We start from the raw sequence: 227,941 nt of genomic DNA, 5'->3' as shown, positions 1-227,941 counted from the left end.
CGATGCAGCAGGTCCTCCATGCGCCGACGGCGCTGGCGCGGGATGAGGGTCACGACGCGACCCGAGCGACCGGCGCGACCGGTGCGGCCGGCGCGGTGCAGGTACGTCTTGTACTCGTCGGGCGCATCCGCCTGGACGACCAGGTCGATGTCATCGACGTGGATGCCGCGGGCGGCCACGTCGGTGGCGACCAGCACCTGCACCCGGCCAGCGGTGAGCTTCTGCAGGTTGCGCGTGCGCTTGGCCTGATTCAGGTCGCCGTGCAGCGAGACGGCGGAGATGCCGGCATCCTCGAACTGCTCGGCGAGCATCTCGGCGTAGGCGCGCGTGCGCGCGAAGACCAGCGTCTGCCCGTCGCGGTCGACGAGCGAGGTGAGCAGTTCGGCCTTGTCGCGGTGCTCGATCACGAGCACGCGGTGCTCGATCCTGCTGGACTCCTGGTCCTCGCCGGCGACCTCGTACACGGCGGGTTCGACGAGGAACTCATCGACGAGCGACGCGACCTCGCGGTCGAGGGTCGCCGAGAACAGCAGCTTCTGGCTCGCGTCCCGGTCGTCCAGCGCGGTGCCGGTGGCACGCAGGATGCGCTGCACCGGCTCCACGAAACCGAGCTCGGTCATGTGGTCGGCCTCGTCCAGCACGGCGATGCGCACCTCGGAGAGGTCGAGCTTGCGCTGGTTCATGAGGTCCTCGACGCGGCCGGGGGTGCCGATCACGATGTCGACCCCCTTCATCAGCGCACCGACCTGGCGGCCCTGCGGCACGCCGCCGTAGATCTGCGTGGTGAACAGGCCGACGCTGCGCGCGATCGGCTGAACGGTGCGGTCGATCTGCAGCGCGAGCTCACGGGTCGGGGCGAGGATGATCGCACGCGGCTTGCGCCCGAACTCACGGCGCTTGCCCTTCTGCGAGCTCAGGACGCTCTCGACCAGCGGAGCGCCGAACGCGATGGTCTTTCCCGACCCGGTGCGACCCCGCCCCAGAACGTCGCGCCCCTCGAGGATGGTCGGGATCGTCGCCGCCTGGATCGGGAACGGCGTCTCGGCGCCCAGGTTCTTCAGGATCTCGACGATGTTCGCGCCCAGCCCGAGATCGCCGAACGTGACGTCGGCCACCTCGGTCGCCTGCACGGCCTTCGCCTCGAGACGCTCGTGGACGACGTCGACATGATCGTCGTGGGTCTTCACGGTCGCCGTGCGGTTCCAGTCGCTGCGGCTGGGACGATCGTCCCGCTCGCGCCGCGCCGGACGCTCCGTGCGGTCCTGACGCGGACGCTCCGTGCGGGCGTCGCGGTCGAAACGCGGACGATCGGTGCGGTCGAAACGAGGGCGCTCGGTGCGGCCGTAGCCACCCTGGCCTCCGACGCGGTCATCACGACGTGGGCGGTCGTCGCGCTGCGGACGGTCGTCACGGCGAGGGCGGTCATCGCTCTGGAACGGACGACGCTCGGTGCGGTCCGCACCGGTGCGACCATCATTGCGCTCGTACCCACCGCGCCCACCACGGATATCAGGGTTGAAGCGCGGACGCTCCTCACGGTTGTATCCACCGCGGCCGCCACGGTCGTCGCGGTCGAAACGCGGACGCTCGTCGCGGCGCTCGTACCCGCCTGCACGGTCATCCCGACGCGGACGGTCATCGCGCGGGGCGCCCTGGTATCCGCCGCGTGCGCCGCGGTCGCCCTTCGAGAAGCTCTGGGACCCCCGGCGCTCACCGAATCCGCGGTCGTCGCGACGGTCGTCGCGGTGGTGGGGTGCCTCGCGGCGACCCGACTCCGCGCGGTTGCGGATGCCGCGCGCCTCGTCGCGGCCTGCGCGCTCCGAATCGTTCCAGCGGCGCTTGGGCGCACCGGTTCCGGCCTCGGCGGGGCGGTAGCCGCGGTGCTTGGGGCTGACGCTGCCGGGACGGCGGTCGTACGACCGCGCGTCGCTCGACGGGGCGCGGCGGTCGCCGGCTTCGGGTCGCTCCTCGCGTGCCGGGCGTGCGCCGGCGTGGCGGTCGTGGAACGACGTCTTCTTCGCGAAGCGCGGTTCGAAGTTGCGGGACGGGCGTCCGCCCTTGGGCTTGCCATTCTTGGGCATGGTGTTTCCTGACTGTCTCTGACACGAGAACAGCGTCTGCGGTCGGCGCACAGAGATCAGCGCACGGCAGACATACCCGGGCATTCGTCGGCCGGGGCCATTCATGTGATGGTTGATGAACCATCGGCCCCTGGGCTCACAAAGAGCATTGCTGCTCAGAACCACCCGCGTTGCGCGGACTGCCCGAAGCCGACCGCACGAGCCTACCCGACATGGCTGGGAAACGACCCGGTGGGCCACCCTACGATGAACGCATGCCCCACGACGACACGATCCCCTCCCCCACCGGCATCCAGATCCGGCTTCGCCGCGGCGACGTGACAGCCCGGATCGCGCAGGTCGGCGCATCCCTGCGGCACCTGACGGTGGGCGGCGTCGACATCGTGCCGCCCTACCCCGACGACGCGCCGGCGCCGGGCGCATCCGGCGTCGTCCTCGCCCCCTGGCCGAATCGCATCCGCGACGGGATCTGGCAGGACGGTGAGACCACCCGCGCGCTGGCGATCACCGAGCCCAAGTTCCACAACGCCAGCCATGGCCTGCTGCGCTTCACCGCGTATGACGTCGTCGAGCAGAGCGAGGATGCGGTGACGCTGACGGCGGCCATCGTCCCGCAGACCGGTTACCCCTATCTGGTCGGGACGACGGTGCGGTACGCGCTGACGGAGTCGGGGATCGAGGTCACCCACACCCTCATCAACCATTCGGTCGACGCGGCCCCGGTCGCCCTCGGCATCCATCCGTACCTGATGCTCGGCGGCGTCGACCCGCGGGAGCTCGTGCTCCGTCTGCCCGCGGAGACGTACTTCGAGACCGACGAACGGATGCTGCCCGTCGGCGAGTCTCCTGTCTCCGACGGCACCGACCTGCGCGAGGGGCGACGTCTGGGTGATCTGCAGCTGGACACCGGGTTCGCCAATCTTCGCCGCGATCCCGACGGCCTGGTGCGCACCACGCTCTCCGCCCCGGACGGACGGACGGTGACCCTGCACCAGGGAGCCGGCTTGGACTACGTGCAGGCGTACACCAACGACCGCTACCCCGGTCAGCCCCTGGTCGTCGCCATCGAACCGATGTCCGCACCCGCCGACGCGTTCAACACCGGGCGCGGACTTCGCCGCCTGGCCCAGGACGAATCGTGGACGCTGGAGTGGGGCATCCGCTTCGCCTGAGCCGGATGCGAGCGCAGGCGCTTTCCGCAGACTCTCAGCCGGACTGAGCCCCCGCGCGGGCGATGCGGGAATCCACCGATGGGGCACCGAGGACCGATTCCAGCGCGAGGAGGCCCGCGCCACGGATACCCGCATCTTCGGCGTTGCGAGATGGCTCGATAGAGACCCCGAGTGTCGCGATCGGCAGCGCTCGGTCGTAGAGAGTCGCCAGCAGGCTGGTGTACAGCCTCTCGATCGTGGACAGACCGCCACCGATGACGATGACCGCTGGGTTGAAGAAGTTGGTGATGATCGCGAGCGCCTCGCCGATCGCTGATCCGGCGATGCGCGCGATCTCCACGGCCTCGGGGTTCCCCTCCTGCGCCACACGTGCGAAGTCGGCGAGAGTCGAGACCTCCACGCCCCGCGCCCGCAACTCGTTGATGAGCGCAACTCCGCCGACCGATGACTCCAGGCAATCCGTGCGCCCGCAGCGGCATGCTCGAGCGAACGGCACGTCCACCGAGACATGACCGATGTCGCCGGCGCCTCCCGACTCGCCGCGGTACACCTCGCCGCCGACGATCACTCCGCAGCCGATACCGCTGCCGAGTTTGACGAAGAGCATGTTGCTCTGAGTCTCGTGATGCCATCGGTGCTCGGCCAGTGCCATCAGAGTCGCGTCGTTGTCCATCAGTACATCGATACCGAGCACGTCTGACAGCATTCCGGCGAGTGGTACGTCGTGCCACTCGGGCACACGTGTGGGTCCCACTACCGTGCCGGCAGCGACGTTGACGGGGGCGGGCACTGAGAGACCCACACAGAGAAGGACGTCCGGTGCCATTTCGCGCCCGCGCAGATCGGCATGCAACCGGAGGATTTGTTCAGACAGCCATCTCACGAACGTCTCCGGCGCGCGGTCGGGAACTACCAGCTCCTCGACCTCGATGATGTCACCGCTCATATCGATGATCGCCAGGCGGGCGTGACGGGATCCGATGTCCACCGCTGCGACGCACCCGAAGCCGTCGTTCACCGAGAGGAGCCGCGGATTGCGTCCGCCACGGTCATTCTCCGCCTGCGAGACGAGACCGAGCGCGACGAGCTGCTCCACCCGGGCTGCCACTGTGCTCGCCGCCAGCCCGCTGTGCTCGACCAGTCGAGCCCGTGACGGCCGCAGCCGTCCATTTAATAGCGATGAGGGACGGAATGTGAGCGCACGCGCGCTCTGCACCACTCCGGAACGAGGACGTACGGGGTCGCAATCGGTCCCCGGACCCGCGGTCTCACGGCGCTCCAGGTCGCAATCGATGCCGTCAAATCGCCGATCAGACGGCACAAACTGCGACCCGGAGGCGTGGTACAGGGGCTGAACGGCACGAACTGCGACCTGGGCTGCAGTTCGGGAACGATGCGGCGGCGGGGGCGCCCCGCTCAGTCGACGTGGTTCGCGGCGGGGATGCCGCGGGCCCGCAGTTCACGTCGGGTGAGCGTGCGGCCCTCCACCAGGTCGGTGCCGCCGCCGGGAGCGGTCGGACGTGACGGAGCCGAGGAATCGGCATCCGTTTCTCCCCCGCCATGCCGCGCCCGGCGTCGCTCCTTGGCACCCTCGACCAGGTTGTACAGGGTCGGCAGCACGATCAGCGTCAGCACGGTCGAGGACACCAGTCCGCCGATCACGACGATCGCCAGCGGCTGTGAGATGAACCCGCCGTGCCCGGTGATGCCCAGTGCCATCGGCGTGAGCGCGAAGATGGTCGCCAGCGCGGTCATGAGGATCGGCCGCAGGCGCTTCTCGCCTCCTGCCATGACCGCCTCGGGCGTGGACAGCCCCTTCTCGCGATACTGGTTCACGAGGTCGACGAGCACGATCGCGTTCGTCACCACGATGCCGATCAGCATCAGCACGCCGATCAGCGAGGCCACGCCGAGGGGCACGCCGGTGGCGATCTGCAGCAGGATCGCTCCGGTGGCCGCGAACGGCACGGAGACCAGCAGCAGCAGCGGCTGACGCAGCGACTTGAACGTCGCCACCATCACCACGTAGACGATGAGGATCGCGGCGAGCATCGCCAGCCCGAGCTGCGAGAACGAGTCCGCCTGCTGCTGGGCGACACCGCCGATCTCGGCACGCGCGCCCTCGGGCAGCGTGACGCTGTCGAGCGAGGCGGTGACCGATCGGGTCGCGACGGCGAGGTCGTCGGATGCCGGCGGCACGGTGATCGTCGCCGTGCGGCGACCCTGCTCGGTCGAGATCGCCGTCGGCCCGTTGCGCTGCTCGACGGTCGCGATGTCCTGCAGCTGCACGATGCCCGTCGGCGTCGGGATCGCGAGCTCCTTGAGCGCCGCGACGGATGCCGGCGGTTCGGGCGTGACGAGGTACACCGTCAGGGCGGTGTCATTGACCTCGATCGATCCGATCTGCTGGGGACGCATCGTGTTGGACACGATCGAACCGACCGCGACCTCCGACAGCCCGCGACCGGCTGCGGCCTCGCGGTCGACGGCGACAGCGATGTACGGCAGCGACGCGGCCAGGTTGCTGGTCACCTCGCCCACGCCGTCGCGACCCTCGAGGTCCTTCATCAGCACGTCCGCGGCCTTCTGCAGCGTGTCGCCGGTGGGCGCGGTGATGGTGACCTCGATGTCGCTGGAGCCGAAGCCGCCGGAGGTCGCGCTGACCGCGACCTCACCGGCGTCCTTCAGCCCGTCGATCTTCTTCTGCACGTCGGCGCGCAGCTTCTCCTGGTCGGCCGAGTCGCTGGTCTGGATCGAGTAGGTGATGCCCGCGCCGCCGGAGAACGCGTCGCGCAGCGCCGATCCGCTCGAGCCGATCGACGCCTGCACGTGCGTGACGCCGTCGATGCCGCTCAGCACCTTCTCGACCTTCTCGGCCGCATCCGACTTCGTCTGCAGGCTCGCTGTCGCGCCGACGTCCTGCGTGACGGTCATGGTGTTCTGACCGGAGTCGCTGAGGAAGTTGATCTTCATCAACGGGGCCGCAGCCAGCGTGCCGCCCAGCACGACGAGCGCGATGATCACCGTGGTCGCGGAGTGCTTCAGCGTCCAGCCCAGAATCGGCCGGTACGCCCTCTGCAGCCTGGTCGGAGGCGCGTCCGGGTGCTCAGGGTCGATGGGGGTCCCGTCCTCGGCGTGCAGAGGCTTGCCCGGCCGGAGGAACCAGTAGGCCAGCACGGGCACGATGGTGAGCGCGACCAGGAGGGACGCGACCATGGCGATCGTCACCGTGATCGCGAACGGCCGGAACAACTCACCCACGATGTCGCCGACGAACACGATGGGCAGGAACACCGCGACCGTGGTGATCGTCGAGGCGGTGATGGCGGCCGCCACCTCCTTGACCGCCAGGCGGATGGCATCGCCCTTGTCCGCTCCCTCGACGTAGTGCCGCTTGATGTTCTCGATCACGACGATGGAGTCGTCGACCACGCGGCCGATGGCGATGGTCAGGGCGCCGAGGGTGAGCACGTTCAGCGAGTACCCGAACGCCTGCAGCCCGATGAAGGTGATCAGCACGCTCGTCGGGATGGAGATCGCCGTCACCAGGGTGGAGCGGATCGAGAGCAGGAAGACGAGGATCACCAGCACGGCGAACACGAGGCCGAGCATGCCCTCGGTGGCGAGCGTTTCGATGGACTGCTCGATGAACGGCGCCTGATCGAAGACGACGGTGAACTCCGCGTCCGGGAACGTGTCGCTCAGTTCGTCGAGCGCAGCGAGCACGCCCTGGGAGACCTCGACGGTGTTGGCCGAGGGCAGCTTGGTGACCGCGATCGAGAGGGCGTCCTCCCCGTCCACCCGCGAGATGGAGGTGACCGGATCCGTCGTCTGCGCGACCTTCGCGACGTCGCCGACAGTCAGGTCGGTGCCGGTCAGCGGCAGGGCCGCGAGTTCCTCGGCGGACGCGATCTTCGAACCGCTCTGGACGGTGAGGGTCTGACCGCCCTCGGTGATCTCGCCGCCCGGCAGCAGCACGCCGTTCTGCTGCAGTGCCTGGCTGATGGCCTGCGTTCCCTGGCGTGCGGCGGCGAGCTTCGCGGCATCCGGAGTGATCGTGATGCGCTGCCCGACGCCCCCGACGATGTCAGCGGCGTTGACGCCCTGGACATCCTCCAGCTCGGGGATGACCGTGCTCTCCAGGTCGGTCTGGGCGGACTCGGAATCCTCGAAGCCGGTGACCGCGATCTGGATCACCGGGAAGTCGTCGATGGAGACGCTCAGTACCTGGGGGGCGACGTCCTTCGGCAGCCCCTGCGAGATGCGGTTGATCGCCTGCTGCATCTTCTGCTCGGCGGTCGCCAGGTTGGTGCCGTAGGTGAAGGTGGCCTGCACGATCGAGGCGTTCGTCGTGCTGGTCGCACTCGTCGATTCGAGCCCCGGCACGCCCTGCACCGCGTTCTCGATCGGCGTCGACACATCGTTCTCGACCACTTCCGGCGAGGCGCCCGGGTAGTTCGTCATGACGATCAGCGCCGGCAGTTCGAGCGAGGGGATGAGCTCCTGCTTGAGGTTGGTCAGCGCGAGCCCGCCGAACACGGCGGCCACGATCGTGATGAGGGCGATCAGCGCGCGGTTGCGCAGGCTCAGGACGGAGAGGTTCGACACGGTGCTCGTTTCAGTCGATCGAGGACGAGGGACGGATGCTGACGCCGAGGACGCCGGCGAATGCAAGCATTCTGCCGCCTCTACATCAGTACATCACGGCGTGAGCAGTGGGCTGAGAGCCGTCAGGTCTCCGTCGAGCAGGAGTCGGCGTCAGAGGGCGGAGCCGAGCGCCAGGCCGGCGGCTGCGGCCGCGACGGATGCCAGCAGCATCCCGACCGCGTTGAGGACGGATGCTCTGCGGGCGCCGTCGCGCCACAGCACCACGGTGTCGATCATGGCGGTGCTGAAGGTGGTGTACCCGCCGAGGAAGCCAGCCCCGATCACGAAGGCGGCGTCCGGCAGCATCCCGACCACGAGTCCCAGAGCCAGCGAGCCCGAGATGTTGATCACCATCACACCCCACGGGAAGCGGGTGCCGGCGAGCCGCGCGATACCGAGGTCGAGGAGGTAGCGCGCCGCGGCGCCGACCCCGCCGCACGCGGCGGCGAGTGTGACGATCAGCGCGCTCATGCGTCGGTCCGCTTCCGCCCCAGACGCAGACCGAGCCCGGCCGCCGCGATCCCGACGCCCAGACTCACCACGACGTAGCCGACCGACAGCAGCGGTGCGGATGCCCAGAGCTGGACGCTGTCGACGGCGAACGCGCTGTAGGTGGTGAAGCCGCCCAGCACGCCCGTGCCCAGGAAGATCCGCAGGTCGGATGCCGGCAGACGTGCGGTGAGCATCCCCAGCAGCAGTGCCCCGACGATGTTCGCCGTCAGCACGCCCGCCGCGGCATCCGGGATCAGCATCCCGAGCCCGAGCCGTGCCGTCGTGCCCAGCGTGCCGCCCAGTGCGACCAGCGCCGCCCGGCGCAGGACGGTGCGCGCCGACGGGGAAGAGTTCACCTGCGTCACTCTAGCCAGTGCCCGACGACCCGCCGGTCCGTTCGCGTCGCGATGACGTTACGTAGACTCGTAAAACGGCTGACCGCTCCACCCCGAACGAGCGCCCAGCGCCAGGAGGACGACGCCCGCGTGCTGACCAGAAGGAACTTCGGATGGCTGCGGCTGCTCGCCGCAGCCGTCTGCGTCGTGTCCCTCACGCACCGGATGCTGTGGGGCATGGGCTCGCAGACCCTGGCCAGCCAGAACTTCTTCGCCTATCTGACCATCCAGTCGAACGTGGCCTTCGCGGCCCTGACGGTCGTGGCGGGCATCACCGCGCTGCGACAGCCCGAGGATCCGGCATGGCTGACCTCCGCCCGCGCTCTCGTGCTCAGCTGGACGATCACCGCCGGTCTCGCCTTCTCGATCATCGTCTGGCAGGCGGGCGTGCGCGGCATCCCGATCACCGTCCCGTGGTCGGACGTGGTGCTGCACTATGTGCTGCCCGCCTTCGCGGTGATCACCTGGCTGGTCGGTCCGGGGCGCACGAGCGCACCGTGGCGCGTGGTGCCCTATGTTCTGCTGTACCCGGCCCTCTGGGGGATCTTCACCATCTGGCGCGGCCGGATCATCGGCTGGTACCCGTACTACTTCCTCGACCCGCGGCAGGTGTCGGGAGTGCCGGAGATGGCCGTCTCGTGTCTGCTGGCGCTGTCGATCTTCGCCGTCGTGGCCTCGACGCTCGTGCTGCTGAGCCGCGTGCCGGTGACTCTGCCGCCGTGGGGACCGGTCAGCTCTCGTCCGCCGACGCCGGCGCGAAGAAGGCGAGCGCCTGCCTGGCGGCGACCTGCGCGTCGCGGTCGCTGAGCCCGGCGAACTGCTCCGCATCGATGCCGCCGACCAGGCCCACCAGCACGGGTTCCCCGGTCTCCGGCAGCAGGTTGATCCACGTGCGGATCGGGCCGTCGCCGCCGACGACGTGCCAGATGGGCTGCTCGGCGTCCCAGAACGGCTCGTCGAAGCGCATCCAGACCGTCTCCAGGGAACCGGATGCCAGCGAGGCGATCGCCCCGCGATGCGCGAACGGCAGGGCAGGGGCGAACTCGATGCCCTGCTGCTGCAGAACGCCCAGGGGTGCGGTCACGACGACGCGATCGAACGAGAGCGCCTCGCCCGTGCCCAGTCGCAGACTGACGCCGCTGTCGTCGTACGCGACGCGGACGACCGGAGACGCGAGCGTGACCTCGAGGTCTTCGAGATGGTGGTCGAAGAACTCGCCGAGGTCCTCGGTCATCCCGGTGAGCACGTCCTCGGCGAAGGCGGGCGGATACCAGCTGGACGCCTTCGCCGGGTCGACGCCGGTGGTGGCGGAGAGCCACGCGAGCGCCGCGGCGAGCGCGGGGTCCTGCGGGTCGGCGCCGTTCTGCTCGAGCGCCGAGGAGAGGGAGACGTCGGCGGGCAGCTCCTTCGCCTTCTCGACGGCCTGTGCGATGGCGTCGCCGTTGACCGTGTCGGTGGCGCCGTCCTTCGACCAGCCCGTCGCGGGCTCGAAGGTCAGCTGCTGGTCGCCGAGGGCTGTCAGCCTGTCGCGCAGCCCGCTCAGCTGCGCGGGGTCGATCAGCCAGGCGCCGAGCTGCGCGGGGATCGGCCATTCGTCGGCGCTCTGGCTGAACACGCGGCCACCCGTGCGATCGCGCGCTTCGAAGATCGTGACGTGGAGCCCGGCGTCGGCCAGCATCCGCGCGGCCACGACCCCGGCCGCCCCTGCGCCGATCACCGCGACCCGGTCCTCCTCGGTGGCCGCCGTGATCAGGGCCAGTGCTGCCGCGTGGCCCGAGTCGACGGCGCCGAGCACCGTGCCGGGATGGGTGGCATCCGTCGCCTCGCCGGCGAAGAAGAGGCGGTCCATGATCGGCTCGGTGAGGAGGTCGCGCTGCTGCGGGTTCGCCCCCGCGGGAAGGTAGCTGACCGAACCGAACGAGTAGGGATCGGTGGTCCAGGCGCTGCGCGCCCAGGATGCCGGTGCGGGAACCCGCGAGGGCGCCGTCGGCTTGGGCGCGGGCGTGGTGGTGCGCGTCGGCTGCGGTTTCGGCTCGGGGGTGCACGACGCGAGAAGCATCGCGACGGCACCGGCCCCGGCGCCGAGCAGCAGAGTGCGGCGAGTGATGCTCATCGTCCAGCCAGACTACCCGGGCGGTGCCGCGTTCACGCCCTGCGCGCGTCACTCGGTCGGGAGGAGAACTCGCCGATGGGAGGAGCCTCAGACCAGCATCCTCCTCCCCAGGCTGAGAACTCCTCCCGACCACGGGCGCGGTACGGCGGGCACGGCTCAGAGGTGCGTGTCCGCGTAGACGCGCAGAGCGTCACGGACGAACTCCGCGCCTGCGGTTCCGCCGGCGCTCGTGGTGTAGTTCGCCGCGAAGCGGGGGTCGGCGACGTACATCTCGCCGAGTCCGACGACGTAGGCCCTGACGTCTCCAACCGGCGTGGCCGCCGGGGTGCCGGGGATGCCGGTCAGCCAGTCCACATGACGGCGGGCGATGTCCTGCGCCTGGTCGGATGCCGGGTCGATGCCGCTCTCCGCTGCCGCGATCCAGTCGCGCCCGAGATCGGCGACCCGCTGCTGCCAGGCAGCGCGGTCGTCGTCGCTCATCCCCCGCCACCAGCGGTCGCTGTCGGCGTAGGCCTTCTTCCCCCACCGCTGCTCGACCTCGTCCTTGTACTGCGTGTGATCGAAGCCGTCGAACATGTTCTCGGCCATGAGTTCCTTCCTCTCTTTCAATGCGGTGATGGTGCTCTCGACGGAGACGATCTGCCGCGCGAGTCGCTGCTGCTCCTGACGGAGCCAGTCGAGGTGCGTCTGCAGGGCTGCTGCCTCGGATGCCGCCGACGCCTGGGGTCCTGAGCCTGTCGCAGGGTCGAGCACCGCGGCGATCTGCGGCAGACCGAGTCCCAGCTCGCGCAGCAGCAGGATGCGCTGCAGCCGCACGAGAGCGGCCTCGTCATAATGGCGGTAGCCGTTGCCGGCGATGCGCGAGGGCGCCAGCAGTCCGATGTCGGCGTAGTGCCGCAGCGTCCTGCTCGTCGTCCCCGCGAGCCGCGCGATCTGCTGGATGGACCAGTCCATGGCATCCGCTCCTCTGTCCCTCGACGACCTCCGCCGATACATCCACCGTAGAAGTTGACGTGACGTCAAGGTCAAGCCGCCGTTCCTGGCAATTCGCCCGGATGCCTTGACGAAGTCGAGATATATCGTGTTACGCTCGCCACACGCGATATATCTCGATGTCGCGATCAACAGGAAGAGAACGACAATGACCGAGAAGTGGCTCATCGCCCCGGGTGAGGAACGCGTCATCGACATCGCCTCCGCGACCCGGCTCAAGGTCGGGCTGGTCGGCGGGCAGGTCGACGTGATCGCGCACGACGAACCCGGCATCCGCATCGAAGTGCACGGCGTCACCATCAAGGACCTGCGCGTCGAGTCCGACGGCACCCAGGTCGAGATCGACCACCCCCAGATCGGCTGGGACAACTTCCTCGAGGTGTTCCGCAACTTCGGTGCCGGTGGCCCCAAGGCCGAGATCAGCATCGCCGTGCCGCGGGACATCGCCCTCACGCTGGGCGTGGTCAGCGCCGGCGCACTGATCTCCGGCATCCGCAACGACGCCAAGCTCAACACCGTCTCCGGTGACGTCATCGCCGACGGCATCAGCGGAGATCTGACGGCCAACTCCGTCTCAGGCGACGTGCAGATCCGCGGACTGGTCGGCTCCGTCGTCGCCAACAGTGTCTCCGGGGACGTGGCCGTGACCGGCACGCTGCGCAAGGCGACCATCGACACCGTCTCGGGCTCCGTGCTCATCGACGCCGTCGGCGACGCGAACACCGTCAACCTCAACACCGTCTCGGGCGCCGTCACCGTGCGCCTGGACGAGACCCTGCCGGCGAACTACGTGCTGCGCAGCATCAGTGGCAAGCTGCTCGTAGACGGGATCCAGCGCTCCAGCGGAGGACCCAGCAACTACAGCGGTCAGATGGGCGAACTCGCCGGCAGCTTCGTCGACGTGCGCGCCAACACCGTCTCCGGCGGCATCACCGTGCTGCGGCGCCCGCAGATCTCGGTCGCCGACGACGCGGAATGGGAGGAATCATGACCCCCGCGGTCTTCTCGCACGGCGATCTGCGACTGTACCTGCTGTCGCTGCTGAACGAGGCTCCGCAGCACGGCTACGGCATCATCCAGGCGCTGACCGATCGCACCGGGGGCACGTACACCCCCAGTGCGGGCACGATCTATCCACGTCTGGCGAAGCTCGAGGAGGAGGGCCTGGTCTCGAAGACCGTCGAGGGCCGCACCACCATCTACGCCATCACGGACGCGGGCCGCGCCGAGCTCGCGTCTCGCGAGGACGATCTCGTCGGCATCGAGGCGGACCTGTCCGACTCGGTTCGCCTGATAGCGAGCGAGGTGCGTCAGAGCGTGCAGGACGCGATGCGCAGCCTGCGAGCCGACCTCGCCACGGCGGCTCAGGAGGAGAAGCGCTCCGCCAAGGCGCGTGCGCGCGCCGAGGGGATGAGCGACGAGCGCGTCACCAGTCGCGAGCACCTGCAGCGCGCGGATGCCGCCGTCAACGCCTTCCGTGCGCAGATCCGCACCGACCTGCGCACGCACGTCGCGAAGGGCGGCACCCTGCCGGCCTCCCTCGTCACCGACCTGGAGCGCGCCCTCGACGACGCGGCCCACGCGGTGACGCGCGGACTGGCGGCGCTCGGCGAGTAGGCGCTACTCCGTCCAGATGTCCTTCTGGTCGTCCGGAACCGGCTCCCCCTGCGGGATCACCAGCACGGGGCGGTGCTGGCGGTGAGCGAGGCGTGCGGCGACCGATCCGGTGAAGAACTCCCGGATCGACTCACCCAGGCCTCGCTTGCGCGTGCCGATCACGATCAGCTGCGCGTCGAGCTTCTCGGCGAGCTGCTTGATGGCGAGAGCAGGGTCGCCGACGAGCTGTCGCGCCGTCCAGGTGATGTCCTCGTTGTCCAGCATCGCGGAGGCACCGCGCTGCACCTCCTCGAACTCGGCGACTCCGGCGTCGATGTTGAGGTCGATCGGCGCGGAGTGCACGTAGCCGTCCGGGTCCTCGAAGGTGACGAAGCGGGTGACATCGACATGGACGACGACCAGCGGCACCTGCAGCAGCTTCGCGTAGCGCACGGCCTCGGTGAGGACGTGGGGCGGCTGTCCGGGCTGCACCCCCACGACGACAGCCTTCTGGAGAGCGGCGTTCTGCGCGGCTTCATCGGATGCTGTGGGCGTGGAATCTGACATGAAGATCGTTCCCCTCACCGGCCGCAGGCGGCCTCAGGCTCTGGCGTGCGTGCTATCCTGAATGCTACTCTTACCGGCCTCACGCCGGTGCCGTGAAAATCATCGGGCGTCGCACAGCCCGCTGCTGAACTCGTAAAAGGGGGTCTCGCGCATGGGCCGTGGCCGTCAGAAGGCGAAGCACACCAAGATCGCTCGCGAACTCAAGGCATACAGTCCTGAGGTGAACTATTCGGCACTCGAGCGTGAACTCGCGCACCCGACCGCCGAGGGTGATCAGTACGTCGACAAGTGGGCTGACGAGTACGAAGACGAGGATGAGGACGAGCTCGAACGAGCCTGATCCGCACCTCCCCGGTCCCTGAGGGGATCGAACGGCAGAGACCCTGGCGACGAGCATCCGCTCCGTCGACCAGGGTTTCGTCGTGTTCTGACGCGGTGATCCGCACCGGCGGCGGGCCCGACCCCACGGCGCGCCTGGGAGAATGGTCGCATGCCCCGCGTCGCCGCCCTGTACCGCTATCCCATCAAGGGGTTCACACCCGAACGGCACGAGGAGCTGACCGTGCAACCCGATGGGCGCATCGCCGGCGACCGGGTGCTCGCGTTCCGGTTCGCGGACGCCGCCGAGCCTGAGCAGCGCGACGGCCTGGACTACTGGCCGAAGTCGAAGGGCCTGGCCCTGGAGGCGTTCCCGTCACTGGCCGCGCTGCGCGTGACGTACGATCACGACGCTCGGCGGGTGCGGATCACGCATGACGAGGCACTGCTGGTCGATGTGGTGCTGGATGCCGACGGGCGCACCGAGCTCACTGAGATCGTCACCGCCTTCGTGATGGACTCCCCGGAGTGGAAGCAGCTGCAGCGCCCGGGCCGCCTGCCCCTCGTGCTGGTCGGCGACGGTGAGCGCGCCCGGTTCCAGGATCGCGCGCAGGGCTTCGTGACCGTGCACAGCGAAGCCAGCGTCGAAGCCGTCGACGACGCCCTGCCGAACAAGACGCCGGGCCTGGTGCTCGACGACAGGCGGTTCCGCTCCAACGTCGTCATCGACGGCGTGGATGCCTGGGACGAGCTGTCCTGGACCGGCGAGGTGCGCATCGGCGAGGTGCGCTTCACCGCCGAGGGTCCGATCGTACGATGCCTGGCCACGCACGCGAACCCCGACACCGGCATCCGGGATGCCCGGGTGCTGACGACCCTCACCCGCGAGATCGGCCTGTCCGAGCCGTCACTCGGCCGGCTGCTGCTGCTGCAGGGCGTGAGCGGGGCGGTCTCCGACACCGGCGGGATCGGCGGTGTGATCCGCGTCGGCGACGAGGTCAGCATCGGCTGATCATCGGTTCAGCGGCTTCGCGCGCGGGAAGGCGCGGCGAAACCGGTCACCACGCCCCGTGCCTGCTCTCCCATTCGTCCTCGATCGTGCGACGGCGTCCGGCGATCATGCCCGCCGGGATCACCGCGATCAGCACGGCTCCGAGCATGAGCAGCGACCACGTCCAGGAACCGCTCACCGCATGCAGCACCCCGAATAACACCGGGAAGACCGACGCGAGGGTGTAGCCGACGCTCTGCACGAAGCTCGAGAGCACCACGGCGGTCTCGGGGGTGCGCGCACGGATGCTGATCAGCACCAGCGCGAGCGGGAACAGCACTCCGTTCAGGCCGAACAGCACTGTCCACAGCACGAGCAGACCGGGCACGGGCGCCAGGATCAACCCGGCGAGGCCGACCACTCCGCCGATCGCGCCCACGAGCACCAGCGGACGCGTGGCCTGCATCCGCACCACCAGCACCGGCACCAGCAGCGACGAAGGCAGCGCGACCGTGCCGAACACCGACAGCAGAAGGCCGGCGGTCGCGGCATCCACTCCACCGATGTCGATGAACACCGCCGGCAGCCACGCGAACGACACGTACGCCATGGTCGACGAGGTCGCGAAAGTCGCCGACAGCGCCCATACCAGCGGGATGCGCACGAGGCGCCCGAAGAGCCGACGATTGGCCGGCGTGGTGGGGATCGGACCCGTCATCGGCTCCCGCGCCGATGCCGACGAATCGTCGCCGGCGGGTCGCCGCCGCACGACGTCGTCCGACCGCGGGTCCTCCGGCTGCGGGTCCTCCGGCCGCGGGTCGGCCTGCGACACGGTGAACCCGGATGCGGATCCTCTCAGCAGCATGAGGACCCAGGGGATCACGCCGGCGAGCGCGAACACGCCCCACAGGGCGATGGAGAAGCGCCAGCCGGCGGCATCCGCCACCGGTACGGCGATCAGCGGCGGCACGAACGTCGACACCGCCATCGCGGACGTGTAGAGGGTCATCATCAGCCCGAGCCTGTCGGGGAAGAACTTCTTCACCAACGGCGGCATGAGGATGTTGCCCATGCCGACGCCCGCGAAGATCACGGCGGTCGTCAGCATCAGCCCCGTCGCATCGCCCACCGCCCCGCGCAGGAACAGCCCCACGGTGATGGTCGCGAGGGCCAGGACGGTCAGCCGCTCCAACCCCAGCCAGCGCTCGAGGATCGGGGTCACCAATCCGAACACGGCGAAGCACACCGGCGGCGCCGCCCCGATCAGACCCACCACGGCCGGCGAGAGCGGGAAGTCCCGCTCGATCAGGTCGAGCATCGGTGACAAGGAGGCCACCGCGGAGCGCAGCGAGAACGCGCACAGCAGGATGCCGAGCACCGCGAGCGCGCGGCCCTGCCACAGCGGCCGTGCACCCATGGCCGTCACGACGACTGCGACTTCTCGACCCACTCCAGGTACTCGGGGGTCACAGTGCCGGTGATATAGCGCCCGTCGAAGCAGCTCATGTCGAGGTCGGTCAGCCCGGATCCCTCGATGACCGCGGCCTTCAGGTCTTCGACCTCCTGGTACACGATCCGGTCGCAGCCGAGCGCTTCGGCGATCTCGGGGATGGTCCGCCCGTGCGCGACCAGCTCGGCCCGGGAGGGCATGTTGATGCCGTACACGTGCGGGTGCCGCACGGGCGGGGCAGCCGAGGCGAAGATGACGGACTTGGCGCCCGCATCCCGAGCCATCTGGATGATCTGAGTGCTGGTGGTGCCGCGCACGATCGAGTCGTCGATGAGCAGCACGTTCTTGCCGCGGAACTCCGTCGACATGGCGTTCAGCTTCTGCCGCACGCTCTTCTTGCGCACGGCCTGCCCCGGCATGATGAACGTGCGCCCGACATAACGGTTCTTGTAGAAGCCCTCGCGATACTCCTTGCCGAGTTTGCGGGCGACCTCCATGGCCGAGGGCCGCGAGGAATCCGGGATCGGCATGACCACGTCGATCTCGTCCAGGGGCACGTGCTTGGCGATCGTGTCGGCCAGCTTCTCGCCCATGCGCAGGCGCGACTCGTACACCGAGACGCCGTTCATGACCGAGTCCGGTCGCGCCAGGTACACGTACTCGAACGCGCACGGGATCAGCTGCGGGTCCTCGGCGCACTGGCGCGTGGACAGCTCGCCGTCGTTGCTGATGAACACCGCCTCGCCGGGCTCCACCTCGCGCACGATGTCGTAGTCCGCGTTCTCGAGCACGAGCGACTCGCTGGTGACGACCCACTCGTCGGCGTCGCCCGGCGCGGCGCCCTTGCGCCTGCCCAGGATGAGGGGACGGATGCCGAACGGGTCGCGGAACGCCAGCAGGCCGTAGCCGGCGATGATCGCGATCACGGCGTACGCGCCCTCGATGCGCTTGTGCGTGCGGGCGACGGCTTCGAAGATCCGCTCCGTATCGAGATCGACGGACGAGGTCGAGGTCTGCAGCTCGTGCGCCAGCACGTTCAGCAGCAGCTCGGTGTCGCTCGAGGAGTTCAGGTGCCGACGGTCACGATGGGCCATCTCGGCGGTGAGCTCGCGGGTGTTGGTGAGGTTGCCGTTGTGGATGAGCACGATGCCGTACGGCGCGTTCACGTAGAACGGCTGCATCTCCTCCTCGTTGGAGGCGGTGCCCTTCGTGGCGTAGCGGACGTGCCCGAGACCCACGCTGCCCAGCAGCGAGCGCATGTCGCGGGTGCGGAACGCCTCGCGCACCATGCCCTCGGCCTTGGCCATGTGCATGATGCCGGTCGGCTCCGCGGTGGCGATGCCGGTGGCGTCCTGCCCGCGGTGCTGCAGAAGCAGGAGCGCGTCGTAGATGTCCTGGTTGACGGGGCCGCTGCCGACCATTCCGACGATGCCGCACATGGAGTGTTACTTCGTTCCGTTCGCATAGGCGCCGACGAGGCGCACGGCTCCACCATCGACGCCCTTGGCGCCCTCTTCGAATTCGCCGTCGGGGCGCGCGCCGGTGCGCACCGTCGCGACCTGCCAGGCACTGATGCCCTGCGAGCCGATCGCCGCGACCACGGCATCCTTGTGCGCGTCGGCGACGACCGCGAGAAAGCCGATGCCGAGGTTCCACGTTCCCTCGGTGTCCACGATCCGCGTGTCGGCGATGTCCGCCAGCACCTCGAACACCGGACTGGGTGCCCAGGTCGCGCGGTCGACCTCGGCCCAGCTGCCCTGGGGCAGGACGCGGGCGAGGTTCGCGGCGATGCCGCCGCCGGTGACATGGCTCAGTGCGTGCACGGCACCGGGCACGGCGTCGAGCAGATTCAGCAGCGGCGTCGTGTACAGACGCGTCGGCTCGAGCAGCACCTCGCCCCAGGTGCGGCCGAAGTCGGCGGCGTTGTCGCCGTATCCGATGCCGGCGTTCGCGACGATGTGACGGACGAGCGAGTAGCCGTTGGAGTGCAGACCGCTCGATCCGAGGGCGATGACGGCATCACCGTCCTGAACGAGGTGCGCGCCCAGCAGGGCATCCGCCTCGACGACTCCGGTGGCGGCGCCGGCCACGTCGTAGTCGCGCGGACCGAGCAGGCCCGGATGCTCGGCGGTCTCGCCGCCCACCAGGGCGGTGCCGGTGGCCGAGCACGCCTCGGCGATGCCGCGCACGATGTCGGCGATGCGCTGCGGGACGACCTTGCCGCACGCGATGTAGTCGGTCATGAACAGGGGCTTCGCCCCCACGACGACGATGTCGTCGACGACCATCCCGACCAGATCCTGTCCGATGGTGTCGTGCTTGTCGATGGCCTGCGCGATGGCGACCTTGGTGCCCACGCCGTCGGTGCTGCTGGCCAGCAGCGGACGCGAGTAGCCGAGCAGCGCGCTGGCGTCGAACATGCCGGCGAATCCGCCGACTCCGCCGAGCACTTCCGGCCCGTGCGTCGCACGCACCGAGGCCTTCATGAGTTCGACGGCGAGGTCACCGGCGGCGGTGTCGACACCGGCCTGAGCGTAGGGATTGGTGGGAGAGGCTGCCACCCTCACAGCCTACCGGCCCACGCGAGTCGCGGACGTCGCGGTTTCCGCTCCGTTCAGCACAGCGGCGGATGCGTGCTCGTGCGCTCTGCTATAGTTGGTGGTTGCGCTCATGCACGCCGTTCTCACCGGCTCAGCGCACACCCACCGGGCCGCTAAGGCCGGATCCGCACCGATGCGGATCCCCCGCCCGGTCAAACGCAGAGGCGGCAGCGTGCCGCCCGCACACGACTCGAGAATCATGAGCAGTACCGACACCTCCGCGCGCTCCGCCGCGCCCAGCCAGATCCACCCGAACACCGACCCGACCGTCGACACGGACCGTACGGACCTCGACCCCGCGAGCACGCCCGTGCTGGCCTGGCGTCAGGCCGACGAGGACGTCTTCGTCGCAACCAACGCCGGCGAGTTCGCCGGCTTCGTCACCGTGGACCGCAACGCGCACATCGCGCACGACAGTCTCAGCCGATGCATCGGCACCTACCCGACCCTGGCCGCCGCTCGCCAGGCGCTGACGGATGCGACGCGCCCGCCATCCCGCCGCCGCGAGAGGCTGCGCCACCGCATCCTCTCCCGTCGTCGCTGAACGCGACCCCGGGTCGCGAGAACCGGATGCGGTGAATCGAGCGCCGCGCGTCGAAGGACCCTACGATGGGGGCCATGGTCGACAAGCCGCAGTGGCTCATCCGCGAGGACGCCGGCACAGCCGTGCTGGTGGCCCTCGGGCTGCGCCAGCTTCTCGGCATCCGCGCCCCCGAGGATCTGCCCACGCTGCGCGGTCTCGATGTGCGCCGACCGGACGCGGTCGACCCCGATGACGCGCTGGAGACTCAGTGGCGCGAGTACTGGGACATGACGGTCGAGCCGCGTGCGCACCGCTCCGACGTCCCGCTCGATCTCGTCGACGGCTTCGACACCCTGGTCGCCCTGCCGACCAGCGGCGCAGAGGACCTGCGCGACGCGATCGTGCCGCATGCGCCGACCGTTCTGCGGTACGCGCAGGACGTGCACAATCGCTACGTCGACTCGGTCAGCTCCTCCGGCGGGGCGTACCGCGCCTACGCGAGCGCGATCGCCGAGTTCGAGCGCGAGGTCGGCCGCCGAGCGCACTCCTTCGAATTGAACGTGCAGGTGCTGCCGTTCTCGCAGCGCGGCATCTGGTGGATCGGCGCCCTCAGCGTCGCCGTCACCGACGGGCTGCGCCGGGACGTGGTGGCCTTCGATGCCGCCATGCGTCCGGTGATCGCCGAGCTGGCCTAGCGGCGACTCCGACTACTGCTGATCCGGGTCGAACTGCTGACCCGGGTCGGCGATGTGCTCGTGCTCGACGCGCACGACGCGCGTGTGCCTGCGCGCCACCCGTTCGAGGATCAGCGCGACCGCGCCGCCGAGCGCGATGCAGATCGGCACCGTCCACAGCAGGGCGAAGCCGAAGACCTGCCCGGGGGGATAGATGACGTCGACCACGGCGGACTTCTCATAGCTTCCGACGGCGGTCAGGATGCCGGCGACGATCACGCCGAGCGCGGCGCCGAGCCCCAGGAACACGCCGAAGCGCGGGACCGGACGGATCCGGGCCTCCACGGTGTGGGTCTCTGCGTTGCGCGACATGCCTTCATTCTCCCACGCCGCATCTGTGTCCGCCCCCTCCCCTCCGTTCTGTCCTCTCCCTTCTCGTCCCGTATCCCGTTCTCCTCTTTCGGACCACGACGAGGGAGCGAGGGAGGTCAGGGGCGGAGGGGAAGCAGGTCCGACAGGTCGGCGCGCACTCCGGATGCCGTGACGCGGCCGGCGGCGACGGCATCCGCCCACCGCTCGCCTCCGGTGGCCAGTGCGATCCAGGTCGCGGCATCCATCTCCACGACGTTCGGCGGAGTGCCGCGGGTGTGCCGGGGCCCTTGGACCACCTGCACGGCACCAAACGGCGGCACGCGCACCTCGACGCTGTTGCCCGGCGCCTTCTCGTCGAGCAGCTGCAGCAGATACCGCACAGCCGTGGCGATCGCCTGCCGGGGCGCGTCTCCGGCAGCGACCACTCCGAGCGCAGCGCGCCCGTCGCTGACGTCGATCTTCCGCCCGGCCATGCTGACAGGCTACGCTCCCGCTCTCGCCCCTATGTCGACGCGGCGGGCATAGAGTCGATGGGGATGACTGCGACGGATGAGAACACGGAGACGCTGCGCGGCGCACGCGCCGAACTGATCGAGGCCGCCCGTTCGGGCGGCGAGTGGATCCCGCAGCTCCCGATGTCGGCGGACGTCCTGATTCCGGCATCCGTGCTCATCCTGTTCGGCCGGCTGGACAGCGTCCCCGCCCGCACCGACGATCTGACCGTCGCCGCCGACCTCGACGTGCTGCTGCAGAGGCGCGCGGCGACGCTGTCGTCGCATCCGGGCCAGGTGTCGTTCCCCGGCGGTGGGCGCGAGACGGCGGATGCGGATGCGGTTGCCACGGCCCTGCGCGAAGCGCAGGAGGAGACCGGCCTCGAGCCCGACGGCGTGGAGGTGCTGGCAGCCCTGCCGGAGATTCCCCTGGCGGTGAGCAATTTCCTCGTCACCCCCGTGCTCGGCTGGTGGCGCAAGCCGTCGCGCGTGGCGGCGGTGGATCACGCCGAGACGGTCGAGGTGTTCCGCGTTCCGGTCGCGCAGCTGATCGACCCGGCCAACCGGTTCACGTCGACGCTGCACCGCGACGGCGTGACGTACAAGGGGCCCGCATTCGACATCGACGGCACCATCGTGTGGGGCTTCACCGCGGGCATCCTCGATGCGCTCTTCGACGCCACCGGCTGGGCACGGCCCTGGGACGCATCCCTGGAACGCCCCGTCACCGTCTGACGCCGACCGGGCCCGCGTCACCGGGCCACCGGAACAGCATGAGAGCCAGGGGCCCGGAACGGTAACCGTCATCGGGCCGCCGGTAGGCTTGCGGGCATGAAGATCCTGGTCCTCGGCTCCGGCGCGCGCGAGCACGCGATCATCCTGTCCCTGCGGTCGGAGGAGTCCGAACACGAGATCTTCGCGGCCCCGGGCAACGCCGGAATCGCACACGATGCCACGATCGTCGAGGTCGACCCGCTCGACGGCGCCGCCGTGGCCTCCTTCGCGAACGAGCGCGGTGTCGACCTGGTCGTCATCGGTCCGGAGGCTCCTCTCGTGGGGGGTGTCGCGGACGCGCTGCGCGAGCGCGGCATCCCGGTGTTCGGTCCGGGGAGGGCCGCGGCCCAGCTGGAGGGTTCCAAGGCGTTCGCGAAGCGGATCATGGATGCCGCCGGCGTGCCGACCGGACGGGCGGTGCGCGCGGCGTCCGTCGCCGACGTCGAAGCCGCCTTCGACGACTTCGGCGCCCCGCACGTGGTGAAGGCCGACGGTCTCGCCGCAGGCAAGGGCGTGATCGTCACCACCGATCGCGCCGAAGCGCTCGCGCACGCCGAGCACTATCTGTCCGCAGGACCCGTGCTGGTCGAGGAGTTCCTGACCGGACCGGAAGTCTCCCTGTTCTTCCTCAGCGACGGCGACACCGTCCGCGCTCTCAGCCCCGCCCAGGACTTCAAGCGCGCGCTCGACGGCGACGGCGGCCCCAACACCGGCGGGATGGGCGCCTACTCCCCCCTCCCCTGGCTGGCCGATGACTTCGGCAGCGTCGAGGCGTTCGTCACCGAGGTGACCGACACCGTCGCGCTGCCCGTGATCCGCCGGCTCGACGCCGAGGGCACCCCGTTCATCGGTCTGCTCTACGCCGGCCTGATCCTCACCCCGGCCGGCGTGCGCGTGATCGAGTTCAACGCCCGCTTCGGCGACCCCGAGACCCAGGTCGTGCTGCCGCGCCTGCGCACCCCGCTGTCACGGCTGCTGCTGTCGGCGGCGTCCGGGCACCTCGAGGACGAACCGCAGCCGGAGTTCTCCGACGAGGTCGCGGTCACGGTCGTGCTCGCGAGCGAGGGCTACCCCGAGGCACCGCAGACGGGACGCATGATCGAGGGCCTCGCCGAGGCGGCATCCGTCGACGGGGTCTCGATCGTGCACGCCGCGACCGCCGGACCCGACGCGCCCGGCGGCGCGCTCATCGCCACCGGAGGCCGGGTGCTGAACGTCGTCGCGACGGGAGCGGACTTCACGGATGCCAGGGCCCGCGCCTACGAGGCGCTCGGCCGCATCTCCCTGGAGGGCGCGCACTTCCGCCACGACATCGCGGCGCGCGTCGCGGAGTAGTCCGCTCCACTCCATCCGTCCTCGTCAGCCCCACACGTGCCGCGCGACGGCATCCGTTCGCCAGGTCGCAACGGATGCCGCGCCGCGGCGCCTTGAGCGGCATCCGTTGCGACCTGAACGGAGGTCGTCAGGTCCACCGGTCACGGCATCCCGGCGCGCCGATCCGTCAGAGGCTGACCCAGTACTGGCGGACGCGCGGGCGGCCGGGCTCGGCGGCATCGATCGTGGCCTGCAGGACGCCTCCGGCGCCCTCGATCGTTCGGTACGAGCCGGTGTTGTCCTCGTCGCAGGTCAGCATGACCCGGTCGTAGCCCTGCTCCCGCGCGCGGTCGAGCACGAGCTTCAGCGCGCCGCGGGCGATCCCCTGACGACGACGCGACGGACGCACGGAGTAGCCGATGTGGCCGCCGTAGCTGCTCAGCCAGTCGTTCAGTTCGCGGCGGAACGCGATGAAGCCGACCACCTCGCCGTCGTCGGTGATCCAGAAGTAGTCGCACGGCACGTGACCGTCGGGCAGCTCGGCGCCCGGACGGCCGTACAGCTCGGACCTGGCGACGATCTCCTCGCACGCGGCGCGGTCGGGCACGACCCCGAGCTCCAGTCCGGCGCCGTCGATGTGCACACCGCCGAACTCGGTCACCGTGGCGGCCCAGGAGGCGAAGAATTCCGTGGACGGGGCGGCGAGGGCGAGGTGCATGCGTCCATCCCATCACGGATGGCGGATGCTCTCAGCCGCGGCGGACGAAGAACCAGTTGGCCAGGATCCACCCGACCACCAGCGCCAGGAACGTGCCCAGCGCGAAGAAGCGGGGCAGCGCGTCGACCTGCACGATCGCGAAGACGACCAGCTGCGCCGCGCCCAGCACCAGCGCCAGCACTCCGACGACGGCGAGACCCCGCACAGCCGCGGCGCGGTCGCGCTCGTCGGCGTACTCGAGTGCGTTCACGCGCTCGAGGTCGCCCGAGCCGGCGCAAGCGCATGTTCGATCGCTTCGGCGTTCCCGGTGTCAGCCTGCTCGGTCAGACCGTGCTGCCCAGTCAGATCACGTCGGGGATGATGGTTTCGTTCGGCGCCAGCCGCAACGCCGTGATCTTCTGGCAGGTCATCTCGATCATCCTCTGGGCGCTGCTCTTCGCCCTCATCGGCATGGGCGGCGTCGCCCTCTTGCGCTGAGGGCCGGCATCCCGACACGACCGACGCCGGTGCGGTGGACGGATGCCGGGGACGGATGCCGCCGGCTCGCCCCGCTCGGCCCGACGGTTCAGCTGCTCAGCGCGAAGCTCTGCGGCAGCACGTCGGGCGAGAGGGCGTGCTCGACCGCCAGGACAGCCGCACCCAGCACCGCCGCACGGCCGGCGGTCACCGACTGCGCGATGGTGAGGTGCTCGCTGGACAGCGGCGTGGTGCGCGTGTAGACGACCTCGCGGACCCCGGCGATGAGATGCTCGCCGACGCGGGCCATCGCACCGCCGATCACGATGAGCGAAGGATTGAGCAGGCTGACCGAGGTGGTGAGCACCTCCCCGAGATCGCGACCCGCCTGGCGCACCGCCTGGATCGCCTCGAGGTTGCCCTGTTTGACCAGCTCGACCACGTCGCTGCCGTTCGAGGCAGGGAAGCCGCGGCTGGCCAGGTCCCGGGCGATCGCCGGACCGGAGGCGAGTGCCTCCAGGCAGCCGCGGTTGCCGCACGGGCAGGGCACATCAGCACTGCGGGCGACGCGCACGTGACCGATGTCGCCGGCCGTGCCCTGGGCGCCTCGCAGCAGCCGACCATGCGAGATGATGCCCGCTCCGATGCCGGTGGCGACCTTGACGAACATCATGTGGTCGATGTTGGTCCACGCGAAGGCCCGTTCGCCGAGAGCCGAGATGTTCACGTCGTTGTCGACGAGCACCGGCACCTCGAGGTGCTGCTGCACCCATCCGGGCACGTCGAACCGGTCCCAGCCCGGCATGATGGGCGGGTTCACCGGCCGACCGGTGGGATGCTCCACCGGCCCCGGTACGCCGACGCCGACCGCCGCGACGCGATCACGGCCCAGGTCGAGGGAGCGCACCAGTCCCGCGGCCGTCTCGACGGCCCAGCTGAGCACCTCCTCCGGGCCCCGGGCGACTTCGAGCTCGCCGGTCTTCTCGGCGAGGATCGTGCCGGCCAGGTCCGCGACGGCGACAGTGGTGTGCGAGGCTCCGATGTCGACCCCGATGACCACCTTCGCCTCGGGGTTCAGCGCGAACTGCGACGGAGGCCGTCCCCCGGTGGACGCGGCGTCGGCCACCGGACGGATGAGGCCCCGGTGCATGAGCTCCTCGACGCGCGCAGCCACCGTCGACCGCGCGAGGCCGGAAGCCTTGGCGAGCTCGGCGCGGGTGCGCGGAACTCCGTCGCGGAGCAGCTGGAACAGCTCCCCGACACCTCCGTTGCTCGCATTGGTCGGCATTCGTCTCCTGTCAGTGTTCAGGGCCGCGCAGAGACTTCTGCCTTACCGGGGCAGTCTACGCGTGCGACTCGGCAGAAGTCGGGCGGCCGCCCTTCCGCACGCGCTGCACCGCGAACCGCTGCTGCAGCAGCACGGCGACGACGATGATCACGCCCTTCGCGATCGCCTGCAGCGACGAGGACATGTTGTTCTGCACGAAGACGTTCTGCAGCACCGCGAAGATGAGGACGCCGAACACCGTGCCGGTGATCGTGCCGCGTCCGCCGATCAGCAGGGTGCCGCCGACGACCACGGCGGCGATCGCATCGAGCTCGTAGAGGTTGCCGTGGGTGGAGGTTCCGGCGTTCGTCCTGCCGAGGATCATCACCGCGGCGATGCCCGCAGTGAGACCGGCCAGCGCGTAGAGCCACATGATGTGACGGTTGACCTTGATGCCGGCCAGGCGGGCGGCCTCGAGGTTCCCGCCGATCGCGACCGTGCGCCGTCCGAAGGTCGTCCGGTTCAGCAGCAGCCAGCCCGCGACGGCGACGAGCGCGAAGATCCAGATGAGGATGTCCACCCCCAGCAGATCGATGTTCATCGCCTTGAGGAACTCGCGGTCCGAGACCACCAGGGTGCGGTTGTTCGCCAGCACCTCGGCGAGCCCGCGCGCGCCGACCAGCATGGCCAGGGTCGCCATGAAGGCCGCCACCTTCCCGTACGCGATGACGACACCGTTGATCAGGCCCGCCCCGGTGCCCACGAGCAGCGCGACGATGACCGTGACGATCCAGTGCGACGACGTGGCGATGTCCTGGATGGCGGCGAGGGAGCCGACGACGGACGCGAGGGCGAGTACGGCGCCCACGGAGAGATCGATGCCGCCGGCGATGATCACGAAGGTCATGCCGATGCTGATCACCCCGGTGATCGACGCCTGACGCAGGATGACCAGCGCGTTGCCGAAGTTGAAGAAGTTGTCGAATGCCGTCAGCATCCCGACGGCGACGATGGCCAGGAGCGCGAGCACCAGGCCGAAGTTGCGGCCGGCTGCGCCGGAGAACAGCGACCGGCGCGGCGGAGCCGCCGCGCTGTCGGCCACGGGGGTTCGGGTCTGCTCGCTCACGCGGGGGTTCCTTTCATGACGAGATCGAGCACGCCGTGCTCGTCTATCTCAGAAGCAGGGAGAGAGGTGAGAACGCGACCGTCTCCGATGACCAGTACACGGTCGGCGAGACCGAGCACTTCCTCGATCTCGCTGGAGATGATGACGATGGCGTGACCGTCGGCGGCCAGCTTGCGGATGAGGCCGTAGATCTCAGACCGAGCACCGACGTCCACGCCGCGGGTGGGCTCGTCGAGCAGCAGCACGCGGCTGCCGTGCGCCATCCAGCGCGAGAGCAGGATCTTCTGCTGATTTCCGCCGGAGAGCGTGCCTGCGGGCAGGTCGGGGTCGGCGGGGCGCAGCTCCATCGCCTCGATCTGCTGGCGGGCGATCCGACGCTCGGCGCGCTCGTCGAGCCACCCGCCGGTGGCGAGCTTGCCGAAGGTGGGCAGCATGATGTTGCGGAAGATCGCCTCGCCCAGGACGAGACCCTGCGATTTGCGCTCCTCAGGACTCAGCCCCATCCCGGCGCGCACCGCGGCGGGAACCGACCCGCGGGGCAGCGGCTCCCCGTCCACGAGCACCCGTCCGGAGGACGCGGAACGGGCGCCGTAGACGGTCTCGACGATCTCGGATCGGCCCGAGCCGACGAGCCCGGCCAGTCCCACGACCTCGCCCGCGCGCACCGAGAACGAGACGTCCTCGAACACTCCGTCCAGCGTGAGACCCTCGACCTCGAGCAGCACCGGCGCATCAGCGGGGATGGGAACGGCGGGAGGGAACACGTTCTCCACCAGGCGGCCCGTCATGTGCTTGATCAGCGCCTGGGTGGGGGTATCCGCCACGAGAAGGTTGCTCGCCGTGCTGGCGCCGTCCTTGAGGACCGTGATCCTGTCGCCGATCGTGCGGATCTCCTCCAGGCGATGCGTGATGTAGATGACCGCGATCCCCTGCGCGGTGAGCTCCTTGACCACTTCGAAGAGCTTGCGCACCTCCTCGGAGCCGAGCGCCGCGGAGGGCTCGTCCATCACGATGAGCTTGATGTCGTGGGAGAGCGCGCGAGCCATGCTCACGATCTGCTTCTCCGCGGAGCTCAGCGAACCCACCTCGGCGTAGGGCGAGAGACGTTCATGGCCGAGTCGCCTCAGCAGTGCTCGCGCCTGTGCCGCGGTGTCCCGGCGGCGGGTGAATCCACCGCGCGCGATCTCGTGACCGAGGAAGATGTTCTCGGCCACGGTCAGATCGTCGACGACGTCGAGCTCCTGGTACATGGTGGCGATGCCGAGGTCGATCGCCGCCTGCGGGTCGCCGATCGTGACGACTTCGCCGTTCCAGAGCATCTCTCCGGCATCCGGCTGATGCACCCCTGCGAGTGTTTTGATCAGGGTGGACTTGCCGGCCCCGTTCTGGCCGAGCAGGCAGTGGACCTCGCCGGCGCGGATCTCGAGATCCACCCCGCGCAGGGCGCGCACCGCGCCGAAGGTCTTCTCGACCCCGCGCATCTCCAGTAATGCCGGAGTCTGGTCATCTTTGATCACACGAGGAACATAACATGTCGTCTCATCCACCGCGAGCACTCCGGGGGAACGCGGTCCGGCGAGCGCGTTCCGCCGGACGCGAGCGCGAGCCCGCCCACGATCCGCGTGATTCTGAGGGTCAACATACTTTTGCCGAGGATTGGCCAAAAGCTGTACATATGATTCGGTCTTCTGTTACCGTCTCCCTGAGAGTGCTTCGCGAATTCTCGGTTCGCACCGCACGCACCTGCATCATCTTTCAAGGAGGAAACGACATGCTCAGCATGCGCAAGCGCGGGCTCCGCCCGCTGATGGCAGGCGCGGCAGCGCTGTTCGCCATCACCCTGGTGGCCGGCTGCACCAGCACCGCCGACGACAGCACGCCCGACCGTCAGGGCACCACCAGCGACGAGAACAAGGCATCCGGCGACACCGTCGTCATCGGCTGGTCCGGCCCGGAGGCGGACCACGGCTGGCTCGGTGCCATCAACACCGGCGCGATCAATGCGGCCGAGAGCTTCGACGACGTCGAGCTGCGCCAGGCCGAAGGCACCAACGACGCCAACGCGCAGATCGCCGCCGTCGAGAAGTTCATCAACGACGGCGTCGACGCCATCGTGCTGCTGCCGACCGACGGCGCCGCCCTCACGCAGGCGGCGCAGAAGGCGATGGATGCCGGCATCCCCGTCATCAACGTCGACCGTGAGTTCTCGAGCACCTTCGCCTCGCGAGCCACCATCCTCGGCGACAACTACGGCATGGGCGTCAGCGCCGGCACGTACATCTGCGAGCAGCTCGACGGCAAGTCCGACGCGGTGGTCGCGGAGATCGCCGGCATCGATTCCCTGCCGCTGACCCAGGACCGCTCTCAGGGCTTCAAGGACGCCCTGGACGCCTGCGGTCTCGAGGTCGGGCCCCGCGTCGCGGCGGACTTCACCGTCGCCGGCGGCGAGTCCGCGGCGTCGCAGCTGCTGTCCGCGAACCCGAAGATCGACGCCATCTGGAACCATGACGACGACCAGGGCGTCGGCGTCATGGCGGCGATCGAGTCCGCGGGCCGCAGTGAGTTCTTCATGGTCGGCGGCGCCGGAAGCGTCAACATGATGGATCGCATCAAGGCCGACGACAGCGTCGTCAAGGCGACGGTCATCTACCCGTCGACGCAGGCCGCCGACGGCATCGCGCTCGCGCGCCTCATCGCCCAGGACAAGACCCTCAGCGACCTGGTCACGCCCAGCGTGCCGTACCGCATCGTGCTCGATGCGCCGGTGGTGACCAAGGAGAACGTCGACGAGTTCATCAAGCTCGCCTTCAAGTCCTGACCCTTCGTCGGGGGGGCGCCCTCGCCGGCCCCCCCCCGACGCATTCCTGGAGAGAACGATGACGAAATCACTGCGCGTGGCGATGATCGGCCACGGATTCATGGGAGCGGCGCACTCCGTGGGCTGGCGGCAGGCGCCCGCCGCGTACCCCCTGCCCCTCACCCCGACGATGGCCGTGCTGGTGGGTCGCGATGCGGAGAGGACGGCGAGCGCCGCGGCCCGCTGGGGCTGGGGCGAGACGGCCGCCGACTGGCGGGCGGTCGTCGAGCGCGACGACATCGACGTCATCGACATCGTCACCCCCGGCGACTCGCACGCCGAGATCGCCATCGCCGCGCTCGAGGCCGGCAAGCACGTGCTGTGCGAGAAGCCGCTGGCCAACTCGGTCGCCGACGCGCAGCGGATGGCCGATGCGGCAGCATCCGCACTCGGCGTGTCCATGGTCGGATTCACCTACCGTCGCGTGCCCGCCGTCACCCTCATGCGCGATCTGATCGCCGACGGGCGCATCGGGACGGTGCGACAGGTGCGTGCGAGTTACCGTCAGGACTGGCTCGCCGATCCGCAGGCCCCCATGACCTGGCGGCTCGAGAAGGACAGGGCGGGCTCCGGCTCTCTCGGCGACATCGGCGCGCATGCGATCGACATGACCCAGTTCGTGACCGGGCAGACCGTCGACCGCGTCTCCGGCGTGCTCGAGACACTCGTCTCCGAACGCCCGCTGATGGGAGAGTCCGTGGGACTGGGCGGCCGTGCCGGAGCCGGCACCGGCACGGTGACCGTCGACGACCTCGCGCTGTTCACCGGACGCCTGTCCTCGGGCGCGCTGGCATCGTTCGAGGCCACCCGCTTCGCCACCGGTCGCAAGAACGCCCTCGAGATCGAGATCTCCGGCGACCGCGGTGCGCTGTACTGGAACCTCGAGGACCTGAACACCCTGCATCACTACGACGCGACGAGCGCAGCGGGCATGCAGGGCTTCACTCGCATCCTGGTCACCGAACCCGAGCATCCGTACCTGTCCGGCTGGTGGCCGAGCGGTCATATGCTCGGGTATGAGCACGGGTTCTCGCATCAGGTGAAGGATCTCGTCGAGGCGATCGCCGCGGGCACGGCCCCGCTGCCGAGCTTCGACGACGGACTGCGCGTGCAGCGCGTGCTGGACGCCGTCGAGCGCAGCGCGACCGACGGGTCCGCCTGGACCGACGTCTGACCCGATCCACCACCACGATCCGACACCCGCACGGGTGCCCTGACAGAGAGAAGGACGACGATGTCACGACCGATCACGCTGTTCACCGGCCAGTGGGCCGACCTGCCGTTCGAAGAGGTGTGCCGGCTGGCCGGCGAATGGGGCTACGACGGACTCGAGATCGCCTGCTGGGGCGACCACCTCGACCCCTGGCGCTGGGAGGACGACGCCTACGTGCAGGGCCGCCTCGACATCCTCAAGCGCAACGGACTGAAGGTGTGGGCGATCTCCAACCACCTCAAGGGTCAGGCCGTCTGCGACGACCCGATCGACGAGCGCCACCGCAACATGCTCTCCGATCAGGTGTGGGGCGACGGAGATCCCGAAGGGGTGCGGCAGCGTGCCGCCGAGGAGATGAAGCACACCGCACGGCTGGCGGCCAAGCTGGGGGTGAAGACCGTGACCGGCTTCACCGGCTCGTCGATCTGGAAGTACGTCGCCATGTTCCCGCCCGCCACCGACGAGATGGTGGAGGCCGGGTACCAGGACTTCGCCGACCGCTGGAACCCCATCCTCGACGTCTTCGACGAGGTCGGGGTGCGCTTCGCGCACGAGGTGCATCCGTCGGAGATCGCGTACGACTACTGGACCACCAAGCGCACCCTGGAGGCGATCGGACACCGCAAGGCGTTCGGCCTGAACTGGGACCCGTCGCACATGGTGTGGCAGGACATCGACCCGGTGGCGTTCCTGTGGGACTTCCAGGACATCATCTACAACGTGCACTGCAAGGACACCAAGAAGCGTCTGTCCAACGGACGCAACGGACGCCTCTCGTCGCACCTTCCGTGGGCCGACCCGCGACGCGGCTGGGACTTCATCTCCACCGGTCACGGAGACGTGCCGTGGGAGGACGCGTTCCGGATGCTCAACGCGATCGGCTACGAGGGCCCGTTGTCGGTGGAGTGGGAGGACGCCGGGATGGATCGTCTCGTCGGCGCCCCGGAAGCTCTCGAGTTCGTCACGAGGCTGTCGTCCTACCGACCGTCCGACGCCGCCTTCGACGCGGCGTTCTCGACCCGCTGAGAAGGCGGGCACCCGGGGGGGGGAAGGATGAGGGCCGCTCGGCACACCGGGCGGCCCTCATCGCGTCATCCTGTCAGCGCAGCTCGTCGGCGGTCTTGCCCTTGTAGCGGCCGATGAACACGGCGGCGATCAGTGCCACGACCATGACACCCGCCGGCAGCAGCATCGACTGCGCCATTCCCGCCGAGAAGCCCTCCACCACGGCCTCGGGCATCTTGCCGCCGCCGAAGCCGGTCGGCGCCTGATCGAGTCCGGGCAGGTTCGCTTCGAGGCGGGCCTGCATGAACGCGGCGATGGCGGAGGAGCCGACCACCGACCCGATCGTGCGGGTGGTGTTGTAGATGCCCGCTCCCGCGCCCGCCTGACGCGGGGGCAGGTTCCTGGTGGCCTCGGTGGCCAGCGGGCCCCACATGCCCGCGTTGCCGATGCCGAGCAGCGCGGACGGCAGCAGGAACATCCAGGTCGGGGTGTCGACGTTCATCAGCGCGGCGTTCCACAGCACGCCCCCGGCCACGCACAGCAGACCGGGGATGAGGATGAATCGCGGGTCGACCCTGTCGAGCAGGGCGCCGGCGAACGGTGCCAGCACGCCTGAGATGACCGCCATCGGGATCATCAGCAGCGCCGACTCGGTCGGGGTGAGCCCGCGGGCCAGCTGCAGGAAGAACATGAACGGCAGGGACATGCTCGTCACGGTGAAGCCGACCGCCGCGATCCCGAGGTTGGATGCCGCGAAGTTGCGGTCGCGGAAGAGCACGAGCGGCACGAGCGCCTCACTCCTGGTCTTCCACTGCTGCAGGACGAACACGATCAGCAGCACGAGGCCGGCGCCGATCAGCCCCCAGACCGAGATCGGGCCGGAGATCGTGCCCCAGTCGTACTTCTCGCCCTCCTGCAGCCCGAACACGATGAGGAACAGGGCGGCCGCGCTGAGCACCACACCCACGTAGTCGAAGCGGTGCTCATGCGTCTGCAGCCTCGGCACGTAGATCCACGCCAGCACGAAGGCGGCGATGCCCACGGGCACGTTGATGTAGAAGATCCACTCCCAGCCGAACGCGTCCACGAGCAGACCGCCCATCAGCGGACCGACCAGGGTCGCGACACCGGCGGTGGCACCCCACAGGCCCATCGCCGCGCCGCGCCGCTCGGGCGGGAAGGTGCGGGTGATCACCGCCATGGTCTGCGGCGTCATGAACGCGGCGCCCAGCCCCTGAGCGGCCCGCGCGACGATCAGGCCCTCGAGAGAGCTGGACAGGCCGCACCACAGCGAGGCCGCAGTGAAGAGGACAAGTCCGATCAGGTAGATGTTCTTCGGTCCGAACCGGTCGCCGAGCCGGCCGGTGATCAGCAGCGGCACGGCGTACGCCAGCAGGTACGCACTGGTCACCCACACCACGTTGTCGAGGTTGTTCGTGTCGGGGTCCAGTGCGGCCTTGATGGCGGGGTTCGCGACGGAGACGATCGTCGTGTCGACCAGGATCATGAAGAAGCCGATCACCAGCGCCCACAGCGCCGGCCACGGACTCTGCGGCCTGTGCCCGGCCGCATAGGTGCCGGTCGACGGCCCGGAGGGGGCTGATGTGCGGTTCGAAGCGGCGTCAGTCACGGCGCAACGCTACTCCAGATCACGGACATTCGAACTCGGCATCCGCTCTGGTGCCCCGATCCGCGGAGGTCGTCCCGATCTGCGGAGGAGCCCGGCAGGAAGGTCCGCAGATCGGGACAAGGTCGGCGGATCGGGCCCGGTGCGGGCTGCCGGTCACGTTCTGCAGGCGCCGCCCGTCGGATGCGATGATGGACGGGTGAGCTCACCACTTCAGATCCCCGGCTGGCGGCACCTCTACTCGGGCAAGGTCCGCGATCTGTACGCCTCGGAGGATCCCGCCGACACCCGGATCCTCGTCGTGGCATCCGACCGGGTGAGCGCCTTCGACTTCGTGCTCTCCCCCGGCATCCCGAGCAAGGGCGAGCTGCTCACCACCCTGAGCACGTGGTGGTTCGACCAACTCGACGACGTGCCGAACCACATCGTCGAGGGGGAGATCCCGGATGCCGTTGCCGGCCGGGCCATGCTCGCGATGGCGCTGGAGATGCTGCCGATCGAGTGCGTGGTGCGCGGATACATCACCGGCTCCGGCTGGGCGGAGTACGTGCACAGCGGTACGGTGTGCGGCATCCCGCTTCCCGCCGGACTCAAGAACGGCGACCGGCTGCCGCAACCGCTCTTCACGCCCGCCTACAAGGCGCCGATGGGCGAGCACGACGAGAACATCAGCTTCGAGAAGGTGGTCGAACTGGTCGGCTCCGAGCGGGCTGCCCAGCTGCGCGACACGTCCCTGTCTCTGTACGCGCGCGCCGCCGCGATCGCCGAGGAGAAGGGCCTGATCCTCGCCGACACGAAGTTCGAGTTCGGCACGGACGCCGACGGCGTCCTGCGCCTGGCCGACGAGGTGCTCACGAGCGACTCCTCGCGGTACTGGGATGCCGAGACCTGGAAGGGCGGCGCGACGCCGGAGCAGCGGATGGCCAGCTTCGACAAGCAGATCGTGCGCGACTGGCTCGCCGCCCACTGGGACAAGCAGGGCGAGCCTCCCGTGCTGCCGGAGGAGATCGTCGAGAAGACCGCCGCGCGCTACCGTGAACTGATCGAGCGCCTGGCCGGTTGAGCATCCCCCGCTGAGCTCTCCTCGCGGGCGCCCGTCGGCCGAGAAGGGGTGCATCGGCCGTGATCACGGCGGCCCGAGAGAACCGATAGTGTTTCCTCGGTCGGGATCCCGGCCTCATCCCGACTCCCGAGGAGCACCCATGCCGGTGTGGAAGATCCACGGCGACGGCCGCAACGTCGCCCCCGACACAGTCGTCCGTCCCGAAGAGCGACTGAACTGGCCCGCCACCTTCGCGATCGGCGCGCAACACGTCGTCGCCATGTTCGGCGCGACCTTCCTCGTGCCGATCATCACGGGTTTCCCCGTGTCGACGACGTTGCTGTTCTCGGGCATCGGCACCCTGTTGTTCCTGCTGCTGACGCGCAACCGCCTGCCCAGCTACCTGGGCTCGTCCTTCGCGTTCCTCGCTCCCATCACCGCGATCAATGCCGGGCAGGCGCTCGAGACGCCTCAGCAGATCACGCAGGCGCTCGTGGGTGTCGTCGTGGTCGGCGTGCTGCTGGCCGGCATCGGCTTCCTCGTGCAGGCCGTCGGCGTGCAGTGGATCGACAGGTTCATGCCGCCCGTTGTCGCCGGGTCCATCGTGGCGCTGATCGGCTTCAACCTCGCGCCCGCCGCCTGGAACAACTTCACGCTGCAGCCCGAGCTCGCGTCGGTGACCCTCGTGTCGGTCGTCCTGTTCAGCGTGCTGTTCCGCGGATTCCTGGGCCGCATCTCGATCTTCCTCGGCGTGGTGGTCGGGTACATCGTGGCGATCGTGACCGGCCAGGTGACGTTCGCCGGCATCGAGGACGCCGCGTGGATCGGCCTGCCCGAGTTCCACCTCGCCGCACTCGCCGACCCGGCCGCCTGGCTGTATGTCCCGATGTTCCTGCCGGTGGTGCTCGTGCTCATCGCCGAGAACGTCGGCCACGTCCGCGGGGTCGCGACCATGACCAACGACCCGTCGATCAACCAGCACACCGGCCGCGCACTCGTCGCGGACGGTCTCGCCACCACACTCGCCGGCGGGTTCGGCGGTTCCGCGACGACCACCTACGGCGAGAACATCGGCGTGATGGCCGCCACTCGCGTCTACTCGACCGCCGCGTACTGGGTGGCGGGCTCAGCGGCCATCCTGCTCGCCTTCTCCCCGAAGATCGGTGTGATCTTCAACTCGATCCCGCCGGGCGTGCTGGGTGGCGTGACCACGGCCCTGTACGGACTCATCGGCGTCATCGGCATCAAGATCTGGGTCGACAACCGCGTGGACTTCTCCCGGCCCGTGAACCAGTACACGGTCGCCGTGTCCTTCGTGATCGCCGTCGGCGGCTACGCGATGAGCTGGGGTGCGTTCCAGCTCGGCGCCATCGTGCTCGGCACGGTCGCCGCCCTGCTCATCTACCACCTGGGCAACGCGATCGCTCGCTGGCGCCGCTCCGGCGCGGATGACGGCGGACCCATCCCCGCCGTCGGGCCCCTGGGCGGCGACCCCGAACCCGCCGACGCCTGAGCCCAGGCGCTGAGCCCGCCCGTGCGGGAGGAGTTCGCACGATCGGGAGGATGGCTCCTGCGCGCGGACTCCTTCCGTTCGGGATTCGTCCTCCGGTGCGAGTGGGCGCTCCCGCCGCTGTCAACCCCGAGGCTCCGGCGCGGCACTCGCGCTAGTTTCGTCGCATGGATGATGTGGCACAGCTCAGCGACACCGTCCGCGCGCGTGGACTGCGGGTCGCCGTCGCGGAATCATTGACTTCCGGGACACTGGCCGGCACCGTCGGCCAGGGCGAGAAGGCGAGCGAATGGTTCGCCGGCGGGATCGTCGCGTACATGATCGACACGAAGGAGCGCCTGCTCGGGCTCGAACCGGGCACGGACCCCTGCTCGGCCGAGTGCGCAGAGCAGCTGGCGCGGGGGGCGCGGAAGCTGTTCGACGTCGACCTCGCCGTATCGACGACCGGTGTCGGCGGCCCGGAGCCAGACGGCGGACACCCGCCGGGCACGGTCTTCCTGGGCTGGGCAACGCGCTCGGACGTCGGGCACCGGCAGCTGAACATCGACGCCGACCCTGAGCAGGTGCTTGCGGAGACCATCGACGCCGCCCTCGGCATGCTCGTGCGCCACGCTGCCGACCTCTGAGCCCTCGCACCGAGCGGATGCCGGTCACGGCGCCTCCGCATCGGGCCGGGTCGCCGTGCTCTGCACCCACCATTACTGGGACACGCTCCGCGCGGGGGCTCAGCAATGGCGGGTCCGTCGCAGCAGCACCCACCATTACTGGGACATGCCACACGAACACCCACCCTTACTGGGACACGCTCCGCGCGGGGGCTCAGTAATGGCGGGTCCCCGACAGCTGCACCCGCCATTGCTGGCCCATGCGATCCAGGTCGGCGCATGTCCCCACGGGCGTCAAGACGGACGTCAGGACCGACGTCAGGACCGACATCAGCGGATGCGGTCAGCCGATGCGCCCGAGCACGGCATCCGCCGCGATCATCTCGCTTACCGACGCCTGCTGATCCAGCACGCCCGCACGGTGCGCGGCGACCGGGGTCTCCATTTTCATGGCGTCCAGCACGGCGACGGCGTCGCCCTCCGCCACCGTCGCACCGTCGTCGACCAGCCACCGCACCAGCGTGCCCGGTGCCGGCGCGCGCAGCTCGGCGGGGTCGGCAACGGGGGCCGCATCGGAACGGGATGCACCGGATGCCGCAGCACCGGCGAAACCGGCGAGCAGCGCCGTCGGCAGTCCGAGCATCACGCGACGGCCGTCGATCTCGACCGGGAAACGCTGCAGGCCCGCCTCCGACACGGGAGCGGGACGCAGCTGCGGCTCGAGCCTCGGAAGGAGGGAGCTCTCGATCCACTGCGTGTGCACGGCGAATCCCGTCGTGGCGAACTCGGGCTGCTCGATGGCGAGCCGGTCGAAGCCGATCACTGTCGCGGGACCCTCGACGACCAGTTCGCGCAGTGCGCGGCCCGCGCGCACGAGGGCGGCGTCGCGCGAGTCGGCGAAGACGATGAGCTTGGCGATCATGGAGTCGAACGCCGGCTGCACGGCATCCCCCGCCTCGATGCCGCTGTCCCAGCGCACGCCGGGGCCACCGGGCACGCGCAGCAGGTCGACCGTGCCTGGGCTGGGCAGGAACCCCCGACCGGGATCCTCGGCGTTGATGCGGAACTCGAACGCGTGGCCGCGCGGCTCGGGCGTCTCGGTGAGCGAGATTCCCTCGCCGAACGCGATGCGGAACTGCTCAAGGACCAGGTCGACGCCGGTGACCTCTTCGGTGACCGGATGCTCCACCTGCAGGCGCGTGTTGACCTCGAGGAACGAGAGCGTGCCGTCGGCCGCGAGCAGGAACTCGACGGTGCCGGCGCTGCGGTAGTCGACCTCCGCGCAGATCAGGCGGGCCGCCTCGTGCAGGCGCTCGCGCTGTTCGCCGGTGAGACCGGGTGCGGGCGCCTCTTCGATGAGCTTCTGGTTGCGGCGCTGCATCGAGCAGTCGCGGTCGCCCACGACGATGACCCCGCCGCGGCCGTCGCCGAGCACCTGCACCTCGATGTGCCGCGGGCTCTCCAGGAACCGCTCCACGAAGCACTCGCCACGTCCGAACGCGACGATGGCCTCTCGCGTGGCGGCGTCGAACGCGTCGGCCACCTCCGACAGCTCGCGCACGACCTTGATCCCTCGCCCGCCGCCGCCGAACGCGGCCTTGATCGCGATCGGCACACCGTGCTCCTCTGCGAAGGCCACGGCCTCGGCCGGGCCCTCCAGCGGATGGTCGGTACCGGGGGCCAGCGGCGCCCCGACGTGCTGGGCGATGCGCCGGGCGGTCATCTTGTCACCGAGCTGCTCGATGCTCTCCGGCGACGGGCCGATCCAGATGAGTCCGGCGTCCTCCACGGCGCGCGCGAAGTCTGCGCTTTCGGAGAGGAATCCGTAGCCGGGGTGCACGGCATCCGCACCGCTGCGGCGCGCGGCGTCGAGCACGGCGGCGATCGACAGGTAGGTCTCGGGGGCGGTCGATCCGCCCAGGCCGACGGCCTCGTCCGCCAGGCGCACGTGCAGAGCATCCGCATCCTGATCGGCGTATACCGCGACGGACATATATCCGGCCTCGGCGCAGGCGCGGACCACGCGAACGGCGATCTCGCCGCGATTGGCGATCAGGATCTTGGTCATGAGGTGCTCTTCTTGTCGGTGGATTCGGTGGCAGCGTTCGGTCGCCCGGAGCCCGCGGGTGCCGGATGGCGTGTCGCCTCGCGGCGCGCCGCCTCGGGGCCGGTTGCTCCGGACGACGGAACCCGAGCGGTGGGCGCGGAAGGGTCGACGACCCGGAAGCGAATGCGCGCGCCCGGGGGCAGCTGACCGGCGAGGTCCAGGCAGCGGTCGGTGAGCGCCGCGATGATCGGGTAGCCACCGGTGAGCGGGTGATCAGGCAGGAACAGCACGGGCTGCCCGTTCGGCGGCACCTGGATCGCCCCGGTGACCGCGCCCTCGCTGGGCAGCTCGCCCGAGACCGCGCGCTCCAGGGCCGTGTCGCCGTGCAAGCGGATGCCGACCCGGTCGGAGCGGCCGGTGACCGTCCAGTCCTGCCCGGTCAGCGTCTGCAGCGCGGCAGGCGTGAACCAGTCGTCGCGGGGCCCGAGTGTGATGTCCAGGGTGACGAGATCGCCGGATGCCGGCAGCGCGCGCGCCGGCGGATGCGGGTCGACCGCGTGCGGGGCATCCGGACCGATCCCGACCACATCGCCCGCGGCGAGTGGGGCCGGGCCGACTCCGGCCAGGGTGTCGGATGCCGTGCTGCCGAGGGCCGGCACGGCACGGATGCCACCGCGGACGGCCAGCACATACCGCAGACCGTTCACGGGGTGGCCGAGCACCAGCTCGTCCCCGTCGACGACGGCGAACGGCGCACCGTGCGGGATCGGGCGGCTGATGCCGACGGCATCCGTCAGCGTCAGCTCGCCGACGGCCCCGGCGACAGCGGCGACCCCATCGCCGCGGAACCGCAGCGCCGCACCGCCGACGCTCTCCAGCACGGCCGCGCCTGGATCGTTCCCGACGGCGCGGTTCGCGTCCCTCAGCGCGGTACGATCGGCGGCTCCGGATGCCGAGACGCCCAGCGCCGCGTGCCCGAAGCGCCCGAGGTCCTGCACCAGCAGCTGCAGGGAGGGACGGACGACCTCGACCTGGGCTGAGGCCGCTCCGGTCTGCGACCCGTCTCGCTGGGCTCGCTGGACCACCGGCGAGGAGACGACTGTCTCCCGCCCGGCCCGCTCGAACGTGACCAGCGTTCCCGGTGACAGCAGGGCGGGCGGGTCGCGGTCGATGTCCCACATCGTGGCATCCGTGCGTCCGATCAGCTGCCATCCGCCCGGGCTCTCCCGCGGGTACACCCCCGTGAACTGGCCGGCGAGCGCGACGGATCCGGCGGGCACGCGCGTGCGCGGAGACGAGCGACGCGGCACGTCGAACAGCGGATCGCTGCTGACGGTGTAGCCGAAGCCCGGAGCGAATCCCGAGAACGCCACCTGCCAGTCGGCCGCGAGATGCCGGTTCACGACCTCGTCGGCGGACACCCCGAGCAGCCGGGCGACCTGGTCGAGATCCTCGCCGTCGTAGCGCACCGGAACGGTGACCTCGCCCGTGTGCGGCGCATGCTCGGCATCCACGTCGGTCGCCTCGAGCACCGACGCCAGTTCCTCGGTCGAGACCCGCAGGGGGTCGAAGCGCACCAGCACCGTACGCGCTCCCGGAATGCGTTCGAGCACGCCCGGCACGCCGTCCCACGCGAGGTTCAGCCTCATGGCCTCGTCGAGGTCCGCCGCCTCCACGAGCAGCGCGCGGTCGGAGGCCGTGAGGATGCGCATCAGAGCACGTACTCCGCGTCGGGCACATCGGTGATGAACATGTGGCCGGGGGAATGCGTCACGGCGAACGGAGGCCGCGATGCCATGATCGCCGCCTGCGGGGTGACCCCGCAGGCCCAGAACACGGGGATCTCACCGTCGCGCACCTCGGAGGGATCTCCGAAATCGGGCTTGTCGAGGTCGATGATGCCCAGCGATGCGGGGTCGCCGATGTGCACCGGTGCTCCGTGCACGGCCGGGGTGCGGCCGGAGATCTGCACGGCGTCTGCCACGCGGGAGGCCGGGATGGGCCGCATCGAGACGACCATCTCGCCGCGCAGCCTGCCCGCCGGGACGCAGCCGATGTTCGTGCGGTACATGGGCACGTTGCGGCCGAGCTGCTGGTGGCGGATCGGGATGCCGGCATCCGCCAGCCCGTTCTCGAACGTGAAGCTGCAGCCGATGAGGAAGGCGACGAGGTCCGGGTGCTCCGCCCAGGCGCCCGTGGCATCGGCGACCTCTTCCGCGAGCTCGCCGTCGCGCCAGATGCGGTACCGGCCGATGTCGGTGCGGAGGTCGCTGCCCGGCGCGAGCGCGGATTCGACCTGCCCCTGCTCGATGACCTCGAGCACCGGGCAGGGCTTCGGGTTGCGCTGGGCGTACAGCAGGGTCTCGAAGGCCCAGTCGGCGGGAACGGCGATGAGATTCGCCTGGGTGAGTCCGGCGGCGACTCCGCTGGTCGGCTCGGCCAGTCCGTCGCGGTACGCCTGTCGCGCGGCGCGCGAGGCCGCGAGCTGATCGGGGGTGGCGAGGACGGTCATGTCAGGCTCCGGCGGTCGCGAAAGGCGCGATGGTGACACCGGCCTCCTGCAGCATCCGCTTGGTCTGCGTCGCCATGGCGATCGCACCGGCGCTGTCGCCGTGCACGCAGATCGACTGCGCTTCCACGCGCACGTCGGTGCCGTCGATCGCTCGGATCAGACCGGACTCGGCGAAGCGCACCATGCGCTCGGCGACGGCCCGCGCGTCGTGCAGCACCGCCCCCTCCTGCGTGCGAGAGACGAGCCCGCCGTCGGGCAGGTAGGCGCGGTCGGCGAAGGCTTCGGCGGCGACCTGCAGACCCGCCTTCGCCGCGACGTCGAGGACCACCCCGCCGGCGAGACCGAGCAGCACGAGGCTCGGATCGATCGCCCTGATCGCGGCAACCACGTCGGCCGCCTGGCGCTCATCGCGGGCGATGGTGTTGTACAGGGCTCCATGCGGCTTCACATAGGCCACCGAGCCGCCCACCGCGCCGGCCAGCCCCGCCAGTGCGCCGAGCTGGTACTCGACGTGCGCCTGCAGGGTCGCCGAGTCGATCTCGACATTCGTGCGCCCGAAGTTCTCGTAGTCGCGATAGCCGGGGTGCGCTCCGATCACGACGCCGTTGCCGACGGCCGCAGCGAGGGTCCCGCGGATCCCCTCAGGGCTGCCGGCGTGGAATCCGCACGCCACGTTCGCGCTCGTGACGATCTCCAGCATCGCCGCGTCGTCGCCGACCACGCGGTCGGGCGTGTTCTCGCCGAGGTCCGAGTTCAGATCGATGGATGCCATCTCATTCTCCGTTCCGTACTGCTGATGCCAGCCTGCCAGGTGGCCGGCGGTCAGGCCCCGACGCCGAGGAAGGCGAAGATCGGGCCGACCGAGACGATGCCCATGTACCAGGTGAGCAGGGTCACGAGCGTGCCGGCGATGAGCAGCACCAGCGGGTACTTGCGCGTGCCGAGGAGGTCGCGGCGGAACCAGCCGATGTACATGAACACCGTCAGGCCGATCGGCAGGATGAGTCCGTTGAAGCCGCCGACGAACACCAGGATCGCCGCCGGTGCGGTGCCGATCGAGAGATAGACGATGAGCGAGACGACGATGAAGCCGACGGTCGCCCACTGCAGCGACCAGCCGCCCAGGAAGCGCTGGTTGAAGCTGGAGAGGAAGGATGCCGACGTGTACGCGGCGCCGATCACGGAGCTGAGCGCGGCGGCCCAGAAGATCGCGCCGAAGATGCGCAGTCCGGCATCGCCGAGAACGGCGCCGAACGCCTGGCCGGCGGGGTTGGCCGCCTGACCGGAGAGGTCGAGGGTGACGCCGGACGCCACCACGCCGAGGATGGCGAGGAAGAGCACGTACCGCATGATGCCGGTGACGAAGACGCCGTTGGCCGCGGCACGCATGACGGGTCCGGCATACGCGGGTCCGGTCTGGCCGGAGTCGAGGTAGCGGTGCGCACCCGAGTAGGTGATGTAGCCGCCCACCGTGCCGCCGACGATCGTCGTGATCGTGGCGAAGTTGATGCTGTCGGGGAGGATCGTCTGACGCAGCGCATCGCCGACCGGCGGGTTGGAGACCACCGCCACGATCACGGTCATCAGGATCATGCCCACGCCGAGGATGACGAGCACGATGTCCATCACGCGGCCGGCCCGCTTGATGAGGAAGATGATGATCGCCAGTGCGGCCGTGAGCAGCCCGCCGATCTTCGGGTCGACGCCCAGCAGGGCGTTCAGCCCCAGGCCGCCACCGGCGATGTTGCCGATGTTGAACGCCAGCCCGCCGATGATGACGAGCACGGCGATGACGTGGCCCGAGAAGGGGATGGCGCTGTTGGCCAGCTCACCGGCGCGCTTGCCGGACGAGGTGATCATGCGCCAGATGTTCAGCTGCACCGCGATGTCGATGATCACCGAGATGAGGATCGCGAAGGCGAAGGAGGCGCCCATCGTCTGGGTGAAGGTGGCGGTCTGGGTGATGAAGCCCGGGCCGATGGCGCTGGTGGCCATCAGGAAGATCGCGCCGATGACGGCGCCCCGGCCGACGCGCTTCTTGACGGATGCCAGGCGCGCCTGGTCCTCGGCAGAGAGCGCTGCGGGTGTCTGCTCGGACATGGGAATCCCATCGTCGTTGGTGGGTGACGGATGACACGGGCGTGTCGGGTGCCATCGAGTGTAGAACACATCCCCAAGAATTGTTCAACAATTTCTCGTTCGCGCGCGGACGGACCGTACGCTGTTCCCATGACGACCCACGTGCCGCTCGCCGACCTCCTGCGCGAGCGGATCATCGACGGCGACTTCGCCCCGGGGTCGCGCCTGTCGGAATCCGCACTGGCGGAGCAGCTCGCGGTGTCGCGCAACACCCTGCGGGAGGCGTTCCGGGTGCTCGCCGAGCAGGGGCTCATCGAGCATGTCCCGCATCGCGGAGTGTCCGTCGCCTCGCCCGGCATCGCCGACGTCATCGACATCTACCGCGCCCGTCGCGTCATCGAGTGCACGGCTCTGCGCCAGTCCGAACCGGAGCATCCGGCCGTGCAGCTCATGCGGGACTCGCTGGCGGATGCCGAGGAGCACCTTCCCGCCGAGGACTGGCGACGTGTCGGCAGCGCCAACATGGCGTTCCACGATGCGATCGTCGCGCTGGCCGACAGTCCCCGGCTCGCGCGCACGTATCGGGACGTGGCGGCCGAGCTGCGTCTCGTCTTTCTCGAGATCGACGACCCGCGCGCCCTGCACGAGCCGTTCGTGCGCAAGAACCGCATGGTGCTGACAGCGCTGCTCGAGCGGGGGCCGGAGGCGGCGGCCGACGAGCTGGAGCGCTACCTCATGGCATCCGAGCGCACGGTGCTCGGCGCCTTCACCCGGATGGGCAAGGGCTAGGCGTCAGGGCGCCGGAGCCGACCCGCGCACGATCAGCTCGGTCGGAAGGATCGTCAGCGCCGCGGGATGCTTGCCGGCGAGCTCGTCGATGATGAGCCCCGCGAGGATCTCGCCCTGCTGGAACATGGGCTGACGGACGCTGGTCAGATCCGACGCCGCTGCGAGCGCCGAGTCGTCGAAGCCGATCACGGCGATGTCCTCGGGCACGCGCATCCCCGCGGAGCGCAGCACGTCCATCGCGCCGCGCGCCATGAGGTCGCTGGCGACGAAGACCGCGTCCGGTCGCTCCGGCTGCGCGAGCAGCCGATGGGCGGCATCCGCTCCGCCGCGCTCGCTGAAGTCGCCGTCGATGACCCCGGCGGGTTCCAGCCCGGCATCGGCGAGAGCCGACAGGAATCCGTCCCGGCGATCCACGCTCACCGCCATCGACAGCGTGCCGGTGATGGTCGCGATGCGCCGTCGGCCGAGCGCGATCAGGTGACCGGCGGCGTCCTTCGCGGCCTGCACGTTGTCGACGTCGACGATGAGGTCGCGCTCACGCACGCGAACGGGGCGCCCTCCGAAGACGACGGGGACGGCGTCGGCGATGCGCTCCACGAAAGAATCGCTGGCGTGGTGCGAGACGATGATCGCGGCATCCACACCGCCGTTGCGCACGAAGCTCGTCATCTTGTCGCCCGGGTCATCGCTTGCGATGAGCAGGTTGAGGATGTAGTCCGACGGGGCCAGGCGGCTGCTGATCCCGGCGACAACGGATGCGAGGAACGGGTCGCCGAAGAATCGGGTGGTGTCCTCGGGGACCACCAGTCCGATCGCGTGGGTCTGCCTGCTCGCCAGCGAGCGCGCAGCGCGGTTCGGCGCGTAGTGCAGGTCCGCGATCGCCTTCTGCACCGCGGCGAGCGCCTCCGGACTCACCGCGGTCGACCCGTTCACGACGCGCGAGACGGTCGAGCGGGAGACGCCGGCTGCGGCGGCGACCTCCTCGATCGTGGAACGGGGCATCGGTGCTCGATTCGTACGGGGCCCTTCGACAGGCTCAGGGACCTCTGGGGATGGGCCCTTCGACAGGCTCAGGGACCGGTGGGTCAGATCGCGCGGGCCGCGATGATGCGAGCGTACTCGCGGCCGCTCTGCTTGATCGTGCGCTGTTGCGTCTCGTAATCGACGCGGACGATGCCGAAGCGCTTGGCGTACCCCCAGGCCCACTCGTAGTTGTCCAGCAGCGACCAGTAGAAGTAGCCGCGCACGTCGGCGCCCTGCTCGACGGCATCGAGCGTCGCCGCGATGTGATCGCGCAGGAACACGGCGCGGTCGGCATCCGCCACCTCGCCGTCCTCGCCCACCTCGTCGTCGTACGCGACGCCGTTCTCTGTGACGTACAGCGCGACGTCGGGCGCGTACTCCTCGGCGACGCGGACGAGCAGTCGGGTCAGCCCTTCGGGCTGCACCTCCCAGCCCATGTCGGTGCGCGGCAGGCCGCGCTCGACCCAGTGGATGCCCTCGTGCGACGGGAACGGCGAGCCGGTGGGGCGCTGCTGCCCTTCGGTCTCGTGCGGGTTGCCCTCGGCCTGGGGCTGCGGATGCCCGGAGAGCAGCTCGCCGTGGTAGTAGTTGATCCCCAGTGCGTCGAGCGGCGTGGAGATGGCGTCGAGGTCCTCGGGCCGCACGGCATCCTGCCAGTCCGCGACAGCCGACGGGTCGACCTCGCGGATGTCGCGCACGATGTCCGCCGGGTAGGTGCCGCGGAAGATCGGGTCGAGGAACCACCGGTTGAACTGCCCGTCGATGCGGCGGGCGGCATCGACGTCGAGCGGGTCCGCCGGGTCGGCGGCATCCGCCACCGTCAGGTTCAGGGTGATGCCGAGATCGAGCCCGGGGGCTCGCTCGCGCAGCGCCTGCACGGCCCGGCCGTGCGACAGCAGAAGATGGTGCGATGCGAGAAGTCCGTCGCGGATGCTGGTCCGCCCCGGAGCGTGCACACCGGCCGTGTAGGAGAGGAACGACGAGCACCACGGCTCGTTCATCGTGGTCCAGTGCTGAACGCGGTCGCCGAGGGCGTCGTGCACGCTCAGGGTGTAGTCGACGAAGCGGTCGGCCACGTCGCGGTTGGTCCAGCCGCCCGCTTCTTCGAGCGCCTGCGGCATGTCCCAATGGTGCAGCGTCAGCCACGGCACGATGTCGGCATCCAGCAGCTCGTCCACCAGCCGCTTGTAGAAGTCCAGGCCCTGCGCGTTGACAGCACCGCCGTCCGGACGCACCCGTGACCAGGAGGTCGAGAAGCGGTACGTCTGCAGACCGAGTTCCTTCATGAGCGCGACGTCGTCGGCGTAGCGGTGATAGTGATCGCAGGCGACATCGCCGTTGTCCGCGTTCACGACGGCACCCGGCACGCGGGAGAAGGCATCCCAGATGGATGCCGTACGGCCGTCTTCGAAGGCGGCGCCCTCGATCTGATACGCAGCGGTGGCGGCACCGAACAGGAAGCCCTCGGGCAGAGATCGCGTCATGATGCCATCATGCCATGACTGCCTGGGAGCGCTCCCACGATGTGTCACCGGTCCGGAAGGGCAGACGAATCACGTCCGGTAGCCTGGGCGAGTGAACCCCGAACTGGCCCGTGCCGAGTCCTTGATCCGCTCGATCCCCGACTACCCGGCACCCGGCATCCTGTTCCGCGACATCACCCCACTGCTGGCTGATGCCGCCGCGCTGAACACCACCACCCGGGCGCTCATCGAACCGTTCGCGGGAACCTTCGACGTCGTGGCGGGTGTCGAGGCACGCGGCTTCATCCTCGCCGGCGCTGCCGCGATCACGGCGAACACGGGCTTCGTGCCGATCCGCAAGGCCGGGAAGCTGCCCCAGCCGGCGGCATCCGTCGACTACGCACTCGAGTACGGCATCGCCACCGTCGAGATGCACGACGACCTGCCCGCGGGAACCCGCATCCTGCTCATCGATGATGTGCTCGCCACCGGCGGCACCCTCGCCGCCGGTCGGCGGATCATCGAGCAGCTCGGCTACGCCGTCGCCGGGGTCAGCGTGCTCTTCGAGATCGCCGGGCTCGGCGGTCGCGACGTGATCGGCGACGTGCACACGGTCTTCCGCTCGGCCTGAGCCCGATCAGCGAACCGCCGGCGGTCTGGCGATGTCGGCGGGGGCGTCTCCCCGCTCGATCGCCGCACGGATGGAGGCCGCCGCATGGGCGAGGCTGCTGACCGCGACCAGTTGGCGCGCGCGGGCGTTCACGGCGAGCAGCATCCGCCTCGCCACCTCGTCCGGCGATGTCGTCGAGCCGAGCGCGGCCACGTTGCGGCCGGCCAGGGGCTCCAGCGCGTCGGCGTACTCCATCAGCTCGTCGACGTCGTAATCCAAGCCGACCTCCGCGGCCTGAGCGAGCGCGTAGGCGAGGCCGCGCTCCGCGGCTCCGGGGTAGCCGCGCCAATCCCGCTGCCGCATGAGCTCGAACGTGCGCTCCCGGTACTCGGCGAGATCCGGGTCGTCGGCGACGGCGTCGGGGACGCGCAGCACGAACGCCTGGCAGGCGTCCATCACGACCAGGATCGACGAGTCCTCGGCATCGATCACCTCGGTCAGCGACCGGATCTCCGCGATGGACGCCCGGTACACGTCGCGCAGCGTGAGGATCAGACGCACCCGGTCGACATGACGCTCGTCGTAGACGGCGGTGGTGCGATTGCGCAGTCGACCGGCGGGCAGGATCCCCACCCGCATCCAGTGCTTGAGCGTGGTCGTGCTGATTCCACTGCGCTTCGCGAGCTGCCCGAGCTTCACGTCCGCTCCCTCCATCGGGACGTCCTGCAGCCGCACCGAATTGGAGAGCGATTCTCCCTCCCGCTCTCCACGATGCGTCCCCTCTTCGAAGACTCTAGCCTGCTGGCGTGGGGACTGCTCTCGGCGCGGGGGGCCATGCCGAGCGCTCGAGGACTGGGGACGCCTCGACGGGCCGGGGTGGGAACTCGAGGGGTGCGTGATCCACCCGGCCCGTTCACCCGCCCGGTGTCGTCCGCCCGGTAACCGGTCAGAGGTTGCGCTCGGACTGCCGCTCGCGCGGGCCGCCCACCTCCTCGGGCAGACGGTCGATCGGCACGACGACGATGTCCTGCACCTTCCAGTCCACATCTATGCACGCGTCGCGCGCCGCGGTCAGCTGCTCCAAGGTGGGCATCCGCCCGTCCACGGGCACGACGAACGACTCCACGTGGAAGACGTGGCCCTGGTCGCGGATGCGAGATCCGGCCTGGTCGACCCACGGAAGCCCTCGCAGCAACTGGTCGATCTGCTCCGCGACCGGGTGCGGCTCACCGTCGTCGAAGGTGGTCGCCGTCGTGTCCATCAGGTCCGTGATGGCGGCACGCATGTTCTTGACGCCATCCCAGAGGATGCTTCCCGCGATGAGGATGGCAGCGGCGGCATCCGTCCACCACAGGCCGACCCCGATGCCCAGCACCCCGACGATCGAGCCGACCGCGGTCATCCAGTCGGCCTTGTTCATGTCGGCGTCCGCGTAGAGCACCTTGTCGTGCAGTTGCTCCGCGAGCCGCATCTTGACGCGTCCGAAGTAGATCGGCAGCGGGATGGTGAGCGCCAGCGCACCGACCATGAGCCAGCCCAGCCAGACCGGCTGACCGAACAGGACGACGGTGCCGATGGGCGGATGCTCGGCGGCGATCAGTCCGCTCGCGGAGTCGATGATGAGGAATGCACCCATCGCGAAGAGTGCCACCCCGGCGACGAGGTGAGCGACTCCGACCGCGCGATGGTAGCCGTACGGGTATCTGCCGTTCGGCGCCCGGTTGACGATGCGCACGGCGAGCAGGAAGGCCACCGGCGGCGCCAGGGAGAGCAGGTCCTCGACCCACGCCGCCTTCATCGCCTGCGAGTTGCCCATCACCAGGTAGATCATCGTGATGGCCACCGCCAGGAACGCCAGCGTGAACCACTCGATGCGCACCGCGGCGCGCAGCGCCTTCTCCTGCTGTTCCGGCAGTTCGGTCCTGCCGAAGCGCGTGGTCATGATCCGGCCTCCTCATGCAGGAACGTCTCCAGCTCGGTGAGCAGGGCGTTCTCGCCCATCCGGACGATCATGACGTGCTTGCGGACGCCGTGCGGCGTCGGCCGCTCGGCATAGGGGCGCGTCACCGCTCCACGATCCGCCCAGGGCGTGTCATCCAGGAACCCGCCCACGACCAGATCGAGCTCCCCGCGCTCCAGCGCGGCGACCAGGTCGGCTTCGCTGCCGGTGGTCCACCGCACGTCGGCATCGAAGCGCTCGGCGAACTGCAGGATGAGATCGGGCTCCAGCCCACCGGGCGCGTCGTCCTGGTCCACCTCCACCCAGGGAGGATTCTCGGTGGCACCGGCGCGGAGCGTGCCCTCCTGCACCCGCTGCAGCGTTCCATGCGGGTCGGCGGGGATCTGCATCCCGCAGCCGGTGAGCGCGACAGCGATCAGCGCGAGACCCATGAGCGCGAGCCGTTGTCTTCTCATGGCCCGAACCTAGCCAAAGCATCCCGCGGCGGCATCTCGGAGCCGCACCCTTGACAAATACGCGTCGACCTGGCCGTCGCGTCCCACGACGCGGTGCACGGCGGGAGGGGCGATAGACTGGGGCCATCCCGCCCGCGACTCCCAGGAGCCCGCCATGCCCACAATCGTCGTCGACGTCATGCCCAAGGCCGAACTGCTCGACCCGCAGGGCAAGGCCGTCTCCGGAGCCTTCGCCCGTCTGGGCGTCGAAGGCTTCAGCCAGGTCCGCATCGGCAAGCGCTTCGAGCTCACCGTCGACGGGGAGGTCACCGACGAGGTGCTCGCCGAAGCCCGCCGCCTGGCCGAGGACGTGCTGTCCAACTCCGTGATCGAGGACGTCGTCGGCGTCGAGGTCGCCCCGTGACCATCCGCATCGGGGTCATCACCTTCCCCGGTTCGCTGGACGACCGCGACGCCCAGCGCGCCGTGCGCATCGCCGGCGCGGAGCCGGTCGCGCTCTGGCACGGTTCGCACGACCTCGAGGGCGTGGACGCCCTGGTGCTGCCCGGGGGGTTCAGCTACGGCGACTACCTGCGCTCGGGAGCGATCGCGGCGCTGTCGCCGATCATGGCCGAGGTCAAGGATGCCGCGGCATCCGGCATGCCCGTGCTGGGCATCTGCAACGGCTTCCAGATGCTCGTCGAGGCGCACCTGCTTCCCGGTGGACTGATCCGCAATGACCACCAGCACTTCGTGCGCCGCGACCAGAAGCTCACCGTCGAGAACAGCGACACGGCCTGGACCAGCGCGTTCGAGCAGGGCCAGGAGATCGTCATCCCGTTGAAGAACGGCGAGGGCGGCTACATCGCCGCCGATGACACGCTCGACCGGCTCGAGGGCGAGGGCCTGGTCGCGTTCCGCTACGCCGGCGTGAACCCGAACGGGTCACTGCGCGACATCGCCGGTCTCACCAACGAGCGCGGCAACGTGGTGGGCCTCATGCCGCATCCCGAGCACGCCACCGAGCCCGGCTTCGGACCCGACACACACCACGCGATGCGCTCGGGCGTCGACGGGCTGGGCTTCTTCACCAGCGCGATCGCCGCCGTCGCGGCCGCCGCCGCCTGATCCCCGGGCCGCTTTCCGCCTCCCCCGGGCCGCTTTCCGCCTCCCCCGCGCCGCTTCCCGCCTCCCCCGCTTCCCGTCGGGGTGTGGCGAGACGCGGCGGTCAGATCCCGGCGGGCGGCCAGACCCCGATGATCACGGCCATCACCAGGATGGTGACGAGCTCGTGCGCGATGTTCAGCGTCGTCAGCTTCGTGGACCTGCCCTCGAAGGCGTCGTGCGTGATCAGACGCGCGGCGGTGAAGCCCGCCCAGAGCGTGACCGCCGTGACGACAGCGGCCCAGAAGTACGCCCCCTCGTAGAAGTGCCAGGCGATCGACGAGGCCCCCGCCAGGACCCAGGCGGTGATGAAGCTCACGATCACCGTGGTGATGATCGGCCACACCACCCCGCGGGATGACCCGTCGATGTCGATGTTCGCGAGCTTGGCCCAGCGGGCGCCGAACACGCTGCGCGAGTACCAGATCGCGCCGACGATCATGCTCGACGCGGTGGCGATCAGCACAGCCCAGTAGTTGATCTCAGGAATCGTCATGGGAGCCTCCTTGCTCTGCCGCTCAGGCTACTCGGGTGCTCGTCAGGGTGACCACCCCGCGCGCCGAGTCCCACTAGTGTCGAGGTGTGAGCCTTCTCGTCACCGTCCCCACCGATCGTGTCGCCGCCGGCGTCGGCGCCCTCCCCGCGGACGTCGATCTTCGCGTCTGGGATATGAAGACGCCCCCGCCCGCTGAGCGCATCGACATCGTGGTCCCGCCGTATATGGGATCCACCGGATCCCTCGACGCGCTCGCGGGCCTCAGCATCGGGCTCGTGCAGAGCCAGTCGATCGGCTACGACGGCGTCGCCGACATCCTTCCGCCTGGCATGCCCTTCGCGAACGCCGCGAGCGTGCACGAGCCGTCGACGGCCGAGCTCGCCGTGGGCATGATGATCGCAGCCCAGCGGCAGCTCCCCCGATTCGTGCGCGCCCAGGACCGCGGCGAATGGGCACCGGTCTTCGCCGACAGCCTGGCCGACCGACGCGTGCTGCTGGTCGGCTTCGGCGGAGTCGGCAAGGCCATCGCCCGCCGACTGGAGCCCTTCGAGGTGACCATGACCGCCGTCGCCCGCAGCGCGCGCACCGAGCAGGTCGACGGCATCGGCGAGATGCACGTGCGCGGCATCGATGAGCTGCCGGCGCTGCTGGCGGAGGCCGAGATCGTCGTACTGAGCCTGCCGGGCACCGACGAGACCCGGCACCTCTTCGACGCCGACATGATCGGCCGCATGGCTCCCGATGCGCTGCTGGTCAATGTCGGCCGCGGCCCCCTCATCGACACCGACGCTCTTCTCGACGCACTGAACGACGGTCGGATCCGCGCCGCGCTCGACGTGTTCGAGCAGGAGCCCGTGCCGGCCGGGCATCCGCTGTGGTCCGCCCCCAACCTGCTGATGACCCCCCACGGCGGCGGGGCCTCCACCGCGATGAACCCGCGCATCGCCCGGCTCATCCGCACCCAGATCGAGCGGATGCGGGCGGGCGAGCCGCCCCTGAACGTGGTCATCCCCGCCTGAGCGCCCCTTCATCCTCGCCTGCGGCACCCTCCGCCCGTACGCGCCTGTCACCGTCGCCACGCCCGATCGAACCGATTCGATCGTCCGGCGCCCCGTACTGCAAGCGCTTGCAGTAGCCTGGTCGCATGGCACAGCTCGAACAGGTCGCGTCCCCCGGCACCGAATGGTGGCGCAGCGCCGTCATCTACCAGATCTACCCCCGCTCCTTCGCGGACGCCTCCGGCGACGGGATCGGCGACCTCCCCGGCATCACCAGCCGTCTGGACGACCTGAAGAGTCTCGGCATCGACGCGATCTGGCTGAGCCCGTTCATGACCAGCCCGCAGAAGGACGCCGGCTACGACGTCGCCGACTACCGTGACGTCGACCCGCTGTTCGGCACGCTCGCCGACTTCGACGAGATGCTGAACGCCGCCCACACCCGCGGCATCCGCGTGATCGTCGATCTGGTCCCGAACCACTCCTCCGACCAGCATGTCTGGTTCCAGCAGGCCCTGAAGGCCGCCCCCGGCAGCCCCGAGCGCGCCCGCTACATCTTCCGCGACGGCCGCGGCGAGAACGGCGAACTGCCCCCGAACAACTGGCAGAGCGTCTTCGGCGGCGGGCAGTGGACGCGCGTCACCGAGCCGGACGGCACGCCCGGCCAGTGGTACCTGCACATCTTCGACGTCTCCCAGCCCGACTTCGACTGGACCAACGAGGAAGTGCGCGAGGAGTTCCGCAGCATCCTGCGCTTCTGGCTCGATCGCGGCGTCGACGGCTTCCGCGTCGATGTGGCGCACGGCATGATCAAGGCCGACGGGCTCCCCGACTACGCCCCCGACGCCGATGCCGACTCGATGGGCGGCGGCGAGGAGAACGTGCCCTACTGGGGTCAGGACGGTGTGCACGACATCTACCGCGACTGGCACCGGCTCATGGCCGAGTACGACGGCGAGCGCGCGCTGTGCGGCGAGGCTTGGTTGCCGACTCTGGAGAAGACCGCGCTGTGGGTGCGTCCCGACGAGATGCACCAGACCTTCAACTTCCCGTACCTGATGACGCCGTGGGATGCCGACGCGCTGCGCCACGTCATCCGCCAGTCGCTCGACGAGTTCGGCAAGGTCGGAGCCCCGAGCACCTGGGTGCTCTCCAACCACGACGTGATCCGGCACGCCTCGCGCCTCGCCCTCACCGCGGACAGCCCGCAGGGCGACGGCGTCGGTCCCACCTCGGCCGGCAAGCCCGACCCGGTGATCGGCCTGTCCCGCGGCCGCGCGGCGACCACGCTGATGCTGGCCCTTCCCGGTTCGGCGTACCTCTACCAGGGCGAGGAGCTCGGCCTGCCCGAGGCGATGGAGATCCCCGACGAGTTCCGCCAGGATCCGACCTGGTTCCGCACCGGCGGCGAGCGCTACGGCCGGGACGGATGCCGCGTTCCGCTGCCCTGGACGGTGTCCGGCGCCGCGTTCGGATTCAACGAGACCGGCGCCTCCTGGCTGCCGCAGCCGGCGGAATGGGCGGACTTCGCCCGCGACGTCGAGGAGAGCCGGCCCGACTCGACCCTGAACCTGTACACGGCGCTGCTGGCCGAGCGCCGCGCCCGGTCACTGGGTTCCGGCTCCTTGGTCTGGGACGATGCGGATGCCGATGCCGTCGCCTTCCACCGCGGCGACCTGCATGTGATCGCGAACCTCGGCACCGAGCCGATCGAGCTGGGCGACGACGTGACCTTCGTCATCCAGAGCGAGCCGTTTGCGGGCACCGCCCTGCCGCCGAACACCGCCGCCTGGTTCACCCGGGCCTGACCCAGACCGTCTGTGGGGCGCGAATGTCAGGATCACAGGCCTGGAAGCCGACGTCTGCGCCCCACAGACGGTTCTGCACAGAGGGACTGACATGGTGAGCATCGACGAGGTCGCGAAGCTCGCCGGGGTGTCCACGGCGACGGTGTCACGCGCGCTGAGCGGTCGCGGACAGGTGTCGGCGGCATCCCGCGAGCGCGTGAACCGCGCGGCCGAGAGCCTCGGCTACGTCGTCTCCTCGCAGGCGTCGGGCCTCGCAACCGGCCGCACCCGGAACGTCGGCGTGATCGTGCCGCTGCTGGACCGCTGGTTCTTCAGCACCGTGCTCTCGGGGGTGACCAGCACGCTCATGCGCGCCGGCTATGACATCACCCTGTACAACATCACCGCCGACGCCGCCATGCGGCGCGAGGTCTTCCGGACGTTCCTGCGTCGGCAGCGGGTGGATGCCGTGGTCGCCGTGTCGATGAAGCTCGATGAGGACGAGACCGATCGTCTGCTGGCCCTCGGACTGCCGGTGATCGCGCTCGGCGGCCCTCAGCCGCGCCTGCCCACGCTCGCCGTGGACGACACGTCCGTCGCCCGGCTGGCCACGGAGCACCTGCTCGCGCTCGGTCACCGCGACATCGCGCACATCGGCGCGCAGCCGGAGTACGACACGGACCACCGCGTCCCCACCCAGCGGCGGATCGGTTTCGAGCAGGCGCTGACGGACGCCGGGGTCGCGCCGGATCCGGCGTTCGTCGAGGCGGCGGATTTCACCGTCGACGGCGGATTCCGCGCCGCGATGCGGCTACTCGCACGGCAGGGGCGCCGGCCGACGGCGATCTTCGCCGCGTCGGATGAGATGGCGGTCGGCGCCGTCCTGGCCGCTCGCGACCTGGGTCTCCGGGTGCCGCAGGACCTCTCGATCGTGGGCGTGGACGGCCACGAGCTGGGCGCGTTCTTCCGGCTGACCACCGTCGACCAGTTCCCGCTGGCGCAGGGCGAACGCGCCGCCGCGGCGATTCTCGCCCAGCTCGAGGGCACGGATGCCGCGACGAGCGGCGACCTGCCCTACGAGCTCATCGTGCGCGGGACGACTGCGCGCCTGCAGCAGCCGTAGCGACGCCGTTCCGATCCGCGAGAATTGCCTTCCCACCTGAGAAGGACGCTGGCACACCCATTCTCATGCGGGGAGGCAATTCTCGGGGCAGGGCGGGGCGGGCGCAGCCGCGACGCCGCCCCCCCCCCTGTCAGAGCACGGTGAAGCCGGCGGCCAGCAGATCCTCCTCGCGCGAGCTCGGCCCGACCAGCAGCATGAACTCGCCGGGCTCGACGACCCTGTTCCCGGCGGCATCCACGATCGTGCACGCGCGCACCGGCAGCTCCACCTCCACCTGCGCGGACTCGCCGGGCTGCACGGTCACCTGCCTGTAGGCCTTCAGCTCGCGCACCGCCCAGCTGACCGAGGTCACCTCGTCGCGCACGTACACCTGCACGGTCTCGGTCGCCGGTCGCGCCCCGGTGTTGGTGACGGTGACGGACGCCGAGATCACGTCGTCCACGCCCAGCGAAGAGGACTGCAGAGTCAGCTCGGAGTACACGACGCTCGTGTACGACAGCCCCTGCCCGAACGCCCAGGCGGGCGACTGGGTGAGGTCGGCGTAGCGGTCACCGTGCTGTCCGCGGATCTGGTTGTAGTACGTCGGCTGCTGGCCGGCGTGGCGGGCGAATGAGATCGGCAGCCGCCCGGACGGCTCGACGGCCCCGGTGATGAGCTCGGCGATCGCGCGCCCGCCCTGCATGCCGGGGTTCGCGGTCCAGATCACGGCGGCGGCCCGGCGGACGGATGCCGGCAGCACCAGCGGCTTGGACGCCATCAGCACCACGATCACCGGCGTTCCCGTCTCGACCAGCGCGTCCAGCAGCGTCACCTGTCCGCCGATGAGTTCGAGCGTCGCCGTCGAGCGGCCCTCACCGTAGAGCCCGCGCGCGTCTCCGACGACCGCGACGACGGCATCCGCTTCGCGGGCGGCCGCGACGGCATCGGCGATCCGCGCCTCGTCGGCGGGAACGGGCCGCACCACCGGCGGACGCGGTTGTCCGTCCGGCCAGGTCGCGCCGGCGGGGTCGGGTTCGAGGGTGAGGATGTCGGCGCCGCGCGCGTGCACGACGTCGAACGGGCCGATCTCCCGCATCCCGTCGAGAACGGTCGTGATCATCTCGCGAGGCTGACCGTCCAGCCAGCCCGCCTGCCCGGAGCCGCCCGCCCAGTCGCCGAGCTGCTCCTGCGCATCGTCCGCGAGCGGACCGACCACGGCGACGCGTCGCGCGGCAGCGGGCCGCAGCGGCAGCGTCCCATCGTTCTCCAGGAGCACCAGCGAGCGGCGAGCGACCTCCAGGTTCAGCTCGGCATGCGCGGGCTGCCCGACCACGTCCGCGAGCCCGGGCACCGGCAGACGCGGATCCTCGAAGAGACCGAGTTCGAACTTCAGCGTGAGGATGCGGCCGACAGCCGCATCGAAGTCGGCGGATGCCAGCATCCCGCGCTCCACGGCCTCGAGCGCGCCCTCGAAGAACTGCGGAGTCGTCATGACCATGTCGTTGCCGGCCCTCACCGCGGCCGCGGCGGCGTGCGCGTAGTCGGGTTGCACGTGCTGCTCCCAGACCATCCGGCCGACGTTGTCCCAGTCGGTGATCAGGGTGCCCGTGTAGCCCCACTCGCCCCGCAGCACATCGCTGAGCAGCCAGTCGTTCACCGTGATCGGCACGCCGTCGGTGCTCTGGTATCCGAGCATGAAGGTGCGGCACCCCTCGCGCGCGACCCGCTCGAACGGCGGCAGGAACCAGGAGCGCAGCTTGCGGCGCGAGATGTCCGCCTCGCTGGCATCGCGCCCGCCCTGCGTCTCGGAGTATCCGGCGAAGTGCTTCGCCGTGGCGAGGATCGCCGTGGGATCGTCGAGCCCGCTCCCCTGGTAGCCGCGCACCATCGCCGAGGCGAGCTCACCGATCAGATGCGGGTCCTCGCCGAAGGTCTCGTTCACGCGGCCCCAACGCAGGTCGCGGGCGATGCACAGCACCGGTGAGAAGGTCCAGTGGATGCCGGTGGCAGCGACCTCCACGGCGGTGGCGCGGGCGACCTTCTCGATCAGCGAGGCGTCCCACGACGCCGCCATGCCGAGCTGCGTCGGGTAGATGGTCGCGCCGGGCCAGAACGAGTGCCCGTGGATGCAGTCCTCGCCCACCAGCAGCGGGATCCGCAGCCGCGTCCGCGCTGTGAGCTCGTTCGCCTGCAGGATGCGCTCCGGCGACGTGTGCAGGATCGATCCGACGTGGCGGCGCAGCACGTGGTCGGCGAGATCGTCGCGGGCGTCGAGCTGCAGCATCTGCCCGATCTTCTCCGCCACGGTCATGCGTGAGAGCAGGTCGGAGACGCGGTCGGGGATGGGGAGGGCGGCGTCCTGATAGGGCGCGCGGGTCAGAGAGGTGAGGGTGCTCAACGTGCAGGTTCCTTCGGGTCGTACTCGGGGACGTGCGATACGCCGGGGACGCGCGCAGGCGATGCGCCGGGGACGCGCGCCGCGGATGCCGGGTCGGGGCGCACGACAGTGACGGCGTCGTTCACGTCGAGCCCCTTCTTCCTCATCGCGCGCGCCCGCTCACCGGCCGACCGCAGACGCGGGTTCACGTACTCGTCGATGCCGAAGTTGATCAGCGCGAGTGCGACGCCGATGAAGGCGATGCACAGTCCTGGCGGCAGGTACCACCACCACTGGTTCTGCCTGAACGCGCCCTGTGCCGAGGCCCAGTTCAGGATCGTTCCCCAGTTGTAGGTGGTCACGGGGATGACGCCGATGTACGACAGCGTCGTGAGTGTCAGAATGGCCGCGGTCACCGTGCCGACGAAGCTCGCGGCGATCAGCGCCATCAGGTTCGGCAGCATCTCCACGGTGATGATGCGCCTCAGCGGCTCGCCGTTGGCGCGGGCGGCCTGGATGAAATCCCTGTTGCGCAGCGACATGGTCTGCGCGCGCAGCACGCGCCCTCCCCACGCCCAGCCCGTTATGCCGAGCACGGCGGCCACCAGCCACAGCGGGGGGTCCTCGAACATCGAGGCGACGATGATGATCAGGGGCAGCCCCGGGATGACGAGGAACACGTTGGTCAGCGCCGAGAGCGATTCGCTGCGCCAGCCGGTCAGGTAGCCGGCGATGACGCCGACGGTGATGGCGATGACGGTGGCGATGATCGCCGCCAGGAAGCCGACGACGATGATGCCGCGCGTGCCGTGGATCACCTGGCTGAGCACGTCCTCGCCGATGTGAGTGGTGCCCAGCAGGTGCGCGGCCGAGGGCGGCTGGAAGCGCGCGGTGTTGTCGACCTTGGTGGGCGGATACGGGGCGATCAGGTCGGCGAAGATCGCCAGGAGCACGAAGAAGCCGAGGATCGCGAGCCCGGTGATCGACTTGCCGTTGCGGAACATGGCGAACGCCGACGCCAGCCGGGTCCAGAACGACGCCTGACGCGGTTCGTCCATCGGCCGGGCGGTGCGTACGGCGAGAGTGGTGCTCTCAGCGCGACGAGTGATGGTCATGTCTCAGGCCTCCGTCTGACGGGTGCGCGGGTCGAGGAACGCGTACGCGAGGTCGGCGAGCAGATTCGCGACCAGCACCGACAGGGTGATCACGAGGAAGACCCCCTGCATCAGCGCGTAGTCCTTGGCGTTGGTGGCATCGAGCAGCAGCTTGCCGACGCCGGGGTAGCTGAAGACCATCTCCATCACGATGGTGCCGCCGACGATGAAGCCGATGGACAACGCGAAGCTCTGGATCTGCGGCAGCACCGCATTGCGTGCGGCGTAGCCCCACAGCACCCGCCGATCGGGCATCCCCTTCGCCTGCGCGACCATGATGTAGTCCTCGTCGAGCACGGTGAGCATCATGTTGCGCATGCCCAGCATCCAGCCGCCGAGCGAGGCGATGACGATCGTGATCGCCGGCAGCGCGCCGTGGTGGATCACCTGGCCGACGAACTCGAGCGTCCACTCCGGTCGCACGCCGACGCCGTACGCCTTGCCGATCGGGAACCACTTGAGGTTCACCGAGAAGGCGGCGATGGCGAGCAGTCCCAGCCAGAAGTACGGGATGGTGCTCAGGAACGTGGTGACGGGCACGAGCGCGTCGAGCCGGCTGCCTCGACGCCAGCCGACGAACGCGCCGCCGATGGTGCCGATCGCGAACGAGACGATCGTGGCGAAGCCGACCAGTCCGATCGTCCACGGCAGCGCCTGGCTGATCACCTCGGTGACCGGGCGCATGCCGTGCAGCAGCGAGATGCCGAGATCGCCCCGCAGCATCAGAGCCCAGTAGTCGAAGTACTGCTGGATCAGGGTCTTGTCGGTGTCCAGCCCGAGCAGCGCGCGCAGCGCGTCGGCCGCCTCCGGCGAGACGTTGCGGTTGCGGGCGAGGTACTGGTCGACCGCGTCGCCCTTCATCATCCGGGGCAGGAAGAAGTTGATCGTGATGGCCGCCCACAGGGTGAACAGGTAGAACGCCGCACGGTTGGCGAGGAAGCGCCACGGCACCCGCGAGCGCCCCTGCACGCCGGTCGCGGTGGTGCCGACCTCGAGCGCGTCGGTGCGCACCGCGTCCGTGTCGGCGAGCTGCGGTTCGACGGCGGTCATCGGACGCCTCCCGTGGTGGGTGCGAAGAACTTCTCCGGGTCGGGGGATGCCGCCCTGAGCTCGCGCGTGTACGGGTTCTGCGGGTTCAGGATGACGTCGTCGGCCGGGCCCTGCTCGACGATGCGACCCTGGTTGAGCACGATGATCTCGTCGCTGAAATGACGGGCGGTGGCCAGGTCGTGGGTGATGTACAGCACGCCCAGACCCTCCTCGCGCTGCAGGTCGGCGAGCAGGTTCAGCACGCCGAGGCGGATCGAGACGTCCAGCATCGAGACGGGTTCGTCGGCGACGAGCAGGCGGGGACGGGATGCCAGGGCACGGGCGATCGCGACGCGCTGGCGCTGACCGCCGGAGAGTTCGTGCGGCCGGCGGTCGATGACGGCGTCCGGGACGAGCCGCACCCGCTCCAGCAGTCGGCGCACCTCGCGCTCGGTCTCCTGCTTCGGCACGACGCCGTCCAGGCGCAGCGGGCGCTCGATGTGGTACCGGATCGAATGGTACGGGTTCAGCGAGGCGAACGGATCCTGGAACACCATCCGCAGCTGCTGACGGTAGCTGCGCAGTCCGCGGCCGCGGCGCGGGATCGGGGTGCCGTCGAGGCGGATCTCGCCGCTGGTGGGCGTCTCGAGCTGGGTGAGGATCTTCGCGATGGTCGATTTCCCGCTGCCGGACTGCCCGACCAGGCCGATGGTGCGACCGGACTCGAGGGTGAACGAGACATCGTCCAGCGCCTTCATGCGGCCGGCGCCGCGGACGTTGTAGATCTTGCTGACGCGGTGGAATTCGAGCGTGCTCATCGGACCACCACTCCTCTCTCGCCCGTGAGGCGGGGGAAGGACTCCAGGAGCCTGCGGGTGTATTCGTGCTGCGGATCGTTCCAGATGCGCTCGGCGCTCTGCAGCTCGACGATCTCGCCCTCGCGCATGATGGCGATGCGGTCGCTGATCTCCAGCAGCAGCGGCAGATCGTGCGTGATGAAGATCACCGAGAAGCCGAACTCGTGACGCAGCTGCGAGATCTGGCGAAGGATCTCGCGCTGCACCAGCACGTCCAGTGCCGTGGTCGGCTCGTCCATGACCATCAGCTGGGGGCGCAGGGCCAGTGCCATGGCGATCATCACCCGCTGCCGCATGCCGCCGGAGAGTTCGTGAGGGAACGAGCGGATGCGGTCGCGCCCGACCTTCACGATCTCCAGCAGCTCCTCGACCTCGGCGCGGCGCTGCCGACGGGTCATCTCCGGGCGATGCACCTCGAACACGTCGGCGAGCTGCGAGCCGATCGTGGCGACCGGATTGAGTGCGTTCATGGCGCCTTGGAACACCATGGAGACCTTGTCCCAGCGGAAGCGGCGCATGCGCTCGGCATCCAGTGCGTTCACGTCGATCGTGTCGCCGGACGCGTCGTGGAACACGACGCTGCCGCCGGTGATGACGGCCGGCGCTTTGAGCAGGCGCTGCACGCCGTAGGCGAGCGTGGTCTTGCCGCATCCGCTCTCACCGGCGAGGCCGAGGATCTCCCCGCGCCGCAGCTCGAGGGTGACGTCCTTGACAGCCGCGACCGGAGGGTCGACGTCGTACACGACCGAGAAGTCCCGCACGGAGAGCAGGGGTTCGGTCAGCAGGGGTTCGAGCATGGGTTTCGCTTTCAGGCCGGGACGGATGCCGAGGGCAGTGCCGGTGGTGCTCTGCGGACGCCGTCACGCAGAGCACCACCGTGTCATCAGCTCGCCGGCTTCAGCTTCGCCAGGATCTGCACGATGCCGGGCTGCGTCGGGTCACCGGACGCGTACTGGTCGTCCTCGGACGGCCAGCCCACATAATTGCGCGTGTTGAACTCGCCCAGCAGCGGGTGCGCACCCAGCGGGATGGCGGGGACGTTCTCGACGAACGCCTTCTGCATCACGGCGACCGCGGCCTGACGGTCCTCGTCCGAGGACGCATTGGCGTAGGTGTTCAGCGCCTCGGTCACGGCGGGGTCGTCGAAGCGGCCGAAGTTGAACTGGGCCTTGTCGTCGACGATCCACTTCGGATCCATCGTCGAGGTATACAGGCCGTACGCGTTGCCGGTGTCCTCGAGCCAGTGGATGATCGCCTGGAACGTGCCCTCCTGGCGTGCGGCATCCCATCCGCCCCAGTCGGGCTGGTCGACCTTGACCTCGATGCCGAGCTGCTCGTTCAGCTCCTCGGCGATCAGCGCCTGTTCGGTGTTCCAGTCGCTCCAGCCGGCAGGAACCGAGATGGAGAACGACACGGCCTCTCCATCGGGGTCGACGAGCTTCTTGTCCTTCCAGGTGTAGCCGGCGTCGGTGAGGATCTGCTTGGCCTTGTCGACGTCGACCTTGTAGTTCGCGTCCTTGTACTCGGGGATGATCTCGTCGGAGAGCAGGTCACCGAGGCCGGTCACGTTCCAGACCTCCTCACTCGCCCCCTCGCGGGCGATGTCGACGTACGCGGTGCGGTCGATCGTCCACGCCAGCGCCTGGCGAAGCGCCACATCGTCGAAGGGCTTGGTCTGCAGGTTCATGAACAGTGTGCCCGCCCCCGCGGTCGGCGAGACGAGGAACTGGTTGTGCTCGTCCGCGGCGAGGTAGCTGTCCTCGATCTGCGGGATGAAGGCCTGTGCCCAGTCCGCCTCGCCCGAGACCAGCGCGGTGGTGAGTGCGGCGTTGTCGCCGTAGGACACGTAGTGCAGCTCGGGCACGGTCGGCTCGCCGCCCCAGTAGTCCTTGTTGGCCGTGAGGGTGACGGATTCGGTGGACCAGTTGTCGAGCACGTAGGGCCCGGTGCCGACCGCGAGGCCCTCGCCGGTCAGGGGGTCGGTGTTCGGGTCGTCGATGTTCTCCCAGATGTGCTTCGGCACGATCGGGGTGTGCAGGACGCGGGACTGGGCGGTGTACTTCGAGTCGGCGAAGCTCAGCGTGATGCTGTCGCCGTCGACGGTGGCGCCCTGATACTTCAGGCCCGAGGTGTCGCTGAGTCTGCCGCTCTTGAACTGATCGAAGGTGAAGACGATGTCGTCGGCGGTGAAGTCCTCACCATCGCTCCACTTCACGCCGGAGCGCGGCACCACGGTGAGCTCGGTGTAGTCGTCGTTCCACTCCACGGATTCGGCCAGCCACGGTGTGGTGCCGAGGTCGCCTGTCGGGTTGACGAGCGCAAGCGGCTCGAAGATGACCTTCGCGTAGCCGTACTTCGACGCCGAGGAGTCGCCCAGGTACGGGTTGTGCGATTCGGTGGTGATGGCGCCGTCGGGTTTGGCGATGGTGAGCGCCGCCCCCGAACCGGCCGGATCGGCGTCGGCGTCATCACTGGACGCGGGGGCGCATCCGGCGAGGGCGCCGACCCCGAGGGCGGCGATCGCGGTGAACGCGAGTACTGATCTGCTGAGCTTCATTGCTTCTCCTTGGGCACTGGTCTTCGTGTCGGGGACTGAGCGGCTTCGCTCGGGCGTCGCATTCACTTACTGGTGGGAAAGTGAATTGGGAGTAGGTTACCTACTTGTCAGTAAGCTTGCAAGCAGGCATTATCCGACCGTTACACTCGCCCGAGGAGGACATCGTGGCCAACGACACGCCCCGCACACGTGCGGCGCAGCACAAGCGCATCGAGATCCTGAAAGCCGCGGTCGAGATCTTCGGCAGCAAGGGATCCACGAACGGCACCCTCGCCGATGTCGCCGAGCAGGTGGGGCTCACCCACGCCGGCGTGCTGCACCACTTCGGCTCCAAGCAGAAGCTGCTGCTCGAAGTGCTCGCCTACCGCGACCAGGCCGACGTCGAGGACCTCGCGGAGAAGCACATCCCCGGCGGCCTCGAGCTGTTCCTCCACCTCATCCGCACGGCGTACGCCAACGCCCACCGCCCCGGCATCGTGCAGGCGTACACCGTACTGTCCTCGGAGTCGGTCACGGACGGGCATCCGGGCCGGGAGTATTTCGAGGATCGCTACACGACGCTGCGGCGCGAGGTGACGGAGGCGTTCGAGGAGCTGTGCGCCCGCGAGGGTGTGGCCGACAGGCAGGCCGTCGCCACCGCATCCGCCGCCGTCCTCGCTGTCATGGACGGCCTGCAGCTGCAATGGCTGCTGCATCCGGAACTCATCGATCTCGGGGAGGCCAGCGAGTTCGCCATCCGCGCGATCGTCAACGGCGTGCTGCATCCCGGGCCGACGCTGGAGTCGTACCGGCACTGATCCGGGTCACGCGGCGAGCACCGGCGAGCGCGGCTTCATCCGCGCGACCGCGAGGTGCAGGATCATCGTCGCGCCGAGCACTACCGCGGACGCCGGCAGCAGCCCGTCGGCCGGCAGCCCGGACGCCAGCAGCGCCCCGCCCAGAATGCCGCCCAGCGCCGAGCCCAGCTGCATGCCGCTGCCGTTCAACGCGAGCACGAGCGACATGGACTCCGGAGCGAGGTCACCCAGACGCGACTGCAGCGCCACACCGGAGCCGCCGTTGAAGAACGCGCAGCAGAAGAACCACAGGAACGCGGCGATCGCACCGGCCAGCCCCGGCAGCAGCAGGCCCGCCGTGCCCAGCAGCGCGACGGCGATGAGGACGCCGACGATCACCGTGATGATGCGCACGGGGTCGAAGCGGTCGTTCGCGCGCCCCGAGACGATGTTGCCGATCAGGCTGACCAGGCCGTAGCCGAACATGGCGGCGATGATCGGCGCGCCTCCGCCGATGCGGGGCCCGAAGATCAGGGTGGCGTATGTGAAGCACAGGTAGCTGGCGCACATGATGCCCGTCGCGACCAGGATCGATCCGATCACCGCCGGTCGGGTGAGGGGGCGCAGCGTCTCGCGCAGCGACAGCGCGGGCAGGTGCAGCCGCGGGACGTTGATCAGGATGCCGACCAGCGCCACGGCTCCCACGGCGCTGACCAGGAACAGCGGCAGGCGCCAGTCGTCCAGCCCGATGACGAGTCCCACCGGCACGCCGAGCGCGGTGGCTGCGAGAAAGCCGCCGAGCACGAACGACAGCGCGCGGCCGCGTCGCTCCGGTGCGGTCTTGGCGAGCACATACGCGCTGACCACGGCGCTGAGCAGCGCCCCGCCGACGGCGGACACGACGCGCCCTGTCATGGCGAGCGCGTAGTTCGGCGCGAGCGCGACCAGCAGGTTCCCGCCGACGAAGACGGCGAGGGAGGCAGCGATCACGCCCTTGCGCTCCCAGCCGCCGGTCAGGGCGCTCAGCACGGGCCCGGCGACAGCGGCGGTCAGCGCGAAGATCGCCACCAGCTGTCCGGCCGCCGCGTCGGAGACGTCGAGGTCGTCGGCGATCTGCGGCAGCAGACCCGCCAGCACGTAGCCGTCGATGCCCATGGAGAACGTCGCCGTCGCCAGCCACAGCAGCGCGCCGAATCCGGCGGGGCGCGTCTCATCCTTCAGCACTGACCCATCCAATCAGAGGCGACCCCTCCCGACCGCATCCGCTCACGCAGAACCGGCCCGGACTGTGCAGTCCGGGCCGGTTCGATTCGCTTGTGTCAGAGCGAGCGGATGTTCATCGCCTGCATGCCCTTGGGGCCGCGCTCGGCGTCGAACTCCACCTTCTGGTTCTCGGTGAGCTCCTTGAATCCGGACGATGCGATCGCCGAGAAGTGAGCGAAGAGATCGGCAGAGCCGTCATCGGGAGCGATGAAGCCGAAGCCCTTCTCCGAGTTGAACCATTTCACAGTGCCAGTGGCCATGTGTTTTCTTCTTCCTGTTGTTATGGCCGTCGAGACGGCCGTAGGCGCCGCACCGGAACGTCCGGCGGGCACGATTCCCGTGAGACGGGTACGTACGGGGCGATCGCGGGTGCCGGATGCCGGCGGGCGAAGCGCGTGGGGGCGATGGTGACTGTCGCCCGAGGGTGAGAGAGATTCACCGGGCCTCCGGAGTGGAGGACATGTCACCGTATCACGTCCACCTGCGAGTGCGGTCCTCGGAGCGCCTCGATGTCATGTCGGGTCCTGGACACCCGCGACCGCCAATCGATCCGAGATATGTCGCAGCGAATGCGCAGCGACGCGCATCAGCGCACCCCGTGCGTGACGATAGCGTTCGTCGAGACGGGGTGAGAGGGGATTGACGAGCCGCCTCGCAGCGCATCTCAGCCCGCTGCCCCGCCCCGCGGTCCCGGTCCCCGCGGTCCCGGTCTTCCCGGCCCGTTCTTCCCCGGCCCGGCGGATCACGCACCGAGGTGGTTAGGCTCACGGCATGAGCATCGATCTCGAAGCGCTGTACATCGACCTGCACGGCAATCCCGAGCTGTCGTTCCAGGAGACCCGCACCGCCGGCATCGCCGCCGCGCACCTGCGCGAGCTGGGGTTGGAGGTGCACGAGGGCGTCGGCAGGACCGGGGTGGTCGGGGTGCTCGTCAACGGTCCTTCACATCCACCCGCCGATGCCCGTTCCGCAGAGGCGACGGACTCAAGGGCGCGGGGGCCGGTGGTGTGGGTGCGCGCCGACATGGATGCGCTCCCGGTGACCGAGGAGACCGGCCTCCCGTACGCGTCGACGGCGACCGGGGTCGATCCCGACGGCGAGACGGTCGGCGTGATGCACGCCTGCGGGCACGACATGCACGTGACGGCGATGATCGGAGCCGTCGAGCGGCTGGTCGCCGAGCGCGACCAGTGGTCGGGCACGCTCGTGGTCGTCATCCAGCCCGCCGAGGAGTATGGCGAAGGCGCGCGCGCCATGCTGGACGACGGTGCGCTGGATCGCTTCCCCCGGCCCGATGTGGTCCTCGGTCAGCACGTCGGGCCGCTCCCGGCCGGCGTGATCGGCGTGCGCCCGGGGCCGCAGATGTCGGCATCCGACGGGCTGAAGGTCGTGCTGCACGGTCGCGGTGGTCATGGATCGCGCCCGGAGTCCACGATCGACCCGATCGTGATGGCGGCGTCGACCATCATGCGTCTGCAGACCGTCGTCTCCCGCGAGGTCGCGGCGGGCGCCCCGGTCGTCGTGACGGTCGGATCCGTGCACGCGGGTACCAAGAACAACATCATCCCGCCGGATGCCACGCTGCAGCTCAGTCTGTGCTACCCGGACGATCAGCAGCGTGTGAAAGTGCTCGAGAAGGTCGAGCGGGTCATCCGCGCCGAGGCCGCGGCATCCGGAGCGGAACGCGAACCCGACATCACGACCCTCCACACGCTGCCGGCCACGATCAACGACGCGGACGCCACCGCCCGCACGGTCGCGGCCTTCCGCAGTGCCTTCGGCGAGCAAGCGGTCATGGATCCCGGTCTGATCACGGGCAGCGAGGACGTGTCGTGGTTCTCCCGGGACGCGGGCGCACCGCTGGTGTTCTGGTTCTGGGGCGGCGTCGACCCGCAGCTGTTCGCCGCGGCGAGCGCGAAGGGCACCCTCGACAGAGACATCCCGACGAACCATTCGCCGTTCTTCGCCCCGGTCATCCATCCCACGATCGAGGTCGGCGTGTCCGCGATGGCGACCGCCGCCCGGGAGTTCCTGGACGGAAGGGCGCCTTCTGAAGGAGACTCGCGCTTCTGAAGGATGCTTCCGCGCGCAGCATCCTTCAAAGCGGCATCCGTCCTGAAATCCGCGCGCGGGCTCAGGCCTCGAGCACCCGGTGGTTGATCTCGAGCGCCTCGCGGTGCAGCCGCTCCATGCGCTGGTCGAGCTCCTGCGCGGCATCCGCAGCATCCGTCAGGCTCTGCACCAGGTGAGGCGGCACCCGCCCGTCGAACTTGTAGTGGATCTTGTGCTCGAGGCTGGCCCAGAAGTCCATCGCGATCGTGCGGAACTGCACCTCCACGGGCACCGCGACGGGGCCGGTGGACAGGAACACCGGCACCTCGACGATGGCGTGCAGGCTGCGGTAGCCGTTCGGCTTGGGATCGGCGATGTAGTCCTTCACGGTGCGCACGGTCACGTCGTCCTGCGTGGTGAACAGGTTGAACAGACGGTACACGTCGCTCTCGAAGCTGCAGGTGATGCGCACGCCGGCGATGTCGGTGATCTCGGCGCGGATGCTGTCGAAGTCGGCGTCGACGCCACGGCGGGCCACCTTCTCGACGATGCTGTCGGGGGTCTTCAGCCGGCTCTTCACATGCTCGATCGGGTTGTACGCATGCATGTGGGTGAACTCGTCGCGCAGGATGGAGATCTTGGTCTCGACCTCCCGCATCCCGAATTCGTATTCGCGGAGGAACCGCTGGAACGCGTCGCGCAACTGCCTCGCCTCGGCGATCGCGGCGTCATCGACGGGGACCGTTGTCATGATTTCGACGTTACGCGCACGGATTCGGAATCGGCTGGGCATTCGCCGTCCGAACCGTCAGGCGTCGCGCGACCTCCACAGCAGCCATACGAAGTACGGGGCTCCGATCAGCGCGACGACGAGTCCTGCCGGCAGCTGTGCGGGTGCGAGCACCGTGCGGCCGATGGCGTCCGCCACTCCGACGAGCACCGCACCCAGCAGCACCGCGACCGGGATGACCCGCGTGTGACGGGCTCCGACCAGCGCACGCGCGGCATGCGGGGCGACGAGGCCGACGAAGCCGACGACCCCGACGGCCGAGACGCTGAGGGCGGCGAGCACGGCGGCGGCGGCGAGCAGTGCGAGGCGGGTGCGCTCGAGGCGGATGCCGACCAGGCGGGGCGTGTCCTCATCCATCGCGAGGATGTCGAGGTCGCGGCGCTGCGCGAGCACGAACGGCAGGGCGATGACGAGCACGACCGCGAGCGGGATGACCTGCTCCCAGATGCGGCCGTACGTGGTGCCCGACAGCCACGTGTAGATCTTCGGGGTGTCCCAGGGGTTCGCTCGCAGCAGCACGAAGGTGGTGAGCGCCGTCGTGCCGTACCAGACGCCGATGCCGATCAGGACGAGACGGTCGGCGCTGAGCCCGCCACGCCAGGCGAGCGCGTAGACGAGCGCGAACGCCGACAGGGCCCCGACGATGGCCGCGGCGAGCATGCCGAAGGTGGATGCCGCGGCACTGGTGACCACGAGCACCGCCCCGAGTCCGGCCCCGCCGGTGATGCCCAGCAGCCCCGGCTCGGCGAGCGGGTTGCGGCTGACGGCCTGCGTGATCGTGCCCGCGAGTCCCAGCGCGGCGCCCGCGACCACGGCGGCGATCACGCGCGGCGCGCGCTCGTCCAGGGCGAACGAGACCAGCGGGGGCGCCTGACGCTGCAGCCAGAGCAGGACATCGCCGGTGAGCAGCGGGGTGGCGCCGACCAGCATCCCGGCCAGGACCACGGCCGCGAGCGCCGCGACGCCGACGATCACGACGATGCGGAAGCGGCGCACACCGCGCACGCCGAAACGGATGCTGGGCGGACGCCGGGTGGGTCCGGCATCGCGCAGACGGCGGGCCATCACCACCAGCACGATCGCGCCGAGGAGCGTGGTGGCGACGCCGGTCGGCACCGCGAGGGCACCCTCGGCGCCGATGATCGCGCGCAGCACGGCATCCGCGAGAATGACGACGACCGCCCCGATCAGACCGCTCGCGGGAATCAGCAGCGCGTGCCTTCCCAGGGCGGGCACCAGGCGCGACAGCAGCCGCGCGAGGACGGGCGCGCACAGACCGACGAAGCCGATGGGACCGGCGAGGGTGACCGCGGCCGCGGTGAGCAGCACCGACAGCAGGATGCCGATCACGCGCGTCGAACGGACCGGCACGCCGAGCGACGAGGCGGTGTCGTCGCCGAGGGCGAGCACGTCCAGGCGACGGTTCATCGCGCACGCGAGGGCGATGCCGACCACGACGACCGGCGCGGCGCGCAGGAACGACTCGATGCCCAGCTGCGACAGGCTGCCGCTTCCCCACGCGAACAGCCCTTTGGTCTCCTCGTCGAAGAGGATCAGCAGGGCGGAGGTGCCGGCCTGCAGCGCCAGCGCCAGCGCGGAGCCGGCGAGCACGAGCCGGGTGGTCGACGACGCCGCACCGCCGGCGAGACCGAGCACGAGACCGGCGGCGAAGAGCCCGCCGGCGAACGCGACGATCCCGGATGCCCAGAACGGGATGCTGAGGCCGAATGCGGTCACCGCGGTCACCGCGAAGTAGGCGCCTGCTGTGACGCCCAGCGTGTCGGGCGACGCCAGCGGGTTCCGCGCGAGCGACTGCATGAGCAGGCCTGCCACGCCGAGCGCGAGTCCGACCGCGACACCGGCGGCGAGGCGCGGCAGCCGTGATCCGAACACGATGTCCGGGTTCGCGAACACGGCGCCGCTGGTTCCCTGCGTCAGGTGCCAGGCCGATGCCGCGACGAGCACGACCAGCAGCCCGACGAGGGTCCACACCGCCGCCGCGGTGCCCGCTGCGGAGCGCCGCTCGGCGGCATCCGGGACACCCGTTTCCAGGGCCGTCGCGCGATCACTCACTTCGTGATGACGTCCACGTACGCGTCGATGATCTGCTCGGCCGAGCGCGGACCGCCGAAGGTCCAGATGCCGGCGGGGAACGCGTGGATGCGGTTCTCCTCGACGGCCGGGATGGACGCCCATGCGGGGTTCTTCTTCGCGGCGTCGATGAAGCTCTCCGAGTCGGGGTCGGCGGTGCCGGTGTGCAGCAGCATCGCGTCGCCGATGGTGGTCATGCCCTCGATGTCGGTCTGGCCGAGGCCGTAGGCCGGGTCGACCTCACCGGTCCACGCGTTCTTCAGGCCGAGCTTCTCGCCCAGCTCCCCGATCAGCGAACCCTGCCCGAACGCGCGCAGCGAGACGTTGCCTCCGTCCACCCAGCCGTCGAAGAACACGAAGGGCGCACCCTGGAGTGAGGCGCCGGCGACGGCCTTCTCACCTTCGGCCAGCTTCGCGTCGAACTCGTCCTTGACGACGTCGGCGCGCTCGGTGCGGCCGGTCGCCTGCGCGATGAGGTCGAAGGTGTCGAGCATCTGCGCGATGGGGTCCTTCGCGTCCGCTCCGATCGTCGCCAGCACCGGGACGCCGTACTTCTCCAGCTGGCCGATGATCGCGTCGTCACGGGTGTACGCCTCGACGATCACCAGGTCGGGCTCGGCGGCGAACAGCGCGTCGAGATTCGGCTCCTGCCTGGTGCCGACGTCCTTCACGTCCTTCGGCAGTTCTTCCGCGGTGTCCCAGGTGCGGTAGCCGTCGGCGTCCGCCACGGCCACCGGGGTCAGGCACAGCGAGAGCACATCCTCGACCTGCTGCCATTCCAGCACGGCCACCTTCGCCGCGGGCGCGTCCAGCTTCACCGTGCGGCCGAACGCGTCGGTCAGTTCCACCGGGTCGGTCGAGGTCGTCGTGCTGTCGTCGGCGCAGCCGGCGCCGCTCGCCGAGGACGTCGTGGCGCCCGCGGTCTTGGCGGGTGCGGCCTGAGTGGTTCCGCAGGCGGTGAGCGCGAGGGTCAGCGCGCCGAGGGCGGCGAGGGCGGCGAGGGGCTTGTTCATCTGTGCGGCTCCGGGTTGTTCGGGTGGATGCAGGGGGATGCAGGGGGCGATGCGGGCGGCGGGTGGAGGGAGGCGGATGTCACGCGGAGAGCGCGGCGAGCGCGCGGCCTGCGCGGTCGTGGTGCCGGCCGCGCGGCGTGACGTGCACCCGGCCGGTGCGCGCGTCGATGCTCGCGTCGATGGGCAGGCCGTAGACCTCGGTGAGGTTCGCGCTCGTCAGCACCGCGGTGGGGGTACCGGCGGCGTGCACGCGTCCCCGGTGCATGAGCACGACCTCGTCGGCGATGGAGGCGGCATGCCCCAGGTCGTGCAGCACGACGCCGACGGCGGTGCCGCGGTCGGCGAGGTCGCAGATCAGATCGAGGGTCTCGACCTGGTAGCGCAGGTCGAGGTGGTTGGTCGGTTCGTCGAGCAGCAGGATGCCGGTGCTCTGGGCGAGCGCGGTGGCCAGCCACACGCGCTGCAGCTCCCCGCCGGAGAGCTCGTCGACGGCGCGGTGGGCCATGGCCTCCAGACCCGTCAGCTCCAGCGCCTGCGCGATCGCGTGGCGATCGGCATCCGTCATCCCCGCGAACCTGCCGCGGTGCGGGTGACGGCCGTAGGCGACGACGTCATGGACCTCGAGGCCGGAGGGGTGCGGGCGGGACTGCGAGAGCATCGCGACCGTACGGGCGAACTCCTTGGCGGTCAGGGCCGCGGCGTCGCGGGCGCCGTCCGCGCCGTCGACGCGGACGGTGCCGCCGTCGATCTTGTGCAGGCGCGCCAGGGCGCGCAGCGCGGTGGACTTGCCGCTGCCGTTGGGACCGATCAGCGCGGTGACCACGCCGGGGCGGAGGTGGAGCGACACGTCGTGCACGACGCGCGTGCGCCCGTAGCCGAGCGCGAGCGCCTCGCCGTGCAGTTCGTCGGCGTGCCGGTCGGGAATATCCGCGATGGTTCTCACGTTAGGAGAGCCTAACCTATGCTAGGAGGGTGAGCCACCACCCCTACCGAACGTTCCGCACGACCGTGTCCCGCATCAGCCGTCTCTCGCCCAGCTTCACGCGCATCACGCTGACCGGCGAGGACCTGATGCACTTCGGCACGGACGGCCTGGATCAGCGCATCAAGCTGATCATCCCCTTCTCCGACGGGACGGTCACCGACGTGGGTCAGTTCGACGAGAGCCAGAGCATGGTCGAGTGGTACCGGCGCTGGCGCGAGCTGCCCGACGATCGGCGCAACCCGATCCGCACGTACACGATCCGCTCCCCGCGGCCGGTCGAGCGCGAGATCGACATCGACTTCGCGCTGCACGGCACCGACGGTCCCGCATCCGCCTGGGCCATGGCCGCGTGCGTCGGCGACCCGCTGTTCGTGGTCGGACCCGACTCCCGGTCCGAGGAGCCGGCGGGCGGTATCGAGTGGAAGCCCGGAGAGGCGACCTCCGTCCTGATCGCCGGAGACGAGACCGCCGCGCCGGCGATCTGCTCGATCGTCGAGTCGCTGCCGCCGCACACCACCGGTGAGGTGTGCATCGAAGTGCCCACCGACGCGGACGCGCTGCCGCTGGCAGCGCCCGACGGGGTGCGCGTGACCTGGCTCGCCCGCGGTGCCGCCGCGCACGGGATGCGCCTCAGCGCGGCCGTGCACGAGTGGGGGCGCCAGCGCACGGCGGCAGCCGATGCCGCCGCCCGCACGGACAGTGGCGCGGCGCGTGGAGACGAGCTCGCGGAGCCGGACCCCGAGGACGTGCTCTGGGAGGTTCCGGATGCTGTCGCCGGCGGCGAGTACGCCTGGCTGGCGGGCGAAGCCGGGACGATCACGGCCCTGCGCCGCCACCTGGTGCGCGACCTCGGCATCGACCGGCGCTCGATCGCCTTCATGGGCTACTGGCGAGCAGGTCGCGCGGAAGGCGCCTGAGCCGCCTTCCGCCGGTCGACCCGCGCGTCGACGAGGTGCTGGCTGGAGAGGACGCCGGGCAGGCCCCGTCCGTTCCGCGTGAAGAAGAACATCACGCAGGCGATGAGGATCAGCGCGCTCGACAGCGATCCGAACGCGCCGCCCGCCATGCTCAGGGCCGACAGTGCCGCCACGCCTCCCGCCCAGCGGAGCAGCCGGGCCACGAACACCGGCATCGGGCCGCCTGCGTACCGCAACCGCACGGCCAGGTCTCCGACGCTCTGCCCGCTGACGAGGATGACGATGAGCCAGAGGAGTGCGGCACCACCGGTGCCGGCCAGGCCGGCGACGGTGCCGTCGAGCACGGCTTGACGCTCTTCGAGCACGTACTGCAGGAACAGCTGCACCGCGACGGAGACGGTCCAGGACGCGAGCACGAAGCCCAGGCCGTCGCACAGCATCGCCAGGGCGCGCCGCCCTCGGGTCACCGGCCGAGGCAGATCGGCATCGGCAGCCTTCGCCAGCCCGCGATGCGCCGCCGGCACCACCAGTCCGACGATGGAGCCCACACCGGCGCCGACCGTGTTGGTCATGAGGTCGCCCACGTCGAAGAACCGGTACGCGCAGGGATAGATCCCCCACACGCCCGTGAGCTGTGTGGTCTCGACGAACAGCGACAGCCCCAGCCCGATCAGGAGGGCGGCGAGGAGACGACGCCCTCCGAGCACCCGCAGGAGGAAGCCGAGCGGCACGAACAGCAGCACGTTGAACACGAGCTGCAGCACGGCCGGGTGGGTAAGGGTGCGTCCGGGAGCGGCGAGCGCCGTGCGCACGTCGCGCACGATCTCGATGGGATCGGTGACGACGCCGACGCACCGGATGCTGTCGGGGTCGGGCAGCGGCAGCAGCGTGTACGTCCAGATCGCCCAGAAGTAGACCAGAGCGGCGGCCCACAGCATGGTCCGTGGAACGCTCAGGTGCCCCCGCCGCCGATAGCTGAGCGCCACGAAGGGCACGAACAGCGCGACGCCGACGACCGCCCCGATGACGATCGCCGTCATGCCCAGCAGCACCCGCTCATCCACGGTGCGAGAGTCTATCCGGCACGGCAGATCCGCCGGCCGCCTCGCGTGGCGCGGCGGGATTGCACTGCACCCGGTACAGGCGTAATGTCGCCGCTCGTGGCACATGATGGCCGCGAGAACGCGGATGCTCCGCCGCTCGCCAAACGCATCCTCATCGGCGAACCGCTGACCACGGAGCAGGTCAACGATCAGCTGCTCCCCAAGCGCATGGCGCTGCCGATCTTCGCCTCCGACGCGCTGAGCTCGGTGGCCTACGGGCCGCAGGAGATGCTGATGATCATGCTCATCGGCGGAGTGGCGTTCCTGGCGCTCAGCCCCTGGGTGGCGGCGGCTGTCGTCGTGCTGCTGGTGGTCGTCGTGCTGAGCTACCGACAGCTCATCAAGGCGTACCCGTCCGGGGGCGGCGACTATGAGGTCGCCTCGAAGAACCTCGGCGAGGTGCCGGGGGTCGTCGTCGCGGCGGCGCTCCTGGTGGACTACGTGCTCACGGTCGCGGTGTCCATCGCATCCGGTGTGGACAACATCATCTCCGCGCTGCCGGCCTTCGCTTCCTGGCGGGTGGAGATGGCCGTCGGCTTCGTCATCCTGATCGTCGTCGTCAACCTCCGCGGCGTTCGAGAGGCATCCGTGTTCTTCGCCGTGCCGACGTACGTCTTCATCGGCTCTGTCGTGCTGATGATCGCGACAGGACTGATCCGCGCCGTCCTCGGCGATGCGCCGATCGCCGAGAGCTCCTCCTACACGGTGCACACCCAGAGCATCAGCCAGGCGGCGATCATCCTGCTCGTCCTGCGGGCGTTCTCCAGCGGATGCTCCGCTCTGACCGGCGTCGAAGCCGTCTCCAACGGCGTGCAGGCCTTCCGGCTGCCGAAGATCGGCAACGCTCAGACGACGCTGACGCTGATGGGATCGATCGCCGCCGTGCTGTTCTCCGGTCTCACCGCGATGGCGCTGATCAGCGGCGTGCACTACGCCGAGAACCCGTGCGACCTGCAGGGCTTCGACTGCGCGGCTCCTCAGCCCAGCCTCATGGCGCAGATCGCCGCGGCGACGTTCGGCGGCGGCAGCGTCCCCTTCTTCATCATCCAGGCGGCGACCGCCTGCGTGCTGCTGCTGGCCGCCAACACCGCGTTCAACGGCTTCCCGCTGCTCGGCGCGGTGCTCGCCGAGGACGGGTATGCGCCGAAGGCGCTGAACACCCGCGGAGACCGACTGGTGTTCAGCAACGGCATGATCCTGCTCGGCGCGGGCGCGGTCACGGTGCTGGTCGCGTTCCAGGCCAGCCTCACGAGTCTCATCCAGCTCTACATCATCGGGGTCTTCGTCTCGTTCTCGCTCGGCCAGATCGGCATGGTGCGGCACTGGCGACGCCTGCTGCGCGAGACGAGGCACCTTCCCCTCGCCGCGGTCGCCGGCGAACGGCGCTCCGCTCACGTCGGCCTCGGGATCAACAGTCTGGGGGCGGTGATGACGGTCGCCGTGCTGGTGATCGTGACCATCACCAAGTTCACCCACGGCGCCTGGATGGTGTTCTTCGCGATCCCGCTGCTCGCCGTCCTGATGCTCGGCATCAAACGCTACTACCGCGATGTGGAGCACGAGATCAGCGTCGACGATGCGACCCATTTCGGCTCGCAGGGCGATGTCGCGATCGTGCTGGTCAACCGGCTTCAGAAGCCGGTGGTCAAGGCCCTCGACTACGCGATCGCCGCGCGGCACGAGAAGACCATCGCTCTGCACATCGCCCTGACCCCGGAGGACGGTCACCTGCTGCAGCGGCAGTGGCAGCAGCACGCCATCCCTGTGCCGCTGGTGATCGTGGAATCGCCGTACCGCACGTTCGCTCAGCCGGTGGAGCACTTCATCCGCCAGTATCGCGAGAAGCACGGGCCCTGCGTGGTGACCGTCTATCTGCCGCAGTACATCGTCGGCCACTGGTGGGAATCCGTGCTGCACAACCGGCGGGCGCGCCGCATCGCCGGGCAGCTGATGATGGTGCACGGCGTGACGATCGCTCTGGTGCCGTGGCTGCTGGACTCCTCCGAGCTCATCTACGGACGCCGTTCGCGTCCGCTGCCCGGTCAGCAGCGTGCGGGGCGCCCGCTCGCGCTGTACGCCCCTCCCCCTGCGGGGCGCCGCGCACAGCGCCCCGCAGGACCGCCGGACGACGGCAGCCGAGCGGGTCTACGCTGACGAGATGCCTCTCAGCACCGTCGCCTGGCCGCTTCGCACCGCACGCCTGGAGATCCGTCCGTGCACGGTCGATGATCTCGACGCCCTGTGGGAGTTCCGCCGTCTGCCGGAAGTGAACCGGTGGCTGGGACGTGCGCCGTCCACCCGGGAGGCGTTCCATGAGACGTACCGCGACCCGACGCGCCTGGCGATGACGTTCGTGATCGCGCTGACGGATGCCGACCACGGGGCGCAGACGATCATCGGCGACCTGATGATCAAGCTCGAGGATGCCTGGGCGCAGGCCGAGGTCCTCGATCGGGCCCAGGGCACCGAGGCGGAGCTGGGCTGGGTGCTGGCCCCCGGGCACACCGGCCACGGCTACGCCACCGAGGCCGTCGGCGCCGTGATCGATCTGTGCTTCGGAACCCTCGGACTGCGGCGCGTGCACGCCGGATGCTTTGCCGCGAACGAGCCGTCGTGGCGGCTGATGGAGCGGCTCGGCATGCGCCGCGAGGAGTCCAGCCGGCGCACCGCGCTGCACCGCTCCGGCGAATGGATGGACGGCCTGAACTACGGCCTGCTCGCCGAGGAGTGGCCCGGCCGTCGGTGACGGGCGCCAGCCCGCCTGGACGGCTTTCCCGCCCAGGTCGCAATGGATGCCGCCCGGCATCCGAACCACCCGCCCAGGTCGCAATGGATGCCGCCTGAATCGCCGGACAGCGGCATCCATTGCGACGTGGAGGCGCGGATGCGAGGGCACCGCCGCGCCGCTCAGCGGGCGACGACCCGCTCGGGACGCAGATCGAGGCGCCGCAGCGCCTGAGCGTTCAGCGCCACGACGATCGTCGACAGGCTCATCAGGACGGCGCCGACCGACATCGGCAGCACGAACCCGAGGGGAGCGAGCACGCCTGCGGCCAGAGGCACGGAGAGGAGGTTGTAGCCGGCCGCCCACCACAGGTTCTGCGTCATCTTGCGATAGCCGGCACGAGAGAGCTCGATCACCGAGATCACGGCGCGTGGGTCGTCGGATGCCAGGATCACCCCGGCCGAGGCGATGGCCACATCCGTGCCCGCCCCGATCGCGATGCCGACGTCGGCCTGCGCCAGCGCCGGCGCGTCGTTGACGCCGTCACCCACCATCGCGACCTTCCGACCCTCGCGCGTCAACTCGGCGACCTTGGCCGACTTGTCCTCGGGGCGCACGCCCGCGAACACGCGCTCGATGCCGAGGTCGGCGGCGACCGTGCGCGCGACCGCCTCGGCATCGCCGGTGATCATCACGACATCGACTCCGCGGCGGTGCAGCTCGTCGACGGCCTCGCGGGATTCGGCGCGGATCTCGTCGGCGAGCTTCAGCCCCCCGATCACCTCGCCGTTGCGCACGACGTGCAGGATGATCGCTCCGTCGGCGCGCCAGTGCTCGGCATCCGGAACCTCGGCGCGACCGATCTCGGCGAGAAGGTGCGGCCCGCCGACGCGGATCTCGGCCCCGTCGACGTCAGCGGTCACCCCGACAGCCGGCGCCGAGGTGAACCCCGTCGCGGTCCACCGAGCGCCGGCGCCCTGAGCGGAGGTGAGGGCGGATGCCGCGCGCACGATCGCCCTGGCCAGCGGATGCTCGCTGTCGGCCTCCGCGGCCGCGGCGAGCGCGAGCACGTCGTCGGAGGACCAGCCCTCGACCGGCGCGACGCCGGTGACGGCCGGCTCGCCCCTGGTGAGCGTTCCGGTCTTGTCGAACAGCACCGTGTCGACGCTGCGCATGCTCTCCAGCGCCAGACGGTCCTTGATGAGCACGCCGGCGCGGGCCGCGCGCTCGGTGGCGATCGAGACGACCAGCGGGATGGCCAGGCCCAGCGCGTGCGGGCAGGCGATCACGAGCACCGTGATGGTGCGGATGACGGCCTCGTCCGGCATCCCGACGACGGTCCAGACCAGGGCGGTGATGATGCCGGCCCCGAGCGCGAACCAGAACAGCCAGGCCGCAGCCCGGTCGGCGAGGCGCTGGGCACGGGAGGTGGAGGCCTGCGCGTCGGCGACGAGCTTGCGGATGCCGGCCAGTGCCGTGTCCTCGCCCGTGGCGGTGACGCGCACGCGCAGGCCGGAGTCGGTGGCGACGGTGCCGGCGGTCACGTCATCGTCGACGCCGCGACTGACGCTGCGCGATTCACCGGTGAGCATCGATTCGTCGAGCTCGGCGCGGCCGTCGACGATCCTGCCGTCGGCGGGGATGCTGCCGCCGGGGCGCACGATCACGACATCCCCCACCCGCAGATCGGCCGGCGCCACCTCCACGATCTCATCGCCCTCGATGCGCTCGGCCCGGTCGGGCAGAAGAGCGGCGAGCGAGTCCAGCGCCGAGGTGGTCTGCGCGAGAGAGCGCATCTCGATCCAGTGGCCGAGCAGCATGATCACGATGAGCAGCGCGAGTTCCCACCAGAACTCGAGCTCGTGGTGCACGATCCCCAGGCTCGCACCCCAGGACGCCAGGAAAGCCACGGTGATGGCGAGCGCGATGAGCAGCATCATCCCCGGTCGGCGAACCCTGAGTTCGCTCACGGCTCCGGCGAGGAACGGCCGTCCTCCCCAGACGTACATGACGGTGCCGAGCACCGGCGCGATCCAGGCTGCGCCGGGGAAGTCCGGCACCGGGTACCCGAGGATCATCGCGAACATGCCGCTGAAGGCCACGACCGGGATCGCGATCAGCAGGTTGACCCAGAACAGTCGGCGGAACTGGGCGACGTGATCACCGTGGCCGCCATGACCCTCGTGCGCTTCGTGTTCTGCGTGTTCTGCGTGTTCCGCATGTTCTGCATGTTCTGCGTGCCCTTCGTGCCCGGTGTGGGTGTGCGGGTCCATGGGATCCTCCTCGGCGTCTCGCCAGCATTGTCCTCACCCCAGCCAACCCCAATACCCCCATAGGGTATTCCTCGCTTGTGCAGAGCCGCTCAGCGGAACGCGCGCAGGCGCAGGCTGTTGCCCACCACGAAGACGCTCGAGAACGCCATCGCGGCGCCGGCGAGCATGGGATTCAGCAGGCCCAGCGCCGCCAGCGGAATCGCCGCGACGTTGTAGGCGAACGCCCAGAACAGGTTGCCCTTGATGGTGCCCAGGGTGCGCCGCGACAGCCGGATCGCGTCCGACGCCGCACGCAGGTCACCGCGCACGAGCGTGATGTCGGAGGCTTCGATCGCGGCATCCGTGCCGGTGCCCATGGCCATGCCGAGGTCGGCCCGCGCCAGGGCCGGTGCGTCGTTCACGCCGTCGCCGACCATCGCGACGACTCTGCCCTCACCCTGCAGCCTCGACACGACGGCGACCTTGTCGGCGGGCAGCACCTCGGCGATGACCTCGTCGATGCCGACCTGCGCGGAGATGCGACGGGCTGCCGCCGCGTTGTCGCCGGTGAGCAGGATCGGCGTGAGACCCAGCGCCTTCAGCGCCGCGACGGCCTGTGCGCTCGTCGCTCTGACCTCGTCGGACACCACGACCAGACCTCGGGCGTCCCCGTCCCAGGCGACGAGCACGGCGGTCTGTGCAGCCGCCTCGGCATCCGCCTTCGCGGCCAGCAGCTGCGTCGAGGGGGGCATCGATCGGTCCTCGAGCAGCGACAGCCGCCCCACCAGCACGGCATGCCCGTCGACCGTGCCGCTGACACCGCGGCCCTCGATGTTCTGGAAGGACTCGACGGCAGGCGGTTCCGCGTCGTCGCCCGAGGGCGTCGTGCCGGCCTGCGGCCGGGCGGCATGAGCGGCGGATGCGATGGCTCGCGCGATCGGATGCTCACTGGCGTGCTCGACAGCTCCGGCCAGGCGCAGCAGCTGCGCGGCATCCGTCCCCGGCTCGGGGATGACCGACACGACGCTCATCCGCCCCTCGGTGACCGTGCCCGTCTTGTCGAGGACGATCGTGTCGACGCGGCGGGTGGACTCGAGCACCTCCGGCCCCTTGATGAGGATGCCGAGTTGCGCGCCGCGTCCGGTGCCGACCAGCAGCGCGGTCGGCGTTGCCAGGCCCAGTGCGCACGGGCAGGCGATGATGAGCACGGCGACGGCGGCGGTGAAGGCGACGGATGCCGGAAAGCCGAGCACCAGCCAGGCGCCCAGCGTGACGAGGGCGACGCCGATCACGATCGGCACGAAGACTCCGGAGATCCGGTCGGCGAGACGCTGCACCTCGGCTTTGCCGGTCTGCGCGTCCTCGACCATCCGCGCCATCTGAGCGAGCTGCGTGTCGGCGCCGATGCGACGCGCGCGCACGAGCAGCCGTCCGCCGGCGTTCACGGTACCGCCGACGACGGCATCCCCTGCCCGCACGTCGACGGGCATCGACTCGCCGGTCATCATCGCCCTGTCCACGGCTGAGACTCCCGAGACGACGACGCCGTCGGTGGCGATCTTCTCGCCGGGGCGCACGACGAACTCGTCGCCGACGCGCAGGTCGGCGGTCGGAATGCGCTCCTCGACGCCGCCGCGCACAACCGCGACGTCCTTCGCCCCCAGCTCCATCAGCGCGCGCAGCGCGGGGCCCGCCTGCCGTTTGGCGTGCTTCTCGAAGTAGCGACCGGCGAGTACGAACATTGTCACGCCCGCCGCGACCTCGAGGTAGATGTTCGCGGCACCGTCACTGCGCTCGAGGGTCCACCTGAACTCGTGGGTCATGCCCGGCATCCCCGCCGTGCCGAGGAAGAGCGCGTAAAGCGACCAGACGAAGGCGGCGGACGTCCCGAGGCTGATCAGCGTGTCCATGGTGGCCGCGCCGTGACGCAGGTTCGCCCAGGCCGCGCGGTGGAAAGGCCAGGCCGCCCAGACGATCACCGGCCCGGCCAGCGTGAGGGAGAGCCACTGCCAGTAGGCGAACTGCAGCGCGGGGATCATCGCCAGCAGGATGACCGGCACGCTCAGCACGATGGACCCGACCAGTCGGTTGCGCAGCGATTGCAGCTCAGGATCCGCGGCATCCGCCTGCGGCGACGGGTCGGCGCTCACCGGCGGGGCCGGCAGCGCCGCCGTGTATCCGGCGTTCTCGACCGTGGTGATCAGCAGCGCCGAGTCGAGCGGTCCCTCGACGGTGACCTGGGCCTTCTCGGTCGCGTAATTGACCGTCGCCGAGACGCCGTCGAGCCTGTTGAGCTTCTTCTCGACGCGCATGGCGCACGACGCGCACGTCATGCCGCCGATATCGAGATCGATGCGGGACGGCTCGACAGCGGTCAAGACTGCTCCTCAGGGCGTGCGGATGCCGGTGATAGATGCTCGGGGCGGCCAGGCGCTCCAGCCGGATGCTCAGGCGGTGACGGCCCGGTATCCCGCCTCGTCGACTGCCGCGATAACGGCCTGGACGTCGACGACCGACCCGGATGTGACGGTGAGGCGCCCGGTCTGCGCGCTGACGTCGATGCCCTCGACGCCGGCGATCTTCTCGACCTCTTCACGCACGGACATCTCGCAGTGCGCGCAGGTCATCCCGGTCACCTGGAACTCGGTCGTGGTCATGGTGTCTCCTCCGTCTCGGGTACCCCCCTAAGGTATGCCCGACGCGTCGGGATGTCACGTGAGAGGCGTCACCGACGACCCGTCAGACACTGCGTTTGCGCCGGTACATTTCCGAGTCCGCCCTGCTCAGCGCCGTTTCGATCGTGTCATCGGGCAGAACCTGGGTGACGCCCCACGACCAGGGATGGCTCGCGAGCATGCGCATGCGGTGCAGCATCTCGTCGGCTTCATCCGCGCTGGTGCACGGGAGAAGCATGACGAACTCGTCGCCGCCGAGACGCGCGACGGCGTCGTTCTGGCGCGAGAGCGATCCCCACTGCGCGACGAGGGTCTTGAGCACCGCGTCTCCCGCCTCATGACCGTCGACATCGTTGACCGCCTTGAAGTCGTCGAGATCGAGCACCGCCAGCGACAACGACTCCCCGGTGCGGCGAGCACGGCGCATCTCCTCCCCGATGCGCGACTGGAAGCCGCGACGATTCAGCGCACCGGTCAGCGGATCGGTGTGCCCCTCCAGCAGCATCCGGTGGCGCACGAAGAAGCCCATCTCCAGGCACAGCCAGGTCAACAGCGCCACGGCAAGGACGTTGGTCACGCCAAAGAGTCCGCGCGTCGAGTCGCCCTCGATCGACTCACCACCGAAAGGTCCCAGCAGAATCGCCGCACCGACCGCCACGAGGATGCCGAGCTCGATCCAGCGGCCGATGAGCGGGCCGTAGAACCAGGCCAGATACACCGCCATGACCGTCATCTCCTGCACCGCGGCCACGGCATTCTGTCGCTCGTCCGAGAAACCCAGGTAGTACACCGAAACGAGCGCATGGGTCAGTACGAACCCCAGCCCGAACCACTTGGGCAGCCGCACCCCTCCGAACAGCACCGCCGCGGCCACACCGATGCCACCCAGCGCGAGGCCGGCCGACAGCACCACCTCGAAGGTCGAGATGTCGTCCTCGAGCAATTCGAGCAGCAGCACCACCACGAAGAACAGGCACAGCACGACGGTCATCACGGAGTACGTCGAGCTCCGTCGCCGAGCACGCTGAATCCACCCTGTCCGCAACCACGAAAGCCCCTCAGCATCCGTAGCGCGAGTACGCTGATCGACCACCCGAAGTCCCCCTTCCCGCCCCTGCGGAAATGCTCCCCCCGGGGACAGGCTACCGCGTCGCGATCCGCTGCCCGCGAATGACCTCTCGGCGGCATACACTGAACCGTGACCACCCTGAGGATCGCCGAGGCTCGATGAGACATGCAGTCGGCGCACGTGCGCATTTCCAGCCGATCGTGCGCCTGCGCGACCTGCGCGCCGTGGGGTTCGAGGCCCTCGCCCGATTCGACGACGGCCTCTCACCGCTTGAGCACCTGCGCGACGCCGAGAAGTCGGGCGAACGCGAGCAGCTCGAACTGCGTCTGATCGAGACGGCTGTGGCGGCGGCTGCGGCGCTGCCACGATCGGCCTTCGTGACACTCAACGCGTCGGGTCGCACCATGGTGGACCCGTTCCTGTCCGAGCTGCTGCAGCGCGAAGAGCGCTGCTGGGGGCTCGAGCTGTTCGAGGGCTCCCCACCTGAGGAGTGCCGCGCCGTTCGCGAGCAGGTCGACCAGCTCGAAGGGTTCCTGCTGATCGATGACGCCGGCTCTGCGTTCGCCGACGAAAACCGCATCCGCGAGTTGCGCCCCGACATCGTCAAGATCGACCGCGCGCTGTTCTGGGACTCGCTCGCCGGTGCCGAGGGGCGGCGACGCCTTGACAGCATCCTCGCGGCGACCCGGAAGGCCGGAGCGCGCTCGCTCGTCGAGGGCGTGGAGGATACCGATCAGCTCGATGCCGCGATTGCACTCGGCGTGGACTACGCCCAGGGTTACCACCTCGGCAGGCCGACTTCGGCCGAGAACGTGCCCGAGATGCTGGCCGAGCTAGAGCGGCGCGTCGGGGTGGATGCTGCGGGTCTCTGAGCGCCGACTGGAGCCGGTGTGGCCTCGGCGACGCCATCGCGGCAGCACCTTGATCACGCCGAGAACCACGTAGATCACGGTGTTGATCGCGACGAATGTGGCGAGCATTCCGAACCAGTCGCTGTAGAGCAGCGACTGGGGCAGCACGATGCCGGACGGCACGGCGATCACGAGCGCGCCTCCGTGCTCGCGTGATCGACATGCTTCCACGTCGCGCTGCGCCCGAACGCGATCTCGAGCACACCCGCCAGGAAGGCCAGGTTGAGAAAGCAGTCGTAGACCAGTTCCGGGAACACCAATACGGCGATGCCCCGTGCCCGCCAGCCCCCGCGCCAGACGGTCACGACCCGCTCGAGCGCGAACACCAGACCGATGGCGATCCAGAAGGGGAACCATACCCAGCTGTCTACGGCGAGGATCATGACCAGCAGGAGCGCGAAGTACGCGAACAACGCGAGGACGCCGTATCCGATGCCGATCTGCTGGCTCCAGTAGCGCAGCGTCTGCGGAGTGAGACCGTACGCGCCGAGGTTCTCCAGGGCGCCGCGCTGCCAGCGCAGACGCTGTGCCCACAGCATCCGCCAGCTCGGCATCAGCTCGGTGACGACCGTGCACCTCATGGGTGAGATCGTCAGACCGCCGAGCGACTTGATGGCGATGGTGAGTTCGTTGTCCTCGGTGAGGGCGAGTGTGTCATAGACCTCACCGGCGATGCCGGGAATCTGATCGGACCTGGCGGCGGCGACAGCACGTAGAGCGGTGGAGCGGAAGACGGACGCGGTGCCGGTCAGCACGAAGACGCGGCCATCCCGACGCCGGATCTCGCGCTGATAGCGGGTGTACTCGTTTCTTTGGAACTGCCCGAGCAGACCGTGACCCTCCTCTCCTTCGAAGAGACCACCGACGGCCATCAGGGCACGGTCATCGGTGAAGCGGCGGACGGCCTCGGCGAGGAAGTCGTCTCCGATCTGGCTGTCGGCGTCCATCACCATGACTGTGTCGTTGTCACCCAGTGACGGCAGCAGGTCGGCGAGTGCCTGGTTGAGGGCACCGCCCTTCTTGTGCGTGTTCCCCACCGTCTCGAAGACGTCGGCGCCGTGCGCTCGGGCCACCTCGACCGTGCCGTCCGTGCAGTTGTCGGCCACCACGATCACTCGCTGCGGCGGCCGGGTCTGCCGTTGCAAGGAGCTGAGGGTATGCGGCAGCGAGCGCTCCTCGTCATGCGCGGGGATCAGCACGGTGACCGTCACCTCGCCGGCGAAGACCCCGCGGGTGCGGGCCATCACCGCGCGCGGTGCCAGCGGCAGCGCACTGACCTCGGCGTCGGCACGACGATAGCGCGAGGCCACGATGCGCTCACTGACCACGACGAACGCGACGAGCAGCATCGCGATTCCCACGGCCGTTGCCATCACAGCGAGATTGGGGAGCTCAGCGCTGTAGAACACCTGCCAGACGCCGGCGAGCGTGACGTGCACCGGATGCCAGAGCACCGGCGGATCGGTGACGGAGATGCCCCACCACAGCAGTCCCGCCGCCCCCAGCACCAGGATGATGACCACAAGACCGACGGATCGCTGGAACAGACGATTCACGTTCTCTCCTCTTCACCCGCGTGCCATTGTTCGCCTGCCCCAGTCGGCTGGGAACACTCTATCGACCCTCCGTCCGCACGCGGAGATCGACGGCGCCAAGAGTTCGGGGCGCCGGGCCAGCGGAAGCGGGCGCGGGGTCACGAGTCCGGAGCGCCGACTCAGCGGAGGCGGAACCGTGCGGCGGCCTCGGTGCGGGTGGAGACGCCGAGCTTGCGCAGCACGGCCGAGACGTGCACGCTGACGGTCTTCACGCTGATGAACAGGCGCTCGCCGATCTGCCGGTTGCTGAGCCCCTCCGCCAGCAGCTCCAGCACCTGCCGCTCGCGCTCGGTCAGCTCCATGCCGTCGCCGCGTGCCGGTGCCGCGCCCAGGCGAGTGGCATCCGCGAACTCGGCGATCTCGTGCTGCAGCCGCGCGTGCCCGATCGTCTGGGCGAGCTCTCCGGCCCGGGCGAGGACCGACGCCGCTTCCGCTCGATCTCCGCGCTCCGCCACCAGGGCCCTGGCGAGCTCCCGTCGCAGCGCGACGACGAACACCGCCGGACCGTCGGGTCGGTCGGCCACGGGCAGGGCTGCTCGCAGCGCGTCGGCGCTTCCGTCGAGCAGGGCCGAGAGCACGCGCGACCAATCGGAGAACTGGTCGGCGTGGTGGAGCCAGGCGCCGCGCACCCGCTCCGCGAGGACATCGGCGCCGTGATGATCACCGTCCGCGCGCAGCGCCGCGACGATCAGCCCGCCGTCCAGCAGGCGACGGGCCTCGTGCTGCAGCCGGGGCCCATCGTCGTCGAGCATGCGCTGCAGCAGCTCCGCGGCCTTCTGCGTCCGACCGGCGCCCATGGCCAGCGTCATCTCGGTGCCGAGGAGCGAGTACCAGACCTGACGCTCGGCCTGGGCGGCGGTGCCCATGACGGGCCGCCACTCCTCGAGCAGCGACTCCGCCTCGTCGAGGCGCCCCCGCCAGACCAGGGCGCGGATGCGCGACGCCGTCGTGTACACGCGGAAGATTCGGTACGTGCGGGTCGTGAGATCCTTGGCGAGCAGCTGTTCCACCTGCTCGATCCGGCCGAGTTCGAGCAGCGGTTCGGCCATGTTCTGGGTGAGGATCGATCCGGTCGTGCGCTCGACGCCCAGCCGCCTGGCCTGCTCGATCCCGGCCTCGGCCGCGCGCACGGCGTCGCGGAAGCGGCCGAGCGTGCTCAGCGAATCCGAATAGTTCACCGCGTACCGCAGGGCGGCGTCGTGATGCTGCGCATGCTCGCGGGCGATCCCGAAGTACTGCATCGCCACGTCGATGCCGCTCATGTGCAGGTGGCAGCCGCCGAGGATGTTGGCTGCCACCGAGATCACGTCGTCCATGCCGAGTGCACGACCGATGGCCAGCGCCTCGCCGGCCGAGGCGATCGCCGCTGCGACGTCGCCCTCGACCATCTGGCGACCGGCGAGGTGGTTCAGCAGAGTGGCGTGCAGGCGTTCGTCATCCACATCGGCCATGCCGTCGAGCGCCTCGAGCAGCAGCGCACACGACCCCGGCCGGCCCAGGTTCTGCACGTACAGCGCCTTGTCCCGCAGCAGCTTCACGCGCACGACGGCAGGGGTCTCGTCATCGACCTCCGCGAGTGCGAGGTTCACCACGGCGAGGGACCGCTCGTCGTAGCCCGCGTTGCGCAGAATGGAGGCCAGGCGCGATAACAGCGACAGGCGTGTGATGCCGGTGACCTCCGCAGCATCCGGCACCTGCTCCCACAGCTCCGAGGCGAGTTCGCCCAGGCGCCCCGCGGTGGAGAACGCGTAGCTCTGCTTGGCGCCCTCCATCGCTCCGATCGCCGCGACGAGAGCGCGACGGGCGTCGTGCGCCTGGTGCCAGTGGAAGGCGAGTGCCGATGCCAGGCCTTCCGGGCCGGCCGCCTCACGACGCTCGAGCGCCTCGGCGTAGCCCCTGTGCAGCCGCGCCCGCTCGCCCGGCAGGAGGTCGTCGTGCACGGCTTCACGCAGCAGCGCATGCCGGAAGCCGTAGCCGTCGGCGCGCACGGCCAGCACCGCGGCGCCGACGGCCTCACGGATGCCGGCATCCAGGCGCTCATCGGACAGGGAGGCGAGTTCGCTGAGCAGCCCGTGGTCGACGGCCCCATCCGATCCGGACACCACCCGGACGACGTGCTGGGCGTCATCGCCGAGCGCGTCGAAGCGGACGAGCAGCACGTCGCGCAGTGACTCGGGCAGCGGGCCGCCGGCGCCGCAGGACAGCTCCTCGATGAAGAACGGCACGCCCTCCGATCGTTCGAGCAGGCGGGAGAACCCCGCGTCGTCGACCGGTCCGTTCAGCGCCTCGACCATGGTGCGCACCGCCACCGGATCCAGACGCTCCAGCGTGATCCGCTCGACGAGTCGCGCCCGCTCGGCCTCGACGAGGAACGAGCGCGCGGGTCCGCCTCGGCGCATCTCGTCGACGCGGCTGGTGAGGACGAACAGGATGGGCTGGCCGGCGAGGGCGCGCAGAAGGAAGGACAGCGTGGAGAGCGTGGCCTCATCGGCCCAGTGCAGGTCCTCGACGATGACGACCACCGGATGCCGGCGCGCGGCCGCCTCGAGCACGTTGGCGATCGCCTCGCGCAGCACTTCCGGACCGGCGGCGCGATCGGATGCCGGGCCACCCAGTTCGGGAAGGAGCAGGCCGAGCGATTCGCGTGCCGGTCCCGCCGCGTGGGCCTCGGCGTCTTCCAGGCCGGCGAGGGCGCCGCGCAGGATCGCCGGCAGCGGGCCGTAGGGCACGGGCATCGACCCGTAGTCCAGGCACCAGCCGCTGAGCACGAGCGCGGCGTCCGCCGTGCGCTCGCGGAACTCGCGCAGGAGCCGCGACTTGCCGATGCCCGCCTCACCGGCGACCAGCACGGACGCCGCCTCACCCGCGACGGCGCGTCGGAGTGCGGCGTCGAGCGCCTCGAGCTCGACGTCGCGACCCACCATGCGGGGCGTCGACGCGATGAGGGACATGCTCTCATCGTGCCACCCGCCACCGACAGTGGGCAGGTCGTGCGCCGCGGCCGATCGAGCTCCCCGCTCCCGGGGCGGGGGGCTCGACACGATGGTCATGCGTCGGCGACGGCGCAGCGTGCTCCCGCCGGGCAGGCCGGCTCCGCGACGGCCTGACGCTGCGGGGCCATGGCACGGGCCAGGCGCGCGAGCCGACCAGGCCGACGGGTGAGGCGCGCGCTGTCCTCGGCGATCATCCGGCGCCGCTCGGCCAGCTGCGTCGCCTGCTCGATCTCGAAGGCGATGACGCGGTGAGTGAGATACGGATCCTGATACATGGGATGCCCCTTTCGCTGCATCCCTACACTCCGCCCTGAGGGGGCGTGCGAGCATCGGAAGGACTCCCTATTCCTGCGTCCAGGCACCTCAGATCAGGTGCGTCCCGCGGGGTCAGGGCGTCAGGGCGTGTCCCCGACCGCGTGCGGGCGCGGCACCACGAGCATCGTGCCCGTATCGGTGAACTCCTGCTGGATCTCGTCGTTGTGCTTGTACGTGAACAGGCTCACGAGGTAGGCCGTCAGGGCGCCGAGCACGAACGCGGGCAGCAGTTCGTAGAGCCCCGTGTCGAGCGCCTTCCAGATGAACACCGTGGCCGCCCCGACGAACATGCCGGCGAGGGCGCCCCAGTTGGTGAGTCGTCGCCAGAACAGGCTCAGCAGGATGATCGGCCCGAAGGCGGCGCCGAACCCCGCCCAGGCGAACGAGACGAGTCCGAGGATGGTGTCGTTCGGGGTGATCGCCAGCAGTATGGCGATGATCGCGACGGCGAGAACGGCGAGGCGCCCCATCATCACGAGCCTCTTCGGCGCCGGCGGTGTCTTCCGGAACACCTTGTAGAGGTCCTCGACGAGTGCCGACGAGCTGACGATCAGCTGACTGGAGATCGTGCTCATGATCGCGGCCAGCACGGCCGCCAGCACGAGACCGGCGACGAAGGGATGCAGCAGCGTCTTCGACATCACCAGCACGACCGTCTCAGGATCGGCCAGGTCGATGCCCTCGGCGGCCATGTAGGCGATGCCGATCAGGCCGGAGATGATCGCACCGAACATCGACAGCACCATCCAGGAGATGCCGATGCGACGCGCGCTCTTGGCCTCCTGCGGCGATCGCAGGGCCATGAACCGCACGATGATGTGGGGCTGGCCGAAGTAGCCGAGCCCCCAGGCGAGCGCCGAGACGATCGCGAGGACGGTCGCACCGGTGAGCCCGGCCTCACCGAAGAACGACAGGTGCCCCGCGCTGGCGTTCTCCGTGATCAGCGAGCCCGTCTCGTCGAGACTGCCGATGGCGATCATCGCGGCGACCGGCACCACGATCAGGGCGATGACCATCATCAGGCCCTGCACGACGTCGGTCAGGGAGGCGCCGAGGAACCCGCCGAACAGCGTGTACAGCAGGGTGATGCCGCCGATCAGCAGCATCCCGCCGAGGTAGTCGCCGTTGAACGAACTGACGAAGAACTTGCCGCCGGCGACCATGCCCGCCGAGATGTAGAGGGTGAAGAACACCAGGATGACGACGCCCGAGAGCACGCGCAGCAGCCGAGTCGAGTCGCGCAGCCGGTTCTCGAAGAAGCTCGGCACCGTGATGGAGTTGCGCGACACCTCGGTATAGGCGCGCAGACGCGGAGCCACCAGCAGCCAGTTCAGGTAGGCGCCGATGGTGAGGCCGATCGCGATCCAGGCTTCGATGAGGCCTGTGAGGTAGATCACCCCGGGCAGGCCCATCACCAGCCAGCCGGACATGTCGGATGCTCCCGCGCTGAGAGCAGCGACCCAGGACGGAAGATTGCGGCCGCCGAGCATATAGTCCTCGTGGTCGCTGGTGCGTTTGAAGGCGATGTAGCCGATGAGCAGCATCGCGGCGAAATAGAGGCCGAGTGCGATGTAGATGAAGAGCTGGTCGGACATCGTCGTCCCTTCCGCGGCGAGCATCACCGCACTTCGACCCTGCCATAGACGACCCGTCCCGTACAGGGCACTGCCCGGATACGCTGAGACCATGGAGACCATGACGGTGCCCGAGGCCCTGGCCGAGCTCGGGGCTCTCGAGGACCCGAAGGCGCGTGCCGTGAACGAGCGTCACGGCGATGCGCACGGGGTGAACCTGTCGAAGATGCGCGCGCTGGCGAAGCGGATCGGCATGTCGACACCGCTCGCCCGCGAGCTGTGGGCGAGCGACGATGTGGCGGGTCAGCTGCTCGGGCTGTTGATCGCGAAGCCGCGGGAGCTGTCGGCGGAGGAGATCAACGGAATGCTGCGCACGACTCGCAGCTCGAAGGCGCACGACTGGCTGGTCAACTACATCGCCAAGAAGTCGCCTCTCGCCGAGGAGCTGCGGCTGCGCTGGTTCGACGACGCGGATGCCGATGCCCGTGCGGCCGCATGGTCGCTGACCTCCGTGCGCGTGGCGAAGAGTCCGGAGGGCCTCGACCTCGACGGGCTGCTCGACCGCATCGAGCGCGAACTGCGCGATGCTCCCGCGCGCGAGCAGTGGGCGATGAACGAGACGCTCGCGTACGTGGGCATCCATCATCCGGCGCTGCGTGAGCGGGCCGTCGGGATCGGCGAGCGCCTGCAGGTGCTGGCCGACTATCCGACGGCGCCGAACTGCACCTCGCCGTTCGCGCCTGCCTGGATCGCCGAGATGGTGCGCCGCCAGCGCTGAGCCCCGGGCGCCGTCACGCGGCACGTCGGAGCGCGATCGCAGCGCGCGGCGGATGGAAGACGTCGGTGCAGGGCGCCCAGAACCAGCGTTTTCCATCCGGCGCCCTCGTCTGCGGATGGAAAATGTCGGTGCGGGACAGGCGCCACCGACGTTTTCCATCTGCACCGAATGCAGACCCGGGCTCAGTGGTGGAAGAGGCGCAAACCCGTCGTCACCAGGGAGATTCCGTGCTCGGATGCCGCCGCCGCGACCTCATCGGATCGTGTCGATCCCCCGGGCTCGACGATGGTTCCCACGCCGTACTCGGCCGCGTGGTCCACGTTGTCTCGGAACGGCAGGAAGCCGTCGGAGACGAGGGTGACGTCGTCGAGCCGCTCGGACCACTCCGTGCGCCAGCCCTCGTCGGCGTAGCGCTCGGAGGCTTCCGCACCGAAGAGCCCTGCGAACTCGAGGCGCTGCGACCGGGTCATCTCGGCCCCGGCGAAGCGGATCTGCCAGTTCAGGCGGTCCTGCCGCCGCATCCCGTCGACGAGCGGCAGCTCGCGGACGAACGGATGCCGGCGCAGCCACCAGACACGCGCCTTGTCGCCCGCGAGGCGCACGCAGTCCACGCGGTTCTGCTGCCCGGCGCCGATGCCGATCGCGGCGCCGTCGCGCACCAGCACGACCGAGTTGGATTGGGTGTAGCGGGCGGCGGCCATGCCGAGCAGGGCGTCACGGCGGTGCGTCTCGTCGAGCGCAGCAGCGGGGAGCGCGGCGGTGAGGTCGGCGGCGTCCCGGTCCTGCTCGATGACGGCGCCCAGCACCTCGCGACGCTCGCGGGCGGGCGGCTGCCAATCGGTACCGGCGTCGAAGATGAGAAGGCCGCCGGACTTCTTCGCGCGCAGGATGTCGACCGCGCCCTCCTCGTAACCGGGGGCGATCACCGCGTCGCAGATGACGGTGCGCAGGAACTCGGCGGTCTCGGCATCCACCGGCCGCGACAGCGCCACCACGTCGCCGAACGACGACTTCGGGTCGGCGTCCCGGGCGCGCACATAGGCGGAGATCAGGCTGCCGGCGGCGGCATCCGGGGTGCGCCAGGTCTCTGCGGCGACGTCGTCGACGGTGCCGGCGAGCGCGGCGCCGGCGGGAGAGACGTGCTTGAACGACGCGGCGGCAGGCAGGCCGCCCGCGTCGTCGGCCTCGCGCACCAGCGCGAAGGCGTTCAGCGCGTCGAGGTAGTTGATCAGAGAGGGCGCGCCGTTGACGACGGCGGGTCCCCCTTCGACCGTGGCGGACTGGTGCGGATTCATCCCGTAGCGCACGGGTACTCCCATCTGTGATGGGCACCCAGGCGGACGATGCCGTTGCTTGCTCCCTGCCGGTCATCCGGCCTCGCCAGTCGCATTCCCAGCGTACCGGTGGGTATGTCGTCGGTGAGCGCGGGTGTCGTCGGCCGGCGGCAGGGTCGGCACGCGCACTCAGCGCAGGGGCGAGCGGCGCGCGGAGGGGCGCGAGACGTCGGGGGCGAGGATACCGAGCAGCTGCACGAGCGTGGTGAGCCACAGCAGCACGAGGCCCACGACCACGGCCTCCAACGCCGCGACCGAGAGCACGTTCAGTCCGAAGGCGAGCACCACCGCGCCCGCGACGAGCACCACGAGCACGACGGTGACCCCACGGAGCATCCGCACCTCCCCCATGAGCGCCGTGACCATGATGGCGGCCGCGAGCAGCAGCGCGAGGGTCGTGAACGCGGCGATCGCGTGCGCCAGCGGCACCCGGTCGACGGGCAGCACACCCACCCCGGCGAGGGCGAGCCCGGCGCCGGCCCAGGCGAGCACCACGGCGGCGATGCCGGGCAGGGCGGCGTCTCCCAGCATCCGATGCAGATCGCGGCCGAGGTACGAGCCGGTGGTCGCGATCAGCAGACCTGCGATGACCACGGTGCCGTTGAACGCCCACCCGCCGGAACCGATGCCCAGGTGCGAGAAACTGCGCTCCCACCAGCTCGTGTCCGCCGCCGTCAGCATCGCGAACAGGGTTCCGATGACGAGGAAGGCCGACAGCAGCGACGCCACATCCCGGGTGCTGAGGCGGATGCCGGTGCGGAACGCCATCCGACCGCCGAGCGCGGAAGCGATTCCGGTGAAGGCTCCCCCGCCGACGGCCGGCAGTTCGAGTCCCTGCAGTCCGGTCGCCAGCACCTGACCGGCGAGCAGCACGCCGAGCCCGGTCACCCCGGCGAGCGCGAGCGTGATCGCGGCCGCGCTGATGTTCGAGACGACGGCCTGCCACGGCGGCATCGGGCCCGTCTCGCCGGGGCGATGCATCCGCGTGCTGACCACGAACGCCGCCGCCGCGATGACTCCCGCGACCAGGGCCACCGGGATGATCACCGAGCCGTCGCCGCTGAACGGACGCGCCGCACCCCACAGCACGGCGGTGCCGGCGAGCAGGCCGAGCACGAAGCCGGCGGCCGTGGCCCACAGCATCCGCCGCTGCTCGCGCAGCATCCGCTCGACGTCCATGCCCTCATCGAACCACTCGGGGCGGACATACGCTGGGACCATGAGCACCCACATCGCCGCCGCGCCCGGAGACATCGCCCCGATCGTCCTGTTCCCCGGAGACCCGCTGCGGGCGAAGTGGATCGCCGAGAACTTCCTCGAGGACGCGGCGCTGTACAGCGAGGTGCGCGGGATGCTGGGCTTCACCGGCACCTGGAACGGACACCGCGTCTCGGTGCAGGGATCGGGAATGGGCCAGCCGTCCATGGCGATCTACGCCAACGAGCTGTTCGACTCCTACGATGTGCAGACCATCGTGCGCGTCGGATCGTGCGGCGGCCTGACCGAGCGCGTCGGCATGCGCGACATCATCATCGCCAGCGGCGCCTGCACCGACTCGGGCATCAACCGGGTGCGCTTCCACGGCCTGGACTACGCGCCGGTCGCCGACTTCTCGCTGCTGCGCGCAGCCGTGGAGGCGTCCGAGGAACTGACCCTGGATGCCGACGTGCACGTGGGCCTGCTGTTCTCGAGCGACCAGTTCCACTCCACCCGCCCCGAGCTGACCGAGCCGTTCGTCGCACACGGCGCCCTGGCCGTGGAGATGGAGACCAGCGCGCTGTACACCCTGGCGGCCTATCGGCACCGGCGCGCGCTGAGCATCTGCACGGTGTCGGATCACCTCGTCACGCACGAGGAGACCACGGCCCTGGAGCGCGAGCAGACCTTCGCCGACATGATCGAGATCGCGCTGCGAGCCGCGACCGCCTGAGGACGCCCGCCCGGCATCCACTCCGCCCCCTCGGGAGGAGAACTCGCCCTCGGGAGGAGTCTCACTGCGGGATTCCTCCTCCCATCACGGATTTCTCCTCCCGAGCCGGTGGCCGACTACCGTTGACGCATGCGATTCCCCTCGGCGATCCGCTCCGCACGCCGCGCGCCGCTGCTGCAGGTGCTCAAGTCGGCCGCGGCGACGATCGCGGCCTGGCTGATCGCGAGCCTGCTGCTGCCGGGGCCTCCGCCCATCTTCGCCGCCATCGCGGCTCTCCTGGTCGTGCAGCCGAGCGTGAACCAGTCGCTGTCGAAGGCGCTGGAGCGCAGCGCCGGCGTGATCGCGGGAGTCGTCATCGCGATGCTGCTGAGCCTGCTGCTCGGTGCGCAGAGCTGGGTGGTGCTCGCGGCCGTCGTCGTGGCGATGCTGGCCGCGTGGGCGCTGCGCGCCTCGACGGGCACGGGCAACCAGGTCGCGATCTCCGCGATGCTCGTGCTGGCCCTCGGCTCGTCGAACCCCGACTACGCCGTCAACCGGATCATCGAGACGCTGATCGGCGCGGTCGTGGGACTGCTGGTGAATGTGGCGATCGTGCCGCCGGTGCTGTCAGCCCCGGCCCGGCGCGACGTCGGGATGCTGGGGGGCGAGGTCGCCGCGTCGCTCGACCGCCTGGCCGACGCGCTGCCGTCCGTGCGCACCGGTCCGCAGCTGCAGGAGCTCATGGTGCAGGTGCGGCTGCTGCGCCCGATGAAGGATGCCGCCGAGGAGTCCCTGAAGACCGCCGAGGAATCGCTCTCCCTCAATCCCCGCCGCTCGCGCCACCGCGAGGACCTGGTGGAGATCCGTCGACTGCACGAGCAGCTCTCGCCGGTGGTCACGCAGGTGATCGGCATGACGCGCGCGTACTTCGACCATTACGACGACGGGCTCGCCGACGACCCCACGGTGCGGGCGATCGCCGAGCAGCTGCGCCGCGCCGGGCACGACGTGCGCCTCGCCGTGCAGTCGGCCGACGCCTCGCCCGAACCTAAGGCCATGACCTCGGCGGTCCGAGCGCTCACCGCACCCCTGGTGGTGCGGCCACCGGCATCCGATCACTGGATCCTCGTCGGCTCGTTGATGGAGGATCTGCGCCGCATCCACGGCGAGCTGCGCGACGAGACCTGAACCGGCGGCGGACGTGCGAGACCTGAGAATCGGGCGGTCGGGTCAGACGGCGGCGCGGGCGACGTGGCTGCGGGCGTGGCCGACGGCGGTGCCGAGATCGTCGAAGAGGTGGTTCTGGTGGCGCAGGGATGCCAGCACGCCGACCCGCTCGGCGAGCCCGCGATGCTGCGGCGCGATGCCCTTGACCAGCACCGTGACCCCGCGGCGCTCCAGGGACGTGATGAGCTCGGTGATCACCTGGGCTCCGGTCGCGTCGAGGATCTGCAGCTGCGACATGCGGATCACGACCACCTCGATGCCGCGCAGTTCGGCGACGCGCTCCAGCATCCGTTCCGCCGCGCCGAAGAACAGCGCCCCCTCGAGTCGGAAGAGCGCGATGCGCTCGTCACCCGGTTGTGCGGCGCCCGGCAGGTCGTCCCGATGCACGCCGCTGGCCCTCGCCAGCTGACGCAGGGCGAAGAAGCCGGCCACGAGCAGGCCGATGAGCACGGCGTAGATGAGGTCGACGCTGATCGTGATGACCGCCGTGACGCAGAACACGATCGCGTCGGCGCGCGTCGAGCGCAGCACGGTGCGCACGGTCGACGGCGTGATCATGCGGCATGCGGTCACCATGAGCACGCCGGCGAGTGCGGCGAGCGGGATGTGCGCGACGATCGGAGCACCGATCAGGGCGATGACCAGCAGGAGGACTCCGTGCGAGACCGAGGCGAGGCGGGTGTGCGCGCCGGCGCGCACGTTGACGGCGGTGCGGGCGATCGCCCCCGTGGCCGGCATCCCCCCGAACAGTCCGGCGGCGAGGGATGCCAGGCCCTGGCCCACCAGCTCGCGGTCGGCGTCGTAAGGTCCGGTGTCGGCCATGGTCGATGCCACCCGCGCCGACAGCAGCGATTCGATCGCGGCGAGCGCGGCGACGGCCACGGCGGGACCCACGAGTGCGGCGAGAGTAGCGGTGTCCAGGCCGGGCAGGGAGGGCGCAGGCAGACCCACCGGGAGCGCGCCGATCGTGTCGACGGGCAGGCCGGCGAGCGCGGCGAGGAACGACGCGATGACGATGGCCAGCAGCGATCCGGGGAAACGCGGGTGCAGCTTGAGGGACACCAGCATCACCGTCACCACGATCCCGACCAGCAGCAGCGACCAGCCGAGCTTCGGCCACGACGCCACGGCGAGGGATTGGGCGGCGGCGACGAGGGCGTTGGTGCTCTCTCCCGGCTCGGTGCCGGTGGCGGTGGGCACCTGCTGCAGGAAGATGATGACCGCGATGCCGAGGGTGAACCCCTCGATCACCGGCCACGGGATGTACCCCACGGTGCGGCCGATCCGCAGCATTCCCGCGGCCAGTACGATCAGACCCGCCATCAGACACACCGCGGCGAGCGCACCCGCGCCGTGAACGGCGAGGATCGGCGCGAGCACGACCACCATCGCGCCGGTCGGGCCGGAGACCTGCACGTGCGAGCCGCCGAAGACGGCCGCGACGACGCCGGCGACGATGGCCGTGATGAGCCCGCTCTCCGCGCCCGCGCCTGAGCTGACGCCGAAGGCGAGCGCGAGCGGCAGCGCGACGATGCCGACCGTGACGCCCGCCAGCAGATCGCCCCGCCAGGTGCGCGGCAGGTCGCGGTAGTCGGATGCCGAGGGCAGCAGTGCGGTGAGGTCGCGGATGATCCGCACGGCACGAGCCGGTCCGGAAGAGAGTGTCATACGTGCTCGGGAAGGTCGGGCAGATGCTCGCGCTCGACGAGCTGCTCCCGGGTGGTCTCGAGGATCTCGCCGAGCAGTGTGCGCGCGACGCGCAGCAGATCGGCGACCTGCGGGTAGGCGAGCCGGTAGTGCACCAGGCTGCCACGGCGCTCGGAGACGACGAGGCGGTTGCGGCGGAGCACGGCCAGGTGCTGCGAGAGGTGCGAGGGCTCGAGCTCGACCGCGTGCAGCAGTTCCGTGACCGTCGCCTCGGGCACGGTCGAGAGCACTTCGAGGATGCGGATGCGGATCGGATGCGCGAGACCCTTGAACAGGCCCGCCTTCACCTCGTAGAGGGGGCGGTTCGGATCACTGAGCACTCGGCATCCTCTCTTCTGCGGTCCGCGCACCCCGCGGACCCCTACGATATGACGAATTCATCATATCGCTATACCCTGGGAGAATGATCGACCAGCTTCCCCTCTGCCCCGAGTGCTCCAGTGAGCACGCCTACGAGATGGGCGCCCTGCTCGTCTGCCCGATGTGCGGCCACGAGTGGTCGCAGTCCGAGGAGCCCGAGGAGCCCGAGGCTTCGGGTGCGGCGTCGGAAACGGAGGTCGTGCGGGATGCCGTCGGCAACGTCCTCGCCGACGGCGACACGGTCGTCCTCGTCACCGGCGTCAAGGTCAAGGGCTCGCTCAACATCAAAGCGGGCACGAAGGTGCGCGGCATCCGCCTCGTCACCCCGGTCAACGGTCACGACATCGACTGCCGGATCGACGGATTCGGCGCCATGCTGCTGAAGTCGAGCGTCGTCAAGAAGGTCTGAGTCGCTCCGACCCCGGACCCGCGTCGACGATCCGGCCGTTCCTCGGGACCGCCCCGCGGAACGTCGCCCGCACCGCGCTCGCCCGTTCGATGACCGATCTGTCGATCGCCTGCACGTGCACGTGCGGCTCGGTGCTGTTGCCCGAGTTGCCGCAGCGCCCCACCGGGTCCCCGCACCGCACCCGCTGGCCGACGCGCACCGCGATGCTGCCCTCCTGCAGGTGGCAGAGGGCGATCACGATGCCGCCGGCGTCGATGAGCACGTGATTGCCGGCCAGGGCGACCCAGCCCGCGGCCGCTCGACGCGCCTGGGTGAGCGCGTAGCGGATCGACGGCAGACCGCGATGCGCCGCGTGGTCGGGCTCGGCATCGTGCGCGGCGATCACTTCGCCGTCGACCGGGGCGAGGACCGGTCGGCCGAATCCGGGGAACCGTTCAGGCGGCTCGGGCCGCAGAAGAGCGGCGAGCCCGACAGGCGACGTGCGTCCGGACTCGTCGACGGGAACGAAGTCGATCGCGTACGACGACGCGAACCGGGTGGTGCCGTGACTGGGCACCCGGTCGGCGGGGCTGTTCCGCACCAGCCACCGCCCGGTGAACGGGTACTCCAGATCCACGGATGCCGGCATGCGCCCCACTCTGCCAGGGAGGCCGATCCACGGCATCCGTCCTCCGGCATCCGCCCTCCGGCATCCGCCCCTGGCACCGCGGTCACCGCGGCAGGTGAAAGGATCGAGACATCATGCTTCTCGATCCCACTCCCGTCCGCGGCGCCGATGCGGATGCCGTGTACACGGCGTTCGTCGAGTGGGCGGAGTCGACCGGCATCAGCCTGTACCCCGCCCAGGACGAGGCGGTCATCGAGATCATGTCCGGGCAGAACCTCATCCTGTCCACGCCCACGGGCACGGGCAAGTCGCTGGTCGCCGTCGGCGCCCACTTCGCCGCCCTGTCCGAGGGACGGCGCTCCTACTACACGGCGCCGATCAAGGCGCTGGTGAGCGAGAAGTTCTTCAGCCTGGTCGACATCTTCGGCGCGGAGAACGTCGGGATGGTCACCGGCGACTCGTCAGTCAACGCGGATGCCCCGATCGTGTGCTGCACGGCGGAGATCCTCGCCAACCTCGCCCTGCGCGAGGGCCCGGACGCCGACGTGGGCCAGGTCGTGATGGACGAGTTCCACTTCTACGGCGATCCCGACCGCGGCTGGGCCTGGCAGGTTCCGCTGCTGACGCTCCCGCAGGCGCAGTTCGTGCTCATGTCGGCGACGCTCGGCGACGTCACCGATCTGGCCGCCGACCTCTCCCGGCGCACGCACCGCGAGACGGCCGTGGTGACCGGGGTCGAGCGCCCCGTGCCGCTGCACTTCTACTACGAGCTGACGCCGATCCACGAGACGATCGAGGATCTCCTGACCACGGGCCAGGCGCCGATCTACATCGTGCACTTCTCGCAGGCCGCGGCCATGGAGCGGGCGCAGGCGCTGGCCAGCGCGAAGGTCGCCACCCGGGAGCAGCGTGATGCGATCGCCGAGATGATCGGCGGATTCCGTTTCACCACGGCGTTCGGCAAGACGCTCTCCCGCCTGCTGCGCATGGGGATCGGGGTGCACCATGCCGGGATGCTGCCGAAGTATCGTCGGCTCGTCGAGCAGCTCGCCCAGCGCGGGATGCTGCGGGTGATCTGTGGCACCGACACCCTCGGCGTCGGGATCAACGTGCCGATCCGCACGGTGCTGCTCACCGCACTGACGAAGTTCGACGGACAGCGGATGCGGCAGCTGAACGCCCGCGAGTTCCACCAGATCGCCGGACGCGCCGGCCGTGCCGGCTTCGACACCGCCGGAACGGTGGTGGCCCAGGCGCCCGAGCATGAGAGCGAGAACGCCGCCGCGATCCGCAAGGCCGGCGACGACGTCAAGAAGAAGCGCAAGATCATCCGCAAGAAGGCGCCGGACGGCTTCGTGTCGTGGGGGGAGCCGTCATTCCGCAAGCTGATCGACTCGGAGCCGGAGACCCTCACCTCGCACATGCAGATCACCAGCGCCATGATGCTGAACGTGATCGGTCGCGGTGGCGACGCCTTCGCCAATATGCGGGCACTGATATATGACAATCACGAGCCGCGTGCGCGCCAGCGCCTCCTCGCGCTGCGTGCGCTCGGCATCTACCGCACGCTGCGGGAGTCCGGGATCGTCGAGGACGACGCCGACGGCATCCGTCTGACCGTCGACCTGCAGCCGAACTTCGCTCTGAACCAGCCGCTGTCACCCTTCGCCCTGGCGGCGTTCGAGCTGCTGGACCCGGACTCCCCGCAATTCGCGGTCGATATGATCTCGGTCGTGGAGGCGACGCTGGATGATCCGCGAGCCATCCTGTCGCAGCAGGAGTTCATCGCCCGCGGCGAGGCAGTCGGCGCGATGAAGGCCGAGGGCATCGAGTACGACGAGCGCATGGAGCTGCTGGAGCAGATCACGTACCCGAAGCCGCTGGAGGAGCTGCTGTCAGCCGCGTTCGAGACCTTCAGCGCCGCGCAGCCGTGGATCCGCGACTTCGAGCTGCGTCCGAAGTCCGTCGTCCGCGACATGTACGAGCGAGCTATGTCGTTCGGGGAATATGTCGCGTTCTACAAGACGGCGCGGTCGGAGGGCGTCGTGCTGCGATATCTCTCGAACGCCTTCCGCGCGGCCTCGCAGACCATCCCCGAGCATCTGAAGACCGAGGACCTGCGCGATCTGATCGAGTGGCTGGGCGAACTGGTGCGCCAGGTCGATTCGTCGCTGCTGGACGAGTGGGAGGAGCTCATCGCGGGCGTCGACAACGGACGCTTCGACGGCGATGAGCCCGTCGTGCCGCCCGCCCCGAAGCGGCTCACCTCCAACGTGCGGGCGTTCCGCATCCTGGTGCGCAACGAGCTGTTCCGCCGGGTGCAGCTCGCCGCGCGCGAGGACCTGGACGGGCTGGAGACTCTCGATTCCGGGTTCGACGGCTGGTCGGACGCGCTGGACGCCTACTACGCCGAGCACGACGAGATCCTCACGGGAGCGGATGCCCGCAGTTCCGCTCTGCTGCTCATCGAGCACGGCGCCGCGGAGTGGACCGTCCGGCAGATCCTGGACGATCCGGCCGGCGATCACGACTGGGGCATCTCGGCGACGGTCGACCTGGCCGCCTCCGACGAGGCCGGCGAGGCCGTCATCCGTGTCACGGGCGTCGACAGGCTGTAGGCCGGCTCGGTCGTCGAGGCGTCCCGATCCGCGGACTTCGTCACGATCAGCCGACGTTTCGGCCGTATTCCTCCGCGGATCGGGCATCCGTCCGCGGATCGTGACCGGGCTGACGTGCTGGACCGCGGCGAGGGCGACGGGCGGATGCCGGTTCAGGCCTGCATGACGGCGAGGACGTTGCCCGCCGGGTCTCGGAACCACGCGATATCAGGCCCCTGCCCGCCCCCGCGCACGATGCCGCGCTCATCGGAGGGGAACTCCGCGTCGCTGTAGATCTTGGTCTGCACGCCGCGGGCGATGAGGTCGTCCACCGCCGCATCCACGTCCGCCACCGGGAAGTTCAGGATCGTGAAGCTCGCCGGTTCATGATTCGGCTTCGCGTAGATGAGGATCGACCCGCCGCTGGCCAGCCGCAGGTCGAGGAACCCCATCGGGTTGTCGCTGACGTCGAGCCCGAGTGTGCTCCCGTAGAACTCGCTGGCCGCATCGATGTCGTCGACGCTGAAGCCGCTGAACGCTCCGTCCACTGTGAAAGCCGCCATGCGTACAGCATCCGCTCGTTCAACGCGATTGTCGAGGGGAACCTGTCCGAACGGGCCGCCGCACCAGCGGGTCGAACAGCCACCGCGCCCCGACGCGCATCAGCAGGGCGTGCACGCCCAGACTCACGGCGATCACGACCGCGACGACCAGCAGCGGCTCGAGCACGGCCAGCATCGGCCCGCTGAACACCCAGTCGTCGACGCCGCGCAGCATCCGATCGGCCAGGGCGAGCGGGATCATGTGGATCACATAGATCGGCAGGGTGCGCCGGCCGATCCAGCGCAGCGGCGCGGCTGCCGGCTCCCACCGATCGATGAGGGCGCAGATGCCGACCCCCGCCGCCACCGCGAGGATCGACAGCAGCGTCCAGACGCCGAACCACTGGGCCGCGCCCAGCAGCCGGACGAGCAGCAGTCCGGCGACATAGACCCCGGCGAGCACGACCGCGATCCGCCACCCGGGTCGATGCTCCGCGAGACGACGCACCGCCGCACGCAGTCGCAGACCGGCGAGGAAGAAGAAGACGTTCTGCCCCACCTGCCAAAGATTTCCCCCGTCGGGCAGGATGCCCGCCGCGGCCGAAGCCGAGACGACGAACGCCACCGGCAGCAGCACCGCGGTCGGCACACCGCGGGTGAGTCGACCCAGGACGAGATACAGCGCGAGGGCGAGCAGGTACCAGAGGTTGGTCGGGCTGATCGTGAGGTTCCGCAGCAGCCCGCCCGGATCCGTGGCGCGCGCGGTGTCGAACTCGGGGCCGGCCGCGGCGAGCGCGAACGTCTGGATGACCACCCACAGCGCATACAGCAGCCCGAGCCGCAGCGCCCGGTCGGCGAGCCGCGACCGCTCGGGGGCGAGTACCGCCCCCGCCGCGAACATGCCGGAGACCAGGAAGAACAGCGGCATCCGCAGCGGCAGCAGCTGCGCGCTGACGAGGGTCCACAGCTGGGGGATGCCGCCGGCACCGCTCCACGGCAGATCCGAACTGTGCTTGACGACGACGTGCCACAGCACGACGAGGATGATGCAGACGCCCTTGACGACGTCCGGCCACCCTTCGCGCCCCCGCGCGCTCATGCCCCGGCCACGGCGGCGGCGGGGCGAGCGACCCGGTCGACCGCCGCGGCATCCTCTCCCACCGCTCCCGATGCCGCATCCGCGAGCGCCGCCTGAACCAGCCGCGAGACGAGCTCCCCATAGCCCACCCCGGCGGCCGCGAACATGCGCGGCACCTGCGACTGGTCCGTCAGGCCGGGCATCGTGTTCACCTCGTTCAGCACGATGCCGTCATCGGTGAGGAAGAAGTCCACCCGTGCGACCCCCGCGCATCCCAGCGCATCGAACATCCGCAGCGACGCGGCCGTCAGTGCGGCCCGCTGGCTGCGGGTGAGGTCGGCCGGCACCGTGAAGTGCGCCGAGCCGTCGTACTTCGCCGTCGTGTCGAACACTCCGGCACCGTTCGTCGTGCGGATCTCCAGCGGCGGGGCCGCCCATCGCACCCCGCCGGCCTCCCGCAGCACCGCGACGTCGATCTCCCGGCCGTGCACGAGCTCCTCGATGAGAATCCGGTCGTCGAACCGCGCGGCGAGTCGGAGCGCGTCCCTCAGCCCCGCGGCATCCGTCGCCAGACTCACCCCGAAACTCGACCCTGCCGCGACCGGCTTGACCACGACGGGCCCCTCGAACTCCACCTCGCCGATGTCGGCACGCCCGACGAGTCGGCCGCGTGCGGTGCGGATGCCGACGGCCTCCGCCACCAGCTTCGTCACCCACTTGTCCATGCCGACGGCGCCGGCGCCCAGCGCCGAGCCGACGACCGGGACGCCGGCCAGGGCGCAGAGCGCGGCGAGCGCACCGTCCTCGCCGAGCGGACCGTGCACGACGGGGAACACGGCATCCGCGCCGGCCATCACGGCGAGCGCACCCTGCAGCGACAGCACCGGTGAGGCGCCGAGCCGCTCCTGCCCGCGGGACCAGCATCCGTCGCGTCCGATCGTGAGCCCCTCCACGGCGAAGCCGGTCTCCCGCAGCGCGGCAGCGACACCGGCCGCTCCGGCCAGTGACACCTCGTGCTCGGCGCTCTGCCCCCCGCCGATCACCACCACGCGGGTCATGCGACGCTCCTGACCACGCGGGATCCGATGCCCGTGACGATCGTGTGCGGGATGGTGCCTGCCCATTCCGCCCACTCCTGCACGGTTGGAGCCGCGCCTCCCGGGCCGAAGATCGTGGCGGTGCTGCCCCGCGGGAAGGCGGCGTCGCCGGTGTCGACGACGATCTGATCCATCGAGACCCGGCCGACGATGCGGTGACGTCGGCCCGCGATCTCGACGGAGGCCGACGGCGACAGCTCCCGCGGGATGCCGTCGGCGTAACCGACCCCGATGACGGAGATGCGGGTGCGCCGCTCCGTGACATGGGCGCCCCCATAGCCGATCGGCGTGCCGGCATCGACGACGCTGCTGTGCACCACCGGCGCGGTGAATCGCCCGGCCTGGGCCAGCCGGCTCCTTCCTGCCGGGTCGATGCCGACCAGTCCGGCGCCGATCCTCGCCAGGTCGAACCTGCTGGCCGAGTCGTGCAGTGCGGCGGCGGTCGCTCCGAGGTGCGTCACCAGCGGCGCGAAACCGGCGCGCAGAGCCGTGTCACGGGCGTGACGCAGGCGCATCACCCACGGCAGATCGGCCCGCGGGTCGGCGAGGTCGGCGTCCGGCAGGTGGCCCATCACCCCGACCACGTCAATGCGACCGGCCTCGCGAGCCCGATGCGCCAGCCGCAGCAGCGTCGGCCAGTCCTCCACCGGGCAGCCGCCGCGCGCCATGCCCGTGTCGAGATGCAGGTGCACGCGCACCGGCATCCGGGCGTCGTCGATCAGCTGGGCGAGCTCGTCCACGGACCCGACGGCGACGTCGATCCGGTGGGCGGCAGCGAGCTCCGCGTCGATTCCCGACGGGTGCAGCCAGGCGAGGATGGGAGCCGTGACGCCGGCGTCGCGCAGCCGGGCACCCTCCGAGACGGCGGTGACGCCGAGCCATTCCGCCCCGGCGGCGAGGGCCGCGCAGGCCACGGCCAGCGCGCCGTGTCCGTAGCCGTCGGCCTTGACGACCGCCATGACGGGGCCGCCGGTCCGCATCCAGCGCACGTTCTCGGCGACGGCCGCGGGCAGCAGCTGCAGGGTGGGTCCCGTGAACCGCGGGTGGTGCTGCAGGCGCGGTGTGCGCTGCGCGGTGAGGATCGTCATGGTCATCGCCTCCGCTCGGTCGGGTCGGCGTACATCGGCGGACAGCCGTCCGTCGCGGCATCCGTCCTCAGCTCGAAGTGCCAGGGCTCGTTGGCGTAGACCCGGCACAGCCCGAAGTCGGCACCGCGCCGTCCGAGCCAGTCCGCGGCCCGCCAGGGGCCGATGTCGGCGGCTGCTCCGGTGACGTGCTCGGAGGTGTCGGCGGTCGCGACCCATCGCGCCGCCTCCTCGGCGGAGCCGTACTTCGCCACCGCCTCCTGCAGCAGCTGCTGCTGGTAGGCCGGCGAGCGCCATCCGCTGTTGATCCGCAACTCGACACCGTCGGACGCCGCCGCCCGGGCGGCGCGCCGCAGCGCCTCGCGCAGTGCGTCGTCGAGACCGGTGACCGCGGGCACGTCGTCGAACACCGTCACCCGAGCGTCTCCGATCAATCCGTCCGCCGCCGTGGCGGAGTGCGTGACCGTGGCGGAGTCCGTGACGGGCGGGGAGTCCGGCGAGATCGGAGCAGCGGATGCCGTGGGCAGCGCCTGCTGCACGGTCAGGATCAGCGCGACGAGGGCGACGACCAGCGCCGCGGTGACGATGGCCACCGCGCGACGGCGGTGCGGGCGGGCGAGAGCGGTGTTCATGCTCTCCATCCCAGCGAGAGGGGTGTTGCAGCCTCGTATGCGGTTTCGGATATGTTTCCGATATGCGCGGGTGCGTAGGATCCATCACATGCGCGTGCTGATCGTCGAGGACGAGCCCTTTCTCTCTGAGGCCCTCCGCGACGGGCTGCGGCTCGAGGCGATCGCCGCCGACATCGCCGGAGACGGCGACACCGCTCTGGAGCTGCTGAGCATCAACTCCTACGACCTCGCCGTGATCGACCGCGACATCCCCGGCCCGTCGGGCGACGAGGTGGCCGCCTGGATCGTGGAGTCGGGCAGCGGCATCCCGATCATGATGCTCACCGCCGCCGACCGCCTCGATGACAAGGTCTCCGGGTTCGAGCTCGGCGCCGACGACTATCTGACCAAGCCGTTCGAACTGCGTGAGCTCGTCATGCGCCTGCGCGCCCTGGATCGACGACGCGCGCACTCGCGCCCTCCGGTCGTCGAGCTCGCGGGACTGCGACTGGATCCGTTCCGTCGGGAGGTGTTCCGCGACGGGAAGTACGTGGCCCTCACCCGCAAGCAGTTCGCGGTGCTCGAGGTTCTGGTCGGCGCGGCCGGAGGGGTGGTGAGCGCGGAGGAGCTGCTCGAGCGCGCATGGGACGAGAACGCCGATCCGTTCACGAACGCCGTGCGCATCACCGTCTCGGCCCTGCGGAAACGGCTCGGTGAGCCTCGGCTGATCACGACGGTGCCCGGCGTCGGATACCGCATCGAGGCGGACGGATGACGCAGCCTGCCACGGGCAGACCGCGCGGGGTCAGCGTCCGGATGAAGCTGACCCTCAGCTATGTCGGTTCGTTCGGCATGGCGGGGGCGCTGCTGGTGGCCGCCGGCTGGGCCGCCGTCCTGCTGCGCAACTTCTTCCCGCCCCTCGACCAGCTGCTGCACGCCGCCATCCCGTCCCAGCTCCGGCAGTTCCTGCTCCAGTTCATCGTGCCCGGATCGGTCATCGTGATCGTCGTGCTGACCGCCTTCGGTTTCCTGGTCGGCTGGTTCTTCGCCGGACGGATGCTGGCGCCGCTCACCCGCATCGGAGAGGCTGCCCGCCTGGCGTCCCAGGGCGTGCTGTCGCACCGGGTCGCCCTGGAGGGCAAGGGCGACGAGTTCCGCGACCTCGCGGACGTGTTCGACACGATGCTCGAGCGCCTCGAGGGGCACGTGGCCGAGCAGCAGCGCTTCGCGGCGAACGCCTCGCACGAGTTGCGCACACCGCTGGCGATCATGCGCACGCAGATCGAAGTGGCGCAGGCCGATCCCGACCGCGACATCGATGCCGTCCTGGCCCGCCTGCATCAGGTCAACGGGCACGCGATCGACCTGACGGAGGCGCTGCTGCTGCTCGCGCGCGCCGACGGCAAGGCGTTCGAACGCGCGCGTGTCGACCTGTCCCTGCTCGCGGAGGAGGCGGTGGAGAATCTGCTCCCGCTGGCCGAACGTCGCGGCATCGCCATCGAATCGAAGGGCGATCCTGCGCACGTGGTCGGCTCGCCTCCGCTGCTGCAGCAGCTCATCGCGAACCTGCTGCACAACGCCATCGTGCACAACCTGCCCACCGGCGGAATGATCGATCTGCGCGTGTTCACGACCCCCACGACGGTGGTGCTGGGAATCGCCAACAGCGGACCGGCGGTCGCCCCCGAGCTTCTCGCGACGCTGGCCGAGCCGTTCCAGCGCGGTGGGGGTCGCGCCCGGCGGGCGGACACCCGGCCGGTGGATGCCACGGGCGAGTCCGGTCCGGTCGAGCATCGCGGGCTCGGGCTGGGCCTCGCGATCGTGCAGAGCATCGTGCGTGCTCACGGCGCGACGCTGCGGCTCATCTCGCGCCCCGAGGGCGGACTGCTCGTCGAGGTGTGGTTTCCGCGGGCCGGGTGAGCGTCGGCATCCGCCGTTGCCGGGCACCGGATCCGGTGGGTCCTCGAACCTGGTCCTGTGTCCCAGAACCTGGTCGGGCATGTCCCAGAAGCGGCGGGTGCGGGCCGCCGGAACCCGCCGTTCCTGGGACACCCCACCGGGTATGTCCCAGAAAGTGCGGGTCTGCGCTCGCCGGACCCGCCACTACGGGGACATGCTCGGGACGAGACCGCTCACGTTCCGGAGGAGACCGCTCACCAGGGGTTCGGCTTGTAGTCCTTCAGGAACACGCCGAACAGGTCCACGCCTTCCTCGCCCTGCACGATCGGGTCGTACACGCGCGCGGCGCCGTCGACAAGGTCGAGTGGGGCATGGAAGCCCTCCTCGGCCAGGCGCACCTTCGTGTAGTGCGGGCGCTCGTCGGTGATCCAGCCGGTGTCGACCGCGGTCATCAGGATGCCGTCGGTCTCGAACATCTCCCCGGCACTGGTGCGGGTGAGCATGTTCAAGGCGGCCTTCGCCATGTTGGTGTGCGGGTGTCCCGGCCCCTTGTACCGGCGCGAGAACTGGCCCTCCATCGCCGACACGTTGACGATGTACTTGCGGCGGGCGGTCGAGGCCGCCATCGCGGGCCGCAGCCGGCTGATCAGCAGGAAAGGAGCCGTGGTGTTGCACAGCTGCACCTCGAGCATCTCCAGCGGATCGACCTGATCCACCGACTGCACCCAGCTGTTCACGCGGTTCACATCGGGGACGAGCCCGCCGGCGTCGATGGCCGTGCCGTCGGCATGCTTCTCCAGCGACGACGAACCCGGAGCCATCGCGAGACGCGACAGGTCGTCGGCGGTCAGCGCCTGCCCGCCCCGCTCGGCGACGGTTCCGGCTACGGCCGCGAGCGAGAGCAGCGGATGCGCGTCCACCGATGCCTGCAGGGCCTGCGGATGCGGATCGGCGGTGTGCCCGAACGTCTCCATCTCGGGCAGCGGCCCGTCGGGCAGCGGCTGCAGTTCGGCATCCGCCAGCAGCGAATACGCACCGGGCGAGCGCCGCACGGTCTGCGCGGCGTTGTTGATGAGGATGTCCAGCGGCCCCTGGGCCGCGACGGAGTCGGCCAGGCCGATCACCTGCGCCGGATCGCGCAGGTCGATGCCGACGACCCGCAGCCGATGCAGCCAGTCGGACGCGTCCGGCAACGAGGAGAAGCGCCGCACCGCATCGCGCGGGAAGCGGGTGGTGATCGTGAGGTGCGCGCCGTCGCGCAGCAGGCGCAGAGCGATGTGCATGCCGATCTTGGCGCGTCCGCCGGTGAGCAGGGCGCGCTTGCCGGTCAGGTCGGCATGCGCGTCGCGCTTGCGATGGCTGGACCGCGCGCAGTCCGGGCAGAGCTGGTGGTAGAACGCGTCCACCCGTGTGTACGGCTGCTTGCAGATGTAGCAGTTGCGCGGCTTCAGCAGCTCGCCGGCGATCGGGGCGTCGACGACGCTGGTCTGCAGATCGAGCCCGCGGGTCTCGTCGTCGATGCGGTCCGGCGCGCCGGTGGCGGTGCGGGCGACGACGGCCTTGTCGGCCTCGGCGATGGCGTCGCGGATCTCCTTGCGCCGCGCCCGCTTGACCGCCTTGAACATGTTGGCCGTGCCGCGACGGACGGCGAGATAGTCCGGATGCTGCTGATCGACCTGATCGAGCTCGGCGAGCACCTTCAGGGCGATGGCGAGTTCGGCGGGGTCGATGCCGGAGGGGGTGCCGGAAGGGGTGCCGGATCCGGGCTGCGAGGAGGCATCGATCATTGGGCCGATTCTACGCGGCGAAGCTGGGCGGGCCCGGCGGGCGATTCGCCACCGCCCCGCACGCGCCTGTGCCGTTGTCCGACGCCCGGCGTAGGGTCAGGTCATGAGCACCACAGCCGATGCAGAGACGTTCACCCACCAGGGCATCGTTCCCGGCTATCTGCTTGCGCAGCTGGCCCGATCCGACCGGTACGCGCATGCCGCCAAGGCGGCCAAGCAGACCCTCATCGCGGGGCGGCCGACGTTCCACTCCACGCTCGAGCTCTCCATCGACGCCGACGGATCGCTGATCGCCGAGGTCACCGCGGCTCCCACGCGCACGATCTTCGATGCCCAGAACACCGAGAAGCTGCCGGGGTTGATCGTGCGAGGCGAGGACGACCCGCCGGTGGAGGACGTCGCTGTGAACGAGGCCTTCGACGGGCTCGGCGCGACGTTCCGGCTGCTGCTGGAGGCGTTCGACCGCGATTCGCTCGACGGCGCAGGCGCGGCGCTCAACGCGACCGTGCACTACGGCGAGGACTACGACAACGCCTTCTGGGACGGCTCGCGCATGGTCTTCGGCGACGGCGACGGGGAGGTGTTCACCGGGTTCACCCGCTCGATCTCGGTGATCGGACACGAGCTCGGCCATGGGGTGATCCAGAGCTCGGCGGGGCTCGTCTACCAAGGGCAGTCCGGTGCGCTGAACGAGTCGATCGCCGACGTGCTCGGAGTGCTCACCGAGCAGCATCTGCTCGGACAGACGGCCGATGAGGCGACCTGGCTGGTCGGTGCCGGCATCTTCACCGATGCCGTGCAGGGCGAGGCGCTGCGTTCGATGATCGAGCCGGGCACCGCCTATGACGACGACGAACTCGGCAAGGACCCCCAGCCGGCGCACATGCGCGACTACGTGCAGACCACCGAGGACAACGGAGGGGTGCACATCAACTCCGGCATCCCGAACCGCGCCTTCGCTCTGGCGGCGAAGGCGCTCGGCGGACACGCGTGGGAGGGCGTGGGGCTCGCCTGGTATCGCGCGCTCACCGGCGGCCTGTCGTCGACGGCCGGATTCGCCGAGTTCGCGGAGCGGACGATCACCGCGGCAGGCACGATCGGGACTACCGTGGAGTCGGCGGTCCGCGATGCCTGGACCGCCGTCGGAGTGATCGAGGATGCGCGAGTACGAGACCCCCGGTGACGGGACGGATGCCGTCACCGATGCCACCGATGATGCGGACCCCGGCCGCATCGTCGTAGCGGTCGTGCGCACCGGCGGGATCGCAGGCCTGCGCCGACGCTGGCGCGTGGAGCCGGAGCCCGAGCAGGCGCCCCAGTGGGTCGCGCTCGTCGAGCGCTGCCCCTGGGACGAGCAGACGGATGCCGGAGCGCAACCGGACGCGGGCGCCGACCGCTACGTCTGGAGCATCCACGCGGTCCTGCGCGAGGAGCAGCACGAACGCGTCGTCCCCGACACGCAGCTGCACGGTGCGTGGCGCGAACTGGTGGATGCCGTGCGCGCCGCGGACCGCGGCGCGCACTGATACGCCGTTCTCACCCGAACCACGGCTGCGAGCGCGACAATGAAGCCATGGGACTTTTCTCGCAGAAGCAGCAGGAGCCCGGAGCCTGGGCCGCGCTGCCCGGTGAACCGCTCGAGGAGCACGCGAACGAGCGCCTCGACGAAGTGCCGGGTGCGGACCTGATGGACGTCGGTCTCGGCGCGAAGTACACGACGATGGTCTTCCCCGTCGCAGCGCCTGCGCCCGAGGCGGAGGACACGTCCGAGACCGGCGAACCCGGCGCCGACGAGCCGGCCGAGTAGCGCGTCACCGCGCGTCGCTCGTTCGCGCTGCTCGATTCTGCCTGCGCGGCGCATGTTCACGCAGCGTGGGCGGATTTCCGCAGCGCGATCCCCGCGATGAGCAGGGATCAGCAGCGCGAGCGCGGATGAGCAGCGCGAGCAGAGATGGGCATCGCGCGCCGAGATGAGCAGCGCGAGCGTCAGGATGCTGCGCTGCGCGCGGCCTGCACAAGCGGCGCCACGCCGTATCGTCCGACGTCGACGCTGAGCTTCACCCCGCCGCTCGAGCGCACGACGAGGCGCGGCCGGCCGGCGACGGTGACGGTACGGCTGGAGACGATGTCGCGATAGGCGATGCGCTTCTCCTGTCCGAGGACGGTGCGGAAGCGCACGGCGTCCGCTCCGACCTCCAGGTACCAGTTGCGGTACGCGATCAGGATCGCGAGGCCGGTGAGGAAGAGCACCGCCGAGGCGATCCGGGCGGGCAGCAGCTGCGCGGTGTACTGCGAGGCGAACGCGGCGAGGCCCAGGATGAATCCCGCCGCGAGGAGCACCGCACCGGCCAGCACGACCAGCAGCGGCATCCGCTGCCGCCGCAGGACCGCCCTCGCCGGGGTCACACGACGGAAGAACCGCGCGATGAGCACGCAGACGATCGCGATCGCGATGAGGACGATCACGGTCTTGACGGCGAACCCTGGCATCCCTAGACGGTACCAACTGCGGCTCGTTCCGGCTGCTCGGCGGTGTCGGGCGGACGCCGTACGGTGGAGGGATGACGATCACCGCCGCCGCAGACGGCTCCGCGCTCGGCAACCCTGGTCCGAACGGCTGGGCCTGGTACATCGATGACGACCGCTGGGCCGCGGGCGGCTCACCGCACGGCACGAACAACCAGGGCGAGCTGCGAGCGGTGCTCGAGCTGCTGCGCGCGACCGCCGGCATCGACGAGAAGCTGCTCATCGAGTGCGACAGCCGCTATGTGATCGACGCGGTGACGAAATGGATGCCGGGCTGGAAGCGCCGGGGCTGGCGCAAGTCCGACGGCGGTCCCGTCCTCAACCGCGATCTGCTCGAGGGCATCGACGAGGCGATCCGCGGGCGGGATGTGGAGTTCTCGTGGGTGAAGGGACACGCCGGTCATCCCCTGAACGAAGCGGCCGATGAGCGGGCGAACGCGGCCGCGAGGGCCTACCAGCAGAAGCAGGAGCCCCGTCGCGGGCCGGGCTTCTCCCTGGCATCGGACGGCGGAGCGGCGCTCGCCGGCGCCATGGCGCTGCAGGCGGATGCGCCGGCATCGGTCTCCGAGCCGACCGATTCGGCCGTGCGGTCGGCCGCCGCGGCGACGGCGGTGCAGCGGCAGCCCGAGCTGCTCTGGGCGGACGCGCCCGACCTGCTGGACGGACTCGACGATGCGTCGGCATCCGCACCTCTCACCCTGGAGGTGACGCTGTCGGGCGCGGAGCACGCGCGTCTGCGCGACCGTGCGGATGCCCAGGGCATCTCGCTCGAGGAGGCCCTGCGCCGTCTGATCTGACCCCGGTCAGCTCTCCACGCTGAGGCGGGTGCGGGGCAGCGCCTCGGGATGCTCCTGCTGCAGCCAGGTCATCATCTTCTCGCGCACCTCGCAGCGGATGGCCCACTGATCTCCCGAGTCCTTTGCCGACATCACGAATCGCACGGTCACGAAACCGCCCTGCGAATCAGTGACGAAGACGCTCGAGCTGCGACGATCCCAGGCCGGCGAGGCCTCGATGATCTCCTGGAAGCGCTCGCGCACGGCATCCATCGGCACCCGCCAGTCGAGGTCCATCAGCACGATGCCCATGATCCGGTCCGACCGCCGGGTCCAGGTCTCGATCGGGTTCGTCGTGAAGTAGCTGCACGGCAGCACCAGCCGACGCTCGTCCCAGACGTTCACGATGACGTACGAGAGGTTGATCTCGCCGATCCGACCCCACTCGCCCTCGACCACGACCACATCACCGACCCGGATCGCGTCGGTGAAGGCGATCTGGATGCCGGCGATGAGGTTGCCGAGGATCGACTGCGCCGCCAGACCGGCCACGATGCTGACGATGCCGGCGGACGCGAGGACGCTGGCGCCCACGGCGCGCATCTCGGGGAAGCTGAACAGGGCCGAGCCGACGGCGATCACGCCGATGATGACCAGCACCAGTCGGTGGATGACGAGCATCTGCGTGCGACGGCGCCGCCCTTCCGCGCCGACGAGCGCCTTCTCCTCGTCGGCCATCATCGTCTCGAAGCCGAACGAGACGAGCGCGGCCAGCAGCCAGGCCCCGGCCGCGATCGTCACGATGAGGAACAGCCGGGAGACGCCCGGCCACCAGCCCTCCTCGCCCGGGCCGGTGACCGCGCACGCGATCCAGACGGCCACCACGATCGCGGTGACCCAGAGCGCCCGGTGCACGCGGCGCGCGAGGTCTCGCACCCAGGGCACGCGGCGCGCGACCAGCGAGGCCAGCAGCCGGATGAGCAGCACTGCAGCGGCGGCGAGCACCACGGCGAGAGCGATCACCGCGACGGTTCCGATCCAGGAGTCCCAGGTGAAGTCCATCGCCCCACCCTACGGTCGCACCCTCGGCGGACTCTGCATGCGCTCCGCCGATGTCGGCGTTCACAACTCCGGAGATCCGCACGGCAGACCCGCGAAACCGGCCGGTCCGCGGGCGGACCGGCCGGTTTCTCCGGAGTTGTGGACCTTCAGACGGCGAGCACGGTCGATTCGAGACGCTTGTACGACTCCTCCATGCCGTCGGCCATGCCGGTGGCGAGGATCATGTCCCGGGTGTCCCGGTCGGGGAACTCCATGATCACGGTGACAAGGGTCGCGCCGTCCTCCTCGTAGAAGGTCACGTCGTTGAGGACGTCGGGGCCGTCGGTGCCCTGCATCCGCTCCAGCTGCACCGCACGACGCGGGGCGTCGACGACGAGCATCTCGCCCTCGAACCCGAAAGGCTCGCCCTCCGTGTCCCCGACCGGGGCCCACGAGTTGCGGTAGCCATCACCGGCGGCGAGGCCGACCTCGCACTCCGTCATCTCCCAGCCGTCCGGGCCGAGCATCCACTGCTTGATCAGCTCTGGCTCGGTGTAGGCGCGCCAGACCAGGTCGCGCGGACCCTCCACGAGACGGGTGATGCGTACGTGGGTGTCGTCCATCATCTCGACCTGAGTGCCCTTGCCCTCGGCGTACTCCCGCAGGTCGCGCAGCACGGCGTCGATCTGCGACATCGCCATGCGGGTGCCCTCGACCACGCCCATGTCGAGCACCTTCTGCAGCCCCTCGAGCGAGTCGAAGTGGCTGGAGGTGACCATGCGCGTGCGATCGCCGAGCGACTCGAACGTGAAGTCCATGCGCATGGCCGGCATGTCGCCGTCGGGGTTCCCGTCCGCGTCGCTGAACCCGTCGAGCACGCTGAACCGGTAGGGCTTCTCGATCTGCAGGAACTCCCAGTAGGCGCGCGAGGTCTCGCCGCGGGGACCGGTCATGGCGTAATCCGCGCGACCGCCCACGGTGTGGTCCCAGGTGAGGAAGGTCGCCGGCCAGCCGGGAGGACCCCAGAACCGCTCCAGCTGGCGCGGATCGCTGTACGCGTTCCAGACGCGCTCGATGGGAGCCGCGAACTCGGCGGTGACGGTCATCGTCAGGTTCTCGGTGTCGGTGTCGATGTCGATGACGGGCATGTCAATCTCCTTGGTCAGGTTTCTGAGATTCGTCGGCAGGTGGTGCGGGCGACTCTGTCGTGGAAGGGCCGGCCAGCAGGTCGTCGAGCCGGGCGATGCGTGCTCGCCAGAGCTCTTCGTATCGGGCGAGCAGGGCTCGCGCACGGGCGATCATCTCGGGATTCGCGCGGACGAGCCGCTCGCGTCCCTCGGCGCGCTTGACGATGAGTCGTGCCTCTTCGAGCACGGCCACATGCTTCTGCACTGCGGCGAACGACATGTCGTAGTCGCGCGCCAGCTCGGACACCGACTGCTCGCGCTCGACCGTGCGGCGCAGGATGTCGCGCCGGGTCGCCGTCGCCAGTGCGTGGAACACACGGTCGGTCTCCGCTTCGCTGAGTTCGTCATTTACAACCATTTGGTTGTACGTTAGGCCGTTCGGATGCCGGTGTCAAGAGTTCTTCTTCGCCACCCGGCGCCGATGTCACATCCGTCGTCTCTCGGTTGTCTTATCTGTGACAGCCGAGCGAATCGAGTGCAGACATGCTGAGGAGGACTGCGGAACCCCACCGCCCATCCGTCGTCGACCGGCTCGCGCACGCGATGCGCGAGAGCCGCCTCGGGGCGGGCGTGGCAGCCCGCATCGCAGACGCACGAACCCGGGTGGTCCCGCTGCACTGGTCGAACCTGTTCGGGGTCGCCGCGATGGCCTGTCTCGTGATCGTGTTCATCACGGGCGTCTTCCTGATGTTCGTCTACACGCCCTCGAGCGAGCAGGTGCGCTACGACGGCGTGTATCCGCCGCTGGCCGACATCGAGATGTCGCGGGCCTACGCCTCGACGCTGGCGATCTCCTTCGATGTCCCCGGCGGCCTGCTGATGCGGCAGGCGCATCACTGGGCCGCACTCCTGCTGCCCGCCACCGTGATCGTGCAGATGGTGGTGACCTTCTTCACGGGCGGGTTCCGCCGCCCCCGACGCGGCTCCTGGGTGCTCCTCTTCCTCGTCTTCCTGATGAGCCTCGCCGCCGGATGGAGCGGCTACGCGCTCCCCGACGACCTGCTCTCCGGCACCGGTCTGCGCATCGTGGAGGGCATCGCCCTCGGCATCCCCGTGCTCGGCACCTGGCTGACGGATCTCCTGTTCGGCGGCGGATTCCCCGGCCGCATCATCGAGAACCTCTACCCGTTGCACGTTCTGGTGTTCCCCGCCGCGCTCGTGCTGTTCCTCGCGCTGCGGATCCGCTCCGCCTGGCACCGGCGCACCCCGCAGTTCCCCGGTCCCGGGCGCACGCAGCAGAACGTCGTGGGCCTGCCGCTGTTCCCGCAGATGGCGACTCGTGTGACCGGGATGCTCCTCGCCGTCAGCGGCCTCATCGTCGCCGTGTCCGCGACGGTGACCGTCGCGCCCGTCTGGCTCTACGGACCCTCCTCGCCGGGCGATGCCTCGGCCGGGAGCCAGCCGGACTGGTACACCGGGTTCCTCGACGGGGCGCTGCGCCTGATCCCGCCCGGATGGGAGGTGGAGTGGCTCGGCCGCACGTGGACTCTCGCGGTGATCGTCCCGCTCGCGGTGGTCGGACTCTTCCTGCTGCTCATCGTCAGCTACCCGTTCCTCGAGGAGTGGGTCACCGGCGACCACCGCGATCACCACCTGCTGGTCCGCCCGAGGAACGCCCCGGGACGCACCGCGATCGGCGTCGCGGCGATGACCTTCTACGGCGCGCTGTGGGGTGCCGCCAGTTCGGACCTCATCGCCACGCACTTCGTCGTCGGGCTGGAACAGACCATCCACTTCTTCCAGGCCGCCGCGATCCTGGGTCCGATCCTCGCCTTCGACATCACCCGCCGCATCGCGACCGGGCTGCAGCGCAAGGATCAGGAACTGCTGCTGCACGGGTACGAGACGGGGCGGATCGTCCGGCTGCCCGGCGGCGAGTACGTCGAGGTGCACGCACCATCGACCCCTCACGAACGGTGGCGGCTGGCCCGAGAAGAGGATCCCGCACCGCGGCCGTCCCTCGATGAGGACGGGCGGCCCTCCTGGACGGAGCGGATGCGCACCGCACTGTGGCGCGCCCTGTTCGAACAGCGCCTCCAGCCCCTCGACCACGTCGAGCCGGATCGCGAACCCGTCGCGATCGCCATCACGAACACACGGAAGGACGAGGCATGAAGGACATCCTGATCATCGGAGGCGGCTACGCCGGCTTCTACACCGCCTGGGATCTGGAGAAGCGCCTGCGTCCGGGCGAAGCGCGGGTGACCCTCGTCGAACCACGACCGTTCATGACCTACCAGCCGTTCCTCCCCGAGGCGGCGGCCGGCTCGGTCGAAGCGCGGCACGTCGCTGTCTCCCTGCGCCGCAGACTGACCCGCACGAACGTGATCACCGGCCGCGTGGTCCAGGTCCGTCATGCGGAGAAGGTCGCGGTGATCCGGCCGATCGTCGGATCCGACCGCGAGTTCCGCTACGACCTCGTCGTGGTGACCGCCGGCGCCGTCACCCGCACCTTCCCGATCCCCGGCGTCCTCGACGAGGCGATCGGCCTCAAATCCGCCGAGGAGGCCGTCGCGGTGCGCGAATCGCTGCTGGGCGCTTTCGAGCGCGCCTCTGCGATGCCCCCGGGCGAGGAGCGGCGACGCACGCTGTCGGTCACGGTGGTCGGCGGCGGCTTCTCCGGAGTGGAGGTGTTCGGCGAGCTGCTCTCGCTCGCGTCCTCCCTGCTCCGTCGATACCGGATGCTGACCCCGGCGGACCTCGACTTCCATCTCGTGGAGGCGGCGCAGCGCATCCTCCCCGAGGTGAGCGACGGTCCGGGAGCCTGGGTCGTCCGCGAGCTGGAGCGACGCGGCGGCCATGTGCACCTGGGGGCGCAGCTGCGATCCGCGCTGGACCGCCACATCGTCCTCTCGACCGGCGAGGAGTACGACACCTCCCTGCTGATCTGGACCGCAGGCAACGCCGCCAACCCGATGACGGCGCGACACACGGACCTGCCGATCGATGAGCGCGGCCTGATCACCGTGCGCGCCGACCTGCGGGTCGAGGATGCCGCCACCGGGTCCGTCATCGAGGACGCCTGGGGCGCCGGCGACAACGCGTCGGTGCCCGACCTCGCCCGCGGCCACGGCGCGCGGACGGTGCCCAACGCGCAGCACGCGGTGCGCCAGGGGCATCGCCTGGCGAAGAACCTCGTGCGCGTCCTGCGCGGACGTCGGCCGGTCGACTACGAGCACCACAGCCTGGGCGTCGTGGCGACCCTGGGTCTCGGGCACGGCATCTTCCAGTGGCACGGCCTGGTCGTGAAGGGCTTCCCCGCCTGGATCATGCACCGGGGCTACCACGTGCTGGCCGTACCGACCTGGGATCGCAAGGTGCGGGTGCTGCTGAGCTGGCTGCCAGGGCTGCTGTTCGGGCGCGACACCGTCTCGCTGCCGGCCCTGCAGATGCCGCGCGATCTGTTCACCACGGGTGGCGAGCCGCCTGCCCCGGTGCAGGCGGACGCCTGACCGCCGACGCCGCACGGATCCGGCGCCGCTCATAGGTGAGTGTCGATGCCAGGAGGACCAGCGCGACGGTAGTGCCGGCGATCCGCGCGGGGAGCGCGGCGAGATGGCATCCCAGGATCAGCGCGAGTGCCACGAGCACTCCGCCGAGGACGCAGTTCACGACGCCGACCATCGTCGCCATCGTGAACAGGAACGACGACCGCGAGTACCGCACCCCCAGCTCGCCCGTGCGCGCGTCGTCGGTCGAGATCAGGACAGGACCCAGCGGATGCAGGCCGCGGAAGTGCTCGCGGATGGCCAGCATGCGGTGGCGCACCGTGATGTTCTCGATGCTGGTGTCCACCAGCCGTACGACGGTGAACCATCCCAGGATGAAGATCGTCGGAAGGACCGTCAGCGCCAGTGCGGACAGCAGTGCCGGCGATGACCCGGCGAAGCCGATCGCGACCAGCCCGCTCGACAGCGCCGACAGGTAGATCGTGCTGCGCGTTCCCGCCTCGGCGATGGTCGAGCTCGCGACGGACTGCAGCACGAAGAGCTCCGTGCCGGCGGCACTGTTCACCGCGGCCATGGCTGCGGCATCCGCCGCATCGGGCTCGGCGCGATCGAGGGGGAGATCGGTGCGGTGCGGGGCATCGGAGGTCATCAGGGTCGCCTTTCGGACGGACGGGCAACGCGGCGTGGCCTCAGAGGACCGCGGCGAGGCCCCCGCTGTGACGCCACCGCGCCGGCGTCTCCCCGGGCCTCCGCGACGTCGATGACGGCCTGGGCGAACGCGTGCGGCGCCTCTGCCGGCAGGTGATGCCCGGCGTGCGGCACCTGGCGGTGCTCGCGCGGCCCGGTGAAGAGGTGCGCCTGCGCCGATCCGTCCGTCGCCGGGAAGTTGCCGTCGGCGGTGCCGTCGAGCGTGATCGTCGGCACGCCGATGGGCGGTCGCGTCGCCAGTCGTCGCTCGAGCTCGTCGTAGATCGTCGCTCCGGAGGCCAGCCCCAGGCGGTGTCGGTAGGAGTGGATGACGACGTCCACGTAGTCGGGATTGTCGAACGCCGCGGCCGTGCGGTCCAGTACCTCGTCCTCGAACCGCCACTCCGGCGAGTTCCGCCGCCAGATCACTTCGGCGATGTCTCGACGGTTCGCCTCGAGGCCCCGGCGCCCCCGGTCGGTCGCGAAGTACCAGAAGTACCAGAACCCCGCTTCCAGGTCGGGCCGGATCGGTTCGCCCGCGGCGGCGACATCCTGGATGAGATAGCCGTTCACCGAGACGAGCCCGGAGAGGCGCTCGGGCCAGAGCGCGGCGACCACGCAGGCGGCACGGCCGCCCCAGTCGTATCCGGCGAGCACGGGCTGGTCCAGTGCGAGCGCGTCGATGAAGGCGAGCAGATCCGACCCCAGGGCCGCCTGCTGGCCGGAGCGCGCGGTGCTTGCGTCGCGGAATCGGGTGGCACCGTGCCCGCGCAGGAAGGGGACGAGCACGCGGTGCCCCGCGTCGATGAGCAGCGGGGCGACCCGGTCGTAGCTGTGCACGTCGTAGGGGTAGCCGTGCAGGAGCACGACGGGGTCGGCATGGGGATCGCCGAGGTCGAAGTAGGCGACCGAGAGGTCACCGGCGTCGATGCGATCCGGCACGATGAACGGCGCTGCGGCAGAGGGCATGAGGGGTCCGTGACGATCGTGGATGGTGTGGCGCCCCGCACCGCCGGGCAGTGCGGAGCGCCACGGTCGGGTCACGCGGCGAGGGAGTCCCGGGAGGCGACGTACGCCTTGCCCGCGGAGGCGATCACCTCGGCGACGATGTCGGGGTGCGACACGACGGCGGCGTGCGAGGCGCCCTCGATCTCCCTGGTTCCGCGGGATGCTGCGCGGTCGGCTCCGGCGCGGAACACCGCCACCGGGATGTTGCGATCCTGGTCGCCGAACACGTGCCAGGACGGGATGCTCTTCCACGCGGGACGCGCGGCGGGCAGGCCCTCCGAGAGCGCCGCCTCGGTCACAGGTCGCTGGGTCGCCGCCATGAGGGCGGCGACGTCGTCCGCGACGTCGGCCGCGAACTGCTGGTGGAACGCGTCCGGTCGGATGGCGAACTCGTTGCCGCCCGTCGCGACCGGGTAGGCGTTCAGAGCCTCGCCCAGGGTGCTTCCCGGCGCGCTGGTGGAGAGGGCGAACGCGCTCTCACCGGTGTCGGGCGCGAACGCCGACACGTAGACCAGTCCGACGACGGCCTCGTTGTCGGCAGCCGCTTCGGTGATCACCATGCCGCCGTACGAGTGACCGACGAGCACGACCGGAGTGCCGATCGATGCGATGACGTCGCGCACATAGGCGGCGTCTCCTGCGAGGCTGCGCAGCGGGTTGGCGACGGCCACCGCGGCGACGCCGTGGCTCTGCAGGCGTGCGATGACGCCGTTCCACGACGCGGATTCGGCGAAGGCGCCGTGCACGAGGACGATGGTGGGCTTCTGCGTGGACATGGGTGTCTCTTTCTCTCTGTGTGGGGTGTTTCTGTGCGGGCTCGGACGGGTTAGGCGGCGAAGGCCTTGCGGAGGATGTGGACGGCCTGTTCGATCGCGGCCGTGGTGGCGGCGGAGCCGCGCAGCGGGTTGAGCATCATGAAGTCGTGGAGCGTGGCGTCGTAGCGCACCATCGTCGTGGGCACGCCCGCCTGGATGAGCTTGCGGCCGTAGGCCTCGCCTTCGTCGCGCAGGACGTCGTTCTCGTCGACGATGAGGAAGGTCTCCGGCAGCCCCTTGAGCTCGTCGACGGGAGCGCGCAGCGGAGAGGCGGTGTCCTCCTTGCGGGTGCGGGGGTCCGGCGCGTAGCAGTCCCAGAACCAGGCCATGGCATCAGCACGCAGGTGGAAGCCGGTGGCGAACTCGCGGTAGCTGTCGGTGTTCTGTCCCGCGTCTGTGACGGGGTAGAACAGCGACTGGTGGATGAAGACGACGTCGCCGCGCCGCTTCGCCAGAATGGCGACCGCGGCAGCCATGTTCCCGCCGACGGAGTCACCGGCGATCGCGAGGCGCGAGGCGTCCAGGCCCTTGCCCGCTCCGTCGTCCATGATCCACCGCGCCGTGGCATAGACCTGCTCGATCGCCACGGGATACTGCGCCTCGGGCGCGCGGTCGTACTCGACGAAGACGATGGCAGCATCCGTGCCCGTCGCGAGATCGCGCACCAGCCGGTCGTGCGTGCCGGCGTTGCCGAGAACCCAGCCACCGCCGTGCACGTAGAGGACGACGGGGAGCGCCGCCGTCGAGCCGACGGGCTTGACGATGCGGACCCGCACGTCACCGACCTCGGCGGAGACGGTGATCCACTCGTCCTCGACGTCCGGCAGGTCGATCGGCGCCGCCTGCACGTCGTCGAGAAGCCTTCGGGCCCCGTCGACGCCGCGGTCGGCGAGGAAGGGCGGCGTGGAGGTGGCGTCGGCGAATGCCTGCGCGTCGGGCTCCAGGATGTGGTCGGTCATGGCGGTCCCTTTCGTGGATCGAGGTCGAGGGCGGCGCGTTCTCACCGCCCATGCCAGACAAGACCGCTCATGTGCAGCGAGTGTGACGGCGGCGCCGGGATGCGCGCCGACGGCACGATCTTCTCCGGATTCGTTTAAATCGCTTTCTATTTAAACGAAGACGATGTACTGTGTTGGGCAATTGACGTGAACCACCCCTTGGAGCGGCAATGAATCCGAACCCGCAGCATCCGAATCCGCCGGCCGACGACGCCCTCGAGGCGTTCCTCACCCATCGACGACGCCTGTTCGGCATCGCCTATCGCGTGCTCGGCAGCTCCTTCGAAGCCGAGGACGTCGTGCAGGAGACCTGGATCCGGTGGCAGTGCTGCGACCGGGCGAGGGTCCGCGATGCCGGAGCATTCCTCGCCACGACGACGACGCGCCTGGCGATCAACGTCCTCACCAGCGCTCGCTGCCGCCGAGAGACCTATCCGGGGCCATGGCTTCCGGAGCCGGTCGACACCTCGAACGACCCGATGCTGGGAGCCGAGCACGGCGAGGCGCTGGAGTATGCCGTCCTGCTCCTGATGGAGCGATTGACCGCGACGGAGCGCGCCGCGTACGTCCTGCGCGAGGCGTTCGCCTATCCGTACTCGAGGATCGCCGAGATCCTGCAGTCGAGCGAGGCGCATTCCCGGCAGCTGGTGTGCCGAGCGCGACGGCACCTGACGGCCGACGGCGGCCGCTCGGCCAGCCGGCGGCCCCAGCGGCGACGACTGCTCGCCGCGCTGCTCGACGCCGCCCACGGGCGCGGAGCGACTGCCCTGGAGGAGCTGCTCTCCGGCGATGTGCGCGGGCGTCCCGAGGACGACCGCGCCGCACCCCGGAGTGCGCACGAAGGATCGGACTCGATCCAATCGATTGCGAGGTTTCCTGTGTTAGATTCGCCCCGTGAGCCGAGCAGCCGAACCCCCCGTCGTGTCGTTGGATGACATGGTGTGCTTCAACGTGCACGCCACCTTCCGTGCGGTCACCGCGGTGTATCGCCCCCTGCTCGAACCGCTCGGCGTCTCGTATCCGCAGTACCTGGTGCTCGCCGTGCTGTGGGAGGAGGGCGAGGTTCCGGTCGGTGTGCTCCGTTCCCGGCTGCAGTCCGACTACGGCACGATCACCCCGCTGCTCAAACGGATGGAGAAGCAGGGTCTGATCCGCCGGGCGCGCAATCCCCAGGACGAGAGATCGGTCATCATCAGCCTCACCGAGGAGGGCGACGCACTGCGCGTGCATGGGCCGAGGATCTATCAGGCGGTGACGGACGCCTTCGGCTTCACGCCGGAACGGGCAGCGGAAGCGCTCAAGGTGCTGCGCTCGATCACCGACAGGGTCAACCGCAGCGAGGAGTAGCCACTGCGGTCAGCGCCGCCCGAACACCGCATGCAGCAGCGGGATCACCGAAGCGCACATCAGCGTGATGCCCAGCGGCGCGACCGGGCCGAGCAGCAGCGCGCCACCGATCAGCATCCCTCCGAAGATCACCGCCGACACCGCGCGCAGGGCGACCCGGATGATCCGGTCGAGACGGTTCTCGAGGGTGGAGACGTCGAAGACGAGGGAGCCGGCATCGAGCTGGTCGAGCGTCGCGTCGAGCCGGGCGGGAAGACGCCAGAGCGCGCCGAGATTGGAGACCGACTGCGCACCGAGGTCCTGCAGCAGATTTCCGCTCTGGTCGCGCAGCAGCCGGTTCGCGTACGGCTCGACGGGCTCCCAGATGTTGAAGGTCGCGTCCAGCGCGCTGCACAGTCCGGAGGTGAGTGACACGGCGCGCATGAGCAGCAGCATCCGCTCGGGGAACTGCACGGGCAGGGACCGCATGGTCTCACCGAACTCGTTGCCGAAATCGGTCAGCTCCCGCGGGTCGACGTCGCGAAGCTCGTGGAATCCCATCCCGCCGAAGCGGGCGAAGAGCACGGTGAGCGCACGCTCCAGCTCGATGGTGCGCGCCGACGGCAGCAGTACGCCGATCTCCTGCGCGGCCTTCACCAGCCCGCGACTGTCGCGCGAGGCGACCGCGATGACGAGGGTGCGCAGACCCGAGCGGATGCTGTCGGGCACCTCGGCCATCATCCCGAAGTCGATGAAGGTGAGGCGCCATGCCGGGGCTGCAGACGCGTCCAGCGGTGTGACGAAGATGTTCCCCGGGTGCGGATCGGCGTGCACGAAGGAGTGCGTGAAGACCTGATCGAGCATCACGTCCGCGAACACCGTGGCGACCTCCGCCGGGTCGATGCCGGCCGCACGCAGTGCCACGGTGTCGTTGATCTTGATGGCCGTGACGTCTTCGAGGGTGAGCACACGGCGCGTGCTGCGCTCCCAGACCACCGCAGGAGCGCTCACCCGCGGATCGTCGGCGAAGTTCTCCGCGAACCGCTCGGCGCTGCCGGCTTCGTGCAGGTAGTCGATCTCCTCGTGGCAGGTCTCCGCGAACTCCTCGATGAGGGCGGGCGCGTCGACACGATCACGCACCAGGCGCACGCGCTGCGCCCAGCGGGCCACGCGCCGCAGGGCGGCGAGATCGATCGCCACGATCTCGTCGATCCCGGGCCGCTGCACCTTCACGACGACGTGGTCGAGCCCGGTGTCGGCGGCGTCGGTGGCGGCGAGGGCGGCGCGATGCGCCTGACCGAGGGATGCCGCAGCCACGGGCACGGGGTCGAAGGACGCGTAAGCGCGATCCAGCGGCATCCCGAGCTCCGCCTCGGCGACGCGGCGGATCTGATCGAACGGCACGGCCGGAACCTCATCCTGGAGCCCGGCCAGTTCGGCGGTGATCTCCGGCGGCAGCACATCCAGGCGCGAGGACAGGAACTGCCCGACCTTGATCATGAGTCCGCCGAGCTCGACGGCCAGCTCGCGGAAGCGGCGCGCCAGGCGCAGCATCCTCCGATCTCTGCTGCGCTCGGCGACCGAAGCCATGCCCAGGCGCGGCAGCACGAGCTCGAACCACCACACCTGCACGAAGGCGCGCGCGGCGAAGAGGAGGATGCGACGATAGCGGGCGCCTCCGGCGGTGGTGCGCGCAGGAGGTTCCGTCATCGAGGCCCCTTCTGTCGTCGTCACCCTTCGGCGAGGATGGCGTACAGCCTACGCCGGGCGTCTTCGAGCACGGCGACGCCCTCCTGCACCTGCTCCGGCGAACCGGTGCGGGCGAGCTGAGCGGTGGCGCTGGCCAGCTCCATGCCGGCCTTCGGCAGGGCTGTGTGCTGCCCGGGAGAGCGGTGACCCACGGACTCCCAGGGGGCGCTCTTCGCGGCGGACTCCTCGGACGCGGCGATGCCGGCGTCGGTCAGCGAGTAGGTCTTGCGTCCACCGAGCTCCTCGGCCGTGATCAGTCCCTCGTCGGCGAGCTGCTGCAGCGTCGGGTAGACGGAGCCGGCGCTGGGCTTCCACGCACCGCCGGAGCGGTCGGCGATCTCGGTGATGATCTGGTAGCCGTGCATGGGGCGCTCGGCGAGCAGGGCGATGACCGCCGCGCGCACGTCGCCACGGGCCATGCGCGAACCGCCGGTGCGCTGCTCGAAGCTGTTGCGCAGCTGCTCCATGGCGTCCCACACGCCGGCGAGCGGATTGCCTGATCCGTTGCTCGCTCCGAAGTAAAATCCGCCCGAGGGGAATGATCCGTTCATGATGAACCTCCTGGTAGCTGAACGATGGTTAACGATATGTCGCTAGGTGTCGTTCGGCAAGAAGTTGGAGCGGATGTTCAGCATCCTCACGGCTGGGGAGTCCTCATCCGTCGCGCCTCTCCGTCACCGGAGCCGCCGCTCGGCTACGTCCGGGCCGCCCACATCAGGCGCCATGTCTCGCGCAGGAAGAATCCTGCGAAGCGCAGGACCGTCGTCGCTCGCCGTGCGCGAGTGAAGCCAACACCGCGGATGCTGCACAGAAGGCGGATCAGGTCGGTCGGGCCGATGCGAAGAGTGGCCGCGATCGAATCATTCGGATCGTCCACCGGATGGCTGTGCGCACGCAGACGGGTCAGGTCGCGCAATACGCCGATCGGCGTCCGCGAGGTGACCGCCTTGTGGCCGGTGAGGTTCCATTCCCGTCCGCTGTCGTCCTGGAAGCGGATCAGATACCGCATGGCGATCCCGCGCTCGGTGGGGAACAGCGAGAGAGAGCCCTCGGCTGGGGCCGCCTCGACGCGACCGGCGATGTCGACCTCACCGCGCAGGGCGAGCGCATGCTCCGGTCCGCCGATGAGGCGGTGGAGACTGCGCGCGCCGGCCTCGAGCCTGAGCGTCATCGGTGCGTCCTCACCGTCGGCAGTGCGCATCCGCTCCGAGAAGCTGAGCCCTCCGCCTCGAGTGCCCTCCCGCAGTGCGGCCGCGAACGCGTACGCCGCATCCTCCTGCACGGTTCCCGGCGCGACCGCCGGCCATTCCGGCGCGCGCCACTCGGGCTGCCCGTCGCGCCTGATGAGCTCCTGCACCGCCCGCTCGGTCACGGCGAGAATCGTCGCCGAGGGATTCACTCCGGTCGAGGCGGGCAAGGTGGAACCATCCATGACGAACAGTCCCGGATAGCCGTGCACCTCGCCGTACTCGTCGACGACGCCGTGCGCGCGGTCCACCCCGAACGGCACCCCGCCCAGGGGGTGTACGGTCGTGGTCCGCCGCAGCAGCGACCAGGTCAGCGGCTGGTACGCCTTCGTGCTCAGCGCCCGGGCCAGCATCGGCCGCAGCCTGCGCTGCGATCGATACAGCGCCGCCTGCCACCGGTTGCGCCATGCCAGGACGACGTCACCCGACCTGTTCAGCCGCAGCCGCCCCCCGCCCGAGTCGTGCCCCATCGCCAGCACGGCGAACACCCGCCGGACATCGGGGGCACCGAATCGAGCTCGCCACCAGCGCCGAACCGCCTGTCCTGGCACGACGGCGTCGAAGAGCTCGTGCATGACCACAGGGAACGCACCGTCCTGCACCTGGTACCAGACCGAGCGCCGGCCTTCGGGGACGTCGACGACGGTGTTGGTGGTGATCGTCGGCCCCGTCGTCATGTCGCCCTCCTGCGCGCGGAGCTCGGCAAGGGTGAGGAAGTCGCCGTTGCCGGAGAATCCCTCCCCGAGGCACGGGGAGAGCTCAGGCAGCGTGCGGTGCACGTCGCGGGCGCGCAGCAGCAGTTCGGTGGAGCCCACCGCCCCCGCGGCGACGATCACCCGCGGCGCCCGCCAGGTGGTCGTGCTGTGGGGATCGGAGCCACCCCTGGTCACGACCGCGTAGCCGTCCGCCCGCGGTTCGATCGCGACCACCTCGGCATCGGTGACGCCGCGGGCACCACGCTGCTCGGCGACGGCGAGGTAGGTGGCGTCGAGGGTGTTCTTCGCCCCGTGATTGCAGCCGATCACGCACTCCCCCACGAAGGCGCATCCACGCCGGGGGACACCGTGGATGTTGGGCCGCCACCGATCCGGGTCCCCGAAAGCGACCGCCAGATTCGGGCGGAACGTCGCCTCAGGACGATCGCTGCGCCCCATGAGCTGCTCGATCAGCCGCGTCCGTTCGGGGCTTTCCCCCGTGCGCGGATCGGAGAGCGTCGGTGCGACCTCCATCATGTGCGCGGCGAGGTCATAGTAGGGATCGAGCTGCGAGCGCCGCAGGTGCGCGGGCCAGCGGCGGTTCAGGGCACCGTCGAACGGCCGGGCGAACACGTTCGCATATGCGAGCGAGCCGCCTCCCCACCCCGCGGCTTGCACGGCGATCATCCCCACCAGCCAGCGGATGTCATACAGCCCGCGGTCGATTCGCCACAGCCAGCCGCTGCGGATCTTCGGATCGCGGGGGAAGCCGCCGGGGTCCCATCGACGTCCGCGCTCGAGCACGAGGACCGAGTACCCCGCCTGGGCGAGGCGAGCCGCGGCGACTGCCCCTCCGAAGCCGCTGCCGATCACGATCACGTCGGCATGGTGCCGGGATGCGCCTGCGTCGCGCGCCTCATCATCCATCTCCGCTCTCCTCTCCTCGTGCGGCGGACGCCGTCGTTCCTCAGTGCCGTCCGGGAACCCCGCTGCCCTGATAGTCGCCGATGGCGAGGACCAACTCCAGAATGTCGGGATGCGCCTCGAAGCGTCGGCGGTGGATGCGCGCGATCCGGTCGTCGATCTCGGGATCCGGGTCGTCGGTGATGTCGATGGAGTGGAAGCGGTCGACCAGCGGCAGACCGATCCGGTCGACCTCCAGGTGAGCGGGGTGGTTCATCATCGTCTCGTACGCGGCGAGGTCCTTCATCGTCGAGACGGCGCCGAAGTCGAATCCCTCCCCGATGTCGCGGCCGAAGACCCCGCCGGTGACGCCGGTCTCGGTGCCGAAGCGGGAGCTCGCCTCCGCCATCAGCTGCAGTGCGGATGCGAGTTGCTCGCCGGTGACGTCGGGGCGGATGGACATGCGGACGATATGAGTGATCATCGGATTCTCCTGATGCTGGTCGGTGGTTCCGGTGCCCGGGTCAGCGGGCGATGAAGGCTGCCGCGTGGTCGCGGGCGATGAAGGCTGCCGCGTGGTCGCGGGCGAAGTCCGCCACGTCCCGCGCCGGATGCCCGGTCAGCTCGGCGACGGCGTCGGTCACCTCGGCGGCCTCTCCGCGCGCGTAGTGGGCATAGTCCTCGACGAGCCCGCCCACCTGCCAGGCGGGGAGCAGCCCCGTCAGCGCGCCTGCGAAGACCTCGGCGGGGACGTCCTGGTACCCGATCGGCGCACCTACGGCCGCGGACAGGGCGGCGGCGATCTCACCGTGCGTGACAGCGCGGGGGCCGGTCAGCGTCAGGATGCGACCGTCGAAGCTGCGGTCGGTGAGCGCCACAGCCGCGGACTCGGCGACATCGCGGGTGTCGATGGCGCTGACCGCCGCATCGCCCGCCGGAGCAGGAAGCGTTCCTGCGGCGATGGTCGAAGCGAATCCGAGCAGCGACTGCAGGTACAGGTTGGGGCGCAGCACGGTCAGTGCAGGGCTGAGGGTGCGCAGGTGCTCTTCCACCTCCGCGTGCCAGCGGAGGAATCGCACAGGAGAGTCCACATCGGCGCCGTACTGCGACAGCAGGACGATGCGCCGGACGGAGCTCCGCGCAGCGACCTCGGCGAATCGGATCTGCAATTCGGCGGCGTCCTCCGTCGACGGGGTGTTGAGGAACACGGTGTCCACCCCGTCGAGTGCGGGGCCGAACGACGAGGGGACGCGCAGGTCTCCGACGGCGATCTGCGCCCCGCCGAAGCGCCGTTGCGGGTCGCGGGTCATGGCCCGAACCCGCACCCCCCTGGCGGTGAGGGCGGGAACCAGGGCGGTGCCGACGACGCCGCCGGCACCGACGACGAGAATGGTGGACTCGGTCATGATCTCTCCTGTTTCGAGTCGAACAGCGGGCGAGGGACTTAGTGAGTGGTCACTAACTCGTGGGGATGAGAAGGCTGTCGCCGCCGGATCGGGGCAGCAGCGGGAGCCGGTCAGAAGCCGGATCGGGTCAGGAGCCGGATTCGAGGAATCGCGCTGCCCAGACGTCGGTGGCCGCGCGGTCGGGCAGCCCCAGGGCCGCCGCCACCATGTACAGCATTCCGGCGGCGAAGAAGTCGTGGGCGTCGTCGGCGCCGACGCCAGGCATCGCCTCCATGCGCTCGAAGACCTCCCGCGTCCAGTCGTGCATGAGGCTCCGGATGACCTCATCATCGGACGCGGCGTAGCCCTGCAGAAGCATGAACATGATCTCTCGGTCGATCATGAGCGTGCCCCAGGCATCCGACATGGCCTGGAGGGGCTGCTCGCCGTCATCCTCTCCCGCGGCGAGCATCCTCGTCTCGACCCTGGCGAAGACCCGTTGCAGCACCGCGACGAAGAGTTCGCGCTTGGTCGGGTAGATGCGGAAGATGTTCGGCTGCGAGACCCCGACTTCCGCCGCGATGGCCACGGTGGAACCACCGTGCAGCCCCTTGCGGCTGAACTCGGTCAATGCGGCCTCGAGGATCTGCTCGCGGCGCTCCTCGATGGGAACCCGTGGCCGCCGGGGGGAACTCGTCATATTGATAGTGAACACTCACTACCGCCGGCTTGTCAAGTCGATGACGCTGCCACCGGCCGGCGAGCAGCCGCTCAGGCGACCTCGCCGGCCAGCTCGGCCGCGGCATCCGTCAGCGCCTGCACCACCTCGGGCACGCGGGCATCCGTGATCCGCGCCGCGGGACCCGACACCGACAGGGCGGCGGGCTGACCGAGCCCGGGCACCGCGACGGCGATGCAGCGCACGCCGACCTCCTGCTCGCTGTCGTCGGCAGCGAAACCGCGAGCCCGTGAGCGGCGCAGGTCGGCGATGAACGCGTCGGCATCCGTCAGCGTCTGCGGGGTGAAGCGCGGCAGACCGGTGCGGGCGATCAGGGCTCGGACGTGCGGCTCGGGCATGGTCGACAGCATCGCCTTGCCCACGCCGGTCGAGTGCGGCAGCACGCGCCGACCGACCTCCGTGAACATCCGCATCCGCTGCCGGGAGGCGACCTGACCGGCATACAGGACGAGATCTCCGTCGAGCACGGCGAGGTTCGCCGTCTCGTGGAACGCATCCTCGAGTCGGGCCAGCAGAGGGGCTGCGACATCCGCGAGATGCGGCACCGCCTGACGACCCAGACCGATGAGGCCGGCGCCGAGCGCGTAGCGCCGATCCTCCAGCTGTCGCACGTACCCGAGGTGATACAGAGTGCCCAGCAGGCGATGCGCGGTGGGCACGGCCAGGCCGGTCTCGGCTGCCAGGGAGGCGAGCGCCCCCTCTCCACCGGACGCGGCGAGCGCTTCGAGCAGCGCGAACGCCCGCGTCACGGACTGGACGGTTCCTGCCGGGACGGGGACTTCAGACACGGTCACGACTTCCACCATACGAAATCGCCGCTCCGGAATCGAGGGATCTGCCTAGCGTGGACATCGGACCAGCATCGAAGGAGCAGCCATGACCCCTCCCCACACCGATCGAAACGCGTACCTCGACCGCGCCGGGCTGCAGGTCGCCGCCCCCATCGCCGGATTCGCCGAGGAAGCGCTCGCGGATGCCGGCATCGACACCGACGCGTTCTGGAGCGGCGTCGCCCGCATCATCCACGACCTGGGTCCGCGCAATGCGGACCTGCTCCGCACCCGCGACGAGCTGCAGGCGCTGATCGATGAGTACCACCGCGCGCATCCCGGCACTCCCGACCCCGCCGCCTACCGGGCGTTCCTCACCGAGATCGGATACCTCGTCGACGAGCCCGCGGACGTCGCGATCACCACGGAGAACGTCGACCCGGAGATCTCCACGACCGCAGGTCCGCAACTGGTCGTGCCGCTGCTGAACGCCCGCTTCGCCCTGAACGCCGCGAACGCCCGCTGGGGTTCGCTGTACGACGCCCTCTACGGCACGGATGCAATCCCGCACACGGCCGCGCTCGCCCCGACCCGCGGATACAACGCCGCCCGCGGAGCCGAGGCGATCGCCCGTGGCCGTGCTCTGCTCGACGAGATCGCTCCGCTCGTCGGCGGTTCCGCAGCGACCGCCGGCTCGCACACGGACACCACCACCTACCGCGTCGACGCCGAGGGACTCGCGGTGCAGACCGCCGACGGCATCCGTCGCCTCGCCCATCCCGACGTCTTCACCGGATACGCGGGTGACCCCGAGAACCCGTCCGCGATCCTGCTGCGTCACCACGGACTGCACGTGGAGATCGTCATCGACAGGGCGGGGACGATCGGCAGGACGGATGCCGCGGGCGTGCAGGACATCGTGCTGGAGTCGGCGATCACGACGATCATCGACCTGGAGGACTCGGTCGCCGCCGTCGACGCCGACGACAAGGCGCTCGGCTACCGCAACTGGCGCGGCCTGATGGACGGCACGCTCACCGAGGAGGTCAGCAAGGGCGGGCAGACGTTCACCCGACGCCTCGCCGACGACCGCACCTACACCGGCCGCGACGGAGCCGAGCTCACCCTGCCGGGCCGCTCGGTGCTGTTCGTGCGCAACGTCGGGCACCTGATGCGCACGGATGCCGTGCGGGACCGCGACGGCGAGGAGATCTTCGAGGGCATCCTGGACGCCGTCATGACCGCCGTCGGCTCGCTGCCGGATCTGACCGGTGCGCGCCGCGGAGCCAACAGCCGCACCGGATCGATGTACATCGTGAAGCCGAAGATGCACGGCCCCGCGGAGGTGGCGTTCGCGGCCAAGCTGTTCGGCCGGGTCGAGGAGCTGCTGGGCCTGCCGGCGCGGACCCTGAAGATCGGCATCATGGACGAGGAGCGGCGCACGTCGGCGAACCTCGCGGCGTGCATCGCCGCGGCATCCGACCGGGTCGTGTTCATCAACACCGGATTCCTGGACCGCACCGGCGACGAGATCCACACGTCGCTGCACGCCGGTCCGTTCCTGCCGAAGGCGAGCATCAAGGCGCAGCCGTTCATGCAGACCTACGAGGACCGCAATGTCGCCATCGGGCTGGCGGCCGGCCTGGACGGTCGCGCGCAGATCGGCAAGGGCATGTGGGCGATGCCGGATCTGATGCACGACATGCTCGAGCAGAAGATCTCTCATGTGCGCTCCGGCGCGTCCACCGCCTGGGTGCCCTCGCCCACCGCCGCGACGCTGCACGCGCTGCACTACCACCAGCTCGATCCGTTCGCCGTGCGCTCGTCGCTGCCGGCGTACGACCCGACGTCGCTGGAGGTGCTGCTGCAGCCGCCGCTGGCCACCGACGCAGACCTGACGGCCGAGGTCGTCGCGACGGAGCTCGACAACAACGTGCAGTCGATCCTGGGCTACGTGGTGCGATGGATCGACCAGGGAATCGGATGCTCGAAGGTGCCCGACATCCACGGCGTGGCGCTCATGGAGGACCGGGCGACGCTGCGCATCTCGAGCCAGCTGCTGGCGAACTGGCTGCTGCACGGCGTCATCACCGAGGAAGAGGTGGACGCCGCCCTGCAGCGCCTGGCCGGGGTGGTCGACGAGCAGAACGCGGGGGATGCGGCGTACGAACCGCTCACCCCGGACGGCATCGCCTACCGGGCGGCCCGCCGGCTGATCGTGGAGGGCGCGGGCCAGCCCAGCGGCTACACCGAGCCGATCCTGCACGCCCTGCGCCGCGAGAAGAAGGCGCAGCGCGCCGGCTGAGCTCGGCCGCGACTCGCCCCGGCATCCGCACGCCGGATGCCGGGGTCGAGGCTCAGCCGTCGATGGCCTGCGGCACGCCCAGCGGGTTGTCGTCGCGCAGCGGCTCCGGCAGCAGCGCGGCCGGGAAGTTCTGGAACGCGACCGGCCGCAGGAACCGGGTGATGGATGCGGTGCCCACGGCCGTCGTGGTGGAGGCCGTGGTCGCCGGGTACGGGCCGCCGTGCTGCTGGGCGGCGGTCACGGAGACGCCGGTGGGCCACTGGTTCCACAGCACCCGGCCGGCGCGGTCGACGAGGGTCGGCACGAGGGTGCGCGCTACCGCGAGGTCGGCATCCGTCTCGTCCGCGACGAGCGTGGCGGTGAGCTGGCCCTCCAGGCCGCGCGCGACGCGCTCGAGGTCGGCGGTGTCGGTGTAGGTGACGACCAGACCGGCGGGGCCGAACACCTCGGTCACGATGGCGTCGGGGTCGGAGAGCAGCGCGTCGACACTGGTCAGCAGCAGAGTGAGCTCCGGCTCGTCCGAGCGGCTGGCGGCACCGTCTCGCAGCACGGTCACCGCGTCATGGGCGGCGAGCTCTTCGAGACCCGACAGGAAGCCGTCGCGGATGCGGTCGTTGAGCATCGGCGCGCCACCCGGAACGTCCGCGTCGCGCAGCGCCTGGATGATGTCCGAGCCGGTGGGCACGAGCAGCACCCCCGGCTTGGTGCACAGCTGCCCCTGGCTGCCGGTGACCGAGGCGATGTAGCCCTGGGCGATCTCGGCGGCACGGTGCGCGGCGGCATCCGGGGCGACGAACGCCGGGTTCACGCTGCCGAGCTCGCCGTAGAAGGGGATCGGCTCGGGGCGCGCGTTCGCGATGTCGAACAGGGCGCGGCCGCCGGGGATAGACCCCGTGAACGAGGCGACCTTGATCGCCGGGTGCTGGAGCGCTTCGACGCCGTTCTGCGTGCCGTGGATGACGAGGAGCAGGTCGGCCGGGGCTCCGGCATCCGCTGCGGCGCGGCCGATGACCGCTGCCGTCGCGTCGGACAGGCGCGGGTGGCCCGAGTGCGCCTTGACGAGCACCGCGTTGCCTGCGGCCAGCGCGGCGGCGGTGTCTCCGCCGGCGACCGAGAACGCGAACGGGAAGTTGCTGGCGGAGAACACCAGCGCGGGGCCGATCGGAACGAGCATGCGCCGCAGGTCGGGGCGCGGAGCGCCCATCGGCCAGTCGGCGTCCGGGCGGTCGATGCGCGCATCGAGGTAGCCGCCGTCCTCCACGACATCCGCGAACAGGCGCAGCTGGAACGTGGTGCGCTTCAGCTCACCGGCCAGGCGGGGCTGGGCGAGGGAGGTCTCCTGCTGGGCGATCTCGATGAGCTCGCTTGCGGCGGCGTCCAGAGCGTCGGCGATGGCGCGGATCACGGCTGCCCGCTCGGCGGGGGCGGTGGCGGCCCAGACGGCGGATGCCGCTGCGACCCGGGTCACGGCCTCGGCGGTGGGGATGCGGGTGGTCTCGGTCTCTTGCACTGCGGTCTCGGGCATTGCGTCCTCCTGTCGACGGGCGTCGCCGTTGCGCGCGCGTCATTGGCTTGCATCCATTCAACACGTGTCGGCGGGTAGAATTCCTGCATGGGTTCCGATGAGCGGAGCATGCCGCGCTCCATGATCGGCCGCGTCACGGCCGTCCTCGGCACGTTCAGCGGTGAGGAGCCGGTGCTGGGCGTGAACGAGATCGCCCGCCGCACGGGCCTGGCGAAGTCGGTGACCTCGCGCATCCTGGCCGAGCTCGTCGCGGCGGACTATCTCGAGCGCACCGACCGCGGGTTGCGCGTCGGCATCCGTCTGTTCGAGCTCGGGGAGCTGGCACAGCGCTCGAAGGAGCTGCGGCAGCTGGCCCTGGCCGCGATGGCCGACCTGCGGCAGGCGACCGGCATGACCGTGCAGCTCAGCGTGCTGAAAGGCGCCGACCAGGTCTACGTCGAGATCCTGCGCGGACGCGACCCCGACATGGTCATCCGCTCCCGCGTCGGCGGACGCGTGCCTGCCTATGCCACGGCAGGTGGCAAGGCGGTGCTCGCGCACGCGTCGGACGACGTGGTCGATCTCGCCATCCCCGAGGTGTTCGAGCCGCTCGGACCGGGGACGGTCGCGGACGAGATGTCGCTGCGGCGGCAGCTCGAGGCGGTTCGCACCGACGGCTATGCGCACGAGACCGAGGAATCCAACCCGGGCGTGGAGTGCATCGCCTGCCCCATCCTCCGCGCCGACGGCACCCCGATCGCCGCGATCTCGGCATCCGGACCTGCCGGGCGCATCGACATGGTGCGCATCGCCCCCGCCGTGCGCATGGCCGCATTGGGGCTGAATCGCCGCATCCGCGCGAACCCCGCCTTCAGCACCCTCTGAACGCGCTGGCCGGTTCCGGTCAGTGGAACTCGGTTGCGAATCGTCGCGTCCGTCGTCTTACGGTTCCCAGATGTCATCCGACATCCGCATCGCGCTCCCCGGGTAATCCGCTCGTCCGGCAGCGCCCGGACGCGGATTCACCGATCAACGAGGAGATGCCCGTGAAGGCGATGGTGATGCACGAACCCGGCAGCGACCTGGTGCTCGAGGAGCTCGAGCTCGATCAGCCCGGTCCTGGTGAGGTGCGCGTGCGCATCGAGGCCGCCGGCGTCTGCCACAGCGATGCCCACTACCTGTCCGGAGGGCTCGCAGCCCGCACCCCGATCGTGCTCGGCCACGAGGGCGCGGGCATCGTGGAGCAGGTCGGCGACGGGGTGACCTCGTTCGCTCCTGGCGACAAGGTCGTGCTGATGTGGCGTCCGCGCTGCGGCGAATGCGAGTTCTGCCTGTCGGGCGTTCCTGCGCAGTGCGCGCTCGGCAAGGTGCACGGCCAGACCAACGGGCTGCTGCGTGGCGGTACGCGTCTCAGCGGCGGCGGCGTGCGGTACCACCACCTGATGGGCGCGTCGTGCTTCGCCGAACAGGTGGTCGTCTCGCAGGAGTCGCTCATCGCCATCGACGCGGACATCCCCTCCGAGATCGCGGCCATCGCCGGCTGCGCCGTGATCACCGGCATGGGCACCGTGCTCAACCGCATGCCCGATCTGACGGGCAAGTCCATCGCGATCATCGGCGCCGGCGGCGTGGGCCTGTCGGCCGTGATCGCCGCCCAGCTGGTGGGAGCGGCGCAGATCATCGTCTCCGACGTGGTCGCCTCGCGCCTGGAGAAGGCCGTCGAGCTGGGCGCCACGCACACCATCGACTCCCGTGCGGAGGACTTCACCCAGCGGGTGCTCGAGATCACCGGCGGCGGTGCCCACTACGTGCTCGAGGCCATCGGTCGCCCCGCGACCGTGCGCGCCGGGTTCGAGGCGCTGCGCTCGGGCGGCACCCTGGTGATCGTCGGACTGGGAGCCGCGGGCGAAGAGCTCTCGATCCCCATCAACCCGCTCGTGCAGGGCGACCGCCGCGTCGTCGGCGCGCTCTACGGCTCCTCGAACACGCCCGTGCAGCTGCCCGAGATCCTGCGCCTGTACCAGGCCGGCCGGCTGCCGCTGGATCTGCTGCTCGACCGCACTTTCCGCCTCGACGAGGCCAACGAGGCGTTCGACCACCTGCGCACCGGCGCGGTGGGTCGCTCGATCCTCATCCCCTGACAGCACCGTCCCCTGACAGCCCTTCCCGAATCCCTTTCAGCCACAACCGTCATCATCATCACGACATACGCGATCAAAGGAGAGCGCATGACCAGCACCATCGACGAGAAGTCGTCGCCCGTCATCGAGGTGTCAGCCAAGGACCGCCGCCGCGCCCTGTGGGGCAGCGCGGTCGGTTCGACCATCGAGTGGTACGACTACTTCCTGTACGGCACGATGGCCACGGCCGTCTTCAACCTGCATTTCTTCCCCAGCGAGGACAAGGTGGTCAGCTCGCTGCTGGCGTTCGCCTCGTTCGCGCTGGCGTTCGTGGTCCGCCCTATCGGCGGGGTGATCTTCAGCCACGTCGGCGACCGGATCGGCCGCAAGAAGACGCTGGTGATCACGCTGACACTCATGGGCGTCGCGACGATGCTCATGGGCGTGCTGCCCGACTACGCCGCCATCGGCGTCGGCGCCCCGATCCTGCTGACGCTGCTGCGTCTGGTGCAGGGCCTCGCCCTGGGCGGCGAGTGGGGCGGCGGACTGCTGCTGGCGGTCGAGTACGCCCCGAAGAACCGTCGCGGCTTCTACGGTGCGGTGCCTCAACTCGGCGCCCTGCTCGGTCTCGCGCTCGGCAACATCGTCACCATCGGTTCCCGGGCGGTCTTCCCCGAGGAGGCCTTCACCTCGTTCGGCTGGCGCATCCCGTTCCTGCTGTCCGGCGTGCTGCTGGTGGTGGGTCTGTGGATCCGCGCCCGCATCGACGAGACCCCCTCGTTCCGCAAGGTGCGCGCCGAGGGGACCACGCAGAAGCTGCCCATCGCCACGGTGCTCAAGCACCACTGGCGCGAGGTGCTGACTTCCACAGGCGCCAAGTTCGTGGAGACGAGCACCTTCTTCATCTTTGCGACCTTCTCGCTCTCGTACGCGGCGGGCTTCGGGTACGACTTCGGCGCGGTGCTCGCGTTCGTGCTGGTCGGCGCAGTGCTCGGCATCGGCGGGATGCTGTTCTACGGGGCCCTCTCCGACCGCATCGGTCGCAAGAAGGTGTTCCTGGGCGGCTCGGTCGCCGTGGCGATCTTCATCTTCCCGTACCTGGCGATGCTCTCCAGCGGGAACCTGTGGCTGGCGGGTGCGGCGATCGTCGTCTCGTTCGCGGTGATCTGGCCGACCTACGGCTCGCTGATCGGAACCGTGCTGGCCGAGAACTTCGCCCCGGAGATCCGCTACACCGGTGCCTCGCTGGGCTACCAGGTGGGTGCGGCGATCGTCGGCGGTCCGGCCCCGCTGATCGCGACGGCACTGCTGGCGGCGTTCATGGGCAGCTGGATCCCCGTCGCCCTGTTCGTGGTGTTCTGCGCGATCGTGGGCTTCATCTCCGTCGCCCTGGTGAAGGTGCGCCACAACGAGGAGCTCGATGTCTGAGCCGTCCACGGCCGAGCAGGCCCGGGCGCCCCGGGTGGGCGCCTGGGTCACGCTGGACTCGATCGTCGCGACCGAGCAGATCGCGCGGGCGGGCTTCGACTACGTGTGCGTGGACGGGCAGCACGGTCTGCTCGGCTACGACGCGCAGGTGCGTGCCCTGATCGCGATCGCGGCGGGCGGTGCGACCCCGTTCGCGCGGGTGTCGACCAACAGCCCCGCCGAGATCGGGCGGGTGCTGGATGCCGGCGCCCGCGGCGTGATCGTGCCGCTGATCGACACCGCGGATGAGGCCCGCGCGGCGGCGGAGGCCGCCCGCTATCCCACCTCGGGTGGCGCGCGCTCGTACGGCCCGATGCGTCTGGGTCCGCACTTCGGTGCGACCCCGGAGCAGACGGATGCCGCCGTCACGGTGCTCGCGATGATCGAGACCGCCTCGGCGCTCGTCGAGCTGGAGGACATCCTGGACGTCGACGGCATCGACGGCGTCTACGTGGGCCCCTACGACCTGTCGCTCGCACTGGGCGCGCGGGTGCCCTTCGAGGACGCTATCCTGCCGCGCCTGGATGCGGAACTGGAGCGCATCGCGGCCGCTGCCACCGCGCGCGGCAAGATCGCCGGCGTGCACTGCGCAGACGGCGCTCAGGCCGCCCGGCGTGCGGAGCAGGGCTTCACGCTCCTGACCGCGGCGACCGACGTGTCCTCGCTGCGCGCCGACATGGCGCGGCAGCTGGCGGACGCGCGCGGCGCGAGCGCGGACGACATCGCCCGGGCGTACTGAGTCGCCCGGCGCCGCGGACGGCGCGCGCCCTCAGGGCTTCACCGCCCGGCGAGCAGCTCCGTGAGCCGCGCGACCTCCTCGGCGGGCATTCCGTAGGTGTGCTCCGGCGATGGATAGGCCCCGGAGCGCACCTCGTCCGCGTACGCGGTCACGCCGGCCAGTGCCGCCGTGCGCAGCTCGGCGTACTGCTTGACGAACCGGGCCGTCGGCCCGTCCGTGATGCCGAGCAGGTCGTGCCACACGAGCACCTGGCCGTCGGCATCCGTCCCCGCTCCGATCCCGATGGTCGGGATCCGCAGTCGCTCGGCCAGCAGAGCCGTGACCGCTGAGGGGACGGCCTCGATCACGAGCATCGTGCAGCCGGCGCTCTGCAGCGCCAGCGCGTCGTCGATCAGCGCGAGCGCCGCTTCGGCGGTGCGGCCCTGGGCGCGGTAGCCGCCGAGCGCCGTGGCGGTCTGCGGCGTCAGGCCGATGTGGCCGACCACGGGGATGCCGGCGGCGACGATGGCCCGCGCGCGGTCGACGGTGCTGCCGCCGCGTTCGAGCTTGACGAGGTCGCACCCCGCTTCCTTGACGAAGCGCTGGGCGGTGGCGATCGCGATCGCGTCGGATGCCTCGTACGAGCCGAACGGCAGGTCGCCCACCAGCAGCGGGGCGGAGAGACCTCGGCGCACGGCGGCGGTGAGCATGATCATCTCGTCGACGGTGACGGGCACGGTGCTGTCGTGGCCGAGCACCGTCATCGCCGCGGAATCGCCCACGAGCACCATGTCGACGCCGGCGGCCTCGGCGATCCGCGCGCTGGGATGGTCGTAGGCGGTGACCATCACGATGGGCTCGCCCGCCGCCTTCTTCTCGGCCAGGCCGCCGAGGGTGACCTGCGTGCGCGGCGCGGGGTGCGTGCTCATGAGGAGACCTCGGCGGGCACGGCGTCGGTGAGCAGGCGGTCGACGGCATCGTCGACCTGGATGATGGCGTTGGACCGGTTGACGTGCACCACGACCGGCTCGTACTCGGCGAGCTCCTCGCGGGTGTACTCGGCGTAGGAGATCACGATGACCGTGTCGCCGTAGTGCACCAGGCGTGCGGCGGCGCCGTTGACCTGGATGGCCCCGGAGCCGCGCTCCCCGGCGATCGTGTACGTGACGAAGCGGGCCCCGTTGTCCACGTCGACCACATGCACCTGCTCGTGCGGGAGGATGTCGGCGGCGTCGAGCAGGTCGGCGTCGATGGTGATGGAGCCGACGTAGTTCAGATCGCTGCCGGTGATGGTGGCGCGGTGGATCTTCGACTTCAGCATGGTGCGCTGCATCAGGCATCGCCTCTCTGGTCGGTCAGGACGTGGTCGGTCAGGACGTGGTCGGTCAGGATGTGGTTGTCGATGAGCCGGGCGGCGCCGACGCGTGCGGCGACGGCCAGCAGAGCGTCGCCGTCGACGTGGTCGAGCGGACGCAGGTCGGCGCTGCCGCGCAGCTCGAGGTACTCGGGTGCGATGCCCGCGTCGGCGAGAACCCGCCGTGCGGCCGCGACGATGCGCCCGGCGTCCCGCTCCCCCTGAGCGTGGAGGGACGCGCCCGCGTCCAGGGCGCGGTTCAGCGCGGTCGCCTGCTGCCTGGCATCCGGGTCGAGGTAGACGTTGCGCGAGCTCATCGCCAGCCCGTCGGGCTCGCGGACGATGGGGCAGGCCTCGATGCGCACACCCAGGTGCAGGTCCGCCGCCACCCGGCGCACGACGAGCAGCTGTTGCGCGTCCTTCTGTCCGAAGTACGCGGCGTCGGGGCGGATGATGCCGAACAGCGTGGTGACGACGGTGGCGACCCCGTCGAAGTGGAACGCCCCGCGGGCGGCGCCGTCGAGCACCTCGGTGATGCCGGCGACGTGGACGGTGGTGGCGAAGCCGTCGGGGTAGATCTCGGCGGGAGCAGGTGCGAAGAGGATGTCGACACCCGCCTGCTCGGCGAGCGCGGCGTCCCTCGCCTCGTCCCGCGGGTAGGCGGCGAGGTCTTCGCTCGGACCGAACTGAGTCGGGTTGACGAACAGCGAGACGACGACGAGGTCGTTCTGCTCTCGTGCGCGACGCATGAGCGAGAGATGACCCTCGTGGAAGGCTCCCATGGTGGGCACCAGGCCGACCGTGCGGTGCTGCTGCCTGGCGTCCGCGACGGCGGCGCGGATCTCGGGGAGGGTGCGGAGGATTCTCATGCGAGCGCCTTGCCGCGCGCGCGGCGCTGTCGGTCGGGGAGGTCCGCGTCACCAGCATCCGATTCTCGGGCGAGGCGGCGGGCGCCGTCGCAGAGGCGGTCGAACAGCTCCGCGAGCTCGGGCGCGGCGTCGACGACCGCGGCCCGCTGGCGGAGGACCGTCTCCTCGTCCCCCCGGGCGATGGGACCGGTGAGGGCCGCCGCGGCGCCGTGCGCGGTCCAGTTCTCGACCGTGCGTTCGACGAGCGGCGCCAGCAGTTTCCGGGGGTCGCGGATGCCGGCGGCGAGCGCCATTCGCTCGGCCGCGTCGAGGGCGACGAGCAGGAGGTTGGAGGCGAGGGAGGCGGCCGAGTGGTAGCTCGTCCGGTGCGCGTCGTCCACGCGGAAGGGGCGCGCACCGAGGGCTTCGGCCACCCGCTGGGCGACGGCGAGCGCCTCGGGCGTGCGCCCGGCGACCGCGGCCCCGATGCCGTGGAAGATCTCCGGGCTCTCGCCTCCCGTGATGGTCTGCAGCGGATGGATGCTGAAGTCCACCTCGTCGAGCCCCGTCGCCCCGGACACGTGGCCGAGAAGCGCCGTGCGCGGGCGCGCCTTCCGCGCGACGGTGGCGATCTCGGCATCCGGTACGCAGAGCAGGATGATGTCGGATGCCGGAATCACGTCGGTACGGGCGAGCGGGCCGCGCACGTCGAACCCTGCCTGTCCGAGCGCTCCGGCGAGCACACCGCCGACACGACCGGCGCCGATGACGGCGACGGTCTCAGAGGGTTCCGAGGAGGTGCTCATGCCGGGATGAGTATCCGCCTGGCATCCACTTCGCGCCAAATCCGAGATCAATGAGCCAAGACACATGACGCAATAGGCAGCGGAATGCTTACTGATCTCTGCTTGTGCATGTCCTTGTGCTCTCGCGGTCTGCCCGGGCACCGTCCGACGCGGCGTGTCAGCCCTGCGGCGAGGTCTCCGGCGCGAGCGTCTGCGACCCGATCACGACGGCGAGCTCGAGCTGACGGGCGGCCTCCGAGCCGGGCTCTGCCGTGTAGACCATGACGCGCAGATCTTCGACGCCGACGACGAGCACGTCGCAGTCCAGTTCGATGGGTCCGACGGCGGGATGCTCGATGACCTTGCGGCGGGACTGCTCGGTGGTCACGGCATCCGTCGCCGTGCTCCACAGCTCTTCGAAGTGCGGACTGTCCGTCCTCAGGTCCTCGATGAGGCGCAGCAGTCGCCGATCGTCCGGGTACCTCGCCGCGGCCATGCGCAGATCGGCGACGAGACGGGCGATCTGCTCCTCGTGCTCCTGTTCGGTGTGCCGCGCACGTGACCCGCTGCCGACGAGGTTGCGCCACACGGCGTTGCGCTCGTTGCCCCGCAGTTCGGAGGTGGCACCCATCAGGGCGTCATACGGCGCGTTGGCCTGGATCAGGTTCCAGGCCGCGTCGTGGACGACGACCGGGGTGTGCGCCAGCCGGTCGAGCAGCCGCTGGACGCTCGGTGCGATGCGGGTGGAGACGACGCCCCGCCCCGGGACCGGCTGACCCGCCGCGAGGAAGAGGCGTTCGCGCTCGTTGTCGGAGAGCCGCAGTGCGCGGGCGAGCGCCTCGATGACCTGCGCCGAGGGGGAGGTCGCGCGGCCCTGCTCCAGACGGGTCAGGTAGTCGACCGAGATCCCCGCCAACTGGGCCAGCTCCTCGCGCCGCAGACCCTGCGCCCTGCGGTGCACGCCTGTCGGCATCCCGGCCGCCGCCGGTGCGATGCGGTCGCGCCACTGGCGCACCAGCCGCCCGAACTCGCGCTCCTCCATGCGTCCAGCCTGGCACTGCGGGCGGCGCTTGTCCTGGTACTGGCGTTCCTACGACGGGCGGGGACCTGGTCCGGATATCGAGGCGGTCGCACCATCGAGGCATGACAACGACATTGATCACCGGGGCCAACAAGGGCCTCGGCAAGGAGACCGCCCGCCTGCTTCTCGCTGCCGGGCACACCGTGTACATCGGGGCCAGGGATGCCGAGCGGGGGCGCGCCACAGCGACTGAGCTGGGGGCGCGTTTCGTGCAGCTGGACGTGCGGGATGACGCCTCGGTCACCGCTGCGTTGGAGCGCATCGCCGCGGACGGCGGGCTCGACGTGCTGGTGAACAACGCGGGCATCACCGTGCGCGACGATTCGGGCGAGGTCATCGACGGCCCGAGCGCTCTGGCCGTGTTCGACACGAACGCCGTGGGCATCATTCGGGTGACCGAGGCTGCGCTTCCGCTGCTGCGGCATTCCGACAACCCGGTCGTGGTGAATGTGTCCAGTGCGCTCGGGTCGTTCTGGGCCACGCATGAGCCCTCGCGCCCGGCGTTCGGCTACCCGTCCGTCGTATACGGCGCCAGCAAGGCCGCGGTCTCGATGCTCACCGTGCAGTATGCGAAGCGGCATCCCGAGGTGAAGTTCAACGCGGTCGAGCCGGGCATCACCGCGACCGAGCTGTTCGGTGCCGCCGAGGCCCATCCGGGCCGGCCCGCCGAGGAGAGCGCGCGGATTGTCGCGCGGCTCGCGGAGATCGGCACGGACGGACCCACGGGCACGTTCTGGGAGGATGCCGGCGAACTGGGCTGGTGAGCGGGAGGCCCCCGGCGTCAGAGCGTCTGGGCGCGCAGGAACGCGTCCACTTCGTCAGCGGTGGGTGCGGTCGTCGGCCCCCGACGGGTGACGGTGATCGCGGCGGCGGCGTTGGCCCGTCGGCAGGCCTCGATCCAGGTCTCCCGTGCGGCGATGCCGGCGAGCAGGGCACCGGTATGGGTGTCGCCGGCGCCGTTGGTGTCGACCGGGGTCTGCGGGAAGCCGGCGACGTGGGTGGCCTCGCCGTCGACGTGCACCGCGCAGCCCTCGGCGCCGTCTCGCACGATGGCGACCGCACCCTCCCGCAGGAGGGGGACCAGCGCCGACGCCTGAGCGGAGATCTCGGGCGCGGGTGCGGCGATGTCGATCGCCCGTGCGGCGAGGAGGTCGATGGCCTCCTCGGCGTTGCTCGTCCAGACGTCGGTGCGGGCCAGCATCCGGTCGCGCACGGCGGCGGGGAGGCCGGCGAAGGCGGCGCCCGGGTCGAGCACGACCACGGCCGTCGCGGGGAGGGTGTCGAGCCAGGCCAGCAGCGGCTCGCGGGTCTGTGGGACGGCGAGGGAGTATCCGGTCACGCAGACGAGGTCGCCGGGCTGCACGTCGGCGGTCGCGAGTCCGGCCACGGTGATGTCGCGCTCTGCGCCGAGCGTCGTGACGAAGGTGCGCTCGGCTGCCGGCTCGACCAGGACGATGCAGACCCCGGTGTCGTGGGTGGCGATGGGAGGGGCCGATGCGGTGATGCCTTCTGCGGCGAGCGTCGCCCGGATCAGGTCGCCGTGCGGACCCGTGCCCACGGCGCCTGCGTGCACGCAGTGCGCGCCGAGGCGTGCGGCGGCCAGCAGCACGGTCACCGCGCCGCCGGCGTACTGGGCGTCGGAGGCGGCCATGACGTTCTGGCCGCGGGCGGGCAGGTCGGGGACTTCGACGATCAGGTCGACGAGGGCCTGGCCGGTGTGGATGACGCGTGGCGTTCGATCGCCGTCTGGTCGATGGTCGTCGGTCTCGGCAGCCATGCGCATGCGGTCAGCCTACTGAGTCGTCCAGGACGCGATCTGGCACGCGGCCGCCGGCAGCCGCGTGCCTGAAGCCGCAAACCGGGAACCGCGAGCCGCCAGCCGCGAGCCGCGAGCCGGCCGTTGCCGGCCGTTGCCGGCCGCACTCATGCCGCGATGTCGAACCGCGCTCTGCCGCCGAGTCGCGGTGTGCGTGCCGGATCGACGTAGGGAGGCGGGATGAACCACACCTGCGCGTTCGTTCCGCCGCCGTCGATGCGCACTTCCCAGCCGTTGTCGTGGATGCGATGGTGGCAGGTCTCGCACAGCAGCACGCCGTTCGAGAGGTCGGTCGGGCCGTCATCCCGTTGCCACCATCGGAGGTGATGCGCTCGAGTCATCTGCGGCGGAAGGGCGCACATCGCGCATCCGCCGTCTCGTTCGACGAGTGCCAGCCGCTGCGCCGGCGTGAAGAAGCGCTTCTTGCGACCCCAGTCGAGGATCTCGCTCCCCGACCCCAGGACGCACGGGATCACGCCACCACTGGCGGCCATCCGGCGGACGGCACCGGCTCCGATCGGCTGGTCCACACCGTCGATCGTCGCCGATCCCGTGCCCGAGGTGAGGTCGTCCAGGTTCATCCGGACGATCACGGTCGCGCCGGCCAGGACAGGACCGGTCGCGGCGCATCCGAGCATGTGGGAGCAGAACACGCTGAGGGCATCGGCCTGGATCATGGCGACCGTGCGGCGATCAGCATCCGGTGCGTCGGGGTCGACGGCATCCTTGCGCGCGGCGAATGCAGCACTGACGTACCCGCGCAGTGCGGTGACGACCGGCGCCGCGGTCTCCGCATCCATCCGTCCGCTGAAGTGCACCATCCCGTCGCGCTCGAAGAGCGTCAGCGAACGTCGGGAACGCTTCTCGTCCTCTCGCGGCTCCACGCCGTCGGGGTCGAGCCATGCCTCAGCTCGGGTGACCAGCTTGCGCAGGTCGTCGAGACCCAGCCCTGCGGCCGCGTCGGCGAGCATCTTCTCGCCCTCGGCGATCCGCTCGGCGCCGGCCGCGATGCGACAGCGCTCCAGCAGGTCGATGATCATCGCCGCGCCCTGTGCGCTGACGGTGCCGGAGCGCAGCGCTTCGCGCACGAGCGGATACTTCGCCGGCAGCTTCGCGCCGACGAGATCGGTGCGCGGGGCGGTGCCCTCGCCGACCTTGATCAGGCGCAGTGCGTCGCCGGTCGAGACCCCCAGTGTCGCCGCGAGCATCTTCCCCGGCGTGCGGTAGCCCTGCTGCTTCGCGAGCGAGTCGGGCCCGAGCTCCACGCGCGACTCCCGCGCGAGGCCTGCCGCCACGTCGACCTGCACGGCGTCGAGGCGTCGCTGCACCTGAGCGACGGCGTCCGTCACCGAGACGAGCTCCGCCCGGGTCAGGTCGTTCGAGTCCTCAGCATCCGCCCACACCGCGTCGAGACGGGACATCGCCTCGTGCAGTGCGGTCAGCTTCGACATGTCTCCATGATACCTCGATCTCGTGTGAGTGTCGAACATTTCTTCGAACTTTTTTCTCAGATCTCTTCAGGGACTCCGTTCCCGTCCGGAGGCGGACCTGCTCCGCTTCCGCAGCCGCCACCCGCGGAGCACCACGACGACGGCGTCGGCGCGGCGAGCGGGACGGCATTCTCGGCGACCGGCTGGCTGAGGAGAACTTGACCGCTCGCCCGAGCGGATGCCGCATGGCATCCGCTCGGCCCGCCCCCGTGCCTGCCTATGCCCGGTCGTGCAGCGTGATCAGGTAGCCGTCGGGGTCGGCGAAGGTGAAGGTGCGGCCGAAGGGTCCGTCGATCGGGGCGGCGGTGATGGCGTGGCCGTCGGCGGCGAGGGCGTCGTGGATGGCCTGCACGTCGGTGGCGTGCAGCCAGATGGCGGCGCCGATGCCGGGCCGCGTCGTGGATGCCAGGTCGGTGCCCGGCACGATGTCGCGCACGGCGAAGGCGATCGGCTTCGTGTCGAAGACGACGGCGTGCGGCGGCCCGGCGGGGGCGCGGACGAGGCCGAGGTAGTGCTCGTAGAAGGCCTGCGAGGCGTCGAGATCGCGGACCTCCAGGGAGATGAAGTCGGGGCCGGTGACGGGCATGATGTCCTCCAGATGATTGTGTCAGTTTTCTGACATCCGTCACTGTATGTCAGCATACTGACATGAGTCAAGGAGACGGAATCAACCTGAAGACGTCGCTGGGCTATCTGCTGAAAGAGGCCTCCAGTGCGCTGCGGGTGGCGATGGAGGCGGTACTGCGTCCTCTCGGGATGACGATCACGCAGTACTCCTGCCTGGAGCTGCTCGCGCAGCGGCCCGGACTGTCGAACTCCGAGCTCGCCCGCGGGGCGTTCGTGACGCGGCAGTCGATGAACGTGCTGCTGCAGGCGATGGAGCGCGACGGCTTCGTCACCCGGGCCGCGGAGGCACCGGTGGGCAAGGCACTGCCGACCCGGCTGACGCCGCGCGGGCGGCAGGCACTGGATGCGGCGAGCGCTGCCGTGCGCTCGGTGGAGAAGCGGATGCTGAGCGGCATGACGGATGCGGAGCAGGCGGCTGCTCTCGTGAGCCTGCGGAGCATGATCGCGGGGCTGCAGGACGAGGGCTAGGCCCGTCTAGGGATCATTGTCAATCACCCTGCGCGTGCCGGGTGCGGATGCGACGCTGATCCTCCATCCACGATTCGGAGGCCATCATGTCAGACCCCACACCGTTCCCCACCGACCCGCTCGACCCGGAGGGCACCGACCCCGACCTGAGCCAGGACGACGACTCGCGCGAGTCCGACGCAGACGACGAGGAGCGCCCGGACGACCGACCGCCCACGTTCGAGGAGCAGCAGCAGGACCGTACAGCTGCGGCGGAGCAGGACAGGGGTGAGGAGTACCCGCCCATCGCGTGAGCGGGGGTGCTTGGGCAGACGGAAGGCCCCGATGCCGTGTCCGGAGGGTTCGGCGCACCGATCAGGGACGCTGCGCGGCTTCCACCAGTTCCCGAAGCCGCGGAAAGCTCACCGTGACCGTGCGCCAGAGCAGCGCGGCATCAATGCGGTCGTAGTGGTGCACGACGAAGTCACGGGTTCGCGCGGCGGATGACCAGGTCGGGTGCGCGAAGCGGGCGGCCTCCGCTCGAACGAGGCGCTTGGCGAGATCGCCCACACGGTTGACGAGCGCTTCGAAGGCGAGTGGCAGGGCGGCGTCCTGCCGGTAGGCGTCGACGCCTCGCGCGGCGAGCAGCGTGGCTTCTTGGAGTGTGGACTCGAGATCGCTGAGCCAGCGGTGGATGCGTTCCTCGTCGTTCACAGGCGGACAGCTTCGTCGAGGATTCGCCGGTCGCGATCATCCAGGGAGTCGATGGAGACGACCGAGACCTGCACGTGCAGGATGGCCTCCAGGTCGAGCTCGAACTGAGCGATGTCGAACAGCGTGGCTTCTGCGGTCGGGGCGACCAGCAGATCGACATCGCTCCCGGTGGACTCGTCGCCTCGGGCGACGGACCCGTAGACGCGCACATCTTGGAGATGGGACGCCGCCGCGAGCTTTGCAATCACGTTCTTCAGCTCACGCAGCCGGGCCAGCCCGACTGATGCCGCGGCATCCGGTCGCGTCAGTTCGCGATACTCGCCGTAAGGGATCAAGGCCGCTTCGGGGCGTCGGTGGGAGCCGATCACGACGACCTCGACGTCGTTCTGCGTGCGGAAGTCGGCAAGCAGTCGGGAGAGCCCCGCCCGCGCCTCGGCAATCGGCATCACGTCCATAACTAACTCCTTGTACAGATAAGTGTACAGGTTCGTCCCCGGGGATGAGATGGAGGCAATGTCCGACCCCACCTCTACAGTGACTCCCAGCCGGTCCTCGCGGACCACGGAGCATCTCCCCCGAGCTCCGATCTTCCCGCCCCGAAAAGGCGGTAATCGGCGTGCGCGCAGACCGGCTCCCTACGGCATCCGTCGTGGGGCAGGCCGGTGCCCTACGCACCTACCCGAAGGGGAATCATCATGTCCGTACCCAACCCTCCCGCTGCCGCGCCGTCGCCGCAGCTCCCGCCGGCCGGCCCGCCGGTCGGCGCACCGCCGGTCGACAAGAAGAACAACATGCTCGCGCTGATCGCGATGATCGTCGCGATCGTCGGGTTCATCTTCGCGTGCATCCCCGGCGCACTGATCGTCGGGTGGATCCTGCTGCCGATCGCTTTCGTGCTCAGCATCGTGTCGCTGTTCCTGAAGGGCGACCGCAAGTGGATGGGCATCGTCGGTCTGATCGTGGCGGTCGTGGGGACGATCGTCGGTTTCATCGTGTTCTTCGCGGTGGTCGCCACCTCGTTCAACGACGCGTTCGGCAGCGGTGAGACGAACGTCTCGCAGCCCCTCGACGAGGGCGCGGATGCTGAGAAGGCCGCGGATAACGACGAGTCGGCGGACGCCGCCGGACAGGGCACGCGCGAGAACCCCTACCCGCTGGCGTCGACGATCAGCAGCAACGACTGGACCGTCGTGATCAACAGCGTCAACGCCGAGGGCAACGCCGTGGTCGCGGAGGCGAACCAGTTCAACGACAAGGCTCCGGCGGGGTCGCACTACGAGATCGTGACCTACACGGTCACGTACACCGGGGCCGACAAGGGTCTGGCCGCCGAGGTGCAGCTGGATGCCGTGACCAGCGCCGGCAATGTCGTGAGCAGCTTCGACAACCTCGTGGTGCTCACTGACAGCTTCGGCCTGGACGAGCTCTACAAGGGCGCGTCGGTCACCGGATCTGCGGCGTTCGCCGTGCCGGACGGCGACACGGTGCTGTACCGCGTGACGCCCGGGATGTTCGCCGACGAGGTGTTCGTCCAGCCGTAATCCGATGCTGGCCGGCGGCAGGGCTCTGGGATGGGGAACCAGAGTCCTGTCGTCTGCTAGCTGGACGGGCGCGGCTGGGCCGAACCCAGTCTGTGCGTACGATGACATCGTGGCGACGATTGCCACACCACTTCGGACTTCTATGGAGAAGCAATGAGCGACAAGACCCAGGCTGCGACGGACGTATCCGAAGACGAGTCCAAAGCCGCGCGAGCGCTCGGCATTCCTCCTGAGCTGGTCGCTGAGAAGGCCCGGGAGCTCGCAAAGGGCGACGGGTTCCAAGCCCAGATCTTCAAAGCGATCGCCGTACAGCGCCCCGTGGTGCTCGAGTATCTTCGGTCCGTCCGTCGCGACAAGCCCCATGCCTCGCCATCGGACCTGCTGAAGGAGCTCGACAGCCGGTACATCGCCACGGTCACGATCGCGAGCAGCGGTGTCGGGGCATCCGCGGCGATCCCAGGTCTCGGTATTCCGATCGCCCTAGGTCTTGGAGTCGCCGACCTCCTCTTCTTCTACGAGACGAGCGCCCTGTATGTGCTCGCGGTCGCCGAGCTGCACGGCATCCCGGTCGACGACCCGGAACGCGCCAAGCCCCTCGTCCTCGGAATGCTTCTTGGTCAGAAATCGCAGAGCGAGATCAGCAAAATGGTTCTCACAGCTTTCGGGGCAGGTGGCGTCGCCGCTGCCCGTGGCGCCGCCACTGGTTTCGCGGCCAGTTCAGCGAAGGGCGGATGGGGCGAGGTGCTCACCCAACAGCTGCCAGACTCGGCCCTTGCACCACTCACGATTGTCATCGGCCGTGAGGCGCTCAAGCTCGGCGGGAAGCTCGGTGCCAGCACCCTGGGCAAAGCTGTTCCGTTCGGGATCGGTGCTGTCATCGGCGGCGTCGGCAGCTTCACGTTCGGGCGCGATGTCGTCAAAGCATCGCGGACGGCATTCCCCGAGACACCACAGACGTTCCCGGGCTGGCTGCTTGAGTACGAGAAGCCCGAGCGATCGGTTGCTGAACCGTCTCGAGCCGCACTCGCGCTGGAGGCCGCCGCCGGCAATGCCAAAGACTTTGGCGAAAGCGTGTGGGGCAAGGTAAGCGCAGCTACCGAAGCGTTCCGGGCTGTCGATCTAGACGGAGATGGGATTCCGGACGAAGCTCGCGCCCTGACCGCCGTAAAGCGGGCTGGAAGCGGGATCGCAGGCACTGCCAATAAAGCCGCAGACGTCTTCCGATCCGTCGATCGCGACGGGGATGGAGTCGCCGACGAGGCTCAGGCACTCACCGCCGTGAAGGACGCGAGCAACGCTGTCGCATCTGCCGCGGGGACCGCGCGCGACAAGATGTCGTCCCTCTTCAAGAACCGGAAGAAGCCAACGCCAGACGACGCAGGTGCCACGGAGTGACAGCCACCTCCTGACATAAGTACGGGGCTTCGAGAGCCTGGCGAGGAGGTGTGCCAAGCCACCCGCCATGAGTCAGGGGAGGGCGCGCCTGAAACAGGCCCAGCCTGCTCTAGATCGCTTGTTCCCGCCTTCCACGGGTCACAGCTTTTCCGGCAGCGCCCCCAGCCCGACGAACCGTCCGGTGACGTGCGTGAGCCGCGGGTGGTCGCGCAGCATCCGCAGGACGAACGGCAGCGGAGCGTCCGGTGCGCGCTCGGCGATCAGCGGGCCCTGAAGCCGGCGCTGAACGAACTGAGTTATCCAGGTGGGCCAGTTGCGGCGCCGCTGCACGCGTCGCAGGTCGGCGGTGGTCGGGCTACCGTCGCGCAGTACCGTGCCCAGGATGCGCGCGGTGGCGACGGCATCCTGAATCGCGAGGTTGATGCCCACCCCACCTGCGGGTGACATCGCGTGGGCGGAGTCGCCGATGCAGAGCATCCCGTCGGTGAACCAGCGGCGCAGGCGCTCGAGGCGCACGCGCAACAAGTGCACGTCATCGACGGTGACCGTGCTGATGGCGGCGGCCATGCGCGGCGAGATCCGTGCGATGCGGTCCTTCATCGCGGCGAGGTCGGCGTCGGTGCCGTGCCAGGCGCTTGCGGGGATCACGTGGGCGATCTGGAAGAAGTCCCCGCGGTCGACCGTGATGATCAGTCCAGAGCCGGCCTGGATGAACGGGTAGCGCTCACCCTTGGTCTTGGCGACGCGGAACCAGAGCACGTCCATCGCCGAGGCCACGCCCGTCGGCGCGAACCCTGCCTCGCCACGGATGTCGGAGTCGCGGCCGGACGCGTCGACGACCAGACGTGCGCGGACGGTGACATCCCCGTCGGGCCTGGTTCCGGTGATTCCGACGATGCGGTCGCCGGCGCGGATCAGCCCGTCGACGCGCGTGGAACGCAGCAGGGTGAATTCCGGATGCTGCGCCGCGGCGTCTGCGATCAGGTCGAGGAAGTCCCACTGCGGCATGAAGGTCATGACCTTGCGGCGGGTGGGCAGGCGGGTAAAGTCCGCCAGCGTCAGCTCGGTGCCGTACCAGCTGAAGGTGACGCGGGGCATGTCGTCGTGCGGTCGGGTGAGGAACTCGTCGAGCAGGCCGAGCTCGGCGAGCAGGTCCTGCGTGGACGGGTGGATGGTGTCGCCCCGAAAGTCACGGAGGAAGTCGGCGTGCTTCTCGAGGACAGTGACCCGGATGCCGTGCCGCACCAGCGCGAGCGCCAGGACGAGACCGGCGGGGCCTCCACCGACGATCGCGCAGTCCGTGTCCAGCTCGAGCGTCATGGGTTAACGATGCGCCACCTGGGGTGAGATTGGGGAGCAATTGTCGGGCGCTCCGAAGCCCGCCACCGCAGTCCGCACCATCGGGCGAGGAGGCACCGACGTGCGAGACCAGTGTCCGCAGTGCAACGATGCGACACAATCAGAACGTGTCAGAGACCACCTATCTACGGCGACGACGTTCGCACCGGACCATCTATGTCGCGATCGCGATGGTGGCGACCTTGACGATCGCAGCGCTCGTCTATGCACACGAGAGCATCCGGGACTCCGACGGAGACGGGCTGGCCGACTCGGTCGAACGAACCGGATGGGCAACGGTTGACGGACAGATATTCCCCACGGACCCTCAAAGAAGCGATACCGATGGGGATGGGCTGACAGACGCCGAAGAAGCTGGTGAGCTGATTGCCCCACCAGACGGCAAGCGAACCTATGCTGCGGTGTCAAACCCCACGAAAGTGGACACGGACGCAGACGGCCTCGACGACCGATTCGAGCTATCCGGCTGGCGAAGCGATGACGGCCGACTGTTCGTCACGAAGCCGAAAGTTGCGGATAGCGATGGCGACGGTTTGCGTGATGGCGACGAAGCCGGTGTAGCGGTCAAAGACCACGTGAACGCGAAGTTCTTCGCCCTCTACTCGAATCCGCTCAAGCGGGACAGTGATGACGATGGGCTCACTGATGGGGAAGAAGCCGACGAGTCCCTGGACCCATTCCAGTCCGACACGGATAACGATGGTCTGACAGATTCGGAGGAGCTCCAAGTCATCGGTACGGCGGCAGGCCTTTCCGATACCGACGGTGACGGACTCGACGATGCGTATGAAGTCGCAAACAGGGAGAATCGCGGGCTTGACCCCCTCCGACCTGATACCAAGCTCGCTCCCGCCACGGTCGCGCTCGAACTCGCGAAAGGAGCACTCGGCGGCGAAGCCACGCCAGGTGATTCCGTCGCCTGGCTCACCGGAAACCTGGTGGCCGGGAGCACCAGCCTGGTACCGGGAGTCGGGTGGATCCCCGGCACTCTCGCCGACCTGCGGGACGCGATCGCATCGTCCATCCGCGCCGATTGGATAGGCGCTGGTTACAGCATGACCGGCATGATCCCTGCCGTAGGCGATACGGTCGCCGTCCCGCTCAAGATCGCCAGATTTCTGGTGAAGCACCCGAAGCTGGTGCGAGAGGTTTCCCAGATGATTGCGCGAGCCGACTGGATCCCAGAAGGCCTCAAGATCAAGGCACTCGCATCGCCTGCACCCGAGGCCTGGGATGCGCTGAGTCACTCAACGAGCGCAGTGACGCTGCTCACGCTCGCACAGGGCGGGGTGAACCTCAAGTCGTTGGCTGACGATATAGCTCGTGATAATCATCTGGACGGAACCCCGGCTCCGTTCGTGAACTCGCTTTCCGAAGCGGAGGCTGAACTCGATGTCATCATTGCGGCCGAGACAGTAGCTCCGCCGAGGACTGACGTGGTGTTCTCGACGAGGGACTGCGGGCAGGGCTGCAATCCTCTGATCCGCCAGATCGATGTCCTCGCCGCTGGAATCGCTCACGAAGCCAAGGTGGGCTACGTGGCAATGAGCCCGTCCACGGCCCGGCAGATCCGCTCCGACGCCTATCTCATTGAGTCCGGACAGGTTGATGGCGCGCAGTGGCACTTCTTTGCAAGCTCCGGCAACAATTCCGTCGGGGCGTCGACGGCGGTGCTCAGCTTGCTCGAGGAACTCGACATCAAGTACACGATCCACCTGCCGAGATGATGCTTGCATTCACTCCGAAGCTTTCACAACCTGTTCCATATGCACGGATCTCGGCCAGTTCACTCGAGCGCTCTGGTAACCACAAGCCGCGGCAGGATTGCCGGGCAACTGTCGGTGATTCGCAAGGATCCGGCGTTACTTCTTCTCGGCGCGTCCTCGCTCGGCGCCCACGGTCGACACGTCAACCGACCAACCGTCTTCCGAGAGTTCCCAGGCGCTACGACGATCACCGTGGACCGCCTTGAGCCGACCCGTATTGCGCAGATACTGCGCAGCCCACCTGATGTCGTATTGCCAGGTGTAGAAGAGTTCTCCTGACCCGCGCAGATCGGCCTCGTGCATCTGCCAGACGCGCTGGCACACCTGAACGATGGAGCCTGAGCCACCGAGCTGACGGAGAGCTTCGATGACCCAACCCTTCAGCGAGTGACGATCGATCGACGTCATGACAGAGCCGCCGCAATGTGTCGCCCGATGGCCGCACCGAGCTTGATCGGGACTGCGTTCCCGATCTGCCGCGCAATCGCGGTACGCGAGCCGGCGAAGCGATAGTCCACCGGGAACCCTTGAAGAACCGCGGCCTCATAGTGGGTGATCGCACGATCTGCCGTCGGGTGAAGGTAGCGCCCCTTCTCCGGCTTGAAGAATTCCGTCCGGATGGTCACCGAAGGCTTGTCGATATGCAGACGGCCCATGACATCCCCGGAACCGGACTTGTGCTTGCGCCAGCATGGTGCCAACAGGTCGTCCGGAAGGTCGAACCGGTTGCCGCCCTCCGGAATCTTCTTGAATCTCTTCACGGAGATATCGGCATAATTCCGTCCGATGTGCAGTTCGCGTGACGACCACCAGCCCCGATGCTCGCGGCCGTCGATCATGACACGGCGGTCGTCGAGCGCCTGCCCGACATCGTGCGGGATCCCGGCGAACACTTGCCCCACGTTCACGTGCGCTCCACGATGGGTCGGGGTCGGAAGTCCGATATCCGGCATGTCGCGCTGCCGGCCGATCAGGATCGCCCTCTTCCGCACCTGTGGCGCTCCGAAGTCAGCTGCGTTGAGGACGTCCCACTCGAATGTGTAGTCACTGAGGATTCCGCCCTTCTCAGTGACTCTGGTCAGATCTTCGAACTGCGGAGACTTCGCGAAAACGGCCACATTCTCGAGCACGAAGTACTTGGGCTTGGCTTGAATGATCGTCGCGGCGTATTCCTGCCACAAGGTGTTTCGTGAATCCTCGACGTCCTGCTTCCCGAGCGTCGAGAACCCCTGGCAGGGCGGACCACCGACGACGACGTCCACTGGGGGTACCTTCTCCTGCCCCAACCAGTCTTCGATTCCGCCCTGATAGGTGATCCCCTCGCCATGATTCAGCGCGAACGTCGCAGCCGCATCTCGATCCTTTTCGATGGCGCGAACGATCTCGAATCGAGGGGATGCCTCGTGCATCCCCTGACTGAGACCGCCTGCCCCGGCGAACAGATCGAGAACGGAGATCGGATTCCCCAACAGTGCCTCCTGGCCCCTCTACACCTACGGCGAACCGCGGCTTGATTTGATCTTATGACGTTGCAGGATGGACGGATGGAGACATCGCCGGCATCGGACAGATCCGCGTCCTGGGCAAGCAGCCCTGCCACGCGAGCCACGATGCGCGCGAACCATGGTCGAGACACCGGCCCGGAGCTGCGGGTCCGGCGCCTCGTGCATGCAGCCGGACTCCGGTACCGCGTGAATGCGCGGCCCGAGTCCGATGTGCGACGCACGGTCGACATGCTCTTCTCCACCTCGCGGGTGGTGGTACTGATCGACGGATGCTTCTGGCACGGATGCCCCGAACACCATCAGGCACCGAAAGCCAACGCGGATTTCTGGGCGAGCAAGATCGAGTTGAATCGCGTCCGGGATGCCCAGACCAATGGGATCCTCACCGACCGCGGATGGCTCGTGCTCCGCATCTGGGAGCACGAGATCCGGGCGAACGTCGATGACGTCGTCGCCCGGATCGTCGAAGCAGTACGTGCGCGCTCAGCCGGCGCGCTGGCCCAGAAGCGCGTCGAGGACAGGCCCGAAGAACCCGACGACCTTCTCCCCTCCGACGACGAACGTCCGGTCGAGCAGTAGGTTCGACGACTCGCAGGACGTCTCAGGCGCGAGACTGCACGCATGGCACGCTGCGAGGTTCAGGCCGTCGATACTCTGCGGCTCCGACTCCGAACACACCGGGTCGTTCGGACACCACGCGGCCTGCTCCAGAGCTCTGACGATGGCGGGAACCAGGCGATCGGGCTCCCCCTGACGCACAAGACCTCCGAGCGTGCCCTCGACGTCCGAGGTGGTCGTGTAGATGAAGATCCCGTAGTCGCCCTCTGCCTCGCAGTAGATGCGTTCTTTGAGGGACGCGGCCGTGTACCCGCTGTTGAACGCGAGTTCCCGCATCAACAGGTGCGCGAACGAGTGAAGGAGCACGTACTCAGCAGAGACGAGATGCAGACGCATCCCCAGGGCGGAATGATTCTGGTGTTCCAAGAGTGTCTTCTCGAGCGCTCGAACCGCCGATTGCGACGCCCAGGATTTGACGCTCTCCGCCTCGAACCGGATGAACACGCCTTCGCCGTACCCCTCCGCCGCGGGGAGCCAGGTTTTCTCGAATGGCTGGGTCGGTACGGCCGGGACGGCCGCTGCGTCCGGGGAATACCGTCGGAATCCTCTCACGGCCCGTACATCACGCAGCCGATCCACCAGGACCACGTCCTGAATCCTCGTGGCGATGCCGTCACTCGCATTCTGACCTCGCGGGTGCAGCTTCACCGGACGCGTCACGAAGTCCTGCATCGCGGTCTTGCCCGTCACTGCCCCCACGAAGGCCTCGAACTCCTCCGCCTGCAACGACTGCATGATCTCCCGTCGTTCGCCAGGTCCTTGGCTGCTGGCCGCCACAGCCTCGATCTCGGCCACCGGAATTCCCAGGTCGACGGAGATCTGCGCGATCAACGCGTCCCGCACGGTCGCCGCCACGGCATCGAGGCCGTCGAACAGCTTGTGGGCTCGGATCGCGTCTTCCTTCTCCGAACCGCGGCTCGGCACGGGAGGGATGTCGATCGCGCTCACGGAGTCGCTGAAATGGAGGCTGGTGGCACCACGCTGCTGCGCGTCCAAGGGCTTGCCGCATCCCGGCCAGTCACTCGACCAAGGTTGCGTTCCCTTGCAGGTGAACCCATCCTTGGCCAACACGTCCCGTCTCAGCTCGCCGAGAGACCGTCGAGCTCCACAGGTGTCACAAGAAACCTGCAGACTGCTCAGGCCGTCACCCGCACCTTCGAGGGTCCGGAAACGCAGCTTCTCGCCAGATGTGCACTCGCCCTCGGTTCCACGGTGCGCCCAGTCCCCCCAGGGGACATCACTGAGATGACTGTTCTCGGTACACACGAGAACGAAACGCATGGGCACCAGACGACCGTCACAGCCTGACTCCGCACAATGGGGAGCGCCACCGGTCTCAAGTTTCGTGGTCCATCGGATGAGTCTCCGACACACCTGACAGAAGAGCCAACCGGGGAACCTCACGAACTCGAGTCCCGGCACGGAGGCCTTCTCCGGCTCATGCGTGGTCGGGGCCGCCCAAAGTTCTTGAACTTGGAGCGCGGTGGCCAGACGATCAGCCTGCACCCGCTCCCGTACCTTCTGGGAAGGCCACCTGTCACCGGTCGGCACCATGAACGACTGGCCGAGGATGTCCACGATCGCGCCCGGACCGTACGGGGCGACCGTCTCCGAAGCCCGGATCGTCTTGACCTTCGACTCAGCCATTTCGCTCTCCCCTCGCCCGCACCTTGACTACTCGATCCACATTCCTCATGGAGTTCATCACCGGCCAGCCCGAACCCGGCTCCGTGAATTGCCGCAGCAGTCGTTCCTCCGGGTCTTTCGACGAGTAGACCAGCGACTTACCCGCCTTCGCCGCCCGTTCGCGTGCTTCGACCCAGTCCAGGACGGCATCGTCGATCTCCCGCCCCACGTCTTGAGCCTCACCCTTGTCGGCATGGCCGACGTGTCGCTTCAGCAATTCGACGGCCTTCCTCACACCGGCGGAGTCAGGATCGAAGTACGCGGCATCCGCGTTGCCGTTCCGGCCGACTCCGTGTCGCACCAGGATCACCAGGGCCGCATGGAGCGCTCGTCGACGTGCCTGCAGCGACCACGGAGTGACGCTCGACGGCTCGACGAACCTGTAATACGCACCGTGGTACGCACCGAACGACTCGAACACCGAGCGATCCCTGGGCTTACCCGAACGGAACATGGTGACCACGAGCCCCGGCGTCTTGCCACGGCCGACGCGCGATGTCGCCTGGATGTACTCGGCTGTCGTCTTTGTGTGGCCGTTCACCAGCATGACGCCGAGGCGTTGCACGTCGATGCCGACAGACATGATGTTGGTCGTTGCAAGGGCGTCGATCACGTCGGAGTGTTCAGGTCCGCGTTCCAGACGTTGGAGCAACCGAATGAGCTCGTCGGACGGTACGTTTCCGTTGAGCTCCTCGACGCCTTCGGGCCCGAGCACTCGGGTCGGCCGCTCACCCCCGGCCCGACGGGCGAGATTGCTCTGCACGTCGTCTCGCAGGATCGTCACGGTGCGCCCGAGTTCACGGAGGCTGTTGTGATAGACGGCCAAGGTCCAGTACCGATCCTTGGCCTCTCCTGCGAGCTCCAGCGCGACAGGTGCGTCGAGAAGTTCCGTGGCGATCTGTCCGATCGACCAGGACGGCGTGTGCGCCTGGGGCATGATCCCCAGATACAACCGTCCGGCGGCATCCGGATCCGGCTCGGAGAAGTGGTTGTCCTCCGCACTCAAGCCGGCTGGAGGGAACGCGTCCACCTCCTTGGCCATGAGACCGCTGACCTGTTCCCGCGACGCGCGAGTGGTCGCAGTCGACGCGACGGTCTTCGGCGGCGTCCCGTTCCATCGCAGGAGAGCGCCGATGGCCGCCTCGTACACACCGACGATCGTGCCGAGTGGCCCTGACAGCAGGTGGAGCTCGTCCTGGATGACCAGAGACGGAGCGTCGCAGACGCTGTCGATCCCGAACAGTCGTGAGCCGTCCGATATCCAGGCCAGTCGCGCCAGCTTGTCCACTGTGGCGACGAGCATGGTCGGCGGATTCGCATAGATCCCTTCGTCGACGACCTGCACAGGAAGCGTGTTCGAGAAGGGACAGTCGTCGTCAGGACAGAAGAACTCGAATCCGTAGGCACTGGCGTTGACCCCGTACTTGCGGTCCTTGCCCGACTTGTACTTGGGCATGATCGACTGTGAACACCACGGGCAGACGAGCAGTTGGAACGGGTTGTCGGGCGAGTTCTGCTGCTTCACCTCGCGCAGCTGCTTCTCCGCCTCCTTGTACGTTCCGGGCGTCGTGGTGTTACCCAGCCAGAGTCCGATCGAGAACTCCGGCGCGCCATCGAGGCGCTCGTCGTCCTCGCGCATGAGTTCGAGCGCGCAGATGAGGGTCGCCGCCCGCTGGAACTGTTGAGCGGTCAGCAGTCGCATCGTGTATCTGGTGAGGACCGCCAGACCGCCGCCCTTGTGTCCACGCGCCAGGCGGCGCCGGATCATCTCGATCGCCGCCAGTCCGAGGTACGCCTCGGTCTTTCCCCCGCCCGTGGGGAACCAGATCAGATCGACCAGATCACGATCCGCATGGCTGTCGTTCACGGTTGAGGCGAGTGAGCTGAGGATGAAACCCAGCTGGAACGGGCGCCACGTCGGCTCATCCGCTCCCTTGTCCTCGAACAACCTCTTGCCGTACCGCGTCTCCTTGGCGATCAGATTCCGTTGACGGAGCATCTGCCATCGCATCGCGGTGTTCGCCATCCTGAACGCCTGCCGAACCTGCGAATCCTCGCCGAGGAGACGAATCCCCTCTTCGATTCGCTCGAGTGCCCGGCGTTGGCGCTCGACGATCTCCCCTGCGAGCTCGGCATTCGAGCCGTCCAGAAGATCCGCCTCGGTCTGCTGAGTGGCGATCCAGTCGGCGTACTCGCGCGCGATCGACGTCAGCCCACCGACCAATTCGGGAACAGGCACATCGTCGTCTGCGAGCCAGCGCATCTGCACCGCATCCCCTGCACCGAGTTTCGCGCGGATCGCGCTGACCTCGGTCTGCGGGATCGTCGTGGTCGTCACCGTGATCGGAGACGTCTCGGGTCCCCACTCGACCGCCACTCCATGTCCGACCGCGAACGACGGGGTGTCTCGATAACGGAACGCAAGCTCGCGGTCGTCCTTCGACGCATGCACGCCGGTCTGCGGATACGGAAGGAGGCCGGTCTCGTCGGAACAGGAGAGCTCGACCTGGAACAGACAGAGTTCCGGATGCCGCTTCGCCTCCCCGGCCCCGACCTCCTCCCCGTTCGAGATCGCCACAGTGGTCAGCCATCGCCCGTGGTGTCGACGTGAACGCCACGAGAGGGTGGCACGGTTCTCCAGGACGCGCATCTCGCCACCGGCACCCACCTCGAAGAACTCCTCCGACGTGATCGGTCGCCGACGCCACTCCTCATCAGACTCGTTCTCGTAGACACCCGCCGACAACTCGACCTTGAGTGACGAGCCGCCGTGCAGAAAAGACACCCCGAGAGAGGCCGGCGCCCAGCCGAACGCACCGGTCAGATTGATGCCTGGATCCTCACCGCCGAGCTCATCGGGCTCGGTCTCCTGGTCGTCGAGGTCTCCACCGATCAAGTCCTCGACCTCATCGATCTCCGGTGGTGGTGTGGCGCCCTTCTCCACGGGATAGAGGGTCCCCACGAGATACGCGTAGACGGGGTTGCGCTTCAGCACCTCGTCAGGCCCGCCGAGAGGGCCGAGCCACCGACGTCGCACTTCGGTGACCACCGCGTTCCGACCTTCTCGCGCATCGGTGATGGTAGGCGACGTGTCCGCTGTAGCTGCGGTGTCGAGTTCAGTCATGCTTTGCTCCACAGATAGTCGAATTCGTTGTAGGCGAGGTCCTCGCCGAACTGCTCGAAGGTGTCCTCGACGTTCACGATCAGGCATCGCTCGGTGCCGCCGTTCGCCGGACCCCGAAGGCCACGTCCGACCATCTGCAGGTATCGATTCGGGCTGAACGTCGGACGCGCGATGTACAGCGCCCTCACTCTCGGAGCATCGAACCCCTGCGTGAGCAGATCGCAGTTCACGAGCACCTGGGTCTCGCCGGACTTGAACTGCTCCACGACCCGCCGTCGCTGCTGTCGACGCATGCCTCCGTCGACGGAATCCGCACGCACGCCTTCCAACCTCAGCAACGCCGCGATGGTGTGCGCCGAGGCGACGGATGCGGCGAACACCAGAATGGGCCAGCTCGTGTCCTGCTCCTTGATGTGCTCCACGACGTTCAGAGTGCGTCGCATGTCCTGCCCGATCACGGCGAGCATGCCGGGAGTCACTTCCTTCATCTTTCGGAACTCTGCGTCCTGCTGGCCGACGCCGACTTCGACACCGTCCAGCACCTGATAATCGACCTCCGAGAGGACGTTCCACGATCTCAACTGTCCGATCGGGTCCTCCGGATCGAGAGACTCGAGCCGGTTCTCTCCGAATCGTTGAGCGAACAGACGATTGATCTCGTCGTTGCGTCCACGGAACGGCGTGGCGGTGAGCCCGAGCAGGGGCCGCTCGGTCTTCCGAGAGGTGAGGCCGAGCAACTGCAGGATCTCTGTGTAGGACTTGGACAGCGCCGTATGGGCTTCGTCGATCACCACGATCCCAGGGTCCGTCAGCCACTCGTACTGCGGGTCGCCGAGACGTCGGACGAGTGTCGCATCGATGGCTACGACGACGTGCAACTCCTCATCGGACTCATCCAGCTGGTATCCACCCCAGAATCTGCTGATGTCGAGTGCTCGCTCGTCACCGAGCCACCGCCATACCTCGGTGAACGAATGGATCGCCTGCTCACACAGTTCCTCACTCTGCGCGATCCACAGCAGCGGGGATCGGACCTCACCGGACTTCATCAGCAGGAGCAGTGCTTCGACCGTGACTCTGGTCTTACCCGCGCCTGTGGGCAGATAGAGCAGACCGCGTCTGGCCTCTGAATCCTCCGCGGCCACGAGGGCAGTGATCTTGCCCGCGACTTCGCGCTGATATTCGTGGAGCGGATTCAACGTCAGCTGCCCCTGCACATGGCTCACGGGCATGGGCCTACTCTCACGCGTGCCCGCGAAGAGGGTGTCGAATCCCAGATTCTTCACCGCCATCTGAGCGGCAGGTGAGCCGTCCCACCGCTCTGGAACCGGAACACCACGCGACCGAAGTACGTCTCGGAGCTCACGAACCGCATCCTGACCGTGCACCCGGAGGAACAACTCTGCGACTGCTCGGTCGTCAAGATCCCCGGTGTTGGATTCGACAGCGTCAAGCAGTCCGTCGGGCAAGGCCGCGCGAAGCTCGTCCGCACCGACCAGGATCAGCAGCCGCTGCTCGTCGTTTCGGGCGGCACGTGCCGAAGCGATGAGTTCGCTCTGGCGAAGTCTCTCGTCATCGCGCAGGACCGCACGCACGTCATCGGCGGTGAGACCGAGACCCAGTTCCATGGAGATCATCGCGAGAGCGGTGTCGATCTCCAGGGAGGCGTCGACGACCACGGCTCGTTCCTGCCGAGTCGACCGCAACCGCTTCTTCTTCACTCCGCGGCCGCTCTGAAGGACGCGGCGGATCGAGCCGGCGCGAGCCACGGTCACCTTGTTCAGGGGCTCAATGACATGGCTCTGCAGACTCGGATGGATGTCAAGAATCGGGACGGCGTCGGTTGCACCGACGATCTCGACCGAGTGGTGAAGCGCGTCTTCAGCGGAGGGCAGCCCCCAGCTGTCCATGAGCTGAGTATCGCCGGTCAGCACGGGGATATAGGCGACGCCCGCCTCATCAAGATCAGCGATCTCCTCCGCTTCGAAAACGACGGCGACTTCGCTGCGCGGCGTGAGGACGACGGTGCCGTTGGTGACAGCCGGGATCCGCTCCGGAGCCGAAAGGCCGACCCTGGCCGCGCAGGCAGTGACCAGCTCGGCGAACTCGTCCGGCTGAGTCAGCGGATACCCTTCCTTCTTGAGGAAGGCAGCGAGCATTTCCGTCGGCACAGACGTGAGTTCCTTCGGCAGGGGGAGCCCCACCACGACATCAGAGCTCGCAACCGGAAGGAACGCCGCGAATCGACGGAGAGCGGTGGAGACCGCGTCGTTCACCCGGTGTGCGCCGTCCGAGGTCTGAATGAGGCCCCGTGAGCGAACCGCCCACCACTCCATGGTCGACACACGGATCTCGGCCTTACCCGCACGAGTGTGGACGTCGAGAATGAACTCGGTGCTGCCCATGTGCGCCAGCACCGCCTGCGTCCAGGAGATTCGGTCCTGTTCGGTCAGATCCTCGGCCAGCAGGTCAAGCGGACCGACGCCGCGCATGTCTGGGATGACGAGCCGCGTCGCTGTGAGCCCCGAGTTCGCAAGGTGGCGAGTCACGACGTCTTCGATCGTCGCGACGTACTCGTCGCGAAGACCGTCGTGCCAGAGTTCGCGGTCACGTTGCGGAGAATCGACCGCCCCCGCCGCCATCCGAACGGACAGGTTGGGCACAAGTGCGGCATCGATCTGACGAGTCGGCACGTTGCGGGCGATCCTGCCATCAGCGATGAGGTCCTCCGCAGCCCGCCAGGTTCCGGCCTCGGTGCGCATCAGAATACGGATGCCCCGTTCGCGAATGCCTTGGACCGCACCCACCGCCACAGACGGGGTCGCAGCGTTCAGACCGTTCCAGAGCCGCTCCCACTCGAGCTCGCCCCATCGGTCCGTCGCCGATGCCGCGAGGGCGGATGCCGCTTCGTCACTGGAGACTCCACGAAATCCGAACTCGCGAAGGAGATCGCCTGCCGCTTCGGCGACATCTGCCCGGACGATATCGACGCCCGCGGGAACCGCCGCACCGCTGACGGGCAGCAGAACGGTGTCCTTCTGGTCGGCACGCGCCCAGCCCCCGCCTTCAAGGGGGAGCACAGGTGCCAGGCTCGCCGCCGTGTAGACCTGGGGAGAGGTTCGACGAAGGTCCTCGAGGATTCGGAACGCCGCGACAGGGCCCTCGATACCGGGGCCTCCGACCAGTTCGCTGAGCCAAGCAGAAACTCCGGATTCCTGCGGGCTTCGGTCGTCCTCGCTCCCTCCGAGCAATGCTCTCAACCGCGATCTCCGTGTCGCGCTCGTGAAGCACCTGGCGTGCGGCATGGTCTCTCTCGGCGCGTTCGCCTGCCAGATCTCCGCCGCAGTGACGGTGAGAGGGCTCTTCTCGATGTCGGGGACGCCTCGGAAATACGTCGGCACTTTGAGGTCACCCACGACATTCGGAATGAGTGCACGGCTCTTGGCCCGGCATGGGATCTCGACCGACAGAAATGCGTCGGCGGCACTGCGGATCTCTTTACCCCGGCCTGGGAAGAGTTCGAGATGCGCACCGGGATCCGCCTCGGTCGATGCGCGTGCGACGACATCGAGGAAGAGCTCCGCACTGACCTCCAGCATCGCCGCGTTGAGTTTGGATCCGACGATCAGTGACGTCCGATCGTCGTTGACCTGCCAGGGCGCGTTGAAGAGGCCGCTGGCGGTCGTCTCATCACGAAGCGGGAACCAGGCCCACATCTGTCCCGGCGTCGCCCGCCCTTCCGGGCGCACCGCGTACGACACCGTCATGGACTGTCGCAATGCGGTTTCCGGCAGTGTCGATGACACATCGATCGTCGGCTCGTACTCGCGCTCCGCGTACAGCCAACGAGTCCGCTTTCCGTCCGGATCGACGATGGCGACCTCGCCGTCGTCCAGCTGCCCCTCGCGACGGAAGTCTCTCGAGACGGCCGCGGTCCCCGGACGCCCCTGCAGCGTGATCCTCAAGCGGTCGAGGCCCTTGAGGAAGAGCAACGTCTCCGGAGCGAACTCGTGGAGTTCCTGCCTGAGCCGCGATCCCTCGCGAGTGAGGGGGAGCTTGACGATGGTGGTCGCCCAGCCCATCATCTCGGCGAGATTCGCGTCCTCCCTGCGTGCCTCTTCCACGTCGATGACGCTGGGGACTCGAAGCAGCGGATAACGTCCGCCCGCAGAAGGAACGCCCTCGAACAGCTCGGCGGTCTCGGGTGCGTTGAACGCGAAGCTCACGGAACGACTGAAGATCTGCGGGTGGTCGGTCACGCCGAGGACGGACTTGAACCCGAGCCCGAATCGGCCGATCTCGTCGCCGCGCTTGCCGCTCAGGAAGGCGTAGGTGACGGCCGTGATGCCGGCCTCGTCGAACGCTGCTCCCTCGTTCGCGCAGTAGAGCGCCCCGTCGGCGAGCCTGAACTCGATCATCCCGGAGCCGCCTCCGGCTCCGAGTGCGTCGACGGCGTTCTGGAGGAGTTCCGGAATCTGCCGTGTCCCGTAGCCACCCGTGCGGAAGCTGTCCTCCTGCCGCACGTGTTCGACCAGCAGGTTGTGATCGACTTCATATGTGCTGAGAGCGCGCGACTGCCTCTCTGTGATGTATTCCTGCAGCGCAGTGTCCATAAGCTCCGGCCAGCTCATCGCAAAACCTCTTCCTGTCGTCAGCGACCTTGTGGCCACGCCGAGACAAGTGCTCAGCCGACTGACGTTAGTGAGACCCTCGGACATCCCCCTCGAATGTCCCTCTGGGGGTCATTATGGCCGAGGGGTATCACCGTTGCGAGAGGCGAGGGTGCGGCGTGCCGAACCCCTCGAGATCCATGCATCCGAATCCACAGACCTCACTCGCTCGATACGATGACCGAGGAGCCACCCCCGGGCTCCACTGAAGATGGAGGACGCTGTCGTGTCGATCTCGAATGAGGCCGTGCGCACACCACTGAATGTCGCCCCCGGGTCGCTCGTCACCGTCCGCGATGCGGACTGGCTCGTCACCAAGGTCGACAACACGCAGGACGGCCTGCTCGTGGAGGTCACCGGCATCTCCGAGCTCGTCCGCGACACGCGTGCGGCGTTCTACGAGGGGCTGGACGAGATCGTCCCGCTTGACCCGCGTGCAGCCGAGCTTCGCGCCGACACGTCGGCGGGCTACCGCCAGACTCGCCTGTGGTTGGAATCCACCCTCCGTCGCACGCCCCTTCCTCTGGGAGACGGTGCTCTCTCCGTCTCCACGCGCGTGCTCACGGACACCCTCGGTTATCAGCGCAGTGCCGTGCGCAAGGCGCTGAGCTCCGAGCAGCTCCGACCGCGAGTCCTCCTCGCCGACACCGTCGGTCTGGGCAAGACCATCGAGATCGGGATGATCCTCTCCGAGCTCGTACGCAGAGGACGCGGCGAGCGCATCCTCATCGTGACGCCCAAGCACGTTCTCGAGCAGATGCAGTTCGAGATGTGGACGCGGTTCGCGCTGCCGTTCGTTCGCCTCGACTCGGTCGGAATCCAGCGCGTGCGTCAGAAGCTGCCGGCCACCCGCAACCCGTTCAGCCTGTACAAACGAGCGATCATCTCGGTCGACACGCTCAAACAGGACCGCTACCTGAATCATCTGCGCCGTCAGCAATGGGATGCCGTCGTCATCGACGAGTCGCACAACCTCACCGGGACCACCAAGAACAACGCGCTCGCTCGCGTTCTGGCGCCGAACACCGAGGCACTCATCCTGGCGTCTGCGACGCCGCACAACGGCCGCAAGGAATCGTTCGCCGAGCTGATCCGACTGCTCGAGCCCTCCGCGGTGTCGCCGGACGGTGACGTCGACCCGCAGGCGCTCGATCGTCTGGTGATCCGACGACACCGGTACTCGGATGAGGTCAAGCGTGAGGTAGGCGATCAGTGGGCCGAGCGCAAGGAACTGCAGCATCTCGTGGTCGCCGCTTCACCGGCGGAGGATGCCGTCGCCGACGAACTCGCTGACGTCTGGCTCTACCCACAGGTGAGCAGCCCGTACTCGGGCGCCAACAAGGGCCTCTTCCCCTGGACGCTCGCGAAGGCGTACCTCTCCAGCCCGCCCGCTCTGTTGGAGTCCGTACGGAACCGCATCCGCACGATCGGCGACACGAGAACCCTCGAAGAGGATCGCGAGCTGGATGCGCTGCGGCGTCTGGAAGCGCTCGCGAAGGACAGCACCGAAGGTGAGTCCGCCAAGTTGTCGAAGCTCATCGAGTACCTGAAGCAGATCGGCATCGCGCGCACTTCGACCGAGCGGGTGGTCATCTTCTCCGAGCGGGTGGCGACGCTCCATTGGCTGCAGGAGCGAGTCCGTGCTGCGCTGAAGCTCAAGGACGAGCAGGTCGAGGTGCTCCACGGAGGTCTGTCCGATATCGAGCAGCAGGCTGTCGTGGAGTCTTTCAAGCAGTCCTCGTCTCCGATCCGCGTACTGATCACCGGCGACATCGCCTCCGAAGGCGTGAACCTGCACTCCCAGTGCCACGAGCTCATCCATTTCGACATCCCGTGGAGCCTCATCCGTATCGAGCAGCGCAACGGTCGTATCGATCGATACGGCCAACAGCATCCGCCGCAGATCACCACGCTGCTGCTCAGCCCCTCGAACGACCGGTTCTCGGGAGACATGCGCGTTCTGCAGCGCCTGGTGGAGCGTGAGAACGAGGCCCACGGCGCGCTGGGCGACGCCGCTGTCCTGATGGGCGCGTACAGCGTCGCCGCCGAGGAGAAGGCCATCGAACAGGCACTGATGAAGGGCTCATCGATCGACGAGGTCGTTCCCGGGGTCGACAGCTTCGCGGACGACGCGGACGACCCGTGGCGATCGTTCCTGCAGTCGTTCACGTCGACAGAATCCACCGAGTCGGTCCCGACGCCTGATGAAGTCGGCAGTACGGGACTCTTCGAGTCGGATGCGGGCTACCTCCAGTCGGCGCTGCATGAGGTCTTCGAGACCCCGGCCGCTTCACACTCGGCCGGCGGTGTGGAGTGGGTGAATCACACCGGCTACGGTCTTGTCGAGCTCAGCCCGACGGATGATCTGAAGCAGCGGCTGACTGTCCTTCCGCAGAGCTACCTCCAGGAACGCAAGGTGCTCGCGGACATGAAGCTCGCCACGACCGAGGCCCAGGCGAAGGCATCACTCAAGGACGCGAGAGATGACACGTCCAATCGCCTCGGGCTTTGGCCGGAGACACACTATCTCGGCCCGCTCCACCCGGTGCTCGATTGGGCGGGCGACCGGGTTCTCGCCAAACTCGGCCGCAACGAGGTCTTCGTCGTCCGCGGCGATGTGCCCGCCCCGACGGTGCTCCTGCTCGGCACCCTCAGCAACGCTCGCGGTCAGGTGATCGCGACGAGTTTCGTGACCGTCGCCGGTGGGATGATCCGTCCGTACGCGAGCGCTCGCGACGCCCTGGCCGACCTCGGCATCACGGCCGTCAAGACGAACCCAGGGGCTGTCGAAGACGTGAGCTCGCTGCAGGCTCTCATTCCACAGGCCGTCGATCGAGCGACCGCCCATCTTGAGATGACCACCACGGCGGCGGCCGATGACGCCCGCCGCAGGGTGCAGGCCTGGTCCGAGCGCGTGGACGCGTGGATCGAGTCCTCCGGCGATCTCGTCCAACGAGCTGACCTGAGGGGCCGCCGTTCCGCGGTTCAGGAGGAAGAGCTCACGGCGCGCTCGATGCTCCCGTCCCGACACCTCGCCCGTCCCCTGCTCGTCATCGTTCCTGAGGAGGCCTGATATGGCGTCGGATGCTTTCATCGTCGGTGAAGACTGGATCAGCGAGCACTACTTCAACACGGATTCGGTCAAGCAGTCCTTCCAGGGACGCGTGGTCACAAGGCGCAAGGACTGGGACGAACGTGAGGATGCCGGGGAGAAGACGCCGAGGTCGCGGCTCGCGTCCGCGACCGCCGCGCTCACGACCGCGCTTTCCACGCTCGACAGAGGCGATGACGAGAACTCCGTACCCGCCGTCGATGCTTCGGAATACCGCACGCAGGTACTGGCACCTCTGACCGAGGCTCTGGGCTACGACGATTCCCGCTGGCGCAAGGAAGTGCACGGGCCGATCACGTTGCTCGCGCCGAAGGATGCGGCCGAGATCTCCACTTCCCTGATCTTCGCCCGCCCGGTGGCCGACGTCGTCGATCTGCTCTCCAAGAAGGAGCCCACCCTCCTCGAGTCATTCGTCCCGGAGGACGAGACCGACGAGATCGTGTCGGTGGCCCGGGCTCTGTCCTGGCTGTTCACCTCTGAGGATGCCCCCGCGTTCGCGGTCGTGCTGAGCGGGGCCAAGGCGCTTGTCGCGGAGCGGGAGCGGTGGGCAGAGGGGCGTTATCTCGCCGTCGACGTGCAGCTCGTCCTGGATCGTAATGAGGTCAAGAAGCGGGGCGGCGAGTTCGACCGTGCCGTCGCGATTCTGGCCGCGGAATCGGTGTCACCCGACGTCGACGGCACCACCTGGTGGGCCGAGACTCTCGACGACTCCGTCAAGCACACGGTCGGCGTCTCGAAGGATCTGCGCGACGGAGTGCGCGAGTCGATCGAGATCATCGCGAACGAAGTCGTGCGACGCCGTTCTGCCTCCGATCAGGACCCTCTGACGGCAAGCGCGGCGAACGATCTGGCACGGCAGTCGCTGCGGTACCTCTACCGCGTGCTGTTCCTCCTCTTCGCAGAGGCTTCGCCCGAGCTGCACGTACTGCCCGTCGGCGCCCCGGAGTACGCCCTCGGCTACGGCCTCGATCGGCTCCGTGAACTCGTCCTCGTCGAGCTCGGCGAAGAATCTCGTCACCGCACGCATCTGTATCAGTCACTCGACACGCTCTTCCGTCTGGTGGATGCCGGGCATACGAAGGCGTCCACGGTCGGCGAATCTTCGACGGACGCCGCGGCCGACGCGCCCGAGGGGTTGGAGTTCCATTCTCTGAGCGCGGACCTCTTCCGTCCCGAGTCAGTGGCGCTGATCGATGAAGCGGAACTCGGAGACGGCGCCCTGCAGCGCGTCCTGTCACTCCTGCTGCTCACCCGTGAGGAGCGGACGAAGAAGGGCGGCGATCGCGGGTTCATCTCATACGCCGATCTGGGCATCAACCAGCTCGGTGCCGTGTACGAAGGACTCATGTCTTACACCGGCTTCTTCGCCGAGACCGACCTGTACGAGGTGGCCAAGGACGGTGATGCATCGAAGGGCTCATGGGTCGTTCCCGTCGAACGCGCGGACGGCATCGCGAAGCAGCATTTCGTGATGGCAGAGGATCCGATCACCCACGAACGCGTGCAGCGACGCTACCGCGGCGGGGAGTTCGTGTTCCGCCTTTCCGGACGTGAGCGCCAGACGTCTGCGTCGTACTACTCACCCGAGGTGCTGACGAAGTTCGTCGTCGGACAGGCGCTCGAGGAGTTGCTCGACCAGGACGGCCACACCACGACCGCAGAGGAGATCCTCGGCCTCACCGTCTGCGAGCCCGCGCTCGGATCGGGCGCGTTCGCCATCGAGGCCGTGCGACAGCTCGCTGACCACTACCTCACCCGGCGAGAGCAGGAGATCGGCGAACGCATCGACCCTGACGAACGCCCGCTCGAGCTCCAGAAAGCCAAGGCATCGATCGCCCTCCATCAGGTGTACGGCGTCGACCTCAATGCGACCGCGGTGGAGCTCGCTGAGATTTCCCTCTGGCTCGACACGATGGTCGACGGTCTGAAGGCACCCTGGTTCGGGCTCCGGCTACGACGCGGCAACTCGCTGATCGGCGCCCGCCGTGCGATCTACTCAGCACAGCAGGTGACCGACAAGGCCTGGTTGAAGGATGTCCCGACGAACGTCCCCGTCTCGACTCTCGTGGACGACATGCGCGAGGGGCGGGTCGGATCGGCGACGAGCGGGAGGATCCATCACTTCCTCCTTCCGGCCGAAGGGTGGGGAGCAGCCGTCGACGCGAAGGAAGGCAAGGAACTCGCCTCCGAGGCGCACGCGAAGCTGCGCACCTGGCGCAACGAGATGCGGAAGAAGCCGTCGAAGAAGCAACTCGACCGGTTGGTGGGCCTCACTCATCGCGTGGAGGTGCTGTGGCAGTTCACCCTGCGCCGGCTGGAGATCGCCGAGCAGCAGGTTCGTCGCGAGGTCACGCTGTGGAACGACCCGCGAGGTGTTCAAGATGACGTCGCCGGCGTCACCCGCGATGAGATCGAGCAGTTCCTGAACGACCCTCACGGCGCTTACCAGCGACTGCGCCGGGTGATGGATGCCTGGTGCGCGATGTGGTTCTGGCCACTCACCGACGCGCTGACCGAGGGGGCCACACCTCCGAGTCTGGACGAATGGCTCGACGGGCTCACCGCGCTGCTCGGCCGGCACGCTGAGGTGAAGGCACCGAAGCGTGCCTCTGAGGGCGCCCAGACCCTCGGGCTCCCGACGAACTGGCATGACCTGGGCGCTGCAGAGGCAGTGGAGCTCGGCTTCGCGCAGGTTGAGAAGGTCGACGACGCGCTCGACGCGCATGCGTGGCTGCGCGCAGCACAGCGCATCGCCGAGGCCAACGGTTTCTTCCACTGGGAACTCGACTTCTCCGGTGTCTTCTCCCGGGGCGGCTTCGACCTGCAGGTCGGAAACCCGCCCTGGGTGCGGCCAGACTTCGACGCTGCTGCCTCGCTTGCCGAGCACGACGTCTGGTTCGCCTTGGCGAGCAAGCCATCAACCAAGGAAATCGATGCACACCGGGGCACCGTCCTGAACGATCCCGGCTCCGCGGCCGATCACGTTGACGACGCCTCTGGCGTCGTCGCGGTTCGCAACTATCTCGGATCGGAGATCAATTATCCACATCTGTCTGGCTTGCGACCCGACCTGTACCGCTGCTTCATGGAACTCACGTGGTCTCATCTGAGCCCGCGCGGCGCAATCGCGCTCATTCACCCGGAATCACACTTCACCGATGAGAAGGCCGAGTTCCTTCGTGAGGCGACGTACGAGCATCTCCGGCGCCACTGGCAGTTCATGAATGAGCTGGTTCTTTTCGAGATCGACCACCATGTGTCCTACGGGGTTCACGTGTACGGTGCAGCACGCGCGCCCCGCTTCGAGATGGCGACGAACCTGTACCACCCAGACACCGTGGTAGGTTCCCGCAGACACACGGGAGACGGCCCCGAACCCGGCATCAAGAATGCTGACGGGAAGTGGGACCTCAGTGCACACAGTGGCCGCATCACCGTGGTCGACGATGACGTGCTCCGCGCATGGCACGGCCTCCTCGAGGACGAGTCGACGCCGGTCCGACGAACTCGGATGGTCTATGCCGTCAACCAGGCGACCGCCACCGTGCTCGCGAAGATCGCTCACGCACCTCGCCTCGGCACCCTTGGGCTGGAGTTCTCCCAGGGCTGGAACGAGACCACAGATTTCAATAGGGGGTTCTTCAAGAAGGAATGGGGCGAGGTCGCCTCGTGGGACCAGGCGATCCTGCAAGGGCCGCACCTGTTCGTCGGAAACCCCTTCTACAAGTCCCCGAACGCGACGATGCTCCACAACCAGGATTGGTCACCGGTCGACCTGGAGACGCTCGCGCCGAACGCGATGCCCGTCACGTCCTACAAACCCGCCAAGCCGCGCGCCGAGTACGACGCCGCCTACACGCACTGGGGCCCCGATCGCGTCCCTGCCCGCGACCACTACCGCATTGCCTGGCGAAACATGGCGGCAAACACAGGAGAACGAACCTTGATCGCAAGCGTGATCCCGCCTGGCGCGGCGCACGTGGATGGCATCTTCTCCCTTGGTATGCCTGCAGCCCGAGGTGACGGGTTGCTAGTCGCTGCGGCGACCATGTCATCCCTTGTGGCCGACCTCAGCGTACGAGCCGCACCGAAATCGACCATTCGGAGCGGCACAGCATCTCGTCTCCCTTTCGTCGAGGACCTCACTCTCGCTCCGGAGCTGATTCACCGGTGCGCCAGGCTCACCGCGGCGACGACCGCGTACGCACCACTTTGGCGCGAGGTTACGTCGAAGTTCCCGACCGATGATCGATTTGCGACAAAGCCCGTCGGCAGCGACGGCCTGACGGTACATATCGGCCCCTGGACTCCAGAGGCCCCCCTCCGTCGCGCATCCGACCGGCGCCAGGCGCAGGTCGAGATCGACGCCATCGTGGCGCTTTCCCTCGGCATCACCGCTGATGAACTGTGCACGATCTATCGCACGCAGTTCGCTGTGCTCTACGGCTACGACCGCAACGTCTATCACTACGACGCGAATGGCCGCCTCGTTCCGAACGAGGTGCTGAAGGTCTGGCGTCAGAAGGGCGACGCGATCACACAGGAGGAGCGCACCGCGACGAACGTATCCGGCAACACCTACGAGTACGAGCTGCCCTTCGTCACGCTCGACCGCGAGGCCGACATGCGTCAGGCGTACGCGCACTTCGAGAAGATCCTTCGGGAACGCTCATGAGTGAACTGCTGCCCTCTCGGGAGGCGGAGCAGATCCGCGATGCGCTGACCGCCTACCTGACCACGACGTTCGCCCTGTCCGACGCCGACGCACAGCGCTCCCTCAAGGAGTTCCTCACCGACCCCGACACCGGAATCTTCCGCGGCCCGTTCGTGAGAGCCCGGGTCCCGTTCCGCACCGCCGACGACGGATGGCGCGACGCCCTCGGCTGGTACGAAGGTCACACCCCGTACGGTCACCAGGCCGCGGCGTTCCGCCGGCTGAGCAGCTCCAACCTCGGAGAACAACCCGATGGCACGGTGAAACAGCATCCACTCCCGACGCTCGTCGTGACGGGTACCGGTTCGGGTAAGACCGAGGCATTCCTGTACCCGATCCTCGATCATGTCCTGCGGGCGAAGGCTGCGGGCACGGGTGGCGTCAAGGCCCTCATCCTCTACCCGATGAACGCTCTGGCCAACGACCAGGCCCGGCGCATCGCGGAGATGATCCGGGGACACGACGCACTCAAGGGCATCCGCGCCGCCCTGTACACGGGCGACCAGGGCGGGCGGAAACGCACGCGCGTCACGGACGACGGACTCATCAATCACCCGGAGACCATCCGTGACGATCCGCCGGACATCCTGCTGACCAACTACAAGATGCTCGACCAGGTGCTGCTGCGGCCTGCCGACCGCTCGGTGGTCGAGGCGATGGCTCAGAGCATGCAGTACCTCGTTCTCGACGAGTTCCATACGTACGACGGCGCACAGGGCACCGACGTCGCGATGCTGCTGCGGCGGCTCGGACTCGCCCTACGACGACACCGAAGCGAAGACCGCGCCATCCCCGACGAGTTCTTCCGCTTCCCCCTCGCGGATGTCACCCCCGTCGCCACGAGCGCGACGTTGGGCGATGACCGCGACCCGTCGGACATGCTCTCCTTCGCCGAGACGGTCTTCGGGCGACCGTTCACGCCCGACAGTGTCATCAACGAGACCCGCCAGTCGACGCGCCTGTGGATCCAGAACGCCCATGCCTCCGGGCGAGCCCCGTCCCGACTCCCGGCCGGAATCAACAACGCATTGGTGGCAGCCGTCTCCGGCGTCGAGATCGATGAGCACGCCGACTCCGCCGAGATCTCATCGATGGTCCTGGACCGCCTGTATCCGCTGACCGCGGAGTCAGACGCCACCACCGTTCCCATCGACTGGGCTGCGATGTCCGATGAGGACCTCCTGGCGGGGGTCGCCGCCCACCCCTTGGTGCATGCGATCGCCCGCGCCGCGGAGAAGGCCGTCTCGATCGACGAGCTCGCCGACGAGATCCTGCCTCGCGGTCTCGGCACAGATGAGACCTTCGAATCACGACGAGACAATCGCCGAACGTTCCTCACCCGCGTGTTCGCCATGCTCAGCCATGTGCGCGCCAGGGTCGGTCGTTCAGCTCTGTCGATCGACCTCAACCTCTGGGTACGTGAGCTCACCCGCATCGACCGCGCGGCGTCCGCGATCGTCCGATTCTCCTGGTCGGACGACGGCCCGAGCGATGCACTGCTCGAAGACGACGATGCCCCGATGTTTCCGGCGATCTACTGTCGGCACTGTGGTCGAAGCGGCTGGGGCGTCGAACTCGCGCCGACCGGCAGCGATCTCTCGGCAGACGACGAGAGCATCCGTCGGAATCACGCCTCGCGTGAGACCCGCAGCCGATTCCGGGCGCTCCTGCACGCGCCGGGCGAAGCCGAATCCGCGGAAGCAGGCACAGATGTCACCGGCCTCGCGTGGTTCGACCCACAACTCCGCCGGATCACGACCTCGAGGTCGGATGACGACGCGTCCGCGCCCCATCATCTGCCTGTCCTGACTCTGCTGAGCGACGATGCGGGCGACGACTCCCGCGATGACGTGTGCCCGGCCTGTCAGCGCCGCGACGGCATCCGTTTCCTGGGTTCCGCCATGGCGACGATGCTCAGCGTGATCGTCACGACCCTCTTCGGCGACGCACAGCTCGACCAGGCTGAGAAGAAGGCACTCGTCTTCACGGACAGCGTGCAGGACGCAGCGCATCGCGCCGGATTCGTGCAGAGCCGCGCGCATGTCTTCGCGTTGCGCAATGCGATTCGTCAGGCGATCGGAGATCAGCCCGCATCCCTGGACGAGATCGTCACACGCATGATGCAGGATGCTGGCGACGACAAGGACGCACGCTATCGCCTGGTCGCCCCGGAGCTGGTGGAACGCGACGACTTCATGCCCTTCTGGTCCAGCGAGACCCTCCGACAGGTACCGACCCAGGTGCGCACACGCATCAGCCGACGTCTGCTCTTCGATGTCGCGATGGAGTTCGGCCTGCATTCGCGGGTGGGGCGCACTCTGGAGCTCACCGGCAGCCTCGCCGCGGGCGTCGACGCATCCGACGCGAAACTCGAGGCACTCGGGCGGAAGGTGCTCGTCGATGCCGACGCCGAGACCCTCGACGGCGTCTCGATGGCGGACGTCGAAGGTTCGCGAGTGTTGCGCTGGGTTCGTGGTGTGCTGGAGCGCATGCGAGAACGCGGGTCCATCGAACACGAATGGTTCGCGAAGTACATCTCCGAAGACGGGCGACGCTGGAACGTCTGGGGCGGACGCCCCCGCGGCACAGGCATGCCGGCGTTCCCTCCGGGGCGGGAGGCTCCGGCGTTCCCCCGGGTCGGACCGCATGCGCCCACCGGCACCGACGGCCACCGCACACATCTCGACGTGGTGTCGTCCTCCCAGAGCTGGTTCGCGACGTGGGCACGCCGCACTCTGTCCGTGACGCCAGCGGAAGGGGCCGCGCTGACGTCCGCGCTTCTCGCCGCGCTGACCAAGGACGGGCTTCTGCACGCGAGCTCGATCGCGACCGGATCGGCCACCGTGTACGCGATCCCTCCGGCATCCGTCATCGTCACACCGGTCACCGAAGCCGATCTCGCCGAGGGAAGTACCCGACTGGTGTGCGACGTCTGTCAGAACCCGATCACCGGCACCGCAGCAGCGGTATCGGCGCTCCGAGACGGACCGTGCATGTCAGCGCGCTGCCCCGGCACACTTCGCACCGCACAGTCCGGGAAGAACTACTACCGCGGCCTGTACGACGACGGGCAGATGCGACGCGTCGTCGCGCGTGAGCACACCGGGCTGCTCGACGACGACGTTCGCCTGAAGTACGAGAACGCGTTCAAATCGTCGGACGAGGATCCGTCCGCGCCGAACGTCCTGGTCGCCACACCCACTCTCGAGATGGGAATCGACATCGGCGACTTGTCCACCGTGATGCTTGCCGGGCTGCCCCGGTCGGTGGCTTCGTATCTCCAGCGTGTCGGCCGGGCGGGGCGACTCACCGGCAACGCGCTGTCGATCGCCACAGTCACCGGCCGGGGCGACCAGCTGCCCCGCATGGGCGATCCGCTGTCGGTGATCAACGGTGCGGTCCGACCCCCGGCAACCTACCTCGATGCCCAGGAGATCGTCCAACGCCAGTACATCGCGTCGCTGCTCGACCGCCGCACGGGAGCGGGACTGGTGACGTCGGCCGACACACACGACGTGCTGGCCTCCAGCGAACGAGGAACCCTTCTCGGTGAGCTGATCGAAGACGCCGACTCTCGACACCGGGAGTACGTGGACGAGTTCCTCACAGCGCTCGGGACGGTGTCCCCGACGACATCCGAGCGGCTTCGATCGTTCGTCGCACCGACGGACGGCATCGGCACCTCACCGCTGGCCGACACGGTACGAGACGCCGTACAACGCTGGAACAGGCAGATCGATGTGCTGGCCTTCCGCCGCAAGGAGATCGCGGACGCGATCCCCGACCTCGAAGCCGCAGTGAACCTCGGGCTCGAGGCCGATGCGGATGAGGCGCTGCGGACGGCACGGATCACCCATCGGATGCTCGGCCGTCAGCTGAACGAGCTCCACACTGATCACTGGGTCTCATCCCTGGAGAGGTTCGGGCTGCTGCCGAACTACACCCTGCTCGACGATTCGGTGACTCTTGATGCCGCGATCTCGTGGGTCGACCCCGAGACCGGAGACTGGCGGGAAGACCCGGTCAGTTACGAGCGTGGCGCATCCGTCGCGATCCAGGAGCTCGCGCCGGGGGCGTACTTCTACGCGCAGGGCCTGGAGATCCTAGTCGACGCCGTGGATCTCGGTCCGGGGGGCGAGGCTGTGCAGGAGTGGTCCTTCTGCTCGAGGTGCGGACACGGTCGCGGCCTGACGGCGGGAGACGGCGAGAACGTCTGCCCGCGGTGCGGCGCCAAGGGGATCAACGACGTCGCACAGCGCCTTCGCGTGGTCGAGCTGGACACGGTCTCGGCGATCGCGCGGCGAGACGAGGCCTCCATCAACGACCGCAGCGATGACCGAATCCGAACGCGCTTCACGGTGCAGGCCATGGCCGATCTCGACCCGGCCGGAGTGGCGCGCCGCTGGTTCGACGAATCGACGCATTTCGGGGTCACGTACGCGCGTGATCTGACCCTTCGCTGGATCAACCTCGGGCGGCAGAGTCTGGGGGGCGAATCGCGGGTCTTCGGCGGCCAGGAACATCATGCGCCGCTGTTCCGCGTCTGCGACACCTGCGGGAAGCTGGACTCCCAGTCCGGCGGGAACCATCCTCGTGACCACCGTTCCTGGTGCCCGCGACGCAGAGATGCCCAGGAGCACACGATCGCGATCGCGCTCAGCCGCACACTCGTGACTCAGGGGACGTTCCTGCGACTGCCCATCGGCATAACCCTCGGCGATTCACTCGCCGTCCCGAGCCTCTCCGCAGCGCTGATGCGTGGTCTGCGAGAGGTCATGGGTGGGGACCCCGACCACCTGAGAGTGATCTCGACCGTCGAACCGGTCGGTGACGACACGACGGCCGAATCTCTGCTCGTGCACGACGCGGTTCCCGGCGGTACCGGATACCTGGCGGAGCTGGCCGACCCCGACCGCATGTTCGATCTGCTGAGGAAGGCGTGGGAGATCGTGCGGGACTGCGATTGCCGCGACGAGCGGCGTTCCGCCTGCCACCGGTGCCTGCTGCCCTATGCCCGTGGGAACACGGCGCTCGTCTCACGCGCGAGCGCGGAACAGGCACTGGCCAAGCTGTTGCAGGTGGACGCCGGCGGGAACCCCCGACGGTTCACGCCGACGGAGCAGGACCCGGGCGTGGTGCTCGACGAGTCGACGATCGAGCAGCTGTTCCGTAAGCGCTTCATCGAGCGGGCGCAGAAGCTCGGCGGCACCGTCAAGGAGAAGCCGGGCGACTGGGGCAACAAGGTTCAGGTGAGCTTCCCCGGTGATGCCCGGATCTGGAAACTGAGCCCGCAGGTCTCCCTCGGGTTCACGAAGCCCGATTTCGTGCTCGAGCAGCACGGCGGGGGCGCGGAACCGGTCGCGATCTACACCGACGGCAGGGCCTTCCATGCCAGCACTCTCCACAACCGGCTCGCCGACGACGCGAAGAAGCGAGAACTGGCGCGCGCAGGTGGCCACCGTGTCCTCGCCGTCACGTGGGCGGATCTGCAGGACGACGATGCCCTCGCGACGAGCTGGGTCGAGCAGGGTTTCGCCGCGAAGGTCGCGGAGATGTATCAGCTGCCTCTCGTCCAACTCGACCGGATCCACTCCGACCCGTTGACGACTCTCATGGAATGGATGCAGGACCCTGCAGGCGAGGCGAAACGCCGCGACAAGGTCGCGCGTGCCCTGCCGATGATGACTCGGAGCCTCGGCGCTCCGTCCGCCACGGACACGGCACCCGTTGAGACGGCCGCCGACGCCCTACGTGGCGCGGCATCCCCGTCGCAGGTCACACCCCTCGGTTGGGTCGTCAGCCAGGGTGCCGTCGCATACGCGACACGGATGGGTGCGCAGGGTGCATCAGAGTTCGCCGTGGTGATCGACGATCGCGACGAGGCGCTCCGCGCCGAAGGGTTCGCTGAGTCCTGGCGGCTCTGGCTGCATCTGTCGAACGTCGTCGGATGGCGCTTCGACCTCAGCGGGGTCGAGATCAAGGCCCTGTCCCAGACGAAAGATGCGACGACGCCGAATGTGTTGGGCGCAGTCGACTTCCCTCTCACAGATCTCAGTGTCGAATGGCAGGAGATCGCCGAGAAGGCGACCCCCCGCGAGAGACCCCTGATCGCTGCTCTGGCCGCCCGCGGAGACGTTCAGATCCCGGAGATGGGATTGGAACTCGGCGATGGGATCCCGTTCTCGTTCGTCTGGCGCGATGCGCGAGTCGCCGCCACGTGGGGCCTGGACGACGACGATCGTGAGACGCTGTCCTCGCTCGGGTGGACCGCCGTCGAACCGGAACTCAATGCGGTCATCAGCGCTCTCGCCGGCGCAGGAGGGAACTGAGAATGCCAACGATCGTCTGGGGTGCTGCCAAGGAGCCGAAGCATGATCCCGCCGTGAAGGCGAAGATCTACACCTTCCTCGACAAGCTGAGTGACGACGACGCGTCGCCGGGACTTCACATCGAACCGATGCAGCAGCCACTCGACGCGCGCGTGCGCACGGGGCGCGTGGACCTCCAGTGGCGGGCCGTCCTCTTCAAGCTCGAGCCCGCCGGTGGCGAGCCCGCGTATGTGTACGCCGGGACCTGGAATCATGATGAGGCGATCAAGCGAGCGCGCACGACCGTGCTCAGCATGAACCCCGTCAACGGCTTGGCGGTCGTCAAGCAGGCGCTTGAAGCTGCCGAGGACATCGAGCTGCCGACTGCACCGAAGACGCAGCCGACCGCGGAACCAGCCCCTGAAGTGGTGCCACTGCTCACCCAGCAGGGCTTCTTCACCACTGATCTGACGGACGAGTTCGGCTTCGATCGCGAGACGGCGGAAGCAGCCTTCCAGATCACGGGCGAAGACGCCCTCGTCGACTTCGCAGCCGACCTCGACACCGCCTGGCAAGCCGACGTGCTCGTCGCGATGGGAGCCGGCACGGCACTCCACCTCATCAAGTCCGAGCTGCGGCTGGACGAACCGGTGGTGACCGACCCGACCGCTGACGACGACACGAAGCTGCTTGAGGCGCTGAAGCATCCGGCCGCACAGATGCAGTTCACCTTCATCGACGACACGGACGAACTGCGCCGGGTCATCGAAGGGGGCGACTTCGGCGCCTGGCGCGTCTTCCTGCATCCTGAGCAGCGTGAGTACGCCGAGAAGCCTCGTAGCGGCTCGTTCCGTCTGACCGGTGGGGCAGGAACCGGGAAGACCGTCGTTCTGCTACACCGTGCGCGGCACCTCGCCCGGCAGAACCCCGATGCCCGCGTCGTGCTGACCACATACACGCGTGCCCTGGCGGAGAACCTGCGACGCGATCTCGAACGTCTGGACCCCGACCTTCCGTTCGCAGACCGCCTCGGCGGCTCGGGAATCCTGGTCCGCGGTGTCGATCAGATCGCCTCCGATGTCCGAGGCGTCGCCGGTGGAGACGCGTACGGTGCGGCGGCCCTCCAGGTCATCGGCTCGACGCGCGACAGCACTGCGACCGTCGCGGAGATGGATTGGAAGTCGGCGATCCACGAAGCCGGAAGCGACCTTCCGATCTCACTCCGGTCCGAGGCGTTCTTCGACGGCGAGTACACGCAGGTGATCCTGCCCCATCGCATCCGTGAGCTGGACGACTATCTACTGGTCCGTAGGCCGGGCCGGGGTGTCGCACTCGACCGAACGCGTCGCACCGCTGTCTGGGCTGTCATCGAGCAGGCGCGCAAGAACCAGCGCATCGCGGGGAGCCTGTCGTTCGGGGAGATCGCGGCGGTCTCCGCGCGATGGCTGGAGTCCGGCGGCGAGAAGCAGGCTGATCACGTGCTCATCGACGAGGCGCAGGACCTGATCCCGTCGAAATGGCAGTTGTTGCGCAATCTCGTCGCAGAGGGCCCCGACGACCTGTTCATCGCTGACGACACGCACCAGCGGATCTACGGACAACCCACCGTCCTGAAGCGATATGGGATCGCCGTGCAGGGCAGATCTCGCCGGCTCACCCTGAACTACCGCACCACGCTCGAGAACCTTCGCTATGCACTGGAGATCCTCTCGGGCATCGAGTACTCGGACGCTGAAGCGGAGGAAGTGACGACCGAGGGGTACCGCTCATCGCGTAGCGGCCCCAAGCCTGCGACCCGCCCGTCGAAGTCGGATGCCGCACAGTTCGACGCGATCTCCGCAGACGTGCAGCGCTGGATCGAAGAGGGAGTCAAGCCCGAGACGATCGCCATCCTCTCCGCCTCGAACACTGCGTCCAAGAAGGTCCAGCAGGGACTCGGCCAACGCGGTATTCCGGTCGCCCTGCTCAACTCACCGCGAATCACCGGCGGTCAGCCCGTGGCGATGACGATGCACACGGCCAAGGGCATGGAGTTCTCACGCGTGGTCCTGTTCGACGTGTCCGACGGCGCGTTCCCGCCGGCGTTCGCCTACAAGAACCTGCCCGAAGAGGAGAAATCGGATCTGGACAAGCGCTTCCGGTCGCTGCTCTATGTGGCTGCCAGCCGAGCACGTGACGAGCTCGTGGTGACCTGGAAGGGCGCGCCGAGCGCGCTGCTGCTGGGGGAGTGAGCCGAGCTCCCATGGAACCACTTTGGACTGATGTCGCCCAGGTGGCGATTTCCGCGCTGACTCTCGTTGCAATCGCGTTCGCCGCCCTACAACTCATCTTTCACAGCCGCCAGATGCATCGCGAGTTCGAAGCGATGTATGTAGTCCGGTATTGGGAGCTGATGGATCGGAGATCGCGTCCATTCGCCCTCGGCCAAGCCCCCACACGGATCGACTACAAGATCATTCTCGAGTATCTCCAGTTGAGCGAAGACGAGATCGACCTGCGTCAACGAGGCCGGGTGACCGACGCAACCTGGGCATTCTGGAGCGAATCGATCATCGACCAGTGCTCGTCTCCGGCGTACGTGAAGACGCTACGTGGCCTACCGGCGGATCGGCTCCCGCAGGTACGGAACCTACTGACCATGGAGGCCGGATGGGACCCGCTGAACAGAAACTGGTTCTGGCGGCGACGCCACGGGCTGTAGTGCGCCTGGCAGTGTCTTGGAAGTATTCCGCCCGCTGAAGGCTCGGCTGCTGCCATGATTAGCGGCATGATGAGCAGTTGGCGAGCCGCATGCGCGGTGGCTACCCTTGCCGTGGCGGTCACAGCGGCAACGGCGTGCACGTCCACGTCGTACTCGTCCGCACCTCCCCCTCCCTCGTGCTCACAGTTGCTTTCAGCTGCTGTGTCGTATGAGCAGTCGGGCACCGGCGACGTCGACGCGATTCTGCAGACTCTGACCGAACGCTGCTCCAACGAGTACGAGATCGCGATCGACTATCTCGCCAATGCCAGTCCCAGCGCATTCCGCGATGGCTCCTGTGAGGAGCTCATCGGTTTCGGGATGAGGGAAGAAGCAGTCGCTCTGCTCTCGCAGAACGGGCACTGCGCGTTCGGTCAGGCAACGGACGCATCCCCAAAGACGCCCGCCACCGAGCAGTGGCCCGAGGGTGGTCTCGGCTGGGATCTCGCACGCGCTCACGTGGGAACTGTGCAACGGGTGTGCGGCCCACTCATGAGCGTCCGCGTGACCGGCGATGGTTCGTTCGTGAATGTCGGGCGAGACTACCCTTCCGCGGATCGGTTCACGTTCATCTTCTGGGACACGTACCTCGAGCCGATCGAACCCGGCGCGACGATCTGCGGAAGCGGTGAGGTATACCTCTACGACGGCGTCGTCGCGCAGATGGAGATGTCGGATCCAGGCGCGCTCGAGATCTGGGGATGATCGCGGTCCACGCCATCTCGTCAGGCGAAGCAGAATGCTCTGGAGCACCTCGACCTCGAATCCAAACGGCCCGAGCTCGAGGGGCAACGGATTCTGCTCGGCTGAGCGTGTCGGTGGTCACGCCTATGGTCAGTGGTGTGCCAGGGCGGCACAGGTTTCGCCGTGACAAAGGAGTCCGTCATGCGAGTATCCGCGTACTACTCAATCAACCCGACCGATCCCGACGTGCACCACGTTCACAACGACTGTCCGACGGGCAAACAGAGCCCTGCACGGAATAGGAGATCGGGGACCAACGGCTGGCGGCTCTGCAAGCACTGTCGCGCCATGTGATTCAACCAGGGCCCAGCCTGTCGTGGGACTGGGCCCATCTCACCCTCCAAAGTGTCTAGCGAGGTAGACTGTGGTTTCCGAGCAACCGACTCGCAAGGTCACCAAGCTGCTCAAGCGCATGGGCTGGCGCGCGCTGCGGACCGTGGGAAGCCACACCACGTGGGAAGGACCGAACGGTACGACCTTCACACTCCCCGACGGCCACAGCACCATCAGTCCCGGCGTCTTCCGCAAGCTGCTGAAGGCTCTGGACGAGGACAAGAGATGACTGCATACGAAGCGACCGTGGTCCGCGAAGGCAAGTGGTGGATGGTGAGCATCCCGTCCATCGACGGACTCACCCAGGCGCGTCGCCTCAGCGAGGCGACCGAGATGGCTCGCGAGTACATCGCAGCATCCAAAGACGTTCCGCTCGAGAGCGTCACCATCGACCTCGAGTTCGCGCCGATCGCCGGGATAGACGACATCGCGGACAAGATCACCTCGATCACGGAAGCCCGCAAACGCGCTGCCGAACTCGAAGAAGCCGCTTCACGTCAGGCGACGGAACTCGCGCGCAGCCTTACCGCCGCGGACATCCCTGTGCGCGACATCGGCGCCATGCTCGGCGTCTCACACCAGCGCGCGCATCAGTTGATCTCGTCGCGCTGAGCCCGGCCGACATCAGCAACCCGCTTCCCCACCAGCATCCGCACCCCCGTCCCGACCACCGCCAACACGACCGCCACCACAACGGGCAGCGTCGTCTCCGCGAGCGCGAGCGGGAAGATCTGTCCGGCGACCAAAGCCATCTCGCGCAGGTCGCCCTGCAGCACGCGCATGCCGAGGCCGTAGCTGATCGCAGTGAACACGGCAGGCAGCTTCCACAGCGCCAGCAGACCGACCACCCACACGACGAGTCGCCCCAGAGGCCGCACCCCGGCCCAGATCAGCGCGCCCGCGACGATCACGGCGGGCACCCAGCGCAGAATCGTCCCCACCTCCGGCGGGTACCCGTTGTACGTCGTGAAAGCGACGATCGCCGTGCTGATCCAGCTGCCCACCGGCACCGCCGACAGCGCGACCGCCAGCGCAGGCAGGGTCACCGTGCGGCGGGATGCCATCCAGCATCCGAGCTGCGCGAGCCCGATTCCGGCGACGACCCCACCGAGCATCCCTCCGAAGTACAGCAGCTCCCGCGAACCTGCGGTGCCGTCGAGAAGGCCGTGCCCGCCGGCGAGCACGGCGAAGCTCTGCACAGTGACGATCACGTGCACGCCGAGCACGCCCAGCGCCGCCATGCCCGCGCGCAGTCGCCGCCACCGCACGACGAGCCCCGCAAGCACGCCGCCGAGCAGCAGCATCACGAAGATGTTCAGCGCGTAGTACTGGCTCAGCGGCAGCAGAGAGATCGGCATGTCATCGGGCATCGTCTGCTCATGCCAGAGGTTCTGCAACGGCAGCCGGGCCCCGCCCACCCACGACGGGAACAGTGCGAACGCGGATGCCACCGCCCCGACCACCAGCGAGGGCCACAGCCTGCTCGTCACGGCGGTGCCTTCGGGTGCAGAGTCGACGTCGGCATGCGGGGCGCGGTCAGCATCCATGGGTCGAGCGTGCCATACGCGGCGCCGATCACGGTCGAGGCGCCGCTCCCGCACCGCGCCGCCCCCGCACCGCGCAGTCCCCGGGCCCCACCGCTCATCGATACAGGTTGCGCGCCACGTAGTCCTTCTTGCGTTTCCCTCCGACCCGGATCTCGTCGGGCAGGAAGGTCTCTCCGTTGGCTCCGGCCTTGAGCGCATCGCGTCGCTTCGCCTCGTCGCTCAGGGCCGCGTCGGCGGCGAACGCATCGAACACCGCCTGGCGTTCCGTACTCGCGGTGAGCGCTTCGGCGACTCTGGAGTCCTCCCAGCCGAACGTGTTCGTCAGCAGATCCTTGTTCTTCTGATCGGTCAACCAGGTGACGTCACCCTTGTACGCGGACGCCTCGAAGGAGATCATCTGAGCGAACGTCGGCGCCCGCGAGGTGAGCGTCTTGAATTGGGCGGCGTGCTGCGCCTCGTGGCGCAGTGTGAGCACCCCGATGCCTCTCACGAAGTCCTCGGCATCATCGACAAGAGCACCGTTGGTGACGGCGTCGGCGATCATGTTCTGGAGAGCGGCGAGGTTGACGAAGATCGTCTTCGGGTCGTCGGTCCACGCGCCGAACTCGACGGCCGCATACGCCTTGCCCTGCGGGTGGGTGGCCAGGTCGCGCAGGGTCACGCCGCGCAACGCGATCTTCGCGTTCACAGCATCCTTCCGGAGCGTCTGCAGCAGCAACGTCTTCGACGATCCGATCGTCGACGCTTTCGACCGGCCCGGCTCGAAGTCCGCCAGCGTCACCGGCACGCCCAGCACGTTGTTCGCAGCACCCAGTCGGTCATGGGAGAACGCCGAGGCGTCGTCTGCGGCCGCGACCTCACGCAGGAACGCGGACGGCCCCGGCATGAAGTCGGTGCTCCCGCCCGACCCGTCGTCACCGGATGCGCCGCCAGCCGACGACGAGGGCGCCTCGCCACCCGCATCGGCCGACGACCTCCCGGTGCTCCCGCCCGAGGTCAACCCGCGCTCGTCCATGTCGCGGCCGTGGTTGATGCGGGCACCGTCGCCCGAGATGCCGCCCTCACGACCCTTGGCGATCTCGGCGGACTTGATCGCCGTGAACATGTTGGCGGCGGCCTTGCCCATCTCGGTGGCCTGCGTGGTCGCCGTCTGGAAGTTCGTGCTCGCGATGCGGCCTGCCTCGGTCGCGGCGTTCAGGGTGCCCGTCGACGCCTCCTGCGCGAGATCCTGCGTTCCGGCGAGCCCTGCCATGTCGCGGAACATGCTTCCGTTCGCCAACGCCCCCAGCGCGGCCGAAAGCCCGGCAGGCTCCGGCAGCACCGTCGGCGTCGAGATGCCGAGCACCGGGGTTCCCAGCGGGCCGGGCTTCAGATCGTCCGTCGTGCCGCGCGATCCGGTCGCGACCGGGGAGATCTCAGGCGGCTGCAGCGGGATCGGCGAGTCCTGCCAGTTCCAGAACCGGGTGATGTCGAGCTTCTCGGCCGAGTTCGAACGACCGAGCACCGCCTCGGCGAAGACGCCGGCCGTCGGAATGGGCACGAGCCGCGTCGACTCAGTACCGAAGTCGATCCCACGGTCGCGCAGCAACGCGCCCCAACTGGCGAACTGCGCGAGCCCGCTGGCATCGCCGTCCTCGGCGGGCGCACGCAGCACCAGGTAGTTGCCCGACACGGCGATCGGGTTCGGCTCGACCTGGTCTGCAAGGGGTCTTCCCAGCCACGACACGTCGGCGAGCAGCAGGGCGAGAGATGCCGCATCCAGGCGCCCTAGCACGACCCGGGTGTAGTGGCTGCGATTCGCCTGCAGGTGGGCGAGCAACTCGTCACGGCGCCCCGCAGCATCCCCGTGCAGAAAGCAGACCTTCTGCATGGCGCTGCTCGCGAGCACGTCGATCGGCACGACGGCGAGCGACTGCTGGCCCTCGGATTCGTACCGGATGACCATCGACCCCTCCCCCGCAGCGGCGGCATCGCACGCCACATGGATCGCATCGATGCCGCGCGCGACGATGCCCTGCGGGAAGTCGACCTGCCCGGTCCCCGCCGCCACCATGAACGTGCTGGCTTCGGCTGCGACTCCCGGCTGGTCGACTCGCACACGATCGACGACGACGTCGTCGAACGCGATCGAGGTGATGCGCGCATCCCCCGGAACGATCTCGGCGATCGGCCCGGGCCGCACCACCGTGAACCGTGTCACCACGCGCGGCGGCCGCACCGGGTCGCCGACCGGTGGCACGACGGGCGGGTCCACGGGCGGGTCGACGGGACCCGATGGGTCGTCGCCCGCCCGCCGCATCGCCGTTCTGACCATCGCCGACGCGGGTGCCAGCGCGACGTCGGCGACCGTGATCGCCCGCGGCACCCGCACGGCGCTGTGCAGTTCGATGCGGCCGCGGTCATCGAGCAGCAGATCCGCCGCACGCGGGGTGAGCGCGCCGGCGAGCAGCTCGCCGCGGAAACGGGCGACGAGATCAGGGCCGGATGCCGTGCTGAAATCCAGCAGCGCGAACGGCAGGAACAACGCCCGATCGAACCGGTTCAGCTGCACGGTGACGCGGTAGATCTGCACGACCTCGTAGTACTGCACCGTCAGCGCGTGCATGTGGTTGTAATTCGCGACAATGCGGGTGCTGACCTGCTCGTGCTCGGATTGCGACACCTCGCGCACGGCGGTCGCCCGCCTGTTCCGCACGGACGTCGCGTACTGCTCGGTGCGGTCGTTCACCCGCTGGTTCATCTCGGCGAAGACCGATCGCGACCCGACCGACCACGATGCGCTCGTCGCCTCGGACTGCGTCTCGGACGACTGGCTCGTGTAAGAGCCGCCGCCTCCGAAGCCGAGGGCGCCACCGATCGAACCGGCCACTCCGGCGATCCCTCCCCCGTAGCTGGCCGCTACGCCCTTCGACGTGCTCGACGACTTCGACCATCCGGTCGCGATCGAGCCGCCCTCCTGCATCTCTTCAGCCACCGCGTTCTGCACTTCGCTGATCGCCCGCACATGATTCGTGGAGTTCGAGAGGCGCTCGCCCTCGTCGACCGATTCGCTCGAGGTCGTCGTGGTCTTGCGCGTCCAATCGATCACCGCGAGCCGGGTCGCCTCACCGGGTGCGAGCGCGAGCGAGTGCACCATGTGCCCGAGCGTGAGCCCCTGCGCGAACCACGACTGCGCGTACGTGGCGATCGCCCCGATCGCCGGTGCCCCGAACGCGAGCCCACCACTGGCCAGCTTCTCGAGCGACAGCGGCGCCGAGAGCGGCTGCTGGGCCTGGGTGGCATCCGTTCCCAGCATGAAGAGCGTGTCGTAGTAGACGCGTTCGGTCGGGTACTCCCCGAAGGCGGGACGCAGTTCGTCGGCGGACCGCTCTTCGGAGTCGCCCAGATCGGTACCGAGCGAGACACCCACCATCTCGTGCGCGACGCGACGCGGCGGCCACAGTGCGAGCTCGCGGATCGTGGTGACCGCGAGGGCAGCGGTGATCGCCGCCGCCGCAGCCTGCGAGATGCCCTGCAGTCTCACGATGGGCAGCGCGGGCACGTCCTCTGGCGCCACCCCCGATCCCGACGGGCCGAGGATGTCCTGCGGCACGAGTTGGACATCGGAGCCGGCCGCGCTGAGCGCGGCGGAGGCGCGGGCGAACACCGACGAGGTGCCGAGATCGAAGATCGAACCGATCGTCAGAGAGGAGAGAGCGGATGCCGCGTCCGGGCTCACCCCGATCAGTTCGGTCACCGGCTGCTCGAGCAGCTCACGGAGACTGAGTTCGCGACTGGACTCGCGGACGAGATCTGCAAAACGGACAGACATGACTGTCTCCGATCCGCGTCCCACAGGGCGCACGCTGACGATCGAGATGCGAGGAGCCCCAGCTGACCACTCCTCACACCGCCGGATGCTACTCCGACCCGGGGCGCCGCGACAGAGTAACTTCCGTGCGGTCACGGGCGGCATCCGTTCGACGGCGCGATCCCGGCATCCGACGGCGGGTGGTCGGTGCAGTGAGCACCAGCGCCCCGGTGCGGCCGAGGCCCCTCCCTCGGCCGCACCACGCTCCTACGCGGCCTGCACGTCCAGCACCCAGGTGACGCCGAACCGGTCGGTCAGCATCCCGAAGCCCGGGCTCCATGCCGACGCGGCGAGGGGCTCGATGATCTGCGCACCCTCGGCGAGCGCGTTCCAGTACCCGGTGACCTCCTCGAGCGTCTCACCGCGGACGGACTGGAAGAACGTGCGATCGGTGATCGTCATGCCGTTCTCGCGCATCGTCGTCCCCGCGATGTCGGCGGCATCCGCACCCGGGATGTCGTACGCCATGATCCGGAAACCGTCCGCGTTCTCGAGCTGGCCGAACACGATCCGGTCGGCGCCTGGCGCCTCCGGCGGCATCCCGAAGTCGGCGTAGGTCGCCGCCACGAACTCCCCGCCGAACACGGTCCGGTAGAACTCGAGCGCCTGCCGGGCGGTGCCGCGGAAGTTCAGATGCGTGGTGGTCTGGATGGTCATGAGGTCTCCTTGTTCTCTCGGCGCTCCCTCCGACGGAAGCGCCATCGAGAAGACGATGACAGCAGAAGAGGTCAGTTTCAGTCCTCTACTTGCACGACAATGGACCCATGACCGGAAGCACGTCGCGGATGCTGGCCCTGCTGTCGCTGCTGCAGACACCGCGCGACTGGCCGGGGCAGGTTCTCGCCGACCGCCTCGATGTCACCGTCCGCACCGTGCGCCGAGACGTCGACCGGCTCCGCGAACTCGGCTATCGGATCGGCGCGATCAAGGGGCCCGACGGCGGCTACCGGCTCGCTGCCGGTTCCGAACTGCCTCCCCTGCTCTTCGACGACGCGCAGGCTGTGGCGATCGCGATCGCCCTGCAGAGCATCCCCACCACCGGCGTCGACATCGACGAAGCCGCGGCGCGCGCCCTCGCCACCGTGCGACAGGTGATGCCGTCCCGCCTGCGGCACCGCGTCGACGGCATCCGCTTCACCGCTGCCGAGGGTGCCGGCCGAGTCGACCCGGCCGTACTCGAAGCGGTGAGCGCCGCCGTCCGTGATCGGCAGATCCTCCGCTTCGGCTACGGCGACCGAGACGCCCCGCCGCGGCGCACCGAGCCGCACGCCCTCGTCGCCCGAGACAGCCGCTGGTATCTGATCGCCTGGGACCTCGACGTGGACGACTGGCGCATCTTCCGTCTGGACCGCCTGTCTCCCCGCACCCCCACCGGCCCCGGATTCACCCCGCGCGCCCTCCCCGCGGAAGACGCGCGCGCGTACCTCGCCGCGCGATTCAAGGGTTCGGATGCCGAGGACCGCTGGCCCTGCGTCGGACAGGTCGTCCTCCAGCTGCCGGCCCGTGAGGTGGCGCCGTGGATCGGCGACGGCGAACTCGAACAGCTCGACGAGCACTCGTGCCGGATCACCCTCGGCTCCTGGTCCTGGGCCGGCCTGCTGGCAGCCGTCGCCCGGTTCGATGCGCCGTTCACCGTCGTCGGTCCGGAGGCACTGATCACGGCATCCGGGGTGCTCGCGGAACGACTGCGCACGGCGGCGCCCACCGGACGCCGCCCGTAACCCCGCCTCAGCCCACCCGCCACCGTGCGACAGCGTCGTGGTCGATCTGCACGCCCAGGCCCGGAGCATCCGGAACCACCAGGTCGCCGACGGCATCGATCATCAGCGGCGCCATGAAGAAGTCGCGCCTCTCGGGTGTCCACCCGGGCGGGTCGTAGGGGAACTCGAGGTACGGCCCGGCATCCACCCCTGCCGCGACATGCAAGTTGGCCAGCAGCCCCAGCCCGTTCGACCAGGTGTGAGGCGTGAACAGGCGGTGCCGCAGGTTCGCCGACTCCGCCACCTGCCGGGCGCGGTACATGCCGACGGCCAGCGCGACATCCGGCTGATAGATGTCGAACGCATCCGCCTCGACCAGCGCCATGATCTCCGGCAGGCTGCGCACCATCTCCCCACCCGACACCTGCATGCCGGTCTGCGCACGCACCTGGCGCACCCCGATGACATCCACCTGTGGCAGAGGCTCCTCGAGCCACAGGACCCCGAGTTCGCTCAGCTCGGCAGCGAGCCGCTGCACGCGAGCCAGCGGCAGCGCCGCGTCGATGTCACCCGACATCCGCCACATCTGATTCAGGTCGACCATGAGGTCGAACGCGTCGCCGACGGCTTCCCGTGCCGCTTTCACCGAGGCCACGCCTTCCGCGAGACGGTGTCGAGCGATACGGATCTTCATCGCCCGGAACCCTGCCTCCTTCGCAGCGACTGCCGATTCGGCCCGTGCCTCCGGCGACTTCAATTCACCACTCGATGCGTACACCGGCAGGCGGTCCCGGGCGCCGCCGAAGAACATGCTGACGGGCAGACCCGCCACCTGGCCGATGATGTCCCACAGGGCCGCCTCCAGCGGCCAGTACCTGCCGCCGTGGAAGTTGATCGTCTCGATCCGGCGGACCTGGTTGAGGATCTGCAGCGGGTCGGTGCCGATGAACAGGTCGCGATACGCCTCGAACCCGTCCATCGTGTCGCCGGAGCCGTACCCGATCACCCCGTCGTCCGTCCGCACCACCACCAGAGTCGCCGCGAACTCCACCCTCGGGTTCGGATCCCACGCTGCTCGAAAAGGTGGAGCCAGCGGCAGGTTCATCCGGATCAACTCGATCTGTTCGATCTTCATCTCACGCCCTCGAAATCCCATTACTCCCGAAAGATGAAGAGGGCCGCGTCTCCGCGGCCCTCTTCCTCTGTCAGATCAGACCCTCTTCGGTCAGCCAGTCGGTCGCGACGTCCTGCGGATCCTCACCATCGACGTCAACCTGTGCGTTGAGCTTCTGCATGACCTCGGTAGTCAGCTTCGGGGAGATCTCGGCGAGGATGTCCGCGATCGCGGGGTAGTCGTCGAGCATCTTCTGCTTCAGGGTGAACGCGCCCTGGTACACCGGGAAGAACTCCTTGTCATCCTCGAGCACGGTCAGTCCGAGCGCCGGGATCCGGCCATCGGTCTGGAACACCTCACCGAAGTTGCAGTCATCGCCCTTCTGGGTCGCCGTGTAGATGACGCCCGTGTCGAGCAGTGCGACATTCGAGTCCGGGACGTCGATCCCGTACGCGGTCTTCAGCCCGGGCCACCCGTCGTCGCGCGTCGAGAACTCGCTCTCGATGCAGAACGTCTGCTCGTCAGCAGGTAGACCGGCGATGTCCGACAGCTTCGAGACACCGAGCTCCTTCGCCTTGTCCTCGCGGATCGAGAAAGCGTAGGTGTTGTTGAGCGGTGCGGGATCGAGCCAGGCGATGCCCTTCGCCGCATCGGCCTCCTTGGTCGCGTCGAACTGCGCCTGGGCTCCCTGCACCGGCGCCGTGTTGCCGTTGTAGGTGATCCACGACGTGCCGGTGTACTCCCAGTAGCCCAGGAACTCGTCGCTCTCGAGCGCCTGGCGCACATTCGCCGAGCCGACCAGCTTGGTGTTGGCTTCGATATCCGCACCGTGCGCGTTCAGCAGCTCCGTGGTGATGTGCGCCAGGATGAACTGCTCCGAGAAGTCCTTGGCGCCGATCTCGCCGGTCAGCCCCTTGAGCTCGTCGCCCTGGCTTCCGGCCGTCGCTCCGCCCCCAGAGCAGCCGGCCAGGGCAAGGGCGGTCACCGCAGCAACCGCGGTGACGGGGATGAGTCTTGCTCGGTTCATGGTGGTCTCCTTTTGATACGTGCGAGTAGATGTTCGGGCGTGATGCGCGGAGTGTCAGAGACCGCGCGGAGTGACGATGTCTTCGATGAAGCCGGCTACCCAGTCGATGAGAAGGGCGATGCAGGCGACGAGCACTGCCCCGACGACGAGCACCGGGTAGCGCTGCAGTTTCAGGCCGTTCACGATCATGTCGCCGAGGCCGCCCGCGTTGATGAACGTCGCGATGGTGGCCACGCCGACGCAGAACACGAGCGCCGTGCGGAGACCCGCGAGGATCACCGGCACCGCGAGCGGCAGTTCGATGCGCGTCAGCACCTGCACGGGCGTCATGCCCATGCCGCGTGCCGACTCGCGCACGTTCGCATCGACCTGCTCGATGCCGATCATGGTGTTGCGCAGCACGGGCAGGAACGCGTAGATGACGAGGGCCACCAGTGCCGTCGTGTACCCCGTCTGCCACAGTATGGCGAGCAGGATCACGACGCCCACCGCGGGCGTGGCCTGGCCGATGTTCGCCAGGGCCAGCACGACGGAGCGGAACACTCTCGAGGGCGACTTGGCGGTGATGACGCCGAGCGGGATCGCCAGCACGGCGACCAGGGCGGATGCCACGACCGTGAGACTCAGGTGCTCGCCGATGCGGCGCGTGATGTACTGCCAGTTGAGCGTGCGCTGCTCGATCGAGTCGAGCGGCAGGCTCGACACCCACCACAGCAGCAGCGCCAGGATCACCGCGACGACGATGGGCGTGGTGAAGCGCTTGAGGGTGAAGACGCGGTGCTTGACCGGGGGCGCGGGCGCCTTCGTGGTCAGCAGCTCCGTCTCGGTGGTGATGACGGTCATCATGCACCTGCCGACGGAACGCCCGGGACTTCGGCGCCGAGGGCCTCGGAGATCGCGTCGATCGTGATCGCGCCGACGGCTCGGCCGCCGTCGATGACGTCGATGGCGGGCAGTCCGGCCAGGACGAGCGCATCGAGGGCATCGCGCAGGCTGGCCTCGGCGGCGACCGTCGGCACGCCGCCCGCACGTGAGGCGTCCTTGAGCCTGGCATCCGTGACCGGGATCAGCGCGAGGCGCTTGAGCGCCGCACCCTGGCCGATGAACGAGCGCACGTAATCGTTCGCCGGATTGGAGAGGATGCTCGCCGGAGTGTCGAACTGCTCGATCTGGCTGCGGTCCGAGAGCACAGCGATCCGATCGCCGAGGCGGATCGCCTCATCGAAGTCGTGCGTGACGAAGATGATCGTCTTGCCGATCGACTCCTGCAGGCGCAGGAATTCGGCCTGCAGCTTCTCGCGGGTGATCGGGTCTGTCGCACCGAACGGCTCGTCCATGAGCATGACGGGCGGATCGGCGGCGAGCGCGCGGGCGACGCCGACGCGCTGCTGCTGGCCGCCGGAGAGCTGCTTCGGATAGCGGGTGGCGAACGTGCCGGGGTCGAGCTGCACCGTGGTCAGCAGCTCGTCGATGCGGTCGGCGGTCTTCTGCTTGCTCCACCCGAGCAGCCGCGGCACGACCGCAATGTTCTCGGCGATCGTCATGTGCGGGAACAGTCCGATCTGCTGGATGACGTAACCGATGTGCCGACGCAGCTCGTTCGGGTCGAGCGAGAGCACGTCGCGCCCGTCGATCGCGATGGACCCCGACGAGGGTTCGATGATGCGGTTGATCATCTTCATCGTCGTGGTCTTGCCGCAGCCGGACGGACCGACGAACATCACCAGTTCACCCGGACGGACGCTCATCGAGAAGTCGTCAACGGCCGGCGCCTGCTGGCCGGGGTAGATCTTGGTCACCTTGTCGAGCGTGATGCCCACGCCGCTCGGGGTGGAGGCTGCGGATACTGCGCCGGTCACGGCGCGAGTGGCGGTGGAGTCAGACACGGAGCCCCCTCGAGGTTGTCAGTCGGGTGATGAGCACGAACGCGCCGTCGATGAGCAGCGCGAGGATGACGACGCCGAGCGTGCCGCTGAGAGCGAAGTTGAGTGCGTTCTTGGAGCCGAGCGATGACAGCCCCTGAAAGATCATCTGGCCGAGCCCGGGACCTGCGACATACGCGGCGATCGCCGCGATACCGATCGTCAGCTGCGCAGCGACGCGCACGCCGGTCAGGATGATCGGCCAGGCGATCGGAAGCTGGATGGTGAGGAGGATCTTGGTCGGCGACATGCCCATGCCCTTCGCCGACTCCATGATCGCCGGAGACACCTCCCGCAGCCCGACGACGGTGTTCCGCACGATCGGCAGCAGCGAGTAGAAGATCAGCGAGATCACCGTCGGCGTCCAGCCGAGCCCGAACACCGGGGTGAGCAGGGCGAGCAGCGCGAGCGACGGAATGGTCAGGGCGACGCCAGCAGCGGCGATGATCAGCGAACGCGGCACCGGGCGGTTCCAGACCACGATTCCGAGGAGCACACCGATCACGGTGGCGAGCAGCACACTCAGCGCCACGACGGCGATGTGCTGAACGGCAAGTTCGAGGACGTCATCACCGCGGCGGCTCCAGAAGGTGAGCAGGCCCGGCAGGTCGAAGCCGTTCATGAGCACCTCACCTTCTCTTCATCGAGCCGATCGGCGGCCACGCTGGCCGTTGGTCCGAATCTAGGGCGGGGGTTCGCGAGGTTGCAACCAAAGTTGTGCATATGTCAACACTCGATTCTCTGCTGGTCAGCGAGCTGTGCCGCGGACCAGGCATCCAGGGCGTCCACGCGGGCACGGATGCCGCGATGCCAGGCGCGCAGGCTGCGATATACCGCGGATGCCGGTGACGGATGCTGCGGTTCGGTCCGGCCGACCATGGTCGCTACCGCGGCATCCCAATCCGGGTGCAGCCCGCTGCCCACCGCCGCGCTCACCGCGGCGCCGATGCCTGCTGCGTCGTCCACTCGCGCCCGCTGGACGGGAATTCCCAGCACATCGGCGATCATGCTCACCAGCAGCGGCGACTGCGCCCCGCCTCCGGTCACGAGCACGCTGCGGAAAGTGCGGCCGAGATCCGCCGCCATCGCCTCGATGTGGTCAGCCATCGTGAAAGCGATGGCTTCGAGCACAGCGCGCTGCAGGTGCCCGCGGCCCTGCATGCCCGAGAAGCCGATGAACGCGCCTCGTCGATGCGGCGCATCGTCCGGCGCCAACCAGTCGAGCACCGCGGCCACACCATCACAGCCCGGCGGCACTGCTTCGGCGGCCTCACCGAGTCGTCGATCGAGCAGGTACAGATCATCTCCGCCCTCAGCGTGTTCATGCAGCAGCGAACGCAGCCAGCTCACGGTCCACATGCCGCGCCGGATGCCGACGGACTCCGCCAGATACTGGCCGGGCCGCGAGCCGAAATTGACCCAGTGGGCGTCGCCGCCGTCCGGCGAATCGGCGACGGTCATGGCGGCGATGTACGTGCCGAGCGACAGCAGCACCTCCTCCGGCGACCCGAGGCCGGCGCCGAGCGCCTCTACCGCCTTGTCGTTCGCTGTGGCGAACACCGGTATCCCGGGCGGAAGACCCGTCGCGTCAGCAGCCGACGCCGTGACCGTACCGAGCTGCTCGCCGGGATCGACGAGCTCCGACAGCTGCTCGGGTGTCATACCCGTGCGGGCGTAGTCGGCGGCATCCGTGCTCCACCGCCAGGTGCGCTGATCGATCGGCCACACGCCCTGGTGGTTGGCTGCGGCATCCGTGAAGCGCCCCGTCAGACGATGACTGACGTAGCCGGATGAGGTGGTCACTCGCGCGACCCCGGGCGACGGCTCGTGGGGTCGGCTCACGCGTTCGTCCATCCAGCTGAGCAGCGGTTCCGCAAGAGTGCCGTCGGCCCGCAGCAGCGCCCGGCAGAAGCGGATCGTGCACAGCCCCACGCCGACGATCTCGCCGGGATCCCCCGTGAATCGGGACATCGCCGTGCGAGAGGCGAGCGCGATCGACTCCCACACGTCGTCGCCGGGGTGCACGCTGCGCCCCGGAGACGGCGACTCGTACGGTCTCAGTCCCACCCGTGCCGAGGCGTGCACGACGCCGGCGGCATCCACGATCGCCACCTTCGTCGATTGCGACCCGTTGTCGATCGCGACGACGTAGGGCACCTCAATCCTCCAGGGCGAAGATCGTCCCGGGGTTCATGATCCCGTTCGGATCCAGAGCCGATTTCAGCCGGCGCAGCAACTCGGTCGCCGTTCCGTGCTCCTGCTCGGTCCACGGAGTTCGGTACTTGCCGATGCCGTGGTGATGCACCATCGAGCCACCCAGACGCAGCGCCTCCTCGACCACGATCGCGTTCAGCGGTTGGTGGTATTCGGTGATCTCCTGCCGCGGCTCGACCGCGATGTCGTAGTCGTAGACGAAGTAGAGGTTCGTGCCGGTCTGATAGCTGTGCGACGAATGCGCGCCGAGCATCGTGAGGTCGTCCGACCGCGGGAACTCGTCACGCACACGTCGCATGACCGACTCATACAGGTCGACGACGCGCGACCAGTCGACGGACACCTCGGTGGTGTACCCGAGATGGCCGTCGGCGAGCATCTCCGCCTTCTCCCGGTCGATCTTGTCCTGACCCCAGTTGAGGTTGTGGAACCACTGCTCGATGAGCGCATCGTCGACGCGGACGTGCTCTCTGCTCTCGAAGGCCTCCTCGATGGCGCCGGCCGTGGCATCCGCGAGCCGCTTCGGCCCCTCCGCGACCAGGACGACGACGTTCTTGCCGTCGTGGAAATGCGCGAAGTGCTGGCGGGCGTCCTCCGGAGAGTAGACGCGCGCGACCGACGGGCGGTAGCCCTGGGTCACCAGTTCGCGCAGGGCCTCTACGCCCGTGCCGAACTCCTCGGTGAGGAACCCGAAGAACCGCAGGTTCTCGGGCCGGTAGGGCCAGATCTTGACCGTCACCTCGGTTATGAAGCTCATCGCCCCCTCGTTTCCGATGATCAGGTGGCGGATGTCGGGCCCGGCCGCGCGGCGCGGCACGTTCTTGATGCGCGCGACCGTGCCGTCGGCGAGCACGGCCTCGAGCCCGACGACCATGTCCTCGATTCCGCCGTAGAGAGTGGAGAACTGACCTATGGAGCGCGTGGCGACGAGACCGCCGTACTGCGCGAGCGGCTTGGACTGCGGCGAGTGTCCGGTCGTGTAGCCGAGCGCCCGCAGCTCGTCCTCGACGCGCTGCAGCGGCGCACCGCCCTGGACGGTCACCATCATGTCGGTCGTGTTGACATCGAGCGTGCGGTCCATGCGCGAGCCGTCGACCACGATCGTGTCTTCGACGATCACTTCGAGTCCGCCCTCGGTCGCCGTGCGCCCTGTGCGAGGGATGACCGCGATCAGGTTCTCGTCGGCGAACCGCAGGATCTCGGACACTTCAGCCGTGGATTCCGGATAGACGATCGCCGAGGGGAACGGCCCGTCGAAGATCCCATGCACGGCGGTGTACTTCTTGAACCTGTCGACGCTCGCCTCGCGCAGTGCGGTCTCGTCGGTGTCGATCTGGTCAGGGCCGACCAGCCGAGTCAGGTGCTCGACGATCTGCGCGGCGGTGAGCGAGGAACGGGACACGACCATGATGTTCTCCTGGGGGTGGTTCTGCGGACTCAGCGGACGAGGTAGCCGCCGTCGACCACCAGCGTGTGGCCGTTGACGTAGTTGGCTGCAGGGCTGGAAAGGAAGACCACGGCGCCCATGAGGTCGGCGGGATCTCCCCATCTGCCGGCGGGGACATGATCGACGATGCGAGAGTTCGCCTTCTCGTCGGAGCGGGTCGCCTGTGTCAGGGGCGTGGCGAAGTATCCGGGTGCGACGGCGTTGACCTGGATGCCGAAGGGCCCGAGTTCGTCTGCGTACGCCTTGGTGAACCCGACCACGCCGGCCTTGCTCGCCGCATACGCGGGCGACTGCCGCCCTCCGAGGAAGGAGAAGAGCGAGGCGATGTTCACGATCTTCCCCGACCCCTGCGCGATGAAGGTACGCGCCGCCGCCTCGGCGAACTCGAACGTGGCGGTGAGGTTGACCTGGATCATCGGGTCCCACCGGTCACGGCCGAACGAGCGCACGTCCTCGCTGAGCAGGTTGATGCCCGCGGAGTTGACCAAGATGTCGAGGCCTCCCAGGGTCTGCACGCACTGATCGACCATACGCTGCGGGGCCCCCGCTTCGGTCACATCGATCTGCGCGAACTCGTACCGGCGCCCCGCCTCTTCGACCAGGTGTCGGGTGGTGCCGTCGTCGTCGACGAGCGACGGCACGAACACATCGGCCCCCGCCTTCGCGAGCGCGAGCGAGAACGCCCGCCCGAGGCCACCGTTGCCGCCGGTGACCATGGCGCGCCTGCCCTCGAGCGAGAAGAGCGCCGTGCTGAAGTCCGTGATCTCCATCTCAGTCCTTCCGTGATGCAAAGGGGTCGGCGATGCCGACGTAGGTCGTCTCGAGATATTCGTGGATGCCCTCGAAGCCGCCCTCGCGACCGATGCCGGACTGCTTCACGCCGCCGAAGGGCGCCGCGGGATTGGAGACCACGCCGGCGTTGAGTCCCAGCATCCCGGTCTCGAGCTCTTCAGCAAGACGCAGACCGCGATCGAGGTCACGGGTGTACGCGAAGCACACCAGCCCGAACTCCGTGGCGTTGGCGAGGCTGATCGCCTGCTCCTCGGTCGAGAAGGTGATGATCGGGGCGACGGGGCCGAAGATCTCCTCGCCGAGGATGGCCGCGTCGTCCGGCACGTCCACCAGAACGGTCGGCTCGAAGAAGTAGCCCGCGCCCGGAATCGCGTTGCCTCCCACGGCGATGCGTGCGCCGGCGGCCACGGCATCCGTCACGAGTTCCGAGACCTTGTCGCGCGTGGCCTCATCGACGAGGGGACCCATGGTCGAGTTCGGCTCGGTTCCGCGCGCCGGCACGAAGGCCGCGATTCGCGCGGCGAACTTCTCGGTGAACTCCCCCGCGACCGACTCGTGCACGATGAAGCGGTTGGCCGCGACGCAGGCCTCGCCGCCGTTGCGCATCTTCGCGGACACGGCACCGTCGACCGCCGCGTCGATGTCGGCGTCGTCGAACACGAGGAACGGCGCGTTGCCGCCGAGCTCCATCGACACGCGCAGCACCTGCTCGGCCGAATCGGCGATGAGTCGCCGGCCGACCTCCGTGGATCCGGTGAACGACAGCTTGCGCAGGCGCTGATCCTTGATCAGCGGCCCGGTGACGGCACCGGCCCGGCTGGTCGGGATGATGTTGAGCACCCCCTTCGGCAGCCCTGCCTCTTCCAGCACCTCGGTGAGCAGCAGCGCGGTCAACGGCGTGAGTGCCGCGGGCTTGAGCACCATCGTGCATCCTGCGGCGATCGCCGGGGCGATCTTGCGCGTCGCCATCGCCAGCGGAAAGTTCCACGGCGTGATGAAGAGGCACGGGCCCACCGGACGCTGAACGACCACGAGGCGATTGCGTCCGTCCGGCGCGGTGGCGTAACGACCCGAGATGCGCGGCGCCTCCTCGCTGAACCAGCGCAGGAACTCCGCCCCGTAGGCGACCTCGGCGCGCGATTCGGCAAGCGGCTTGCCCATCTCGAGTGTCATCGCGAGGGCGAAGTCCTCGACGCGTGCGGTGACGAGTTCGAACGCGCGGCGCAGGATCTCGGCGCGCTCGCGCGGCGCGGTGCGCCCCCAGGTCTTCTGGGCGGCATGGGCGGCGGCGAGCGCGGCTTCCCCGTCCTCGATGCTGGCATCGGCGACCTGCGCGAGGACGGCGCCTGTCGACGGGTCGAGTACGTCGAAGCGCAGTCCGCTCGAGGCGGGGCGCCATCCGCCGTCGATGTAGAGATCGACGGGGATGCGCTCGAGCAGGGCGGTCTCGTCGGCAGCGGTCACGGTCATCGTGCAGGCTCCTCAGCAGGCGTGCGGCGCAGGGGTGCGCCGACCAGGTCTTCGTACAGCTTGAAAGGCGTCATCTCGCCGGCACGGTCGCCGAACATGGCCTTGGCGCGGCGGAACTGCTGCTCGACCAGCGCCGAGAGTTCGACGGGCATGCCGACAGATCGCGCCAGATCGATCGAAAGGCCGAGATCCTTGCAGGCCAGCACCATGGCGAAGCCCTCGTCGTAGTCCCCGTGGTCGAGGATCGACAGCACATCGTTCTCGAGGAAGTTGCTGTTCGCCGGGCTGGCGATCAGTGAGCGACGCAGAACCTCGAGGTCGACACCGGCCTTGACTCCGACCGAGAGCACCTCGGCAGTGGCGATCAGGTGGTTGAACCAGAGCTGGTTGATCATGAGCTTGACGGCATAGCCGGCGCCGTGGCCTCCGACGTGCAGCACGCGCTCGGGATCGCCCATGGCATGGAAGACGGGCAGGAGCCGCTCGACATCTGCCGCCTCGCCGCCGATGAAGATCTGCAGCGTGCCGTTCGCGGCACCGGTCGACATGCCGCTGACGGGTGCATCCAGGATGCGCAGTCCACGGTCGGCCTGGTCGGCTCGCACGGCGTCGGCCACCTCGGGCACTGAGGTGGACATGTCTATCCAGGTGCCGCCGTCGGCGATGCCGGCGAGGATGCCGTCCGAGCCATGCAGCACGTCTGCGACGTGCCTCGGTGTGGGCAGCATCGTGATCACCAGGTCGCTGGCGCCGGCGACCTCGGCCGCGCTGTCGACCCAGCGGGCACCGGCGGCGACGAGCTCGGCCGCGGATTCGCGGCGCAGGTCGGTGACCACGAGCGGGAACCCGGCGGCCTGCAGGTTGCGGGTCATCCCGCTGCCCATGCTGCCGAGTCCGACGAAGCCGACGGTGGGGTGGGAGTCAGTCATCAGGATCCGTTCTCATCGATCAGTCGGTGGGAGCCGTGTAGAACGGGTTGCGGGGTTCGTTGCGCGCCGCGAGCACGTCCTCGAGTGCGGGCAGGTGCCCGACGCCGTTGCGCAGCGCGGTGCGGGTGGCCTCGCGGTTGTTGCGGTACACGGCATCCGCGTCATCCGCAGCCGGGTTGACCCAGACGGCGGCGATGATGACGTCGGAGTCGGCTTGCTCAACGCTGATGACGCCCTCGGCGACAGCATCGGCGACACCGGCGGCGACCCCGGCCTGTGCTGGACCCCAGATCATAAGCCCGTGTTCGTCGGAGTCAGGTGCGGCCTTGGTGACGAACAGTGTGAGAGGCTTCACCGGAAGCGACGGCTGCAGCACCGCGACGAACGGAACGTGGCCGCTGCTGGGCGAGCCGAGCGCGGTGGCCCAGGCGGTGCCTGCGGGCCCGGAGCGCGCCCCGGCGACGGTGTTGATGTGGGCCGCGTTGACGCCCTCGCCCACGAAGCTCTCGCCGATGCGCGGATCTACCATCGGATCCCTCTCTCTCCTCATTGAGTCTGTATGTCACCAACATAGGAACGAGAGATGCCGATACGCCACTCGCAGATGTCTAAATGGCAACTGTAGTGTGGGTGCATGGAGAAAGCAGAGAAGCTTCCGCGACGGAACAGTTCGGGGCTGGCTCGGGACATCGAGATCCTGGAAGTGCTGGGCAGTTCGGAAGCGGCGCCAGGAGGCCTCGGTGTCGTGCGCGTGGCGCAGCTCACCGGGCGCGATAAGGCGGTGGTATCGCGATCCCTCGCGACTCTCTCCGAGGCAGGACTCGTCGAGCGGGATGAGAGCACCCTCGCCTACCGCCTCGGGTCCCGCTTGTATGCAATGGCGGCCCTGACCCTCGAGAGCAGACTGGCCGCGAAGTCGCGTCCAATCCTGCGACGCATGGCGCAGCAGGCTCGCGAGACCACCCATCTGTGCGTGCTACGCGGCGGCAACGTGCTGACCATCTCGAGCGAGATGAGTCCCCACGAGTTCCGCACCACCGGGTGGGAGGGCGTGACGACCGCGGCGTGGCGCACGCCGTCGGGGCGCGTGCTGCTGAGCGATTGGGATGATGAGTCGTTGGTGCGCTGGTATGACGTGCACGGACGCGACCAGGTGATCGTCGGACCGGTGCCATCGCACTCCGTCGGCTTCGCGGTGCTTCCGGCACCACCCGAGGACAAGGCGCTCGTCTACGACCTGGCATCCCTGCGGAGCGAGCTGACTCGCATCCGCTCCCGCGGGTACGCTCTGCTGGATGAAGAGCTGGAGCTGGGAGTCGTGGGGGCATCCGCACCGGTCCGCGACCACAACGGCCGCATCATCGCCGCATTGAACATCAGCGCGCCGAAGATCCGCATCGGCGACAGGCTGGAGAGCCTCGCCCGCTACGTGAGCGCCGAAGCGGTGGACCTGTCCGCACAGCTGGGGTTCCGTGCTGACGTCGAATCTGCCGTGGGCTCCGCATAGGGCGATGCTCATTGTCGCGGCGCGAAGACACCAGCGCTGACCGCACCCCCTCCGCGAGGCGGTTCGGAAGCATTGGCCGTGCGCCATCACCCCCTCGAAATATTCCATTCACGTGCATATTGTGCTCGCGGCGAACTCCGCCCCTGAGACGCGCCGACCGACCTACCCTTAAGGGACGAGGGGGCACGATCCCGTCGCTCCCGGAACATGGTTCTAAGGAGATCCCCATGCGTGCATGGCAGTTCATCGGAACCCATAAACCTTTCGAACGCGTCGACATCGACGAGCCCACGGCCGGACCAGGCAAGGTCGTCATCGACGTGAAGGCAGCAGGCCTGTGCCACTCCGACGTCGGCATCCTGGAAGACGAGAAGTGGCAGCTCTCCATGAAGGAGCTACCCGTCGTCCCCGGCCACGAGACCGCCGGCGTGATCAGCGAGATCGGCGAGGGCGTCACCGGCTGGAAGGTCGGCGACCGCGTCGCCGTCTGGCCGCTCGCCGAATTCATGGGATACATGATCGACGGCGCCTGGCAGGACCGCGCCGAAGTCAGCACAGACGCACTCATCGCGATCCCCGACGACGTCAGCTTCGCCGAGGCCGCCGCAGCCACCGACGCGGGCATGACCTCGGTCGGCGCGCTCTCCACCGCCGGCGTCGAGAAGGGCATGAAGGTCGGCGTGATCGGATTCGGAGGCCTCGGCCAGATCGGCGCACGCGTGGCGCACCTGCGCGGCGCCCAGGTCTACGTCGCCGAGATCAACGAGAACGTCTGGGAGAACGCCCGCGAGGCCGGGGCCGTCGAGGTCGCGAAGGCGATCACCGAGTTCACTGACGTCGAGCTCGACGTCATCATCGACTACGCCGGCTTCGGCGTCACCACTGCCGACGCCCTGCAGACCGTGAAGTCCTCGGGCGGCGGGCGCGTCGTGCAGGTGGGCATGGGCAAGCTCGAAGCCACGATCGACACCTACTCGCTCATCCTCGGCCGCAAGCAGCTGCACGGATCGATGGGCGGCAGCAAGGAGGACATCGAGGAGACCATGCGCTACATGGCCTCGGGAGACCTGAAGCCCACCATCAGCGAGATCGACTTCGAGGAGATCCCCGCCGGCATCCAGCAGCTCGCCGACAGCGCCGTCGTCGGACGACTGGTCGCGAAGGTCGCCGCCTGACCGACCTGTTCCCGGGGCGAGGGACCCCGGGAACAGGCGCATCCAGCCTTCTGGGCTCGCGACCGGCCCGGTCCCCCGCCGTGAACCTCCACGCGTGACCGATGCATGACCTCTGACGGCTCCGGATCCCCACGTCCGGAGCCGTCAGTTGCTGGTCAGTCCCGGATCTGCCGGCGGCGACGCAGCATCGTGATCACGAGCAGCACCAGGCCCGCCGCGATCGCACCGCCCGCGAACATCAGCAGCGTCGGGTTCCACTCGGCACCGGTGGTGGCGAGATCGCCCGACGGAGCCGCGTCCACGCTGACCGACGACGCATCCGCCGTCACCTTCTCGTCATCGGGGCTCGCGGCGAACGCGGTGGCCGTGTTATCCACCGTTCCGGCGGCAGCATCCGCATCCGTCACCGTGTACGGATCCGCCGTGACCGTGACGATCTGGCCGGGAGCCAGCGCGTCCGTGACGGCGATTCCGACCACCTTGGGGTCATCGACAGTGACCTCCGCAAGCGTCACGTTGCCGGTGTTCTCCAGCTCGAACGAATAGCGGATCTTCTCACCCGGGTTCGCCTTGCCGTCGCCGTTGCCGTCATCGAGGGCAGCGGACTTCGTCACGACGAGACCTGGAGCGGATGCCAGCGGCACGACCGCCTCGGCATCCACCGGGTCCATCGTGCCGCGTGCCGGAGCCGCGGTCAGTGTGGCCGTGTTCTCGACCTCGCCCGCATCGATGTCGGTCTGCGACAGCGTGTAGGTCGCCGTCGCCTGCACGGTCGCACCGGGCACCAACGAGTCGGTGCTGCCGGTGTAGACGATGTCGCTGACACCGGCCAGGTGATCGGCGATCTCCACGGTCGACAGCGTCACGTTTCCGGTGTTCTCGATGTCGAAGGTGAACTCCACCTCGTCACCCGCCACAGGCCGATCGGCATCGCCGTGCGTCTCGCCGGTCTTCTTCAGCGTTGCCGCGGGTGCCGCTGGGATGGTCACGGTCGCGGAGTCCTCGGCGACGAACGGGTCGCCGCCGCTGGGGGTTCCGGATGCCGATGCCGTGTTCACAACGGACCCGCGGTCGATGTCGGCCTGCGTCAGAACGTAGGTCGCCGTCGCCGTCACCGTCTCACCGGAGCCGAGCGTCTGCGCTGCGCCAGGCCACGTGTAATCGAGGTCGCTCAGTCCCGCCAGAGCATCGTCGATCGTGACGTCGTCGAGCGTCACGTTGCCGGTGTTCTCGGCGGTGAAGGTGTACTCGATCACGTCACCCGCCTGCACGACACCGGTGGTGTCGAGCTGCGCGTCCTTCGTGAAGGCGATTCCGCCGGCCGCGGGGAGCAGGAAGTCCACGGAGTCCGAATCCGCGACCTGCTCACCGCCCGCCGACAGGCCCTCCACCGTCGCCTCGTTCGCCACGGAACCGGAATCGATGTCCTCAGGGGAGAGCGTGTAGGTGGCGACACCCGTCACGCTCTCGCCGGCACCGAGCGTCCCGGCGGTCGTGGGCCAGCCATCCGGGTAGGTGATGACCGACAGCCCGGGCATCGGGTCGAGCACGGCGACCTCGGTCAACGTGCCTCCGCCGTTGTTCGCGACGAGGAAGGTGTACTCCACCACGTCACCCGGACGCGGGTCGGCCGGATCGGCCGGTGCACGCAGCTGAGCGGTCTTCGTCAGCGCGATCCGGTCGATCTGGTCGACATCCGTCGCCGTTCCGGTCAGGGTCTCGCCCGGGAAGGCCGGGTCCGCCGCCTGCGCGGTGACCGTGTTGACGATGCTGTTGACCGTGGCATCCGCCGCGACCCGCACCGTGACGGTGACCGTCGTGCTCGCCGCGGCCTGCAGCGCGGGCACCTGCCAGGTGACGGTGCCGCCGCTGTGAGCACCGCCGGCGGATGCCGAGACGAACTCGACCCCGGCGGGAAGCGTGTCCACGATCGTGACATCGGAGACGTCCTCGGCGATCAGCTGGTTTGCCACCCCGATCGTGTACGTCGTCTCCTGCCCCGCCACGAGCGCGGACTGGGAGTCGTCCTTGGTGACAGTCAGCCCGCCGGCCGCGGCCGGAGCCGCATCGAGTGTGATCGCGGCGGAGTTGTTGGCCAGGTCCGGGTCGAACAGATCTCCCGCGACCGTGGTGGTGACCGCCACGCCCGAACCGCGGACGATGACCGGAAGCTCCATCGCGATCGACGCATCCTCCGCCAGCGGAGCAGGCAGATCACAGCTGAGCGCCGCGGGGCCGACGATCGGAGCCGCCGCGCCGGCCGCCGTGCAGGTCCAGTCACCGAAGGCGAGGCTCGACACCTCGACACCGGCGGGGACGTTCACCGTCACCGCGCCCGGGGCCTCCGTCCCGGCGACATTCGCGACCGTGAACGCGAGCGCGGTCGGGCGATCGATCTGCACGTCCGTGGGCGGCGTCGCGGTGACCGCGAGGTCTGCCGCCTGGATCGCCACGCACACCGGGCTCGGCTCGCTGACCGGCACACCGGTCGCGGCGGTCGCGATCGAGTTGCACGCCAGCGCACCCGCGCCCGGGGTGCCGAGCACGTCGGCCGTGTAGACGAACGATGCCGATGCTCCAGGCGCGAGCGTTCCGTTCACCTCGGCGCGGATCGACGTCGCGCCCGCGATGGCCGGGCTCCAGTCGTCGTCGCAACCGGTCGGTCCACCGGCGAAGACCTCGGCACGACACGGGTTCGTCGACTCGGAGAACAGCAGGTCGATGTTCGCAGCCTTGTCGCTGACGGCGGCCAGCGCTTCCGAGAACTCGGATCCGCGCGGCACCGAAGCGCTGCCGCTGCTGATGCCGGTGTCACCGGGGTGCGGCAGCACGTCGTATGCCACCACGTTCGACAGTGCCGTGCTGCCGTTGTTGCGCAGCGTCACCCGGTACTTGATGTCGTCTGCGACCGGGGACACGGGCACCTTCTGCGCGGAGTCGGCGATCCAGTCGCAGCCATCGGCCGCGGTGTCATCGACCAGACAGATCTCCTTCAGCGTGGTGAGCGCGGCGGACGCACCGACCGTGGTGGAGGCGTTCACCCACGCGAAGCTCTCGGTGACGTCGCCGTCACCGTCGACGTCCGTGCTGTCGACGTGCTTCTGGCGGTTGTCGCCGCCACCCCACGTGGCGGTGTAGCCCGGGAAGGAATGCGTCGCGTCGCCGACCATGCCGTACGCGACCCCGATGCTGCCGGCGGATGCCGCGGCGCCCGGCGTCGCCTGGACCTTCAGGCCCGGCCAGCTGGCGTTCACGCCCCAGTTGGTTCCGGCCGGCCAGGAGACGAGCAGCGAGTCACGGTCCTCACCCGAGATGGTCACCGTGCTGCGGGTGAAGATCGCTCCTGCGGGAGCGCCCGCTTCCAGGCTCCAGGAATCGTCGACGATGTCCCACTGATAGGGCGCGACGAACACGTACTGCGGCTCCAGTGTGGCGTCGTCCTCCATGACGGTGGTGACACCGCCCACCCGGTAGTCGACCGGGACGCCGGCGACCGGGTTGCCCTGGCCGGTCCGCGTCGCCGTCAGTGTCGCGGTGAAGTTGGCCGGTCGCGGCGTGATCAGGATCTCGGACGTCGCCGTTCCGGCATCGATGTCACCCAGCGCGTAGTCGGGATAGGTCATCACTGCGGATGCGGTGTTCGAACGCTCCCAGCCGTCGGCCGGCGCAGACCCGACGGTCTCGTACCGGATGACCCCCCGCCAGTCCGTGCTCTTGGTCTGCGACGACTCATCGAGGTTCGGACCGTCCAGCACCGGGCTGGTGATCACGACCGACGCGATCTCGCGACCTGCCGGTGTGTTGTAGGTGCCGCTGGCAGTGCCCGTGATGCCGTTGTCTAGCTCATACGCGATCGTGCCGTTCGTCGCCACGACCTGGTAGACGCGGATGCCGTCGATCTGGTCCAGACCCTCATCCGTGATCACGGCGACACCGGGAACGTTGGCCCGGTTTCCGACATCCAGGTACCAGGTGTTGCGGACTCCGCTGTCCCAGACGATGTTCGGGACCAGGTTGCGCGTCGACGTCTTCTTCAGCGGGTTGACGGCCGCGAAGGGCTCGCAGTTCGTCGCCTGATGAGTGACGGTCGCGGTCTCTGCCTGCTTGGTCTCGCCGTCGAGGTACGTCACCTGCGCATCGAGAGTCGCTGACACGTCGATCGTGCAGCCTGCGTCGAACATCGCATCCGGGAAGCGCACCGTGACCGTGCGCTCTCGGCTGAAGCCATTCACCGATCCCCAGCCGGGGGCGGCACCGACGCCGCTCTCCGACCAGGTCACCGTGCGCGCGGCCGCGTCGTACGTGCCGTCGTGAGATGCGGCGACGTATTCGACGCCGTCCGGGAGGTGGAAACTCGTCTCGTACGAAGCGGCGCACAGCTTCGCAGGTTCACCGTGGTTGGCGGTAGAGCGGTACCACATGCAGTCCGAGGCCATTCGGAGGTGGTAGTCGTAGTCCACCCCTCCCCGCGCCAGCCCCTGCGGTGCGAAGGCCACGAGGGGCTCCATCGTGTCGATGTGCCAGGTGAGGCTGTCGGATGCCGTCGCCGTGGCTCCCGCATTCGCGGCATCGATCGTCACCGTGTTCGTGATCTGCTGTCCGTCCAGGAAGAAGGACTGCGGCGAGACTCCGACCGGGCGATCCTGCCACCGGTAGCTGACGGTGAAGGACCCGGTCGCTCCGGCCGGGAGGTCGCCGATGGTGACGGTGTGACCGGTCGTGTCGTTGCCGGCGATGCTCGCGCCGGCGGGGAGCGTGGCGCTCCAGTACCGGGCGAACCGGTACTGACCGTACGTGCTGTCCAGCGGCTGCGGTGCGATCGCGATCGTGACGTCTTCACAGGGCGCTGCCGGCCCGCACACGTAGCCGATGTTCAGCGCGAACAGGTCGGTGGGCGTGCTCGTCGCCGGGGTCGCCTTCAGTTCGGTGATCGGCGTGGACAGATCCGTCCCCGAGACGAAGTCGACCGTCGTGCTCACCGTCGCGGGGCCACCGGGCACGGCCGCCATCGCGGCGGAGGGGGCGATGAGCCCCGCGCCGACGATCGCGAACACGGACAGCACGGCGAGCGCGGCACGTCGACCGGCGCGCCGAAGGTGGCGGCGAATGGGGTTCATCATGAAGCTCCTGAGGCCTGAATGACCGGGTCGGCAGCACGCAGACCCGCCAGAAGCGCCCCCTCGGCGCCATCAGACCCTCTGAACGTATCGACGGACATGCACTCTGCATGCTCCCGCCTGCCCGCCCGGCGCAGAATTCACCCCGCCCCTCACCCCGGCGCGCCCTGGGGCCGCCGCTCGCGCGGAGCAGTGCCGACATAATGGATCGGTGCCGACCCGACGCCTCCTCCAGCTCGCCGCGTTCGCGGCGGCCAACGTGCTCATCGTCCTCGCGCTCGCCCCGGCCAACACGGCCGTCGCGCTCCTGAACCCTCTCGTGTACGCCGCCACCGGCAGTCTCACCGTGCTCGTGCCGATGACGGCACGAGTGTGGTCCGGGCTGCCTGGCTCCGCGGTGCTCTGCGCAGCGATCGCCGGCCTGATCTGCGCGCCGTTCTCCCCTCTCGGCTTTCTCGTGCTGTTCGCGCTCGTCCTGCCCGCACTCGTCTTCGACCTCGTGCTGTGGCGTGCACGGCGACCGCGCGGGCCGCAGCTGGTGGGCGCCGCCGCTGCCTCCGGCATCCTGATCTGGGCCATCTCCCTGCCGATCATCGACCCGGCGTTCCTGTCGTCCGCGATCATCGTCCTGCTCGCCGCGATCCGCGTGCTCAGCTACGTCGGACTCGTGCTGGTCGCCCGTGTGCTCTCGCGGCGGCTCGTCCGCGCCGGTGTGCGTCCCCCGGCCGTTCGGGAGGCCGCCTCACTCCGGTGACCCTCCGTCGCCGTCGATCCCCAGCACCGCCATGCGCACCAGCGCCTCGGCCCGGTTCGTCACCCCGAGCTTTCGGTAGGCGCTGCGCAGCTGGGTCTTGACCGTGTTCGGCGAGATGACCAGTGCCGCCGCCAGGTCGGCGTTGCTGTCGTAGAGATGCAGCCGGCCGAGTACGACCCGCTCGCGCTTGGTCAGCTGCGGGTACGAATCGATCATCCGGAACGGGCTCGGCAATGGCGCCAGCAACTGCGTGCGCGCGCGAGTCGCCCGGATCGACTCATCACCGTCCAGCAGCGCCGCCAGCCGCAGCCGGATGTCGTCGGGGATCAGCATCAGCGCACCGTCCTCGCCATGGGCCTCGGCCATGCTCGCCGCACCGAGCACCGCGGCGTGCGCCGCTGACGCGTCCCCCGCAGAGCTGCTCAGCCACGCCAGGAGCAGCAGTCGGGTCCGGACGATACGAGGCTCGTCGGCCGTAGTGAGCACCGACGCCGCCAGATGCGGCGCGGCGGCGACGTGATCATGCTGCAGCAGCGCGAGATGTGCGCTCACGATGCGTCTCCACGGCGACGAGAGCGGCACGGCGTCCAGACGCTTCTGGGCAGCACCGGGACGTCCGGAGGCGCTCAGGCTCAACGCCTCGACGAGGGCGATCACATGATCGTCGCGCGGCGACAGCCGCCCCGCGGCCTGTTCCGAGCGGCGCACTGCGACCGCGGTGTGCCCGGCCTCCTCGGGCCGATCCTCGATCAGCAGAGCGAGGGCTTCAGCAGCTCCGAACAGCACCCGGAACTCCAACGTCGGCAGGTGAGGGCGCAGCGCCTCCAGATGAGTGCGCGCCGCTTCGGTGTCCGCACGACCCAGTTCGCGCAGCATGAGTGCGAGGTGGCGCAGCGAGCCTCGATATCCATCGAGCTCGTCCTGCGGCCACTCGGCCGCCAGGATCACCGCCTCGGCCTGCTCGAGAGCACGGCTGTCGCCTGATGCGGCGGCCATGACGGCTCCCAGCGACGAGGCCATCAGCCCGCCGGGCATCGCCGTCGAGGGAACGCGGTCGACGATCTGCCTCAACTCCGTGAAGGCACCGGCTCGGAAGAAGCTCGTCCCGCACGTCGCCATCAGCGCGTACAACTGGTCGCCGAGAATGCTGTCCTGGCCGAGCCGATCGATCATCGCCATCGCACGGCGTGCGATGACCGCCGAGTCCTTGTCCCGTCCCTGCAGGCGGGCACTGACGGACTCGATCACCGTCATGCTCGCCCGTTCCGGGAGGTTGCGACGGCCACTGCTGTGCGATGCCACGATCGCCGCCGCGAAGTACTCCCTGGCCACCCACCGTGCTCCGCGCGCGTTCTCCTTCAGCGCTCGTGCGGCCGCGAGGATCGGATGGTGCACCGCCGCTCGCACGGGTATCCGCGCGAACGCCTCGTACGGCACCTGGCGGAGCATGTCCGTTCCGCCCCGGACAAGCACCCGCGCCGCGACGTCGTAGTCCCGGGCGAGAAGTGCGTGATGAAGCGCGCCAGGCGTGTCGCCGCGGTTCGAGCGGTGCCGGCTGACGATGCCGTGCAATGACTCCACCCGGGATCTGTCGCCCTGCGCGAGTTGCGCGCGCAGCACCTCACGGACGAACGGCGGGTATCGAAAGCACTCCGCACCGTCGAGCGTGCTTCGGACGACGAGCCCGTCCTGCTCCAGGCGGAGAGCCAGCGCAGCGACGTCGGTGGTCCCGCTCAGCTCGGAGGCCTCGGCCGGTGTGAAGTCCTCGCCGAGACTGGTGCGGCGCATGAAGTCGGACATCTCCCGTCCTGCAGTCGCCTGGTAGCGGAGGACGTGGGCCGTGAGCACTGCGATGGCTCCGTGCGTCGGGTCCTCACCTGCGGCGCGATCGGCTCCGAGCCGAAGGGCCCGCAACAGCAGCGCGTTCCCCTCCGTGAAGCGATAGACCTCCTCCGCTCGCTGCGGGGATTCGCCGGTGAACCTCGCGATCTCGTCGACGCTGAAGCGCAGATCCTCGGGCAGGACGAGCCTGATGTCGAGGGCCAGCGCCTCGACGGGGTCCTCCAGCACAGGCAGGAGCGCACGGGTGCCGATCAGGAAGGACACCTGCGAGAGGCTGCGCGCCACAGCGAGGATGTCGCGGAACACCCCCGGGTCAGCGACGCGGTGCGCGTCGTCCAGGGCGACGACGATCGGCCGGTCGGAGGCGGCGAGCGCGTCGACGGTCCCGTCGATGTCTTCGAGCCGAGAAGCCGCTTCGGCGTCGATCCAGACCACCTCGGCATCCGTCTCATCGGCGAGCTGACGCAGCAGCACCGTCTTTCCCGCCCCACCCGGCCCGCGCACGACCGTGACGGCCGCGAGCGGCAGCAGCGCGTCGTTCAGACGTGGACGGCGGATCGATTCGGACGACAGCCGTGGCGCGCGCCCGACTGCAGAGGCACCGCCAGGAAGATCCATACCTCCATGATGGCCGATGCCGGAATGTCGGGAGGCGCTCTCCCCGTCGCCTATAGCCGCTGCACCTCCGACCTGCAACCCCCTCCCTGCCATCCGTCCGGGCGCGCACCGTGTAGGTGAAGCGTGCAATCGAGACGAAAGGTGCTCCATGACCGACACCACTGACGACCGCAAGAAGGTCGCGGACCTCATCCAGGGCTTTCGGTTCGCGATGTTCACGACGCAGAAGGCCGACGGGAGTCTGGCCTCGCACCCCCTGACGGTTCAGGAGGCGGAGTTCGACGGCGACCTGTGGTTCCTCGTCTCGAAGACGTCGTCGCCGGTCGCCGACCTCGCCTCCGACTCGCAGGCGAACGTCGCGCTGAGCTCCGACAAGGCGTGGGTCTCGCTCTCCGGCACCGCCGGGCTGATCGAAGACCGGCGGAAGGTCGAAGAGCTCTGGAACCCGGTCGTCGAGGCCTGGTTCCCGGAGGGTCCCGATGACCCCGCGGTCGGCGTGCTGAAGTTCACCGCCCACTCGGCGCAGTACTGGGACAGCCCTGGCGGCAAGATCGCCACGGTGTTCAGCTTCGTGAAGTCGAAGATCACAGGCGAGCGATACGACGGCGGCGAGAGCGGCACCGTCCAGCTCTGACGGCTCCGTCCCGGATCCCCAGCCCGGGACGGATCGGGCCCGAAGTCCCCAGCTTCGGACCCACGGAAAGGCCCGGGCCGGCATCCAGCCGGCCCGGGCACACGCTTGCCCGACCGATCACACCGCCGCAGCGGCATCCATCCGGTTCAACGCCGCGATCACCTGGGCCTGATCTCCGCGGGCCTCGCCGTAGCGGAGGAACTTCACCCGATCGACGAGGATCTCATCGGCATCCGGCTGCGATTGGATCAGGCCCATCGCCTCGTCGATGAACTCGTCCAACGGCATCGCGGACGGGTCGTCCTGATGTCCCGGCATCAGATCGGTCTGCACCGACGGCGGCACGAGCTCCACCATCCGCACGCCGGTTCCCGCGAGCTGCAGCCGCAGGGTCTCGCTGAGCATGTGGATGGCCGCCTTCGTCGCGTTGTACGTGGGCGTCACACGCAGCGGCGCGAACGCCAGCCCCGACGACACCGTCATGATCGTGGCGTCCGGTCGCATCATCAGGTGATCGAGGAACGCGGAGATCAGCCGGATCGGTCCGAGCAGGTTGGTGATCACCGTGGTCTCAGCGGACTCCAGCACGCTGGCCGGAGAGGTCCAGTCCTCCGCGCGCATGATGCCCGCCATGGGGATGAGGACGTTCAGGTCGGGGTGCCGCGCGATGACCGCTTCGGCCGCTTCGGTGATGGAGCGAGCGTCGGACGTGTCGATCCGGACGGTGTCGATGCCCGGATGCAGAGCCGCGATCTGCTCGAGCAGCTCGGTGCGGCGACCGCCGACGATCACCTGGTTGCCGGCATCGCGCAGGCGCAGGGCGAGGGCCAGGCCGATGCCGCTGGTCGCGCCGGGGATGAAGATGGTGTTTCCGTTGATTCGCATGGGTCGAGTGTCGGCCGGCCCACGCGCGCCCGGCAGAGTGCGCTCATCGGGGGATCGACGATCCCTGGATGCCGCGGCGCCGCGGGCGCATCATGGATGCATGGACCGTCAAGCACTCGCCGATTTCCTGCGCCGCCACCGCGAGCAGCTGCAGCCCGGCGACGTCGGACTGTCCACCGGCCTCCGCAGGAGGGCCCCTGGTCTGCGGCGCGAGGAGGTCGCGCAACTGGCCCTGATGTCCACCGACTACTACACCCGCCTCGAGCAGCAGCGCGGCCCGCAGCCGAGCACCCAGATGCTCGCCTCGATCGCCCGCGCACTGCGCCTCTCCGCGGACGAACGCGATTACCTGTACCGCGTCTCCGGGCACGCGGTGCCCGATCGCATCGCCGCCTCCGAGCACGTCGCGCCCGCGCTGCAGCGCGTGTTCGATCGCCTGACCGACACCCCCGCCCTGATCATCTCGATCCTCGGCGAGACACTGCTGCAGAACGTCCTGGCCGCCACGCTCCTGGGCGACCACGTCGGCGCGGCGGGCCTGGAGCGGTACGAGCCCTACCGCTGGTTCCTTCACCCCGACGAGGCCCGATCCCACTATCCGCCCGAGGACCACGAGCGCAACAGCCGCGCACAGGTCGCCGGCCTGCGCGCGGCCTACGCCACTACGGGGGCACGATCGCAGGCAGGCGTCCTGGTGGCGGAGCTCACCCGGCGGAGCGCCGAGTTCCGCGAGCTGTGGGAACGGCAGGAGGTCGCTCAGCGCTTCGCCGATCACAAGACGCTGCTGCATCCGGAGGTCGGCGCGATCGAGGTGGACTGCCAGGTGCTGTTCACCGAGGACCGCGGGCAGGCGCTGCTGGTGCTGACTCCCGCGCCGCGCAGCGAGTCCGAGGAGAAGATCCGGCTGCTGAGCGTGCTCGGCGGGCAGCGCTTCAGCGCGCCGGCCGACCGGCGCTGAGGGGGATGTTCCGGGAACAGCCCGGCGGCGAGCGCCGCACAAGCAGACGTGAGGGCCCGCCCCGGATCGCTCCGGGACGGAGCCCTCACGAGGTCATGCCGACTCAGACGCTGCGGCGCTTCCAGAGGAGCGCACCGGCTCCCGCGATGAGCAGCGCGAGCGCCGTACCTGCAAGGCCGATCGGCAGCGAGCCGCCGGTCTTCGCCAGATCGTTCACGCCTGGAGTGCCCGGGTGCGCGGGGTCGACCGGCTGCTCGGGACCGACCGGGTCGATCGGGTCGATCGGGTCGATCGGGTCGATCGGGTCGATCGGGTCGATCGGGTCGACCTGCTCGCGCACGATCACTCCGGCATCCCACGTCGGATCGATGCCCTCCGTCGCGACGACATCCGCCCACGCGTACTCGTGCGTCAGATGGACGTTGTCCTCGCCCAGCACGATCGTCTGCGTCAGCCCCGTCTGCACACCGGCATCCGAGTCCACGACGTCGTCATCGCCGGCATCCGCCTGCGTGAAGGTGTAGAGCTTCTGCTGCTGCGCCGTGAGGGTGAACTTCACGCGGTACTCGCCCGCAGGCAGCTCGTCGAACAGGTAGCGGCCGTACTCGTCGGTGGTCGTGGTCGCGATGACCTCGCCGTCCTTGAGAAGCTCGACGGTCACGCCGGGCAGAACCTGCTCGTCGTCGTCCTGCCTGCCGTCCTTGTTCGCGTCGATCCAGGTCACGTCGCCGACGGCGTACGTCTTCTCGGGCTCGATGGTCTCACCGGGGGTGTTGTACAGCACGACGTCGGCCGAAGCTCCGGTCGCAGCCACGGCGATGCGACTCAGTTCGGTCGCCTTGAGGTACCCGGCCGGAGCGACGTCCTCGCGCAGCCAGTAGGTGCCTGCGGTCTTCACCGTCGGGGTCGCGCCGTCCGCGGTCAGGATCCTGCCGTCGACGACCCTCAGGTCACTCAGCACGACCGTCTGCTGGTCGTCGGCCAGCACCGAGAACCGGGCAGCCCGATCGGTGATCAGCTTCGCACCGTCGGTGCTGTCGCGCTTGAGTAGGCTGAGGGGGTACTCGTTGGTCGGGGTGATCGTGGCACCGGCAGCGCCGATGACGTTCGTGATGCCGACGTTCGCCTGGTAGTCCGTAACGCGCACCTTGAAATACAGCGAGACGGTGGAGTCCCTGACGAGCTGGCCGCGCTCGAGCGTGACCGTATGGGCCGCCGCGTCATAACCGGCGGTGATGTTCGAACCGGGGACCTGGTAGGTGTCACCTGCGGTGACCGCACCGGAGTTCACCTCGTCCGGGGCGACCCAGCCGAGGAACTCGACGCCGTCGGGAAGCACGTCGACGACGTCCTCAACCATGTTCGTGAACGTGCCGTGGGGCATCAGGTCGACGCGGTAGATGAAGTCGCTCTGGGTGAGGCCTCCCTCCGCATCCATCTCCACACGCAGGTTTCCGGTGAACTGGTCGTTGACTGCGTCGTAGACCCGCTTCTGCACCTCCATCTCGTTGCCGAAGCTGGTCGCGCGCGTGCTCGTGCCCGAGGTGTATACGATCTCCTGACCGGCACCCTCGTACCGCGCGGTGTTCTCGACGTCGATGGTCTGCTTGCCCTGCAGCACGTGCGTGGGCAGAGCGACGGTCACGGTCCAGCGACCCGTCAGGGGCTTGTCGGCGGATGCTCCCCAGCTCGCGTCCCTCGGGAATGCGGCGTTGGGAGCGAGCACGAGGTCGCCCTGCTCGTTGATCGACACGTCGAAGGTGTCGCCGTCAAGCGGGTAGTTCCAGTCGTACGTACCGTGGATCGACGCCTTGATGACCGGCAGCGTCTGCTCGGTCACATCGAACACGGTGTGGTCGATCACGTCGATGACGCGCGAGGTCGCGGCGTCCCCGACGCCGGCACCCACGGTGAACGTGTAGGGGATCGTCGTCGACGTACCCGAGGTCAGCGTGATCGTGCCGCCGGGGGTCGTCTTGGCGAACTTCGCCGGGTCGTCGACGCCGCTACTGGTGTCCTTCGGCACGGTGATGGTCGTCGCAGCCGTCTTGGTCTCGTAGCGGCCGTCGGCGTAGACGAAGTAGGCGTTGTTGGTGGCCCGGTAGTGGCTCTGGTACTGGTTGTCGCCGTTCATGGACTGCGGCAGGGCGGCGATGGTCGCGGCTGCGGTGAGCGTGTACGCCTTGGCGGTGTCCTTGCCCAGGTTCACGAACAGATTCTGCCCGGAGATGGCATACGTGTACGCGTACTCGTCAGCGGCGATGGCCTGCTCGATATCGCCGGTGAGGCCCTCCGCCGCCGTGAGCGCGACCGTCGCGCCGGTCTGGTCCACGAGAGCCAGGAAGTCGCCGCCGTCGGCGTCCCACTCGGCCTCCGCCGGCAGGGCGTCGCGCACGACGACGTTGCGGGTCAACGCGAACGGACCCTCGGCGAAGTCGGCGAAGACGCGCAGATCGGCGCTCAGTGTGTACGCGACGGGGATGGACTCCTCGAGAGCGGCTCCCGCGGCGAGCTGCTGTTCGAGGGTGACTGCTGAGGGGTTGACGGTCTTGCCGAATGCGGTGCCGGTGCCCGGACGGTCCGCGCCCTTGACGCTGCCGCGCACCTCAGTGCGCGCGGAGTGCTGCTGGCCGTTCACGTCGACCTGGTTCGTGAGGGCCACCGTGTAGGAGCCGCCGTTGACCTTGTCGACCCGGTCGTACGCGGCCTGCAGCTCATCGCGCAGAGCGGCGAGCGCGGCAGCATCCGCGATCCTCGCCTGGTAGGTGAACGTGTACGTCGAGTTCGCCTCCGCGCTGAAGAAGTGGGTGAAGCTGGCGCCGGAGATGCTCGGCAGGCCGCTGAGCGCGGTCGTCACCGGATTGAGGTCGTCGGCGTCGCGCACGACCTTGCTTCCGCTCAGCGATCCCGGCACGAACGTGAGGTGCGCGCCGAGCGTGTCAGCGATGGTGACCTCGCGCGCCGCCTTGCTGGCGACGGTGACGGTGTACGGCAGGACGACGTCCAGCGCGCTCTCGTCGATGACGACCGTGCCGTCGACGACGGTGTGCGGGATGGATGCTGCGCCAACCCTCTTGTTCGACCAGGTCGTCGTGGCCTGCGGCGACTCGCCGGGTTCGGTGACGATCACGCGATGGGTGGTGGGCGCTCCGTCCACATTCCAGACCAGGTCGCGCACGCCGGACTCCGTGATTTCGTCGACTGTGAACCTCAGGTCGAGGACGCCCTGGTTGACGTCGCTGGGGAACGGGTTCTTGAACGTCACCACGAGCTGACCCGCGTCGTTGACCACGAGCGATTCGACCGCCTTGTTCCCGGCGGGGACGACCAGCGCCGCGTCGGGGATCGTGATCCCATAGGGCAGGCCGATGGAGACGGCGGCGCCGTCATCCATGCTCCCGTACCCGAGCTGGAAGTCGTACGTGCCGCCCTCGGTCAAGACGGGCATGCCGTTGTGGCTGCCGCTGGTCGACGGCGGATACACCGTCACCGAGCCGCCGGCGGCGAACGCCGGTGCGCTCACGCCTCCGACCGAGAGCATGGCGACGAGGATGCCGGCCAGCCAATGCATGAAAGTGCGCGCGCGGTGGCGCGGCGCAGTGTGTTCGAACATGGTTCTCCCAGAGCAAGCGAAAGGGACACGCGTGGATTCGCGCGTCCCTGCGTCGGCGTCGCGGTCGCGACGCTCAGGCGACTACGCCGGATTCGGGTCCGAGGCGGTCACTGCGAGAGCTGAAATGCTCCCTGCACCTGATGAGACGACGTGGGACCCGTTTCATTACGCACTTGGCCGAATTCTTCTCGTGCGGGCGCCGCAGGTCGGGAACTGCACGCAGCAGGGCGCTGAGCAAACCGGACCACAAGAGGTCCGTCGTCTAGTGCCCGATAGACTGGTCTCGCCCCGCTTCTCCCCTCTTCCCTGGAGCCCGCGTGTCCGCCGCATCCTCTGCCCCCACCCACGTTCCCGACTCCGTCGAGAACGCCCTCGCGACACCCGAGAAGGAGCAGCCCTACGCGGCGCTCGGACTCAAGGACGACGAGTACGCCCGCATCCGCGAGATCCTCGGCCGCCGCCCCACCTCGGGCGAGCTGGCGATGTACTCGGTGATGTGGTCGGAGCACTGCTCGTACAAGTCGTCGAAGAACTACCTGCGCCGGTTCGGCCAGAAGGTCTCCGAGGAGATGAAGGAACGGCTCATGGTCGGCATGGGCCAGAACGCCGGCGTCGTCGACGTGGGCGAGGGCTGGGCGGTCACCTTCAAGGCCGAGTCGCACAACCACCCCTCCTTCATCGAGCCGTTCCAGGGCGCCGCGACCGGCGTGGGCGGCATCGTCCGCGACATCATCTCCATGGGCGCGCGCCCCGTCGCCGTGATGGACGCGCTGCGCTTCGGCGCGATCGACCACCCCGACACCCCCCGCGTGGTGCACGGCGTCACCGCCGGCATCAGTTTCTACGGCAACTGCCTGGGCCTGCCGAACATCGGCGGCGAGACCGTCTTCGACGCCGTCTACCAGGCCAACCCGCTCGTGAACGCGCTCGCGGTCGGCGTCCTCCGCCACGAGGACCTCAAGCTCGCGAACGCCACCGGCGTCGGCAACAAGGTCGTCCTGTTCGGCGCACGCACGGGCGGCGACGGCATCGGCGGCGCCAGCATCCTGGCATCCGACACCTTCGCCGACGGCGGACCGACCAAGCGCCCCGCCGTGCAGGTCGGCGACCCGTTCGCCGAGAAGGTGCTCATCGAGTGCTGTCTGGAGCTGTACCGCGACGAGCTGGTCGAAGCCATCCAGGACCTCGGCGCCGCCGGCATCTCCTGCGCCACGTCCGAGCTGGCCGCCAACGGCAACAGCGGCATGAAGGTCTCGCTGGACAACGTGCTGCTGCGCGACCCCACACTCACGGCCGAGGAGATCCTCATGTCGGAGTCCCAGGAGCGGATGATGGCGATCGTCGCCCCCGAGAAGCTCGACGCCTTCATGGCCGTGGTGGACAAGTGGGAGGTCGAGACGAGCGTGCTCGGCGAGGTCACCGGCGACGGACGCCTCGTCATCGACTGGCAGGGCGAGCGCATCGTCGACGTCGACCCGTCGACGGTCGCGGTCGACGGCCCGGTCTACGACCGCCCGGTCGCCTACCCGACGTGGCTCGACGCACTGCAAGCGGATGCCGCGGAGCTGCTGCCCCGCTCGAACGACCCGGCCGTGCTGCGCGAGCAGTTCCTGGCGCTGCTGGGCTCGCCGAACCTGGCCGACACGAGCTGGATCACCAACCAGTACGACTACTACGTCGGCGGCAACACGGCACTGGCCTTCCCCGATGACGCCGGCATGATCCGGGTCGACGAGGAGTCCGGTCTGGGCTTCGCGATCGCCACCGATGCCAACGGCCGCTACTCCCAGCTCGACCCCTACGCGGGCGCGCAGCTGGCCCTCGCCGAGGCGTACCGCAACGTCGCCGTCACCGGCGCCGAGCCCACGGCGATCACCGACTGCCTGAACTTCGGTTCCCCCGAGAACCCCGAGGTCATGTGGCAGTTCGGGCAGACCGTCGACGGCCTGGCCGACGGATGCTACGAGCTGGGCACCCCGGTGACCGGCGGCAACGTGTCGTTCTACAACCAGACCGGCGACGTGCCGATCCACCCCACCCCGCTGGTGGGCGTGATGGGCATCATCGAGGACGTCTCCCGCCGCATCCCGTCGGGCTGGCAGGACGAGGGGCAGAACATCTATCTGCTCGGCACCACGGCCACCGAGCTGTCGGGTTCGGCCTGGGCGGATGTCGTGCACGATCACCTGGGCGGCCTGCCGCCGACCGTGGACCTCGCCGGCGAGAAGCGTCTGGCAGGACTGCTCGCCGCCGCCCGCGACGAGTGGCTGATCTCCTCCGCCCACGACCTGTCCGAGGGCGGCCTGGGTCAGGCTCTCGCCGAGGGCGCCATGCGCTTCGGCCTCGGCGCCCGCGTGTGGCTGACCGAGCTCATGGAGCGCGACGGGGTGGATGCCGCGTCCGCGCTGTTCTCCGAGTCGGCGGGCCGCGTGATCGTGACCGTCCCGCGTGAGGACGACGTGAAGTTCCGCGGCCTCTGCGAGGGTCGCGACTACCCGGTGCTGCGCATCGGAGTCACCGACTCGGAGCCCGCACTCGAGGTGCAGGACGTCTTCACCATCACCGTCGACGAGCTGCGCGAGACCTCGCGTGCCACCCTGCCTGCCGTCTTCGGTCCGACGGTCGCCGAGCCGGCTGCGACGTCGGCGTGAGGAGCACCACGAGGTTCACGCTGCTCTTTTCTGCTCGTGTTGCGGATATCTGCGCCGCGTGAGCAGAATTCAGCAGCGCGAACCGTCACGGATGCAGAAAAGGACAGCGCGGACAGCGATGAGCAGCACGAATGATCGACCGATGGACGCCGACGATGAGTACGGCGACTTCGGCGAGCGACGCAATCGCCGCATCCGCATGGTCGCCTGGGTCACGATCGTCGCTCTGATCGTCGGCGGCGGCGGCGCGAGCCTGGCCACACTGCTCTTCGGGTAGGCGCATCCGCGCGGCCTGCAAGTAAGCGCGCCGGTGCCGCGCCTTCCGTAACGTACGGAATAAATGCATAACTAGTCATGTTTCGTCGTGGGGGGCCCGGCCTGGGTCTCTCCATCGACCCCGTGAAAGGGAACCTCGACACATGACAAGAATCGGGATCATCCTCGGCAGCACTCGCCCCGGACGCAACGGCGAAGCCGTCGCTCACTGGATCAACGACAGGGCCCAGCGGCGGGAGGCGGCCGAGTACGAACTCATCGACCTCGCCGACTTCGAGCTGCCTCACCTCGATGAGCCTGTGCCTGCCGCCATGGGGCAATATGCGCACGAGCACACCAAGAAGTGGGCGCAGACGATCGAGCGCTTCGACGGCTACATCCTCGTGACGCCCGAGTACAACCACTCCACGTCGGGCGCGCTCAAGAACGCGATCGATTTCGTCGGCTCGGAGTGGGCCGACAAGGCGGCGGGGTTCGTCGGCTACGGCGTCTACGGCGGGGTTCGCGCGATCGAACACCTTCGGCTGGTGTTCTCGCAGCTCCAGGTCGCCACGGTGAGCGCGGCGGCGACGTTCAACCTCATCACGGACTTCGAGAACATGAGCACGTTCCGTCCTGCCGACTACCACGAGGCATCCGTGTCTGCGCTCTTCGACCAGGTGGAGGCCTGGTCCGAGGCGCTCGCGTCCGTGCGCGCGCAGCGGTCGGACGAAGAACTGGCCGCGTAACCGAGCTCTTCCGGTGACCCCTGGCCCTTGGGTCAGGGGTCACTGTCGTCCTGTGGTCCGACGAATCGCCCTGGCGGGAACGGCGGTCGCCTTCACGAGCCTCTCTCGGCGCGGGTGCCCTGACACCGCAGCGGAGGGCTCGTCGCCCCGGGGCGGGATCACGGATGCGGCAGCCTCCGAGGAAGTGCGTGAGCTGCCCAGGCACGGCAATCACCGGGTGATGGCATCACCACCGCGGAGCGCCTCGGAGCGGTAGGTTGTCAGGAGTCTCACTGTTCCGGGGCGCCGGTGCGACGGATCAACGAGATCTTCGACGGGAGTGTGACGGTGACCTCACGAAGCCGCCTCGCCAACGAGGCCTGGGAGGCGTATTTCCGCACCCAGGCGACGTTGGTGCGAGAGTTCGCCGAAGCAGATATATGGCGGGGACTGCAGTCGACCGAGTACGCCGTGATGCTCGCCCTCGCGGGCGAGCCGGAGGGACTGCGCATCACCCAGCTCGGCGAGGATGTGCTCATCACGCAGGCCGGCATGTCCCGCCTGATCCTGCGGCTCGAGAAGCGCGGCATCGTGCAGCGCGTCGCGGATACCGCGGATGGGCGCGCGCAGCGGGTCCGATTGACCTCCAGTGGTCTCGCCCTCCAGCGGCAGGTGGGGCGTGATGTCGCCCGGCGCATCACGACGGTGATGACGCGCGCACTCGACGACACCCAGCTCGTCGCCCTTCGGGACCTCAGTCTCACCATGCTTGCGCACGCGCCGGGCCCCGCTGCAGAGGTGCAGCAGCGCATCCTGGCGAAGGGGAGGCGCTAGCCGCGTCCGCACGGTTCGGCATGCCGGGAACCGCTCGAGTGACGTGATCGGTTCAGGCTGCGCCTGATCGCGAAGCGCAATCCGCCGCAGCCATTCCGCTGATGCGACCGCCTGCACCCCGCAAGTCACGACAAGATGTGGCGACGTCCCGCCGTCCGAGATGATCTGCGCGGCTCGACCATGGCATCCACGATGCGTCTCATCCAGGCAGTCCTCGGCGATCATCTCCCGCACACGCGCGAGGAATGCGGGCCGTCGGTGTCGAGGATGGTGCGCAGTTCGCTGAGCGCCTGATCACGCTCGATGGACAGGGCATATCCGCGGCCGGCGGCTCCGCCGCGACCGAACGGATCATCCGGTCGAAGTGGAATCGCGAGAAGCCGATCCGGGATGCGAGCTCGTCGCCTGCTCGATCGCTCTTGCGGAGATTTCGCGCAGCGTCTGGGCGGGTGGTCTCGGGCGGGGTTCCGGTGGGCGCCTTCGCCGTAGGCTGGGCGCATGGCCCGTCGCAAGCGCCCGTTCCTCACCACCGCCGTCGTGCTGTGGGCGGCCGCCGTCATGCTGGTCGCGCCCGCCGTCGGTCAGCTGTTCAACGGCATCCCGCTGAACCAGGGCGTCGCGCCGATCGGCTTGACGCTCGGGCCGCTGCTCGCGATCGCCGGGATCCTGCTGTTCCTCGTGAAGAAGCCGGAGCCCCAGCGGCCTCCCGAGCCGCTGGACTGACACCGGCACGGGTTCGCTGCGACGTCCGCCTCCCGCGAGGTCGTCATCAACCTGCCCTCCCGCCGAGAGGTCGATCTGGTCGACCGGCTGGCTCTCACCACCGGCCGGACGAACGTGTCGGACCGCAAGTACGCCGCCGGCTATCGCACCGTGCAGGACAAGTTCGCGCACGCGGGCGCGACGCTGCTCGCATCCGAGACCGTCGCACCACCGCGGGTCGCCGAGCTGCCCGTGCATCTGGAAGGGGTGGTCTGCGCGGTGCATCCGCTGGATGGGGTCGCCGATCCCGCGCTGGCGGACTGCCTCTCCGTCGAGGTCGCCATCACGCGCGTCCATGTCCGCGAATCACTGCGCCTCATCGGCCACCACAACCGCATCGACCCGGAGCGCTGGCAGCCCCTGATCCTCAGCTTCCAGCGCTTCTTCGGGCTCGGCGAAGAGGCCATGCCCTCACGCCTCGCCTCGATCGACGAGGAGTGGTACCGGAGCTGAGCCCGCCGCGCTCGGAGTAAGGCGGTCCCCGCTCCGGCAGGCGCCGCTCAGGCGGTGTCCGACTTCCGACCGCCGGCCTCGAGCACGTCGCCCGCAGGCAGCTCCTGGTGGCCGCCGAACTGCAGGCGCATCGCCGAGAGCACCTGGTTCGCGAACTGGTCCTCGTCGCGCGACGCGAAGCGCTCGAACAACGACGCGGCGAGCACAGGCACAGGCACGCCGACGTCGATGGCGGCCTTCACGGTCCACCGGCCCTCACCGGAGTCGGACACGCGACCGGCGAGGCCGTCGAGGGTGGGGTTCTGGTTCAGCGCGGTGGCGGTGAGGTCGAGCAGCCACGACGAGATCACCGACCCGCGACGCCACAGCTCGGACACGGCAGCCGTGTCGATCGGGAACTGATAGAACTCCGGCTCCTCCATCGGAGCGATCTCAGCGGAGTGCTCAGCCTCCCGCACGCCGGCATCCGCGTTGTTGAGGATGTTCAGGCCCTCGGCGATCGCCGCCATGATGCCGTACTCGATGCCGTTGTGCACCATCTTCACGAAGTGCCCCGAGCCCGAAGGGCCGCAGTGCAGGTAGCCCTGCTCCTCGGGAGCCAGGTCGCCGGTGCGTCCTGGGGTACGCTCGATCTCGCCCACGCCGGGGGCGATGGTCTTCAGCAGCGGTTCGATGTGTCTGACAGCCGCGTCGGATCCGCCGACCATCAGGCAGTATCCGCGGTCCAGGCCGAAGACGCCGCCGCTGGTGCCGGCGTCGACGTATTCGATGCCCTTCTCGCGCATCGCCTTCGCACGCCGCACGTCGTCGCGGTAGTTCGAGTTCCCGCCGTCGATGATGATGTCACCCGGTTCGAGCACCTCGGCCACCTGCTCGGCGACCTTCCCGGTCAGAGACGCGGGAACCATCAGCCACACCACACGCGGGGTCTGCAGCTTCGCGGCGAAGTCCTTGAGATCCGATGCCCCCGTCGCCCCCTCCTCTGAGAGCGCCTTCACGGCATCCTGATTCACGTCGTAGGCGACGCAATCGTGTCCGTCTCGCATCAGCCGCCGCACGATGTTCGCGCCCATCCGGCCGAGTCCGATCATTCCCAGTTGCATCGCTTCTCCTTGCTTCCGCATCGTGAACGTCCTCCACTCAGTATGCGCGGCAAGCAGGCACCCAGGGGCTGTCCCGGTCGAGCACGTAGGGTGTGGGCATGACCGGGATCAGTCGTGAGATGCTCGCCGAGCGGAGGGCGGATGCCGTCGCGCGCGCCGACTCCGCCGCATCCGCCCTGGCCGAGCTCGTCCACGACCGGCAGGGTTCGAACGACGACGACGAGCATGACCCCGAGGGCGTGACGCTGTCGTCGGAGTGGTCCCGCCTCTCGGCGCTGTCGGATGCCGCGGCCGACGAGGTGCGTCGTTTCGACGACGCCCTGATGCGGTGGGATGCCGGAACGTACGGCGTCTGCGCGTCGTGCGGCAAGCCCATCCCGGCGGGCCGCCTGGAGGTGCGGCCGTTCGCGGAGCTGTGCGTGCCGTGCGCGGAGAAGAGCTGACGTCTCCCGATCCGGCAGGATGGACCTCATGACCTCCGACGCAACCGCCCTGCGCACACTTCTCGACAGCGGCACGCCACTGAACTGGGTTCTCACCGGCGACTCGATCACCCACGGGATGGTCCACACTCAGGGCGGACGCAACTACGTCGAGCACATGCATGCGCTCATCCGCGGCGACCTGGATCGCGTTCAGGATGCCGTGATCAACACGGCGATCGGCGGATGGCGGCTGGACCAGCTGCTCGCCGACTTCGACCGCCGCGTCGCCACCTGGCGCCCGCACGTCGTCACCCTGATGATCGGCACGAACGACTGCGTCTCCGCTGCAGGGGCGCCCCTGATCGAGCCCGCTCAGTTCGCCGCATCCGTCACCGACTTCGTCGCGCGCGTGCGCGAGCTCGACGCCATCCCGGTGCTGCAGACCCCGCCCACGATCGATCCGCGGAACGCGCCCGAGCGCGCCCGGATCGTCGAGTTCGCCCAGGCCATCCGCGACGTCGCCGCCGCGCAGGGCGCACTCCTCGTCGACCAGTACGCCCGCTTCGCGGAGTTCAACCACGCCCGCCAGGGAGAGGTGGCCTGGGGGCTGCTGAACGACCCGTTCCACCCCGGCGCGACCGGGCATGCCCTGATGGCGCTCGCTCTCGCGGAGGCTCTCGATCTCGCCCCCGCGCCCGATCGTGATCGCGTGCTGCCGGTGCTGCGGGCCCAGGTGAACGCCGCGCGCTGAACCGGCCGGGAGTGCGTCGCTCAGGCACCGGCGCGGATCGAGCGCGCGGTCATTAGGCTGGCACCATCATGGATCCCGAGTTCTGGAACTTCGCCCGCGACTACTGGTGGCTGATCTTCCCCATCATGGGCGTCGCCGGCGGCATCGCCCAGAAGTGGGAACGCAGCGCGAGCCGTCGCCACAAGCGACGCCTGGAGACGCTGCAGTTGAAGGCGCAGATCAAGACCGCCGAGATCCGGGCCCGGGGCATCGGCAGCATCGCGACGTCGCCGGTGGCGCAGAAGGCCGCGCAACCGGCATCCGTCCCTTCGAACGAGCTGCTCGAGCGCCTGTTCGCGGAGCACGACGAGATCACCGCGCGCTGGCTCGACTACGAGCTCGACGTCGCCAAGCTCATCGCCTTTCCCGCCATGAGCGACGGCCGCCAACCGCTGACCGCGGCGTTCCTGCGGGCGAAGAAGACGGCGGATGCGCTGCGCCCGGCGTCCGCGGACTCCAAGGTCACCGAGCAGCGCGTGACGGAGTACCTGGACGCTGTCGGCAACTACGCGGTCGCTTTCGAGGTCGCCGAGCGCGACGCCCGCAGGCTGCGCGACTCGTCGTTCAGCCCCGACGAGCGCAAGCGCCTCGACCGCGCCCAGCACATGCTGAAGGTCGCACTGGACGAGTCGGCCACCCGCGCCGAACGACAGGTCGCGTACAAGCGCGTGCGCGATGAGCTGGAGGGCCTCCTCCTGTTATCCGACGAGGCCGTGCAGGTGCTGGAGAAGAAGGTCGCCGGCGAGCTGTCGGCCGGTCCTGCCGCTGCACCTGTTCCGCCGCCGGCCCCCGAGCCCGAGCGGAAGCCGCTGCAGCGCGACGACCCGCAGGCCTGAACCGTCCCGGGTCCAGGACGAACGCCGTTCTGAACGACGCTGGCGCGCACTGCATCCGTCAAGTGGATGCTGGCGCTCTGCATCCAGGAGTCAGACCACTATCGCACGTGTGAGGGCGGCGAGGCCGCTGCGGATGCGGTCGGGTTCGTCGCGCAGGTACTCGATGAGGTCACTGCGGACGGCAGCCAGCAATGCGTGTGCCAGGAAGGGCGCGTCGTGGGGCCCTCGTACCTCCGTGACGATG

195 protein-coding genes (2 of these 195 running past the window's edge) are annotated in these 227,941 nt (G+C 68.9%); 80 read left to right on the top strand and 115 right to left on the bottom strand.

Going from position 1 to position 227,941, the window contains the following annotated elements; all coding sequences use genetic code 11:
- On the bottom strand, positions 1-2,081 hold the 5' portion of the coding sequence (locus ACFQY2_RS04635) for a DEAD/DEAH box helicase (RefSeq protein ID WP_378744469.1). Its footprint begins 100 nt before the window's first position; only the first 2,081 of its 2,181 coding nucleotides appear in the window; the start codon lies at positions 2,079-2,081; its stop codon lies off the left edge, out of view.
- 254 nt (positions 2,082-2,335) lie between these two features.
- On the opposite strand from ACFQY2_RS04635, the gene ACFQY2_RS04630 reads away from it, so the two are divergent.
- The gene (locus ACFQY2_RS04630) at positions 2,336-3,253 is read left to right on the top strand and encodes an aldose 1-epimerase family protein (protein WP_378744468.1); all 918 of its coding nucleotides are present in this window, start codon (positions 2,336-2,338) and stop codon (positions 3,251-3,253) included.
- A 34-nt stretch (positions 3,254-3,287) separates the two neighbouring features.
- Here the strand turns inward: ACFQY2_RS04630 and ACFQY2_RS04625 are convergent, their stop codons facing one another.
- From ACFQY2_RS04625 to ACFQY2_RS04610, 4 genes are all read right to left on the bottom strand, one after another.
- Positions 3,288-4,361, bottom strand: a complete 1,074-nt coding sequence (locus ACFQY2_RS04625; RefSeq protein ID WP_378744467.1) for an ROK family protein — start codon at positions 4,359-4,361, stop codon at positions 3,288-3,290.
- Between the two features lie 308 nt (positions 4,362-4,669).
- The gene (locus ACFQY2_RS04620; protein ID WP_378744466.1) at positions 4,670-7,861 is read right to left on the bottom strand and encodes an efflux RND transporter permease subunit; all 3,192 of its coding nucleotides are present in this window, start codon (positions 7,859-7,861) and stop codon (positions 4,670-4,672) included.
- Positions 7,862-8,011: 150 nt separating this feature from the next.
- Positions 8,012-8,371 carry a fluoride efflux transporter FluC gene (locus ACFQY2_RS04615; protein ID WP_378744465.1) on the bottom strand — a complete coding sequence of 120 codons (360 nt, stop codon included), beginning with the start codon at positions 8,369-8,371 and terminating at the stop codon, positions 8,012-8,014.
- A complete protein-coding gene (locus tag ACFQY2_RS04610; protein ID WP_378744464.1) occupies positions 8,368-8,748 on the bottom strand; it encodes a fluoride efflux transporter FluC in 381 nt (126 codons plus the stop codon). Before ACFQY2_RS04610 ends, ACFQY2_RS04615 begins: the two co-directional genes overlap by 4 nt.
- Before the next feature lie 129 nt (positions 8,749-8,877).
- Here ACFQY2_RS04610 and ACFQY2_RS04605 point away from each other — a divergent pair, with 129 nt between their 5' ends.
- Positions 8,878-9,594, top strand: coding sequence for a Pr6Pr family membrane protein (locus tag ACFQY2_RS04605; protein WP_378744463.1), 717 nt, complete (start codon positions 8,878-8,880; stop codon positions 9,592-9,594).
- Here ACFQY2_RS04605 and ACFQY2_RS04600 read toward each other — a convergent pair.
- Both ACFQY2_RS04600 and ACFQY2_RS04595 read right to left on the bottom strand, forming a co-directional pair.
- The gene (locus ACFQY2_RS04600; RefSeq protein WP_378744462.1) at positions 9,518-10,900 is read right to left on the bottom strand and encodes an FAD-dependent oxidoreductase; all 1,383 of its coding nucleotides are present in this window, start codon (positions 10,898-10,900) and stop codon (positions 9,518-9,520) included. The genes ACFQY2_RS04605 and ACFQY2_RS04600 overlap by 77 nt on opposite strands.
- Positions 10,901-11,056: 156 nt before the next feature.
- Positions 11,057-11,854, bottom strand: coding sequence for a MerR family transcriptional regulator (locus ACFQY2_RS04595; RefSeq protein ID WP_378744461.1), 798 nt, complete (start codon positions 11,852-11,854; stop codon positions 11,057-11,059).
- Positions 11,855-12,041: 187 nt separating this feature from the next.
- Here ACFQY2_RS04595 and ACFQY2_RS04590 point away from each other — a divergent pair, with 187 nt between their 5' ends.
- Positions 12,042-12,884, top strand: a complete 843-nt coding sequence (locus ACFQY2_RS04590; RefSeq protein WP_378744460.1) for a DUF4097 domain-containing protein — start codon at positions 12,042-12,044, stop codon at positions 12,882-12,884.
- On the top strand, positions 12,881-13,510 hold the full coding sequence (locus ACFQY2_RS04585) for a PadR family transcriptional regulator (protein ID WP_378744459.1): 630 nt from the start codon (positions 12,881-12,883) through the stop codon (positions 13,508-13,510). Before ACFQY2_RS04590 ends, ACFQY2_RS04585 begins: the two co-directional genes overlap by 4 nt.
- Positions 13,511-13,513: 3 nt before the next feature.
- Here ACFQY2_RS04585 and ACFQY2_RS04580 read toward each other — a convergent pair whose 3' ends face one another.
- Positions 13,514-14,056, bottom strand: coding sequence for a universal stress protein (locus ACFQY2_RS04580; protein WP_378744458.1), 543 nt, complete (start codon positions 14,054-14,056; stop codon positions 13,514-13,516).
- Between the two features lie 151 nt (positions 14,057-14,207).
- Between ACFQY2_RS04580 and ACFQY2_RS04575 the strand changes: the two genes are divergently transcribed.
- Both ACFQY2_RS04575 and ACFQY2_RS04570 read left to right on the top strand, forming a co-directional pair.
- Positions 14,208-14,396, top strand: coding sequence for a DUF3073 domain-containing protein (locus ACFQY2_RS04575; protein WP_378744457.1), 189 nt, complete (start codon positions 14,208-14,210; stop codon positions 14,394-14,396).
- A gap of 150 nt (positions 14,397-14,546) precedes the next feature.
- Positions 14,547-15,386 carry an MOSC domain-containing protein gene (locus ACFQY2_RS04570; RefSeq protein WP_378744456.1) on the top strand — a complete coding sequence of 280 codons (840 nt, stop codon included), beginning with the start codon at positions 14,547-14,549 and terminating at the stop codon, positions 15,384-15,386.
- 46 nt (positions 15,387-15,432) lie between these two features.
- Here the strand turns inward: ACFQY2_RS04570 and ACFQY2_RS04565 are convergent, their stop codons facing one another.
- The 3 genes from ACFQY2_RS04565 to purM are packed head-to-tail and all read right to left on the bottom strand — an operon-like array spanning position 15,433 to position 19,376.
- Positions 15,433-16,782 carry an MFS transporter gene (locus ACFQY2_RS04565; RefSeq protein WP_378745029.1) on the bottom strand — a complete coding sequence of 450 codons (1,350 nt, stop codon included), beginning with the start codon at positions 16,780-16,782 and terminating at the stop codon, positions 15,433-15,435.
- 5 nt (positions 16,783-16,787) lie between these two features.
- Positions 16,788-18,254, bottom strand: coding sequence for an amidophosphoribosyltransferase (gene purF / locus ACFQY2_RS04560; RefSeq protein WP_378744455.1), 1,467 nt, complete (start codon positions 18,252-18,254; stop codon positions 16,788-16,790).
- Between the two features lie 6 nt (positions 18,255-18,260).
- Positions 18,261-19,376, bottom strand: a complete 1,116-nt coding sequence (gene purM / locus ACFQY2_RS04555; protein ID WP_378744454.1) for a phosphoribosylformylglycinamidine cyclo-ligase — start codon at positions 19,374-19,376, stop codon at positions 18,261-18,263.
- Between the two features lie 238 nt (positions 19,377-19,614).
- Here purM and ACFQY2_RS04550 point away from each other — a divergent pair, with 238 nt between their 5' ends.
- Entirely contained in the window at positions 19,615-19,959 is a 345-nt protein-coding gene (locus ACFQY2_RS04550; RefSeq protein ID WP_378744453.1) for a hypothetical protein, read from the top strand.
- Between the two features lie 74 nt (positions 19,960-20,033).
- On the top strand, positions 20,034-20,633 hold the full coding sequence (locus tag ACFQY2_RS04545) for a zinc-binding alcohol dehydrogenase (protein WP_378744452.1): 600 nt from the start codon (positions 20,034-20,036) through the stop codon (positions 20,631-20,633).
- Positions 20,634-20,645: 12 nt separating this feature from the next.
- Here the strand turns inward: ACFQY2_RS04545 and ACFQY2_RS04540 are convergent, their stop codons facing one another.
- Both ACFQY2_RS04540 and ACFQY2_RS04535 read right to left on the bottom strand, forming a co-directional pair.
- Positions 20,646-20,984 (bottom strand): potassium transporter Trk, encoded by a 339-nt coding sequence (locus tag ACFQY2_RS04540; protein WP_378744451.1) that lies wholly within the window; start codon positions 20,982-20,984, stop codon positions 20,646-20,648.
- A 116-nt stretch (positions 20,985-21,100) separates the two neighbouring features.
- Entirely contained in the window at positions 21,101-21,457 is a 357-nt protein-coding gene (locus tag ACFQY2_RS04535) for a sterol carrier family protein (RefSeq protein ID WP_378744450.1), read from the bottom strand.
- Between the two features lie 63 nt (positions 21,458-21,520).
- Here ACFQY2_RS04535 and ACFQY2_RS04530 point away from each other — a divergent pair, with 63 nt between their 5' ends.
- Together ACFQY2_RS04530 and purD are read left to right on the top strand one after the other, a co-directional pair.
- Positions 21,521-22,210, top strand: coding sequence for an NUDIX hydrolase (locus ACFQY2_RS04530; protein ID WP_378744449.1), 690 nt, complete (start codon positions 21,521-21,523; stop codon positions 22,208-22,210).
- A gap of 96 nt (positions 22,211-22,306) precedes the next feature.
- Positions 22,307-23,584, top strand: a complete 1,278-nt coding sequence (gene purD, locus ACFQY2_RS04525) for a phosphoribosylamine--glycine ligase (RefSeq protein ID WP_378744448.1) — start codon at positions 22,307-22,309, stop codon at positions 23,582-23,584.
- 166 nt (positions 23,585-23,750) lie between these two features.
- Here the strand turns inward: purD and ACFQY2_RS04520 are convergent, their stop codons facing one another.
- Together ACFQY2_RS04520 and ACFQY2_RS04515 are read right to left on the bottom strand one after the other, a co-directional pair.
- Entirely contained in the window at positions 23,751-24,281 is a 531-nt protein-coding gene (locus ACFQY2_RS04520) for a GNAT family N-acetyltransferase (RefSeq protein ID WP_378744447.1), read from the bottom strand.
- A 31-nt stretch (positions 24,282-24,312) separates the two neighbouring features.
- On the bottom strand, positions 24,313-24,531 hold the full coding sequence (locus ACFQY2_RS04515; protein ID WP_378744446.1) for a hypothetical protein: 219 nt from the start codon (positions 24,529-24,531) through the stop codon (positions 24,313-24,315).
- Positions 24,532-24,563: 32 nt separating this feature from the next.
- Between ACFQY2_RS04515 and ACFQY2_RS04510 the strand changes: the two genes are divergently transcribed.
- Positions 24,564-24,758 (top strand): hypothetical protein, encoded by a 195-nt coding sequence (locus tag ACFQY2_RS04510; protein WP_378744445.1) that lies wholly within the window; start codon positions 24,564-24,566, stop codon positions 24,756-24,758.
- Between the two features lie 88 nt (positions 24,759-24,846).
- On the opposite strand, the gene ACFQY2_RS04505 is transcribed toward ACFQY2_RS04510, so the two are convergent.
- Genes ACFQY2_RS04505 through ACFQY2_RS04495 form a run of 3 tightly spaced genes read right to left on the bottom strand, consistent with a single transcriptional unit; the run spans position 24,847 to position 28,611 of the window.
- Complete coding sequence (locus ACFQY2_RS04505) at positions 24,847-26,025, bottom strand: ROK family transcriptional regulator (protein ID WP_378744444.1); 1,179 nt, start codon at positions 26,023-26,025, stop codon at positions 24,847-24,849.
- A 55-nt stretch (positions 26,026-26,080) separates the two neighbouring features.
- Positions 26,081-27,130, bottom strand: coding sequence for an ABC transporter permease (locus tag ACFQY2_RS04500; RefSeq protein ID WP_378744443.1), 1,050 nt, complete (start codon positions 27,128-27,130; stop codon positions 26,081-26,083).
- Positions 27,127-28,611 (bottom strand): sugar ABC transporter ATP-binding protein, encoded by a 1,485-nt coding sequence (locus ACFQY2_RS04495; RefSeq protein ID WP_378745028.1) that lies wholly within the window; start codon positions 28,609-28,611, stop codon positions 27,127-27,129. The genes ACFQY2_RS04500 and ACFQY2_RS04495 overlap by 4 nt, the downstream gene beginning before the upstream one ends.
- Before the next feature lie 299 nt (positions 28,612-28,910).
- On the opposite strand from ACFQY2_RS04495, the gene ACFQY2_RS04490 reads away from it, so the two are divergent.
- Genes ACFQY2_RS04490 through ACFQY2_RS04480 form a run of 3 tightly spaced genes read left to right on the top strand, consistent with a single transcriptional unit; the run spans position 28,911 to position 32,226 of the window.
- Positions 28,911-29,948, top strand: a complete 1,038-nt coding sequence (locus tag ACFQY2_RS04490; RefSeq protein WP_378745027.1) for a substrate-binding domain-containing protein — start codon at positions 28,911-28,913, stop codon at positions 29,946-29,948.
- Between the two features lie 58 nt (positions 29,949-30,006).
- Complete coding sequence (locus tag ACFQY2_RS04485; RefSeq protein ID WP_378744442.1) at positions 30,007-31,161, top strand: Gfo/Idh/MocA family protein; 1,155 nt, start codon at positions 30,007-30,009, stop codon at positions 31,159-31,161.
- Positions 31,162-31,221: 60 nt separating this feature from the next.
- Complete coding sequence (locus ACFQY2_RS04480; RefSeq protein WP_378744441.1) at positions 31,222-32,226, top strand: sugar phosphate isomerase/epimerase family protein; 1,005 nt, start codon at positions 31,222-31,224, stop codon at positions 32,224-32,226.
- Positions 32,227-32,299: 73 nt separating this feature from the next.
- On the opposite strand, the gene ACFQY2_RS04475 is transcribed toward ACFQY2_RS04480, so the two are convergent.
- Positions 32,300-33,712 carry a DHA2 family efflux MFS transporter permease subunit gene (locus ACFQY2_RS04475; RefSeq protein ID WP_378745026.1) on the bottom strand — a complete coding sequence of 471 codons (1,413 nt, stop codon included), beginning with the start codon at positions 33,710-33,712 and terminating at the stop codon, positions 32,300-32,302.
- A 319-nt stretch (positions 33,713-34,031) separates the two neighbouring features.
- Here ACFQY2_RS04475 and ACFQY2_RS04470 point away from each other — a divergent pair, with 319 nt between their 5' ends.
- The 3 genes from ACFQY2_RS04470 to ACFQY2_RS04460 all read left to right on the top strand — a co-directional run bounded on the left by ACFQY2_RS04470 (position 34,032) and on the right by ACFQY2_RS04460 (position 37,010).
- On the top strand, positions 34,032-34,895 hold the full coding sequence (locus ACFQY2_RS04470; protein WP_378744440.1) for a phosphoribosylaminoimidazolesuccinocarboxamide synthase: 864 nt from the start codon (positions 34,032-34,034) through the stop codon (positions 34,893-34,895).
- Between the two features lie 139 nt (positions 34,896-35,034).
- Positions 35,035-36,387: a uracil-xanthine permease family protein gene (locus ACFQY2_RS04465; protein WP_378744439.1), complete on the top strand. Its 1,353-nt coding sequence runs from the start codon at positions 35,035-35,037 to the stop codon at positions 36,385-36,387.
- Between the two features lie 164 nt (positions 36,388-36,551).
- Positions 36,552-37,010 (top strand): CinA family protein, encoded by a 459-nt coding sequence (locus ACFQY2_RS04460; protein ID WP_378744438.1) that lies wholly within the window; start codon positions 36,552-36,554, stop codon positions 37,008-37,010.
- Positions 37,011-37,332: 322 nt separating this feature from the next.
- On the opposite strand, the gene ACFQY2_RS04455 is transcribed toward ACFQY2_RS04460, so the two are convergent.
- From ACFQY2_RS04455 to ACFQY2_RS04435, 5 genes are read right to left on the bottom strand one after another with little or no spacing between them, the layout of a single operon-like run.
- Positions 37,333-39,057 (bottom strand): acetyl/propionyl/methylcrotonyl-CoA carboxylase subunit alpha, encoded by a 1,725-nt coding sequence (locus tag ACFQY2_RS04455; RefSeq protein WP_378744437.1) that lies wholly within the window; start codon positions 39,055-39,057, stop codon positions 37,333-37,335.
- Positions 39,054-40,748, bottom strand: a complete 1,695-nt coding sequence (locus ACFQY2_RS04450) for a carboxyltransferase domain-containing protein (protein WP_378744436.1) — start codon at positions 40,746-40,748, stop codon at positions 39,054-39,056. Before ACFQY2_RS04450 ends, ACFQY2_RS04455 begins: the two co-directional genes overlap by 4 nt.
- Positions 40,748-41,548, bottom strand: a complete 801-nt coding sequence (locus tag ACFQY2_RS04445; protein WP_378744435.1) for a putative hydro-lyase — start codon at positions 41,546-41,548, stop codon at positions 40,748-40,750. Before ACFQY2_RS04445 ends, ACFQY2_RS04450 begins: the two co-directional genes overlap by 1 nt.
- Position 41,549: 1 nt before the next feature.
- On the bottom strand, positions 41,550-42,320 hold the full coding sequence (locus ACFQY2_RS04440) for a LamB/YcsF family protein (protein ID WP_378744434.1): 771 nt from the start codon (positions 42,318-42,320) through the stop codon (positions 41,550-41,552).
- Positions 42,321-42,370: 50 nt separating this feature from the next.
- Complete coding sequence (locus ACFQY2_RS04435) at positions 42,371-43,648, bottom strand: NRAMP family divalent metal transporter (protein ID WP_378744433.1); 1,278 nt, start codon at positions 43,646-43,648, stop codon at positions 42,371-42,373.
- Positions 43,649-43,777: 129 nt separating this feature from the next.
- Between ACFQY2_RS04435 and ACFQY2_RS04430 the strand changes: the two genes are divergently transcribed.
- Entirely contained in the window at positions 43,778-44,416 is a 639-nt protein-coding gene (locus ACFQY2_RS04430; protein ID WP_378744432.1) for a GntR family transcriptional regulator, read from the top strand.
- Positions 44,417-44,419: 3 nt separating this feature from the next.
- Here the strand turns inward: ACFQY2_RS04430 and ACFQY2_RS04425 are convergent, their stop codons facing one another.
- Positions 44,420-45,418 carry a LacI family DNA-binding transcriptional regulator gene (locus tag ACFQY2_RS04425; protein WP_378744431.1) on the bottom strand — a complete coding sequence of 333 codons (999 nt, stop codon included), beginning with the start codon at positions 45,416-45,418 and terminating at the stop codon, positions 44,420-44,422.
- An 83-nt stretch (positions 45,419-45,501) separates the two neighbouring features.
- A complete protein-coding gene (locus ACFQY2_RS04420) occupies positions 45,502-46,923 on the bottom strand; it encodes a glycoside hydrolase family 1 protein (RefSeq protein ID WP_378744430.1) in 1,422 nt (473 codons plus the stop codon).
- 91 nt (positions 46,924-47,014) lie between these two features.
- Between ACFQY2_RS04420 and ACFQY2_RS04415 the strand changes: the two genes are divergently transcribed.
- The gene (locus ACFQY2_RS04415; RefSeq protein ID WP_378744429.1) at positions 47,015-47,533 is read left to right on the top strand and encodes an adenine phosphoribosyltransferase; all 519 of its coding nucleotides are present in this window, start codon (positions 47,015-47,017) and stop codon (positions 47,531-47,533) included.
- A gap of 6 nt (positions 47,534-47,539) precedes the next feature.
- Here ACFQY2_RS04415 and ACFQY2_RS04410 read toward each other — a convergent pair whose 3' ends face one another.
- The 3 genes from ACFQY2_RS04410 to ACFQY2_RS04400 all read right to left on the bottom strand — a co-directional run bounded on the left by ACFQY2_RS04410 (position 47,540) and on the right by ACFQY2_RS04400 (position 49,927).
- Positions 47,540-48,226, bottom strand: a complete 687-nt coding sequence (locus ACFQY2_RS04410; RefSeq protein WP_378744428.1) for a MerR family transcriptional regulator — start codon at positions 48,224-48,226, stop codon at positions 47,540-47,542.
- 232 nt (positions 48,227-48,458) lie between these two features.
- Positions 48,459-49,454 (bottom strand): cation diffusion facilitator family transporter, encoded by a 996-nt coding sequence (locus ACFQY2_RS04405; RefSeq protein WP_378744427.1) that lies wholly within the window; start codon positions 49,452-49,454, stop codon positions 48,459-48,461.
- On the bottom strand, positions 49,451-49,927 hold the full coding sequence (locus ACFQY2_RS04400; protein ID WP_378744426.1) for a transporter substrate-binding domain-containing protein: 477 nt from the start codon (positions 49,925-49,927) through the stop codon (positions 49,451-49,453). Before ACFQY2_RS04400 ends, ACFQY2_RS04405 begins: the two co-directional genes overlap by 4 nt.
- Before the next feature lie 154 nt (positions 49,928-50,081).
- Between ACFQY2_RS04400 and purS the strand changes: the two genes are divergently transcribed.
- Together purS and purQ are read left to right on the top strand one after the other, a co-directional pair.
- Positions 50,082-50,330 (top strand): phosphoribosylformylglycinamidine synthase subunit PurS, encoded by a 249-nt coding sequence (gene purS / locus ACFQY2_RS04395; protein WP_378744425.1) that lies wholly within the window; start codon positions 50,082-50,084, stop codon positions 50,328-50,330.
- A 2-nt stretch (positions 50,331-50,332) separates the two neighbouring features.
- Positions 50,333-51,034, top strand: a complete 702-nt coding sequence (gene purQ, locus ACFQY2_RS04390; RefSeq protein WP_378745025.1) for a phosphoribosylformylglycinamidine synthase subunit PurQ — start codon at positions 50,333-50,335, stop codon at positions 51,032-51,034.
- Positions 51,035-51,134: 100 nt separating this feature from the next.
- Here the strand turns inward: purQ and ACFQY2_RS04385 are convergent, their stop codons facing one another.
- The gene (locus ACFQY2_RS04385) at positions 51,135-51,566 is read right to left on the bottom strand and encodes a DUF1761 domain-containing protein (protein ID WP_378744424.1); all 432 of its coding nucleotides are present in this window, start codon (positions 51,564-51,566) and stop codon (positions 51,135-51,137) included.
- 86 nt (positions 51,567-51,652) lie between these two features.
- Between ACFQY2_RS04385 and ACFQY2_RS04380 the strand changes: the two genes are divergently transcribed.
- The 3 genes from ACFQY2_RS04380 to ACFQY2_RS04370 all read left to right on the top strand — a co-directional run bounded on the left by ACFQY2_RS04380 (position 51,653) and on the right by ACFQY2_RS04370 (position 55,474).
- Positions 51,653-52,585 carry a 2-hydroxyacid dehydrogenase gene (locus ACFQY2_RS04380; protein WP_378744423.1) on the top strand — a complete coding sequence of 311 codons (933 nt, stop codon included), beginning with the start codon at positions 51,653-51,655 and terminating at the stop codon, positions 52,583-52,585.
- Positions 52,586-52,710: 125 nt separating this feature from the next.
- Complete coding sequence (locus ACFQY2_RS04375) at positions 52,711-54,372, top strand: glycoside hydrolase family 13 protein (protein WP_378744422.1); 1,662 nt, start codon at positions 52,711-52,713, stop codon at positions 54,370-54,372.
- 91 nt (positions 54,373-54,463) lie between these two features.
- Complete coding sequence (locus ACFQY2_RS04370) at positions 54,464-55,474, top strand: LacI family DNA-binding transcriptional regulator (RefSeq protein WP_378744421.1); 1,011 nt, start codon at positions 54,464-54,466, stop codon at positions 55,472-55,474.
- A 130-nt stretch (positions 55,475-55,604) separates the two neighbouring features.
- On the opposite strand, the gene ACFQY2_RS04365 is transcribed toward ACFQY2_RS04370, so the two are convergent.
- The 6 genes from ACFQY2_RS04365 to ACFQY2_RS04340 form a co-directional block, all read right to left on the bottom strand.
- Complete coding sequence (locus ACFQY2_RS04365; RefSeq protein ID WP_378745024.1) at positions 55,605-57,764, bottom strand: glycoside hydrolase family 3 N-terminal domain-containing protein; 2,160 nt, start codon at positions 57,762-57,764, stop codon at positions 55,605-55,607.
- Between the two features lie 83 nt (positions 57,765-57,847).
- Entirely contained in the window at positions 57,848-58,945 is a 1,098-nt protein-coding gene (locus ACFQY2_RS04360) for an ABC transporter permease (protein WP_378744420.1), read from the bottom strand.
- Between the two features lie 3 nt (positions 58,946-58,948).
- Positions 58,949-60,034, bottom strand: a complete 1,086-nt coding sequence (locus ACFQY2_RS04355; RefSeq protein ID WP_378744419.1) for an ABC transporter permease — start codon at positions 60,032-60,034, stop codon at positions 58,949-58,951.
- Positions 60,031-60,831 carry an ABC transporter ATP-binding protein gene (locus ACFQY2_RS04350; RefSeq protein WP_378744418.1) on the bottom strand — a complete coding sequence of 267 codons (801 nt, stop codon included), beginning with the start codon at positions 60,829-60,831 and terminating at the stop codon, positions 60,031-60,033. The genes ACFQY2_RS04355 and ACFQY2_RS04350 overlap by 4 nt, the downstream gene beginning before the upstream one ends.
- Positions 60,828-61,652, bottom strand: a complete 825-nt coding sequence (locus ACFQY2_RS04345) for an ABC transporter ATP-binding protein (RefSeq protein WP_378745023.1) — start codon at positions 61,650-61,652, stop codon at positions 60,828-60,830. The genes ACFQY2_RS04350 and ACFQY2_RS04345 overlap by 4 nt, the downstream gene beginning before the upstream one ends.
- 101 nt (positions 61,653-61,753) lie before the next feature.
- On the bottom strand, positions 61,754-63,427 hold the full coding sequence (locus ACFQY2_RS04340) for an ABC transporter substrate-binding protein (protein WP_378744417.1): 1,674 nt from the start codon (positions 63,425-63,427) through the stop codon (positions 61,754-61,756).
- A gap of 164 nt (positions 63,428-63,591) precedes the next feature.
- Here ACFQY2_RS04340 and ACFQY2_RS04335 point away from each other — a divergent pair, with 164 nt between their 5' ends.
- Entirely contained in the window at positions 63,592-64,224 is a 633-nt protein-coding gene (locus tag ACFQY2_RS04335) for a TetR/AcrR family transcriptional regulator (protein WP_378744416.1), read from the top strand.
- Positions 64,225-64,230: 6 nt separating this feature from the next.
- Here the strand turns inward: ACFQY2_RS04335 and ACFQY2_RS04330 are convergent, their stop codons facing one another.
- Positions 64,231-65,427, bottom strand: a complete 1,197-nt coding sequence (locus tag ACFQY2_RS04330) for an MFS transporter (protein ID WP_378744415.1) — start codon at positions 65,425-65,427, stop codon at positions 64,231-64,233.
- A gap of 95 nt (positions 65,428-65,522) precedes the next feature.
- Positions 65,523-65,726, bottom strand: coding sequence for a cold-shock protein (locus tag ACFQY2_RS04325; RefSeq protein WP_378744414.1), 204 nt, complete (start codon positions 65,724-65,726; stop codon positions 65,523-65,525).
- A 511-nt stretch (positions 65,727-66,237) separates the two neighbouring features.
- Here ACFQY2_RS04325 and ACFQY2_RS04320 point away from each other — a divergent pair.
- Complete coding sequence (locus tag ACFQY2_RS04320; protein WP_378744413.1) at positions 66,238-67,539, top strand: amidohydrolase; 1,302 nt, start codon at positions 66,238-66,240, stop codon at positions 67,537-67,539.
- A 61-nt stretch (positions 67,540-67,600) separates the two neighbouring features.
- On the opposite strand, the gene ACFQY2_RS04315 is transcribed toward ACFQY2_RS04320, so the two are convergent.
- The 4 genes from ACFQY2_RS04315 to ACFQY2_RS04300 all read right to left on the bottom strand — a co-directional run bounded on the left by ACFQY2_RS04315 (position 67,601) and on the right by ACFQY2_RS04300 (position 72,355).
- Entirely contained in the window at positions 67,601-68,269 is a 669-nt protein-coding gene (locus ACFQY2_RS04315) for a GTP pyrophosphokinase family protein (RefSeq protein WP_378744412.1), read from the bottom strand.
- A 57-nt stretch (positions 68,270-68,326) separates the two neighbouring features.
- A complete protein-coding gene (locus tag ACFQY2_RS04310) occupies positions 68,327-70,381 on the bottom strand; it encodes an iron ABC transporter permease (RefSeq protein WP_378744411.1) in 2,055 nt (684 codons plus the stop codon).
- Positions 70,378-71,412 carry an ABC transporter substrate-binding protein gene (locus ACFQY2_RS04305; RefSeq protein ID WP_378744410.1) on the bottom strand — a complete coding sequence of 345 codons (1,035 nt, stop codon included), beginning with the start codon at positions 71,410-71,412 and terminating at the stop codon, positions 70,378-70,380. The genes ACFQY2_RS04310 and ACFQY2_RS04305 overlap by 4 nt, the downstream gene beginning before the upstream one ends.
- 79 nt (positions 71,413-71,491) lie before the next feature.
- Positions 71,492-72,355, bottom strand: a complete 864-nt coding sequence (locus ACFQY2_RS04300; protein WP_378744409.1) for an ABC transporter ATP-binding protein — start codon at positions 72,353-72,355, stop codon at positions 71,492-71,494.
- 29 nt (positions 72,356-72,384) lie between these two features.
- Between ACFQY2_RS04300 and ACFQY2_RS04295 the strand changes: the two genes are divergently transcribed.
- Entirely contained in the window at positions 72,385-73,314 is a 930-nt protein-coding gene (locus tag ACFQY2_RS04295) for a siderophore-interacting protein (RefSeq protein WP_378744408.1), read from the top strand.
- Here ACFQY2_RS04295 and ACFQY2_RS04290 read toward each other — a convergent pair.
- The gene (locus tag ACFQY2_RS04290) at positions 73,281-74,378 is read right to left on the bottom strand and encodes a VanZ family protein (RefSeq protein WP_378744406.1); all 1,098 of its coding nucleotides are present in this window, start codon (positions 74,376-74,378) and stop codon (positions 73,281-73,283) included. The two genes, ACFQY2_RS04295 and ACFQY2_RS04290, sit on opposite strands and share 34 nt — an antisense overlap.
- An 84-nt stretch (positions 74,379-74,462) precedes the next feature.
- On the opposite strand from ACFQY2_RS04290, the gene ACFQY2_RS04285 reads away from it, so the two are divergent.
- Positions 74,463-76,571 (top strand): APC family permease, encoded by a 2,109-nt coding sequence (locus ACFQY2_RS04285; protein ID WP_378744405.1) that lies wholly within the window; start codon positions 74,463-74,465, stop codon positions 76,569-76,571.
- 4 nt (positions 76,572-76,575) lie between these two features.
- Positions 76,576-77,163, top strand: a complete 588-nt coding sequence (locus ACFQY2_RS04280; protein WP_378744404.1) for a GNAT family N-acetyltransferase — start codon at positions 76,576-76,578, stop codon at positions 77,161-77,163.
- Between the two features lie 161 nt (positions 77,164-77,324).
- On the opposite strand, the gene ACFQY2_RS04275 is transcribed toward ACFQY2_RS04280, so the two are convergent.
- The 4 genes from ACFQY2_RS04275 to ACFQY2_RS04260 all read right to left on the bottom strand — a co-directional run bounded on the left by ACFQY2_RS04275 (position 77,325) and on the right by ACFQY2_RS04260 (position 83,060).
- A complete protein-coding gene (locus ACFQY2_RS04275) occupies positions 77,325-79,415 on the bottom strand; it encodes a heavy metal translocating P-type ATPase (protein WP_378744403.1) in 2,091 nt (696 codons plus the stop codon).
- Between the two features lie 89 nt (positions 79,416-79,504).
- Entirely contained in the window at positions 79,505-81,727 is a 2,223-nt protein-coding gene (locus ACFQY2_RS04270) for a heavy metal translocating P-type ATPase (protein ID WP_378745022.1), read from the bottom strand.
- Positions 81,728-81,841: 114 nt separating this feature from the next.
- Positions 81,842-82,051, bottom strand: coding sequence for a heavy-metal-associated domain-containing protein (locus ACFQY2_RS04265; protein ID WP_378744402.1), 210 nt, complete (start codon positions 82,049-82,051; stop codon positions 81,842-81,844).
- A gap of 82 nt (positions 82,052-82,133) precedes the next feature.
- Positions 82,134-83,060 (bottom strand): GGDEF domain-containing protein, encoded by a 927-nt coding sequence (locus ACFQY2_RS04260; protein WP_378745021.1) that lies wholly within the window; start codon positions 83,058-83,060, stop codon positions 82,134-82,136.
- Positions 83,061-83,296: 236 nt separating this feature from the next.
- On the opposite strand from ACFQY2_RS04260, the gene ACFQY2_RS04255 reads away from it, so the two are divergent.
- Positions 83,297-84,010 carry an EAL domain-containing protein gene (locus ACFQY2_RS04255; protein ID WP_378744401.1) on the top strand — a complete coding sequence of 238 codons (714 nt, stop codon included), beginning with the start codon at positions 83,297-83,299 and terminating at the stop codon, positions 84,008-84,010.
- Here the strand turns inward: ACFQY2_RS04255 and ACFQY2_RS04250 are convergent.
- From ACFQY2_RS04250 to putP, 5 genes are all read right to left on the bottom strand, one after another.
- Complete coding sequence (locus ACFQY2_RS04250; RefSeq protein WP_378744399.1) at positions 83,972-84,181, bottom strand: hypothetical protein; 210 nt, start codon at positions 84,179-84,181, stop codon at positions 83,972-83,974. The genes ACFQY2_RS04255 and ACFQY2_RS04250 overlap by 39 nt on opposite strands.
- Positions 84,178-85,605, bottom strand: coding sequence for a glycosyltransferase (locus ACFQY2_RS04245; protein WP_378744398.1), 1,428 nt, complete (start codon positions 85,603-85,605; stop codon positions 84,178-84,180). Before ACFQY2_RS04245 ends, ACFQY2_RS04250 begins: the two co-directional genes overlap by 4 nt.
- A gap of 158 nt (positions 85,606-85,763) precedes the next feature.
- Positions 85,764-88,595 carry an AAA family ATPase gene (locus ACFQY2_RS04240; RefSeq protein ID WP_378744397.1) on the bottom strand — a complete coding sequence of 944 codons (2,832 nt, stop codon included), beginning with the start codon at positions 88,593-88,595 and terminating at the stop codon, positions 85,764-85,766.
- Between the two features lie 95 nt (positions 88,596-88,690).
- Positions 88,691-88,912: a hypothetical protein gene (locus tag ACFQY2_RS04235; protein WP_378744396.1), complete on the bottom strand. Its 222-nt coding sequence runs from the start codon at positions 88,910-88,912 to the stop codon at positions 88,691-88,693.
- Positions 88,913-89,032: 120 nt separating this feature from the next.
- Positions 89,033-90,547 (bottom strand): sodium/proline symporter PutP, encoded by a 1,515-nt coding sequence (gene putP / locus ACFQY2_RS04230; RefSeq protein WP_378744395.1) that lies wholly within the window; start codon positions 90,545-90,547, stop codon positions 89,033-89,035.
- A 91-nt stretch (positions 90,548-90,638) separates the two neighbouring features.
- Between putP and ACFQY2_RS04225 the strand changes: the two genes are divergently transcribed.
- Complete coding sequence (locus tag ACFQY2_RS04225; RefSeq protein WP_378744394.1) at positions 90,639-91,304, top strand: DNA alkylation repair protein; 666 nt, start codon at positions 90,639-90,641, stop codon at positions 91,302-91,304.
- Positions 91,305-91,486: 182 nt separating this feature from the next.
- Here ACFQY2_RS04225 and ACFQY2_RS04220 read toward each other — a convergent pair whose 3' ends face one another.
- Both ACFQY2_RS04220 and ACFQY2_RS04215 read right to left on the bottom strand, forming a co-directional pair.
- Positions 91,487-92,623 (bottom strand): phosphoribosylaminoimidazolecarboxamide formyltransferase, encoded by a 1,137-nt coding sequence (locus ACFQY2_RS04220; RefSeq protein WP_378744393.1) that lies wholly within the window; start codon positions 92,621-92,623, stop codon positions 91,487-91,489.
- A 144-nt stretch (positions 92,624-92,767) separates the two neighbouring features.
- On the bottom strand, positions 92,768-93,859 hold the full coding sequence (locus ACFQY2_RS04215; RefSeq protein ID WP_378744392.1) for a DUF998 domain-containing protein: 1,092 nt from the start codon (positions 93,857-93,859) through the stop codon (positions 92,768-92,770).
- Here ACFQY2_RS04215 and deoD point away from each other — a divergent pair.
- Complete coding sequence (deoD, locus tag ACFQY2_RS04210; RefSeq protein WP_378744391.1) at positions 93,858-94,568, top strand: purine-nucleoside phosphorylase; 711 nt, start codon at positions 93,858-93,860, stop codon at positions 94,566-94,568. The two genes, ACFQY2_RS04215 and deoD, sit on opposite strands and share 2 nt — an antisense overlap.
- A 129-nt stretch (positions 94,569-94,697) precedes the next feature.
- Positions 94,698-95,735, top strand: coding sequence for an aromatic acid exporter family protein (locus ACFQY2_RS04205; protein WP_378744390.1), 1,038 nt, complete (start codon positions 94,698-94,700; stop codon positions 95,733-95,735).
- Positions 95,736-95,777: 42 nt separating this feature from the next.
- Here the strand turns inward: ACFQY2_RS04205 and ACFQY2_RS04200 are convergent, their stop codons facing one another.
- Complete coding sequence (locus ACFQY2_RS04200; protein ID WP_378744388.1) at positions 95,778-97,442, bottom strand: SulP family inorganic anion transporter; 1,665 nt, start codon at positions 97,440-97,442, stop codon at positions 95,778-95,780.
- A complete protein-coding gene (locus ACFQY2_RS04195) occupies positions 97,439-97,801 on the bottom strand; it encodes an ArsR/SmtB family transcription factor (protein ID WP_378744387.1) in 363 nt (120 codons plus the stop codon). Before ACFQY2_RS04195 ends, ACFQY2_RS04200 begins: the two co-directional genes overlap by 4 nt.
- 83 nt (positions 97,802-97,884) lie before the next feature.
- Between ACFQY2_RS04195 and ACFQY2_RS04190 the strand changes: the two genes are divergently transcribed.
- On the top strand, positions 97,885-98,250 hold the full coding sequence (locus ACFQY2_RS04190; RefSeq protein WP_378744386.1) for a zinc ribbon domain-containing protein YjdM: 366 nt from the start codon (positions 97,885-97,887) through the stop codon (positions 98,248-98,250).
- Here ACFQY2_RS04190 and ACFQY2_RS04185 read toward each other — a convergent pair.
- Positions 98,237-98,878, bottom strand: coding sequence for a M23 family metallopeptidase (locus tag ACFQY2_RS04185; protein ID WP_378744385.1), 642 nt, complete (start codon positions 98,876-98,878; stop codon positions 98,237-98,239). The genes ACFQY2_RS04190 and ACFQY2_RS04185 overlap by 14 nt on opposite strands.
- Before the next feature lie 113 nt (positions 98,879-98,991).
- Here ACFQY2_RS04185 and ACFQY2_RS04180 point away from each other — a divergent pair, with 113 nt between their 5' ends.
- Entirely contained in the window at positions 98,992-101,475 is a 2,484-nt protein-coding gene (locus ACFQY2_RS04180; protein ID WP_378744384.1) for a DEAD/DEAH box helicase, read from the top strand.
- 152 nt (positions 101,476-101,627) lie between these two features.
- Here the strand turns inward: ACFQY2_RS04180 and ACFQY2_RS04175 are convergent, their stop codons facing one another.
- Genes ACFQY2_RS04175 through ACFQY2_RS04155 form a run of 5 tightly spaced genes read right to left on the bottom strand, consistent with a single transcriptional unit; the run spans position 101,628 to position 105,888 of the window.
- Positions 101,628-102,017: a VOC family protein gene (locus ACFQY2_RS04175; RefSeq protein WP_378744383.1), complete on the bottom strand. Its 390-nt coding sequence runs from the start codon at positions 102,015-102,017 to the stop codon at positions 101,628-101,630.
- 19 nt (positions 102,018-102,036) lie between these two features.
- Positions 102,037-103,095: an acyltransferase family protein gene (locus ACFQY2_RS04170; RefSeq protein WP_378744382.1), complete on the bottom strand. Its 1,059-nt coding sequence runs from the start codon at positions 103,093-103,095 to the stop codon at positions 102,037-102,039.
- The gene (locus ACFQY2_RS04165) at positions 103,092-104,132 is read right to left on the bottom strand and encodes a D-alanine--D-alanine ligase (RefSeq protein WP_378744381.1); all 1,041 of its coding nucleotides are present in this window, start codon (positions 104,130-104,132) and stop codon (positions 103,092-103,094) included. Before ACFQY2_RS04165 ends, ACFQY2_RS04170 begins: the two co-directional genes overlap by 4 nt.
- Positions 104,129-105,259 (bottom strand): alanine racemase, encoded by a 1,131-nt coding sequence (gene alr / locus ACFQY2_RS04160; protein WP_378744380.1) that lies wholly within the window; start codon positions 105,257-105,259, stop codon positions 104,129-104,131. Before alr ends, ACFQY2_RS04165 begins: the two co-directional genes overlap by 4 nt.
- A 2-nt stretch (positions 105,260-105,261) precedes the next feature.
- Positions 105,262-105,888 (bottom strand): M15 family metallopeptidase, encoded by a 627-nt coding sequence (locus tag ACFQY2_RS04155; RefSeq protein ID WP_378744379.1) that lies wholly within the window; start codon positions 105,886-105,888, stop codon positions 105,262-105,264.
- An 88-nt stretch (positions 105,889-105,976) separates the two neighbouring features.
- Here ACFQY2_RS04155 and ACFQY2_RS04150 point away from each other — a divergent pair, with 88 nt between their 5' ends.
- Together ACFQY2_RS04150 and ACFQY2_RS04145 are read left to right on the top strand one after the other, a co-directional pair.
- On the top strand, positions 105,977-106,642 hold the full coding sequence (locus ACFQY2_RS04150) for a response regulator transcription factor (RefSeq protein WP_378744378.1): 666 nt from the start codon (positions 105,977-105,979) through the stop codon (positions 106,640-106,642).
- Entirely contained in the window at positions 106,639-107,787 is a 1,149-nt protein-coding gene (locus ACFQY2_RS04145) for a sensor histidine kinase (protein ID WP_378744377.1), read from the top strand. The genes ACFQY2_RS04150 and ACFQY2_RS04145 overlap by 4 nt, the downstream gene beginning before the upstream one ends.
- A 233-nt stretch (positions 107,788-108,020) precedes the next feature.
- Here the strand turns inward: ACFQY2_RS04145 and ACFQY2_RS04140 are convergent, their stop codons facing one another.
- Positions 108,021-109,553, bottom strand: a complete 1,533-nt coding sequence (locus ACFQY2_RS04140) for an SDR family NAD(P)-dependent oxidoreductase (protein WP_378744376.1) — start codon at positions 109,551-109,553, stop codon at positions 108,021-108,023.
- Between the two features lie 103 nt (positions 109,554-109,656).
- On the opposite strand from ACFQY2_RS04140, the gene ACFQY2_RS04135 reads away from it, so the two are divergent.
- Genes ACFQY2_RS04135 through ACFQY2_RS04125 form a run of 3 tightly spaced genes read left to right on the top strand, consistent with a single transcriptional unit; the run spans position 109,657 to position 111,360 of the window.
- Complete coding sequence (locus ACFQY2_RS04135; RefSeq protein WP_378744374.1) at positions 109,657-110,736, top strand: M4 family metallopeptidase; 1,080 nt, start codon at positions 109,657-109,659, stop codon at positions 110,734-110,736.
- Positions 110,711-111,079 carry a protealysin inhibitor emfourin gene (locus ACFQY2_RS04130; protein WP_378744373.1) on the top strand — a complete coding sequence of 123 codons (369 nt, stop codon included), beginning with the start codon at positions 110,711-110,713 and terminating at the stop codon, positions 111,077-111,079. The genes ACFQY2_RS04135 and ACFQY2_RS04130 overlap by 26 nt, the downstream gene beginning before the upstream one ends.
- A gap of 47 nt (positions 111,080-111,126) precedes the next feature.
- Entirely contained in the window at positions 111,127-111,360 is a 234-nt protein-coding gene (locus tag ACFQY2_RS04125) for a hypothetical protein (RefSeq protein ID WP_378744372.1), read from the top strand.
- Positions 111,361-111,539: 179 nt separating this feature from the next.
- On the opposite strand, the gene ACFQY2_RS04120 is transcribed toward ACFQY2_RS04125, so the two are convergent.
- Complete coding sequence (locus tag ACFQY2_RS04120) at positions 111,540-112,043, bottom strand: hypothetical protein (protein ID WP_378744371.1); 504 nt, start codon at positions 112,041-112,043, stop codon at positions 111,540-111,542.
- Between the two features lie 71 nt (positions 112,044-112,114).
- Here ACFQY2_RS04120 and ACFQY2_RS04115 point away from each other — a divergent pair, with 71 nt between their 5' ends.
- Positions 112,115-112,876, top strand: coding sequence for a ribonuclease H (locus ACFQY2_RS04115; RefSeq protein ID WP_378744370.1), 762 nt, complete (start codon positions 112,115-112,117; stop codon positions 112,874-112,876).
- A 6-nt stretch (positions 112,877-112,882) separates the two neighbouring features.
- Here ACFQY2_RS04115 and ACFQY2_RS04110 read toward each other — a convergent pair whose 3' ends face one another.
- From ACFQY2_RS04110 to ACFQY2_RS04100, 3 genes are all read right to left on the bottom strand, one after another.
- Positions 112,883-113,917, bottom strand: coding sequence for a mechanosensitive ion channel family protein (locus tag ACFQY2_RS04110; RefSeq protein ID WP_378744368.1), 1,035 nt, complete (start codon positions 113,915-113,917; stop codon positions 112,883-112,885).
- A gap of 146 nt (positions 113,918-114,063) precedes the next feature.
- Positions 114,064-115,044 (bottom strand): SRPBCC domain-containing protein, encoded by a 981-nt coding sequence (locus ACFQY2_RS04105; RefSeq protein WP_378744367.1) that lies wholly within the window; start codon positions 115,042-115,044, stop codon positions 114,064-114,066.
- 1 nt (position 115,045) lies between these two features.
- The gene (locus ACFQY2_RS04100; RefSeq protein ID WP_378744366.1) at positions 115,046-115,441 is read right to left on the bottom strand and encodes an ArsR/SmtB family transcription factor; all 396 of its coding nucleotides are present in this window, start codon (positions 115,439-115,441) and stop codon (positions 115,046-115,048) included.
- A 125-nt stretch (positions 115,442-115,566) separates the two neighbouring features.
- Here ACFQY2_RS04100 and ACFQY2_RS04095 point away from each other — a divergent pair, with 125 nt between their 5' ends.
- Together ACFQY2_RS04095 and ACFQY2_RS04090 are read left to right on the top strand one after the other, a co-directional pair.
- A complete protein-coding gene (locus ACFQY2_RS04095; RefSeq protein ID WP_378744365.1) occupies positions 115,567-117,198 on the top strand; it encodes a cytochrome bc complex cytochrome b subunit in 1,632 nt (543 codons plus the stop codon).
- Positions 117,195-118,535, top strand: coding sequence for an NAD(P)/FAD-dependent oxidoreductase (locus ACFQY2_RS04090; protein ID WP_378744364.1), 1,341 nt, complete (start codon positions 117,195-117,197; stop codon positions 118,533-118,535). The genes ACFQY2_RS04095 and ACFQY2_RS04090 overlap by 4 nt, the downstream gene beginning before the upstream one ends.
- Here the strand turns inward: ACFQY2_RS04090 and ACFQY2_RS04085 are convergent.
- From ACFQY2_RS04085 to ACFQY2_RS04070, 4 genes are all read right to left on the bottom strand, one after another.
- Positions 118,489-119,181, bottom strand: a complete 693-nt coding sequence (locus tag ACFQY2_RS04085) for a hypothetical protein (RefSeq protein ID WP_378744363.1) — start codon at positions 119,179-119,181, stop codon at positions 118,489-118,491. The genes ACFQY2_RS04090 and ACFQY2_RS04085 overlap by 47 nt on opposite strands.
- The gene (locus tag ACFQY2_RS04080; RefSeq protein WP_378744362.1) at positions 119,181-120,188 is read right to left on the bottom strand and encodes an alpha/beta fold hydrolase; all 1,008 of its coding nucleotides are present in this window, start codon (positions 120,186-120,188) and stop codon (positions 119,181-119,183) included. The genes ACFQY2_RS04085 and ACFQY2_RS04080 overlap by 1 nt, the downstream gene beginning before the upstream one ends.
- Positions 120,189-120,259: 71 nt before the next feature.
- Positions 120,260-121,003 (bottom strand): alpha/beta fold hydrolase, encoded by a 744-nt coding sequence (locus ACFQY2_RS04075; RefSeq protein ID WP_378744361.1) that lies wholly within the window; start codon positions 121,001-121,003, stop codon positions 120,260-120,262.
- Between the two features lie 50 nt (positions 121,004-121,053).
- A complete protein-coding gene (locus tag ACFQY2_RS04070; RefSeq protein WP_378744360.1) occupies positions 121,054-122,001 on the bottom strand; it encodes an alpha/beta hydrolase in 948 nt (315 codons plus the stop codon).
- Positions 122,002-122,210: 209 nt separating this feature from the next.
- Here ACFQY2_RS04070 and ACFQY2_RS04065 point away from each other — a divergent pair, with 209 nt between their 5' ends.
- Positions 122,211-122,975 carry a sigma-70 family RNA polymerase sigma factor gene (locus tag ACFQY2_RS04065; RefSeq protein ID WP_378744358.1) on the top strand — a complete coding sequence of 255 codons (765 nt, stop codon included), beginning with the start codon at positions 122,211-122,213 and terminating at the stop codon, positions 122,973-122,975.
- Entirely contained in the window at positions 122,935-123,387 is a 453-nt protein-coding gene (locus ACFQY2_RS04060; RefSeq protein ID WP_378744357.1) for a MarR family winged helix-turn-helix transcriptional regulator, read from the top strand. The genes ACFQY2_RS04065 and ACFQY2_RS04060 overlap by 41 nt, the downstream gene beginning before the upstream one ends.
- A gap of 9 nt (positions 123,388-123,396) precedes the next feature.
- Here the strand turns inward: ACFQY2_RS04060 and ACFQY2_RS04055 are convergent, their stop codons facing one another.
- From ACFQY2_RS04055 to ACFQY2_RS04025, 7 genes are all read right to left on the bottom strand, one after another.
- Positions 123,397-125,076 carry an ABC1 kinase family protein gene (locus tag ACFQY2_RS04055; protein WP_378744356.1) on the bottom strand — a complete coding sequence of 560 codons (1,680 nt, stop codon included), beginning with the start codon at positions 125,074-125,076 and terminating at the stop codon, positions 123,397-123,399.
- 20 nt (positions 125,077-125,096) lie between these two features.
- Positions 125,097-125,666, bottom strand: coding sequence for a PadR family transcriptional regulator (locus ACFQY2_RS04050; protein WP_378744355.1), 570 nt, complete (start codon positions 125,664-125,666; stop codon positions 125,097-125,099).
- A gap of 143 nt (positions 125,667-125,809) precedes the next feature.
- Positions 125,810-127,984 carry a GMC oxidoreductase gene (locus tag ACFQY2_RS04045; RefSeq protein ID WP_378744353.1) on the bottom strand — a complete coding sequence of 725 codons (2,175 nt, stop codon included), beginning with the start codon at positions 127,982-127,984 and terminating at the stop codon, positions 125,810-125,812.
- Between the two features lie 40 nt (positions 127,985-128,024).
- The gene (locus ACFQY2_RS04040; protein WP_378744352.1) at positions 128,025-128,444 is read right to left on the bottom strand and encodes a Dabb family protein; all 420 of its coding nucleotides are present in this window, start codon (positions 128,442-128,444) and stop codon (positions 128,025-128,027) included.
- Positions 128,445-128,484: 40 nt separating this feature from the next.
- Complete coding sequence (locus tag ACFQY2_RS04035) at positions 128,485-129,366, bottom strand: NmrA family NAD(P)-binding protein (protein WP_378744351.1); 882 nt, start codon at positions 129,364-129,366, stop codon at positions 128,485-128,487.
- 127 nt (positions 129,367-129,493) lie between these two features.
- Positions 129,494-130,045: a TetR/AcrR family transcriptional regulator gene (locus ACFQY2_RS04030; protein WP_378744350.1), complete on the bottom strand. Its 552-nt coding sequence runs from the start codon at positions 130,043-130,045 to the stop codon at positions 129,494-129,496.
- 71 nt (positions 130,046-130,116) lie between these two features.
- Entirely contained in the window at positions 130,117-130,878 is a 762-nt protein-coding gene (locus tag ACFQY2_RS04025; RefSeq protein ID WP_378744349.1) for an IclR family transcriptional regulator, read from the bottom strand.
- 82 nt (positions 130,879-130,960) lie between these two features.
- Between ACFQY2_RS04025 and ACFQY2_RS04020 the strand changes: the two genes are divergently transcribed.
- Positions 130,961-133,159: a malate synthase G gene (locus ACFQY2_RS04020; protein ID WP_378744348.1), complete on the top strand. Its 2,199-nt coding sequence runs from the start codon at positions 130,961-130,963 to the stop codon at positions 133,157-133,159.
- Positions 133,160-133,211: 52 nt separating this feature from the next.
- On the opposite strand, the gene ACFQY2_RS04015 is transcribed toward ACFQY2_RS04020, so the two are convergent.
- Entirely contained in the window at positions 133,212-134,684 is a 1,473-nt protein-coding gene (locus ACFQY2_RS04015; protein ID WP_378744346.1) for an aldehyde dehydrogenase family protein, read from the bottom strand.
- A gap of 87 nt (positions 134,685-134,771) precedes the next feature.
- Between ACFQY2_RS04015 and ACFQY2_RS04010 the strand changes: the two genes are divergently transcribed.
- The 4 genes from ACFQY2_RS04010 to ACFQY2_RS03995 all read left to right on the top strand — a co-directional run bounded on the left by ACFQY2_RS04010 (position 134,772) and on the right by ACFQY2_RS03995 (position 138,989).
- Positions 134,772-135,548, top strand: coding sequence for an IclR family transcriptional regulator (locus tag ACFQY2_RS04010; RefSeq protein ID WP_378744345.1), 777 nt, complete (start codon positions 134,772-134,774; stop codon positions 135,546-135,548).
- 170 nt (positions 135,549-135,718) lie between these two features.
- Entirely contained in the window at positions 135,719-136,804 is a 1,086-nt protein-coding gene (locus ACFQY2_RS04005; protein ID WP_378745019.1) for a zinc-binding dehydrogenase, read from the top strand.
- An 87-nt stretch (positions 136,805-136,891) separates the two neighbouring features.
- Positions 136,892-138,211, top strand: a complete 1,320-nt coding sequence (locus ACFQY2_RS04000) for an MFS transporter (RefSeq protein ID WP_378744344.1) — start codon at positions 136,892-136,894, stop codon at positions 138,209-138,211.
- Positions 138,204-138,989, top strand: coding sequence for an HpcH/HpaI aldolase/citrate lyase family protein (locus ACFQY2_RS03995; RefSeq protein ID WP_378744343.1), 786 nt, complete (start codon positions 138,204-138,206; stop codon positions 138,987-138,989). The genes ACFQY2_RS04000 and ACFQY2_RS03995 overlap by 8 nt, the downstream gene beginning before the upstream one ends.
- A 38-nt stretch (positions 138,990-139,027) precedes the next feature.
- Here ACFQY2_RS03995 and panB read toward each other — a convergent pair whose 3' ends face one another.
- From panB to ACFQY2_RS03970, 5 genes are all read right to left on the bottom strand, one after another.
- Positions 139,028-139,897, bottom strand: coding sequence for a 3-methyl-2-oxobutanoate hydroxymethyltransferase (panB, locus tag ACFQY2_RS03990; RefSeq protein ID WP_378744342.1), 870 nt, complete (start codon positions 139,895-139,897; stop codon positions 139,028-139,030).
- The gene (panD, locus tag ACFQY2_RS03985) at positions 139,894-140,301 is read right to left on the bottom strand and encodes an aspartate 1-decarboxylase (RefSeq protein WP_378744341.1); all 408 of its coding nucleotides are present in this window, start codon (positions 140,299-140,301) and stop codon (positions 139,894-139,896) included. The genes panB and panD overlap by 4 nt, the downstream gene beginning before the upstream one ends.
- Positions 140,301-141,191, bottom strand: coding sequence for a pantoate--beta-alanine ligase (gene panC, locus ACFQY2_RS03980; protein WP_378744340.1), 891 nt, complete (start codon positions 141,189-141,191; stop codon positions 140,301-140,303). Before panC ends, panD begins: the two co-directional genes overlap by 1 nt.
- Entirely contained in the window at positions 141,188-141,976 is a 789-nt protein-coding gene (locus tag ACFQY2_RS03975) for a Rossmann-like and DUF2520 domain-containing protein (RefSeq protein ID WP_378744338.1), read from the bottom strand. The genes panC and ACFQY2_RS03975 overlap by 4 nt, the downstream gene beginning before the upstream one ends.
- A gap of 157 nt (positions 141,977-142,133) precedes the next feature.
- Entirely contained in the window at positions 142,134-142,997 is an 864-nt protein-coding gene (locus tag ACFQY2_RS03970; protein ID WP_378744337.1) for a helix-turn-helix transcriptional regulator, read from the bottom strand.
- A 101-nt stretch (positions 142,998-143,098) separates the two neighbouring features.
- Here ACFQY2_RS03970 and ACFQY2_RS03965 point away from each other — a divergent pair, with 101 nt between their 5' ends.
- Positions 143,099-143,800: an SDR family NAD(P)-dependent oxidoreductase gene (locus ACFQY2_RS03965; protein WP_378744336.1), complete on the top strand. Its 702-nt coding sequence runs from the start codon at positions 143,099-143,101 to the stop codon at positions 143,798-143,800.
- A gap of 17 nt (positions 143,801-143,817) precedes the next feature.
- Here ACFQY2_RS03965 and ACFQY2_RS03960 read toward each other — a convergent pair whose 3' ends face one another.
- The 3 genes from ACFQY2_RS03960 to ACFQY2_RS03950 all read right to left on the bottom strand — a co-directional run bounded on the left by ACFQY2_RS03960 (position 143,818) and on the right by ACFQY2_RS03950 (position 146,928).
- Positions 143,818-144,819, bottom strand: coding sequence for a PfkB family carbohydrate kinase (locus tag ACFQY2_RS03960; RefSeq protein WP_378744335.1), 1,002 nt, complete (start codon positions 144,817-144,819; stop codon positions 143,818-143,820).
- A gap of 140 nt (positions 144,820-144,959) precedes the next feature.
- Positions 144,960-146,303 carry a DUF222 domain-containing protein gene (locus tag ACFQY2_RS03955; RefSeq protein WP_378744334.1) on the bottom strand — a complete coding sequence of 448 codons (1,344 nt, stop codon included), beginning with the start codon at positions 146,301-146,303 and terminating at the stop codon, positions 144,960-144,962.
- Between the two features lie 256 nt (positions 146,304-146,559).
- Positions 146,560-146,928, bottom strand: coding sequence for a VOC family protein (locus ACFQY2_RS03950; RefSeq protein WP_378744333.1), 369 nt, complete (start codon positions 146,926-146,928; stop codon positions 146,560-146,562).
- A gap of 62 nt (positions 146,929-146,990) precedes the next feature.
- Here ACFQY2_RS03950 and ACFQY2_RS03945 point away from each other — a divergent pair, with 62 nt between their 5' ends.
- Positions 146,991-147,437, top strand: a complete 447-nt coding sequence (locus tag ACFQY2_RS03945; RefSeq protein WP_378744332.1) for a MarR family winged helix-turn-helix transcriptional regulator — start codon at positions 146,991-146,993, stop codon at positions 147,435-147,437.
- A gap of 86 nt (positions 147,438-147,523) precedes the next feature.
- Complete coding sequence (locus ACFQY2_RS03940; protein ID WP_378744331.1) at positions 147,524-147,730, top strand: hypothetical protein; 207 nt, start codon at positions 147,524-147,526, stop codon at positions 147,728-147,730.
- A 61-nt stretch (positions 147,731-147,791) separates the two neighbouring features.
- Here ACFQY2_RS03940 and ACFQY2_RS03935 read toward each other — a convergent pair whose 3' ends face one another.
- Positions 147,792-148,130 (bottom strand): DUF86 domain-containing protein, encoded by a 339-nt coding sequence (locus tag ACFQY2_RS03935; RefSeq protein WP_378744330.1) that lies wholly within the window; start codon positions 148,128-148,130, stop codon positions 147,792-147,794.
- Positions 148,127-148,585 carry a nucleotidyltransferase domain-containing protein gene (locus ACFQY2_RS03930; RefSeq protein WP_378744328.1) on the bottom strand — a complete coding sequence of 153 codons (459 nt, stop codon included), beginning with the start codon at positions 148,583-148,585 and terminating at the stop codon, positions 148,127-148,129. The genes ACFQY2_RS03935 and ACFQY2_RS03930 overlap by 4 nt, the downstream gene beginning before the upstream one ends.
- A gap of 240 nt (positions 148,586-148,825) precedes the next feature.
- On the opposite strand from ACFQY2_RS03930, the gene ACFQY2_RS03925 reads away from it, so the two are divergent.
- Both ACFQY2_RS03925 and ACFQY2_RS03920 read left to right on the top strand, forming a co-directional pair.
- Positions 148,826-149,671, top strand: coding sequence for a hypothetical protein (locus ACFQY2_RS03925; protein ID WP_378744327.1), 846 nt, complete (start codon positions 148,826-148,828; stop codon positions 149,669-149,671).
- Between the two features lie 153 nt (positions 149,672-149,824).
- On the top strand, positions 149,825-151,066 hold the full coding sequence (locus ACFQY2_RS03920) for a hypothetical protein (protein ID WP_378744326.1): 1,242 nt from the start codon (positions 149,825-149,827) through the stop codon (positions 151,064-151,066).
- Positions 151,067-151,204: 138 nt separating this feature from the next.
- Here ACFQY2_RS03920 and ACFQY2_RS03915 read toward each other — a convergent pair whose 3' ends face one another.
- Positions 151,205-152,386: an FAD-dependent oxidoreductase gene (locus tag ACFQY2_RS03915; RefSeq protein WP_378744325.1), complete on the bottom strand. Its 1,182-nt coding sequence runs from the start codon at positions 152,384-152,386 to the stop codon at positions 151,205-151,207.
- Positions 152,387-152,532: 146 nt separating this feature from the next.
- Between ACFQY2_RS03915 and ACFQY2_RS03910 the strand changes: the two genes are divergently transcribed.
- Entirely contained in the window at positions 152,533-154,152 is a 1,620-nt protein-coding gene (locus ACFQY2_RS03910; protein ID WP_378744324.1) for a hypothetical protein, read from the top strand.
- A gap of 135 nt (positions 154,153-154,287) precedes the next feature.
- Here ACFQY2_RS03910 and ACFQY2_RS03905 read toward each other — a convergent pair whose 3' ends face one another.
- Positions 154,288-154,599, bottom strand: a complete 312-nt coding sequence (locus ACFQY2_RS03905) for a hypothetical protein (protein ID WP_378744323.1) — start codon at positions 154,597-154,599, stop codon at positions 154,288-154,290.
- The gene (locus ACFQY2_RS03900) at positions 154,596-155,660 is read right to left on the bottom strand and encodes a DNA cytosine methyltransferase (RefSeq protein ID WP_378744322.1); all 1,065 of its coding nucleotides are present in this window, start codon (positions 155,658-155,660) and stop codon (positions 154,596-154,598) included. Before ACFQY2_RS03900 ends, ACFQY2_RS03905 begins: the two co-directional genes overlap by 4 nt.
- A 75-nt stretch (positions 155,661-155,735) precedes the next feature.
- Between ACFQY2_RS03900 and ACFQY2_RS03895 the strand changes: the two genes are divergently transcribed.
- Positions 155,736-156,275: a very short patch repair endonuclease gene (locus tag ACFQY2_RS03895; RefSeq protein ID WP_378744321.1), complete on the top strand. Its 540-nt coding sequence runs from the start codon at positions 155,736-155,738 to the stop codon at positions 156,273-156,275.
- Here the strand turns inward: ACFQY2_RS03895 and drmB are convergent.
- The 3 genes from drmB to ACFQY2_RS03880 all read right to left on the bottom strand — a co-directional run bounded on the left by drmB (position 156,180) and on the right by ACFQY2_RS03880 (position 165,755).
- Positions 156,180-157,892, bottom strand: coding sequence for a DrmB family protein (drmB, locus tag ACFQY2_RS03890; protein ID WP_378744320.1), 1,713 nt, complete (start codon positions 157,890-157,892; stop codon positions 156,180-156,182). The two genes, ACFQY2_RS03895 and drmB, sit on opposite strands and share 96 nt — an antisense overlap.
- Positions 157,893-157,953: 61 nt before the next feature.
- The gene (locus ACFQY2_RS03885; protein WP_378744319.1) at positions 157,954-161,124 is read right to left on the bottom strand and encodes a helicase-related protein; all 3,171 of its coding nucleotides are present in this window, start codon (positions 161,122-161,124) and stop codon (positions 157,954-157,956) included.
- The gene (locus ACFQY2_RS03880; RefSeq protein ID WP_378744318.1) at positions 161,121-165,755 is read right to left on the bottom strand and encodes a DEAD/DEAH box helicase; all 4,635 of its coding nucleotides are present in this window, start codon (positions 165,753-165,755) and stop codon (positions 161,121-161,123) included. The genes ACFQY2_RS03885 and ACFQY2_RS03880 overlap by 4 nt, the downstream gene beginning before the upstream one ends.
- 265 nt (positions 165,756-166,020) lie before the next feature.
- On the opposite strand from ACFQY2_RS03880, the gene ACFQY2_RS03875 reads away from it, so the two are divergent.
- The 8 genes from ACFQY2_RS03875 (at position 166,021) to ACFQY2_RS03840 (ending at position 184,357) form a co-directional block, all read left to right on the top strand.
- Positions 166,021-168,867: a helicase-related protein gene (locus tag ACFQY2_RS03875; RefSeq protein WP_378744317.1), complete on the top strand. Its 2,847-nt coding sequence runs from the start codon at positions 166,021-166,023 to the stop codon at positions 168,865-168,867.
- A 1-nt stretch (position 168,868) separates the two neighbouring features.
- Positions 168,869-173,581, top strand: coding sequence for a DNA methyltransferase (locus tag ACFQY2_RS03870; protein ID WP_378744316.1), 4,713 nt, complete (start codon positions 168,869-168,871; stop codon positions 173,579-173,581).
- Positions 173,578-179,949: a DEAD/DEAH box helicase gene (locus tag ACFQY2_RS03865; protein ID WP_378744315.1), complete on the top strand. Its 6,372-nt coding sequence runs from the start codon at positions 173,578-173,580 to the stop codon at positions 179,947-179,949. Before ACFQY2_RS03870 ends, ACFQY2_RS03865 begins: the two co-directional genes overlap by 4 nt.
- 2 nt (positions 179,950-179,951) lie before the next feature.
- On the top strand, positions 179,952-182,159 hold the full coding sequence (locus ACFQY2_RS03860) for a 3'-5' exonuclease (protein ID WP_378744314.1): 2,208 nt from the start codon (positions 179,952-179,954) through the stop codon (positions 182,157-182,159).
- An 11-nt stretch (positions 182,160-182,170) separates the two neighbouring features.
- Positions 182,171-182,629, top strand: coding sequence for a hypothetical protein (locus tag ACFQY2_RS03855; protein WP_378744312.1), 459 nt, complete (start codon positions 182,171-182,173; stop codon positions 182,627-182,629).
- 201 nt (positions 182,630-182,830) lie between these two features.
- Positions 182,831-183,373 (top strand): hypothetical protein, encoded by a 543-nt coding sequence (locus ACFQY2_RS03850; protein ID WP_378744311.1) that lies wholly within the window; start codon positions 182,831-182,833, stop codon positions 183,371-183,373.
- 403 nt (positions 183,374-183,776) lie between these two features.
- Positions 183,777-183,974, top strand: a complete 198-nt coding sequence (locus tag ACFQY2_RS03845) for a type II toxin-antitoxin system HicA family toxin (RefSeq protein WP_378744310.1) — start codon at positions 183,777-183,779, stop codon at positions 183,972-183,974.
- Positions 183,971-184,357, top strand: a complete 387-nt coding sequence (locus ACFQY2_RS03840) for a hypothetical protein (RefSeq protein ID WP_378744309.1) — start codon at positions 183,971-183,973, stop codon at positions 184,355-184,357. Before ACFQY2_RS03845 ends, ACFQY2_RS03840 begins: the two co-directional genes overlap by 4 nt.
- On the opposite strand, the gene ACFQY2_RS03835 is transcribed toward ACFQY2_RS03840, so the two are convergent.
- The 3 genes from ACFQY2_RS03835 to ACFQY2_RS03825 all read right to left on the bottom strand — a co-directional run bounded on the left by ACFQY2_RS03835 (position 184,336) and on the right by ACFQY2_RS03825 (position 189,799).
- Positions 184,336-185,292 (bottom strand): hypothetical protein, encoded by a 957-nt coding sequence (locus tag ACFQY2_RS03835; RefSeq protein ID WP_378744308.1) that lies wholly within the window; start codon positions 185,290-185,292, stop codon positions 184,336-184,338. The genes ACFQY2_RS03840 and ACFQY2_RS03835 overlap by 22 nt on opposite strands.
- A 94-nt stretch (positions 185,293-185,386) precedes the next feature.
- Positions 185,387-189,103, bottom strand: a complete 3,717-nt coding sequence (locus ACFQY2_RS03830) for a hypothetical protein (protein ID WP_378744307.1) — start codon at positions 189,101-189,103, stop codon at positions 185,387-185,389.
- 246 nt (positions 189,104-189,349) lie between these two features.
- Positions 189,350-189,799, bottom strand: coding sequence for a VOC family protein (locus tag ACFQY2_RS03825; protein WP_378744306.1), 450 nt, complete (start codon positions 189,797-189,799; stop codon positions 189,350-189,352).
- Positions 189,800-189,906: 107 nt separating this feature from the next.
- On the opposite strand from ACFQY2_RS03825, the gene ACFQY2_RS03820 reads away from it, so the two are divergent.
- A complete protein-coding gene (locus tag ACFQY2_RS03820; RefSeq protein WP_378744305.1) occupies positions 189,907-190,863 on the top strand; it encodes a helix-turn-helix transcriptional regulator in 957 nt (318 codons plus the stop codon).
- Between the two features lie 7 nt (positions 190,864-190,870).
- On the opposite strand, the gene ACFQY2_RS03815 is transcribed toward ACFQY2_RS03820, so the two are convergent.
- The 11 genes from ACFQY2_RS03815 to fae form a co-directional block, all read right to left on the bottom strand.
- Positions 190,871-191,977 carry a mandelate racemase/muconate lactonizing enzyme family protein gene (locus tag ACFQY2_RS03815; protein WP_378744304.1) on the bottom strand — a complete coding sequence of 369 codons (1,107 nt, stop codon included), beginning with the start codon at positions 191,975-191,977 and terminating at the stop codon, positions 190,871-190,873.
- A gap of 70 nt (positions 191,978-192,047) precedes the next feature.
- Entirely contained in the window at positions 192,048-192,983 is a 936-nt protein-coding gene (locus ACFQY2_RS03810; protein WP_378744303.1) for a glycine betaine ABC transporter substrate-binding protein, read from the bottom strand.
- Between the two features lie 54 nt (positions 192,984-193,037).
- Positions 193,038-193,829, bottom strand: coding sequence for an ABC transporter permease (locus tag ACFQY2_RS03805; RefSeq protein WP_378744302.1), 792 nt, complete (start codon positions 193,827-193,829; stop codon positions 193,038-193,040).
- Positions 193,826-194,869, bottom strand: a complete 1,044-nt coding sequence (locus tag ACFQY2_RS03800) for an ABC transporter ATP-binding protein (RefSeq protein WP_378744301.1) — start codon at positions 194,867-194,869, stop codon at positions 193,826-193,828. Before ACFQY2_RS03800 ends, ACFQY2_RS03805 begins: the two co-directional genes overlap by 4 nt.
- Positions 194,862-195,527 carry an ABC transporter permease gene (locus ACFQY2_RS03795; protein WP_378744300.1) on the bottom strand — a complete coding sequence of 222 codons (666 nt, stop codon included), beginning with the start codon at positions 195,525-195,527 and terminating at the stop codon, positions 194,862-194,864. The genes ACFQY2_RS03800 and ACFQY2_RS03795 overlap by 8 nt, the downstream gene beginning before the upstream one ends.
- Positions 195,528-195,631: 104 nt before the next feature.
- Positions 195,632-197,062: an FGGY-family carbohydrate kinase gene (locus tag ACFQY2_RS03790; protein WP_378744299.1), complete on the bottom strand. Its 1,431-nt coding sequence runs from the start codon at positions 197,060-197,062 to the stop codon at positions 195,632-195,634.
- 1 nt (position 197,063) lies between these two features.
- On the bottom strand, positions 197,064-198,527 hold the full coding sequence (locus ACFQY2_RS03785) for an FAD-binding oxidoreductase (RefSeq protein WP_378744298.1): 1,464 nt from the start codon (positions 198,525-198,527) through the stop codon (positions 197,064-197,066).
- A gap of 29 nt (positions 198,528-198,556) precedes the next feature.
- Entirely contained in the window at positions 198,557-199,336 is a 780-nt protein-coding gene (locus ACFQY2_RS03780) for an SDR family oxidoreductase (RefSeq protein WP_378744297.1), read from the bottom strand.
- 1 nt (position 199,337) lies between these two features.
- On the bottom strand, positions 199,338-200,828 hold the full coding sequence (locus ACFQY2_RS03775) for an NAD-dependent succinate-semialdehyde dehydrogenase (protein WP_378744296.1): 1,491 nt from the start codon (positions 200,826-200,828) through the stop codon (positions 199,338-199,340).
- Positions 200,825-201,757 (bottom strand): NAD(P)-dependent oxidoreductase, encoded by a 933-nt coding sequence (locus tag ACFQY2_RS03770; protein WP_378744295.1) that lies wholly within the window; start codon positions 201,755-201,757, stop codon positions 200,825-200,827. The genes ACFQY2_RS03775 and ACFQY2_RS03770 overlap by 4 nt, the downstream gene beginning before the upstream one ends.
- Positions 201,758-201,776: 19 nt before the next feature.
- Positions 201,777-202,286, bottom strand: coding sequence for a formaldehyde-activating enzyme (fae, locus tag ACFQY2_RS03765; RefSeq protein WP_378744294.1), 510 nt, complete (start codon positions 202,284-202,286; stop codon positions 201,777-201,779).
- Between the two features lie 105 nt (positions 202,287-202,391).
- Between fae and ACFQY2_RS03760 the strand changes: the two genes are divergently transcribed.
- The gene (locus ACFQY2_RS03760; protein ID WP_378744293.1) at positions 202,392-203,264 is read left to right on the top strand and encodes an IclR family transcriptional regulator; all 873 of its coding nucleotides are present in this window, start codon (positions 202,392-202,394) and stop codon (positions 203,262-203,264) included.
- 227 nt (positions 203,265-203,491) lie between these two features.
- A complete protein-coding gene (locus ACFQY2_RS03755; protein ID WP_378744292.1) occupies positions 203,492-204,439 on the top strand; it encodes a zinc-binding dehydrogenase in 948 nt (315 codons plus the stop codon).
- 155 nt (positions 204,440-204,594) lie between these two features.
- On the opposite strand, the gene ACFQY2_RS03750 is transcribed toward ACFQY2_RS03755, so the two are convergent.
- Complete coding sequence (locus ACFQY2_RS03750; RefSeq protein ID WP_378744291.1) at positions 204,595-209,559, bottom strand: hypothetical protein; 4,965 nt, start codon at positions 209,557-209,559, stop codon at positions 204,595-204,597.
- A gap of 208 nt (positions 209,560-209,767) precedes the next feature.
- Between ACFQY2_RS03750 and ACFQY2_RS03745 the strand changes: the two genes are divergently transcribed.
- Entirely contained in the window at positions 209,768-210,310 is a 543-nt protein-coding gene (locus ACFQY2_RS03745; RefSeq protein WP_378744289.1) for a hypothetical protein, read from the top strand.
- On the opposite strand, the gene ACFQY2_RS03740 is transcribed toward ACFQY2_RS03745, so the two are convergent.
- Positions 210,299-212,770, bottom strand: coding sequence for a LuxR C-terminal-related transcriptional regulator (locus tag ACFQY2_RS03740; RefSeq protein ID WP_378744288.1), 2,472 nt, complete (start codon positions 212,768-212,770; stop codon positions 210,299-210,301). The two genes, ACFQY2_RS03745 and ACFQY2_RS03740, sit on opposite strands and share 12 nt — an antisense overlap.
- Positions 212,771-212,918: 148 nt before the next feature.
- On the opposite strand from ACFQY2_RS03740, the gene ACFQY2_RS03735 reads away from it, so the two are divergent.
- A complete protein-coding gene (locus ACFQY2_RS03735; protein WP_378744287.1) occupies positions 212,919-213,404 on the top strand; it encodes a pyridoxamine 5'-phosphate oxidase family protein in 486 nt (161 codons plus the stop codon).
- Positions 213,405-213,521: 117 nt separating this feature from the next.
- Here the strand turns inward: ACFQY2_RS03735 and ACFQY2_RS03730 are convergent, their stop codons facing one another.
- Positions 213,522-214,289, bottom strand: a complete 768-nt coding sequence (locus ACFQY2_RS03730) for an SDR family oxidoreductase (RefSeq protein ID WP_378744286.1) — start codon at positions 214,287-214,289, stop codon at positions 213,522-213,524.
- 100 nt (positions 214,290-214,389) lie between these two features.
- Between ACFQY2_RS03730 and ACFQY2_RS03725 the strand changes: the two genes are divergently transcribed.
- A complete protein-coding gene (locus ACFQY2_RS03725) occupies positions 214,390-215,247 on the top strand; it encodes a helix-turn-helix transcriptional regulator (protein WP_378744285.1) in 858 nt (285 codons plus the stop codon).
- Between the two features lie 103 nt (positions 215,248-215,350).
- Here the strand turns inward: ACFQY2_RS03725 and ACFQY2_RS03720 are convergent, their stop codons facing one another.
- Positions 215,351-218,860: an SdrD B-like domain-containing protein gene (locus ACFQY2_RS03720; RefSeq protein WP_378744284.1), complete on the bottom strand. Its 3,510-nt coding sequence runs from the start codon at positions 218,858-218,860 to the stop codon at positions 215,351-215,353.
- A 317-nt stretch (positions 218,861-219,177) separates the two neighbouring features.
- On the opposite strand from ACFQY2_RS03720, the gene purL reads away from it, so the two are divergent.
- The 6 genes from purL (at position 219,178) to ACFQY2_RS03690 (ending at position 224,543) form a co-directional block, all read left to right on the top strand.
- Positions 219,178-221,511 (top strand): phosphoribosylformylglycinamidine synthase subunit PurL, encoded by a 2,334-nt coding sequence (gene purL / locus ACFQY2_RS03715; protein ID WP_378744283.1) that lies wholly within the window; start codon positions 219,178-219,180, stop codon positions 221,509-221,511.
- Between the two features lie 142 nt (positions 221,512-221,653).
- Positions 221,654-221,788, top strand: a complete 135-nt coding sequence (locus ACFQY2_RS03710) for a hypothetical protein (RefSeq protein ID WP_378744282.1) — start codon at positions 221,654-221,656, stop codon at positions 221,786-221,788.
- Between the two features lie 142 nt (positions 221,789-221,930).
- The gene (locus ACFQY2_RS03705; RefSeq protein WP_378744280.1) at positions 221,931-222,515 is read left to right on the top strand and encodes an NADPH-dependent FMN reductase; all 585 of its coding nucleotides are present in this window, start codon (positions 221,931-221,933) and stop codon (positions 222,513-222,515) included.
- A gap of 327 nt (positions 222,516-222,842) precedes the next feature.
- Entirely contained in the window at positions 222,843-223,328 is a 486-nt protein-coding gene (locus tag ACFQY2_RS03700) for a MarR family winged helix-turn-helix transcriptional regulator (protein ID WP_378744279.1), read from the top strand.
- A 498-nt stretch (positions 223,329-223,826) separates the two neighbouring features.
- The gene (locus ACFQY2_RS03695) at positions 223,827-224,051 is read left to right on the top strand and encodes a hypothetical protein (RefSeq protein WP_378744278.1); all 225 of its coding nucleotides are present in this window, start codon (positions 223,827-223,829) and stop codon (positions 224,049-224,051) included.
- Positions 224,052-224,165: 114 nt separating this feature from the next.
- Entirely contained in the window at positions 224,166-224,543 is a 378-nt protein-coding gene (locus tag ACFQY2_RS03690) for a hypothetical protein (RefSeq protein ID WP_378744277.1), read from the top strand.
- A gap of 47 nt (positions 224,544-224,590) precedes the next feature.
- On the opposite strand, the gene gnd is transcribed toward ACFQY2_RS03690, so the two are convergent.
- Positions 224,591-225,646, bottom strand: a complete 1,056-nt coding sequence (gene gnd / locus ACFQY2_RS03685; protein ID WP_378744276.1) for a phosphogluconate dehydrogenase (NAD(+)-dependent, decarboxylating) — start codon at positions 225,644-225,646, stop codon at positions 224,591-224,593.
- A gap of 98 nt (positions 225,647-225,744) precedes the next feature.
- Between gnd and ACFQY2_RS03680 the strand changes: the two genes are divergently transcribed.
- The 3 genes from ACFQY2_RS03680 to ACFQY2_RS03670 all read left to right on the top strand — a co-directional run bounded on the left by ACFQY2_RS03680 (position 225,745) and on the right by ACFQY2_RS03670 (position 227,697).
- Entirely contained in the window at positions 225,745-226,089 is a 345-nt protein-coding gene (locus ACFQY2_RS03680; protein ID WP_378744275.1) for a TraR/DksA family transcriptional regulator, read from the top strand.
- A gap of 28 nt (positions 226,090-226,117) precedes the next feature.
- Positions 226,118-226,822 (top strand): SGNH/GDSL hydrolase family protein, encoded by a 705-nt coding sequence (locus tag ACFQY2_RS03675; protein ID WP_378744274.1) that lies wholly within the window; start codon positions 226,118-226,120, stop codon positions 226,820-226,822.
- 68 nt (positions 226,823-226,890) lie between these two features.
- Positions 226,891-227,697 carry a hypothetical protein gene (locus ACFQY2_RS03670; RefSeq protein WP_378744272.1) on the top strand — a complete coding sequence of 269 codons (807 nt, stop codon included), beginning with the start codon at positions 226,891-226,893 and terminating at the stop codon, positions 227,695-227,697.
- A 90-nt stretch (positions 227,698-227,787) separates the two neighbouring features.
- Here ACFQY2_RS03670 and ACFQY2_RS03665 read toward each other — a convergent pair whose 3' ends face one another.
- Positions 227,788-227,941, bottom strand: the 3' end of a protein-coding gene (locus tag ACFQY2_RS03665; RefSeq protein WP_378744271.1) for a TetR/AcrR family transcriptional regulator. The gene runs 407 nt beyond the window's last position; the window shows 154 of its 561 coding nt (coding positions 408-561); its start codon lies off the right edge, out of view; its stop codon occupies positions 227,788-227,790.

Origin of the sequence: Microbacterium sp. GCM10027623, from assembly GCF_042666935.1 — a bacterium.
In the GTDB taxonomy this organism is placed as follows: Bacteria; Actinomycetota; Actinomycetes; order Actinomycetales; family Microbacteriaceae; genus Microbacterium.
The sequence above is the reverse complement of the archived record's forward strand: the minus strand, read 5'-3'. Positions and strand labels throughout refer to the sequence as shown.

What these genes read in the sequence shown, in the direction of transcription:
- ACFQY2_RS04630 (WP_378744468.1), top strand. Translation starts at nt 2,336, where the DNA reads ATGCCCCACGACGACACGATCCCCTCCCCCACCGGCATCCAGATCCGG.
- ACFQY2_RS04615 (WP_378744465.1), bottom strand. Translation starts at nt 8,371, where the DNA reads ATGAGCGCGCTGATCGTCACACTCGCCGCCGCGTGCGGCGGGGTCGGC.
- ACFQY2_RS04600 (WP_378744462.1), bottom strand. Translation starts at nt 10,900, where the DNA reads ATGAGCATCACTCGCCGCACTCTGCTGCTCGGCGCCGGGGCCGGTGCC.
- ACFQY2_RS04595 (WP_378744461.1), bottom strand. Translation starts at nt 11,854, where the DNA reads ATGGACTGGTCCATCCAGCAGATCGCGCGGCTCGCGGGGACGACGAGC.
- ACFQY2_RS04590 (WP_378744460.1), top strand. Translation starts at nt 12,042, where the DNA reads ATGACCGAGAAGTGGCTCATCGCCCCGGGTGAGGAACGCGTCATCGAC.
- ACFQY2_RS04585 (WP_378744459.1), top strand. Translation starts at nt 12,881, where the DNA reads ATGACCCCCGCGGTCTTCTCGCACGGCGATCTGCGACTGTACCTGCTG.
- ACFQY2_RS04580 (WP_378744458.1), bottom strand. Translation starts at nt 14,056, where the DNA reads ATGTCAGATTCCACGCCCACAGCATCCGATGAAGCCGCGCAGAACGCC.
- ACFQY2_RS04575 (WP_378744457.1), top strand. Translation starts at nt 14,208, where the DNA reads ATGGGCCGTGGCCGTCAGAAGGCGAAGCACACCAAGATCGCTCGCGAA.
- ACFQY2_RS04570 (WP_378744456.1), top strand. Translation starts at nt 14,547, where the DNA reads ATGCCCCGCGTCGCCGCCCTGTACCGCTATCCCATCAAGGGGTTCACA.
- ACFQY2_RS04565 (WP_378745029.1), bottom strand. Translation starts at nt 16,782, where the DNA reads ATGGGTGCACGGCCGCTGTGGCAGGGCCGCGCGCTCGCGGTGCTCGGC.
- purF (WP_378744455.1), bottom strand. Translation starts at nt 18,254, where the DNA reads ATGTGCGGCATCGTCGGAATGGTCGGCAGCGGCCCCGTCAACCAGGAC.
- ACFQY2_RS04550 (WP_378744453.1), top strand. Translation starts at nt 19,615, where the DNA reads ATGAGCAGTACCGACACCTCCGCGCGCTCCGCCGCGCCCAGCCAGATC.
- ACFQY2_RS04545 (WP_378744452.1), top strand. Translation starts at nt 20,034, where the DNA reads ATGGTCGACAAGCCGCAGTGGCTCATCCGCGAGGACGCCGGCACAGCC.
- ACFQY2_RS04540 (WP_378744451.1), bottom strand. Translation starts at nt 20,984, where the DNA reads ATGTCGCGCAACGCAGAGACCCACACCGTGGAGGCCCGGATCCGTCCG.
- ACFQY2_RS04535 (WP_378744450.1), bottom strand. Translation starts at nt 21,457, where the DNA reads ATGGCCGGGCGGAAGATCGACGTCAGCGACGGGCGCGCTGCGCTCGGA.
- ACFQY2_RS04530 (WP_378744449.1), top strand. Translation starts at nt 21,521, where the DNA reads ATGACTGCGACGGATGAGAACACGGAGACGCTGCGCGGCGCACGCGCC.
- purD (WP_378744448.1), top strand. Translation starts at nt 22,307, where the DNA reads ATGAAGATCCTGGTCCTCGGCTCCGGCGCGCGCGAGCACGCGATCATC.
- ACFQY2_RS04520 (WP_378744447.1), bottom strand. Translation starts at nt 24,281, where the DNA reads ATGCACCTCGCCCTCGCCGCCCCGTCCACGGAATTCTTCGCCTCCTGG.
- ACFQY2_RS04510 (WP_378744445.1), top strand. Translation starts at nt 24,564, where the DNA reads ATGTTCGATCGCTTCGGCGTTCCCGGTGTCAGCCTGCTCGGTCAGACC.
- ACFQY2_RS04505 (WP_378744444.1), bottom strand. Translation starts at nt 26,025, where the DNA reads ATGCCGACCAATGCGAGCAACGGAGGTGTCGGGGAGCTGTTCCAGCTG.
- ACFQY2_RS04495 (WP_378745028.1), bottom strand. Translation starts at nt 28,611, where the DNA reads ATGCGCGGGGTCGAGAAGACCTTCGGCGCGGTGCGCGCCCTGCGCGGG.
- ACFQY2_RS04490 (WP_378745027.1), top strand. Translation starts at nt 28,911, where the DNA reads ATGCGCAAGCGCGGGCTCCGCCCGCTGATGGCAGGCGCGGCAGCGCTG.
- ACFQY2_RS04485 (WP_378744442.1), top strand. Translation starts at nt 30,007, where the DNA reads ATGACGAAATCACTGCGCGTGGCGATGATCGGCCACGGATTCATGGGA.
- ACFQY2_RS04480 (WP_378744441.1), top strand. Translation starts at nt 31,222, where the DNA reads ATGTCACGACCGATCACGCTGTTCACCGGCCAGTGGGCCGACCTGCCG.
- ACFQY2_RS04475 (WP_378745026.1), bottom strand. Translation starts at nt 33,712, where the DNA reads ATGATCCTGGTCGACACGACGATCGTCTCCGTCGCGAACCCCGCCATC.
- ACFQY2_RS04465 (WP_378744439.1), top strand. Translation starts at nt 35,035, where the DNA reads ATGCCGGTGTGGAAGATCCACGGCGACGGCCGCAACGTCGCCCCCGAC.
- ACFQY2_RS04460 (WP_378744438.1), top strand. Translation starts at nt 36,552, where the DNA reads ATGGATGATGTGGCACAGCTCAGCGACACCGTCCGCGCGCGTGGACTG.
- ACFQY2_RS04455 (WP_378744437.1), bottom strand. Translation starts at nt 39,057, where the DNA reads ATGACCAAGATCCTGATCGCCAATCGCGGCGAGATCGCCGTTCGCGTG.
- ACFQY2_RS04450 (WP_378744436.1), bottom strand. Translation starts at nt 40,748, where the DNA reads ATGCGCATCCTCACGGCCTCCGACCGCGCGCTGCTCGTGGAGGCGGCG.
- ACFQY2_RS04445 (WP_378744435.1), bottom strand. Translation starts at nt 41,548, where the DNA reads ATGACCGTCCTCGCCACCCCCGATCAGCTCGCGGCCTCGCGCGCCGCG.
- ACFQY2_RS04440 (WP_378744434.1), bottom strand. Translation starts at nt 42,320, where the DNA reads ATGGCATCCATCGATCTGAACTCGGACCTCGGCGAGAACACGCCCGAC.
- ACFQY2_RS04435 (WP_378744433.1), bottom strand. Translation starts at nt 43,648, where the DNA reads ATGTCCGAGCAGACACCCGCAGCGCTCTCTGCCGAGGACCAGGCGCGC.
- ACFQY2_RS04430 (WP_378744432.1), top strand. Translation starts at nt 43,778, where the DNA reads ATGACGACCCACGTGCCGCTCGCCGACCTCCTGCGCGAGCGGATCATC.
- ACFQY2_RS04425 (WP_378744431.1), bottom strand. Translation starts at nt 45,418, where the DNA reads ATGCCCCGTTCCACGATCGAGGAGGTCGCCGCCGCAGCCGGCGTCTCC.
- ACFQY2_RS04420 (WP_378744430.1), bottom strand. Translation starts at nt 46,923, where the DNA reads ATGACGCGATCTCTGCCCGAGGGCTTCCTGTTCGGTGCCGCCACCGCT.
- ACFQY2_RS04410 (WP_378744428.1), bottom strand. Translation starts at nt 48,226, where the DNA reads ATGGAGGGAGCGGACGTGAAGCTCGGGCAGCTCGCGAAGCGCAGTGGA.
- ACFQY2_RS04405 (WP_378744427.1), bottom strand. Translation starts at nt 49,454, where the DNA reads ATGACCACGCGCTTCGGCAGGACCGAACTGCCGGAACAGCAGGAGAAG.
- ACFQY2_RS04400 (WP_378744426.1), bottom strand. Translation starts at nt 49,927, where the DNA reads ATGAGAAGACAACGGCTCGCGCTCATGGGTCTCGCGCTGATCGCTGTC.
- purS (WP_378744425.1), top strand. Translation starts at nt 50,082, where the DNA reads ATGCCCACAATCGTCGTCGACGTCATGCCCAAGGCCGAACTGCTCGAC.
- ACFQY2_RS04385 (WP_378744424.1), bottom strand. Translation starts at nt 51,566, where the DNA reads ATGACGATTCCTGAGATCAACTACTGGGCTGTGCTGATCGCCACCGCG.
- ACFQY2_RS04375 (WP_378744422.1), top strand. Translation starts at nt 52,711, where the DNA reads ATGGCACAGCTCGAACAGGTCGCGTCCCCCGGCACCGAATGGTGGCGC.
- ACFQY2_RS04370 (WP_378744421.1), top strand. Translation starts at nt 54,464, where the DNA reads ATGGTGAGCATCGACGAGGTCGCGAAGCTCGCCGGGGTGTCCACGGCG.
- ACFQY2_RS04365 (WP_378745024.1), bottom strand. Translation starts at nt 57,764, where the DNA reads ATGACCGTGGCGGAGAAGATCGGGCAGATGCTGCAGCTCGACGCCCGC.
- ACFQY2_RS04360 (WP_378744420.1), bottom strand. Translation starts at nt 58,945, where the DNA reads ATGACCATCACTCGTCGCGCTGAGAGCACCACTCTCGCCGTACGCACC.
- ACFQY2_RS04355 (WP_378744419.1), bottom strand. Translation starts at nt 60,034, where the DNA reads ATGACCGCCGTCGAACCGCAGCTCGCCGACACGGACGCGGTGCGCACC.
- ACFQY2_RS04350 (WP_378744418.1), bottom strand. Translation starts at nt 60,831, where the DNA reads ATGAGCACGCTCGAATTCCACCGCGTCAGCAAGATCTACAACGTCCGC.
- ACFQY2_RS04340 (WP_378744417.1), bottom strand. Translation starts at nt 63,427, where the DNA reads ATGAAGCTCAGCAGATCAGTACTCGCGTTCACCGCGATCGCCGCCCTC.
- ACFQY2_RS04325 (WP_378744414.1), bottom strand. Translation starts at nt 65,726, where the DNA reads ATGGCCACTGGCACTGTGAAATGGTTCAACTCGGAGAAGGGCTTCGGC.
- ACFQY2_RS04320 (WP_378744413.1), top strand. Translation starts at nt 66,238, where the DNA reads ATGAGCATCGATCTCGAAGCGCTGTACATCGACCTGCACGGCAATCCC.
- ACFQY2_RS04315 (WP_378744412.1), bottom strand. Translation starts at nt 68,269, where the DNA reads ATGACAACGGTCCCCGTCGATGACGCCGCGATCGCCGAGGCGAGGCAG.
- ACFQY2_RS04305 (WP_378744410.1), bottom strand. Translation starts at nt 71,412, where the DNA reads ATGAACAAGCCCCTCGCCGCCCTCGCCGCCCTCGGCGCGCTGACCCTC.
- ACFQY2_RS04285 (WP_378744405.1), top strand. Translation starts at nt 74,463, where the DNA reads ATGTCGCCGCTCGTGGCACATGATGGCCGCGAGAACGCGGATGCTCCG.
- ACFQY2_RS04280 (WP_378744404.1), top strand. Translation starts at nt 76,576, where the DNA reads ATGCCTCTCAGCACCGTCGCCTGGCCGCTTCGCACCGCACGCCTGGAG.
- ACFQY2_RS04275 (WP_378744403.1), bottom strand. Translation starts at nt 79,415, where the DNA reads ATGGACCCGCACACCCACACCGGGCACGAAGGGCACGCAGAACATGCA.
- ACFQY2_RS04270 (WP_378745022.1), bottom strand. Translation starts at nt 81,727, where the DNA reads ATGACGTGCGCGTCGTGCGCCATGCGCGTCGAGAAGAAGCTCAACAGG.
- ACFQY2_RS04265 (WP_378744402.1), bottom strand. Translation starts at nt 82,051, where the DNA reads ATGACCACGACCGAGTTCCAGGTGACCGGGATGACCTGCGCGCACTGC.
- ACFQY2_RS04260 (WP_378745021.1), bottom strand. Translation starts at nt 83,060, where the DNA reads ATGACCGTCGTGCTGTGCCTGTTCTTCGTGGTGGTGCTGCTGCTCGAA.
- ACFQY2_RS04255 (WP_378744401.1), top strand. Translation starts at nt 83,297, where the DNA reads ATGAGACATGCAGTCGGCGCACGTGCGCATTTCCAGCCGATCGTGCGC.
- ACFQY2_RS04240 (WP_378744397.1), bottom strand. Translation starts at nt 88,595, where the DNA reads ATGTCCCTCATCGCGTCGACGCCCCGCATGGTGGGTCGCGACGTCGAG.
- ACFQY2_RS04235 (WP_378744396.1), bottom strand. Translation starts at nt 88,912, where the DNA reads ATGTATCAGGATCCGTATCTCACTCACCGCGTCATCGCCTTCGAGATC.
- putP (WP_378744395.1), bottom strand. Translation starts at nt 90,547, where the DNA reads ATGTCCGACCAGCTCTTCATCTACATCGCACTCGGCCTCTATTTCGCC.
- ACFQY2_RS04225 (WP_378744394.1), top strand. Translation starts at nt 90,639, where the DNA reads ATGGAGACCATGACGGTGCCCGAGGCCCTGGCCGAGCTCGGGGCTCTC.
- ACFQY2_RS04220 (WP_378744393.1), bottom strand. Translation starts at nt 92,623, where the DNA reads ATGGGAGTACCCGTGCGCTACGGGATGAATCCGCACCAGTCCGCCACG.
- deoD (WP_378744391.1), top strand. Translation starts at nt 93,858, where the DNA reads ATGAGCACCCACATCGCCGCCGCGCCCGGAGACATCGCCCCGATCGTC.
- ACFQY2_RS04215 (WP_378744392.1), bottom strand. Translation starts at nt 93,859, where the DNA reads ATGGTCCCAGCGTATGTCCGCCCCGAGTGGTTCGATGAGGGCATGGAC.
- ACFQY2_RS04205 (WP_378744390.1), top strand. Translation starts at nt 94,698, where the DNA reads ATGCGATTCCCCTCGGCGATCCGCTCCGCACGCCGCGCGCCGCTGCTG.
- ACFQY2_RS04200 (WP_378744388.1), bottom strand. Translation starts at nt 97,442, where the DNA reads ATGACACTCTCTTCCGGACCGGCTCGTGCCGTGCGGATCATCCGCGAC.
- ACFQY2_RS04190 (WP_378744386.1), top strand. Translation starts at nt 97,885, where the DNA reads ATGATCGACCAGCTTCCCCTCTGCCCCGAGTGCTCCAGTGAGCACGCC.
- ACFQY2_RS04185 (WP_378744385.1), bottom strand. Translation starts at nt 98,878, where the DNA reads ATGCCGGCATCCGTGGATCTGGAGTACCCGTTCACCGGGCGGTGGCTG.
- ACFQY2_RS04180 (WP_378744384.1), top strand. Translation starts at nt 98,992, where the DNA reads ATGCTTCTCGATCCCACTCCCGTCCGCGGCGCCGATGCGGATGCCGTG.
- ACFQY2_RS04175 (WP_378744383.1), bottom strand. Translation starts at nt 102,017, where the DNA reads ATGGCGGCTTTCACAGTGGACGGAGCGTTCAGCGGCTTCAGCGTCGAC.
- ACFQY2_RS04170 (WP_378744382.1), bottom strand. Translation starts at nt 103,095, where the DNA reads ATGAGCGCGCGGGGGCGCGAAGGGTGGCCGGACGTCGTCAAGGGCGTC.
- ACFQY2_RS04165 (WP_378744381.1), bottom strand. Translation starts at nt 104,132, where the DNA reads ATGACCCGCGTGGTGGTGATCGGCGGGGGGCAGAGCGCCGAGCACGAG.
- alr (WP_378744380.1), bottom strand. Translation starts at nt 105,259, where the DNA reads ATGACGATCCTCACCGCGCAGCGCACACCGCGCCTGCAGCACCACCCG.
- ACFQY2_RS04155 (WP_378744379.1), bottom strand. Translation starts at nt 105,888, where the DNA reads ATGAACACCGCTCTCGCCCGCCCGCACCGCCGTCGCGCGGTGGCCATC.
- ACFQY2_RS04150 (WP_378744378.1), top strand. Translation starts at nt 105,977, where the DNA reads ATGCGCGTGCTGATCGTCGAGGACGAGCCCTTTCTCTCTGAGGCCCTC.
- ACFQY2_RS04145 (WP_378744377.1), top strand. Translation starts at nt 106,639, where the DNA reads ATGACGCAGCCTGCCACGGGCAGACCGCGCGGGGTCAGCGTCCGGATG.
- ACFQY2_RS04140 (WP_378744376.1), bottom strand. Translation starts at nt 109,553, where the DNA reads ATGATCGATGCCTCCTCGCAGCCCGGATCCGGCACCCCTTCCGGCACC.
- ACFQY2_RS04135 (WP_378744374.1), top strand. Translation starts at nt 109,657, where the DNA reads ATGAGCACCACAGCCGATGCAGAGACGTTCACCCACCAGGGCATCGTT.
- ACFQY2_RS04130 (WP_378744373.1), top strand. Translation starts at nt 110,711, where the DNA reads ATGCGCGAGTACGAGACCCCCGGTGACGGGACGGATGCCGTCACCGAT.
- ACFQY2_RS04125 (WP_378744372.1), top strand. Translation starts at nt 111,127, where the DNA reads ATGGGACTTTTCTCGCAGAAGCAGCAGGAGCCCGGAGCCTGGGCCGCG.
- ACFQY2_RS04120 (WP_378744371.1), bottom strand. Translation starts at nt 112,043, where the DNA reads ATGCCAGGGTTCGCCGTCAAGACCGTGATCGTCCTCATCGCGATCGCG.
- ACFQY2_RS04115 (WP_378744370.1), top strand. Translation starts at nt 112,115, where the DNA reads ATGACGATCACCGCCGCCGCAGACGGCTCCGCGCTCGGCAACCCTGGT.
- ACFQY2_RS04110 (WP_378744368.1), bottom strand. Translation starts at nt 113,917, where the DNA reads ATGGACTTCACCTGGGACTCCTGGATCGGAACCGTCGCGGTGATCGCT.
- ACFQY2_RS04105 (WP_378744367.1), bottom strand. Translation starts at nt 115,044, where the DNA reads ATGCCCGTCATCGACATCGACACCGACACCGAGAACCTGACGATGACC.
- ACFQY2_RS04100 (WP_378744366.1), bottom strand. Translation starts at nt 115,441, where the DNA reads ATGGTTGTAAATGACGAACTCAGCGAAGCGGAGACCGACCGTGTGTTC.
- ACFQY2_RS04095 (WP_378744365.1), top strand. Translation starts at nt 115,567, where the DNA reads ATGCTGAGGAGGACTGCGGAACCCCACCGCCCATCCGTCGTCGACCGG.
- ACFQY2_RS04090 (WP_378744364.1), top strand. Translation starts at nt 117,195, where the DNA reads ATGAAGGACATCCTGATCATCGGAGGCGGCTACGCCGGCTTCTACACC.
- ACFQY2_RS04085 (WP_378744363.1), bottom strand. Translation starts at nt 119,181, where the DNA reads ATGACCTCCGATGCCCCGCACCGCACCGATCTCCCCCTCGATCGCGCC.
- ACFQY2_RS04080 (WP_378744362.1), bottom strand. Translation starts at nt 120,188, where the DNA reads ATGCCCTCTGCCGCAGCGCCGTTCATCGTGCCGGATCGCATCGACGCC.
- ACFQY2_RS04075 (WP_378744361.1), bottom strand. Translation starts at nt 121,003, where the DNA reads ATGTCCACGCAGAAGCCCACCATCGTCCTCGTGCACGGCGCCTTCGCC.
- ACFQY2_RS04070 (WP_378744360.1), bottom strand. Translation starts at nt 122,001, where the DNA reads ATGACCGACCACATCCTGGAGCCCGACGCGCAGGCATTCGCCGACGCC.
- ACFQY2_RS04065 (WP_378744358.1), top strand. Translation starts at nt 122,211, where the DNA reads ATGAATCCGAACCCGCAGCATCCGAATCCGCCGGCCGACGACGCCCTC.
- ACFQY2_RS04055 (WP_378744356.1), bottom strand. Translation starts at nt 125,076, where the DNA reads ATGACGGAACCTCCTGCGCGCACCACCGCCGGAGGCGCCCGCTATCGT.
- ACFQY2_RS04050 (WP_378744355.1), bottom strand. Translation starts at nt 125,666, where the DNA reads ATGAACGGATCATTCCCCTCGGGCGGATTTTACTTCGGAGCGAGCAAC.
- ACFQY2_RS04045 (WP_378744353.1), bottom strand. Translation starts at nt 127,984, where the DNA reads ATGGATGATGAGGCGCGCGACGCAGGCGCATCCCGGCACCATGCCGAC.
- ACFQY2_RS04040 (WP_378744352.1), bottom strand. Translation starts at nt 128,444, where the DNA reads ATGATCACTCATATCGTCCGCATGTCCATCCGCCCCGACGTCACCGGC.
- ACFQY2_RS04035 (WP_378744351.1), bottom strand. Translation starts at nt 129,366, where the DNA reads ATGACCGAGTCCACCATTCTCGTCGTCGGTGCCGGCGGCGTCGTCGGC.
- ACFQY2_RS04030 (WP_378744350.1), bottom strand. Translation starts at nt 130,045, where the DNA reads ATGACGAGTTCCCCCCGGCGGCCACGGGTTCCCATCGAGGAGCGCCGC.
- ACFQY2_RS04020 (WP_378744348.1), top strand. Translation starts at nt 130,961, where the DNA reads ATGACCCCTCCCCACACCGATCGAAACGCGTACCTCGACCGCGCCGGG.
- ACFQY2_RS04015 (WP_378744346.1), bottom strand. Translation starts at nt 134,684, where the DNA reads ATGCCCGAGACCGCAGTGCAAGAGACCGAGACCACCCGCATCCCCACC.
- ACFQY2_RS04010 (WP_378744345.1), top strand. Translation starts at nt 134,772, where the DNA reads ATGGGTTCCGATGAGCGGAGCATGCCGCGCTCCATGATCGGCCGCGTC.
- ACFQY2_RS04005 (WP_378745019.1), top strand. Translation starts at nt 135,719, where the DNA reads ATGGTGATGCACGAACCCGGCAGCGACCTGGTGCTCGAGGAGCTCGAG.
- ACFQY2_RS04000 (WP_378744344.1), top strand. Translation starts at nt 136,892, where the DNA reads ATGACCAGCACCATCGACGAGAAGTCGTCGCCCGTCATCGAGGTGTCA.
- ACFQY2_RS03995 (WP_378744343.1), top strand. Translation starts at nt 138,204, where the DNA reads ATGTCTGAGCCGTCCACGGCCGAGCAGGCCCGGGCGCCCCGGGTGGGC.
- panB (WP_378744342.1), bottom strand. Translation starts at nt 139,897, where the DNA reads ATGAGCACGCACCCCGCGCCGCGCACGCAGGTCACCCTCGGCGGCCTG.
- panD (WP_378744341.1), bottom strand. Translation starts at nt 140,301, where the DNA reads ATGCAGCGCACCATGCTGAAGTCGAAGATCCACCGCGCCACCATCACC.
- panC (WP_378744340.1), bottom strand. Translation starts at nt 141,191, where the DNA reads ATGAGAATCCTCCGCACCCTCCCCGAGATCCGCGCCGCCGTCGCGGAC.
- ACFQY2_RS03975 (WP_378744338.1), bottom strand. Translation starts at nt 141,976, where the DNA reads ATGAGCACCTCCTCGGAACCCTCTGAGACCGTCGCCGTCATCGGCGCC.
- ACFQY2_RS03970 (WP_378744337.1), bottom strand. Translation starts at nt 142,997, where the DNA reads ATGGAGGAGCGCGAGTTCGGGCGGCTGGTGCGCCAGTGGCGCGACCGC.
- ACFQY2_RS03965 (WP_378744336.1), top strand. Translation starts at nt 143,099, where the DNA reads ATGACAACGACATTGATCACCGGGGCCAACAAGGGCCTCGGCAAGGAG.
- ACFQY2_RS03960 (WP_378744335.1), bottom strand. Translation starts at nt 144,819, where the DNA reads ATGCGCATGGCTGCCGAGACCGACGACCATCGACCAGACGGCGATCGA.
- ACFQY2_RS03955 (WP_378744334.1), bottom strand. Translation starts at nt 146,303, where the DNA reads ATGTCGAAGCTGACCGCACTGCACGAGGCGATGTCCCGTCTCGACGCG.
- ACFQY2_RS03950 (WP_378744333.1), bottom strand. Translation starts at nt 146,928, where the DNA reads ATGCCCGTCACCGGCCCCGACTTCATCTCCCTGGAGGTCCGCGATCTC.
- ACFQY2_RS03945 (WP_378744332.1), top strand. Translation starts at nt 146,991, where the DNA reads ATGAGTCAAGGAGACGGAATCAACCTGAAGACGTCGCTGGGCTATCTG.
- ACFQY2_RS03940 (WP_378744331.1), top strand. Translation starts at nt 147,524, where the DNA reads ATGTCAGACCCCACACCGTTCCCCACCGACCCGCTCGACCCGGAGGGC.
- ACFQY2_RS03930 (WP_378744328.1), bottom strand. Translation starts at nt 148,585, where the DNA reads ATGGACGTGATGCCGATTGCCGAGGCGCGGGCGGGGCTCTCCCGACTG.
- ACFQY2_RS03925 (WP_378744327.1), top strand. Translation starts at nt 148,826, where the DNA reads ATGTCCGTACCCAACCCTCCCGCTGCCGCGCCGTCGCCGCAGCTCCCG.
- ACFQY2_RS03920 (WP_378744326.1), top strand. Translation starts at nt 149,825, where the DNA reads ATGAGCGACAAGACCCAGGCTGCGACGGACGTATCCGAAGACGAGTCC.
- ACFQY2_RS03915 (WP_378744325.1), bottom strand. Translation starts at nt 152,386, where the DNA reads ATGACGCTCGAGCTGGACACGGACTGCGCGATCGTCGGTGGAGGCCCC.
- ACFQY2_RS03905 (WP_378744323.1), bottom strand. Translation starts at nt 154,599, where the DNA reads ATGACGTCGATCGATCGTCACTCGCTGAAGGGTTGGGTCATCGAAGCT.
- ACFQY2_RS03895 (WP_378744321.1), top strand. Translation starts at nt 155,736, where the DNA reads ATGGAGACATCGCCGGCATCGGACAGATCCGCGTCCTGGGCAAGCAGC.
- ACFQY2_RS03885 (WP_378744319.1), bottom strand. Translation starts at nt 161,124, where the DNA reads ATGACTGAACTCGACACCGCAGCTACAGCGGACACGTCGCCTACCATC.
- ACFQY2_RS03880 (WP_378744318.1), bottom strand. Translation starts at nt 165,755, where the DNA reads ATGAGCTGGCCGGAGCTTATGGACACTGCGCTGCAGGAATACATCACA.
- ACFQY2_RS03870 (WP_378744316.1), top strand. Translation starts at nt 168,869, where the DNA reads ATGGCGTCGGATGCTTTCATCGTCGGTGAAGACTGGATCAGCGAGCAC.
- ACFQY2_RS03865 (WP_378744315.1), top strand. Translation starts at nt 173,578, where the DNA reads ATGAGTGAACTGCTGCCCTCTCGGGAGGCGGAGCAGATCCGCGATGCG.
- ACFQY2_RS03860 (WP_378744314.1), top strand. Translation starts at nt 179,952, where the DNA reads ATGCCAACGATCGTCTGGGGTGCTGCCAAGGAGCCGAAGCATGATCCC.
- ACFQY2_RS03855 (WP_378744312.1), top strand. Translation starts at nt 182,171, where the DNA reads ATGGAACCACTTTGGACTGATGTCGCCCAGGTGGCGATTTCCGCGCTG.
- ACFQY2_RS03840 (WP_378744309.1), top strand. Translation starts at nt 183,971, where the DNA reads ATGACTGCATACGAAGCGACCGTGGTCCGCGAAGGCAAGTGGTGGATG.
- ACFQY2_RS03835 (WP_378744308.1), bottom strand. Translation starts at nt 185,292, where the DNA reads ATGGATGCTGACCGCGCCCCGCATGCCGACGTCGACTCTGCACCCGAA.
- ACFQY2_RS03830 (WP_378744307.1), bottom strand. Translation starts at nt 189,103, where the DNA reads ATGTCTGTCCGTTTTGCAGATCTCGTCCGCGAGTCCAGTCGCGAACTC.
- ACFQY2_RS03825 (WP_378744306.1), bottom strand. Translation starts at nt 189,799, where the DNA reads ATGACCATCCAGACCACCACGCATCTGAACTTCCGCGGCACCGCCCGG.
- ACFQY2_RS03820 (WP_378744305.1), top strand. Translation starts at nt 189,907, where the DNA reads ATGACCGGAAGCACGTCGCGGATGCTGGCCCTGCTGTCGCTGCTGCAG.
- ACFQY2_RS03815 (WP_378744304.1), bottom strand. Translation starts at nt 191,977, where the DNA reads ATGAAGATCGAACAGATCGAGTTGATCCGGATGAACCTGCCGCTGGCT.
- ACFQY2_RS03810 (WP_378744303.1), bottom strand. Translation starts at nt 192,983, where the DNA reads ATGAACCGAGCAAGACTCATCCCCGTCACCGCGGTTGCTGCGGTGACC.
- ACFQY2_RS03805 (WP_378744302.1), bottom strand. Translation starts at nt 193,829, where the DNA reads ATGATGACCGTCATCACCACCGAGACGGAGCTGCTGACCACGAAGGCG.
- ACFQY2_RS03795 (WP_378744300.1), bottom strand. Translation starts at nt 195,527, where the DNA reads ATGAACGGCTTCGACCTGCCGGGCCTGCTCACCTTCTGGAGCCGCCGC.
- ACFQY2_RS03785 (WP_378744298.1), bottom strand. Translation starts at nt 198,527, where the DNA reads ATGGTCGTGTCCCGTTCCTCGCTCACCGCCGCGCAGATCGTCGAGCAC.
- ACFQY2_RS03780 (WP_378744297.1), bottom strand. Translation starts at nt 199,336, where the DNA reads ATGGAGATCACGGACTTCAGCACGGCGCTCTTCTCGCTCGAGGGCAGG.
- ACFQY2_RS03775 (WP_378744296.1), bottom strand. Translation starts at nt 200,828, where the DNA reads ATGACCGTGACCGCTGCCGACGAGACCGCCCTGCTCGAGCGCATCCCC.
- ACFQY2_RS03770 (WP_378744295.1), bottom strand. Translation starts at nt 201,757, where the DNA reads ATGACTGACTCCCACCCCACCGTCGGCTTCGTCGGACTCGGCAGCATG.
- fae (WP_378744294.1), bottom strand. Translation starts at nt 202,286, where the DNA reads ATGGTAGATCCGCGCATCGGCGAGAGCTTCGTGGGCGAGGGCGTCAAC.
- ACFQY2_RS03760 (WP_378744293.1), top strand. Translation starts at nt 202,392, where the DNA reads ATGGAGAAAGCAGAGAAGCTTCCGCGACGGAACAGTTCGGGGCTGGCT.
- ACFQY2_RS03755 (WP_378744292.1), top strand. Translation starts at nt 203,492, where the DNA reads ATGCGTGCATGGCAGTTCATCGGAACCCATAAACCTTTCGAACGCGTC.
- ACFQY2_RS03750 (WP_378744291.1), bottom strand. Translation starts at nt 209,559, where the DNA reads ATGATGAACCCCATTCGCCGCCACCTTCGGCGCGCCGGTCGACGTGCC.
- ACFQY2_RS03740 (WP_378744288.1), bottom strand. Translation starts at nt 212,770, where the DNA reads ATGGATCTTCCTGGCGGTGCCTCTGCAGTCGGGCGCGCGCCACGGCTG.
- ACFQY2_RS03735 (WP_378744287.1), top strand. Translation starts at nt 212,919, where the DNA reads ATGACCGACACCACTGACGACCGCAAGAAGGTCGCGGACCTCATCCAG.
- ACFQY2_RS03730 (WP_378744286.1), bottom strand. Translation starts at nt 214,289, where the DNA reads ATGCGAATCAACGGAAACACCATCTTCATCCCCGGCGCGACCAGCGGC.
- ACFQY2_RS03725 (WP_378744285.1), top strand. Translation starts at nt 214,390, where the DNA reads ATGGACCGTCAAGCACTCGCCGATTTCCTGCGCCGCCACCGCGAGCAG.
- ACFQY2_RS03720 (WP_378744284.1), bottom strand. Translation starts at nt 218,860, where the DNA reads ATGTTCGAACACACTGCGCCGCGCCACCGCGCGCGCACTTTCATGCAT.
- ACFQY2_RS03710 (WP_378744282.1), top strand. Translation starts at nt 221,654, where the DNA reads ATGGACGCCGACGATGAGTACGGCGACTTCGGCGAGCGACGCAATCGC.
- ACFQY2_RS03705 (WP_378744280.1), top strand. Translation starts at nt 221,931, where the DNA reads ATGACAAGAATCGGGATCATCCTCGGCAGCACTCGCCCCGGACGCAAC.
- ACFQY2_RS03695 (WP_378744278.1), top strand. Translation starts at nt 223,827, where the DNA reads ATGGCCCGTCGCAAGCGCCCGTTCCTCACCACCGCCGTCGTGCTGTGG.
- gnd (WP_378744276.1), bottom strand. Translation starts at nt 225,646, where the DNA reads ATGCAACTGGGAATGATCGGACTCGGCCGGATGGGCGCGAACATCGTG.
- ACFQY2_RS03680 (WP_378744275.1), top strand. Translation starts at nt 225,745, where the DNA reads ATGACCGGGATCAGTCGTGAGATGCTCGCCGAGCGGAGGGCGGATGCC.
- ACFQY2_RS03675 (WP_378744274.1), top strand. Translation starts at nt 226,118, where the DNA reads ATGACCTCCGACGCAACCGCCCTGCGCACACTTCTCGACAGCGGCACG.
- ACFQY2_RS03670 (WP_378744272.1), top strand. Translation starts at nt 226,891, where the DNA reads ATGGATCCCGAGTTCTGGAACTTCGCCCGCGACTACTGGTGGCTGATC.